The organism is Dyadobacter jiangsuensis (genome assembly GCF_003014695.1).
Classification (GTDB): domain Bacteria; phylum Bacteroidota; class Bacteroidia; order Cytophagales; family Spirosomataceae; genus Dyadobacter; species Dyadobacter jiangsuensis.
The window spans coordinates 1-230,686 of sequence record NZ_PYAS01000004.1; the positions used below are offsets into that span (position 1 = coordinate 1).

At 49.4% G+C, this 230,686-nt stretch carries 188 protein-coding genes (1 of these 188 cut by a window edge); 111 read left to right on the plus strand and 77 right to left on the minus strand.

The features are described from left to right. Window positions 1–80 precede the first annotated feature (80 nt). Window positions 81–2,975, minus strand: coding sequence for a lantibiotic dehydratase (locus CLV60_RS08545; protein WP_170118748.1), 2,895 nt, complete (start codon window positions 2,973–2,975; stop codon window positions 81–83). A gap of 558 nt (window positions 2,976–3,533) precedes the next feature. On the opposite strand from CLV60_RS08545, the gene CLV60_RS34975 reads away from it, so the two are divergent. Further along, window positions 3,534–3,692: a hypothetical protein gene (locus CLV60_RS34975; protein WP_170118749.1), complete on the plus strand. Its 159-nt coding sequence runs from the start codon at window positions 3,534–3,536 to the stop codon at window positions 3,690–3,692. Between the two features lie 15 nt (window positions 3,693–3,707). Continuing rightward, window positions 3,708–4,055, plus strand: a complete 348-nt coding sequence (locus CLV60_RS34980; RefSeq protein ID WP_106594983.1) for a DUF932 domain-containing protein — start codon at window positions 3,708–3,710, stop codon at window positions 4,053–4,055. A 467-nt stretch (window positions 4,056–4,522) separates the two neighbouring features. Here the strand turns inward: CLV60_RS34980 and CLV60_RS08560 are convergent, their stop codons facing one another. Continuing rightward, complete coding sequence (locus CLV60_RS08560) at window positions 4,523–5,497, minus strand: c-type cytochrome (RefSeq protein WP_106594984.1); 975 nt, start codon at window positions 5,495–5,497, stop codon at window positions 4,523–4,525. A gap of 162 nt (window positions 5,498–5,659) precedes the next feature. Here CLV60_RS08560 and CLV60_RS08565 point away from each other — a divergent pair, with 162 nt between their 5' ends. From CLV60_RS08565 to CLV60_RS08580, 4 genes are read left to right on the plus strand one after another with little or no spacing between them, the layout of a single operon-like run. Beyond that, entirely contained in the window at window positions 5,660–6,199 is a 540-nt protein-coding gene (locus tag CLV60_RS08565) for an LVIVD repeat-containing protein (protein WP_229210879.1), read from the plus strand. A gap of 24 nt (window positions 6,200–6,223) precedes the next feature. After that, entirely contained in the window at window positions 6,224–6,991 is a 768-nt protein-coding gene (locus CLV60_RS08570; RefSeq protein WP_106594985.1) for an LVIVD repeat-containing protein, read from the plus strand. Then, window positions 6,988–7,683: a hypothetical protein gene (locus tag CLV60_RS08575; RefSeq protein ID WP_106594986.1), complete on the plus strand. Its 696-nt coding sequence runs from the start codon at window positions 6,988–6,990 to the stop codon at window positions 7,681–7,683. Before CLV60_RS08570 ends, CLV60_RS08575 begins: the two co-directional genes overlap by 4 nt. A 36-nt stretch (window positions 7,684–7,719) precedes the next feature. After that, window positions 7,720–8,106 (plus strand): VOC family protein, encoded by a 387-nt coding sequence (locus tag CLV60_RS08580; RefSeq protein WP_106594987.1) that lies wholly within the window; start codon window positions 7,720–7,722, stop codon window positions 8,104–8,106. Window positions 8,107–8,108: 2 nt separating this feature from the next. Here CLV60_RS08580 and CLV60_RS08585 read toward each other — a convergent pair whose 3' ends face one another. From CLV60_RS08585 to CLV60_RS08630, 10 genes are all read right to left on the minus strand, one after another. After that, window positions 8,109–10,529, minus strand: a complete 2,421-nt coding sequence (locus tag CLV60_RS08585; RefSeq protein ID WP_106594988.1) for a TonB-dependent receptor — start codon at window positions 10,527–10,529, stop codon at window positions 8,109–8,111. Then, on the minus strand, window positions 10,510–11,859 hold the full coding sequence (locus CLV60_RS08590) for an HTTM domain-containing protein (RefSeq protein ID WP_106594989.1): 1,350 nt from the start codon (window positions 11,857–11,859) through the stop codon (window positions 10,510–10,512). The genes CLV60_RS08585 and CLV60_RS08590 overlap by 20 nt, the downstream gene beginning before the upstream one ends. A 10-nt stretch (window positions 11,860–11,869) precedes the next feature. Then, window positions 11,870–12,994, minus strand: coding sequence for an imelysin family protein (locus CLV60_RS08595; protein ID WP_106594990.1), 1,125 nt, complete (start codon window positions 12,992–12,994; stop codon window positions 11,870–11,872). A gap of 84 nt (window positions 12,995–13,078) precedes the next feature. Next, window positions 13,079–14,278, minus strand: a complete 1,200-nt coding sequence (locus CLV60_RS08600; protein ID WP_170118750.1) for a DUF4856 domain-containing protein — start codon at window positions 14,276–14,278, stop codon at window positions 13,079–13,081. A gap of 229 nt (window positions 14,279–14,507) precedes the next feature. Beyond that, on the minus strand, window positions 14,508–15,077 hold the full coding sequence (gene msrB, locus CLV60_RS08605; RefSeq protein ID WP_106594991.1) for a peptide-methionine (R)-S-oxide reductase MsrB: 570 nt from the start codon (window positions 15,075–15,077) through the stop codon (window positions 14,508–14,510). A 96-nt stretch (window positions 15,078–15,173) separates the two neighbouring features. Further along, window positions 15,174–15,902, minus strand: a complete 729-nt coding sequence (gene bshB1 / locus CLV60_RS08610) for a bacillithiol biosynthesis deacetylase BshB1 (protein WP_106594992.1) — start codon at window positions 15,900–15,902, stop codon at window positions 15,174–15,176. Window positions 15,903–15,914: 12 nt separating this feature from the next. Further along, window positions 15,915–16,988: a M23 family metallopeptidase gene (locus CLV60_RS08615; RefSeq protein ID WP_106594993.1), complete on the minus strand. Its 1,074-nt coding sequence runs from the start codon at window positions 16,986–16,988 to the stop codon at window positions 15,915–15,917. 79 nt (window positions 16,989–17,067) lie between these two features. After that, entirely contained in the window at window positions 17,068–18,030 is a 963-nt protein-coding gene (trxB, locus tag CLV60_RS08620) for a thioredoxin-disulfide reductase (RefSeq protein ID WP_106594994.1), read from the minus strand. Window positions 18,031–18,205: 175 nt separating this feature from the next. Further along, window positions 18,206–20,110 (minus strand): OmpA family protein, encoded by a 1,905-nt coding sequence (locus CLV60_RS08625; protein WP_106594995.1) that lies wholly within the window; start codon window positions 20,108–20,110, stop codon window positions 18,206–18,208. Further along, window positions 20,110–20,691, minus strand: coding sequence for a 7-carboxy-7-deazaguanine synthase QueE (locus CLV60_RS08630; RefSeq protein ID WP_211302233.1), 582 nt, complete (start codon window positions 20,689–20,691; stop codon window positions 20,110–20,112). The genes CLV60_RS08625 and CLV60_RS08630 overlap by 1 nt, the downstream gene beginning before the upstream one ends. A gap of 173 nt (window positions 20,692–20,864) precedes the next feature. Here CLV60_RS08630 and mnmE point away from each other — a divergent pair, with 173 nt between their 5' ends. From mnmE to CLV60_RS08675, 10 genes are all read left to right on the plus strand, one after another. Next, window positions 20,865–22,232 (plus strand): tRNA uridine-5-carboxymethylaminomethyl(34) synthesis GTPase MnmE, encoded by a 1,368-nt coding sequence (mnmE, locus tag CLV60_RS08635; RefSeq protein ID WP_106594996.1) that lies wholly within the window; start codon window positions 20,865–20,867, stop codon window positions 22,230–22,232. 257 nt (window positions 22,233–22,489) lie between these two features. Next, a complete protein-coding gene (locus CLV60_RS34985) occupies window positions 22,490–23,071 on the plus strand; it encodes a helix-turn-helix domain-containing protein (RefSeq protein WP_106594997.1) in 582 nt (193 codons plus the stop codon). 114 nt (window positions 23,072–23,185) lie between these two features. Further along, on the plus strand, window positions 23,186–24,382 hold the full coding sequence (locus CLV60_RS08645) for an ATP-binding protein (RefSeq protein WP_106594998.1): 1,197 nt from the start codon (window positions 23,186–23,188) through the stop codon (window positions 24,380–24,382). Window positions 24,383–24,907: 525 nt separating this feature from the next. Continuing rightward, window positions 24,908–25,525, plus strand: coding sequence for a recombinase family protein (locus tag CLV60_RS08650; RefSeq protein WP_106594999.1), 618 nt, complete (start codon window positions 24,908–24,910; stop codon window positions 25,523–25,525). Window positions 25,526–25,541: 16 nt separating this feature from the next. Continuing rightward, on the plus strand, window positions 25,542–26,630 hold the full coding sequence (locus CLV60_RS34625; RefSeq protein WP_229210880.1) for an ATP-binding protein: 1,089 nt from the start codon (window positions 25,542–25,544) through the stop codon (window positions 26,628–26,630). 9 nt (window positions 26,631–26,639) lie between these two features. Next, on the plus strand, window positions 26,640–27,428 hold the full coding sequence (locus CLV60_RS34630; protein WP_229210881.1) for a hypothetical protein: 789 nt from the start codon (window positions 26,640–26,642) through the stop codon (window positions 27,426–27,428). 134 nt (window positions 27,429–27,562) lie between these two features. Continuing rightward, the gene (locus CLV60_RS08660; RefSeq protein WP_106595000.1) at window positions 27,563–30,448 is read left to right on the plus strand and encodes a helicase-related protein; all 2,886 of its coding nucleotides are present in this window, start codon (window positions 27,563–27,565) and stop codon (window positions 30,446–30,448) included. Between the two features lie 14 nt (window positions 30,449–30,462). Next, the gene (locus CLV60_RS08665) at window positions 30,463–35,295 is read left to right on the plus strand and encodes an Eco57I restriction-modification methylase domain-containing protein (RefSeq protein ID WP_106595001.1); all 4,833 of its coding nucleotides are present in this window, start codon (window positions 30,463–30,465) and stop codon (window positions 35,293–35,295) included. A gap of 87 nt (window positions 35,296–35,382) precedes the next feature. Next, window positions 35,383–41,661, plus strand: a complete 6,279-nt coding sequence (locus CLV60_RS08670) for a DEAD/DEAH box helicase (RefSeq protein ID WP_106595002.1) — start codon at window positions 35,383–35,385, stop codon at window positions 41,659–41,661. Beyond that, entirely contained in the window at window positions 41,658–43,721 is a 2,064-nt protein-coding gene (locus CLV60_RS08675; protein WP_106595003.1) for a 3'-5' exonuclease, read from the plus strand. Before CLV60_RS08670 ends, CLV60_RS08675 begins: the two co-directional genes overlap by 4 nt. A gap of 148 nt (window positions 43,722–43,869) precedes the next feature. On the opposite strand, the gene CLV60_RS08680 is transcribed toward CLV60_RS08675, so the two are convergent. Then, window positions 43,870–44,553: a hypothetical protein gene (locus tag CLV60_RS08680; protein WP_106595004.1), complete on the minus strand. Its 684-nt coding sequence runs from the start codon at window positions 44,551–44,553 to the stop codon at window positions 43,870–43,872. 257 nt (window positions 44,554–44,810) lie between these two features. Between CLV60_RS08680 and CLV60_RS34635 the strand changes: the two genes are divergently transcribed. Together CLV60_RS34635 and CLV60_RS34990 are read left to right on the plus strand one after the other, a co-directional pair. After that, window positions 44,811–45,209, plus strand: coding sequence for a virulence RhuM family protein (locus tag CLV60_RS34635; protein ID WP_229210882.1), 399 nt, complete (start codon window positions 44,811–44,813; stop codon window positions 45,207–45,209). Window positions 45,210–45,497: 288 nt separating this feature from the next. Further along, complete coding sequence (locus CLV60_RS34990) at window positions 45,498–45,566, plus strand: hypothetical protein (protein WP_374755643.1); 69 nt, start codon at window positions 45,498–45,500, stop codon at window positions 45,564–45,566. 381 nt (window positions 45,567–45,947) lie between these two features. On the opposite strand, the gene CLV60_RS08690 is transcribed toward CLV60_RS34990, so the two are convergent. The 3 genes from CLV60_RS08690 to CLV60_RS08705 all read right to left on the minus strand — a co-directional run bounded on the left by CLV60_RS08690 (window position 45,948) and on the right by CLV60_RS08705 (window position 49,734). Continuing rightward, entirely contained in the window at window positions 45,948–48,245 is a 2,298-nt protein-coding gene (locus CLV60_RS08690) for a xanthine dehydrogenase family protein molybdopterin-binding subunit (protein ID WP_106595005.1), read from the minus strand. A 19-nt stretch (window positions 48,246–48,264) separates the two neighbouring features. Beyond that, window positions 48,265–48,729: a (2Fe-2S)-binding protein gene (locus CLV60_RS08695; protein WP_106595006.1), complete on the minus strand. Its 465-nt coding sequence runs from the start codon at window positions 48,727–48,729 to the stop codon at window positions 48,265–48,267. A 312-nt stretch (window positions 48,730–49,041) separates the two neighbouring features. After that, window positions 49,042–49,734 (minus strand): hypothetical protein, encoded by a 693-nt coding sequence (locus tag CLV60_RS08705; RefSeq protein ID WP_106595008.1) that lies wholly within the window; start codon window positions 49,732–49,734, stop codon window positions 49,042–49,044. Between the two features lie 174 nt (window positions 49,735–49,908). Here CLV60_RS08705 and CLV60_RS08710 point away from each other — a divergent pair, with 174 nt between their 5' ends. The 7 genes from CLV60_RS08710 to CLV60_RS08740 all read left to right on the plus strand — a co-directional run bounded on the left by CLV60_RS08710 (window position 49,909) and on the right by CLV60_RS08740 (window position 64,994). Continuing rightward, window positions 49,909–54,051, plus strand: a complete 4,143-nt coding sequence (locus tag CLV60_RS08710; protein WP_106595009.1) for a hybrid sensor histidine kinase/response regulator transcription factor — start codon at window positions 49,909–49,911, stop codon at window positions 54,049–54,051. A 318-nt stretch (window positions 54,052–54,369) separates the two neighbouring features. Beyond that, on the plus strand, window positions 54,370–57,588 hold the full coding sequence (locus CLV60_RS08715; protein WP_106595010.1) for a SusC/RagA family TonB-linked outer membrane protein: 3,219 nt from the start codon (window positions 54,370–54,372) through the stop codon (window positions 57,586–57,588). Window positions 57,589–57,626: 38 nt separating this feature from the next. Further along, complete coding sequence (locus CLV60_RS08720; RefSeq protein WP_106595011.1) at window positions 57,627–59,252, plus strand: RagB/SusD family nutrient uptake outer membrane protein; 1,626 nt, start codon at window positions 57,627–57,629, stop codon at window positions 59,250–59,252. An 18-nt stretch (window positions 59,253–59,270) separates the two neighbouring features. Continuing rightward, window positions 59,271–60,440, plus strand: a complete 1,170-nt coding sequence (locus tag CLV60_RS08725) for a glycan-binding surface protein (RefSeq protein WP_106595012.1) — start codon at window positions 59,271–59,273, stop codon at window positions 60,438–60,440. Between the two features lie 5 nt (window positions 60,441–60,445). Next, window positions 60,446–62,341, plus strand: a complete 1,896-nt coding sequence (locus CLV60_RS08730; RefSeq protein WP_106595013.1) for a glycoside hydrolase family 44 protein — start codon at window positions 60,446–60,448, stop codon at window positions 62,339–62,341. Window positions 62,342–62,415: 74 nt separating this feature from the next. Continuing rightward, window positions 62,416–64,791 carry a glycoside hydrolase family 31 protein gene (locus CLV60_RS08735; protein WP_170118751.1) on the plus strand — a complete coding sequence of 792 codons (2,376 nt, stop codon included), beginning with the start codon at window positions 62,416–62,418 and terminating at the stop codon, window positions 64,789–64,791. Between the two features lie 14 nt (window positions 64,792–64,805). Next, entirely contained in the window at window positions 64,806–64,994 is a 189-nt protein-coding gene (locus CLV60_RS08740; protein WP_106595015.1) for a hypothetical protein, read from the plus strand. Between the two features lie 199 nt (window positions 64,995–65,193). Here the strand turns inward: CLV60_RS08740 and CLV60_RS08745 are convergent, their stop codons facing one another. Then, entirely contained in the window at window positions 65,194–65,451 is a 258-nt protein-coding gene (locus tag CLV60_RS08745; RefSeq protein ID WP_106595016.1) for a DUF7660 family protein, read from the minus strand. Between the two features lie 255 nt (window positions 65,452–65,706). On the opposite strand from CLV60_RS08745, the gene CLV60_RS08750 reads away from it, so the two are divergent. The 11 genes from CLV60_RS08750 (at window position 65,707) to CLV60_RS08800 (ending at window position 78,504) form a co-directional block, all read left to right on the plus strand. Beyond that, complete coding sequence (locus CLV60_RS08750) at window positions 65,707–66,288, plus strand: RNA polymerase sigma factor (RefSeq protein WP_106595017.1); 582 nt, start codon at window positions 65,707–65,709, stop codon at window positions 66,286–66,288. Between the two features lie 86 nt (window positions 66,289–66,374). Further along, window positions 66,375–67,460, plus strand: a complete 1,086-nt coding sequence (locus tag CLV60_RS08755) for a FecR family protein (RefSeq protein ID WP_106595018.1) — start codon at window positions 66,375–66,377, stop codon at window positions 67,458–67,460. A gap of 136 nt (window positions 67,461–67,596) precedes the next feature. Then, window positions 67,597–70,485, plus strand: a complete 2,889-nt coding sequence (locus CLV60_RS08760; protein WP_106595019.1) for a TonB-dependent receptor domain-containing protein — start codon at window positions 67,597–67,599, stop codon at window positions 70,483–70,485. A 94-nt stretch (window positions 70,486–70,579) separates the two neighbouring features. Then, window positions 70,580–72,232 (plus strand): alkaline phosphatase PafA, encoded by a 1,653-nt coding sequence (gene pafA / locus CLV60_RS08765; RefSeq protein ID WP_106595020.1) that lies wholly within the window; start codon window positions 70,580–70,582, stop codon window positions 72,230–72,232. Between the two features lie 83 nt (window positions 72,233–72,315). Then, window positions 72,316–73,125 carry an SDR family oxidoreductase gene (locus tag CLV60_RS08770; protein ID WP_211302225.1) on the plus strand — a complete coding sequence of 270 codons (810 nt, stop codon included), beginning with the start codon at window positions 72,316–72,318 and terminating at the stop codon, window positions 73,123–73,125. A 27-nt stretch (window positions 73,126–73,152) separates the two neighbouring features. Beyond that, window positions 73,153–74,058 carry a helix-turn-helix domain-containing protein gene (locus CLV60_RS08775; protein ID WP_106595022.1) on the plus strand — a complete coding sequence of 302 codons (906 nt, stop codon included), beginning with the start codon at window positions 73,153–73,155 and terminating at the stop codon, window positions 74,056–74,058. A gap of 98 nt (window positions 74,059–74,156) precedes the next feature. Further along, on the plus strand, window positions 74,157–75,404 hold the full coding sequence (locus tag CLV60_RS08780; protein WP_106595023.1) for a hypothetical protein: 1,248 nt from the start codon (window positions 74,157–74,159) through the stop codon (window positions 75,402–75,404). Between the two features lie 156 nt (window positions 75,405–75,560). Then, window positions 75,561–75,908, plus strand: coding sequence for a DUF488 domain-containing protein (locus CLV60_RS08785; protein ID WP_106595024.1), 348 nt, complete (start codon window positions 75,561–75,563; stop codon window positions 75,906–75,908). Window positions 75,909–76,044: 136 nt separating this feature from the next. Further along, window positions 76,045–76,236, plus strand: coding sequence for a hypothetical protein (locus CLV60_RS08790; protein ID WP_106595025.1), 192 nt, complete (start codon window positions 76,045–76,047; stop codon window positions 76,234–76,236). 382 nt (window positions 76,237–76,618) lie between these two features. Beyond that, a complete protein-coding gene (locus tag CLV60_RS08795) occupies window positions 76,619–77,035 on the plus strand; it encodes a hypothetical protein (protein WP_106595026.1) in 417 nt (138 codons plus the stop codon). A 641-nt stretch (window positions 77,036–77,676) separates the two neighbouring features. Then, window positions 77,677–78,504 carry an SGNH/GDSL hydrolase family protein gene (locus CLV60_RS08800; RefSeq protein WP_106595027.1) on the plus strand — a complete coding sequence of 276 codons (828 nt, stop codon included), beginning with the start codon at window positions 77,677–77,679 and terminating at the stop codon, window positions 78,502–78,504. 13 nt (window positions 78,505–78,517) lie between these two features. Here CLV60_RS08800 and CLV60_RS08805 read toward each other — a convergent pair whose 3' ends face one another. Next, window positions 78,518–79,075, minus strand: coding sequence for a DUF4468 domain-containing protein (locus CLV60_RS08805; protein WP_106595028.1), 558 nt, complete (start codon window positions 79,073–79,075; stop codon window positions 78,518–78,520). 134 nt (window positions 79,076–79,209) lie between these two features. Here CLV60_RS08805 and CLV60_RS08810 point away from each other — a divergent pair, with 134 nt between their 5' ends. The 4 genes from CLV60_RS08810 (at window position 79,210) to purL (ending at window position 84,407) form a co-directional block, all read left to right on the plus strand. Further along, complete coding sequence (locus tag CLV60_RS08810; protein WP_106595029.1) at window positions 79,210–79,563, plus strand: DUF6152 family protein; 354 nt, start codon at window positions 79,210–79,212, stop codon at window positions 79,561–79,563. Window positions 79,564–79,565: 2 nt separating this feature from the next. Next, window positions 79,566–80,051: a DUF6644 family protein gene (locus CLV60_RS08815; RefSeq protein ID WP_106595030.1), complete on the plus strand. Its 486-nt coding sequence runs from the start codon at window positions 79,566–79,568 to the stop codon at window positions 80,049–80,051. A gap of 77 nt (window positions 80,052–80,128) precedes the next feature. Continuing rightward, complete coding sequence (tnpA, locus tag CLV60_RS08820; protein ID WP_106595427.1) at window positions 80,129–80,590, plus strand: IS200/IS605 family transposase; 462 nt, start codon at window positions 80,129–80,131, stop codon at window positions 80,588–80,590. 151 nt (window positions 80,591–80,741) lie between these two features. Continuing rightward, on the plus strand, window positions 80,742–84,407 hold the full coding sequence (gene purL / locus CLV60_RS08825; protein ID WP_106595031.1) for a phosphoribosylformylglycinamidine synthase: 3,666 nt from the start codon (window positions 80,742–80,744) through the stop codon (window positions 84,405–84,407). Between the two features lie 79 nt (window positions 84,408–84,486). Here the strand turns inward: purL and CLV60_RS08830 are convergent, their stop codons facing one another. Next, on the minus strand, window positions 84,487–85,110 hold the full coding sequence (locus CLV60_RS08830; protein ID WP_106595032.1) for a TetR/AcrR family transcriptional regulator: 624 nt from the start codon (window positions 85,108–85,110) through the stop codon (window positions 84,487–84,489). Window positions 85,111–85,205: 95 nt separating this feature from the next. Between CLV60_RS08830 and CLV60_RS08835 the strand changes: the two genes are divergently transcribed. Beyond that, complete coding sequence (locus CLV60_RS08835; protein WP_106595033.1) at window positions 85,206–85,778, plus strand: cupin domain-containing protein; 573 nt, start codon at window positions 85,206–85,208, stop codon at window positions 85,776–85,778. Between the two features lie 134 nt (window positions 85,779–85,912). On the opposite strand, the gene CLV60_RS08840 is transcribed toward CLV60_RS08835, so the two are convergent. Continuing rightward, window positions 85,913–87,265 carry an alpha-L-fucosidase gene (locus CLV60_RS08840; RefSeq protein ID WP_106595034.1) on the minus strand — a complete coding sequence of 451 codons (1,353 nt, stop codon included), beginning with the start codon at window positions 87,263–87,265 and terminating at the stop codon, window positions 85,913–85,915. 225 nt (window positions 87,266–87,490) lie between these two features. Here CLV60_RS08840 and CLV60_RS08845 point away from each other — a divergent pair, with 225 nt between their 5' ends. Next, a complete protein-coding gene (locus CLV60_RS08845) occupies window positions 87,491–88,057 on the plus strand; it encodes a 2'-5' RNA ligase family protein (protein WP_106595428.1) in 567 nt (188 codons plus the stop codon). Here the strand turns inward: CLV60_RS08845 and CLV60_RS08850 are convergent. After that, the gene (locus CLV60_RS08850; protein WP_146151540.1) at window positions 88,054–88,326 is read right to left on the minus strand and encodes a hypothetical protein; all 273 of its coding nucleotides are present in this window, start codon (window positions 88,324–88,326) and stop codon (window positions 88,054–88,056) included. The two genes, CLV60_RS08845 and CLV60_RS08850, sit on opposite strands and share 4 nt — an antisense overlap. 467 nt (window positions 88,327–88,793) lie before the next feature. On the opposite strand from CLV60_RS08850, the gene CLV60_RS08855 reads away from it, so the two are divergent. Beyond that, window positions 88,794–89,351 (plus strand): hypothetical protein, encoded by a 558-nt coding sequence (locus tag CLV60_RS08855; RefSeq protein WP_106595036.1) that lies wholly within the window; start codon window positions 88,794–88,796, stop codon window positions 89,349–89,351. A 59-nt stretch (window positions 89,352–89,410) separates the two neighbouring features. Here the strand turns inward: CLV60_RS08855 and CLV60_RS08860 are convergent, their stop codons facing one another. After that, complete coding sequence (locus CLV60_RS08860; protein ID WP_106595037.1) at window positions 89,411–91,339, minus strand: T9SS type A sorting domain-containing protein; 1,929 nt, start codon at window positions 91,337–91,339, stop codon at window positions 89,411–89,413. Window positions 91,340–91,376: 37 nt separating this feature from the next. Next, a complete protein-coding gene (locus CLV60_RS08865; protein WP_170118752.1) occupies window positions 91,377–93,188 on the minus strand; it encodes a T9SS type A sorting domain-containing protein in 1,812 nt (603 codons plus the stop codon). Window positions 93,189–93,476: 288 nt separating this feature from the next. Here CLV60_RS08865 and CLV60_RS08870 point away from each other — a divergent pair, with 288 nt between their 5' ends. From CLV60_RS08870 to CLV60_RS08895, 6 genes are all read left to right on the plus strand, one after another. Further along, window positions 93,477–94,058, plus strand: coding sequence for an RNA polymerase sigma factor (locus tag CLV60_RS08870; protein WP_106595429.1), 582 nt, complete (start codon window positions 93,477–93,479; stop codon window positions 94,056–94,058). Window positions 94,059–94,131: 73 nt separating this feature from the next. Next, window positions 94,132–95,214, plus strand: coding sequence for a FecR family protein (locus CLV60_RS08875; protein ID WP_106595039.1), 1,083 nt, complete (start codon window positions 94,132–94,134; stop codon window positions 95,212–95,214). A gap of 136 nt (window positions 95,215–95,350) precedes the next feature. Next, window positions 95,351–98,800, plus strand: coding sequence for a SusC/RagA family TonB-linked outer membrane protein (locus CLV60_RS08880; RefSeq protein WP_229210883.1), 3,450 nt, complete (start codon window positions 95,351–95,353; stop codon window positions 98,798–98,800). A 24-nt stretch (window positions 98,801–98,824) separates the two neighbouring features. After that, entirely contained in the window at window positions 98,825–100,435 is a 1,611-nt protein-coding gene (locus CLV60_RS08885) for a RagB/SusD family nutrient uptake outer membrane protein (RefSeq protein WP_106595040.1), read from the plus strand. 213 nt (window positions 100,436–100,648) lie between these two features. Further along, on the plus strand, window positions 100,649–102,052 hold the full coding sequence (locus CLV60_RS08890; RefSeq protein WP_106595041.1) for an MBOAT family O-acyltransferase: 1,404 nt from the start codon (window positions 100,649–100,651) through the stop codon (window positions 102,050–102,052). Between the two features lie 3 nt (window positions 102,053–102,055). After that, complete coding sequence (locus CLV60_RS08895; RefSeq protein ID WP_146151541.1) at window positions 102,056–103,060, plus strand: alginate O-acetyltransferase AlgX-related protein; 1,005 nt, start codon at window positions 102,056–102,058, stop codon at window positions 103,058–103,060. Window positions 103,061–103,152: 92 nt separating this feature from the next. Here the strand turns inward: CLV60_RS08895 and CLV60_RS08900 are convergent, their stop codons facing one another. Next, the gene (locus CLV60_RS08900; RefSeq protein WP_106595043.1) at window positions 103,153–107,520 is read right to left on the minus strand and encodes a T9SS type A sorting domain-containing protein; all 4,368 of its coding nucleotides are present in this window, start codon (window positions 107,518–107,520) and stop codon (window positions 103,153–103,155) included. A 156-nt stretch (window positions 107,521–107,676) separates the two neighbouring features. On the opposite strand from CLV60_RS08900, the gene CLV60_RS08905 reads away from it, so the two are divergent. Then, window positions 107,677–108,840 carry an AI-2E family transporter gene (locus tag CLV60_RS08905; RefSeq protein ID WP_106595044.1) on the plus strand — a complete coding sequence of 388 codons (1,164 nt, stop codon included), beginning with the start codon at window positions 107,677–107,679 and terminating at the stop codon, window positions 108,838–108,840. 62 nt (window positions 108,841–108,902) lie between these two features. On the opposite strand, the gene CLV60_RS08910 is transcribed toward CLV60_RS08905, so the two are convergent. Then, complete coding sequence (locus tag CLV60_RS08910) at window positions 108,903–109,916, minus strand: ScyD/ScyE family protein (protein WP_106595045.1); 1,014 nt, start codon at window positions 109,914–109,916, stop codon at window positions 108,903–108,905. A 166-nt stretch (window positions 109,917–110,082) separates the two neighbouring features. On the opposite strand from CLV60_RS08910, the gene CLV60_RS08915 reads away from it, so the two are divergent. From CLV60_RS08915 to CLV60_RS08925, 3 genes are all read left to right on the plus strand, one after another. Next, the gene (locus CLV60_RS08915) at window positions 110,083–110,661 is read left to right on the plus strand and encodes an O-methyltransferase (RefSeq protein ID WP_106595046.1); all 579 of its coding nucleotides are present in this window, start codon (window positions 110,083–110,085) and stop codon (window positions 110,659–110,661) included. Window positions 110,662–110,840: 179 nt separating this feature from the next. Further along, window positions 110,841–112,028 carry a formaldehyde dehydrogenase, glutathione-independent gene (gene fdhA, locus CLV60_RS08920; protein ID WP_106595047.1) on the plus strand — a complete coding sequence of 396 codons (1,188 nt, stop codon included), beginning with the start codon at window positions 110,841–110,843 and terminating at the stop codon, window positions 112,026–112,028. Window positions 112,029–112,413: 385 nt separating this feature from the next. Continuing rightward, a complete protein-coding gene (locus tag CLV60_RS08925) occupies window positions 112,414–112,923 on the plus strand; it encodes a nuclear transport factor 2 family protein (RefSeq protein ID WP_106595048.1) in 510 nt (169 codons plus the stop codon). A gap of 90 nt (window positions 112,924–113,013) precedes the next feature. Here the strand turns inward: CLV60_RS08925 and CLV60_RS08930 are convergent, their stop codons facing one another. The 5 genes from CLV60_RS08930 to CLV60_RS08950 all read right to left on the minus strand — a co-directional run bounded on the left by CLV60_RS08930 (window position 113,014) and on the right by CLV60_RS08950 (window position 124,304). After that, a complete protein-coding gene (locus tag CLV60_RS08930) occupies window positions 113,014–113,907 on the minus strand; it encodes a Nif3-like dinuclear metal center hexameric protein (RefSeq protein WP_106595049.1) in 894 nt (297 codons plus the stop codon). A gap of 309 nt (window positions 113,908–114,216) precedes the next feature. Continuing rightward, window positions 114,217–116,913: an ABC transporter permease gene (locus CLV60_RS08935; RefSeq protein ID WP_229210884.1), complete on the minus strand. Its 2,697-nt coding sequence runs from the start codon at window positions 116,911–116,913 to the stop codon at window positions 114,217–114,219. After that, the gene (locus CLV60_RS08940; RefSeq protein WP_229210885.1) at window positions 116,906–119,530 is read right to left on the minus strand and encodes an ABC transporter permease; all 2,625 of its coding nucleotides are present in this window, start codon (window positions 119,528–119,530) and stop codon (window positions 116,906–116,908) included. Before CLV60_RS08940 ends, CLV60_RS08935 begins: the two co-directional genes overlap by 8 nt. Before the next feature lie 3 nt (window positions 119,531–119,533). Then, window positions 119,534–119,854 (minus strand): PadR family transcriptional regulator, encoded by a 321-nt coding sequence (locus CLV60_RS08945; protein WP_106595050.1) that lies wholly within the window; start codon window positions 119,852–119,854, stop codon window positions 119,534–119,536. Window positions 119,855–120,011: 157 nt separating this feature from the next. Further along, window positions 120,012–124,304 (minus strand): T9SS type A sorting domain-containing protein, encoded by a 4,293-nt coding sequence (locus CLV60_RS08950; protein WP_106595051.1) that lies wholly within the window; start codon window positions 124,302–124,304, stop codon window positions 120,012–120,014. A gap of 67 nt (window positions 124,305–124,371) precedes the next feature. Here CLV60_RS08950 and CLV60_RS08955 point away from each other — a divergent pair, with 67 nt between their 5' ends. The 5 genes from CLV60_RS08955 (at window position 124,372) to CLV60_RS08975 (ending at window position 130,194) form a co-directional block, all read left to right on the plus strand. Next, window positions 124,372–125,265 carry a LysR substrate-binding domain-containing protein gene (locus tag CLV60_RS08955; protein WP_106595052.1) on the plus strand — a complete coding sequence of 298 codons (894 nt, stop codon included), beginning with the start codon at window positions 124,372–124,374 and terminating at the stop codon, window positions 125,263–125,265. A gap of 118 nt (window positions 125,266–125,383) precedes the next feature. Further along, a complete protein-coding gene (locus CLV60_RS08960) occupies window positions 125,384–128,026 on the plus strand; it encodes a DUF7133 domain-containing protein (protein WP_106595053.1) in 2,643 nt (880 codons plus the stop codon). A 326-nt stretch (window positions 128,027–128,352) separates the two neighbouring features. Further along, the gene (locus CLV60_RS08965) at window positions 128,353–129,132 is read left to right on the plus strand and encodes a HEAT repeat domain-containing protein (protein WP_106595054.1); all 780 of its coding nucleotides are present in this window, start codon (window positions 128,353–128,355) and stop codon (window positions 129,130–129,132) included. Window positions 129,133–129,156: 24 nt separating this feature from the next. After that, window positions 129,157–129,780 (plus strand): hypothetical protein, encoded by a 624-nt coding sequence (locus CLV60_RS08970; protein ID WP_146151542.1) that lies wholly within the window; start codon window positions 129,157–129,159, stop codon window positions 129,778–129,780. Between the two features lie 60 nt (window positions 129,781–129,840). Beyond that, window positions 129,841–130,194, plus strand: a complete 354-nt coding sequence (locus tag CLV60_RS08975; RefSeq protein ID WP_106595056.1) for a nuclear transport factor 2 family protein — start codon at window positions 129,841–129,843, stop codon at window positions 130,192–130,194. A 17-nt stretch (window positions 130,195–130,211) separates the two neighbouring features. Here the strand turns inward: CLV60_RS08975 and CLV60_RS08980 are convergent, their stop codons facing one another. Together CLV60_RS08980 and CLV60_RS08985 are read right to left on the minus strand one after the other, a co-directional pair. Beyond that, window positions 130,212–130,550, minus strand: a complete 339-nt coding sequence (locus CLV60_RS08980) for a hypothetical protein (RefSeq protein WP_106595057.1) — start codon at window positions 130,548–130,550, stop codon at window positions 130,212–130,214. 64 nt (window positions 130,551–130,614) lie between these two features. Further along, a complete protein-coding gene (locus tag CLV60_RS08985; RefSeq protein WP_106595058.1) occupies window positions 130,615–131,481 on the minus strand; it encodes an AraC family transcriptional regulator in 867 nt (288 codons plus the stop codon). A 99-nt stretch (window positions 131,482–131,580) separates the two neighbouring features. Between CLV60_RS08985 and CLV60_RS08990 the strand changes: the two genes are divergently transcribed. Further along, window positions 131,581–132,582, plus strand: a complete 1,002-nt coding sequence (locus CLV60_RS08990) for a quinone oxidoreductase family protein (RefSeq protein ID WP_106595059.1) — start codon at window positions 131,581–131,583, stop codon at window positions 132,580–132,582. 102 nt (window positions 132,583–132,684) lie between these two features. Here CLV60_RS08990 and CLV60_RS08995 read toward each other — a convergent pair whose 3' ends face one another. Together CLV60_RS08995 and CLV60_RS09000 are read right to left on the minus strand one after the other, a co-directional pair. Beyond that, on the minus strand, window positions 132,685–133,818 hold the full coding sequence (locus CLV60_RS08995) for a 3-keto-alpha-glucoside-1,2-lyase-like domain-containing protein (protein ID WP_106595060.1): 1,134 nt from the start codon (window positions 133,816–133,818) through the stop codon (window positions 132,685–132,687). A 30-nt stretch (window positions 133,819–133,848) separates the two neighbouring features. Continuing rightward, entirely contained in the window at window positions 133,849–134,865 is a 1,017-nt protein-coding gene (locus tag CLV60_RS09000) for a right-handed parallel beta-helix repeat-containing protein (RefSeq protein WP_106595061.1), read from the minus strand. Between the two features lie 138 nt (window positions 134,866–135,003). Here CLV60_RS09000 and CLV60_RS09005 point away from each other — a divergent pair, with 138 nt between their 5' ends. After that, complete coding sequence (locus CLV60_RS09005; protein WP_106595062.1) at window positions 135,004–136,269, plus strand: hypothetical protein; 1,266 nt, start codon at window positions 135,004–135,006, stop codon at window positions 136,267–136,269. A 32-nt stretch (window positions 136,270–136,301) separates the two neighbouring features. On the opposite strand, the gene CLV60_RS09010 is transcribed toward CLV60_RS09005, so the two are convergent. The 3 genes from CLV60_RS09010 to CLV60_RS09020 are packed head-to-tail and all read right to left on the minus strand — an operon-like array spanning window position 136,302 to window position 139,577. Continuing rightward, entirely contained in the window at window positions 136,302–137,393 is a 1,092-nt protein-coding gene (locus CLV60_RS09010) for an Ig-like domain-containing protein (RefSeq protein WP_106595063.1), read from the minus strand. Between the two features lie 34 nt (window positions 137,394–137,427). Beyond that, complete coding sequence (locus CLV60_RS09015; RefSeq protein ID WP_146151543.1) at window positions 137,428–138,105, minus strand: hypothetical protein; 678 nt, start codon at window positions 138,103–138,105, stop codon at window positions 137,428–137,430. 53 nt (window positions 138,106–138,158) lie between these two features. Next, window positions 138,159–139,577 carry an immunoglobulin domain-containing protein gene (locus CLV60_RS09020; RefSeq protein WP_106595065.1) on the minus strand — a complete coding sequence of 473 codons (1,419 nt, stop codon included), beginning with the start codon at window positions 139,575–139,577 and terminating at the stop codon, window positions 138,159–138,161. Window positions 139,578–139,773: 196 nt separating this feature from the next. Between CLV60_RS09020 and CLV60_RS09025 the strand changes: the two genes are divergently transcribed. Together CLV60_RS09025 and CLV60_RS09030 are read left to right on the plus strand one after the other, a co-directional pair. After that, entirely contained in the window at window positions 139,774–140,559 is a 786-nt protein-coding gene (locus tag CLV60_RS09025; protein WP_106595066.1) for a HipA family kinase, read from the plus strand. Then, window positions 140,549–140,935: a DUF3037 domain-containing protein gene (locus CLV60_RS09030; RefSeq protein WP_106595067.1), complete on the plus strand. Its 387-nt coding sequence runs from the start codon at window positions 140,549–140,551 to the stop codon at window positions 140,933–140,935. The genes CLV60_RS09025 and CLV60_RS09030 overlap by 11 nt, the downstream gene beginning before the upstream one ends. 4 nt (window positions 140,936–140,939) lie before the next feature. Here CLV60_RS09030 and CLV60_RS34850 read toward each other — a convergent pair whose 3' ends face one another. Next, complete coding sequence (locus CLV60_RS34850; RefSeq protein WP_262510546.1) at window positions 140,940–141,065, minus strand: hypothetical protein; 126 nt, start codon at window positions 141,063–141,065, stop codon at window positions 140,940–140,942. A 517-nt stretch (window positions 141,066–141,582) separates the two neighbouring features. Here CLV60_RS34850 and CLV60_RS09040 point away from each other — a divergent pair. The 3 genes from CLV60_RS09040 to CLV60_RS09050 all read left to right on the plus strand — a co-directional run bounded on the left by CLV60_RS09040 (window position 141,583) and on the right by CLV60_RS09050 (window position 143,213). Further along, a complete protein-coding gene (locus tag CLV60_RS09040) occupies window positions 141,583–141,960 on the plus strand; it encodes a response regulator (protein WP_106595068.1) in 378 nt (125 codons plus the stop codon). 226 nt (window positions 141,961–142,186) lie between these two features. Further along, window positions 142,187–142,606 carry a hypothetical protein gene (locus tag CLV60_RS09045; protein ID WP_229210886.1) on the plus strand — a complete coding sequence of 140 codons (420 nt, stop codon included), beginning with the start codon at window positions 142,187–142,189 and terminating at the stop codon, window positions 142,604–142,606. A gap of 22 nt (window positions 142,607–142,628) precedes the next feature. Next, a complete protein-coding gene (locus tag CLV60_RS09050; RefSeq protein WP_106595070.1) occupies window positions 142,629–143,213 on the plus strand; it encodes a DUF4202 domain-containing protein in 585 nt (194 codons plus the stop codon). Between the two features lie 77 nt (window positions 143,214–143,290). Here CLV60_RS09050 and CLV60_RS09055 read toward each other — a convergent pair whose 3' ends face one another. Next, complete coding sequence (locus CLV60_RS09055; protein ID WP_106595433.1) at window positions 143,291–145,153, minus strand: vWA domain-containing protein; 1,863 nt, start codon at window positions 145,151–145,153, stop codon at window positions 143,291–143,293. A gap of 135 nt (window positions 145,154–145,288) precedes the next feature. Between CLV60_RS09055 and CLV60_RS09060 the strand changes: the two genes are divergently transcribed. From CLV60_RS09060 to CLV60_RS09075, 4 genes are all read left to right on the plus strand, one after another. Beyond that, window positions 145,289–145,873 carry an RNA polymerase sigma factor gene (locus CLV60_RS09060; RefSeq protein WP_106595071.1) on the plus strand — a complete coding sequence of 195 codons (585 nt, stop codon included), beginning with the start codon at window positions 145,289–145,291 and terminating at the stop codon, window positions 145,871–145,873. Then, the gene (locus CLV60_RS09065; RefSeq protein WP_106595072.1) at window positions 145,860–146,885 is read left to right on the plus strand and encodes a hypothetical protein; all 1,026 of its coding nucleotides are present in this window, start codon (window positions 145,860–145,862) and stop codon (window positions 146,883–146,885) included. The genes CLV60_RS09060 and CLV60_RS09065 overlap by 14 nt, the downstream gene beginning before the upstream one ends. Before the next feature lie 339 nt (window positions 146,886–147,224). Beyond that, on the plus strand, window positions 147,225–147,614 hold the full coding sequence (locus CLV60_RS09070) for a response regulator transcription factor (protein WP_106595073.1): 390 nt from the start codon (window positions 147,225–147,227) through the stop codon (window positions 147,612–147,614). Window positions 147,615–147,628: 14 nt separating this feature from the next. After that, window positions 147,629–148,840 carry a sugar transferase gene (locus CLV60_RS09075; protein WP_106595074.1) on the plus strand — a complete coding sequence of 404 codons (1,212 nt, stop codon included), beginning with the start codon at window positions 147,629–147,631 and terminating at the stop codon, window positions 148,838–148,840. 16 nt (window positions 148,841–148,856) lie between these two features. Here the strand turns inward: CLV60_RS09075 and CLV60_RS09080 are convergent, their stop codons facing one another. Further along, window positions 148,857–149,333 carry an acyltransferase gene (locus tag CLV60_RS09080; protein WP_229210887.1) on the minus strand — a complete coding sequence of 159 codons (477 nt, stop codon included), beginning with the start codon at window positions 149,331–149,333 and terminating at the stop codon, window positions 148,857–148,859. 242 nt (window positions 149,334–149,575) lie between these two features. Between CLV60_RS09080 and CLV60_RS09085 the strand changes: the two genes are divergently transcribed. From CLV60_RS09085 to CLV60_RS09110, 7 genes are read left to right on the plus strand one after another with little or no spacing between them, the layout of a single operon-like run. Next, window positions 149,576–150,253, plus strand: a complete 678-nt coding sequence (locus tag CLV60_RS09085) for a TolC family protein (RefSeq protein WP_106595076.1) — start codon at window positions 149,576–149,578, stop codon at window positions 150,251–150,253. Then, the gene (locus CLV60_RS09090; protein WP_106595077.1) at window positions 150,250–152,430 is read left to right on the plus strand and encodes an exopolysaccharide transport family protein; all 2,181 of its coding nucleotides are present in this window, start codon (window positions 150,250–150,252) and stop codon (window positions 152,428–152,430) included. Before CLV60_RS09085 ends, CLV60_RS09090 begins: the two co-directional genes overlap by 4 nt. Next, on the plus strand, window positions 152,427–153,599 hold the full coding sequence (locus CLV60_RS09095) for a glycosyltransferase (RefSeq protein WP_106595078.1): 1,173 nt from the start codon (window positions 152,427–152,429) through the stop codon (window positions 153,597–153,599). The genes CLV60_RS09090 and CLV60_RS09095 overlap by 4 nt, the downstream gene beginning before the upstream one ends. A gap of 12 nt (window positions 153,600–153,611) precedes the next feature. Next, window positions 153,612–153,758: a hypothetical protein gene (locus CLV60_RS34220; protein ID WP_170118753.1), complete on the plus strand. Its 147-nt coding sequence runs from the start codon at window positions 153,612–153,614 to the stop codon at window positions 153,756–153,758. After that, window positions 153,758–155,245, plus strand: a complete 1,488-nt coding sequence (locus CLV60_RS09100) for an O-antigen ligase family protein (protein WP_106595079.1) — start codon at window positions 153,758–153,760, stop codon at window positions 155,243–155,245. The genes CLV60_RS34220 and CLV60_RS09100 overlap by 1 nt, the downstream gene beginning before the upstream one ends. Continuing rightward, window positions 155,242–156,099: a beta-1,6-N-acetylglucosaminyltransferase gene (locus tag CLV60_RS09105; RefSeq protein WP_106595080.1), complete on the plus strand. Its 858-nt coding sequence runs from the start codon at window positions 155,242–155,244 to the stop codon at window positions 156,097–156,099. The genes CLV60_RS09100 and CLV60_RS09105 overlap by 4 nt, the downstream gene beginning before the upstream one ends. A 53-nt stretch (window positions 156,100–156,152) precedes the next feature. Further along, window positions 156,153–157,325 carry a glycosyltransferase gene (locus tag CLV60_RS09110; protein ID WP_106595081.1) on the plus strand — a complete coding sequence of 391 codons (1,173 nt, stop codon included), beginning with the start codon at window positions 156,153–156,155 and terminating at the stop codon, window positions 157,323–157,325. Here the strand turns inward: CLV60_RS09110 and CLV60_RS09115 are convergent. From CLV60_RS09115 to CLV60_RS09130, 4 genes are all read right to left on the minus strand, one after another. Then, entirely contained in the window at window positions 157,312–159,921 is a 2,610-nt protein-coding gene (locus CLV60_RS09115; RefSeq protein ID WP_106595082.1) for a response regulator, read from the minus strand. The two genes, CLV60_RS09110 and CLV60_RS09115, sit on opposite strands and share 14 nt — an antisense overlap. Window positions 159,922–159,982: 61 nt before the next feature. After that, window positions 159,983–160,750 carry a glycosyltransferase gene (locus tag CLV60_RS09120; protein WP_106595083.1) on the minus strand — a complete coding sequence of 256 codons (768 nt, stop codon included), beginning with the start codon at window positions 160,748–160,750 and terminating at the stop codon, window positions 159,983–159,985. Window positions 160,751–160,759: 9 nt separating this feature from the next. After that, a complete protein-coding gene (locus CLV60_RS09125; protein WP_106595434.1) occupies window positions 160,760–161,536 on the minus strand; it encodes a glycosyltransferase family 2 protein in 777 nt (258 codons plus the stop codon). A 4-nt stretch (window positions 161,537–161,540) separates the two neighbouring features. Further along, window positions 161,541–162,407 carry a glycosyltransferase family 2 protein gene (locus tag CLV60_RS09130; RefSeq protein WP_106595084.1) on the minus strand — a complete coding sequence of 289 codons (867 nt, stop codon included), beginning with the start codon at window positions 162,405–162,407 and terminating at the stop codon, window positions 161,541–161,543. Between the two features lie 157 nt (window positions 162,408–162,564). Here CLV60_RS09130 and CLV60_RS09135 point away from each other — a divergent pair, with 157 nt between their 5' ends. The 5 genes from CLV60_RS09135 to CLV60_RS09155 all read left to right on the plus strand — a co-directional run bounded on the left by CLV60_RS09135 (window position 162,565) and on the right by CLV60_RS09155 (window position 168,313). After that, window positions 162,565–163,914 (plus strand): lipopolysaccharide biosynthesis protein, encoded by a 1,350-nt coding sequence (locus CLV60_RS09135; protein ID WP_106595085.1) that lies wholly within the window; start codon window positions 162,565–162,567, stop codon window positions 163,912–163,914. A 6-nt stretch (window positions 163,915–163,920) separates the two neighbouring features. Continuing rightward, window positions 163,921–164,856, plus strand: coding sequence for a hypothetical protein (locus tag CLV60_RS09140; RefSeq protein WP_106595086.1), 936 nt, complete (start codon window positions 163,921–163,923; stop codon window positions 164,854–164,856). A 5-nt stretch (window positions 164,857–164,861) separates the two neighbouring features. After that, window positions 164,862–166,202 (plus strand): flippase, encoded by a 1,341-nt coding sequence (locus tag CLV60_RS09145; RefSeq protein ID WP_106595435.1) that lies wholly within the window; start codon window positions 164,862–164,864, stop codon window positions 166,200–166,202. A 13-nt stretch (window positions 166,203–166,215) separates the two neighbouring features. Next, window positions 166,216–167,025, plus strand: coding sequence for an alpha-1,2-fucosyltransferase (locus CLV60_RS09150; protein ID WP_106595087.1), 810 nt, complete (start codon window positions 166,216–166,218; stop codon window positions 167,023–167,025). 73 nt (window positions 167,026–167,098) lie between these two features. Further along, on the plus strand, window positions 167,099–168,313 hold the full coding sequence (locus CLV60_RS09155; protein ID WP_106595088.1) for a glycosyltransferase: 1,215 nt from the start codon (window positions 167,099–167,101) through the stop codon (window positions 168,311–168,313). Between the two features lie 67 nt (window positions 168,314–168,380). Here the strand turns inward: CLV60_RS09155 and CLV60_RS09160 are convergent, their stop codons facing one another. The 5 genes from CLV60_RS09160 to CLV60_RS09180 are packed head-to-tail and all read right to left on the minus strand — an operon-like array spanning window position 168,381 to window position 172,113. Beyond that, complete coding sequence (locus tag CLV60_RS09160) at window positions 168,381–169,499, minus strand: acyltransferase family protein (RefSeq protein ID WP_106595089.1); 1,119 nt, start codon at window positions 169,497–169,499, stop codon at window positions 168,381–168,383. Further along, window positions 169,496–170,071, minus strand: coding sequence for an ATP-binding protein (locus CLV60_RS09165; RefSeq protein ID WP_106595090.1), 576 nt, complete (start codon window positions 170,069–170,071; stop codon window positions 169,496–169,498). Before CLV60_RS09165 ends, CLV60_RS09160 begins: the two co-directional genes overlap by 4 nt. A 3-nt stretch (window positions 170,072–170,074) precedes the next feature. Beyond that, window positions 170,075–170,413, minus strand: coding sequence for an STAS domain-containing protein (locus CLV60_RS09170; protein ID WP_106595091.1), 339 nt, complete (start codon window positions 170,411–170,413; stop codon window positions 170,075–170,077). A 6-nt stretch (window positions 170,414–170,419) separates the two neighbouring features. After that, window positions 170,420–171,577, minus strand: a complete 1,158-nt coding sequence (locus tag CLV60_RS09175) for a response regulator (protein ID WP_106595092.1) — start codon at window positions 171,575–171,577, stop codon at window positions 170,420–170,422. After that, window positions 171,574–172,113, minus strand: coding sequence for a hypothetical protein (locus tag CLV60_RS09180; protein ID WP_106595093.1), 540 nt, complete (start codon window positions 172,111–172,113; stop codon window positions 171,574–171,576). Before CLV60_RS09180 ends, CLV60_RS09175 begins: the two co-directional genes overlap by 4 nt. A 183-nt stretch (window positions 172,114–172,296) precedes the next feature. Here CLV60_RS09180 and CLV60_RS09185 point away from each other — a divergent pair, with 183 nt between their 5' ends. Beyond that, the gene (locus CLV60_RS09185) at window positions 172,297–173,214 is read left to right on the plus strand and encodes a glycosyltransferase family 2 protein (RefSeq protein WP_106595094.1); all 918 of its coding nucleotides are present in this window, start codon (window positions 172,297–172,299) and stop codon (window positions 173,212–173,214) included. Between the two features lie 3 nt (window positions 173,215–173,217). Beyond that, window positions 173,218–174,390 carry a glycosyltransferase family 2 protein gene (locus tag CLV60_RS09190; protein WP_106595095.1) on the plus strand — a complete coding sequence of 391 codons (1,173 nt, stop codon included), beginning with the start codon at window positions 173,218–173,220 and terminating at the stop codon, window positions 174,388–174,390. A gap of 37 nt (window positions 174,391–174,427) precedes the next feature. On the opposite strand, the gene CLV60_RS09195 is transcribed toward CLV60_RS09190, so the two are convergent. The 11 genes from CLV60_RS09195 to apaG all read right to left on the minus strand — a co-directional run bounded on the left by CLV60_RS09195 (window position 174,428) and on the right by apaG (window position 184,960). Continuing rightward, window positions 174,428–174,796 carry an Hpt domain-containing protein gene (locus tag CLV60_RS09195; RefSeq protein ID WP_106595096.1) on the minus strand — a complete coding sequence of 123 codons (369 nt, stop codon included), beginning with the start codon at window positions 174,794–174,796 and terminating at the stop codon, window positions 174,428–174,430. A gap of 104 nt (window positions 174,797–174,900) precedes the next feature. Further along, window positions 174,901–175,914, minus strand: coding sequence for an MlaD family protein (locus tag CLV60_RS09200; RefSeq protein WP_106595097.1), 1,014 nt, complete (start codon window positions 175,912–175,914; stop codon window positions 174,901–174,903). Window positions 175,915–175,916: 2 nt separating this feature from the next. Then, complete coding sequence (locus tag CLV60_RS09205; protein WP_106595098.1) at window positions 175,917–176,681, minus strand: ABC transporter ATP-binding protein; 765 nt, start codon at window positions 176,679–176,681, stop codon at window positions 175,917–175,919. A 1-nt stretch (window position 176,682) separates the two neighbouring features. Beyond that, on the minus strand, window positions 176,683–177,471 hold the full coding sequence (locus CLV60_RS09210; protein ID WP_106595099.1) for an MlaE family ABC transporter permease: 789 nt from the start codon (window positions 177,469–177,471) through the stop codon (window positions 176,683–176,685). Between the two features lie 18 nt (window positions 177,472–177,489). Next, window positions 177,490–178,260 carry an EcsC family protein gene (locus CLV60_RS09215; protein ID WP_262510551.1) on the minus strand — a complete coding sequence of 257 codons (771 nt, stop codon included), beginning with the start codon at window positions 178,258–178,260 and terminating at the stop codon, window positions 177,490–177,492. Between the two features lie 200 nt (window positions 178,261–178,460). Further along, window positions 178,461–180,497 carry a sialate O-acetylesterase gene (locus CLV60_RS09220; protein WP_146151544.1) on the minus strand — a complete coding sequence of 679 codons (2,037 nt, stop codon included), beginning with the start codon at window positions 180,495–180,497 and terminating at the stop codon, window positions 178,461–178,463. Window positions 180,498–180,510: 13 nt separating this feature from the next. After that, entirely contained in the window at window positions 180,511–181,488 is a 978-nt protein-coding gene (locus CLV60_RS09225) for a glycoside hydrolase family 43 protein (RefSeq protein ID WP_106595437.1), read from the minus strand. 57 nt (window positions 181,489–181,545) lie between these two features. Further along, window positions 181,546–182,688: a hypothetical protein gene (locus CLV60_RS09230; protein ID WP_106595101.1), complete on the minus strand. Its 1,143-nt coding sequence runs from the start codon at window positions 182,686–182,688 to the stop codon at window positions 181,546–181,548. Continuing rightward, the gene (locus tag CLV60_RS09235; RefSeq protein ID WP_106595102.1) at window positions 182,685–183,653 is read right to left on the minus strand and encodes a DUF2157 domain-containing protein; all 969 of its coding nucleotides are present in this window, start codon (window positions 183,651–183,653) and stop codon (window positions 182,685–182,687) included. The genes CLV60_RS09230 and CLV60_RS09235 overlap by 4 nt, the downstream gene beginning before the upstream one ends. A 108-nt stretch (window positions 183,654–183,761) precedes the next feature. After that, entirely contained in the window at window positions 183,762–184,538 is a 777-nt protein-coding gene (locus CLV60_RS09240) for an O-methyltransferase (RefSeq protein WP_106595103.1), read from the minus strand. A 35-nt stretch (window positions 184,539–184,573) separates the two neighbouring features. After that, window positions 184,574–184,960: a Co2+/Mg2+ efflux facilitator ApaG/CorD gene (gene apaG, locus CLV60_RS09245; protein WP_090386807.1), complete on the minus strand. Its 387-nt coding sequence runs from the start codon at window positions 184,958–184,960 to the stop codon at window positions 184,574–184,576. Window positions 184,961–185,067: 107 nt separating this feature from the next. Here apaG and ung point away from each other — a divergent pair, with 107 nt between their 5' ends. Next, on the plus strand, window positions 185,068–185,733 hold the full coding sequence (gene ung / locus CLV60_RS09250; RefSeq protein ID WP_106595438.1) for a uracil-DNA glycosylase: 666 nt from the start codon (window positions 185,068–185,070) through the stop codon (window positions 185,731–185,733). A 70-nt stretch (window positions 185,734–185,803) separates the two neighbouring features. On the opposite strand, the gene CLV60_RS09255 is transcribed toward ung, so the two are convergent. After that, window positions 185,804–186,208 (minus strand): Dabb family protein, encoded by a 405-nt coding sequence (locus CLV60_RS09255; protein WP_170118754.1) that lies wholly within the window; start codon window positions 186,206–186,208, stop codon window positions 185,804–185,806. 346 nt (window positions 186,209–186,554) lie between these two features. Here CLV60_RS09255 and CLV60_RS34640 point away from each other — a divergent pair, with 346 nt between their 5' ends. Both CLV60_RS34640 and CLV60_RS34645 read left to right on the plus strand, forming a co-directional pair. Beyond that, the gene (locus CLV60_RS34640; RefSeq protein ID WP_229210888.1) at window positions 186,555–187,175 is read left to right on the plus strand and encodes a zinc dependent phospholipase C family protein; all 621 of its coding nucleotides are present in this window, start codon (window positions 186,555–186,557) and stop codon (window positions 187,173–187,175) included. 72 nt (window positions 187,176–187,247) lie between these two features. Beyond that, entirely contained in the window at window positions 187,248–187,589 is a 342-nt protein-coding gene (locus CLV60_RS34645; protein ID WP_229210889.1) for a phospholipase C/P1 nuclease family protein, read from the plus strand. Window positions 187,590–187,629: 40 nt separating this feature from the next. On the opposite strand, the gene CLV60_RS09265 is transcribed toward CLV60_RS34645, so the two are convergent. The 3 genes from CLV60_RS09265 to ald all read right to left on the minus strand — a co-directional run bounded on the left by CLV60_RS09265 (window position 187,630) and on the right by ald (window position 191,561). Then, window positions 187,630–188,154: a DinB family protein gene (locus tag CLV60_RS09265; protein ID WP_106595104.1), complete on the minus strand. Its 525-nt coding sequence runs from the start codon at window positions 188,152–188,154 to the stop codon at window positions 187,630–187,632. A 65-nt stretch (window positions 188,155–188,219) separates the two neighbouring features. Beyond that, window positions 188,220–190,004 (minus strand): DEAD/DEAH box helicase, encoded by a 1,785-nt coding sequence (locus CLV60_RS09270; RefSeq protein WP_106595105.1) that lies wholly within the window; start codon window positions 190,002–190,004, stop codon window positions 188,220–188,222. A gap of 444 nt (window positions 190,005–190,448) precedes the next feature. Then, a complete protein-coding gene (gene ald, locus CLV60_RS09275; RefSeq protein WP_106595106.1) occupies window positions 190,449–191,561 on the minus strand; it encodes an alanine dehydrogenase in 1,113 nt (370 codons plus the stop codon). A gap of 172 nt (window positions 191,562–191,733) precedes the next feature. Here ald and CLV60_RS09280 point away from each other — a divergent pair, with 172 nt between their 5' ends. From CLV60_RS09280 to lepB (CLV60_RS09315), 8 genes are all read left to right on the plus strand, one after another. Next, window positions 191,734–192,195, plus strand: a complete 462-nt coding sequence (locus CLV60_RS09280; RefSeq protein WP_106595107.1) for an Lrp/AsnC family transcriptional regulator — start codon at window positions 191,734–191,736, stop codon at window positions 192,193–192,195. Window positions 192,196–192,261: 66 nt separating this feature from the next. After that, a complete protein-coding gene (locus tag CLV60_RS09285) occupies window positions 192,262–193,284 on the plus strand; it encodes an SPASM domain-containing protein (RefSeq protein WP_106595108.1) in 1,023 nt (340 codons plus the stop codon). A 164-nt stretch (window positions 193,285–193,448) separates the two neighbouring features. Further along, a complete protein-coding gene (locus CLV60_RS09290) occupies window positions 193,449–194,234 on the plus strand; it encodes a ParA family protein (RefSeq protein WP_106595109.1) in 786 nt (261 codons plus the stop codon). 21 nt (window positions 194,235–194,255) lie between these two features. Then, a complete protein-coding gene (locus CLV60_RS09295; protein ID WP_106595110.1) occupies window positions 194,256–195,173 on the plus strand; it encodes a ParB/RepB/Spo0J family partition protein in 918 nt (305 codons plus the stop codon). Between the two features lie 3 nt (window positions 195,174–195,176). Next, complete coding sequence (locus CLV60_RS09300) at window positions 195,177–195,872, plus strand: DUF5683 domain-containing protein (RefSeq protein ID WP_106595111.1); 696 nt, start codon at window positions 195,177–195,179, stop codon at window positions 195,870–195,872. Between the two features lie 34 nt (window positions 195,873–195,906). Then, window positions 195,907–196,620: a 4-hydroxy-tetrahydrodipicolinate reductase gene (gene dapB, locus CLV60_RS09305; protein WP_106595112.1), complete on the plus strand. Its 714-nt coding sequence runs from the start codon at window positions 195,907–195,909 to the stop codon at window positions 196,618–196,620. 24 nt (window positions 196,621–196,644) lie between these two features. Continuing rightward, entirely contained in the window at window positions 196,645–197,781 is a 1,137-nt protein-coding gene (lepB, locus tag CLV60_RS09310) for a signal peptidase I (protein ID WP_106595113.1), read from the plus strand. A gap of 153 nt (window positions 197,782–197,934) precedes the next feature. Continuing rightward, the gene (gene lepB / locus CLV60_RS09315; protein ID WP_106595114.1) at window positions 197,935–199,113 is read left to right on the plus strand and encodes a signal peptidase I; all 1,179 of its coding nucleotides are present in this window, start codon (window positions 197,935–197,937) and stop codon (window positions 199,111–199,113) included. A gap of 145 nt (window positions 199,114–199,258) precedes the next feature. Here the strand turns inward: lepB (CLV60_RS09315) and CLV60_RS09320 are convergent, their stop codons facing one another. Continuing rightward, window positions 199,259–201,082, minus strand: coding sequence for an alpha-amylase family glycosyl hydrolase (locus CLV60_RS09320; protein WP_106595115.1), 1,824 nt, complete (start codon window positions 201,080–201,082; stop codon window positions 199,259–199,261). A 106-nt stretch (window positions 201,083–201,188) separates the two neighbouring features. On the opposite strand from CLV60_RS09320, the gene dprA reads away from it, so the two are divergent. Both dprA and CLV60_RS09330 read left to right on the plus strand, forming a co-directional pair. Further along, window positions 201,189–202,316, plus strand: coding sequence for a DNA-processing protein DprA (gene dprA / locus CLV60_RS09325; protein WP_106595116.1), 1,128 nt, complete (start codon window positions 201,189–201,191; stop codon window positions 202,314–202,316). A gap of 4 nt (window positions 202,317–202,320) precedes the next feature. Further along, window positions 202,321–202,950, plus strand: a complete 630-nt coding sequence (locus CLV60_RS09330) for an AlbA family DNA-binding domain-containing protein (protein WP_106595117.1) — start codon at window positions 202,321–202,323, stop codon at window positions 202,948–202,950. Window positions 202,951–202,998: 48 nt separating this feature from the next. On the opposite strand, the gene CLV60_RS09335 is transcribed toward CLV60_RS09330, so the two are convergent. Together CLV60_RS09335 and proS are read right to left on the minus strand one after the other, a co-directional pair. Continuing rightward, the gene (locus tag CLV60_RS09335; protein ID WP_106595118.1) at window positions 202,999–203,427 is read right to left on the minus strand and encodes an FKBP-type peptidyl-prolyl cis-trans isomerase; all 429 of its coding nucleotides are present in this window, start codon (window positions 203,425–203,427) and stop codon (window positions 202,999–203,001) included. Between the two features lie 81 nt (window positions 203,428–203,508). Then, entirely contained in the window at window positions 203,509–204,984 is a 1,476-nt protein-coding gene (proS, locus tag CLV60_RS09340; protein ID WP_106595119.1) for a proline--tRNA ligase, read from the minus strand. Between the two features lie 190 nt (window positions 204,985–205,174). Between proS and CLV60_RS09345 the strand changes: the two genes are divergently transcribed. Beyond that, a complete protein-coding gene (locus CLV60_RS09345) occupies window positions 205,175–206,437 on the plus strand; it encodes a hypothetical protein (RefSeq protein WP_229210890.1) in 1,263 nt (420 codons plus the stop codon). Between the two features lie 103 nt (window positions 206,438–206,540). Next, window positions 206,541–208,100, plus strand: coding sequence for a hypothetical protein (locus CLV60_RS09350; protein ID WP_106595121.1), 1,560 nt, complete (start codon window positions 206,541–206,543; stop codon window positions 208,098–208,100). 55 nt (window positions 208,101–208,155) lie between these two features. Here the strand turns inward: CLV60_RS09350 and CLV60_RS09355 are convergent, their stop codons facing one another. The 3 genes from CLV60_RS09355 to CLV60_RS09365 are packed head-to-tail and all read right to left on the minus strand — an operon-like array spanning window position 208,156 to window position 210,409. Then, entirely contained in the window at window positions 208,156–208,659 is a 504-nt protein-coding gene (locus CLV60_RS09355; RefSeq protein ID WP_106595122.1) for a shikimate kinase, read from the minus strand. Window positions 208,660–208,681: 22 nt separating this feature from the next. Next, window positions 208,682–209,773 (minus strand): BT_3928 family protein, encoded by a 1,092-nt coding sequence (locus CLV60_RS09360; RefSeq protein ID WP_106595123.1) that lies wholly within the window; start codon window positions 209,771–209,773, stop codon window positions 208,682–208,684. 33 nt (window positions 209,774–209,806) lie between these two features. After that, window positions 209,807–210,409: a DUF1599 domain-containing protein gene (locus CLV60_RS09365; RefSeq protein ID WP_106595124.1), complete on the minus strand. Its 603-nt coding sequence runs from the start codon at window positions 210,407–210,409 to the stop codon at window positions 209,807–209,809. Between the two features lie 27 nt (window positions 210,410–210,436). Here CLV60_RS09365 and folP point away from each other — a divergent pair, with 27 nt between their 5' ends. The 5 genes from folP (at window position 210,437) to CLV60_RS09390 (ending at window position 215,690) form a co-directional block, all read left to right on the plus strand. Continuing rightward, window positions 210,437–211,288: a dihydropteroate synthase gene (gene folP, locus CLV60_RS09370; RefSeq protein WP_106595125.1), complete on the plus strand. Its 852-nt coding sequence runs from the start codon at window positions 210,437–210,439 to the stop codon at window positions 211,286–211,288. Window positions 211,289–211,325: 37 nt separating this feature from the next. Next, window positions 211,326–212,129, plus strand: a complete 804-nt coding sequence (cdaA, locus tag CLV60_RS09375) for a diadenylate cyclase CdaA (protein ID WP_106595126.1) — start codon at window positions 211,326–211,328, stop codon at window positions 212,127–212,129. A gap of 102 nt (window positions 212,130–212,231) precedes the next feature. Next, complete coding sequence (rpsT, locus tag CLV60_RS09380; protein ID WP_019944067.1) at window positions 212,232–212,495, plus strand: 30S ribosomal protein S20; 264 nt, start codon at window positions 212,232–212,234, stop codon at window positions 212,493–212,495. Window positions 212,496–212,663: 168 nt separating this feature from the next. After that, window positions 212,664–213,938: a lactonase family protein gene (locus CLV60_RS09385; RefSeq protein WP_106595127.1), complete on the plus strand. Its 1,275-nt coding sequence runs from the start codon at window positions 212,664–212,666 to the stop codon at window positions 213,936–213,938. A gap of 138 nt (window positions 213,939–214,076) precedes the next feature. Next, window positions 214,077–215,690, plus strand: a complete 1,614-nt coding sequence (locus CLV60_RS09390) for an ABC-F family ATP-binding cassette domain-containing protein (protein WP_106595128.1) — start codon at window positions 214,077–214,079, stop codon at window positions 215,688–215,690. A gap of 79 nt (window positions 215,691–215,769) precedes the next feature. Here CLV60_RS09390 and CLV60_RS09395 read toward each other — a convergent pair whose 3' ends face one another. The 4 genes from CLV60_RS09395 to CLV60_RS09410 all read right to left on the minus strand — a co-directional run bounded on the left by CLV60_RS09395 (window position 215,770) and on the right by CLV60_RS09410 (window position 220,595). Beyond that, window positions 215,770–216,501, minus strand: coding sequence for a class I SAM-dependent methyltransferase (locus tag CLV60_RS09395; protein ID WP_106595129.1), 732 nt, complete (start codon window positions 216,499–216,501; stop codon window positions 215,770–215,772). 62 nt (window positions 216,502–216,563) lie between these two features. Beyond that, complete coding sequence (locus tag CLV60_RS09400) at window positions 216,564–218,078, minus strand: T9SS type A sorting domain-containing protein (protein WP_106595130.1); 1,515 nt, start codon at window positions 218,076–218,078, stop codon at window positions 216,564–216,566. A 112-nt stretch (window positions 218,079–218,190) separates the two neighbouring features. Beyond that, window positions 218,191–218,826 carry a gluconate 2-dehydrogenase subunit 3 family protein gene (locus CLV60_RS09405; protein WP_106595131.1) on the minus strand — a complete coding sequence of 212 codons (636 nt, stop codon included), beginning with the start codon at window positions 218,824–218,826 and terminating at the stop codon, window positions 218,191–218,193. Window positions 218,827–218,855: 29 nt separating this feature from the next. Then, window positions 218,856–220,595: a GMC oxidoreductase gene (locus tag CLV60_RS09410; RefSeq protein WP_106595132.1), complete on the minus strand. Its 1,740-nt coding sequence runs from the start codon at window positions 220,593–220,595 to the stop codon at window positions 218,856–218,858. A 170-nt stretch (window positions 220,596–220,765) separates the two neighbouring features. On the opposite strand from CLV60_RS09410, the gene CLV60_RS09415 reads away from it, so the two are divergent. Then, on the plus strand, window positions 220,766–221,719 hold the full coding sequence (locus CLV60_RS09415) for an L-threonylcarbamoyladenylate synthase (protein WP_106595133.1): 954 nt from the start codon (window positions 220,766–220,768) through the stop codon (window positions 221,717–221,719). 6 nt (window positions 221,720–221,725) lie between these two features. On the opposite strand, the gene CLV60_RS09420 is transcribed toward CLV60_RS09415, so the two are convergent. Then, entirely contained in the window at window positions 221,726–223,153 is a 1,428-nt protein-coding gene (locus CLV60_RS09420; RefSeq protein ID WP_106595134.1) for an ATP-dependent DNA helicase, read from the minus strand. Window positions 223,154–223,311: 158 nt separating this feature from the next. Here CLV60_RS09420 and CLV60_RS09425 point away from each other — a divergent pair, with 158 nt between their 5' ends. From CLV60_RS09425 to coaD, 4 genes are all read left to right on the plus strand, one after another. Further along, window positions 223,312–223,734: a CBS domain-containing protein gene (locus CLV60_RS09425; protein ID WP_106595440.1), complete on the plus strand. Its 423-nt coding sequence runs from the start codon at window positions 223,312–223,314 to the stop codon at window positions 223,732–223,734. A gap of 130 nt (window positions 223,735–223,864) precedes the next feature. Next, the gene (locus CLV60_RS09430; RefSeq protein ID WP_106595135.1) at window positions 223,865–224,356 is read left to right on the plus strand and encodes an NUDIX domain-containing protein; all 492 of its coding nucleotides are present in this window, start codon (window positions 223,865–223,867) and stop codon (window positions 224,354–224,356) included. A gap of 36 nt (window positions 224,357–224,392) precedes the next feature. Continuing rightward, the gene (locus CLV60_RS09435; RefSeq protein WP_106595136.1) at window positions 224,393–225,298 is read left to right on the plus strand and encodes a DUF3822 family protein; all 906 of its coding nucleotides are present in this window, start codon (window positions 224,393–224,395) and stop codon (window positions 225,296–225,298) included. An 8-nt stretch (window positions 225,299–225,306) separates the two neighbouring features. Beyond that, on the plus strand, window positions 225,307–225,789 hold the full coding sequence (gene coaD, locus CLV60_RS09440) for a pantetheine-phosphate adenylyltransferase (protein WP_106595137.1): 483 nt from the start codon (window positions 225,307–225,309) through the stop codon (window positions 225,787–225,789). Between the two features lie 20 nt (window positions 225,790–225,809). Here the strand turns inward: coaD and CLV60_RS09445 are convergent, their stop codons facing one another. Next, on the minus strand, window positions 225,810–226,499 hold the full coding sequence (locus tag CLV60_RS09445) for an NUDIX hydrolase (protein WP_106595138.1): 690 nt from the start codon (window positions 226,497–226,499) through the stop codon (window positions 225,810–225,812). A 101-nt stretch (window positions 226,500–226,600) separates the two neighbouring features. Here CLV60_RS09445 and CLV60_RS09450 point away from each other — a divergent pair, with 101 nt between their 5' ends. Beyond that, on the plus strand, window positions 226,601–227,905 hold the full coding sequence (locus CLV60_RS09450) for a hemolysin family protein (protein ID WP_106595139.1): 1,305 nt from the start codon (window positions 226,601–226,603) through the stop codon (window positions 227,903–227,905). A gap of 2 nt (window positions 227,906–227,907) precedes the next feature. Then, the gene (pyrE, locus tag CLV60_RS09455; RefSeq protein ID WP_106595140.1) at window positions 227,908–228,549 is read left to right on the plus strand and encodes an orotate phosphoribosyltransferase; all 642 of its coding nucleotides are present in this window, start codon (window positions 227,908–227,910) and stop codon (window positions 228,547–228,549) included. Window positions 228,550–228,636: 87 nt separating this feature from the next. Here the strand turns inward: pyrE and CLV60_RS09460 are convergent, their stop codons facing one another. Further along, entirely contained in the window at window positions 228,637–229,659 is a 1,023-nt protein-coding gene (locus CLV60_RS09460; protein WP_106595141.1) for an aldo/keto reductase, read from the minus strand. A 142-nt stretch (window positions 229,660–229,801) separates the two neighbouring features. On the opposite strand from CLV60_RS09460, the gene ppk1 reads away from it, so the two are divergent. After that, on the plus strand, window positions 229,802–230,686 hold the start of the coding sequence (gene ppk1 / locus CLV60_RS09465; RefSeq protein ID WP_106595142.1) for a polyphosphate kinase 1. It continues 1,215 nt past the right edge of the window; only the first 885 of its 2,100 coding nucleotides appear in the window; its start codon is at window positions 229,802–229,804; the stop codon falls past the right edge of the window.

The following is a 230,686-nucleotide window of genomic DNA, read 5'->3' on the forward strand; positions in this document are numbered from 1 at the left end:
TGGTCAATTTGCTCCGAAACGGGGTGGTCAATTTCGCCCGGAACAGGTGGTCAGTTTAAACTGAAACGGGGTGGTCAATTTCACCGAATTTTCCACTCTTTGAAGCATTCGGCAAGCATATCAGAAAACCTGGACTGGCCGGCAAGGGTCTGTGTAATCTGGGTTTGGTAGATGCGGTATTTTTGGTCAAGCTGTCTGGTTAGCGTGTGATCCTGGCCGAATTCAGACAGAAATGCCTGGTAGGATTCTCGTGCAAACTCGGCCTTCGATTTGATGTCTAATCCGAAATCAGCGAGCATCAGGTCCATACTGTAAAGTGCGACCTGCCACCGTGCGTCGCCGGACATATCAATTGGATTGAGCGATATCACCTGAACGCTTGCAAGCGAATCCTGATGAAAAATTGATTCGGTCTGCTCGTAGTCAAGGCAGCTGTAACGCTCGATTTCCCGTTCGTAGGAGTCGATCTGGATTTTTTCGATCAGGCCGTCAGCCAGCTGCGCCCCAAGCGCGGACTGCACACTTGCAAGGACCGGTTGCCAGTCCCGCATCAGGCCGAGCTCAAATCTCAGCCTGAGATGATACGATGGGTCAGCATACCGGACAAAAAACCATTTGTGGATCTTTCCATCCAAAGAAAGCTGCTGGCAAAGCGCTGTTAGCGTTTGAGTCAGTAGCCGGTCAACTTGGTTGGGATCGATGTATATCTTCACATAAAGCCACTGGCTTCCCAAATGAAAGTGTTTCTGTTTGGTTAACCTAAGCTGCGCCCTTTCCGCAGAGGTTGGGGCGGCTGGCTTGAAGGCGATCAGTAATTCATGAGAGAATTTACCTTCTTTACCTTTAACCGGGTGAAACCGGCTGGTTTGAAGGCATTCCTGAATTTGCAGCTGCCCGCTTTTTTTAAGTTCCTTGCCAAGTAACGCCCTTGCAAAATGACTCTCGCAATCGATCAGAAGTAAATTGTCTCCCTGACAGATTTGAATGAACCTAGGAATTCGCATCTCTGTCCTTAGCCGCTGCCATAGCCAATCAGATCCGAGCGAGTCCAGTACCTTTTTACGGGTTTCGCCCTCCAGCTTCCAGCGCGCCGCGCAAAGAATCAGATGCCCATAGACGACCCGGGGCAGAAACGTAAATGTTTCAAGATGCTCCCAGTTCCATGAAATGACAGGACTGTGTTGATGTGCCAGATCCGATAATAATTGGTATACCGGCAATCCGCGGCCGTAGTTGTGGGCTGTCGTGTTGTGCGGAATTATTCTTTTACAGAGGCGCTTGCTGGTCAGGATCATCTCTCCGTCAGCGGTAACGGACACTAGCAGATCAGTTATTGGAATCTGGTTTGACAGGGGCAATGTGGATTGACTCAGGTAGGGGATCTCATATGGGTATAGGTGCGGCCGGGCTAAAACGCTGGCGGTATCTGCGTCGGGGATGTGTGCAATTTCTGCATGCAGGTACTGCTGCTCATGGTCCCAGGTCTGTCTGGTTGCTTTTTGCAGCTGTGCATCCAGAGCCGGGTCATGTTGGGCAAACCGCGCCATTAGTTCGAGTCCTGACTCTCCGCCTGCCGCTTTTAGGTAAAATTCGAAATATCCCCGGTCGATATTCCTGCCCGAAATGGCAAGCATTTCACCCAGCAAAAAAAGACCCGTGGTCCGCAAGGGCTGCACGTTCAGCTCTTTTAAATCGCTTTCCAGAACCTGCACGCAGTATAGCTGTCTGGAAAGGGCCCGGTCGAAAATCCTTTGCTTGACCTGGCCCGTTGCCGTCATCGCATGACTGATAGGTGGCGCCTGCCAATTGAAGTCAAGTTTTTCCAGAATCCTGGCCGCATTTGCAGCTATCCCTGCATAGCGCAAGCCAATATCGCTTTCCATTAGCTCGCAAAGCGGAACTTGACTGCTACCATATCGCAAGCCGAATTTGACTTTCAATTCATCAAGCGGTGTAGGATCTGTATTGCGCAGCTCCAAGAGACCTATCACTGCATTGAAATCAGACGCAATGCGGCTTATCGCTGCCTTGCCTAGTTTGGCCTTACCGTCTGGCGCGATTAGCTGCGCCCGGAAAAGGGTTTTACTACTGAGCTCAGGAAAATATCTGGCAAGCGCGGTTGTCGTCTCTTTCAGCCGGCTCAGGCTGGGGTCTTTGCCGAGGCCGCAAATGAGCGCATGCAGCGTGCCGGCTTGGGGACAGGTGGCTGCTGCTGCTTCGAGCGCCTTTAGAATGCGATTCTGAAAGTCATTGCCCGTAATGTTGGCAGAAAGCTCGCTGACCAGAAGACCGGCTTCGACTGCGGATTTGACAAGTGCAGCCGCTTTATCTTGGGAAAGCAGCTGTGCCAGGGCGTCTGCGAGCTCACTTCTGGTACCGGGCTGTTGAGCGGTTTCCAACAGTATGTCCAGCTCGGCAGATCGGTCTATTTCTGAAAGGACAGGGCCAGCTATCTCACTGTTGGGCTGGCTATCGATAAACCGAAATGTTTCCGGCGTCCGATAAAGGCTGCTACTAGGAAGGTAACGTATGTGGCCAGCGATACCCCGGTGCTCTTCCAGCCAGCTTGCAATGCTTTCCAGTACACTCATGTTGAGCAAAAGCGTGGTGCTGACCTGGCTGATAGCTGGGCCTGTCAGCTTGGTGGTCCTGGAAAATAGCCCGGCGCTGGTCACAGAGAACATGCCAAAAGGCGTGGCGCGGCTGCACATTCTGATCAGGTATTTGTAAGCAGAAAAAAGAATTTTCTGCCTGGCTTTCTCTGGCGTCTGCTGGCTATAGGTTTCCAGGGCAGCAAAAAGGGAAGGGGAAGCAAGATATATAGCGCTCCCAAAAGGCGAGTTTTGAAAAAGATCGAGCAGCGCTGATTCCCACTTTTGAAAATCGTCTCCGGATTGCTCGTTCAATGCGGAAAGCGTCTGCTCGGCCAGGGCTGCGCGGCGGAGCATGAAAAATTCATAAGCTTGGTGATCCATCGTTGTAATTTGGGGAGTGAAAATCCCCAAATTGGGCTGTGAGTACCTTCTTTGCCATTTTAGTATACCTGGCTTGCTTAATTGTAGACCGGAGCAGATCGTTGGTTTTATCCCACTTGATCGGCCATGCATACTGTTTGGTAGCTGTCGGTTGCTGACTGGTCGACTAAATGTGTGTGTTGGAAGAGCAAAATGTGCCTTTTTAGGGGTGCGGAGAGTGCTGGGTTAACAGCTCACCGGTTGAATATGCTTGTAAGGATTTTGCTCCGAAGCAAGCGAAAACGGCATTTAAGCTAATTCTGGCCGGAGAAGACTTTCTGTAAGCCCTGCAAAAGTGTTTGGCATAACTGCGGTCTTGTGCCTGTTTTTCTAAGTTCGCGTCCTTTTGCCCTTTTGGCCGGGATTGGGGCAGAGTTTTCTTTTCTTCTTGCCTTTGATCGGATCAAAAAAGAAGCTTTCGGCAGGCTGACTCTGACTGAGCAAGAGCAAAAGGTCCGGTTCTATTTTTCATCCAAAACTCGTGTTAAGCTTTTTTCTCGGTTAAGGAAAAGGCCCGGCGTGGCGTTGGCAGGTTGGTCGAAGAGCTATACTACCAGCGCTGAGGCGATCCAGCACGCTGGCCCGGATTACCAGGTGGTAAAAACGCCTATCTTCACCAGCCATATCCACCAGATCCATACGGAGAGCGTGATGGTTTTTCACGATGAGCTCAACTAGGTATCGGGGTAGTACGTGACCTGCCGGGCAGAAAGCGGTAAACCACCGGGCCTGGCTGGCCCAGGTTACCAGGTCGTTCAGAACCGCGACGCGTTCATCTTTTTTGACATAATTGCAGATGGCAAAAGCATATGCTACGAAACGGCCGGGGCGCCCGGGCATGGTGAGCGGATTCTTATCACTGTCAAAATCGACGATCATATCGTGGTTGGAAAACATGACATGATCGAACAAACATCCAAAGTTTTTACCCCGATTCTGGATACAGACTGCTATTTATTGAACCTGGAAAACGAGGATATGATTATTCGTTTGGAATCCAAAATCGGAGGAGTGATAAAAGGTAAGTCTCTGTGTCGGTAACATTAAAAAGTTGGAAATATGTTAACTCGGCTAGTTGCGCGTGAATTTATTTGGAGATTAATGTAGCCGCCCATAAACTGTATAGATGGAAAAACGGGGCTTATAGTTCCAATTTTTATTGTTGTCCCAGCCTGAAGTGGCTTGCCAGCGGGTGAATCAGGATGACTAAAAAGCACCGGCCAGTGGGATTTGCGCGGAGGATACACCGGTATTGGGGCGGTTATTTAATATGTTGCGATGGCGCTTGCAGGTAAAGATAATTTTAGGCCAAGGACTGGTGAGACTAGCATGCACTTGTTGACTATATCCGAGCATAATTTTGCCCAGATCAACGAATGCACCGACAGACTTGCTTTGGAAGTTCTTTCTACTTTCCCTGTAGAGAACCTGCTTTGAAAGTGAGGCTGCCGGTGCTACTTGGCAAAAAGAATCTCAAATAGTTGATAGAGGTTTAACTATGCCTTCCACTAATTAGGCCTGAACTTAACCACCTTATTGCTTTGCGGCTTCACGCTTTGCAAATATGCAAAAATCGCTCTGAGATCACTTTCCTTCATGCCTGCGTACATCGTCCACGGCATAGGGGTGTTCATTTCATTCGGAGCCGGCTTGTGTGGTTTGTAACTGGAATCGGCGTAGGGTTTGAAGCGCTGTACGAAGGCATCTGCCGTCCAGGTCCCGATGCCGTTGGTTTTATCGGGAGATATATTGGCCGAAGTTGTAATGCCGTTTGGCATGATGAATTCCATACCGCCGCCGAATTCGGTTCCGGGGACTTTTTCGCCTTTCTCGCGCTTGCTATGGCATTCCACGCAGCTTGCCGCCGTAGCCACATAGCGCCCGTAGGCGATCTGATCGGTTTCCGACGGACGTTGGGTGAGGTTGGCCTTGGCAGGCATGGTGTTGATCAGGATGTTGACGGGGAAATCGTACTGCGGAGCGTCTATGTCGTGCTGCACGGGGGCGAGCGTACGCACGTATGCGATGAGGCTGTAAATATCCTCCTGGTCGAGCTGGCCATAATTGCGGTAGGGCATAATAGGAAACAGCGCCCTGCCGTCCTTGCTTGTGCCGGTGGTGATGGCGCGGAATACCTCACCGTCTGTCCATTTTCCGATTCCGTATGGGGTGATGTTTCTGGCATAAAACACGCCCGGGAAGCCCATATCCCTACTGAATAGCTCACCCCCGCCGCCGAAATTACCCGCAGCGAGCGGAGCCGAAAACAGCGTCCAGTCGCGGGTACTGTGGCAATCCACGCAGACTGCGACGTGGTTGGCAAGATACTTTCCCCGTTCGATCCGTTCGGGCGTTCTTTCCACGGAAATGACCGGGGCTTCGCCGACATCAGGAAGTGCAGTTTTTACATAGGTTGCAGCGGCCGCAGCGGCCAAAATGAGCACCACAAGGAGAATGCCCACGATTTTAAGGAGCTTTTTCATAAAAGAGGGGTGACAGAATGGTGAATATGAGGATTGAACAAAAGGTACAATAATTCCCGTAAAGCTCCAACGCTTAGTTATTTAGCGAAAGTTGAAGAGCGGAGTTGCAACGTTTAAATGCAACGTGGTGTCTAAAATCAAAATTCAACTCCGGTCATGGCCATGAAAAGAACTTTGCTTGCAAGCTGCCTCACATTGCTGATGCTCTCATGTTATCCCAGGGACTCGGAGCCCTTTGTCGGCAATGTGAAATTCGATGGTACGGGCTACCGGCCGGTCTATAAAAATCCCGAAGAGATATCCAAAGTGGAAGTGCAGGCGGCGCAGGCGCTCAAAACACCTGGGAAGATCTATACGTTCGACCGGTATCTGTTCATCAACGAGCTCGGCAAAGGCATACATATCATTGATAATACCGATCCTAAAAAGCCTGAAAACCTCTCGTTTGTATCGATTCTGGGTAACTACGACATTGCTGTTAAAGACAACTGGCTGTATGCCGACAACTTCTCAAACCTGCTGGTGATAGACATCGCCAATCCCAAGGTTCCGAAAGTTGTGAAAAGTATTCCCAACGCTATTCCTGTCCATAACTACCCGCCCTTGCAGGGGATCTATTTTGAATGCGCCGACGAGAAAAAGGGCGTCGTAGTGGATTGGGAAAAGGTGGACATGGCCAAACAACCCAAATGTTACCGGTAATCACTGAACGATATTGATTTAGCTATGAAAAAGTTGATACCCCTTTTATTCCTCGGGCTTGCGGCGATCGGCCTGATGTTGCTGCTGAATGCATGCGATGATAACAAAGCTGACTCGGGACCCAGCCCGCAAACCGGTGCCGGCGGTTCGATGGCCAGGTTCGCAATTACCGATAATACGCTCTACATCGTCTCGAAGCAATCGCTCGAAGTGTACGATATCAATGATGCTGCAAATCCAACCAAAGCAGTAACCAAGAATATGGGCTTTGGAATCGAGACTATTTTTCCCTATCAGAAAAACCTGTTCATCGGTGCGATGGATGGTATGTATATTTATGACAACGCCAAACCCAATGCGCCCGTTTTACTGTCCAAATACACGCACGTGTTTTCATGCGATCCCGTGGTCGTGCAGGGGCGCTATGCCTACGTGACGCTGCGAGCAGGCGTGACCTGCCGGACGGGCACCGCTTTCAGCTCGCTGGATGTGATCGATATCAGCGACCCCGCCAAACCGCAATTAATAGGCAGCCACCGGATGGATTCGCCATACGGATTGGGAGTGTCAGGCAATAAACTGTTTGTCTGCGAAGGCGACAAGGGTTTTCGGATGATGGATATTAGCGAACCCAAGGTCCCAATTCAAAAGCATTTCTTCCATGAGGTCCCGGCTTATGACGTGATCGTACGGGACAACCGGTTACTCGTGACGGGTAAGGACGGCCTTTACCAGTATAAATACGATGATTCGGACAGCCTTGAATACCTCAGTAAAATCCCTGTTTTATGAGAGGCACGCTATTGACCATTTTTACTTTCCTGACTTCATTTCACAGTTTCGCCCAGTTCGATGTGGAAACGGCCAAGCGGCACGTAATCGTTAAGTATTCGCCACTGCCGATGTTTGACCTGGACAATACCGTTCAGTTCGGGGTCGAAATACCTTTGGGCAAAGGGGAGTTTGCATTGCAGCAGGACTTGGGGTATGGAAATTCTTCTTTCAACGGGTGGTATAAAAACGAAAGCCGGCGGCCGGATAAAGATATTTTCAAAAGCCGGACACATTTCAAGTGGTATTTTATGGAGCGGCGCAGGATGCGCGCTTATGCCGGCCCGGAGGTTCTGTTTAAGAAAGTGGTCTATCGTGAAAACCAATGGGTAGGGCGGGAATGCGACGCGCCGTGGGGACCATGCGGATTTTTTCAGAATGAGCAGGTGAGAGTCGATAAAAACGTTGTAGCGGGGCATGCCCGTTTCGGCTGGCAGTTTATAAGCCCCGGCCGGTTTGTTTTTGACGTTTTTACGGGCGTCGGGTTCCGGCAGATTTTCGCCACATCGCATTCATCAGGCATAGCCGACTCGGAAATCCGCAGTGTTTATGACAATTGGGAATACATAAGTCCCACTAAAAACGATTTTGTCCCCAGTGCTGTTATGGGCTTCCATTTGGGCATTATTTTAGGGAAATACCGCCGGGATTGAGTACATTACCATTCAATCCCTAAACATCGGACAACCATGGACAATGCTATCAGTTGGTTTGAAATACCCACCGCCGACCTGGATCGTGCCACCGCTTTCTATGAATCGATTTTTCAGATCAAATTCTTTCCACTCGACACGCCGAACCTGAAAATGCGTATGTTCCCGATCGACAATATGGCGACCGGGGTAGGAGGAGCGCTCGTATACAGCGGAGGGTTCCACAAGCCATCGGCCACCGAAGGACCATTGATTTACCTGAATGCAAATCCGGATGTCCAGATCGTGCTGGACCGCGTACCGGGTGCAGGCGGCAGGGTGATCGTTCCCAAAACACAGATCAGCCCCGAGTACGGCTACATGGCCGCATTTATCGATTCGGAGGGAAACCGGATCGCCCTGCATTCGGCGCCGGTTGCTTAGGTTTAGATTTTGACCTGCAATGTCAGGTAAAACCCCCTCCCGTCGGATGGCAGGATCCCCGGACCTGGATAGCCTGTCGCCCGACGGGTGAAATACATTTCATTGGTCAGGTTGTTGATACTGCCTTCCAGGCGGAACCGCTTCCATTCGTAGGACAGGCTCACATCCATGATTTTGTAAGCGGGAATAAGTCCGACTACCGACGATACACCGCCGTCCAGGGCATTGGTGGCCTCGGAATACTGGTCGGTAAGATGCGTAAGCTGGAAAGATCCTTTCAGCTTTTTATAGCCCAGGCGAAGCCCGGTTTTCAGGTTGATTTTGGGTACAAATTCCACCTGATTTCCTTGTACACCTGGAATTTCGCTGTGTTTGTATTCCGATTTAATGAATGCGACATTCCCAAACAGTACACCGCTCCAATCAGCCTGTTCAGGCCGCGCGAGCCTGAGCAGATCAGCTTCGGCGTAAGATTCAATTCCCATGATAATCGCTTGGCCGACATTGCTTCTAAGGCGCAGCACACGATTGCTTTCGTCGTAGAACTGCACCTCGCCGATGCGGTTGTCATAGTTCAGGTAAAACAGGCTCACATCGTAATTAAACAGCGAGGTTTGATGGCTGCGCACGCCAAGGTCGATCGAATAGCCTTTCTCGTCCTTCAAGTTCGGGTCGATGACTGACGACGGGTTGGCGATGCGCATATCGCTGAATGTAATCGAGCGGTAATTTTGGGAAATGTTGCCATAAAGTTCCACCTTTTCGACCGGTTTGTAACCAACCCCGATGCCGGCCAGCAGGAAATGGCGGCCGTTGGTACGGTACTCGTTGGTGCGTGAGATGTTGATCACATTACCGGCAAGGTCGCGTGCAATGTTGCCGTAATAGCCGTCCGCAGTCGTTTTAATGTATTCAAAACGTAGTCCCGGCGTAATCGATAGCTTGTCGTTGAGGTAAAAGATGTTTTCCGCAAAAAGGGCGATGTTGCGGTTCGGGAAACGGTAGTCGTAGGTGATGAACCTGTCGGGCTCTACGAATGTAAAATCAGCGTCTTTCCCTTTGCTGCCCAATCCCTGCAAATTGTGGTTATAGCCATAGTAATAACGCCCGCCCACGAGCAATACCGACATTTTCTTGGCCACTGAATACCTTTTCAAATAACGGGCCTCGGCACCCCAGTTGGTGAAATCGCCTTTGATCAGATCTCGCTCGCTGTTGTCGTCGATAGTCGCCACACGGTTGGGCCTGAAACCGAGCGAGTAACGGTTGGCGGCAAGGCCGAAAATGCGCAGGTTGAATTCGTTGGCGGCATTAAAGCGATGGTCGAAATGCAGCGCAGCCATATTCCAGTTGACATTGAACCAGTTGCGTTCGCGGTTGGTCTGGCGGGGATTATCGGCAAACATAGCATCCGAAAGCCCGCCGGGTTGCTTGGCCAGGTAATGCATGTGTGTAATATCAAGGCCAATCGAGGTTTTATCGGAAAGCTTGTAGTCGAGGTCGCTATAAAAAGTATAGTTGTTAAAACGAGAGTTCGCGCGCCAGCCGTCGGCTCTTTTGTACTGAAAAAAAGTGTAGTAGCTTAATTTGCCCACGGTACCGCTTACGCTGGTAAATGCATTGTAAAACCCGAAAGAACCCGCGCTCTGCCGGGCTACCACCTCGATCTTGCGGTTCTGAACCGGTTTTCTCATCGCAAAATTGATCAGCCCGCCAAACTGGGTGCCATATTGCAGCGAGGCGGCTCCGCGTACAATCTGGATCTTGCCGACAGCTTCGATAGGAGGGGTATAGTAACTTTCGGGGTAGCCCAGTGCATCAGCGCTGATGTCGTGGCCGTTCTGCCGCACGTTAAAATTGGCCGTACGGTTCGGGTCCAGTCCGCGACCACCGATATTGAGCTGCAAACCGCCGCCTTCGTTTTCCCAGATATTAAGCCCTGCCACACGCGAGTACACCTGCCGCGCATTGTTGGTCGATAAATTGGCTACCAGCTGATCCGGCGAAATCACTTCTGATTTTTTGCCCTCATAAATACCCATGCTCTCCACTCCGCGCAATCGTGAGAAGCCAAAATCCGCCGCTTTTTCTTTCACGGTCAATTCGTCCAGGTTTTGCTCGGAAGAGGCCAGATACAGCTTGAAATGCAAGTCTTTTCCGCGCGCGTTGACTTGCTTTTTCTCAATACGATAACCCGAAAGGGTCGTTTGGAGCGTGTAATTGCCATTCGGAACTGACTCGAAAACAAAATGGCCTTCCTCGTCGGTAACGGTGGTGAGGTTTTCGTTCAGAAAGATGGTGCAGCCCTTGACGGCGGAGGTATCGGACTTGGAAAAAATGTGGCCCGACAGCCTTGTTTGAGCCATGGTAACGCCACTGACGATCAGCAGGAGGGGTAAAAATTTAAAGACCTTTAATTTCATTGTTAAATGGGGTAATCCAGGATTTGTGTCGGAACGAGTCGCATTGCTGAGCCAGGTCCACGTCGGGGGCGATTAATGGCTTGCCTGTGCGCCCGTTCAGGGCTACGTACGAATCTACGTATACGTGCGGCTGCACAAAGCCGCGCGATGCATAGTAGTCGCGCAGCATATGCGCGTATTGCAGAATCATATCGGGTTGAGTCGACATCATTTTTTCCTGCAAGCGAGTGAGAAAATCATTGTTGTTGATCGTCTGCCGTTTTCCATTGGCATCCGTGACGGTAAACTGGGTGTATCCCGCTTTTTCCATAAGCATCACCCGCCACGAAAACCGGTAACCTTCCTCGGTCCAAAAGAGCTCACCGGGGTAGAGCAGGTACCGGAATGGGAAGAGGATTTGGAACACAAAAAAAACTGCAAGAACTGCGTATACCACCGGCCGTACCATTGCCGGGAACTGGTAGCGCCCAGCCGGTTTCGCGACAGCGGTTGGCAACCTAAACAGACGACCTATGTAGCTGATCAGCTTTTGGTGAAATCCAGCCGGGAAAAATATCAGCGCCGTTACGATCATGATATAGGGGAACATGCCGATCGGGAAAAGCAGCGAAGTCAGCAAATGGAACACTACGACCGACGCGTAAGCAAAGGGCCTTGTGGGGCGGTTCCACAACATAAACCCGACGCTCAGGTCGTAGATGCATCCTATCCAGCTGAAAACGTAGGCTGTTTCCAATTGGTTGAACAGCCCGCCGATGAGCGGCGTGTCGTTTTTGGCAGGCAACCATATTTTCAATGGCAATGCTTCCACAAACCAGTCACTATTAAGCTTGGCAATGCCAGCGTAGAAATACAGCATGCAAACAAGTACGCGGACGCAGTCGATGCACCAGGCCGGGATTTCTCCGGCCCTCATCGCTTCATTACGGCGCGCATCCACTGAAAACATCGTATTTGCGGGCAAGAAAATGAGCAAAAAGCAGAGCAGGCTCACAAAATAATAGTGATTCAGGTAAGTGCTTTTGTCCATGAGCTCGATGTAGGTAAAGCTCAGGAAAAGCACGATCGAAGCCTGCCGGTAATACCAGCCGATGGCGACGAGCAATGCTGAAATGCCGCAGGCCGCAAACAGCAGATAAGTCCATTCGCCGAGCGGTTTTACGAACCCGAAACCATAAAAAGAGAAAAAGAACTGCGGGTTGATATATAGCTCTTTGACCCACCCCAAAGCCAAAAAACGGGCCGTGCTGATCACCAGCATCAGTCCGAAAATGGCCCTGAATATAGCCAGGGGAGCCGCCGAGGTATATTTTTGCAGATATGCCCGCATGGTATTGGTACTAATCCCCGTCGTTGTCGGTGTAGGTAATGGTAATGCTCATGGCCGAGGTCATATCTACTTTCAGCATCCTTACAGCCTTTTGCATTTCGTTGTACGTGTCCTTCATCACCTGGTTATTGGTTTTGACCTCCTCGTAAAGGCTGGGTTTCAACGCGTCCAGCTTGGCGGCCGCTGCCTGAAATTGTGTATTGATGCTCTCGCTTAGCAGTTTTCCGGTGCTGCTGTCCTTAGCGCCCAATGCGTCCAGGTACGTTTTAAGACCCGGGCCGGCTTCTCCTGTAACGGCATGCCTCCCGTTGAAGAAATCTACGTACGCTTTGTGTGCTGTTTGGGCCAGGGTTTTAGAAATATCTTTTTTGTAGAATGCCTCCACTTTCTCAGGGGCAGCAATTCCGTTGGCCATCGCGCCGGAAGGAATCCCGAACTTACCCGAGCGAATGTAGCGCTCGTAATGCAGGACAGTACCATTGACCATCAGTGAGGTCGATGAGCCGATATCCAGGCCGGTCTTACTGATGAAAGTATTCAGGTATTCGCCTTTCCATTCGCCCATTACCTTACCGAGCAGTGACTCCATGCGTGTAACCACGCGGGTAATGTAAGCGAGTTTCTTGGCCGCATCTTTGTCGGTAGTGTACTGCGCCAAAACGGCAGTATCGTTGGCGCCGAGGCCGTTGATCAGGTAATCGAGCGCCGGAAAGCCCTGGGTAGCATAGGATGCGGGCACTTCGAGGCTGGACGTCGGATCTGCGATATTGGCTGCTATACCTGCTTCGCTGGCAGGATAGATATTGAAAAAATTCCGGATCGTTTGTTTTTCAGCAGGCCCGAAATCAAACAGTTCGACGCGTTCCCATGCTACGTATGCGTCCGCCCACGCACTACGAAACGCGCCCAGTGTCTGGGCATCAGGCTTGGCAGCAAATGCTTTCGATTTCTCGGACATCAGATCGAATTTCGTTTTGAACTGGTCGTAGGAGGGGATAATCATGTTTTCGGCCAGAGCTTTGAGCATCACCGACCGGTCCTTTCCTTCGTCGGTAGGCTGTGGATCGGGCTTATCGCTTCCGCCCGAACAGCCCAGGAAAAGCATTGTCAGCAGGAGCGCGAAGTACTTTTTCATTCTATCAGAGGTTATATTTAAAACGACAAATGGTGGACCGGCTAAATGCCGATCCACCCACTTGGAAATAGGTAATATGTGCTATTAAAGCTTGAATTTCTTAGTAATTGCGTCGGCTGCGGCGTTAACCTTGTCGTTGGTCAGATCCCAGAACTGGTTCGGCGATGCCGGTCCGATCAGACCCAGCAGGATCGCGTCGGAGAAGTTCGAATCGGCTCCGTTGATGGTGCAGTAACGCAGCGAGTAAATAAAGCCCAGGCCTTCACCAATAGCATGTGCGCGGGCCGCATCGGTGGTTCCACTTTTCCATTTAGCCAAATAACCCAATGCCGCCGAAGCGATCGCTTTCTCCATTTCTGTGCGGATGAAAGTAGCCTGTGTTTGTAGCTCTGCTTTGTCGTTGTTCACGATCGCTACGCGGCCTTTTACAAATGCAGTATGGATTTTGGCATAAGAAGCCTTGTTGTATTCCCATAGATACGAGCCCAGGAACGATTCAGTTGCTTTCGCGCCCTTAGCCGCGTCGGTTGCGCCTTCGAGGAAAATAGGGTTTGGGGTAAGCAAACCGAAAGCCTCATCCCAGTTGTGTTCGAGGGCGGTATATTTTTTGCCGGAAACAAGTGTTTTGTTATCGGCTTCAAGACCTTTGTCCATGATCACGTTACCGATATAATCTAGCTGCAATGCACCGATCAGGCCTTTCTGGATGATCTGCGCAATTTCGATCCCTCTTGAAGTTACCAGGTATGTTCCCAGCTTACCGGCTTTGCCTTTGGCAGCGGTTTCCTTCACTGACTTGCTGATCTCAGCCATTTCACCGAAGTAGCCTTCCAATGCAGTCCGGTCCGCATCCGCAGATGCTCTCGACGATGCCGTGATGTTACGAAGTTGTACGCCTGATGCATTCAGATCGGCCCCTACCACCTGAATAGCGCCCGATTTGATATCCTTGAACGGGTTACCTGTATTCGCAAACATATTTTTCATGACCGCAGCATCCAGTGTGGCCGAGTCACGTACAGCGCTGCCCAGGTAATAGTTCAACGCCTGGAACATTTTGTAGCGGTCAGTACCTGATTTCAGATCGGCTGTGGTATCACCTTTGGCGTCAATGAAAAGGGCTTTATACGGGGTTGTAGGCGTTACTTTCGCATAGTCGATCTTGGTGCGAAGGTCTTGCTGAGCGGGAGGTGTAGGCTCGTCGTCATCTGAGCAGGAAACAAGTCCGAAGGCAGCGACAGAGGCAAACAATATGGCCCGCAGCTTGAAATTGTAGTGTAGCATTTATCCAGTAAGCGTTTTTGTTAGGGATGTAACCAGGTGATTTATTTAGATCAATTATAAATCTTCGGCAAACATATGTATTATTTAGAATTGGAACAAATTATAAAACAATGAGCACGGAAAAAATTTGAGGCCTAAAAATAAAAAAGGACATTCCTCTTTGAATGCCAGCCATTTGACCCTGCATCCGAGGAATGTCCCTATATGTATCCAGTTAGAAGCGCAGGTGCTAGCTGCCGCTTTCCGCTTTCTTTTTGCTGTTGAATTTCTTTTCGGCTGTCTTCGCCTTTTCAAAATCCAGTACCACGCCGTTGATGCAATACCGAAGCCCGGTAGGAGGCGGGCCGTCGTCGAAAACGTGCCCCAAATGTGATTTGCACCTGCCGCACATCACCTCGATACGATGCATTCCGAGGCTGTTATCGGCGGCTTCCACAATGGATTTCTTGCTGATTGGCTCAAAGAAGCTGGGCCAGCCGCAGCCGCTTTCATACTTGGCATCGCTCTTGAAAAGCGGGTTCCCGCAAACGGCGCAGTAGAATGTGCCGATTTCTTTTGAATGCTCGTATTCACTCGTGAATGGCCGTTCGGTGCCTTTTAGGCGTGCTACGCGATACACTTCCGGGGAAAGGACCTTTTGCCAGTCGTCATTGCTTTTTTTGACGGGCGCTGTTTCGGTATGCGAATATTCGGGTGCTTTGTCGGCCGGCTTGGTCTGTCCGGACGAGGATTGGCCATAGCAGTTTTGCAGTGTAAGGGCAAAAACTCCGGCGACCACAGCCATAATGAAGTTTTTCATGCGTTTATGATCTGGTTTTTCAAGATATACGATTAAAACGCTCGCATAGGTCAAACAAATTCCCCGAATTTTATAACAAAAGTATCACAACGCTGCTCAGATGAATACCGACAGGTCTCGTACACCGAGCTTGCGGGCGGTCGTGAAGCCTTCGCCGTATTTTACGCCGATGGCGTGGCCCATTTCCTGCGCACGCGCGATGATAAATTCCAGAAATTCGGGAGAAGAAATGTAGCTCTGCGGCTCGCCTTGACCTTTGTATTCGGGCACGTGAAACTGGCTTTTAAATGCCTTCACTGCCTCGATTTTTTTGTCGTGAAAATCAGTAATGTCGACGATGAAATCCGGCGTGATGTAACGGTCCTGAATGGAATGGAAGACCTGTTTCGGGCGCCATGCCTGCTGCTCGTTACCCTGCTCGTCATAAGTTTTAACCATGCGCAAGCCGGAATAGAAGCTGGCTTCGGCTACCAGGGCTCCACCGCGGCCGTGATCGGGGTGGCGGTCGTCGATCGCATTGGTGATCACGATTTCGGGCCGGTATTTGCGGATGAATGGAATGATCGCTTTCTGATGCGCCTCGTCGTTTTTAAAGAAGCCGTCGGCCAGACCGACGTTTTCACGGACTTCCACGCCGAGAATGCGGGCAGCATCGAGGCCCTCCTGAATGCGTCCCTCGGGTGTGCCGCGCGTGCCCAGCTCACCTCGCGTCAGGTCGACAATACCTACTTTTTTGCCCAGCGCGATTTGCGCGAGCAATGTACCGGCGCAGCACAGCTCCACGTCGTCAGGGTGGGCTGTGATGGCAAGAATATCTAATTTCATGATAGATTCGGATTATTTAATGCGCAGTTTCTGCCCGATCCGCAATGTGGTGCGGGTTGACATGCGGTTTTTGCGTGCAATAGATGAAATGCTCACGCCATAACGTGAAGCGATCGAGCCCAGGGTATCTCCCGAGCGCACTTTGTGCAAAATAGAGCGGGAATAGGCCTTCGGCGCGTCCCCGGCTTCAAATTCACTCTTGGTCGATTTGCCGCGGATATGGCTCCATGCGGAGGCGGTAAGCAGGAAGTGGTCGGATTTAATGGCTGCACCCGGCCAGTCGAATATATGCTCGGGGTCGAAGGGGTTACCTTCATAGCGGTTCTCGTAATGCAAATGCGAGCCCGAGCTGCGGCCGGTGTTTCCTCCCAAACCGATCACTTCGCCGGCTTTTACCAGCTGACCCGATTCTACCATTTGCTTGGAAAGGTGGCCGTACAGCGTTTCCAGGCCATTGTAATGTCTTACCACGACAAAACGGCCATACCCGCTACCATCCCAGGCTACGATCCGGACCATACCATCATAGGTACTTCTGACCGAATCGCCTGTTTCCAGGTCGAGGTCGGTGCCATTGTGCCAGCGGCCCCAGCGGTAAGCGAAATGGGAGGTTACAGGCGTACGGTCCATGGGTGCAGACCACATGCGGTTGGCAGCCTGGTCGTATAGTTTGAGGTCTACCGGTTCGTCAAAATCTTCTGCTTTCAGCCCGTAGGGGTTGATGGTTCTTGCGTCCCAGATGACAAAATATTCGGCAGCCTTTACCCATTCATCCGCAACAAGCACAGAATCTTCGGCGATCACTACTTCGGTTTCCCCTTCGTCAATGGTGGCAGTATCTTCATTCACGACGGGGTTCAGCGGCTTGACCGGCTCGAACTGGCTCTGGAATTTCAGGTTGGAGGTTTCTACCTCATATTCGTCCTCGGGCTGAGGCGTGGCTTTGGTGGTCGGGCCCTCGTTGGCATTGTTGCCCGACTGGTTGATCTTGGGATTTCTTCGGAATTTTCCTCGCTCTTGCGCTTGCGTGTTCCAGGAGATCAGACACACGGCCATTAGCAAACAGACAATAAGCTTTACTTTCATAAGTATAATACCAAATCAGACTACACTGGTGCTTATTATTCAGCGTAGCCTGATCCTTTTAGGGGTTGTGCGATTGATTTTAAGCTGTTTCTTCTTCGATAATAACGTCCACTTCCCGCTCTACCAGGAACCGCTCAGCATCCAGCGCAGCCATACAGCCTGTTCCCGCAGCGGTGATCGCCTGGCGGTAAACATTGTCCTGTGCATCGCCGCAGGCAAATACCCCTTTGATGTTGGTCAGAGAGGTTCCTTTAATAGTTTGAATATATCCGGTTTCGTCCATCTGGACATACCCTTTGAAAATATCCGTATTGGGTTTGTGGCCAATCGCAACAAAGAAACCGGTAGCTTCCAAAAGTTGCTCCTCGCCCGTTTTATTATTTTTGACCAATACCGATTCCAGCCCGTCTTCACCGTTCAGCTTCACGGTTTCGGTGTTCCAGAGGATTTCGATATTCGGTAGTGTTTCCAAACGTTTCTGCATGATCTTCGAGGCGCGCATTTCGTCGCGGCGAACAAGCAGATAAACTTTGCGGCAAAGTTTGGCAAGATAGCTGGCCTCTTCGGCAGCTGTATCGCCGGCGCCTACTACTACCACGTCCTGGCCGCGGAAGAAGAAACCGTCGCAAACCGCGCAGGCAGATACGCCGCGTCCGTTCAAACGTTCTTCACCTTCCAAACCAAGCCATTTGGCGGAAGCGCCTGTTGAAATAATGACTGCATCGGCAGTGATCTCGTGTTTGTTGTCGATGATCACTTTGTGCGGATAGCCTGTGAAATCAACTGAAGTAGCAAGGCCGTAACGCACATCGGTGCCGAAACGCTTCGCTTGTTTTTCAAAATTGATCATCATTTCAGGGCCCGTAATGCCATCGGGATAGCCTGGGTAGTTGTCAACTTCTGTGGTAATAGTCAGCTGGCCACCCGGCTGGGCACCTTGGTAAAGTACAGGATTCAATCCCGCGCGGGACGCATATATGGCGGCTGTGTAACCGGCAGGGCCGGAGCCAATAATTAAGCAAGAGACTTTCTCGGATGACATGTTAATATAAAACTACTGTTAATGACGAATGTTCTAGGTTTTGGCTGGAAATTCCAGCGATGCCAGATAAGGCAAATACGCGTGTGTGAACTTGGAATTTGCCTTATTGTACCTGTCAGTACAACACAGGCAGACTGACAAAAGTGCAAAATTTCAGCCCGTTATGCAAATGCATTTAAAGGACGCGCCACTCGATCCTTCGGTTTTTTTGCCGGTTTTCATCGGAATCATTGGGTGCCACGGGCTTTGTTTCACCATAACCTTTGGCCAAAATCCGGTCGGCCGCAATTCCCGATTGTTGCAGATAATATTGCACCGACTGCGCCCGGCGTTGCGAGAGTGCCATATTCTCGGTGTCGGACCCTACGTCGTCGGTGTGGCCGGATATTTCAATTTTGATGGTTTTGTTTTTGTGTAGGAAGTCGCTCAGCTTGTCTAGCTCCACTTTCGATTTGTCATCGAGGATATATTCTCCTGTTTTAAAGAAAATGTTGTTCAGAACCTCTGCGCGGTCCTTCTCGATGGCTTCCAGCGGAATTTCAAGGTCTACAAACGATTGATTTTTGTCGACTGAAAAAGAAAGGCTCTTGAACAGGTACCCTGCCTTGGATACATAAAATGCATATTCGCCCCCGCTGTTCAAAACTGCTAAAAAGGAACCGTTCTGGCTGTCGGAGGTGAAAGAGCCGACTTTGGTCTGGGTTTTCAGGTCAAACAAATCAATGTCGGACGCGAGCACCGTTCCCGTTTTTTTATCAAACACCTTCCCCTTTGCATAACGGGTAGGTGTGATGAGCTTTTGCAATGACTCAGGTACGCGGAAGGTGTATAGCAGTGAGCGGCCACCGCCTTTTTCTGTGTTGTCATCCGTGTAGTAGGCATTTTCACCGTTGGAGGCTATAAAAAGCCCTACCTGATCGGAAACCGTGTTGATAGGGTAGCCAATGTTCACAGGCGCAGCCCACACCGTGTCTGTTTTTTGGCTGATGAAAATATCAAAGCCTCCCATGCCCGGCAGGCCGTTGGAGGAGTAAAACAATGTCCGGCCATTGGCGTGAATAAAGGGCGCGTTTTCATCATCTGGTGTGTTGAGCGACGGACCGAGGTTTTTGGGTGCAGTCCATTGTTTCTTTTCGTCCAGGCGCGTCACCCATATATCGCGCTTACCCACGCCGCCCTTGCGGTCGGAAGCGAAATAGAGTGTATGCCCATCGGCAGACAGCGAGGGCTGCGATTCCCACTCACGCGAATTAACCTCATGTCCCAGATTCACCGGCTGGCTCCAATCCTTTCCTTCTTTATGGGAAATGTACAAATCACAACTTCCTAGTCCGTCGGGACGGTTACAGGCGGTGAAAACAAGTGTCCTGCCATCGGCGGAAACCGTGCAGGTACCCTCGTTATTAGTCGTGTTAATGGTTTTAGAGATTTCCTCGGGAATATCCCAGCGGTCGCCTTTGATTCGTCGGGTGAAGTAGATATTCTCGTCGCGGTTGGATGTCAACCCCGTGAAAATCAACGTCTCGTCGTCGGCCGTCATTACAGGGAAATACTGAGTTCCCAGAAAGTTTACCGTATCTCCCATTGATTTTTTCTCAATCGAAAGCGGATTCTTTACAGCCTGCTGCGCAAAACGGGCGGATGCCACCGATTTTTCGGCTAACTTTCCCAGGCTTGATCTCGCAGGAAACAACGCGAATGCCTTTTCGAAATAAAACTGGGCTGAATCGTAACGCTGCACATTGAAATGATCCCGGCCTATCCATTGAAAGGCCGCGGCCGATTGCGGTGCGTCTGGTCTGAGATAGGTAGCCTTAAAATAATGCTTGCGAACAAGGTCCGGCTTTCGTTGCAGCTCGTATACCTGCGCGAGGCGTAAATGGGTGTCGTAACTGTTCGGCTCAATTTCGAGCACTTTTTCAAACAGCTCGGTAGCTTCGGGAAGCTTTCTTTCTTGCCATGCTTTTTGTGCCTTATCGTATACTTCTCTCGCTTTTCTGGATAATGTAACGTCCTGAGCGGATGCGTTTTGTAGGGTGATAGTGGCTAGCGCGAAACAAAAAAGAAGAACCCGGTGCATTATGGAATGTTCATAAACTTGTGAGTTTGTAACGACATTTTCCATTTGGGATTGTCTTTGATATAGTCAATTATCAAAGGCAACATCACGTCCTGCTTACTCCATTCTGGTTGGAGCAGCAATGTGCAATCGGGCGAAACTTGGGCGGCATGTTCTTCCGCAAACTCAAAATCGCTTTTATTGTAAATGATCGCTTTCAGCTCGTTGGCATTCCTGTAAATGTCGGGATGAGGCGTTTTGAATTTTTTTGGAGAGAAACAAACCCAGTCCCAATGCCCTGTAAACGGGTACACACCGGAGGTTTCGATATTGGTCTTAAAACCCGCGGCCTGCAATGCGCCCGTGAGCTCGTCGAGATTGTACATCAATGGCTCCCCTCCGGTAATTACTGCCAACCGACCGGGAAACTGCAATGCGCCGTCCACGATCGAATCGATGCCGAATTTGGGATGGATACTCGCATCCCATGACTCCTTTACGTCACACCAGTGGCAACCCACATCGCAGCCGCCGAGGCGGATGAAATACGCGGCACGACCGCTGTGCTGGCCTTCACCCTGCAAGGTGTAAAAGGCTTCCATCACCGGAAGTTCAGAGGTAACGATGGGCAAAGTTTCGGTAAGCAAAATCTTGATAATCTTAATGTTGAAAAAAGTGTAACACGCCGGAGCACGGGAAAAATCCCGTAAAGGTACAAAATTCAAACTTCCCGCGGCGGTTAATGGTTCTCTTTAAAAGTAGCATATTTGCAATTATGAATACAGAAGTAATCCATCAGCAGGAAGTGATTTGCGCGCTCGCGACGCCCTCAGGCGTAGGTGCGATCGGTGTTATACGTGTCTCGGGCTTGGGAGCCATCACCATGGTGAACAGCGTTTTTAAAGGTAAGAACCTAGAAAACGCCGAATCCCACACCGTGCATTTCGGTACCATCACCTCCGGCGACGAAATCATCGACGAAGTGCTGGTATCCGTTTTCAAAACGCCGCGCTCGTTTACCAAAGAAGATTCCGTCGAGATTTCCTGCCACGGCTCAGATTACATTATCCGCCAGATATTAAAGCTGCTTGTCATCAAAGGAGCCCGCATTGCCAAACCCGGCGAGTTCACCCAGCGTGCGTTCATGAATGGCCAGTTCGACCTTGTGCAAGCCGAAGCCGTCGCTGACCTGATCGCCGCCGACTCGCAAGCAAGCCATAAAACCGCATTGAACCAGCTCCGCGGAGGTTTTTCTAAAAAACTCGCTTCTCTGCGTTCAGAGCTCATCCATTTCGCTTCTCTGATCGAACTTGAGCTCGATTTTGGCGAAGAAGATGTGGAATTCGCTCAGCGGGATGACTTGCGGCGCCTCATCGACGCATTGCTTTCAACCATCGAACCACTGATCACTTCATTCGATTTGGGAAATGCGATCAAGGAAGGCGTACCCGTCGCCATTATTGGCTCGCCTAATGTAGGCAAATCGACATTGCTGAATGCATTGTTGAATGAAGAAAAAGCCATCGTGACCAGCATTGCGGGCACTACGCGGGACGTGATCGAAGATACGATAGTGCTCGAAGGCCTTAAATTCCGTTTCATCGATACTGCTGGCATTCGCGAAACGACCGACGTGGTGGAATCCATTGGCATCGAGCGTTCGAAGGCGGCGATGGATAAGGCTGATATTGTGATTTTCCTGTTTGACAGCGTGGAAACATTGGAGGAAAACCGTGCGCTGGCCGCATTGTTGCCTGCTAACAAGGAGGTGTTGTTTGTTTTGAATAAAACGGATATTAACCCTTCGCTGGCCGACTCGCTATCTGCCGGGGATTCGGGCATTCTTCCCATTTCCGCTCACACGCAACAAAACCTGCCCGAGCTCACGCGCAAACTCGTTTCCCTCGTGCATGGGCAGGCGGCCGGGGATACGGTGGTGACTAATTTGCGGCATTACGAGCATTTGTTGAAGACTTCGGATTCGCTTACTGATGTTTTGAATGGGCTTTCCTTAGGCGTTACCGGGGATTTTCTGGCGCAGGATATCCGGTTGGCGCTGCATCATTTGGGGGAGATTACGGGGACTATTGTTACGGATGATTTGCTGGATAATATATTTAGTAAGTTTTGTATCGGAAAGTAACAGACCATAGATACCGATAAGTACTCATAAATAAAATGAATAAAACCGCATTTAGAGCAATCTGATGCGGTTTTTTGTTTTTTGTTGATTTTTCTTACTATCGATTTGTTTTGTACCTTTTCTGGTATATTTAGCCCGAGGTACAAAAAGGTACAAATTTTTGGGCTTTAGGGGGGAAATGATGAAACATACTGAAACATTGAGAAACATTCTGAAACGTCAGGAAACATACTGAAACAATTCAAAAAAATGATGAAATGAGCTCATCTATTGAAACCGTACGGATTTGTCAGGAATGCAATAAAAGGTTTACGGCGCGAACCACCCAAACCCGATTCTGCTGCCTGAAGTGTAATAGGAGAAACTATAAAAAGCGAGTTCGCCAAGGAAAGGTAGAGCGAAGCGAGAAGGAGACGGTCGAGCGAAGAAAAGTATCGAAAGGAACTACTTCGACAGGTGATACTTCCACAAAAAGTTATCTGTCTGTTCAAGATACATGTTCCCTTCTCACTATTAGTAGGACCACCCTTTGGAGACTTATAAGCGATCGGAAAATCGAATCTGTTAAATTGGGTCGCCGTATTGTAATATCAAGAAGTTCAATAGATGTATTGAAGAATGCGGTTCGTCAGGCGCGTTTCAATATTAACGAGGTGGTGGCCAGTAAGGCAGTTCTTCCAAGTGTGACGCGTTCGCTATCAAGGCTAATGAATATCATTTCCGCTCATCAAACAGCAACAGTAACTTTGAATGACGTTTCTGGATGGCATCGCCATCTATCAGAGATTGTGGCAGAACTGGAAGCGTTTTGTACAAGTAACGGGTTGGACATCGGCTAATTGATATTAGCAGTCAATAAAGACCGGTCTTCTCTTTCCCAATTTGTTCTTCCAATAAAAGTGTTATTTGTAAATTGCAAAAATGTGATAAATTTGTAACTTGCAAATAACACTTTGGAAGCACTTTTTACAAAATACCTGCCGAAACTTCAACGCACATCAACCAAGTTCGTGCGTGATTTCATCCATCAGATCGACTGGGAGCGTAATCGATTGATCGGTATCAAAGGCGCTCGGGGTGCCGGGAAGACAACACTCGTGCTCCAATATTTAAAGCAAGCAGCGCTACCGACCGGCCAATCGCTATACGTTAGCCTAGACGATCTTTATTTCAGTGCACATCGTCTCTACGATTTAGGTGAGGCGTTTGTCCGGACTGGTGGGAAACTACTGGTTTTAGACGAGGTTCACCGATACGCCAATTGGTCCCAAGAAATCAAAAACCTATACGACGACTTTCCTGACTTGCGAATCATATTTACTGGTTCATCCATCATGCACCTGGAACGAAGCAAGGGGGATCTGAGTCGCCGTGCTGTCATGTATCATTTACATGGACTATCGTTCCGTGAGTTTCTTCAAATCCAACAGATTGCTTCCTGGACTGCGATTACGCTGCCAGATCTTTTGAACGATCACACGCAAATAGCGCTGGATCTCACGCAGACAATCAAACCGCTGGCTCATTGGAACGACTATCTGCAATACGGATACTATCCCTACTTTTTGGAGAATAAAGATGTCTACGCACAAAAGCTGACCGAAACAATTCAGCTCAGTTTGGAGCTGGATTTGCCGGCTGTCTATGGCATCAGCTACGCTTCCGTCGACAAATTGAAACAATTGCTTGTTGTTCTGGCCGAAAGTGTTCCCATGAAACCGAATATAAGCAAGCTTAGTGAAACGTTGAGTACGAGCCGGGCGCTTGTAGTAGAGTACATGCATTATCTGGAAGAGCTGGGAGTATTGATGTTGTTACATAGAGATAGCTTCGGAATTACCAGATTACAAAAGCCCGAAAAGGTCTATTTAAGCCATCCTAACCTTCAATTTGCATTACACCAAAGTCGTCCGGATACTGGAACATTGCGTGAGAGCTTTTTTCTTAGCCAGGTACAGCCGATGCATAAAGTTGAGTACACGGAGAAGGGAGACTTCAAACTGGATAGGAAGGTGACGATTGAAGTGGGAGGAGCAAACAAAACCAGGCAACAGCTCGCAGGTGTTGAGAATGCTTATGTAGCTGCTGATGGGCTTGAGGTGGGGTATGGAGATAAGATTCCGCTCTGGATGTTTGGGATGTTGTACTGATTTTCCTGTTTGGCATTGATATCGAACTACCGAGTTAAAATCGGTAGTTCGTTCCTAATAGGCATCATTGATGAATGTGACTCGCAGAAATTGAGCTAATTGTATCCAACTCGACCAGATTCTAACTTTTTCAACCAAATTCGACCATTTTCTACCAAATTCAGATTTTCGGTGTTTTTTCTAAGTAGCAAGCTATGTTTTTCCATGGTCGAAATTCCGCTTCGCGTCTTTGACCATGGAAAAACGGCTTGCCCCTCGGGAGTCAATTCGCCGGAGGCTCATTGGAGGAAACAGCAAATTGGGTATAAGGAATACGAAACCTTCCAAGATAAGCACAGTACTCGCGATATGTTTTGAGCGTTTGGTTTGCTCGATTTTTGGCTGTTCTGTGCACTCTCGGTATCTTAATTTCCTTCTCTTCCAATACTCAAATTGACCCATTTCGGTACTTTCTAATCAGGCTTAGTATTACACTAAAACAAATTACTGTATATTGCTAACTGGCATGTTAAACTGTATTATGGGATGGTGATTGGGTACATAAGGGATTCGAAGACTGAGCAAAATCAGGATTTGCAATTTGCCTCCCTTCGGAGCGCTGGGTGCGAGAAAATTTATCATGAAAATATTCCAGGCGTTTCAACGCAGATGCCAGAATATACGCGGATGATTTCGGAGCTTCGAAAAGGAGATATAATAGTTGTTTGGCGAATTGACCGCCTGGGGCGGACGACTTGTGAACTGATCAAACTAATGGTTGAATGGAATAAGATTGGGGTGGACTTTCGTAGTATTTCTGAGGGAATTGACACTTCTACAAAAATGGGTCGGCTTTGGTATTTGCTCAGTTCAGTGTTTGCTGAAAACGAACGTAAAGTTTTTATGGAGCGGAATTTAAATAACATGGAGGCCCGCAGGGCGCGAGGCAGGGTAGGAGGTCGACCCAAGGGGTTAACAACAAAGTCTAAGGAATTGGCTCGTGTAGCGGCTACCCTATACAAAAGTAAGAAATACACCACTAAACAAATTTGTGAGCAATTGAAAATCGGGAGCAAAGCGACTCTGTACAATTACTTGAACCATGAAGGTGTAGAAATCAAAGGCTGGAAAAGAGTCAAAAAAAATGAAAAAAAATTAAATTAAGTAACAGCTGCAAATTATGAGAATTAACCTAAGGAATGCGGTAAAAATATTCTTCCCAAATCCTTCTTTGGAAATGGTTTATTTCGAAGCTGTTGCTAATGCGATGGACGCTAATGCTTCCCTTATTCAAATATTCATAAATATTGATTCCTTATCAAAAACAGAAACATACACAATTGAAATAGTTGATAATGGAGATGGATTTACAGATAAGAACTTTGAGAAGTTCTCTAAATTATTAGAAATCGAAGAAAAGGGACATAAAGGAGTCGGTCGACTAGTTTTCTTGAATTATTTCGAAGAAGTGTATGTAAGTAGCATTTACCAAGACCAAAAAAGAGTTTTTACGTTGAGTAATACATTTGACGGAGATAATATTTTAAGTAAAGGACATGGGAGTTTGAAAAGAACTAGCTTATTATTCAAGAATTACGTTAAAAATAAAATTAACTCTTATGATTACGTTAAGCCAGAGGCGATTAAAAAAGCATTAATGGAACATTTTTATCCGCAATTATATCAATACAAGGTTAATTCCAAAGAATTGCGAATATCCATCGAGCTTAAAACAAATAATCCAAACCCTCAATATAATTTTTATCCAGATGTAAAGGAAATAAATGTTAGTCAAATACCAGACCTAAAACTAACAAGTTTTAAATCTGAGGAAATAGACTTGTATGAAAATTTGGATTTATACTATTCAGTTGAACAGAGGGAAGGTGCCATATCAACAACGATAACAGCATTAAGCGTAGATGGAAGGACTATTCCTGTAGATGTTATTTCAAAAGGTGGGATTCCTCAGGGATATGAAATAATTTTTTTACTATACTCTAACTTATTTGCTGGAAAGGTAAATATTTCTCGGCAGGAATTAGATATGGATGATGCTGAACTGAAAGTGATTAAGAGAATTTTTGGTGAAAAAATAATTGAAATTCTGGATATAAAAATACCATCAATAAAAACTATAAATGAGGTTACAACAAAATCGTTGGAAAATAGATATCCTCATTTAAATGGGCTTTTTGAAAACAATTCTGTGGGATTAGTTGATAGAAATCAATCATTAGAAATCGCTCAAAGAAGGTTTTTTCAATAACAAAAAGAAGTGCTGGACGCAGTGTCATTGACTGATGAAGTGTATGAAAAGTCACTACAATTATCAGCTAGAATTCTGACAGAATATATTCTTTACAGAAATATTGTAATCGAAAAATTAAAAAAGGTTGATAAAGAGAATAATGAAGATGAGATTCACAACTTGATTGTTCCAAAGCGATCAACCCTATCCAAGAGTAATTTCCACAATGATCTTTTTACAAATAATGCTTGGTTATTGGATGACAAATATATGTCTTACAAAACTATTCTAAGCGAAAGGCATATGTCAGAAGTTTTAAAGCATCTTGTTATCAGTGATGAAGATTCAGTTGACCATGAATTAGAAAAGAATAACAAACGTCCGGACATTACGATAATATTTTCTAATAGTCCAGATCAAGTAGAAAAAGTTGATGTAGTTATTGTGGAAGTGAAGAAGTTGGGTTTAGGTTTAGCAAAAAGGGAAGAGGTTACAAGTCAGTTGAGGCAAAGGGCTAGAAAGTTGTTGCAATATTTTCCTGATAAGATTCAGCGTATCTGGTTTTATGGAATCGTTGATATAGATAATGAATTCAAGGTGTCTTTGTTGGAGGACAAATACGTTGAACTGTTTTCGTGTGGAACTGTATTTTACAAGGAACAGTCAATAATTACAGATTTAGACAAGAGGATAGAAATTCCTATTGGTTTGTATGTATTATCCTTTGAAGCATTTCTTAGGGATGCCGAGGTCAGAAATTCAACCTTTCTAAATCTGCTCAAGGAGGAGCTAAGAGGCAGTTGTAGGAGCGTGTGACATTAGATTATTATCTAAATATTCACCGTTTAACGAACTTGTTCATAGTGAATACTCTAAATATTTAAATCTTGATTTGCTCTATCTAACTCTTATTTTCAACTTTTTTCATCGCCCTATTACCTCTTAGATTAATGAATTTTACTTCTGGTCAGCGAATCACCAACCGTGATGAAGATTTTATTATAAATGATGCCCTTAACAATAATAATGGCTGGATTCTGAAAGTTGAAGGTATTTCAGAATTAGTAAAAGGCAAGCGATTTGTCTTTGACACCAATATTGATAAGGAAATAAAGGTGCTCGATCCGATCGACACCAAACTTATACCGGATACAGATTACGGCTACCGGAAAACCAAGCTTTTCATTGAGAACCAGATGCGTAATGCATCGGTGTACAGCAAACAAATAACCATTGCACACAAGGCGGCTTTTAACCTGGCTACTTACCAGTTGGAGCCAACCCTCAAGGCTTTTGATTTACCCCGTCCCCGTATCTTGATAGCTGACGGTGTTGGCTTAGGAAAGACCATCGAAGTAGGCATTTTTCTGGCGGAGATGATAAAACGTGGTAAGGGAAAACGCATCATGGTATTGGCACTCAAATCGATTCTAGGGCAGTTTCAGCAAGAAATTTGGAACCGTTTTGCTATTCCCCTGGTACGATTGGACTCAGATGGTATCTCAAAAATAAAATCCGAATTACCAGCCAACAAGAACCCATTCGAATACTACGATAAAACCATTGTGTCCATCGACACTCTTAAGAACAATGCCAAATTTCAACACTATATTGAAAAGACGAAGTGGGATATAATCGTCATTGACGAATGTCACACAGTGGCCAATGCGGGTTCTTTACGTGGTGGACTGGCACAGTTGCTAAGCACAAAATGTGAATCATTGGTGCTAACTTCTGCTACGCCACACAATGGTAAAAAACAAAGTTTCGCCAACCTGGTGAACATGATTGAACCTTTGGCTATTAAGGATGATCTTGACTATACCAAAGAAGATATATTACCTTATTACGTTCGTCGATTTAAGAATGACATTGATGACGAATCCGTCCGTTCGAATTTTCAGGAACGTAAAGTAGTTTCCATTCATGCCGATTTGGGAGCGGCAGAGAATGCTTTTCTTGAATTGCAACAAAAAATAAAGTTTGAGGCCGTAAATTCACTTGATGCCGCGGACATACAACAAGATCTATTTGGCCGCAAATCAAAACGCAAGCAAAAGAGGGATCTTTTGTTTGCCATTGGCTTGTTCAAATCCTACATGTCTTCACCTGAGGCGGCATTGAGTACTCTGAATAACCGTATAGCTAAACTGAATCCTGTTGAAGACACCGATGATGTGGTGGAAAACAATCTGAACATATTGCTAGACCTTCGGCAGCGCTTACAGGACAATATTGATAATGCTGCTGATGCTAAATATCGCGCTTTTAAAGAAGAACTGATCCGTCTGAAATGGAAGGGACGAAAGAATGATTTCCGTATTGTTGTATTTGCGGAGCGCATCGAAACATTAAAAGCTTTAAAGCAAAAACTTAAAATAGATTTTGACTTAGATGACAAGGTAATAGCAGATTTCCATGGCTCGTTGACAGATATGGAGCAGCAGCGCATCATCGAAGATTTTGGCAAAGCAGATGCCGATTTTCGCATTCTGCTTTCCTCGGACGCTGGCTCGCAGGGTGTAAACTTACACTACTACTGCAACCACATGTTCAATTATGACATTCCGTGGTCATTGATAACTTTGGAACAGCGCAATGGTCGTATAGATCGCTACGGGCAAAGCAAAACGCCTTACATACACTACATGATTGCTAAATCTGATCTGGAAGGTTTGAAAGATGATTTGCACATTATCAATAAACTAAAAGATAAGGAAGAAACAGTATATCAGTCACTGGGTGATGCCGCCTCAGTATATAAATTGTACAATTCCACCGCCGAAGAAGATTTAGTGACAAAAGCTATTGCGGCAAATCAAGCATCACTAATAGATCAGCCGGATACGCCTGATACCGATGATGGCGGCTTTGATTTGGGCGATGATTTTTGGGACGATGCCACGCCTGCTTTAAAAGTAGCTGAGCCCATATTGGAACAGATAAGCTTGTTTAAAAATGAACGGGCCTATTACGATGCCTTGATACAGCAGTTAAAGGCGGACCAATACCTGAAAATGGACGATGCTCATTTTGAAGGTGATCTGTTGGAGGTAAAACATACCAAAGAACTTAACCGAATCTTGTACGATTTGCCTCAGGAAGCGAAGCCGGGTAAAATTGGTGACGTTTATCAGCTTTCGTTAAACAAAGATGATGTGCAGAATGCCATTGCAGAAGCTCGTAAAAAGAAAGGTGAGTGGGCTCGATTCCATATGCTTTACGAACTGCACCCGGTAGTACGTTTCCTGATGACACAGCTGGAAGCCAGTGTAGATAAAAATGTGGCACTGGTATCTAAACATTCACGGATGCCAGCCGGGGTTGCACATTTTGTAATCCATGGTTTGGTAAGCAATAGTGTTGGCCAGTCACTATTGGCTGATTTCTTTGTGTTGTCCTTGCACATAAATGGTGGGCTGCAAGGCAAGCCAATTCCTTTTGAAGATTTCGTGAAAGCTCACCAGCTTGATAAAGAATTGTATACAGAAGTGATAGAAGCCGATGACATCAGCCGTTTGCAAGCCTTACTGCCTGATGCAATAATATTTGCGAAAGAATGGCACATGAATAGAGAGCAAGACAAGTTGAAGTGGGGAATGGAAAAGAAACTGGCCGTTTATGAAGAGAAGCTTAAAAACTGGAAGGCTAGTAAAGACAAGCAAATACAACATGAGTTTGGGGATAAACCTGAATATGGTTATTTGAAGAGCCGTAGAGAAAAGAAGGAATATGATATTCAGACCATTCTCAATGATTCGAGCCAGTATTTTAAAGATCTTACTAGCCTCAATGGCGACGCTTACCTCAAAGTGTTGGCTGTTTTTTACAATTAATAGAAAGACAACTAATGATTCATTTCATACAAAACATAGGCGAGTATTTTGCATCTAATTACTTTGATGAAGATTTCTCTAAAAAAGTAATTGAAAAATCGGGCTATGGTTCGGATGCCATCAAAGAATTAGGCCAGGCTATTGCCAAACTAAAACCCGAATACTTTAAGCTGAAACAAAAGTTTATTGAAAACCACCTGCGTACCAAGGACAAGATCAATCTGTCGCACGGGTTTCATTCGTTGATGCTTACAGCTTTGGGTTATGATGCAGGTAATACGCAGTATCATGAGCTCTTTCCAATCAACGATAAAAACGTACTACCGGTAAGGCATATATTGTATCGGGGCAGCGAAATACACCTAATGGTGCTGGAAATGCACGCTCTTATCAAAACGAAAGATCAGGACAATCCCGACGGGTTATTTGAGCAAAGTTATAATGTAGAGCACGATGAAGATATTATTGCAAAGGCGCAAAAATACCATCGGTCTCAATGGGCTGATATTTTCACTGTACCTGATGGACAGAGTATTTCGCCGCTGATAATAAATAAGGCGATCAATGAGCTGTTTTTGTTGCCCACACATCGAAGGCCAAAATATATATTGCTTTGCGGTGGTAACCAGTATTTTTTATTGGAATGTGAAAAATGGTTTCGGGGTAGTTACTTGCAACTGGATCTTGAAGCAGTGTTTGATGATGCCAGCTCCCAGAAAGATTCTTACGCAGTTTTTCACCTGTTGTTAGGCAAGGATCTGCTGGCACCCACAGCCGAAATGATACTGATAGAGCAATTAGACGAGGATGCGCACAAAGCTGCCTATGAAGTAACTAAAGACTTAAAAGAAGGTGTTATTCATGCCGTAGAAAACCTGGCCAACGAAACGGTAAAGTATTTAAAGGGACAGGGTATCGATTACCATGAAATCGATGCCAGCCTTTTAAAAAGCGATTGCCTTAACATGGTTTATCGCTTGTTATTTTTGTTTTATGCAGAAGCGCGGGAGGATCTGGATATTTTACCATCCAATGATGATGTATACGAACGAGGTTACTCCCTGGAAATGCTGCGTGACCTGGAACAGGTACCATTGGTGACTGAATCCAGTATCAACGGATATTTTTTCCATGAGTCGCTATTCCGTTTGTTCCAGTTACTCAACAATGGATACCGAGAAGATGATGGGGTAAACAAGAGTTTCAAAATTCGTCACCTTGATTCACCCATGTTTGATGCCGGTGAACTGCATTATTTAAACAAAGTTAAAATCCGGAACATTGTTTGGCAGGATGTGATTTGTGAATTGTCGCTTTCCAAACAACAAAGAGGCAAAACTCGGGGACGCATCAGCTATGCCAATTTGGGTATTAACCAGCTGGGCAGTGTGTACGAGAGTTTGCTGGCTTTTCGTGGATTTTTGGCGGAAACCGATTACATAGAAGTACACCGAAAAAAAAAGAAAGGCGAAACAAGTGAGAAGGTGGTTCGTTCAGATGGATCTTACCTGGTTCCACGGCATCGCCTCGATGATTTTGAGAAGGACGAGATTTACTATACCGAAAAAGAGGAAGCCCAGGACGAACTGAAAGTAATTCCACAAGGGGATTTTATATACCGGCTAAGTGGGCGTGACAGGCAAAAATCGGCTTCGTATTATACTCCGGAAGTGTTGACCCAAACAACGGTGAAATATACACTAAAACCTATTCTGGAACGTCTGGATAAAGGTGAACTGAAAGCGTCGGCGCTACTGAAACTAAAAATATTGGAACCGGCCATGGGTGCTGCCGCCTTCCATAATGAGGTGATAAACCAACTCGCTCAGGCATACCTAACTTATCGCCAGGAGGAACTGAAACAGAGGGTGGATCCGAACCACTATCAGGAAGAGCTACAAAAAATAAAAGCCTATATAGCCCTTAACAATGTATATGGCGTCGATTTAAACCCAACAGCTGTGGAATTGGGTAAGCTATCGCTTTGGCTCAACGTGATTCATAAAGACATGCAAACACCCTTTTTTGGTTACCGTTTGGGTGTGGGTAATGCTGTTGTGGGTAGTTGGCTGAAAGTGTTTAAACACAAAGATTTTTCATTCGTACCAAAAGGCAATTCCGGTGCATATGAGAAAAAGGAATGGTGGAATAGAGCACCACAACATTTAAAATTTGGCAAAAAAGGCATATTGCGTAAAGAGGATGAGATTTATCATTTCCTCTTGCCGGATATTGGAATGGCGTCAAGTGCCGGTATTAAACTATTAAAAGACACCTACCCAAAGGAGACAAAGGCGGTTAGCGATTGGCGGAGAGGCTTTTGCAAACCAATCGACGGAGATGAATTTAAAAAGCTTCAACAAATTTCTCGTGCCATTGATGCCCTTCTTTTGGAGCATTATGAAATTCAAAGAAATATTGGCCTCATTACCGAAGCCAATACCGTTTTTTTTGGCAACGAGAATACGGAACTCCAACTCAATTTTCAGGGATATAGCTATGAACAAAAAGAAAAGTTTGCCAGGGAACGCCTGAAACCTAATGCGCCTTATTACAAGCTAAAACAGATCATGGATTATTGGTGCAGCCTATGGTTTTGGGATGTGCGTGCAGCTGCGGATCTGCCGACCCGTCAGCAGTGGCATGAAGACCTGATGCAAGTACTAAACATAGATCTATCGGTTGAACCACACACAGAATTGACAGATGAAGAAGTAAGTCGCGAATACCGCAAGGACAAAAAGCAGCTAGAAAAGCAACTTGTAGAAGCGTTAAAACAATCTTCATCGTCCTTATTTACCAACCAGCGTGCAGTATTGGTGAAGCAATATGCTGATCAGTATCGCTTTTTCCATTATGAATTGGAATTCATAGAGGTGTTTAGGGAGAACAATGGTTTTGATATCGCAGTGGGCAATCCACCATGGGTAAATATTACATTCGATGAAACGGGAGTTTTATCTGAGGTGTATCCCGAGGTTTATGTAAAAGGCTATTCTGCACCACAGGTAAAAAAGTTTGGTCTGAAAGTAGTCTCTGAAGAGGAATACTTGCTTAGGATCTATTTGGAAGAAAATATAGAAGCTAATTGCACTAAACAATTTCTTAAATCAATACAAAACTATCCTCTCCTTAATGGTCAACGAAATAATTTGTATAAATGCGTAATATCTAATGGTTTAAATTGGATTAACAAAAATGGTTTTTTAGGATTAATTCACCCGGAAGGAATTTACGATGATCCGGATGGATATGAATTAAGAAAGGAACTGTACAAGAGATTAAAATATCATTTCCATTTTAGAAACAGCCTTTTTCTCTTTCCAGAGGTGCATGACCAACAGACTTATAGCATAAATGTCTATTCAGGTAATGAAGACACAATAGATGTGATAAATATATTCAACCTTTTTCATCCGTCAACTATCGATGGTTGTTTTATTCCGAGTCAAACATCAGAATCGATAGGTATAAAATTGAAAACTTTTAAGGGGTTCGAATGGAACTTAAAATCTAGTCCAGAAAGACTTATAAAAATAACGAAAATTGAACTTAGACTGCTCGCCAAAACATTTGAGAATTCTACTAATTATGATGGAGCAAAACTAGTTTCTATACATAGCAAAGATTTGCTATCTGTATACCAGAAGTTAAAGTCTGTGAAAACTTGTGTTAAAGATTTTGATCATAAAATTACAGACTGTTGGAACGAGACCACAAGTGTTAATGATGGTACTATTCGCCGTGAAACAAAATATCCTAAAATTGAAGATTACGAAATGATTTTTAGTGGACCCCATATTTTTGTAGGTAATCCAATGTACAAAAGTCCCAAAAAAGTTTGTTTATTAAATTCGGATTACGATGTAATTAGTCTAGAAGAGACCGCCGAACATTTTAATTCTCGGACAAATTATATCCCCTTAAAAGTGAATATGGTATCCTCAATAAAGGGAATAGAAAACAAAGATGGGTCGTTTGGGAGTTGGAGTCAAGAATTTCGGTTGTTATTTAGGCGAAGATTGAATCAAGCTAGTGAAAGGACGCTATGTGGAGCTCTCATTCCTCCATACACAAGTCACGTGAATACTACCATTTCAGTATATTTTTTACATCAAGAGTATACGTTAGAATTAAGTGCATTGAGCTCATCCTTGATTTTTGATTTTTATATTAAAACAATTGGAAAACCTGATTTATACGATGATACCATCAGTAATTTCCCCTTAGGAATAGATAAAATATTTCTTCCACCACTAAATTTAAGGTCGTTACTCTTGAACAGTCTTTCTGTAAACTACAAGCAACTTTGGGAAAGCTCATACGATGAAAAATTTGCTGATGACTCATGGTCGGTAGCAGATCCTCGATTACCCTCTTTTGATACTAGAGAAAAGGAATGGAACTGGGCAATTCCTTTGCGAAGCCATTTTGCTCGCAGAATGGCATTGGTGGAGATAGACGTAATTTCTGCTATGGCATTTAAACTAACCCTCAAAGAGCTTATAAGCATTTATCAAATTTATTTCGACGTTCTTCAACAAAACGAAGATGATACTTGGTATGACTCCCGTGGCAATATAGTCTTTACCAGAGCAGCAGGTTTAATTGGAGTAGGTCTTGATCGCTCTGATTGGGAAAAGATAATGGATATGCAGGAAGGTGAAATTACCCATACAATCACCAAAAGTGAGCTCTATCAGGGCCAGCAGGTGGTGTACCATGCTCCCTTCACCAAATGCGATCGCGTGGAAGATTACAAACGGGCTTGGGTGCATTTTGAGAAACGGTTTAATACAAGTGAAGGCGCAGCTGGCATAGATGCCAGAGCAGTGGATTTGGCCTAAGCGTAAATTGAAGAGGATTTAAGTGGGGTATATTCCGGGAAGCCACTAAACAAAGAAGATAACAGACCGGATAAATTTTGATAGAATATGCTGAGTTTACAACAGGCCATAGAGATAAAAGAGTCGATTACCTCGTACCTGAAAGCAACTTTTACTTTTCGCAAAAAAGAGGTGGCTGGGGCTTTTAATACCTTTATTCATCATCCCACACAGGGCATGTTTAAAGGACCTTATATTTCACTTAGGCTGCGGTTTGTAAAGGCAGATGCCGATGCGGTGGCTCAAATACCTTTAACCATAAAACCGACCTGGCCACCCTACGATCACCAGGTAAAATCATGGACAAGACTTTCTACCATAGAAAAAAAACCAGAACCAACAATTGTTACTACCGGTACCGGGTCAGGGAAAACGGAATCTTTTCTTTACCCAATACTTGACTATTGCTACCAGCAGCAGCACCGGGCAGGTGTCAAAGTAATTATCCTATACCCCATGAATGCCCTGGCCACCGACCAGGCCAAGCGTCTGGCTGAGCTGATTCATGAAGATGAGCGTTTACGAGGAAAAATAACAGCTGGATTGTTTATTGGCGAGGGGAATGGCCCGAAAGGTCAGTTCCCAAAAACCATGGGTGAAAATCATATCATTGAGCATCGCGATACGATTCTAGATTCACCACCCGACATTTTGCTTACTAACTTTAAGATGCTTGATTATGCTTTGATGAAGCATAATTACCACAAACTTTGGTTGGGCAATTTTAAAGATGCTAGTTTATTGCAGTTCCTGGTATTGGATGAATTGCACACCTATGACGGTGCGCAGGGCACTGATGTAGCCAACTTGATACGTCGTTTAAAACTTAAACTAGAAATTCCTGCTGAACAACTTTGTGCAGTGGGAACGTCTGCTACCATAGGTTCCGGCCCGGAAGCTCCACAATTATTGGCAGAGTATGCCAGCAAGGTGTTTGGAGAGTCAGTCACCACCGATGCCATCATTACCGAAAACCGAATTGATGTAGCTTCCTTTTTTGGAGAAGATGATACCTTGATGGACTTCATGCCACTTCCCCACAAGCTAAAAGATTTGGTACATCATGAGAGCGAAGCCTTTGATAATTATTTGCAAGCCCATATAGACATTTGGCAGCAGGACAAAAAACAACTGGCACAAGGGCTTATACAGCTAAAATTGGTGAAAGACCTGGTGAAAGTTGCTAATAAAGGAAAAGGCACACGCCCTGTGGAAGATATTGTTCGAGACTTATCTATTGCAAACGAAAATTTCAGAAAGCTGGCTCAATGGGATGCTGCTAATGAATATAGTCCCAAAGAGCGGATTTTGGAATCGTTGCTGACACTTATTGCGGCGGCAAAAGATATTGATAACCCTCGATCACCATTTATGTATCTTCAGGTGCAATTGTGGATACGGGAGTTGAGTGGCGTACAATATACTTTGGAGCAACCAGCCAGCTTTACTTTTCGTGATCAGATAGCGGCCAATAGTGAAATAGCTGCATTGCCGCCATGGTATTGCCGGGAGTGTAACTCATCGGGCTGGCTGGGAGTAAAACCTGACAACCGGGATGTATTCAGCAAGGACATCACCGAAGTGTATGACAAGTTTTTTGCACGCCATAAGAACGTCTATTTTCTACTACCTGGCAACGAATTGAATACCGAAGACATACTGGCTACCGGATATGTTTTTGATGATTTTTTACAGGAAAAAATTCATCCGGTATTGTTGCATATAGTAGCCAAGGATGAAGAAGGTTTTGCCATTCAGGCATTCAGGAAGTTGAAGGACAACAAGACCGAGCATATTTGCCCTTGCTGTAATAATTCCGGTACAGTTGCCATCATTGGTACTAAAATACCAACGCTAAGCTCCATAGCCGTGAGCCAAACGCTGGCTACAGACTTGGATCCTGCCACCGACCAAAACCGCAAAGTATTGGCCTTTACCAATTCGGTACAGGATGCAGCACACCAGGCAGGTTTTATTGAGGGCCGTAATTATCGTTTTACGCTGAGGGCATCCATTCAAAAAGTTATCAATGAATTAAGGGAGCCCCAACGATTAGATTTGTTGTCCGAACAGTTTATTACTTATTGGAAACAACATGCCGATGAAACAGGTACAGATCCGCTTAGTGGTTATCTCTATCGTTTTTTCCCGAAAGACTATGTAGGAAAGGCTTCTCCACTGGATTATTTTAAAGCGGAGAGATATTATCCTCATTTCCTGAAAGAGTTTGATACCCGGATCCATTGGGAAGTATTTGCAGAGTTTGGCTTTAATAGTCGGATTGGTAGAACATTGGAAAAAACAGGGGCATCTTCAGTATATTTTGATCCGGAGAGGTTAGCAAAGGCAGTTGAATTAATGAAAGATTGGTTGACTGTAAACGACATCAGCCAGACCATCCATCAAGACGATTTAATACGTTTTACAAACCTGGTTTTACACCGGGCCCGTAATCGTGGCGCTATTGACCATACATTTTTACAAAAATTCAGAGAAGACAAATTAGGCCTTTGGGATCTGAACTGGCAAAAGGATGGCCGCCATTTTTTAAATCCGAAATTTGGCACGCGTTCCAGGCTCCCAAAACTATTAACCAACCATGATTCCAAGACAAACCTGTTGGATACCACCAGGGCAAAAACAACCAATTGGTTTCATGCTTATTTTAGAAAAACCTTTCAACAGGCAAAACCTGATCCAAATTTTGTAAACGAGTTCTTCGAGCAGTGGACACAGGCACTCACAAATGCTCAGTTGTTAAATAAGCGGTCAACAAGTGATCAAAATTTTTCTTACGCCATTGTAGCCGATGCCATTTGGGTAAAGAAAAATGTGAAGGAATATCGTTGCAGTACCTGCGAAGACGTGATTTATACCAACGATGATGATTTGTTGATAGCAGAGGGGCAGTGCCTTAGTTATCGTTGTACAGGTAAATATTCATTGGAGCCCGCAGTTAGTAACAACTACTATAAGGCGGTTTACAATCGAAATCGTTTCCCCCGAGTTTACGCCAGAGAGCATACCGGTTTGTTAGAACGGAGAAAACGGGAACGGTTGGAGATCGATTTTAAACAGCGAACCCGTTTCAACGCCACCAATACTTTGATAGCTACCAGCACGCTGGAAATGGGTATTGACATTGGTACATTAAATACAGCTTACAACAATTCGGTACCACCCTTACCTTCCAATTTTTTGCAAAGGGTTGGGCGTGCAGGGCGTAGCTCCGGGGCTGCATTGGTTGTCAATTTTGCTAAGAACCAAAATCACGATCTCTATTATTACACGGATCCGTTGGAAATGATGCAGGGGGAAGTCAATACACCCGGCTGTTATCTGGAAGCCAAAGATATTTTGCGCAGGCACTTTACGGCATTCTGTGTTGACAGCTGGACATCGGCACAGCCCAATGAAAATGCTATTCCCACATTTATCCGTGATCTAAAATTAGCATCCCGGATTTTGAGCGACGCCAGCTTTTTTGTGAACCGGTTGACTCATTTCATAGAAACCAATAAAGTGGTTTTGACCAACCAGTTTTTAAAACAATACGATAATCATATTGCAGAGGAAGTGTTTACCGAAGTTGCGGACGCTTTGGACTCAGGTAGATTTTGCGAACAATTGGTGAAGGTTTTCGAAAGAATAAAAAATGAAATACACGAAATAGATAAACGCAGGAAAGAGCTGGACGATACCGCCATTATTCTTAACCTAGCGAAAGGCGATCCGGCCTTGGAAGAACTAAATCGGGAAAAGAAAAACCTGAGTGGTATAAAGAAAGGAATTGCCGCCAGGAATACATTGGAACATCTTACAAATGTAGGCGTACTACCCAATTATGCTTTTCCAGAGACAGGAGTGCGCCTGAATGCGCATGTACTGAGTAGCCAAGCCGAAGGGAGCGACAATATTGCATTACCCAAAGATTTTGAAATTATACGTCCTGCCTCACAGGCGATAAAAGAGCTGGCTCCGGAAAATTATTTTTATACACAGGGTTATCGTTTTGAAATAACCGGCGTCAACATATTCGACTGGAGTGAGCCTATCAATTTTCATCATAAACGTTTTTGCTCAAAATGTGACCATATTGAGTTGGATAGCATGGCAGCCAAAGGTAGTTGTCCGAAATGTGCTGATCCATCATGGCAGGCTGCTTCCAATGTGCATCGGTATGCAAAACTCACTGCGGTAAAATCGTTTAATAATGCGGGTAGTGCGACATTAAGCGATGCGGATGATGACAGAGAAGCGCAGAGGTATCTAATGATGAACCATGTATACCTGGATAACAAAACTTCGGAAGGTGCATGGATATTAAAAGATATTCCCTTTGGTATTGAGTATGTAAAAAATGCGACTATTACATCTGTAAACTATGGTCGCAGTGATGCCAATGATGCGCGCAAGCTTAGGATTAACGATACGGAAGTACTGACAAAGGGTTTTGTAACCTGTAAATATTGTGGCAAGTCATCGTCTGCAACGCATCTAATTACCGTAGCCAAAGATTTCCATTACGGATATTGTAAGCATAAAGAGATAGCCTACCAGGCAGGTCAAAGCGAAGTTTTTGAAGAGGTCTATTTCTTCCGGGAAGTGCAAACTGAGCTATTGAAAATTGTATTACCAATTCAGGAGTTTAATAGTGAAGCAGATATCCGGATGTTTGAGGCTGGCATTGACGTAGGTCTCAAGAAGTATTTTAAAGGTAATCCGGGACACATCCGAATTTTGCCTTACCGGGAATTCAATCATAAAACAGACAAGTTTGACCGGTTTCTATTGCTGTACGACACTATTCCCGGCGGCACTGGATACCTGGAGCAGCTGTTTGACCATAAAGAATTCTCATTGCTTTTGCAGTATGGTTATGAAGCAATACGCGACTGCAGTTGCCAGTTGACGGGCAAGGATGGCTGCTATAAGTGTATTTACTCCTATGGTAACCAATACACTCGGGCCGATTTAAGCAGGGCAAGGGCAGAGAAATGGTTTAGCCAGATTTGTAATAAGACGGATGCCTGGATTCTCAATAAAGAAGGACTTACTTCCATAACAAATAGTGGAAAAATCGAGGAGTCTGAACTGGAAGAAAGGTTTATAAAACTGCTCACTGTTTTTGCGGACAAAACAACAGGTGTGAGTTTTGAAAGTAAAAAACAGGACGGAACGGTGTACTACGAGTTGCGACTTAAAAAAGGAGATATTGATGCACTGTATTGGATAAGGCCACAAGTAGCCCTGGGCACTAAGGATGGTATCGCTTACAGTACCCGAACCGACTTCTTAATAATTTGTGGAAGCTATTTGGTGGATAGCGTTCAATATAAGGATGAAGTTTCGCGCATAGCCATTTACCTGGATGGGTACCAGTACCATGCATCGGAAACACACAACGTTTTTGAACGGGATATTGAAATAAGAAAAGCTATTACCAAGAATCCACAATACAAATCCTGGACACTCACCTGGCAAGATCTGGATGAGTGGCAGGCTGTGCTGGGCGGAGATACAACCGTAAAAGACCAAATATTCAGTCTCTACAAAACTTATTTTGCAGTTAAGTATACAGATAAACTGTTAGCCACTGTCACCGATCAGCAGAAAGTTAATTACAGCCAGGGACATACAAATGTAATGCGTCTACTGACTCAACTTTGGCATCCGATTATCAGCATATACCAAAAATCGTGGTTTTTATATGCAGCTTCTTGGACAAAAAAACTTGTAGATCCTTCTTTTGACCCTGATAAGCTTAACGCCTTGTTAACGGGCAAGCTTACAACAGATAGTTATCTTAGGGATAATAAAGTCAAGAATTTTGATGGCCTGGTTCCGGTTGAGGAATTACCACACTTTGATTTTGCGCTCTGGAAAATTTGGGTGAATGTTTATCAACAGATCATTTTCAACAACCTCGTGGTTCAAAAAACTGGTTTAGTTGATAAGGCACAATGGGAATGTTTTTGGCACATCTTCAATTTGTTTCAGTCCGATAACTTTGTAACAGCGCAGGATACTGACGACTACGACGCAGAAGCAAATGTTGATCTGTTTAGCGAAATAAAGGACTACTACCATGTGGCTTTGCATACATTGATTGAACAAGCTATTCAAAAAGGATGGGTAACGGCAGAGAACGGGGCGTATCTGGATTCTTGGATGGACGAAATTGGCAATGTTTTGGCCGATGCGGAATTGATTTTAGTTGCACCTAAAATAGCGATCGGTCCATATTCGGATGAAAGCCGCAACGCTTTTGAAACGGCGGGATTTACCATTTATACACTTGAACAGTTAGACGATATTAAGCTATGAAGCTATTTATATATGATAAGTTTTGGGATGCCCTGTTGAGCTTAAATAAGACGACACAGACAAAAGTGACCGAGTTCATTTCAAAGTTCAGAGCGAATTCTAAATCTGCGGCAATCCATCTGGAGTCAATCAATACATTCAAAGATCAAACTTTGAAGACAGCCCGTATCGATCAAAAATTCAGGGCGATACTAAAAGAAGTACAGCCATCAGAAGTTTACCTGCTGGTTTGGGTAGACAATCATGATGAAGCTATGGACTGGGCGAAGAACAAAATGATTGACTGGAACGAACAAACACAAGCATTCCAGGTATATAGCATAGATGAAACCACAATTGCCTTTCCTTCAAATACACCAACTGATCTGTTCATGAGCCAGTATGATGGCAATGCATTGACCTCAATTGGTGTACCCGAAGTATTGTTACCGTCGGTGTTAAAGGTGCAGAACTTGCAGGGTTTAGAGAAACTTGAAAGCTATTTACCAATTGATGTTTTTGAAAACCTATTTTACTTGTTAGATGGAGCCAGTATCAATTCGCTATTGGCGGAAATACAGGAAGGTAAAAATGCTGCTGAGATGTTGGCAAGTAAGAACAACGCCAGGTCATTTATTGAACTGACTGATGACGAAATTTTCAATGAAGCGTTGCAAGGATCTTTGCAAAAGTGGAAGTACTATTTACATCCTTCTCAATCGGCCTTTGTAAACGGCGACTTCAAAGGAAGTGTAAAACTTTCCGGAGGAGCGGGTACCGGGAAAACGATTGCAGCCCTGCATCGTTTAAGACACCTGGTTCAACATAAAAAAAGTGCGCTACCTATTCTGTTTACAACATTTACGAAAGAGCTTACTGAAAATCTCAAAAGCCTTGCCGCTGAACTCGAGATATCAACCGGGGCTTACCTAATCGAAAATATAGATGCACTTGCTTTCAGGCTGGCACAACAATACCATTTAATCAAAAACACCGATAAGGTTTTTGGTCTTAGTGCTATAAAAAAACCGATGGCGATATGGGAACAGGTATTGGCAGAAAAACTGTCACCTTTTGATGAAGATTTTTTACAAGAAGAGTATGAAGCCATCATTTTAGACCAAGACATTCATTTCAAAGACGATTATCTGAGAGCAAGCCGTACAGGTAGAGGCAAAGCAATCAGCAGAAAAGACCGTTTTTTAATCTGGGACATGATTGAAGACTTTAATTCTTGTAAAGTGACGGAAGGGCTTTTCTACAAAGAGGAGATATACAATAAAGTGAGCCAGTACCTGCAAAATAATAACCAAGATCTTTTCTCACATATCATAGTAGACGAATTACAAGATTTTTCCAATATAGAATTGCGGTTCATCAGGTCGCTTGCAGGCGTAAATAACAATGACTTATTCCTTGTCGGTGATCCCTTGCAAAACATCTACAATAAAAGGATCAACTTTTCGAGAGCCGGGATTAATATTCGCGGAAACAGAAGCAAGCGGCTAAGGATTAATTATAGGACTACCGAAGAAATCAAAAACCTTGCACTACGTGTGATTAGTGAAGAAAGCTACGATGATTTTGACGGAAGTGTTGAAGACAAGAAAGGGTATCTTTCCTTGTTTCATGGCGTAAAACCGGAATATCATGTTTACAAGACGAAAAACGAGGAGTTGGATTCTGTTGCCAGCGATATCAAGCAATTAGTGGAAGAAGGTTTTACATACAACGATATTGTTGTGGCTGCAAGGACTAAGGATGCAGTAGATGATTTTAGGAACTACTTTCACAAATTGAACATTCCTTTTGTGAACAAGAATCTTCTGAGCAACCTGAATGAAGGGGTTAGGCTCTCCACCTTCCATGGATTAAAAGGACTAGAATTTAAACAGGTTTTTTTGGTCGATGTGAATGATCGGACTTTTCCAAAGCAGCCTTACAATTTCAATAGCTTAACTCCGGAAGACCAACAGCAGATCACCAGGACGGAAAAAGCACTGTTCTATGTAGCATGTAGCCGTGCGGTTCAACGGTTGATTATCAGTGGTGTTGGGACAAAAAATTTGATATTGAGCTAAGTGGAATAGTTAGTTAATAGCAGCGGACAGGACTCCTAATGGTGATGGCAATACGTTTTGCCATGTCATCCGAAACAGAAGGAGGGTCGTCAGCAAACCCCAAGTTGGGCTACAGCAGCCAAAAACTTATTTTTTTACAAACCAGCTGCTATTTGGGTGACATTTTTTTAATTAGATGCTGGGTGCCGGCAAATACCATGCACATTATTTCCTCATGATAAACGATTATTCCGACAAGGAATTGATCATCGGAATTAATGTCAAAATTTTCTAGTCCTGTGTCGCCAATAACAGCGATTTTGTACTTAAAAATGTCTGCATGACCGGAGATGTTCCAATCTGGGAGTTCATGATCAATTGCTGTGAAAATTGTTCCAACTTTTTCAACTGGGAAAAAATCTTGATCTCCGTCTGTAATAATTTCAATTTGAAATTTATCAGGAATTGGAAAGCCATATTCTTTAAAAAAAACACCTTTGAAATTCTTTATATGTAAGTCTCGTAGATCACCATAATTGAACTCCATAAATATTTTACCATTTTCAGAGCTAATTCTCTCTTTTCCATCTTTCCTTTTTAGAATTGATCGTACTGATTTTGAAGTTAATACTGCTTTATCAGTTTGATTTTCTGTTAAGATTCCAATTGCATCTCTTAGCTCTTGATCAATTTTTGAATATTTGTGATTGCAGGCTTTGTGAGCGGGAACTGTTATTCGATTTATCTTATATTCGTCGCCATAGCCTACATAAAAACATTGAGCTGGGATATGCTCTCTATCTTGATCTCCCTCCCCAATCTCTTTTCCGCAGTCGTAACATAAGTTTGCCATAGATATTTGATTAGTAAATTTTCTTTAAATATAGGTAAGTTAGGGAGCAGTTGGAACATATGTTGGAGTACTGAGCTAGTTTGGTCACTATCTACGCCAACAAAACTTCTTGCAAAGTGCAATTTCCTGTCTTGTAGAGGTCAAGGACGCTAGGGAAGATGTTTAAGGACCTGGTTCACCTTTTTCATTTTCGGTTTGGTTTTGTCATAACAATGCCCACTATTGGCTTTGTGGATTGAAGATATGTAGTTTTACGTATGGATAGTAAAATTAAGATTTATGGTGGCTCGGATGGCGAAGCTTTTACAGATGTAGTGTTTGAGCAGGACACAGTTTGGCTGACTAACTCGCAGTTGGTGACTTTGTTCGATTCAAGTAAAGCTAACATCAGCCAACACATAAAGCATATTTTTCTATCCGATGAACTGGATGAAATTGGAACTGTTCGGATTTTCCGAACAGTTCAGCAGGAGGGAAATCGGTTGGTAGAGCGTAACCGGATTCACTATAATCTTGATGTCATCATCATCGCGGTCGGGTACAGAGTGAATTCTAAGCTAGGAACGCAGTTCCGGCAATGGGCGACCCAGCGGCTAAAAGATTTTCTTGTAAAAGGTTATGCGATCAACGAAGCTAGAATAAAGCAAAAGCAGTAGCATATCGAAACCTCGCAAGATGGGACTAGGATTCTAAGCCGTGATCGGATTTGAGCTGGCTTGCCACTCTAGCACGGGGACTGGCACTGCTGGATGGTTACGGTCATGAACAGCTAGACAAGAATGGGCGAACTGTCCGACCGGCAGTATATCCTGATTTGGCTGAATACAATGTAGTATCGAAGCAATGAAGGCAGACTTTGATTCGGAAAGGAAAAGGATGGAAGCTTTCAGAGTGCCGTCGCCCAAATCAGCAAAGGCTTCGGGGATGAAGATTTTTATCCGTCGATTGAAGAAAAAGTGGCTACCTTGCTTTACCTCATTATCAAGAACCATAGCTTTGTAGATGGTAACTAGCGTATCGCGGCTGCATGCTTTTTGTTGTTCCTGAAAAGCAACAACCTGCTTGCTTCAAATTCTGGCGAATAAGATTATCAGCAATGAGGTGCTTGCGAGCCTTACTCTGTTTGCTGCGGCAAGCAGGCCTGAGGAGATGGAAACGGTGAAGAATCTTATTGTCAGTATTCTGAACAGAAATCAATAAATTTTCGGATTTTGTACCCATTTTGTACCTGATAGCGGTTAACTAATTGTAATTCAGTTGATAATAGATAATGTATCGGGGGAAAGTTGCCCTATTCTCCTTGCAATATACATTGCCAATCCCAACAAAAGATCCCTGACTCCCGCCGTGCAGCCAGATGTCAGGGAATCGATTATAAACTCCTCAAAAGCAGATTACCCCTTCCCATTTAACCTAATCGGAAGCTCATACACCCGCTTTCCTGTCGCGGCGTAAACAGCGTTGCAGAGCGCCGGCGCAAAAGGCGGAACGGGTGGTTCACCCACGCCGGTTGGTTTGTCGTCGCTGTCGATAATGTGCACGTGGATTTCTTTGGGCGAATCGGGCATGCGGATGATTTCGTAACCATCAAAGTTGTTTTGTTCCACGCGGCCATTCTTGAAGGTGATCGCGCTTTTTAGTGCGAAACTTGCGGCAAACTGTGCCCCGCCTTCAAACTGGGATTTGATCCGGTCAATGTTGACTGCCGTGCCGCAGTCAACCGCGTAATGAACGCTGGGAATAAAGATCTTGCCGGATGCGTCTAACTTCACCTCCACAATGCATGCAACGTAAGTGAGAAAGCTTTTATGTGCGGCAAAGCCAAGTCCGGATCCTTTGGGTAGCTTTTTACCCCATCCCGCTTCTTTGGCAACGCGCTCGATGACCCCTTTCATACGCCGGGTTTCCCAAGGATAATTGGCAATATCTTCGCCGTAATTCGGGTAAGTACCTTTGATAATTTCTTCGTTGAAAGTGATGTTTCGGTCTGGTCCGAGCAAATCCAGCGCATGGGCGACCGGGTCCATACCTCTGGCTTCGGCAATCTCATCCAGCATGGTGCCAATTGCGAAAACCTGCGGGATATTTCTTACCGATCTTAACCAGCCTACGCGGAGCTGTGTTTTGGCATCGTGGGTTTCGATCCGGATAGCCGGCACATTGTAGGGGAAGTCGACGGCGCCGAGCATCATCTCACCATCGTCGGGTTGCATGACGGAAACGTCGGAAGTGGCTGAAATGGACGGATATGCAATGTGGTGATTCCAGCCCGAGAGTTTGTTGTCCTTATCGATGGTGGCTACCACGTGCTGCACGCTCAATGCATGGAAGTAGTCGTGATGGATATCATCCTCTCTGGTCCATTGTACTTTAATGGGTAAGCCGGTCTGTTTGGCCAGCATCGCAGCTTCTACGATGAAATCAGGCTTGGATTTACGGCCAAAGCCTCCGCCGAGCAAGGTTACATTGACTTTTACCTTCTCTACGGGAAAGCCCAGCACTTCTGCCACCACATCGCGGGCGCCCTGGGGATTTTGGGTACAGGCCCAGATTTCACAGGAACCATCCTTGACTACCGCCAGTGCGCAAGGAGGCTCCATCGTAGCATGTGCCAGATGAGGGGCGATGTAGGTACGTTCAATGATTTTTTTGGCATTGGCCCTGGCGGATTTGAAATCTCCGCGGTTACGGCGCGGAGTACCTTCTCCACCCGACACCTTTTCGACCAGTTCCTTGATTTGCTGATTGGAATCGTAAGACGCATTCGGGCCCAGGTCCCAATTCACTTCCAGCAGATCGCGGCCCTTAATGGCGGCCCAGGTGTTTTCCGCGATCACGGCCACGCCTGCCAAAGGCTTGTTGAGCGTCGCGGGCAGGCCCGCACCTTTGATGGAGACCACTTTAACTACGCCGGGTACCGCCCGCGTTTTTTCATCGGTAAATGACTTGACGGATCCGCCTACCACCGGGCAGCGTTTGATGACGGCTACCTTCATCCCCTCCACGGCCGCGTCGATACCGAAAACCGCCTGTCCGCTGGTGATGGCAGGCAAGTCGATGATGGGCGTGGCTTTGCCGATCATGCTGAACTGCCCGCGGCTTTTGAGCTTGATGTCTTTTGCGGCGGGAAGGGGCAATTCAGCTGCTTCGCCTGCCAGTTCCCCGAAGCCGATCTTCCGGCCGGATGCTTTATGAATAACCTGGCTGCTTTCAGTATCACATTCGGACACAGCTACATCCCATCTTTTTGCAGCCACCTGAATCAGCAATTGTTTGGCAGCAGCACCTGCCTCGCGCATGGGCTTGTAAAACATCCTGATAGAAAATGAGCCGTCCGTGTTCTGATTGCCATATTTTTTCTCATCCCCTTCGGCTTGCACGATTTGAACATTCTCCCAGTCTGCGCCAAGCTCGTCGGCCACTACCAGAGGAAGCGACGTGCGAATGCCCTGGCCCATCTCCGACCGGTGGGCGATAATGGTAACTTCGCCGGAGTCAGAAATCTTCAAATAGACGTTAGGGGCAAATAACCCCATCTTATTGCCTTTCTTGTCACAGCTAAAAAGACTGACTCCCAGGACAAAGCCTCCGGCGAGCACGCCGCCTGCCTTTAAAAAATCTCTTCTGGTGGCCTTGAAAACTTCCGAAGCTACCTGTTGCTGTTTCTCTTTTGGTAAAGCCAAATATTTCATAGGAATGCTTATTAGGAAGTTAGGACTTTGAACTGGAAGAAGCGGTCAGTATCGCAGCCTTGATCCGGTTGTAGGTGCCGCATCTGCACAGATTCCCTGCCATTGTCTGCTCAATTTCGGCTTCGGAGGGTTTGGGATTCGCTTTTAGCAGTGCGGCCGCATTCATAATCTGTCCTGTCTGGCAATAGCCGCATTGCGGCACAAGGTGTTTTTGCCAGGCTAGCTGCAAGGGATGGTCGCCGTTTTCGGAAAGGCCTTCGATGGTGGTGATTTTGTTTTCACCAACTGCCGAGACCGGCACGCTGCACGAGCGGACTGCCGTACCATTCAGGTGAACGGTACATGCGCCGCACTGGGCCACGCCGCATCCGAACTTGGTGCCTTTTAATCCGATCAGATCCCGCAGTACCCACAGCAGCGGCATGTCTTCCAGCGCATCCACTGTGTGTTGTTTTCCATTAACTGAAATTGAATAGTTCGCCATTTGATAAACTATTTAGGGGTTACAAAAGATGGGTTTACAGCGCGCCGCCTTATTGGAAATGAGGGGAGGCAGATCGCTTGCCATCCCCTCTGATATTGAATGTAATATAATTATTTATTTAATAAATTTAATTTTTCAATGTGCATGCAAAAGACACGGCGATTGCAGCGGGAGGGAAGCTGGTTTGGCAAAGATAGCCGAAGCCGGACCTGGGCCGATAAAGACAATCAAACGAAACATTAAGAGATTCAAACCATTTTTGCGAGGCGAGGAGATTGGCTTGTCGATGCTGACAGGAAAGTCCTCTAACCCTCAGATGTTTTTCCTGATATAGGCTTTCAGCTTTGCCGCCTGGAGTTTCAAGTCCGCTCTGGCTTTTTGGGCATCGCTTCCTGCATCCTGTTCTGCTGTTTTTAAAAGCGCACGTGTTTCATTGACCAGCTGCTTACCTTCTTGTTTTACAGATGCCTCCGCGTCCGCTGTCTTGCTTTCAATGCCGTCGAGAGCAACCCTTAGGTGATCATTGGACTTCACCTCGAACTCGGGCAGGCTTTCCCATTTTTCGATCGCGTAATGTGTCACCATCATTTCGGCAGGCCAAAAGCCTTTTTTGAGCTCGGCAGATGTTAGTTTCCCTTCCCCGGCAAGCTTTTGCTGCTGTTCGAGGTGTTTGACCGATTTCGAAAATTCGATTTTAAGCCCGCCTTTGTCCGTGGCTCCTTCGGTTCGGATGGCCGTAATGCCCTCGCCGATTTCCTTAGCCGCTTGTTTGTAATCTTTACCATCCAGGTATTTTACAGCGATATCGAAATGCTTTTCAGATGCTGCCAACACGGGTTCTGCTATTTCTTCGCTTTTGTAGGTAGTGTCGTAGGCAACTTTGTCGTCTTTCAGGGAGTCGGCCTCGTATTTGGCTTCGGCTTTTTTTCGGCTTTCGCATCCTGTTTGCAGGATACCAATGCCCAGAGCCGCTATCGCTGCGGAGAAAATGAATTTCGTTTTCATGATTTCACATTTTGGTTGAACAGATCTTTCGCGTTGCATCGGTGGGAACCGAACTGAAACGAATGTAGAAGGTGCGGCTGCAACCGGCAATGCTTCGTCGGCCGAAAGCCGGAAAGTGTCGTTGAAATCAGCTTATGAATCGTTAAGCTCAACAGTAAAAGTTGATAAACCTGGATGTACTATTTGAATGAAAACGATGCTACCTTCACGGGAATGAATCGGTGGGTAATCAATTGGTGGCTGATCCTGATAGGGATTGTTGGTTGGGTGACAGAAAGCATTGCCCAGCCAGCCGATTACCAATTTGTCCGCTACAACACCGAAAAGGGCCTTTCGCATAATCAGGTCAATTGTTTTTTGAAAGACAGCCGCGGATTCGCCTGGATCGGTACGGCTAATGGGCTTAACCGTTTCGACGGCTATTCTTTCCGGGTATTCAAGCACGATCCGGCCGACTCGGCCACCATTTCCGATCACCAGGTGACTGCATTGTTTGAAGATCCGCAAGGTAATATCTGGATCAGCACCCGGCTCGGGTTCGATATTTACGATCCGGTTACCGAAACGATCGATCACAATGCGAACCTTGCGGCCCGGCGTTTCGGCCTGCCTGATGCCGATTTCAACCGCATTATCAAAACCCGCTCGGGCGACTACTGGATCAGCCATAACAAACTGGGGTTGCTCAAATACCATACTGCCTCGAAGCGGCTAGCCAAAATCAGGTTCGCACCTACGCAGGGGGCTAGGGGTACGCGTGCGATATCCGATTTTGACGAGGATGCGCACGGAAACCTCTGGGTCGTGTGCGACGACGGCTTCCTTGCCCGCGTGAATGCGGCTACGCAGGCAACCGACATGCAGAGTACATTGTTGCAGCGCCGCAACCTGGGTAAGCTGTCCAATCATAAGGTTTTTGTCGACGGCCAGGGAGAACCCTGGGTATACATTGTCAAAGCGGCCGTGGGCGCATTCAATTTTGATTTTAAAAAGAATATTCTCCGCGTGGCAAGCACCTCCGGCCCTGATTTCAGGCTCAGTAACAATGCCGTGAGCGCGATGATCTCCGGGCCCGATGGGCGCATCTGGATCGGCACCGACCATGGCGGTATCAACATATTGGATAAGCAGAACGGCAGCGTATCCATACTCCGCTCCAATCCCGGCGACCCCAGGACGATCAGCCAGAACAGCATTCAGGCATTGTACAAGGACGCCACGGGTATGATCTGGGCCGGTACTTTCAAACAGGGTTTTTGCAATTACCACCAAAATATTTTCCGGTTTTCGCTGGTCCGCCATTTGCCCGGCGACGCAGGCAGCCTGCCATTCGACGATGTAAATGTGTTTGCCGAAGACCGAAAGGGTAACTTGTGGGTGGGTACCAATGGCGGCGGACTGATTTACTACGACCGCAAAAGCAATAGCTTCCGGCAATACCGCAACAGGGCGGGGGATGCCGGCAGTTTAAGCAACGATGTGATTGTGAGCCTGTTCCTCGACCGGCAGGATGTGCTCTGGATCGGTACTTACTTTGGCGGGCTGAACAGTTTCGACGGACAGAAGTTTACCCGCTATCTGCACGATCCGGCCGACTCGACCAGCCTGATCGACGACCGCGTGTGGGAGATATTCGAAGATTCGCAGCGGCGTTTATGGGTGGGTACCATGGCCGACGGCCTGGATTTGTTCGACCGGTCGGCAAAGACATTCCGGCATTATCGCAACCTGGCGCCCAATTCGGTGAGCTCGGATTACATTTCGGCCATGCTCGAAGACAAGCAGGGCAACCTCTGGATCGGAACAGCGAACGGAATCGACGTGCTGATGCACCAGACGGGCCGTTTTGTACATTATAAGCATACCGACGGCGATCTTAACAGCCTTAGCAGTGACGCTGTTACCTCACTGGCTCAGGACAATGCCGGGACCATCTGGATCGGAACATCTGAGGGCCTGAACCGCTTCGATGCCGCGCGAAATGCATTTGTAACTTACGATACCAGGCAAGGATTGCCCGACAATTCCATATTAACCGTTGTGATCGACGCCCGGCAGCAGTTATGGCTCGGTACCCCGAAAGGCGTCGTGAATTTTCGGGCAGGCAAACAGGTACGAACCTATAATGAGGTCGACGGTTTGCAAGGCCGTGGTTTCAACGAGAATGCGGCGCTTCGGCTGCGTTCGGGTGAGCTGGTTTTCGGTGGGGCCAACGGCTTCTCGATTTTCGATCCCGCGCGCGTAACGGACGAGCGCGCCGCTGCGAAGGTAATGCTGACCGATTTTCAGATTTTCAATAAAAGCATTCGCCCGGGAATGCTCGCGGATGGCCGCCAGGTTCTTGAAAAGTCCATTTCAACAACCGACCGCATTGTGCTGGAACACAGCCAGAATGTATTCACCATCGAATTCGCGGCGCTGAACTTCCTTCATTCCGAGAAAAACCACTACCTCTATACTTTACAGGGCTTTAACGACCAATGGTTTGAAGCCGATAATACCCGCCGTGTTACCTACACCAACCTTGACCCGGGCAGTTATGTATTCAAGGTTAAAACAAAGGAAGGCGGCTCGGTAACCGAGCGGAGGTTGGAAATCAGGGTATTGCCGCCGTTCTGGCGGACTCCGTGGGCCTATTTGCTGTATTTTTTACTGATAGCAGCTGCATTGATGGTCGCCCGCTGGATACTGATCGAGCGGGAGCGGATGAATTTCAAGCTCGAACAGGAGCGCCGGTACGCCCAGCAAATGCATGAGCTGGATTTGATGAAAATCAGGTTTTTTACCAATGTGAGCCACGAGTTCCGCACGCCGCTTACGCTGATGCTCACTCCGCTTGAAAACCTGCTGCGCGGCATCCGCTCCGACCACACCGTGCACCGGCAGCTCTCGCTCGTGCATCGAAATGCCCAGCGGCTGCTCAATCTGGTTACGCAGATGCTTGATTTCAAAAAGCTGGAAGTGGAGGAAACGCGCTTCATGCCTGAGCGGGGAGACATTGTGCAGTTTGTAAGGCAAATCACACAGACGTTCTCCGATCTTTCCGAGCACAAGCACATCCGCTACCGGTTCGAAACTACCGTGGAGTCGCGCTATGCCGATTTTGACCAGGATAAATTATCGAAAGTGATGTATAACCTGCTGTCGAATGCATTCAAGTTCACGCCGGAAAATGGCGAGGTGACCGTGCGCTTGCGGACGGTGGAGCAAGAGGGCGGAGAGGCGCTGGAAATTAGCGTCGCCGATTCCGGGATCGGTATCCCGCCCGAAGCGCAGCAGAAAGTGTTCGACCGTTTTTACCAGCACCCCACGCCCGGGCACATCATGAACCAGGGCAGCGGCATAGGTCTTTCCATTGCCGGGGAGTTTGTCAAAATGCACGGCGGTACCATCGACCTGGAAAGCGAAGCAGGCAAGGGCAGCACGTTCACCGTCACGTTGCCCCTGCGCGAGAGCCTCGCGCGTGAGATACCTGCGTACGTAGCGGACGCAGCTCCCGCCGACTCTGAGCCCATCAATATTGATTTTGCCGACGAAAAAGCGGGCAAAGAAAAACCTCTGATCCTGCTTGTAGAGGATAACGACGAGTTTAGGGAGTATCTCAAAGAGGTATTTCAGAAAAGATACCGGGTACTCGAAGCCGCGAATGGCAGGGCCGGCCTGGATATGACCCTTGAACATATCCCGGACCTGATCGTGAGCGATGTGATGATGCCGGAAATGGATGGGATAGAGCTTTGCCGGACGATCAAAACCGACCGGCGCATATCGCATATTCCGGTGGTGCTGCTCACCGCCAGGGCAGAGGACGAGCAGCAATTGCAGGGGTACCAAACCGGCGCGGACGCCTATGTGACCAAGCCGTTCAGGTTGGATATTTTGCAGGTCAGGATCGCGAACCTGATCTCGCAGCGCGAGCATTTGCAGAAGCAGTTCCAGCAGCACATCGAGATACGCCCGAGCGAAGTAGCGGTGCGGTCGATGGACGAGCAGTTTGTGAACGGCGCTGTGAAAGTGGTCGAGCAGAACCTGGCCAATGCCGAGTACACGGTCGAGCAGCTCAGCGAGGCGATGTCGATGAGCCGTGTTTATTTGTATAAAAAAATACTTTCGCTGACAGGCAAAACTCCCGTCGAATTCATCCGCATTATCCGCATTCGCAGGGCTGCGGACCTGCTGCAAAAAAGCCAGCTCACAGTGTCCGAGATCGCCTACCAGGTGGGCTTCAACAATCCCAAGTATTTCACCAAGCTCTTCAAAGAGGAGTATCAAATGCTGCCGACCGAATTCCGGAAAAAGCAGACAGCGGAGGCGTAGCGTGTATTGGAATAGTGCAAAGCATCACTTCAATACTCTTATTGCCAATTGTTAACTCCTGCTCATTACTTGCTCACGCAGTCATACCATTTGCCCATCGCCAAACTGGAATAAATGGCGAAAAAATAGCCCGATTTTTCGTGCTGGTTTACAAATGATGCCCTATTTGTAAACATTTGGATCCCTTGGCGCATGGTTTTAAGAGACACATTTGTCCAACTATTCATTCGATTTATCCCATTGTCCGGTACGCAACCCCGGGATATCGGAAATGTCTAAATCTGGATGATGCGATAGTCACTTTTAAAACAAAACAACATGCAACAAAATTTGTACGAAACATGGCGGGCAAAGCGGCGTTTGCGCTTTCTGGCCGGGTTGCTGCGACCTCTCCTTCTGTCACTCGGGATCATGGGTACGGCCGTCGGCGCATTTGCGCAGTCGGAAGCTAAACGAGTTATTACCGGGACGGTCGTTGCCCTGGAACAAGGCGATGGAATACCCGGTGTGAGTGTGGTGGTGAAGGGCACGTCCAATGGTACGACAACCAATACCAACGGTGCATTTTCGATTGAGGCGGCATCGGGCGGCACGCTCGTGTTCTCCTTCATCGGCTATGAGACGCAGGAAGTGGCGATCGGAAACAAAACCAAAATCGACATTAAACTGAAAGAAAGTATTTCCTCGCTGCAGGAAGTGGTGGTAGTAGGGTACGGGGAAATGAAAAAGACCGACGTTTCCAGCTCGCAGGTGACGGTTTCGGGTAAAGATCTGAGCAAAACCATTAATACCTCGCTCGAACAGGGCTTGCAGGGCCGCGCTGCCAACGTGCTGGTGCAGCAGAACTCGGGCCAGCCCGGCGCAGCGCCCTCGGTGTTGATCCGAGGACTGAGCTCGCTGACCGGTACCACCCAGCCGTTGTATGTGATTGATGGGGTGCAGATCAAGCCGGATAATATGAAGGACGACCCTAACAACCGTCCCACAGGCTTCTCGAACATTCTTTCAAGTATTAACCCCGACGATATCGAGACGATCAACGTGTTGCAGGGGCCTTCGGCTACCGCTATTTACGGTGCTGTGGGTGCCAATGGGGTCGTCATGATCACCACCAAGCGCGGTAAGGCAGGGGAGGCGAAGATCACATTCAACTCGCTGGTGACCGTGCAGGCCGAGCCAAAGCATATCGATGTGATGAACCTGCGGGAATATGCGCAGTTCAGAAATGAAGCTGCTGCGGTGGGCAGCACGGCTACCGAGCCGCAGTTTGCAGATCCGTCGGTGCTGGGTAACGGTACCGACTGGCAAAGCGCGCTTTTTCGCCCGACAACCCTTCAAAAATACTCGCTGGGGCTCAGCGGCGGGACCGAAAAATCTACCTACTACTTGTCCGGGGAGTATTTCAACCAGAAAGGGATTGTGGAAGGTTCGGGTTTCAAGCGTTACAACAGCCGCCTGAACCTGGAAAACCAGACGCGCAGCTGGCTGAAAATCGGCGCGAATATGAGCGTGGGTATCACCGAAGAAAAAGTGAATACCAACAACGGAGGCATTATCCAGCTCGCCCTCGACCAGAATCCAAGCGTGCCGGTTACCAACCCGGACGGCAGCTGGGGCGGCCCTACTTCTACGCAGTTCCAGTTTACAAACCCGGTGATGATCTCGAAGATCTACAACGACTACAACCGTCGTACTTCGATCCTGGGAAGCCTTTTTGCGGATGTAAAGCTGGCCAAAAATCTTACCTGGCACACCGAAGCGAACGGCAGCGCCGAATTTTTGAAATACTATTCATTCCACCCCTCGTATACCATCGGTGGTTACGTGGTCTCGCAGGATGCGGCCACCTCGACCCGCTCGGTGAATACCAATACCTGGTGGAGCTTGCATAGCCGGTTAACCTATGATTTGAAACTCGGCCGCCATGGGATCAATCTCATGGCCGGGCACGAGGCGCAGGAGTACGCGTATGAGTCGCTCACGGGTACGCGCAAGAAGTTTATTACCAACACGATTGAAGAGCTTTCCGGCGGTGACGCTTCGGTGATCTCGAATGTGAGCAACAACAGCGGCAAAGGCGGCGGCTCGCGTGAGTCGTATTTTGCCCGTGTGAATTACAGCTTCAACGAGCGCTATTTCTTGCAGGGAACCTACCGGATGGACGGTTCCTCGGCATTCCGTGAAGGCCGTCGCTGGGGCAATTTCCCGGCGGTGTCGGTGGCTTGGCGCGTTTCGGAAGAGCCTTTCCTGAAAAATGTGAAGGAGATCAACGACCTCAAACTGCGTTTCGAGGTGGGCCGCTCGGGTAACCAGGGCAGCGGCGGCAATGCGATCTTCTCGACTTTGCAAACCGTGCCTACCGGCTGGGGTACAGGCTTTTTGGCGTCCAACTTCGCCAACGAGTTCCTGACCTGGGAAAAAGACGATGTGATCAACGGCGGGCTTGACCTGCATATGTTCGGCAACCGTGTGGAGCTGATTGTGGATGCCTACATCAAGAACATTACCAGCCTGATTACCGTCAACTCCTATCCATTCACCTACGGTGGTGATATCGCTTATTCGCCGGGTTACCTGAGCTGGCCGGCAGTGAATGCGGGTTCGATGAAAAACCGGGGTATTGGTTTTACATTAAATACCGTAAACATTGACAAGGGCGGTTTGTACTGGAAAATGGGGATTAACCTCTCGTTCGACCGCAACAAGGTGACCTCGCTGCTGAACCCGATCACGCCGATCTGGAATGCGACTTCGGTAGGTTTCAAAACCGAAGTGGGCCAGCCCGCGAGCATGATCACCGGTTACATTGCCGATGGCCTTTTCCAGGATGCCAACGATATTAAAAACCACGCGGTACAGACCTCGAACGGTCAGCTGACGATCAACCCGGCAACCGGCAGCTGGGTAGGGGATACCAAGTTCCGTGACCTGAACGGCGATGGCATAATCGACGCCGAGGACCGCACCGTGATCGGTAATCCATGGCCGAAATTTACCCTCGGTTTTAACAACAATGTGACCTACAAGAATTTCGAACTGAATGCATTCCTGACCGGAAGCTTCAAGAACGACATTCTTAACTACCCGCGCTACCGGGCCGAAATCCCAGGCAACGGCGGTGTGTTTGGTAACCAGTGGAAATCGGTGGCCAACTATGCCAAGCCAAGCAGTTACAATCCGGCCGACGCGGAAACGGTAACGCTTACCAATCCGGGCTACACGATCCCGCGCATTGCCCCGGGTGATCCGAACGGTAACAACCGCATGAACACCAACTTCATCGAGGACGGAACCTACGTGCGCCTGAAAAACATCACCATCAGCTACAACTTCCCCAAATCGATGCTGAAAGACTTCTTCATCAGAGGCTTGCGGGCTTCGGTAGGGGCGCAGAACCTGTTTACGATCACCAAGTACAAAGGCTATGATCCGGAAATCGGGATGGTAAACTATGGAGGTACGGTCATGGCCGGTATCGATACGGGCCGCTATCCATCCGTGCGCATGTATTCATTCGGTTTACTGGCTGATTTCTAAGCCGGCCGGTCCAACATCCATTTCAAAAAGATATTTATATGCAATTCAAATTCAGATTCATAGCGGCTATCGCGGCAATGACGCTCCTGCAAGGATGCGGCGAGGACTTCCTCGACCGCCCGCCGCTGGATGCGATTACTTCGGGTAACTTTTACAAAACCGACGACGAGATCATGGCCGGCACCGCGCCGCTTTACAACATTGTTTGGTTTGATTTCAACGACAAGGCCAATATGGCCTTTCAGGAGGCGCGCGCGGGGAACCTGAACTCCAACGACCGCACGGCCTACATCAAGCACGCCATTCCGTCGACCGATGTGAATACGCTGCTGCCGGGTTACAAGTCGTTTTACAAGATCATCGCGCAGAGTAACAATGCCTACAAGGCCATTAACGAGGCGCAGGGTAGCACCGCATCGGCCGCTGTGAAGGCGCAGGGCCTGGGAGAATGCCGCTTTATGCGTGCCACAGCCTATTATTATCTGGTGACCAACTGGGGCGCGGTCCCGATCGTGTACGACAATGTGGCGCAGCTCAACACGCCGCCTGTTCGCAACCGGATCGAGGACGTTTGGAAGCTTGTGATTAATGATTACCGTTTTGCCGCCGAAAACCTGCCTGCAACGGCAGTACAAGGCCGGCTCACTAAATACTCGGCCGAGGGAATGCTCGCACGTATGTACCTGATGCGCTCGGGCCTGAACCAGAAAGGAACCCGCAACCAGTCGGACCTGGATAGCGCCAAGTACTATGCTGAAAGTGTGATCACCAAAAGCGGCCTGGCGCTCGCACCTACGTATGCGGAACTGTTCGAGGGCGCCAACCACAATGCTTCGAAGAACAATCCCGAGAGCTTGTTCTCACTGCAATGGATGCCTGTGAGCAGCCCGTGGGGCGTGAACAACTCGTTTCAGGCGTATTTCGCCTACGATGCCAACATTACCGGCACCGGCGACGGCTGGGGCGCAGCGCAGGGGCTGTCGGCCGACCTGGTGAAGTATTTCACCGAGAATCCGGCCGATTCATTGCGCAGAAAGGCGATCGCCATGTTCGATACCGATGTTTATCCTAATATTCAAAAGGCTACCGGCGGTTTGAAATACAATCGCCCGACAGCATTGTCGGCCATCAAAAAGTACATCATCGGCTCACCGGCGGATAATGGCGGCCTGGGAGGCTTCATGGCCGCGAACATCAATTCCTACATGCTGCGCCTGGCAGAAGTGTACCTGATTTACGCTGATGCGGTGTTGGGTAACAGCGCCACCACGGCCGATACCAAAGCATTGGAATACTTCAATGCCGTGCGTAAACGCGCAGGTATGCCTGCGAAAACCTCGCTGACTTTCGAGGATATTTTCAAGGAAAGAAGGGTAGAAACCGTCTTCGAAGGGAACTCCTGGAACGAAATCGTGCGCTGGTATTATTTCAATCCGGCCAAAGCGATTGCCTACACGGCTGCGCAGCATAAGGAAAACTACACGATGACCTACGCGGCTGGCTCTATCAATCCCAAAAAATACAATGTGACCTACTCGCCAGCTGAGTATTACCCGCTCACTGAGGCCACGTTGTACCTGCCGTTTCCGGAAAGTGAGATCGTAAATGCACCTTCGTTGAAAAATGAGCCAGTCGCATTTGATTTCAGCAAACTAGTCGATTAACCCAAATCTGTGATCACAATGAATTTGAAAAATATAATCAAAACAGGGCTGGGGCTTCTGCTGGCGGCGGGTATGCTGCTATCATTCCAGAGCTGTAACGACGACGATATCGACGGAGCGCCAGCCATCAGCAACGTGCGTCTGCTCGACCCGACGAAAGCCGATAGTTCGCTGACCGCCGCCGAGCCGGGCAGCCTGGTCGTGATCCAGGGGCAAAACCTGGGTAGCGTGCTGAAAGTGTATTTCAATGATTTCGAAGCGAATTTTAACTCCGCATTAGGCAGTAACTCGAATATCGTTATTACCATCCCGGCCAATGCGCCTACCAAAGCGGTGGACGCCGCGGTTCCTAATAAAATCAAAGTCGTTACCAAGGGCGGCGAAGCAACTTACGATTTCGTGTTGACAGCGCCGGTGCCGGTCATTTCGGGCTTGTATTCCGAGTTTGTAAAGGCGAATGGCAACGTGGTGATCAACGGGGATTATTTTTATAATATCAAATCCGTGAAGCTGGGCGGCACCGCATTGCAGATCGTGAGCTCGACTGTAACGCAGATCACCGCCAAAATGCCTGCTACCGCAGCCAGCGATATTATTACCGTGGAAGGGGAGTTTGGAACTGCGAAAACAGGCTTTAAAATAAACGACGCCGTCACCGGAAACATGGTGAATTTCGACGTGCCCGCTACGACCTGGGATGCGGCAGTTTGCTGGGGCGGGGCGCCGATTGTCGCCGCTACCGATGCGCAGGCCATTTCGGGCAAGTTTTCCAGGATCAAGCAAACCAAACTGCCCGCTGCCGGCTACAACGACGGCTGGGTGTTCTCGACCTGCTATTTTGACTTCAAGCTGGCTGCCGGAGACGCGGCCACGCGCCAGTTTAAATTTGAACATAATATAGCAGAGCCCTGGAAAGCAGGGAAATACGATATCACCATCGGCGCGGGTGGTACCGAATACGTCTATTCATTCCAGCCCTGGAACTCTACCGAATATACAGCTACCGGCTACCAGACCAACGGCTGGAAAACCGCGGTGATTGAGCTTTCCGAGTTCAAGAGCACTTCGGGCTCGACCATTGCCGACGTTTCCAAAATCACCGACCTGAAAGTGTCGTTCGGTTCGCCGGACGTGGCCATTGCGTCCTTCAACGGCAGCGTGGACAATTTCCGGATTGTGAAAAAATAGCAGAGATGCCAAACAATACTTTATCCGCCATCGGTTGGGCGCTCGCAATGCTGTTGCTGGGCGGCCCTCCGGTGGCCGGACAAATTCAGGTGACGGTGGACGCGACCGCAGATGTGAAACCCATTTCGCCCTATCTCTACGGCCGGAACAACTCCTTTTCTTCCACCGATCCTAACTGGACCTTGCCTGGGCAGGACCTGGTGCGCTTGCGCGACGCGGGTGTGACGTTTTTTAGGGAAAGCGGAGGGAACAATTCTTCCAAATACAACTGGCGGCGCAAGCTCAGCAGCCATCCCGACTGGTACAACAACGTATACGTCAACAACTGTAACCAGGCCGCACAAGCTCTGCAAAAGCATTTTCCTGCCGCGCAGGGCATGTGGGCCTTTCAATTGCTGGGCTATGCGGCCAAAACCAACGCCGCCAATTTTCCGGACTGGGACTACAACCGCTCACAGTGGTGGGAGGGCGTCAGCCAGAACCTGGCCGGCGGCGGAGTGCCCAACGCGACGGGTACCAAAGCCAAAACCGAAGGAAACATTAGCCTGTATCTGGAAAAGTGGACTGCCGATTCGTCCGTGGCGATGCTGGATCACTGGTTCGGTGCAGGCGGAATTGGCCTGAAAAAGGAAGGTATCCGTTACTGGAACATGGACAATGAGCCGGAAATCTGGTCGGGGACGCATGATGATGTGATGCCGGAGCAGATCAGTCCACAGGAATTTATGCGGCGATACATTGAGCTGGCCAAGAAGGCGAGGGCGAAGTTTCCGGAGATCAAGCTGGTAGGCCCGGTAACGGCCAATGAATGGCAATGGTACAACTGGGGTAACAAACCCATTACTGAATACGGCAAGACTTATCCGTGGCTCGAATATTTCATCAAAACCATTGCCGAAGAGCAGCAGAAAAGCGGCGTAAGGCTGCTGGATGTGCTCGATATTCATTTTTACCCTTCCAGCAAAAAAACAGAGGATATTGTACAGTTTCACCGCGTCTTTTTCGACCGTAATTACAGTTTTTCCGAGGCCAACGGTGTAAAAACCATCAACGGCGGCTATGACAAAAGCCTCACCCGCGAATACATTTTCGGCCGGTGCAATGACTGGCTTACCCAATACCTCGGTGCCGTCCACGGTGTCACCCTCGGGCTCACCGAAACCGGCCTGGATAACAGCGTGGCGCCCTCGGTTACCGCGGTTTGGTATGCTTCCACGTTGGGAGAGTTTATGAAAAACAGTGTGGAGCTGTTCACGCCCTGGACCTGGAATACAGGCATGTGGGAAACGCTGCATTTGTTGAGCCACTACAATCAGTCGCATTCGGTGCGCGGCGTGTCGGGGAATGAGGCGGTCGTATCTGCTTACCCCAGCGTGAATCCGGCCGGGGATTCGCTGACGGTCGTGTTAGTGAACCGGTCAGAAGCTGCACAGGCGGTGAATGTAGTGTTCAGCCACTTTGTGCCGATGCAGGAAAAGGCGACAATGCTCACACTCTCGCAATTGCCCGCAGACGAAACCTTCGTTTCGCACACTCAAAATGCATTGAAGAAATCACAGGTTGACCTTGCAGGTACTGCATTAAATGTATCGCTGGCTCCTATGTCCGTGTCCTCTATTCAGCTCCGTAACGGCGGAACAATACTGGGCGAAGCGCCCTTGCCAGAACCATTCCACGTATTTCCAAACCCAACCTGGGAGCATATCACCGTCCGGTGGGCCGGCCAGGATTTTGACAAAATTACCATCACCGAAAGCACCGGCCGGGAGCTTTACGGCCAACCACTGCAAAAAACGCAGCGCGAGGCTATCGTCCGCCGGAAGTTTGCGGCCGGCATCTACCTGATCAGGCTCTCAGGGCCTGCGGGGCAGTCGACTGTCAGGAAATTTATCGCCCGCTGATACCGGGTATCATATTTGAAAAGCACTCCATGTACTACTTAAAGCGCTCAACTCGCCGAATATCTTATGCATTAATGCTTAATGCTTACCCCTTAAAGCATACAGCTTACAGCATTTTCCTATTGCTGCTCGCAGTTCTTACTACCAACGCCCAGCACAGCAAGCTGGTCAACGAACCGGTCGACATCAGCGCCGATTTCCGGGATTTTTCCAACTCCATTTTCTTTGCCGACAGCCTGGCTGCATTCGACCCTGGTACTGGCGCCGGGAAGATCAAATGGAAAAGAAATGAGCCGTTTTCGGCCCACAATTTCAATAACTCGATGCTGAGCTACAAGCGCTCATTCAGCAACGAGTTTCCTGCCGTTGAATATGCTCAGGACCCGGTTTTGCCGTTTTCGATTGAATTTACTTCCCCGCGTACGGTGCGGATACGTGCCAATACGGGCGCGCAGGGACCCGTGGCGAGCACGTCGCTCATGCTCACGGGCGAGCCCGCGAAGGATGCTTCGTGGAAATACAGCCCAGTTAGCGGCGGGCATCAGTATACCGGCGCGTACGGGTCGGTGACCATCTATGAAAACCCCTGGAAAATCCTAATTCGCGATGCGAATGGTAAAGTTTTGACCCAAACCCGAAGCCAGGCCGACGGCAAGTCTTCTTACACGCCTACATTGCCCTTTTCATTTGTCCGCCGGGCTTCGGATTATTCGCGCAGTGTGGCGGCAGTGTTTTCTATCTCGCCCGAGGAGAAGATATTCGGCTGTGGTGAGTCGTTTACCCGCCTGGATAAAAACGGGCAGAAACTCGTACTCTGGACGCACGATCCGAATGGCGTCGAAACACAAACGATGTACAAACCCATTCCGTTTTACATGAGCTCGCGGGGTTATGGGATGTTCATGCACACCACCTCGCCCATTACCTGCGATTTTGGGGCCACTTATGGAGAGTCGAATGCGATGCAGATAGGCGATGAAAACCTGGACCTGTTTGTATTCCTGGGCCAGCCCAAAGACATTCTGGATGCCTACACCGACCTGACCGGCAAGGCTTCCATGCCGCCATTGTGGTCTTTCGGGCTGTGGATGAGTCGCATTACCTATTTCTCCGAACAAGACGGCCGGAATGTAGCCGCCAAACTCCGCCAAAACCGCATTCCATCGGATGTGATTCATTTCGATACGGGCTGGTTTGAAACCGACTGGCGCTGTGATTACCGGTTTGCGCCTAGCCGGTTCAAGGACCCGGAAGGTATGATCGCCGATCTGAAAAAGCAGGGCTTCCGCACCTCCCTATGGCAGCTTCCTTATTTTGTACCTAAAAATGACCTGTATCCTGAAATCGTTGCAAATGGTCTGGCTGTAAAAAACGCTAACGGTACGCTTCCTTACGAGGACGCCGTGCTGGATTTTTCGAACCCGAATACGATTAAATGGTACCAGAGTAAAATAGCAGGATTGCTGAAACTCGGTGTGTCGGCCATCAAAGTTGATTTTGGAGAGGCGGCCCCGTTATCCGGTGTTTACGCCTCGGGCCGAACCGGCTTTTATGAGCATAATCTTTACCCGCTGCGGTACAACAAGATTGTATCCGAACTGACCCGCAAAATGACCGGCGACAACATCATCTGGGCGCGCAGTACCTGGGCCGGCAGCCAACGTTATCCGATTCATTGGGGAGGCGACGCCGAAACGACCAACAAAGGCATGGAAGCGCAGCTGCGCGGTGGTCTGTCGTTGGGATTATCAGGCTTCACGTTTTGGAGCCACGATATCGGCGGGTTTACCATGAAAACACCGGAAGATCTTTACCGCAGGTGGCTGCCGATGGGGCTGCTCGCCTCGCACACCCGCACACACGGGCAGGCGCCCAAGGAGCCGTGGGAGTATGGGGAGGATTTTCAGAACTATTTCCGAAAAGCGGTGGAAATGAAATACAAGCTGATACCTTATATCTATTCGCAATCCAAGCTTGCTTCGGAAAGAGGCCTGCCGATGGTGCGCGCATTACTCGTGGAATTCCCCGACGATCCCGGTGCGTGGTTGGTCGATAATGAATACATGCTGGGCTCGGATCTGCTCGTGGCGCCTCTATTCGAAAACGGCAAAACCCGCAGCGTGTATCTGCCGAAAGGCAAATGGACCGACTACCAAACCGGCAAAACATACGAAAGCGGCTGGCACGAAATAGCAACCGGTGAGCTGGATGTGGTAATCCTGGTGCGCCAGGGAGCTGTGCTTCCGCACGTTGGCGTTGCGCAGTCTACGGGCGATATCGACTGGTCGCGCATTGCATTGGCGACCTATGGCAGCGGCGCCACGGCCAGCGTGCAACTTTTCCTGCCTGGCCAGGAGCGTGTGAAGGAGCTCATCCTCACGAAGAAGGGAAGCAAGTACGTGGTGAATACCGATCCGTTCGGAGGGAAAATTCAATGGGAAATCCGGTGAGACTCCGGCGATGATTGGAGGCGACCTTGCTTACCGACGCCGAAGAACTTGAAATAGCGGAAATCGGGTTATTCCCAGCGGCAACAAACGGAATGGAGCGGTTCATGCTTACAGCTGTATTCAGCGAACCAGTAGTGTGGATCGTTGACCTCCAAGTACTCAAAGGTATCGTGCCGGTAACGTTCTGCAAATCGTCTGTCTAATAAAACAAACACAGAGCCGGGATTCGGCCAGTCGATTGCTACTTGAACGATCTTGTTACCACACTGAAGTTCATGGTGCAATAGCACGCTCAAATGCTCATTGAGTTTTAACGCAAGGCTGGCCATCTCCCGGAGATCAACTTCCGTAAATGAAGAATGTTCAGTAAAATGATCTCTGGTAAGCATTAACGGCTCTTTGTTATTCATAGATAGTTGCTCCCTTAAAGATGTCAGCAAAGATCTGCCAGTCAGCGAGATCTGCATTTACACCCGCAGAAGTATTATCATAGTAGCCTTGAATATCTTCAGTGTAAGAGCTTACGGCTGCTAGGAAGTCGTCCAGCGTTTTATTCTCCCAGTTCTGGGGGTTTTGGGCTAAATCCTGCCTCAGCAACTCAATGAACTGGGAGAATGCTTGTCGGCTGGTTGCTTTGAAGTGTAAAATTGTATCTGTCATCAAGTCGAAGTTGATTTACCAAATTTAGCAAACAGTCATTATTTGAATAGTAAAAAGGTTAAATAGTCTTTCGGTAAATCTCCTAAATATTGTTTTAATTTATTGATAACGAGTGTAGTATCCTTACCTTGTGCGTGTGCGAGCACTTGATAAAAGTAACCAAATATGCATTTTGTTTTATTTTATCTTGAATTGTTTCTAATCTTTGCTTGGTATAACTGAAATGAATTACTTTGTGCGATTACAGTTTGCGCAATGGAACCATTTAACGACCAGGCTACGGATGAGCTGCTGATTTGGAGGGCCTTCAAGTCGGGAGACGAGGCGGCTTTCGGGGAAATATACCGGACGCAGGTGCAAGGGCTGCTGAATTATGGAAACAAGATCAATCCCGACAGGCAGCAGGTTCAGGACAGCGTTCAGGATCTGTTTATCGAATTGTGGAACAGCCGTGAGAGATTGAAGGATACCAGTTCTGTCAAATTCTACCTGTTCAGGTCGCTGCGCAACAAGCTGAGCAAACTGTCCAGGCCGGATCATTCGTTTCCGCTCGATAATGCGTATGACACATTATCGGATCCGTCAGTCACTTTCTACATTTTCGACCATGAAATCGAAGCGGAGCGGATTGAGCGGTTGCAGAAAACGATTTTGAAACTATCCAGGCGACAGCAGGAGGCCATAAACCTCCGGTATTTTCACGATTTCAGCAATGACGAAATAGCCGAGATCATGGGTTTGAACTACCAGTCGGCATGCAAGCTCATTTATAGCGGGCTTAAATTTCTTAAAGAAAATGTAAAATTATTTACATTTATTATGCTCTTGCTGAGGTAGTTGAAAAGTTTTTGTAATTATTTTTCAAATAAAATGGACTAAAAAAGGCCGTTTTCTCCATTAGGTGTTAAAAAACACATGACCTGATGGAAGCAGATCGCTCTTCATATAAACTCAACGATTTTATCGCCGACGATTCTTTCAAGGAATGGGCCTTGGGAATGGCAAAGTCGGATTTCTGGGATAGTTATCGGACGCAATATCCTGCGCAACAGCCGGTGGTCGAAGAGGCTCGGCTGTTGCTTTTGGCGTTAAAGGCATCGCAGCAGAGCCGCGAGGATGATCATGTCGTAGAAGCGATCTGGGAAAATATCAAAGTGGGCAAGGGTAAAAAGTCGAGGACAGTCGTTTTCAGACCCGCGTTTTGGCGAGTTGCCGCCGCAGCCGCGGTATTGCTGATTTGTTGGGGCGGATACCACTTTGGCGGAAGGAAGGAGCCAGGGTTCGGATGGCAGGATAACATTGCGGCCCTGTCGGATATGACTCAGGAAAGCAACACGTCGGGGAAACCAAGAGACGTTAGATTGCCCGACGGGAGCATGATCACGCTGGAAAACAATGCCGTTCTAAAATACGACAAGGATTTTAATGCAGCTACCAGGACGGTGTTCCTTCGCGGAAAGGCTTTTTTCGATGTTGCCAGGAATGCTGAGAAGCCCTTTATCATACATTCCAACGGCTTGGTTACCAAGGTGCTCGGCACCAGTTTTACCATCGCGGCTGATGAAGACGACGATGATGTGACAGTTTCGGTCGTAACCGGCAAAGTGGCCGTCGTTCCGCAGGACAGGTTCGAATCGCTACCCGAAAAGCAAAGTCCTCAACTCTCCGGGCTTGTGCTCACGCCCAATCAGAAGGCGGTGTATTCCCGCGAAAGCGCACATTTGGCCAAAACATTGGTCGAAAACCCTGTGGTGGTCGACAAATCGCTGGTACCCGATCACTTCACTTTTGAAAACACACCGGTGAATGAGGTGTTCGCGGCGCTGTCGAAGGCATATGGGATCAACCTGGTTTATGATAGTAGCACATTCCAGGATTGCTCGCTGATTGTGGCGCTTGAAGACGAGAGCCTCTACGATAAGCTGCGCGTGATTTGTAAAACGCTGAATGCGACGTATAGGGTAATGGGTAGTGAAATTCTGATTGAAGGCAAAGGATGTAAACAGTAATTATTTCAGGTGTAAAAAAACCGGAAATGCTCGCAACATTTCCGGTCATAAGGCCCTTTTCTGCTCCCTCGCAAGGATAGGAAAGGTGTAGTTCGTCAATCGTTTCTTAATTAATTAACAAAACCAGTTCAAATTTATGGAAAAACATCGACAATTTTTCTCTACCCTGTTGACAGTTATGAAGATCGCCGGGCCGCCATTGTTTATTGTTTTGCTCACTTTCAGTCTGGGCGTGGCTAAGGAGGGGTATAGTCAGGAGTTATTGAAAAGGCGATTGAGTATCGATGTCAATAACGAGGAATTCAGGAACGTTCTGTCCAAAATTGAAAAAACAGCGGATGTCAAGTTCTCCTTTGTACCGCAGCTTATCTCAGCCCATGAGAAAGTATCTGTTTCGGCTCAGAGTGAGACGCTTGCGAGTGTGCTGGACGAAGTATTGTCGCCGCTTAAAATCAGCTATGAGGTATCCGGGAAATACATTGTTCTTAAAAAAAACGTCATAAGCCTCGCAACACCCCTGGTGCTTCCCCGGCCGGTGATCGAAGGAAGCACGGTCCGGGGTAAGGTAACCGACGTGAAGGGAGAACTGCTGATCGGCACCACCGTGTTCCTGAATCAGACCCGGAACTCGATCGTAGACCAGGAAGGAATGTTTGTTTTCAACAACGTGCTCGACGGCAGGTACACGATCCAGTTTACCAGTGTGGGTTTCAAAAGTCTTAAAAAGGAGATAGAAGTAAAAGGCGGTGATCTGAGGCTCGATATTGTGATGATGGAGGACAATTTGCAGCTCGATCAGGTAGTGGTGACCTCGGGCGGTTCGCCTAAGAAAAAGATCGAGTCGAGCGTGGCGGTTACCACTATCAGCGCCAAACAGCTTACGCAAAGACCACCCCTGAACAGCACGGATATGCTCAAAGCTATCCCCGGCCTTTCGGTGGAAAGCAGCGGAGGAGATGGTCCTGGTAGCGTGCGGGTACGCGGTTTGCCCGGAGGCGGGTACGTGTTCATGGGCGTAATGGAAGACGGTCTGCCGGTGCTCCCCACCGGATTTACGACGAGCCCTTCGGCCGACCAGTATTATAAGGTGGATTTGACGGTGAAGAATGTGGAGGCGGTGCGTGGAGGTAATGCGTCGGTTATTCTGGCTAATACGCCGGGCGCGCTGATCAACGTGCTGTCGAATACGGGTGGAGAGACATTTGCAGGTAAAGTAAAATACACACGCGGCCTTTCCCAGAATGCAAACAGGGTGGATTTGAATCTGGGCGGGCCGCTTAGTTCTAAGGTGAAGTTCAATTTGGGAGGATTTTACCGTGGCGATGCGGGTATTCGCCCACCTTCTTACCGGGCCAATGAAGGCGGTCAGCTGAAAATGAACCTGACTTATCAGATCAAGCCCAATAGCTACATCCGCTTTTACGGCAAATACCTGAACGACAAAACCACCTGGCTTGTGCCGGCCTATTACAGTTACGATGGCTCTGGCCAGGGAAGAGCATTGCCGGGATTCGATCCGTTGACGGAAATCCTTGCCACCAGGGATACGAAAGTGGATCTGACAGGCCCCGACGGCCAGAAACGCAGCTATGATTTCGCCGATGGCGTTCACCTGAAATCGATTTCAGGTGGGATGGAGTTCAAGCATACGACAAGCGGTGAGTGGACGATTAAAAACAGTATGCGCTACCAAAGCACCAAAGGCGGTTTTGTGGGCGCAGTCGTGACCTCGCCTTCGACTTATAAGAGCTCGGTGAAATACTATTATCCCGGCGGGCAGGAATTGGTTAACCCCACAGGGTATTATACCGGACAGAATTTCACAGGTACTACCACCCGCGACAACCAGTTTGTAGATATCCTGGATATCGGCAAGCAAATCGGCCGGCATTCATTGTCCTTCGGCGGAGCATTCCATTCTTATGACGTGAACACATATACGCTCGGAGCGACTTTTTACACCGAAATCAAAGACAAGCCCCGTACGCTGCTCATCGGTGATAATAAAGGAAATGGTTACAGCGGAGTGAATATTGCCAACTACCGCGATGGGTTGACGACGATCTCTTCGGTGACAGTCAGTGATGAAATCAATCTGGGAAGGTTAACGACCGATCTGGGCCTGCGCGTCGACCGGTTCCATGTGAAGGGTAACCGTTTGCAAAATACCGCTCCGTTTACAAATGTGACCGCTTTTGATGAAAGCAATACATATCTCACCGGTTCATTAGGCTTAAACTATAAGGTCAATGATGAGCATGCGCTGTTTGCAAGGGCTACCAAAACTTATAGCGCATTGAATATCAATGATTATTCCAACTTTAATTTCAACCCTGAAACGGTGAAGGACCGTGGTGTTTTCATGGCGGAAGGCGGGTATAAGGTCAATACCTCCCGGTTTGCGCTGTTCAGCTCGCTGATTTATGCCAGGCTCACCAATATCGCTTCCACGATGGCGATCCCGAATACGACAGCCGGGTTTATCAATATCGGGACATTTGCGTCGAGCCGCAACCTGAGCGCGGAAATCGAAGCGATTTACACGCCCTCCAAAATGTTGAATTTCAGGCTGACGACCACTTTCCAAAACAGCAAGTATACCAAGTACGAGGTTACCGCGCCCGACAACGCCCGCGAAGACCTGGCGGGCAAGCCCTACATTTGGTCGGGTAACAATGCCGAGCGGATTCCCAGCTACATTATCGAGCTTTCGGCGAGTTATACCTACAAAATCTTCGATGCGTTCCTGAGTTTCCGTCAGATCGGAAAGCGCTATACATCGCCCAGCAACGTGTACCGCCTGAATGGCTATAATGAAATTTCGGCGGGACTGGATTGCAAGATCACCAAGGCGATTGGTTTGCGGGTATGGGCCGACAACCTGGCCAATAGCCGGGGGCTAACCGAGGGGAATATCCGCGGCGACCAATTCCTGGCCAATGGCGCTTTCGAAAAGGGCTCCCTGCAAATTGGCCGGGTTATCCTGCCCAGAAGCTTCTGGACTGCCCTGACCATCTCATTCTAAATTTTTTTCTCAATGGAAGCGTAGCCGGGGAAACCTTTTTCCGGCTCGCTTCTGCTTTCTGCCAACCACTCACATTTACTTTCAGCGATTCACTATGAAATATGTAAACTTCGCTCTTGCGATTGCGGGATTGTTTTGCGCCATAACAGGCAAGGCCGGCCAGCCTGATCAAGGAAATCCCCCCAAAAGGCCCCGATTGGTGGTGGGAATCGTCGTGGATCAAATGCGCTACGATTACTTATACAGGTATTATGACAAATACGCTGCGGGCGGTTTCAAAAGAATCCTTGGAGAGGGATTCAATTGCCGCAATCATCATTATCACTATGCGCTTACGGTGACCGCCGCCGGTCATGCCTCGGTGTACACCGGCTCGGCCCCTTCCGTTCACGGTATTGTCGGCAACGACTGGTATGATGCCCATGCGGGCAGGAAAACATATTGCGTCGGTGATAGCAGCGTCGAGACGGTCGGAAGTTCGAACCCGGTTGCGGGCAAAATGTCACCGAAAAACTTGCTGGTAAGCACCATTACCGATCAGCTGCGGCTGGCAACCAACTTCCGGTCGAAAGTAATAGGGATAGCGCTCAAAGACCGGGGCGCGATTCTGCCAGCCGGGCACACCGCCAACGGCGCTTACTGGTTTGATAGCAAGACCGGAAACTGGATTACCAGCAGCTTCTACACCCGCGAGCTGCCCGAGTGGGTGCGCAACTACAATGCCCGGAAGCGCGCCTCTCAACTGATGACCGAGGGATGGGCGACGCTGCTGCCCGTTGCGGAATACACAGAAAGTACAACCGACGATCAACCCTATGAAGCTAAAATGGGCGCGGCCAAGCAATCGGTTTTCCCGTATGAGCTTGCGGGGGCGGCGGGCGACGCTTTTGGCATACTCTCCTCCACACCGCATGGGAACACGCTGACCAAGGAAATGGCATTCGAAGCGCTGGAAAATGAAAAGTTGGGGACAGGGAATTTTATCGATTTCCTGGCCGTCAGCTTTTCGTCGCCCGACTACGTGGGCCACGGTTTTGGTCCTAATTCAGTGGAGGCCGAAGATATATACCTGAGACTGGACAAGGATATCGCGGAAATGCTCGGTAAGCTCGATCAGAAGCTCGGCAAGGGGAACTACCTGTTTTTTCTGACCGCCGACCATGGCATTATGGACGTGGCGGATTTCTGGAAAGCGCACAAGTTGCCGGCCGGCCGTATTGATTACCTGCAAATGAATGCGGCTGTCAAGGCAGCCCTGAAAGCCAGGTTTGGGGATGCTGACTTTATCGCGGCAAGCGAGAATTTTCAGTTTTATCTCAATCATCGGTTGCTCGAAGAGAGGGGAGTTACAGCCGAGGCTGTCTTTCAGGTAATTCGCCAGGCGCTCGGTAATTTTGCGGGCGTCGCGGATGTTCTCAACCTTCAAGAGCTATATAAGTCGGGACTGAACGAGTACCAGACCACTCTCTACAAAAACAACTACAACCGTAAGCGAAGCGGGGATATTCAGATCGTCGTCGAGCCGGGCTGGATGGCTGGCCCTATTGCGGCAAACCACGGCTCGCCTTACAACAACGATACGCATATCCCACTTTTGTTTTATGGCTGGGGCGTAAAGCCCGGTGAAACTTTTCGCAGAACGTCGGTAGCCGACACTTCGCCCACGCTTGCGGCCCTGCTGAGTATTCTGGAGCCGAATGGCAACATCGGCAATGTGATCGACGAGCTCATCGATCCCGGCCGTTGAAAAGTATAAGTCTTGCATAGAAATCTATAAGCCCGCCCGCCCGGTACCTGCCAACTTTGCATCAGTCAATTAAACAAACCAAGATGATGACAAAGACAGTTTTGATTACAGGTGCTTCTTCGGGATTCGGGAAGGATGCTGTGCGGTTATTTCAAAAAAACGGATGGAATGTAATTGCTTCGATGCGCTCGCCGGAGAAAGAGACCGAACTGGGTGGGCTCGACCGTGTGGCGCTGGTGCGCCTGGACGTGACAGACAGCGCTAGCATACAAAAGGCAGTGGAAGAGGGGATTGCGCGTTTCGGTAGGATTGATGCGCTGGTCAACAATGCGGGATTTGGCTCGCTGGGGGTGCTGGAAGCGGCTCCCGCGGAGGTGATGCGGCAGCAGTTCGATGTGAATGTGTTTGGTATGATCGAAATGATCAAGGCGGTGCTGCCGCATATGCGCGGCAACAGGAGCGGGGTGATCGTCAACGTGGCGTCGATGGGCGGCCGGATCGCCTTTCCGTTCTCTACATTATATCATGCTACCAAGTATGCGGTGGAGGGACTTTCGGAGTCGCTGCAATATGAACTCGAACCGTTGGGTATCCGGGTGAAAATCGTGGAGCCGGGCGGCTATAAAACGGATTTCGCAGGCCGGTCGCTGGCAACTTTTGGCGCGGGCGATTTGTTGGACTACATGCCTGCCTACGATGCTTTTGCGGGACAGGTGGATAACTGGCCGATGTCCGACCGCGTGTGGGAAGTAGCCGGGGCTATTTTTGAGGCGGCCAGCGATGGCACGCAGCAGCTGCGTTACCCGGTTGGCGCAGATGCGGTGCAACTGCTCCAGGCGCGGAAAGAAATGGACGACCTCGCGATCAAAAACTTGATTGCCAGCCATATTTAGCATTAACTATTCAGCAGTTTCACTGTTATGACCAGCCAATATCTCGATATCGAAACCATCAGCGGGCTGCACGACTACGTAGGCGCGCCCAGGCCCAGGCATCCGCTGATCAGCGTGATCGATAATACTCAGTTTTACGCGCAATGCCCGCGCGAGCTGACAGCGTTCCGGTTCGGATTCTACACGATCTCGTGCAAGCGCATTCAGGGAGTTTTGAAGTATGGCAAAGGGCATTACGATTTCAGTGAGGGCTCGCTGATGTTCACCGCGCCGTGGCAGGTTATCACAGGCAGCATTGAAGAAGGAGGCGTGGAGGAGGGGTGGGCGCTGTTCATCCACCCCGACTTGCTTAATGCCACCGAACTTGGAAAAAAGATGCATCAATATTCGTTTTTCAATTACGATGTAAATGAGGCGTTGCACATTTCCGAGGACGAAAAGCAGGTGATCCGCGACTGCGTAGCAAAAATCGAGCGGGAATATTCACAGAATATCGACAAGCACACGCTCCGGCTTATTACAGGTAATATCGAGCTGCTGCTCAATTACTGCGACCGGTTCTACGACCGCCAGTTTTATACCCGCGCGAAGGTGAGTAACGATCTCGTGCAGCATTTTGAAAGACTGCTGAACGAGTATTTTGCGAAAGATACGCTGATCGAAACGGGCCTGCCCAGTGTTAAGTACTTCGCATCCGAGCTGAACCTTTCGCCCAACTACCTGTCCGATCTGCTCAACCGCTTTACGGGCAAAACCACCCAGGAGCACATTCATCTGCGGATGATCGATAAAGCGAAATCGCTTCTTTGGGGAACCGAGCAGTCGATCAGCGAAATCGCTTATGACCTCGGTTTTGAGCATCCTTCGCATTTCACGAAGATCTTTAAAACCAAAACCGGCAAATCGCCGAGCGCATTCAGGAACCTGAATTGACGAATGGCGTGAAATGCTACAAACCTGGCGGGAAATATTAGCCTTTCCGCCGTTGCGACCGGCTTATTTTGAATGAACAAATCATTTTAAAATAAGCCATGAAAATCAAATTAGAAATCAAATGCTCACCCGCACCAAAACGGATATTCTGCGGGCTGCTTGCTGGTTGTTTGTTGTTGGGAGGACTGCCGGGGTGTAAGGAGCGCAATGAAGCAGTAAGTCCCGGAAATGCGAGCGGAGAAGGCGCCACTGAGGTCGGTGTGCCGGATGGGGAGCTTGTCAGCAAGGTAATAGGCGCTGCCGGCGGCACAATTTCGTCGGCAGATAACCAGGTAACATTGACGATTCCGGCAAGGGCATTGGCCAAGGATACTCAGATTCTTATTCAGCCCATTACCAATGAAGCGCCCAACGGGCTGGGAGCGGCCTACCGGTTTTTACCCGACGGCACTACTTTCGCCAGGCCTGCATCTCTCACTTTCAACTACGACCCGCGCAGGGTAGCGGCTAATACTCCCGAGGGGTTCAGGGTAGCCACGCAAGGCACCGATGGGCGCTGGTACCGCACGCCCGAAGCGCGTGTGGACACGGTAGCACATACGGTAACAGCGGAAATGCCGCATTTCAGCGACTGGACTGCATTTGAATTGGCTGTCATCGAAAATATGTCTCTGGATGGGGCACATTATGCCGAACTTGGTGCGTCGGTCGAGCTCAAAATGGGCGTATACAACACAACAATTGTTTTCGGAGGCTGGGATAAGGACGTGCCCGATGTGGAAGTGGAAAAGGTGGAATGGAAGGTGATGGGCGGGGCTGCCAATGGAACAGTCAAGGCGGGTAGTCCGGGCACTGATTATTTTGGTACTATTTATAATGCAACTTTTACGGCTCCTGCCCAAAATCCTCCCAGCAATCCGGTTACGGTGGTGGCCGACGTTACTTTGAAAGGCGGTAAAAGAAAAATACAGGTCATCAAGCAAATCCTGATCGGTAAGGACTACTTCCGTGGCGTTTTTGCTGAGACGCCGTTTGACTGGGAAAACCTGTCTTTCATGATCACGGGTAAGAACATCGCTCTGGTCGGGTACAATGAAAACCCGTCTCAATCTCTTCATATACAGCTCAACAATGTGAACCTGACGGCGCCGAACCGCACCTATGCGTATGGCGAACGGGCCGACAAGGCGCCTGGGGGGAATTTACGACCCATTACTACGGTGAAGACGGCGGATGGCTTTCGGCGCACGCGGATTGTCCCAAGGGACTGCGGGTTTCGCCGGGTGGTGTTACCATCACGCAAATCAGCATTGTCGATGGGGTGGAGTACATTCAGGGGCATTTGAACGGCAACTATTACATGCGTCCCGGCGGTTGTCCGGCCGCGCTGCGCTGGTTTCCTATTGTTGGCGAGTTCAGGATAAAAAATAGTTTCAATAATGGCCGGAAGCCGGCTGGCATGGCTAACTTTAAAGGGTTGTGATACCTTTAATCGAAAGCCTATGACAATCAAAACAAAACGCATTTATGAACCCGCTGCGGCGACCGATGGCTACCGTGTACTGGTAGACCGCCTGTGGCCACGCGGGCTTACCAAGGAAGCGGCCGGTATCGACCGCTGGATGAAAGAAGTGGCGCCGTCCAATGAGCTGCGGACGTGGTTTCACGCCCATATGGACGAATGGGATGAGTTCAGTGCCCGCTACAAAGCCGAGCTGAAAGATTCCGACGCATTGACTGCATTGCGCGAAATCGTTTCAGATCACAAAGTAGTTACGCTGCTATTTGCCGCGAAAACAGAGGACCGCAATCAGGCGCTAGTCTTGAAGGAACTGCTCGAAAAAGCCTGATCTCCCACTCAACGTTCCCATATTACCCACAGGGGGCAGTATCTAAAGTTGAAAATTTTATAGGAATTATTTGATAAAAAATAGGTGTAATCGAAGTAAATTGATTATATTTAAGTAAATCAAAAATCCTCAGACCATGATGCCATTCATTAAAGTTACCGGCGAATTCGACGAAAGCCTGAACGTAAGTGTGGAGAAAATCCTGTACTACATGGGATATAGCCACGGGTCCACGATTTGGCTTGCTACCAGTATTTCCCTTCGTGTGAAGGAATGCGAAGAGGATATTAAAAGGCTCATCGAAGAAGCATATATGCAGGAGGCATAAGCCGGGAAGGCTGCATCACGGTATGCAGCATCGACCTGTACAAACAGTGATTGATCGCTGGCGGGAAAACATAGCTCGTCAGCGATTTTTTTTGTGCCCATCGTAACTGTTGGTGAGCTACTGAATGATAAAAATAGGATTATTTTAATAAGTTAAAATGCTAATATGAAGAATTTTGGCGGAATGGGAAAGGAATTCTTAAATTTGTAAACTATTGATAAACAATGATAATTTATATGGGTAATGTGAATATTGGTTGTTGATGTGTAATGTGACTGACTATTATTATTTAGTACTTTACCGTTATTTAGAATTGTATTACTAATTGGCTAAAAACCTCCTGAAAATATTGCCCTGAGGGCATCCAGTAAAATTCAATACCATGAAACAAGTAAAACAGCGTAAAAGCAAACACGCGCCGGTAGGTTTCCGCGCATTTCTCGGTCAGTTTTTTACGGACCGTACACCAGTAAAAGAAGAAGGATATTCAGAAAACCGGTACTCGGTTCTATATACTTTGAATGAGCAGTACCAGCATGTGGGCTGCCCTACACAAGAGGAAGCGCAGTTGGTGCAAAGCCTGATGCTTACCGATGACAACCGTGTGCCGGTGGGTATTTATGACTCGCGGACCGACTCTTTCGAATGGGAGATTGTAGGGGAGTATCTCGCCGCTCAGGGGTCCGATGCGCATCAGCGCGACCGTGAAGAGGCGATTCTGACCATCGCGCGTGCATTGCGCCGCCGCGACGCGAGCTGGCATCCGGAATATCTGCAGCGTCCAAGCTTCTTCGCCTGAGCACCGGAAGAATTTTAAGCATTGTATAAAAAGTAACTAGGCCGTCTCCTGAGGAGTACGGCCTAGTTTTTTAATGTCTTAGTCTATTACCAAGTAAGGATAACAGAAACATTAGGAAGAATAGAATCAAGCCACAAAAGAAGCTGAGTAAGAGAAAGTCCAATTCCTACCATGATATTGATGAGGTTAGTGTTTTTGTTGCCTACTCGTTTCCAGTGGTTTTCGGCTGTCCCACACCTTGCAAGATGTTGTAATATTAGTGCGACACATTATTAAAAGCAAATTCGATAATTCGACGTTATCGTGCTACCGGATTTGATTTCGTTGGTTTGCATGTGTCGTTTAGTAACTAATTCATAAATAGACTTCTACAACAATAGTATTTCTTAAATAGTTGATTGTTAGTATTTTGTAATGAATGCTTCTAAGCCGAAGGTTTTAGGCAGGAGAAATGAGATTGTAAAATAGTGTCGTATTGGTGTCGAATAAATTTAATTACTCTGAATTAAATTTGACCTTGTTTCGGGATTTATGCCACAATAACCCGGGATTGTGATACGGGTGTTTTCAGGGCTTCCGGAAATTTGCAACGTCTGAGTGCTTGACTTAACTTTCAGGAAAATTCCAAATCCTTATAACTGATGAAAAGACTTTTGCTCCTGCTTGCGCTTACGGTCATCTTTGCGGCTTCCAAACCCCGCAAAATCACCTGGGTGGCTATCGGCGATTCGATTACTTACCTCAACGACCACCAGAACGAAACGGGAAACCGTGTTACAAAGGGTTATCTGACATTGATTTCGGAGAAATTCCCACAGGTAACTTATGTCAACCAGGGCCACAATGGCTGGACGTCGGTGAACATCGCCGATAAAATCGAGTCGCTCGGGCTTGTGGAGGCGGATGTTTACACGGTTTTCCTGGGTACTAACGACTGGTGGCAGGGAAAGCCGCTTGGAACGATCGCGGATTATGAGCAGGGGAAGGGGAGCAGCACGGTTTATGGCGCGTTCAGGGTGATTACCGATAAATTGAAACAACTCAATAAGAAGGCGAAAATTATCCTCATTACGCCCATGCAGCGGGGGGATTTCGTGTATATCAACAGCTATAAAAACAATGCATTCGGATCCTACAAACCTAAAAGGGACCAGACTTTGGAGCAGTTCGCGAATGCGGTAGTCGAAATCGGGAAGAGGGAAAAGATACCCGTTGTGGATCTATATCATGACAGCGGCATCAATCTGGACAATATGGTCCGTTTCAAACGCCTGAAAGATCCGCAAACGGGTGCTTACAAAGATTTTAAATACCCTGACTACGTGGATGTGCCCTTTAACCCGGAGGCGGACGAGTATCCGTACCCCCAGGAATCTATCGATATGACCTACGATGGTTTGCACCCGTCCGATAAGGGGTATGAGGTAATTGCGGGAATGCTGATCAAGAAGTGGAAGGGGCTGAAATGATGCCTCCCCGTTGCTACTCCGCCTTGGGGTTGGTCATATAGGTTTTGAGGTCGCCGAGCAGATTATACAATGACGCATTGATGCCTTCATTGTCTGCTTTCGCGGTTTGCAGGGCCAATTCGGCATCTTTGCGTTTTTTGCGGCTGCTTTCTGTTTTAATGATTTGCTCTTTGGCAATGATATTGTCATTTTCCTTCGAGCTCAATCGTATGGGGCTGTGCTCGGCGGAAACGCCGTCGAGCGTGGTAATGCGAGCGTCATACTGATTGTCCTTGTACTGAACACCGAGGTCAAACCGGATATATTGATAGTCTGAATGGATAACGGGTATGTAGCTCGTAATGAGTATGATGCCTGCCTGGGTGTCGTCGCTGGTGATTGCATTTTGCGCATTCCCGAACTTTCTGTCGACCCATGCCCTGACTTTCTGGTGAAGCTCGGTCTTACTTAATTTGGGTTGTCCCGAGTCGGTATAGCTGATGTTGTTTTTGGAGTCGAGCGGCAGCTTGCCATCCTGTGCGAAAGTGTGGGTGGCCGCTGCGAGCAGGGCGCAAAGAAGCAAATGTTTCAAGACTAAGTGTTGAATTGGTGACGGGCAAATATAGCGGAAAACATTTAGGCGGGGCTTTCGGTGACTTTGTATTTGGTCCGGTTTTTTAAAAGGGATGATTTGGTTACTTTTAACTGTACTAAACTCAATAGGTTATGGCTAATTTCAAAAACGTTTCGCTTGCAATTGCGCTGCTGATCTGCGCTTCGTTTACAATGCTACACCACGGCTGGGCCGACTACGACCAGACTAAACCGACAGATTTTAAAGCCAAAATAGAGGAGCTTACCTACGAAAACCCGCACGTGCTTGCCAAAGTGAAGTACAACAAAGAGCTTACGACCGTGTACCTCGCGCCTGTGACCCGTATGGAGTCGCGTGGGTTGAATGCCGACATGATCAAAAAGGGTACGACCATTCGATTTGTAGCCTATCCGCACAAAACCGAGAAAAACGAGATGCGCGCCGAGCGTATTTTTGTGGGGGACGACAAGTACGAACTCCGGTAGGTGTGCAGTCGTATCATAAATGGCTTGAATGGCTTGAAAAGTCGGGGTGGGCCGTAGGGATCCGGCAATCGTTGTGGCTGTATCCGGCCCTTGAAATCCTTCATATTTTCGGTATTGTACTTCTGGTAGGTGCAGCGTTTCTTTTCGACCTGCGCCTGCTGGGTTTTTCCCGGAACCTGCCTGTGACAGGGCTTTCGAAGCACTTATTGCCCTGGTCGCAGCGCGGGTTGATTTTGATTATCCCATCAGGCATTTTATTGTTTTTGACCAATGCACAGGCTTTGGGCGTCGACCCTGTTTTCTGGACGAAAGTCGGGTTGATATTGTTTGCTGGGTTAAATGTGTTTGTATTTCATCGGTTCGTTTATGAGCCGTTTAAGCGGCACGGTGCGCGTGGGGACTTGCCGGGAATGGCGCGGCTGTGTGCAGGTATTTCGATTGTGGTTTGGGTGGCCGTGGTTGCCTGCGGGCGGTTGCTGGCTTATTAAGCGGAGGCCGTTTGCTCATTGTATTTTAATGTAACGATTTACGGTATTAGCTTTTTGCCAGACGTAAATATATGGCGATGGGCAATAGCTACTCTCAAATTTTCATTCAATGCGTTTTTGCAGTAAAATATCGTGCTGCTTTGCTACACAAACCGTGGAGGTATGAGCTTTTCGGGGTTATTGGTAATTTGATAAATGAAACGGGAGCGGAGACCTTCATTGTCAATGGCGTCGAGGATCATGTGCATTGTTTGTTTAGATTGAAGCCGTCATTATCGATCTCCGAAGTCATGAAGGTTGCCAAGGCCAAGTCCTCAAAGTGGATCAATGAATCGGGATTCTTGAAAAGCAGGTTTGAATGGCAGGTTGGGTATGGCGCATTCTCCTATAATAAATCCGAAATCAAGCGGGTTTACAGGTACATTGAAAATCAGGAAGAACATCATTACGGAATTTCCTTTCCGGAAGAATATCTGAATATGCTCGTAAAGAACGGCGTTGAATTTCAGGAACAATATCTTTTTCATGCGCCCGTCTGATTCCTTTTTCAGGGATTAAAATCCCTGGCTGGAGTGTCGTTCGTGCCTCCGGCACTGATCGCCCGCAAGTACCGAAGGCACGAACCATTTCTCGGTCAGAAAATTCATTTTCTGGTTAAAAGGCCGTACCTTTGCGCCTTAATTGGACATCATGATTTACTTCTTCACTGGCGGGGACGAAACCGTCTTTGCACTACAAACCGAGCGAACGCTCACTGCCTCCGATTCCTCCAAATTAAGCTGGCTTTTCGGCGGCGCAGAACTCCGGAAGGAGACGGTTCTCACAGACTTTTTCGTCGGGCCACGCGCTGCTATGATAACGCCGTGGAGCACCAATGCCGTCGAGATTACCCAGAATATGGGCCTGGAAGGCATTGTACGCATCGAGGAATTCAAGAAAGTAAGCGCTGATTTCACGGATTTCGATCCGATGCTCTCGCAGAAATACAGCGAGCTGAATCAGGATATTTACACCATCAATATCAAACCTGAACCCGTTCAGGAAGTCAACGATATTGCCGCCTATAACAAACAGGAAGGCCTCGCATTGAGCGACGAAGAGGTTGATTACCTCAATGGCCTTGCCGAAAAACTCGGTCGCAAACTGACCGATTCGGAGGTATTCGGTTTCTCACAGGTGAACTCGGAGCACTGCCGCCACAAGATCTTCAACGGCGTTTTTGTGATCGACGGTCAGGAGCAGCCGGTTTCGCTTTTCAAACTGATCCGCAAGACTTCGGAAACAAACCCGAATTCGATTGTTTCAGCCTATAAAGACAATGTTGCATTCCTGAAAGGTCCGGTGGTACAGCAGTTTGCGCCAAAGCGCCCCGATGTGCCGGAATACTACGAAATCAAGGATTTTGAATCCGTACTGTCATTGAAAGCGGAAACACACAATTTCCCGACCACCGTGGAGCCATTCAACGGCGCTGCGACGGGTTCGGGCGGAGAGATTCGCGACCGCCTCGCAGGCGGACAAGGTGCGATCCCGCTCGCGGGTACGGCTGTGTATATGACTGCGCTCTCACGTCTGGAAGAGAACCGCCCATGGGAAAAAGGTGTTGAGGAACGTCAATGGCTGTATCAAACGCCAATGGATATTCTGATCAAGGCTTCCAATGGTGCAACCGATTTTGGTAACAAATTTGGCCAGCCGTTGATCGTCGGTTCGTTGCTGACTTTCGAGCACGAAGAAAATGGTCGCAAGCTGGGTTACGACAAAGTGATCATGCAAGCCGGCGGTATCGGTTACGGTAAAGCCGATCAGGCCAAAAAACATACACCCGCCACCGGCGATAAAGTGGTGGTAATGGGTGGTGAAAACTACCGGATCGGTATGGGCGGTGCAGCTGTTTCGTCCGCGGATACTGGTGCATTCGGTTCAGGCATTGAACTAAATGCGATCCAGCGCTCCAACCCTGAAATGCAGAAACGCGTAGCCAATGCCGTGCGCGGTATGGTCGAGAGCGGTAACAATACCATCGTTTCCATCCACGACCACGGTGCGGGAGGACACTTGAACTGCTTGTCCGAACTTGTTGAAGAAACAGGCGGCAAGATCGACCTCGACAAGCTGCCGGTAGGCGACCCTACACTTTCCGCCAAAGAAATCATTGGCAACGAATCCCAGGAAAGAATGGGCCTCGTGATCAGCCAGGACGATATCGATTTCCTCCAACGCATTGCAGACCGCGAACGCGCTCCGATGTACACGGTAGGAGAGGTGACCGGCGACCATCGTTTTACATTCGAATCTTCGACCAGCGGTGCCAAGCCGATGGACCTTGCGATGGACGAAATGTTCGGTAGTTCGCCAAAAACTTATATGCGCGACAAAACCGTGCAGCGTACTTACGAGGCGGTTCAATATGACACTGCCAAACTGCACGAATACCTCGAACAAATGCTGCAACTCGAAGCCGTTGCATCGAAAGACTGGTTGACCAACAAAGTCGACCGTTGCGTGGGTGGCCACGTGGCGAAACAGCAAACTGCGGGACCGCTGCAATTGCCTTTGAACAATGTCGGCGTAATGGCGCTCGACTTCCAAGGCAAGGATGGTATCGCTACCTCGATAGGTCACGCCCCGCTTTCGGCATTGATCGATCCGGCGGCTGGTAGCCGTAATGCGGTAGCCGAAGCACTGTCCAACATCGTTTGGGCACCTTTGAAAGACGGACTGGCAACGGTATCGCTTTCGGCCAACTGGATGTGGGCATGTAAAAACGAAGGTGAGGACGCTCGTTTGTACAAAGCTGTACAAGCCTGCTCCGACTTCGCCATCAGCCTCGGCATTAACATCCCGACAGGAAAGGATTCGCTGTCGATGAAACAGAAATATAAGGACGGTGATGTAATCGCGCCGGGCACAGTCATCATTTCGGCTGGCGGTCACTGCGACGACATTACTGCTGTTGTAGAACCGGTACTGCGCAAATCGGGCGGTTCTATCTATTATATCAACCTTTCCGGAGACCGTTTCAAACTGGGCGGATCGTCATTCGCGCAAATCCTGAACAAGGTAGGCTCCGAAACGCCGGATATCCAGGATGCAGCACAGTTTAAGGCGACATTCAATGCCATTCAGCAACTGATCAAAGCCGGCAAAGTTCAGGCGGGTCACGATATCGGCAGCGGTGGTCTGATCACCACATTGCTCGAAATGTGCTTCGCCGACCGCGATCTGGGTGCTTCCATTGATTTGTCGGTACTCGGTGACCAGGACATCATTGAGAAATTGTTCTCGGAAAACATCGGTATTGTATTCCAGGCCGACGAGTCGGCCGAGGCAGTACTTGCGGAAAACGGTATTGCATTCCACAAAATCGGTACAGTGAACCTCGCTTCTACGCTAACAGTGAAGGACGCGACAGGCAAATGGGATTTCGATATCGATCATCTGCGGGATGTTTGGTTCAAAACTTCCTATTTGCTGGACCAGAAACAAACCGGCAACGGGCTCGCGAAAGAGCGCTTCGACAACTACAAGCACCATGTGCTGCGCTACAAATTCCCGGCTCAATTTGACGGCAAAAAGCCTGTAATCGATGCCTCGAAACCGCGTCCAAAAGCGGCAGTACTTCGCGAAAAAGGCAGCAACTCCGAACGTGAGCTTGCAAACGCCATGTACCTAGCAGGCTTCGACGTGAAGGATGTTCACATGACCGACCTTATCTCCGGCCGTGAGACACTGGAAGACATCCAGTTCATCGGCGCCGTAGGTGGTTTCTCTAACTCTGATGTGTTGGGTTCCGCAAAAGGTTGGGCAGGGGCATTCCTTTACAACGAGAAGGCCAAAATCGCGCTTGAAAACTTCTTCAAACGGGAGGATACTCTTTCTGTCGGCATATGTAATGGTTGCCAGCTCTTTGTTGAGCTTGGATTGATCAATCCGGATCATGAAGAGAAGCCGAAGATGCTGCACAATGCGAGCCACAAGCACGAAAGCATATTCACATCAATGACCGTTCAGCCTAATAACTCAGTCATGCTCTCATCCCTCGCGGGTAGCACGCTTGGGGTATGGGTGTCGCACGGGGAAGGCCGTTTCCAGTTGCCATTGGCCGAGAATGAGTATAACATCGTTTCCAAGTATGGTTACGAGACATATCCTGCCAACCCGAATGGCTCTGACTACAATACTGCCATTTTGTGCGATAACACAGGCCGCCACCTGGTGACTATGCCGCATATCGAGCGCTCGCTGTTCCAGTGGCACTGGGCGCATTATGCGGAAGGGCGCAAGGACGAGGTTTCGCCATGGATGGAAGCATTCGTGAATGCACGGAAGTGGATTGAAGAGCGGAATAAGTAATTTTTGAGGGGGAGGGATGGAGGACGTTCCTTCTGCTGATAGGGCCCGTCGCGATGCATGTCGCGACGGGCTTTTTGCATTAATCCAGTTCTCGAATAAACCGCTCGATATCCTCCAATCCCTTCCTCGTAGCGTAAGGTCGAAACAAAAGTGCTTTCATTCTCAAATAATGCCTTAATTGGCGTGACAGATTTTGCCGTGATTCAGTGAGTACCGCCTCCGAAAGCCAGAAGCGACTTTGCAGGCTGTTGCTGGAAATGATAAGTGACTTATCATCGTCGCTGCCGAATTTCAGGTATTTGTTTGTTTCTAGAAGTTCAATATCGTGTGCTAAGCCAGACATCCGGGTTTGTGTCACATTACCCCGGTAATTAGCAGCGATGCGGGCGTTTTGCTCCATTAAATGTACCATGCTTAGCAGGAGGCATTGGTATTTTAAGCCATTTTCAAACAGAAGCCTATTTTTATAAAGAAAATCGTATAGGCTATTTGAAAGTATCTCACTATGAATTTGTGTGTTGGATTCGGTGTAGGCCTGACTGATGCTGAACACAAGGTCATCCTTCGTCGGAAAATAGTAGGTGAGGTTGCCGATACGCATGCCTAGGTCGGCAGCCAGTTCGCGCATGCCTACGTACTCAATTCCTTTGAGGTTGAAGAGGTCTAAGGCCCGCTTAATAATTTTTTGCTGTGTAGCATTCATGATAATTTGGTCAATGTCCTAAGTTTTAATATTTTTAGGTCATTGACCAAAATTATAATAATTGCGTCTCCAAACAAAGCGATTTCGGACAGAGTATGAAAACTTTAACTGTTGAAAAGGTATATCCAGTTACCATCGACAATGGTCATGGTGAGCAACTGACATTTCTTGGTCGCGAGCTTCGCGACGGTACCGAATACGTTCGGGTTGAAAACCAAGTGAGTCCCGGTGCGGGCCCGCCCATGCATGTGCATCACCAGCAACACGAAAGCATGCGTATTCTCGAAGGTAAAATGGGCATCGAAATCCTGGGAGAGCAGCCTTACTTCCTATACAAAGGAGAGTCGGCAACATTCGAAGCCGGCGTCGTCCACCGGTTTTGGAATGCGGGTGACGCGACACTCCATTGCGAAGGCGAGATCTGGCCGCCGCATAATATCGAATATTTCCTTGCCGAAATTTACCGCTCTTCGCGCGAGCAGGGGAACGGCCGCCCGGGTGCGTTCGATTCTGCCTATCTGCTCGGGAAATATCATACAGAGTTCGATATGCTGGGGATTCCGACTTTTGTGAAGAAGGTCATTTTTCCGGTCATATTGTTTCTCGGGAAAATACTGGGGAAGGGAAGGCGATTTCAAAATGCGCCGGAGGCACAACCGGCGCGTTAAACAATCAGCATTATCTGGTAACATGTACCAGTTTTTAACCGTGTAGTTCTCGTTAATTTTTAACCTATTACTTCAAACAAAAAATGGAGACTACTAACGCAGCCTCCATTCAAACCCATTAAGAGGGCAGAGCGCTACTGCGCCCCGTCAATCCCTGATTTCGAAGTATTCTTCTCCTCCGGCGCCTTAAACTTCGCATTCGAAATCTTCAAAACCACCGCATTAGGCCAGGTCCTGTTCGTGTAAAACCGCTGACCGTTCACGGCGCTCACAGCGAGTCCGAGCGGGGTCGCTGCCGAGCGGATCGAAGCATCGAAATTGTTCACATATTCCACCAGCTCGCTGCCGTAACCCAATACCTCGACTTTCGTTGAAGACGTGCCTTCAACCATCGGGAAGAGGAATTCGCGGCGCTGGCCATATTTCCATTCATCGTCACGCTTTTTGGTGACGAACGCGTAAATGGCTTTTTCGTCATTGGATTGCGTGAACCAGATGTCCTTTTCGCGGATGACGGGCAATGGTTTTACGGCGTATATGGATTCTCCGTTCGCGAAGTTCCAGAGGGCGATTTCGCGAAGCAGGGCTTCCTGTTCGATCTGGATCTCGCCGTTCGGTTTCGGGCCGACATTCAGCAGGAAGTTACCACCCTTGGCGCGGATTTCGATGAGCATGTTGATGATCTCGGTGCCCGATTTGTGCGGGTCGTTGGTGGGTTTGTATTGCCAGTCGGTGCCCATGGTGTAGCAGGCTTCCCACGGGCGCGGTGAGGCTTTGTCGGGGATATTCTGCTCGGGCGTGTTCATGGCGTCGCGCGTGATCACAAGCTCGGGTTGCAGGCTCCACGCATACTCGCGCAGGCCGTCGCCGGGACCGTCGAAGAACATAATGTCGATTTTGCCGTAGTGGGTGAGGAGTTCTTTGATTTGCGCCTTGTCGTACTCCATTAGCTTGGGGTTGTTCATCGGGAACTGGCGCTTGTCCTGCAACCGGCCGAGTGGGATGCCGTTCTGGTGGAAAAACAGGAAATCTTCGGGCGAAAAATACAGCCCGACCGCAATGCCCTGCTTGCGGAATGCTTCGATGATCTCCTTCGTGACGTCCCGCTTGAAAGGCGTATTCATCACATTGAAAGGCGTCGTTTTGGTATCGAACATGCAGAAACCGGCGTGGTGTTTGGTCGTGAAAACGACATACTTCATGCCCGCAAGCCGCGCCATCGTAGCCCATTCGTCGGGATCGAACTTTTTGGGATTGAAGAACGTCGGCAGTTCTTTCATGTAGCGGTTCACGTAATCATCGGAAGCCCCGGCGAGCGAGTGGCTGATCACCGTTCCGAGCGAAACATCCACATTCCAGTGAATGAACATCCCGAAGCCCAGGTCCTGGAACCATTTGACGCGGTCGGGTTTGTTGGCGGTTTGCTGAGCGTAGGAGCCCGCGGCGAAGTTGAGGAGTAGTAGGAGTGTTAAAAATTTGGCGCGCATTGTTTAGTCTATGTTTATCCAAAGACGATTTTATCACGAGACAATACTCGTTTTGGAGAATATTTAAGAGTAATATGGGAATGAGTGGTCGAGAAGAAATATATTCGTAAAATGAACTAATTATGGACATTGTATCACTTCAAAAAAAGAAAGGTGATTGACGCTGATTCTTCATCAAATGTACGGCCGGTGACGTCACGCATTTGCTCATATTCCCTCGCGATAATGCCCCCGCCGCCTATCGCGGAGCACGTGCGTGGCTTCAAGCAAGACTACCGCAACGTCATCGGCAAAAGTTACGGCAGCGCCAACGCCGACGGCCACATTTCGCTCGATGGCTTCGATGCCGCTGAGGCAGATTACCCATTAATTCTGGCGGAGTATACCAGGTTAGTAAGTCCTCTAACGCCTTTTCAGCTCAATTTTTCGGGCTTCGCCGATTTCGACCGCGCCAATTTTTCGGCATTCTACATCAAGCCGACGGAGGAAGCATCCAATGCCATCCGAGAGCGGGCGCAGGCGATTATGAAGGCCTTCGATAAGAAGTTCAAAAAGCAATACATGCAGAAATGGGCCGATGAGTCTAAGAACCCGCATATGTCCATCGGGCGCAGGCTTACACGGGAGTGGATTGCGTTGGCTTATACCATTTTTACAGACTATGAAGCCGGATTTTTGTGCGATTCATTCGCCATTCGAAAGTACAATGAGAAGCGCCGGCAGTATGATGTGATCGATATAATTCAGTTGCAGGGGCCGAATGGGGTTGGAGAGCAGATCAGTTTGTTTTAGTCTGAAATGCTGGTCTCTGCATTTTGTTTGCTGCTGGTCAGGTACGGCTTGGCTCTGATCATTCGGATATTGTTGAATTCTTCGATGATCAGCGTGTCGTCTTCGGGGACGATACCACGCTTAATCCAGTTGCTAACGGTTTCGGTGTTTTTGATACCGAACCGTCTGCAATATTCTTTGATCGTAACCCATTCGGTTAAATCGACTACCACTCCTCGCCGGATTAAATAATCATTGGACTCCTTAATGGCGATGTCCGCTTGCTTCATTAAATCATGCAATCTTGCTCGAAATTCCTCCGTGGTTTCCATCTGTGCTGCCTAATTAATGTTTCTTTCCATTTCGTCTATAACCTTCGTCAATCTGGATATATGATCCAAAATTTGATCAATTTCTTCTGCCGTCATGTTATCGGCCTGATCTCGGAGCATTTGTTTAAGTGCTGCCCTGAGCATTCTAAGTTCGAAGAGGTTCATTTTTCACCTATATCAAATTTACATATTGTTATTCAGCATAACAAGACTCTGCTTTCATGAGAAGATGTACTTGGAGTTTGAAACTGAGCAGATTTTACTTTGCTGCTATTAAAAAATGATCAAGCAGATGATTTGCATGATCGACCGGTGAATAACGAATATCGCCTTACAGTATCTTTGATAAATGTAATTTGTTGTTTATTAGGTGCATATAAATAACATTGTCGCTAAATACGAACAATCAGACCTCCCACATACCCATGCTCCAGCGCTACACCCTCAATGAATTCTACGCAGATCGCCTTTCGCATCGACTTGTTCAGGCCAAAAAATGGTGGGACAGAGTTATTTTCTTTACGATAGTCGTGGTGTTTGTAACGGTCTGGCTGGGGTTGGTTTTTCGAAAGGAAGAAACCGGCGCGTTTATGGACCAATTTAGCGAAAGGTTTGCCCGCTGGATTTTTGAACAGGACCATTCCCAGCAGCGCATGTTCGGAATTTTTGGATTGGTATTCCTGGCTAACGTCGCACCGTCGCTTGTCTTTTTCGTGCGAAAAAACTGGATTTTTCCGAAAGCATCCATGAGCTTACGCGGGTATGCTGCCATTCAATCCAAAGAAGTGATCAAGCTGCCGCGGAGCAGGGGAGCGACTAAAATTCCGAAGGCGTTTTACGTATATGTGAGCCATCCGGTAACAGGGAATGTAATACCCGTAGAGATTTCGGAAGGTTGGTATACGAATCTCGAAGCCGGCAACCGGGTTAACGTACATTATCATCCCAGCAGCGATAATGTAGTTTATCTGATTAATTCCTGATAGATGCAAAAAAAGCAGAGGCCGAAACCTCTGCTTTTTGTATAGAATGTCGTCAATTTTTACTTCCCTATGACCACGCGGCCTGCGGTGACGTTGCCGTCTTTCTGCACAACTTGTAAAAGGTACGTACCGGCATTTAAATGCCCTGTTTTGATCACAGCCGCAGGTTTGGATGTTTGGAAAACTGGCTGCCCGGCCTGATTTAACAGTTTTACAGAAACCGCATTGGCCAACATTTTTTCATCCAGCAGTAACTGCTCGCCCACGGGGTTGGGGTAGAAAGCTGTCAGTCTCTGACCTTCAAAAAACAGCCTTTTAATACTGCTGTACGCGAATGTGCCGTCGGTATCCACCATTTTAAGCCGGTACAAGTTTTCGCCCGGGAGTGGCGAAAGGTCGGCAGCATGGTAACTGGTTTTGACGCGGCTTTGGTTGGCCGCTGTGATTGTTTCAATAACTGTCCAGTTGCGACCGGTACCACTTCGTTGGATTTCGAAATGGCTGGAATTGGTTTCTTCCGCCGTAGACCAGGTCAGAGCCGCCTGATTTTCCTGCTTCTCCGCAGTGAAATAAGTTAGTGTCACAGGCAAGACGGCGTCATTGGTGAACACAAAGGCTGCGCCTGCATTAAGCATCGAATTCGCATTGTTTTCATCATCGTCTTTCGAACTCGCTCCCACGATGATGTTTTTACCCTCCAGAGCGACTGAATACCCGAAAGAATCGTCACCCTCTCTGGAAGAAGCAACTAATTTCTTCACCATCGCCCAATCGTCATTGCCGGAATTTTCAAAAATGAACACTGAGCCCGCGGCGTTGACTGGATTGGCGTCATTGGCGTCATTGTCATCGGTATTGGCCCCAACAACGATGTGGTTGCCTTTTAAAGAAACACTTCCGCCAAAACCCTGAGAATCGACCCGTTTAGTGGCAGTTACCTTCTTTAACAGACCCCAGTTCGATATTCCTCCCTGACCTCGTTTAAAAATGTAGGCTGATCCGGAATGCGCAAGAGTGTTTGTTTCCGCTGCATCTTCGTCCTCCTGACTGGCCCCTACTACGGCATAGTCTCCATCAATGCTCACTGACGTTCCGAAATAGTCGTATTCAGCGCGGACAGGAGCCGTGATTTTCTTAACCTGTCCCCATGAATCGGGACCGCCGTTGTTCTTTTCAAAAATATAGGCAGAACCGGCCGCCCATACGCGATTCAAGCCATTAGCATCGTGCGATTCCTGCATAGCGCCTACAATGGCTTTGTCCCCCGAAATCGCGACTGATTTGCCAAACTGGTCGCTTCCCGAGCGATCGGACGACAAAATTCTTTTCAAGAGCCCCCAATTATTGCTCCCGCCCTGGTCTTTTTTGTAGAGATATGCTGCGCCTGCGAAGTCAAGCGAATTATCGGGAGTTGCGTCGGTTTCGTAAGGTACGCCTATCAATACATAATCTCCGCTGATGGCCAATGCATTGCCAAAAGTAACGTTGGTCTGAGGTTGCGGTGACGTGATCTTTTTCACCAGTCCCCAGGCATTGCTTCCCCCCGCATCTTTTTGGAAAATATACACCGCGCCGGCGCCGTTAGCGACACCTCCGCCGGGTAAACTGATGTTTTCATAAGGTGCACTCACCACAAGGGTTTCGCCGTTGAACGCTACCTGCGTGCCAAAGAGCATAAAAGGCGATCTAACTGGTGCCGTAATTTTCTTTACCTGTACCCATACGCTGCCCACTTTATGAAAGATATAGGCCGCACCCGCCCGCTCCATAGAGAAGTTACCATTGGCGTCGTCGTCTTCGCCGAGTGCGCCCACAATGGCGTAGTCGCCGGATATGGCCACCGAACTGCCGAATATGCTCAGGTTTTCACGGTCGGCAGCAACGATCTTCTGAGTAGGTTGCCACTGTGCCAGGCCGATGTGCGAATACGATGCAGCAAACATCAGCGGAAAAATCCATTTTTTGATAGAGGTAGTGTTGAATCGCATGAGCTGTTTTTGTTTAGGGTTTAAGGGGAATCCTGGCCTAGTTACCGACGGCAACCTGGCTGCTTGTCATAGTTCCGTCTTTCCTGGTGATTTGCAGAATGTAAGTTCCGTTCGACAAGTGACCCGTATGGATAGCCGGTACCGGTTTGGACGTCTCGAAAACCGGCTTACCCGTTTGATCCAGTAATTTAAGGGACACGGCATTTCTCAAAGTTGTTTCAGCAAGCACCAACCGGTCCGATACCGGATTGGGGTAAAATGACGCGGATCCTGGTCCGTTAAAAGTCAGCGTCTGGATTTTGCTATACGCGAATGTGCCGTCGTTGTCTACCATTTTGAGGCGATAGAGATTCTGTCCAGTCAGCGGTGATTTGTCCAATGCGTCATAATGAGCAGCCACACGACTTTCGTTGGCTGCTTTTACGTTTTCGAGGGTTGTCCAGGTGCGCCCGTCAGCACTTCGCTGGATTTCGAAATGGCTTGAATTGGTTTCCTCGGTAGTTGTCCATTTCAAATGGGCTTGCTTTTCCCTTTGCTCCGCCGAAAAGCTGACGAGCTTCACAGGTAAGGCGCTTTCACGCGAGAAGCTATATGCCGCGCCAGGGTAATAAAATGCAAAGGGCCCTCCATTATTTTCTGCGATAGCACCCACAAGGATCAGCGTGTCATTGAGTGCCACCGCATTTCCAAAGGAGTCATCCTTGTCCCTGTCAGGTGCGTGAATTTTCGCTGTTTGTCCCCAATTCCCAATGCCGCCACGGTTTTCAGAAAAGACCCACGCGGCTCCGGCATTTATCACATAATCCTCGTTTTTATAATCAAAGCCTTCGGTCTGGGCACCGACTACGACTGTACCTCCCCTTATAGCAACTGAGCAGCCGAAGTTGGATCGATCTCTCCTCAGATCTGCGGTCAATTTCTTTCCAAGTCCCCATTGGTCAAGCCCTCCATTATTTTTTGAAAAAAGATATGCGGCACCTACACTATACAACAACGTAGACCCTTCCATTACCCTCTCGCGGGGAGCGCCTACCACAACCTGGTCGCCATCGATCGAAACTGACATTCCGAAGGATGCGCTTTCTGCTATGGGAGGTGCCATAATTTTCTTTGCCAATCCCCAATTGTTAGCTCCACCCAGCGTTTTTTTGAAGATATGGGCAGAACCGGTTTCTTGGACTTCCGGGCCGGTTCCCGAGTTATAGTCGGAGTAAGCGCCTACGACCACATATTCGCCGCTTATGGCTACTTTTCCGCCGAAGGAATTGGAACCATTTCCGGTTTGTGGAATCAAGGTTGCCACAGAGCCCCAGTTGTTAGTTCCGCCTGCATTCTTTTCAAGTACGTAGCCCCGGGGTTCGTAGTACACTCCTGCAATGGCATTATTTCCGTCGATAGCAACGCTGTTACCAAAGTATTCATTAACCTTACGATTCGGCGATGTTACTTTTTTTACAAATCCCCAGTTATCGGCGCCGCCCTGGTTTTTTGCAAATATGTAGGCAGCACCGGCGCCAGACAACCGATTTTGTTCATTAGCATCTGTTTCAGACTTGGATCCGATGATCATGTAGTCATCTTTGATGCAAACAGACATGCCGAAATAGTCATACGCAGCCCTGACCGGCGGATAGATTTTTTTGATCTGTTTCCAAACGCCATGGTCATTGAAAAACAAGTAAGCGGCACCCGCCCAATCGAGCGAGGGTTTGCCATCGGCGGCACCATTGTCGGAAAGTGCACCTATGAGCGCATAGTTTCCGGAAATGGAAATGTCATGTCCAAACGAACCATGCGAAATTCTGTCACTTGCAACTACTTTTATCCCGGGCTGCCAACTCTGTCCCAAGGATATGGAAGCTGATAAAATAAATGATAAGAAAAGAAAGAGAGGTCTTCTTAGTGGGTAAAAATATGAATGCATGTTGATGCTTTAAAGATAAAGAGGTGAGTAAGTAACTAATATTAAACTATTCGCAAGTTAACGGAAAAATTCCGTGCAGGTGCGACGTGTAATATTTTGCGATGATCTATTATGATCATTCTTATAAATTTCCGGGAACGTTGTCAGGTGCACAATAGGATTCCTCGTCTATGCCAGTTAATAAAACACTGCGTATTTAAACTTTTGGGAAACTTGGACAGGACGACGGACGACAGCGCGCTTTGGCTGGCATACCGGAACGGCGACAATGAGGCGTTAGGCATGATCGCCGAGCGATATTACGGCGCATTGCGGCGGTATGGGATGAAGTTTCTCGTCGGTGAGAGCATTGTGGAGGACTGCATCCAGGATTTGTTTCTGGATCTCTGGCAGAACCGCGAGCGTATCAGCCAGACGCCGTCAGTCAAGTTTTATCTTTTCAAAGCCATCCGGCATAGCATTCTCGGTCATTTGCGTTACCAGCAGCGGTTCGCGAATGAGGAGTCGCTGGATTGGGATACATCCTTCCCCGATAATTTCAATGCGGAATCACTGCTGATCGAGCAGGAGACGCTGAACGGCCTGGTGGCGCAGATGCATGCGCATATGGAGGCCCTGCCTAAGCGTGAGCGGGAGGCGTTGTACCTGCGTTATTATGAGAATATGAGCGTCGCGGAAATTTCGGGGCTGATGGGTGTCAATCGGCAGTCTGTTTCCAACTTTCTTCAAAAGGGCATTACCCGCATCCGTGCCAAGTGGTTTGTCACGATGGTACTAAACCTATTCTTTTTTTAATTTTTTCCCTGATCCGAGGGTATATCGGTTCCTGTCATTCATAATATCTTAGAAATCATTTGAAAAATGAAGAATGGACAGGCCAGACTACGATTTGAATACCCCGGAGGATTTTCTGCAAAATGACCGTTTCCGCCATTGGGTGAGACACCGGCTGCCGGAAGACAGGGCATTCTGGGAAGATTTTCTCAACACTTATCCCGAAAAACGTCCCATTTACGAGAAAGCGGTTGCCATGCTGTTGGCGATATTCGGCAAAGAGCAGGCAGCGGAAGCAGGTGAAGGTGCGGGGAGGCTCCGCGAAATGCTGAATACAGCCGCCAACCGGACCGAAGACCGCAACGAACCTTTGCCGTTGTGGCGCTGGCTGCGCTGGTCTGCGGCCGCGGTGCTGGTGATCGGGTTGGGTTTCTGGTGGAGCAGGGGAGGGCGGGAGGCCGGGACCATCGCAGATGGCGTTGCGCAGGCAGATCAACCTGTACAGAGCAAATGGATCGTTCGGGAGAACCAGTCGCAGACAGTCATGTTGGTGAATTTACCCGATGGGTCGTCGGTGTTGCTCAGCAAAGGCAGCAGCATTCGCTTCGGCAAGGAGATGAACGATCCCGAGCGGGATGTGTTCCTCGACGGTGAGGGCTTTTTCGAGGTAGTTAAGAACCCCGCAAAACCATTTCTGGTACATACCGACAAGCTCACCACCCGGGTGCTGGGCACAAGTTTTCGTGTGAAGTCATTCCCGGGCCACGCTGAGGCCGAGGTCGCGGTAAAAACGGGTAAAGTGGCCGTGGTAGCCGATGGTAGCGATGCCGCAGAGCCGCTGATGCTTTATCCCAATCAACGCGTGAGCCTGATTCGCAAAAATGACAAGTTCATTAGCTCAGTGACCGGCCCGGCCCGCAATGAAACTACCACGCCAATCGAGACCGAATCCTTTGATTTTGAGTTCACGCCGGTGTCCGAGGCATTCAAAATACTCGAAACGCATTATGCGGTGAAAATCCATTTCGACCCGGAAAGGATGAACAATTGCACCGTGACCGCATCGCTCAAAGATGAGCCATTTCTCGAAAAGGTGCGGCTGATATGCCTGGCAACGGAAGCGTCCTTTGTCGTCAATGGCGATGAAGTTACCATTTCCGGAGCCGGTTGCCCCTAGCCGGGCGCCCCTAACCCCTCAAAATTCTCACCTAACTCTTACCATATGAAAAAATCCAGCCGCGCTGTACCCGATTGACTATTTCTCCTATCGGAGATAAGAACTACTATCTCATGTTTCTGAACTTTAACCATTTATGAAGAAAAATCTATCTATTAAAATGACTGATCCAGGCATTGTCCGGTCGGCCCGGGGACTTTTGTACTTTCAAACTTTGCTAATGCTCGTATTCATGCAATTCAGCTGGGCCAAGAGCGGAAGTGCCCAGGAAATGCTGAACCAACGTGTAACCATCTCCGTGGAGAACGAGCGCATTGAATCGGTTATCAGCCGGTTGGAAAAGTCGGCCAATGTCAGGTTCCTTTACAGCAGGGAGATTATCCAGTCGAAAAGAAAGGTCAGTTTTACAGCTGAAAATCAGCCGTTATCCTCGGTACTGGAAGGTATTTTGCAGCCGTTGAAGCTGAAATACGAGGTTTCGGGCGATAAAATTATCCTTAAAAGACAGTTGAACACATCGGAGGCAGAGCCACAGGTTTTGCCGACTCCCGATGCGCCGGCAGCAGAAATCAATCTTTCGGGTACGGTGACCGACACCGATGGTATCGGCCTGCCGGGTGTGAGCATCCTGGTCAAAGGAACGCAAACCGGTACCACCACAGATGGCGACGGCAAGTTCCGGCTCGGTGTCGCCGACCGCAATGCGGTACTTGTTTTCAGTTTTGTCGGATACATTTCACAAGAAATCGCGGTAGGAGCCCAATCCGTGCTGAATGTGAAACTCGCCGCCGACGATAAGGCATTGGAAGAGGTGGTAGTAGTGGGTTATGGTGTGCAAAAGAAAGCCAATTTGACGGGCGCGGTATCAACTGTCGATTCGAAGGCTATTGAAAACCGCCCGTCGAGCAACCTGGCAACGGGTTTGCAGGGTGTAACGCCGGGGCTGATCATCACGCGCCAGACCGGTCAGCCGGGCCGCGAAAATATCGCCATCCAGATTCGTGGGGCCACTTCTGCAAATGGAAACGTAAATCCTCTTGTGTTGCTGGACGGCGTGAGCGTGCCCATCAGCACCATGCAGACAATGAACCCTAACGACGTGGAGAGTATCAGTGTGCTGAAAGATGCTGCTGCGGCGGCTATTTATGGCGCGCAGGCAGCGGGTGGCGTGATTTTGATTACCACCAAAAAAGGAAAGGCCGGGAAAGTTGCATTCGATTACTCGGGACAGCAGGGTATCGACTGGTCAACCAACGTGCCCGACAGAATGTCCCTGCTTGAAGAAGCGCTGTTTTCGAACCTGGCGCGCAAGAATTCGGGCAGCGCACCGGAGTATACCGATGAGGAAATCCAGCGCATTCGTGACGGTGTACCTTATGTAGTAAATCCTGCCGATACGTCTTCTTACCTTTATTACAACCAGGAGCCTATTGCGAACCAGCTTTTGAGGAAACATACCTCCATGAGCACGCACAACCTCACTGTGCGCGGAGGAAGCGACAAGCTCAACTTCCTGATTTCGGGTGGCTACTATAATAAGCAGGGCGTATTCAAAGTTGGGCCAGATAGCTACGACCGCTACAATGCCCGCATGAACCTGGGCGCCGAGCTGAACAAATACCTCTCGCTTGATAGCCGTTTATCGTTCACCAATGACCACACCAAAGCATCTTATGCCGAGGCAAATGGTGGCGGGTTGATTTACCAGGTGTACCGTTTCCGGACGAGGAACCCTGCATTTACACCAGAGGGCCGTTACAATTCGGCTAATAGCACTTATGCGCAGCTTAAAGACGGTGGTTATAACGACTACAAAAGGAATTATTTTGACGGGGTATTTACCTTGACAGCCGCCAACTTCGTGAAGGGCTTGCAGATCCGCGCAGTGGCCGGTACGCAATACCGCCGGGGCGATCGCCGCGTATTTAACCGCACGGTGCCCCTTTGGAGCAAGTCTAAAATTGCAGGGTGGGTGAACCAGGTGAATTCTTACAATGTCACCAACGAGCTTACCAAAAATACCAACTTGCAGGCCTTGGTGAATTATGATTTTAAGATCGCGGAAAAGCACAATTTCGGGCTTTTCGCGGGGTATCAGTGGGAAGATTACCGTGAGGACTTCAACTACGCCGGAGCTACCAATTTGGTCAGCAATGACTTACCAACGCTGAACCTGGGCGACGATAAAACCAAAACCAACAGCCAGGCGATCGCTACGCGTGCATTCCAGTCGGTATTCGGCCGTTTTAACTATAATTTCAACAACAAATACCTTTTCGAGGCGACCATCCGCTTCGATGAGAGTTCTAAACTGGCGCCGGAAGGTCGCCGCAAAGCGTTTCCATCGGCATCCGCGGGCTGGAATGTGCATCAGGAAAACTGGTTTGCTAACACGCTTTCATTTTTTTCCGAGTTTAAACTCCGCGCCTCCTGGGGCCGGTTGGGCGGCGCGCTTGGTGATGCGATCGGCAATTACGACTACCTGAGCCAACTTAGCCGTGGTAACGGGCTGGTATTGGGTGATTCGCGCACCTCTTACATCTATCAAGGCTCAATTCCTTCGGCTAACCTCTCGTGGGAAACCATTGAAACAACCAACGGTGGTATCGATATTGGTTTGCTGCAAAACCGCCTGCAATTCAGTGGAGACTATTATGTGAAATATAACCGCAATATGCTCACAGCCCAGCAGCTGCCCGGTACGATCGGGATCGGCACGCCGCGGAAGAACAACGGTGAGCTCAAATCGTGGGGTTGGGAAACTGAGCTGCGCTTCCGTGACCAGATCGGGAAGGACTTCAATTACTCGTTTGCCATTAATTTTTCGGACAACAACAACCGTCTGATCAGCTTTTCAAACCGCAATGTGGTAGGGACAGGAACAAACGGTCTGATCGAAGGGTATCCGCTGAACACCATCTGGGGTTACGAAACGGCGGGCTATTTCAGCGCCGAGGACGAAGTGAAACAATGGGCATTCCAGGATAACCGTGCCGGGGTAGGCGATGTAAAATACATTGACAAGGATGGCGACAAGCGAATCTCGGTGGGAAAAGGTACCGTAGAAAACCACGGCGACCTGATCATGCTGGGCAGCACTTCGCCACGCTATCTTTTTGGTGTGACGCTCGGTGCAAGTTGGAAAGGGTTTGATCTCTCCGCATTCTTCCAGGGCGTAGGCAAACGTCATTACCGTGCTACGCCGGAATCGATCGCGCCGCTTCTGGTAACGTGGAAACAGGCAATGGGCGTACACCGCGACTACTGGACGCCGGAAAATACCGATGCCCTGTTCCCTCGCCCTTACACCGGCGGAACGCACAATTACCTGGCTTCGGACAAATGGACTTTGAATGCCAGCTATGTCAGGCTGAAAAACATTCAGGTGGGTTACACAATTCCTGCGAGACTGACCGATAAGCTCCGCATTTCACGGGCACGCGTATTCTTCTCCGGGCAGGATATCCTCACATTCTCGGGAATGGGTGGGTTTAAGGGATACTTCGATCCTGAAACCCGGGACGGCGTGGAGAACGACTACCCATTCTTTGCGACGGCGGCATTTGGTATCAACCTCTCATTCTGACCCACGATTTCAAACATTGCTTTTATGAAAATCACATTGAAACATACATTGCTGGCTTTCGCGTTGTTGACGGCTGTTTCGTCCTGTGACGTGGAACGCCTGCCTGAAACCAATATCAGCGACCTGAACTTCTGGAAAACGGAGTCAGATATCAAAACCGCGAATAACTACCTGTATACATTCCTCCCGGGATTCAGCACAGAGGATGTATGGTCCGACGACGGCTTTGGCCTGGCAGCTAACTCGATCAGCGACGGCTCACGATTGGCGCCCGCCACCGCGGGCGATTATAACGCGCCGTACATGATCGTCCGCGCGGCTAATAATATCCTGGAAAAGGCGCCCAATGCGGCGGTTACGCCGGCGATCCTGGACCGCTATCTGGCCGAAGCGCGGTTTTTCCGTGCCTGGGCTTACTTTTCGCTGGTTCAGAAATACGGCGGTGTTCCGCTGATCCTGAAAACGCTGGATGAAAACAGCCCGGATCTCATTGGCGCCTCAGCTACCCGCGAGGCAGTTGTTGATCAGATCTACGCAGACCTGGATTTTGCCATTGCCAAACTCCCGACGATTACCACATTGGGTACTGCCGATTTCGGCCGCATTTCCAAAACCGCCGCGCACGCATTCAAGGCCCGCGTGGCGTTGTTTGAAGGCACGTACGCCAAATTCCATTCCAAAGGCGATGCTACCAAGCACCTGACCCTGGCCCTGGCGTCCAGCAAGGCCGTGATCGACAGCAAGGAGCATGCATTGTTCGGCAACTACTTCGATCTTTTCCAAATGGCAGGAGAAGGGCGTCAGAACAAGGAGAATATCATTGTAAAACAATACGGCGTATCCAACACCGAGCGCGTGGTTACGCACAACTACTACCGCGGCTCGCTCGAAACAGGTAACCTGAATCCCACCAAGTCGCTCGCTGATTCTTACCTGATGAAAGATGGCTTGCCCGTCGGCAAGTCGCCGCTTTGGACTTTGCCCGATTCGTCACACAAGGTTTTCAGAAATCGTGACGCGCGTATGAGCGCGACTTTTATGAAGCGCGGGGACGCGATGATGACCACCAAGCCGATCTTCGATATAGCTAACCTGGTGTTCAACAAAACCGGTTATATGTTCCGCAAATTCGCCAATATCGATGATTGGAACAGCCAGGCATCGACCATCGACCGCCCGCTGCTGCGTTACGCCGAAGTGCTGCTGATATTCGCCGAAGCATCTTACGAATTAAACAACGCGATCACGGATGCCGAACTGGATATGTCAGTGAACCTGCTACGCGAGCGTGGTCAGGTCGCCAAACTTTCAAATGCTTTTGTAAAGGCTAACGGACTGGACATGCGTGAAGAAATTCGCCGTGAGCGCCGCGTCGAGCTCGCGCAGGAAGGTTTCCGGTACTGGGATATTATCCGTTGGAAAACGGCTGAAACCGAGCTCGTGAAACCGGTTTTGGGTAATTTTTATTTCAAAGGCGAGTTCGCAGCAGCCACCGTTAACCTTACACCGGATAACATTATTCTGGTACAAGCCGCCAGCTTCCGCAAATTCGATCCTGCCAAAGATTACCTGTGGCCTTTGCCGATCAACGAAATCGCATTGAACCCCAAGCTGGATCAGAACCCGGGTTGGTAGGAGGGTGAAGGGAGGAAAGGGAGGAAGGGGAGGAAGGGGAAGAAGGGGAGCATAGTCCCTCGTCCCTTTCCTCCATCCTCCCTTTCTTCCCTTCTCCCTTTCCTCCCTTTTTCCCTTTTGATAATTCTCCCAATCCCTTTGCAATCTTTTTTCTTTGAAGAGCCTTGATCATGCTTTGTTTTAGCCCAGGTTAACTACTCAGGCTCTATACACATGCTTTTTAATTCTCTTCACTTTATTGTTTTTTTTCTATTCGTTACCACTACCTATTACACATTACCCGGGCGCTGGCGTTGGTTTTCACTCCTAACGGCCAGCGCCTATTTTTATGCCTCATTCATTCCGGCCTACCTGTTACTGCTCGGAATAATCATCGTTTTCGATTACCTGGCAGGGATTGGTATTGAGAGGTCATCAGGGAATTCCCGCAGAATTATGCTCACTTTGAGTATCCTGTTCAATGTCGGATTCCTCTGCTTTTTCAAATACTTCGATTTTCTGAATAACAATATTTCATGGCTAATGTCCATTGTCGGGGTAGACTACGGGGCTGATACCGTATCCGGATTGTACTTCGGTTTGGCATTGCCTATTGGTTTGTCGTTTCATACATTTCAGTCGATGAGCTATACGATCGAGGTGTATCGCGGCAACCAGCGCGCCGAACGTCACTTCGGGATCTATGCTTTATATGTACTGTTTTACCCGCAATTGGTGGCCGGGCCTATCGAGCGTCCGCAGAATGTGTTGTGGCAGTTCAGGCAGCAGACGGACTTCGATTGGGATAACCTTCGGATGGGGTTATGGTGGATGATGTGGGGGATGTTCAAAAAAGTGGTTATCGCCGACAGGCTTGCATTGGTCACCGATCCGATATTCGCCAATCCGGAAACGCAGAATGCCGGTAGCCTGGCCATTGCAGCCGCATTTTACAGTATCCAGATTTATTGTGATTTTTCGGGTTATTCCGACATCGCACTGGGCGCGGCCAGAACGATGGGGTTCAGGTTGATGGTTAATTTTCGCTCGCCGTATTTTGCCCGGTCTATCGCGGAGTTCTGGCAGCGATGGCACATTTCTCTATCGACCTGGTTTCGCGATTACGTCTATATTCCGATGGGTGGTAACCGGCACGGGCGTCTTCGAACGTTCATGAATTTGCTGGTAGTATTCCTGCTCAGCGGGCTCTGGCATGGAGCCGATTGGAAATTCGTGATTTGGGGTGCCATTCACGGCTGCCTGCTCATTTTCTCGCGCTTGGTCTATTCCGATAGGCATGATTTCGGGCGATGGCCCGCCTGGCTGCAAGCCGTTCTGACTTTCTTGGTTGTAACACTTGCCTGGGTATTCTTCCGCGCGCGCAACGTGAGTGACGCGTTCCTAATCCTGGGAAGGCTTGCGAAGCCGTCATTGTGGAGTTTGCCCAACCTGCCTATCAGCAGCGGCGAAACGTGCTTCTGCCTGCTCCTGATTATGTTTCTGTTTTTGAAAGAATATCTGCTGCCCGACTATGTGCCCGCGCGGAGGTCGTTCTGGCCGTCGCTGGGTGTGGCAACTTTATTGTGTTACCTGTGGGGCGTGTTTGGAAGCAACCAATTCATTTACTTCCAGTTTTGACGTATGAAAACCCTGTGTTGCTGTTTACGCATAGCCATTATGCTGGGATCGGGCGTGCTACTCTGGATAGGCCTGTCCGACCGGTTGCAACGTAAATTATATTCCCGCGGCTTCATTCCCGATCAATACCGTTTTGGTGATCTCTACAATATCTCCAATTTGGAGCAATTCAAGGAAACGCATTGGGCGGAAACCGACGGACTCGATGAAAACGACAAGCCGGGGATCCGATCGAAAAATGTGGATCTGTACACGATCGGCGATAGCTTTACCACCATGGATACCAGTTTCTACGCCGGCCGCCGTAACCATCACATTTGGCTTGGTACCGGCGTGGATACCGTCACCCTTGATCCGGCGGTACATTCCATTCTGGTGATCGAGGTTATTGAAAGAACGATCCAGGAGCGTCTGCGCGAGCATTATGCCGAACTTTATATCCATCGCGGGTTTCAGATCCGGGGTAAAAGCCAGTGTGTTGCCGATGCCGCACCCGACGCTGATAGCGATTTTTGGAAAAACACATTAAATCATGAGATCAATGAGCGGTTGGAATTCATGCTGTTCAATTCCAACGTCGCATTGAAATGCAAGGAAATGAAAGCGGCATTGATGCTTTCGTGGTTCGGTCGCACGCATCCCGGCTCGCTCATTTCGCGGGACAGGCAGTTTCTTTTCTATGAGGTCGAAGCCGACCCGAAGAGCATGTTGTCACCATTCAAACCGCTGACCAATGCCGACATCGATAGCGTCGCCATTAACATGAACCGCATTCGTGCACATTACCTCAATGCCGGTTTTGCGGAGGTATACTTTTGCCTCATACCCAACAAGGTGACCGTGTGCGAACCGGGGCTTCACCCACACAACCGTCAGATCACCCGCTTGGAACAAAACCCGCACCTGAAAACCCCGCTGCTAGCACTAGGCTCACAACTCCGGCATCACCCCGAATGGTACCATAAAAGCGATGGCCACTGGAACGCAAACGGAAGCGCTTGTGGCTAAAATATGTAAATGACGTGGTTATGGGGTGGGAAGACGGGGGAATGGGAGGAAAGGGAGGAAAGGGAGGGGGAGTCTCCTTCCTCCCTTTCCTCCTATTTTTTAACGATTCTCCACGTACTGCTTTGAGGTGTACCGTGACCGAGTTCCAGTACATAAAGTCCGCTCGGCAATAAGCTGACGTCGATCTCTAATGGGGTGCCGGAGGCAGTCGTTACCGTTCCATTCCGAATCAATTGCCCGTTGGAGCTTACGATGCGCCAGGGGACATTTTTTTGCCAGGGTCGTTTGCTTTTGAGTGTGAGCTTCTGCGTCGACGGGTTTGGGTAAGCAATGATATCCTTGCTCAAAAGAGGATCCACGCCTACCACCAGGCTGACAGTAACGGTTCGGCTTCCACCCACCGTTCCGTAACCACATACATTACGGACTGAATCCAGGGAGAAAACGGTCGTTTGGCTCAAATTAAAGGTGCGCTCGATCACCGGATCATTCGAGTCGCCGAAAAATGTGTCTGTACCATACCGCAAATAATAGGCAACTGGCAGGGTGCCGCCAAGCAGCAGATCCAATTTGAGCTCCTCACCTTCGTAAACAGCCATTTTGCTCAGAGAGAATTCCGCTTCGGCCGTTTTGCGCAGGATAACCTGCTCGGAGGGCGTGAGGGTGAAATCGACGTCAGGGTCGTTAGGCCTGATACGGATCCGGTATTGATCGCCTTCCATGAGCGATACGGGCAACCGTGCAATCAGCGGATTGGCTGTGCTGCTGGCGAGCGTAGTGGGTTTGGCAAAATCTCCGTATACATCCGAAATCTCGGCTGTGTAAGTGCGCTGTTTGTCTGGTCCGGTAACCGCATAACTTATCGAAATAGAGTCTCCGTTGCAAAGCGCCGTTTTTCGGGGGGTGAAGGTGAGTCTTACGGGTTTCCCTGCTGCAAGAACTGGTTCTTTAACGGTTATCTCGACGCTTCCCGAAATTTGTCCGCTACCGCAGCCGTTCCGGACTGAGCGCAGCGCATAAGGGCCCGAGGCCCTGGTTTTGGTTTGCAGGATGGTATCGGCAACTGCCGACGTACCCGCGGTGCTATCCGGCAGAATGTATTGCCATGGGCCGGTTCCCGTAAAGTGAACAGGGACGGCAATTTTTTCACCTTTCCAGACTGTATCTGCGGGAGCGGGAAGGATAGTTGCCCCGGCGGGCTCATTGATCAAAATCGCCGGGCCTTGCTGCTCTGCCATGAATGCATTTTTGGTAGCGACTTTGACCGGGTAGTTGCCTCGCGCGAGGTTGCCAGGGAGCGTGCCGATAATGGGCGATGCAGCCCCTTCCCCGATTGGAATATCGCCGCTCGCGGTAACCAGCCGTGCCTCGTAGATGATAGGGAAACCCGACTCATTACCTGCCGCAGTGAACTGCACGCTCACGGTGTCTCCCGCGCAATCCTGCGGAGCGGAAGCGACAGTCCCTAATTTGAATTGCTTAGTGATCGGCGGTGGGGCCAGGGTGAGCGGCGTGCTGATAAGCTGTGCATCGAAAGTGAACGGGTCTGTGGCCGCGTTGATCGGGTAGGCGAATCCGCCCGCCGGCGTAAGGTAGTAGCTCACCAGCAGGTAGTTGATCCCGTAAGCAAATCCCTTGTTGCTCAGCGTGTAGGTGACTTCTTCGCGCCCATTGGCGACGTCTTTTGAGGTGGTGGCAGTAATTTCTGCCGCTTGTCCGTTGATCAGTAATGATTGCAGACTTGCGATGTAAGATTTGCGACCCGACAGGTTTTTATCGCGCAGCAATGTTAATTTGAAGCTGGCGTAGGTTTGGGCCGATCCATTAAGTATGAAACTTCGCCTGAACCATAGTCTTTCTGCCGGGATAACTACCTTTTCGATCAGTGAAATGGAAAGCTGATGCGCTTCGTCATTATGTCCTACTCCAATGGGTGCCTGCGCCGGCATTTCGAAAGGCGGGGCGGAAAATGTCCATGGCGCGATGCATAGTTTGTCCAGCTTAGTCTCCCGTGAAATGATGCCCGCCAACAGCGGATAGAGCCATTGCGATTTGTAGGGGATCAGGGTGTCTCCAACAACAACGGGTTTCGGGTTGGTCACATTCACGATGAAGGTATCGGCCAGGTAACCATTCTGGTCTTTGACGTAGAATGTGCTGCTGCTGGCCGGTCCAACGGATAGATCGCGTATGCCTGAGGCGAGAAGCTGGCTTGGCTGCTGGGCGGAATACCAGTTGTAGGAACCGACCCACGATGCCGTGAGCTTGACCGCGTCGCCGCCATTTTGGACAGTGATCGTTTTTTTGACACCCACATCCTTCATAACCACGAACGAGTCGGCGATCGTATACATCGGTGAGGTGTCGGATTCTTTAATGAACTTGACATCAAGGCGGTTTTGCTGAAAAACAAGCTCCACCGATCCCCCTAGTTTATGGTAAAAGTCGGTGGTATTGTCACCCGTCAGGTTGTCGAGCGGTGGGTTGGAAGTGCTGGGATGTTTGATATCCGAACTGTTCGTGTAGCCTCCGTCGACTTCGGAGGAGTTGTTGGGGTTTACCCAGCCCCTGCCGGCAGATCCGGAAAGAATATAGGTATAGGCTGTTTCATTGTTCGTTTTGGTGTAAGGTTTCGTGGCCGGGTAACGTCCCAGGTTGCCATTGCCGCTCAACCCGCCCGTTTGTGTGTAATCACTGGTGCGTGTTTGTTGCCCGGTTTTTTTACGGATCATACCTGCCCGTTCGTAAGCATGTGTATGCGACACGATCAGGGCATCTACATGGTATTCGGGCGTTTCCAGTATAGGCAATAGTTTTTCCTGGACCCGTTTCATATCGTATTCGGTCGGGAAATGCCCGATCGTGGAAAACGGCGGCAAATGGAATGTAACCACGGTCCATTTTTGCTTGTTGGCCTTCAAATCTTTTACCAGCCATTGAACCTGCGGCAGCATATCGATGGCAGAATTCGTGGAGTCGTCCAGCGCGATGGAGTTTTTACTGAACACATCAAAATAGGAGGTTGTCTGAAACCTTCGTTCCCAATTCTGACCTACATCCGACGACTCTATCAGCGGCGGATTCAGCACCACAAAATGGATGTTTCCCTGGTTGAAAGAGTAGTAACCCTTTTTGTTATACGTCGGCTCTCCTCCAAACTGCGCACTGTCGGGATGCGCGAAAGTGGAAAAGCTTGCTGCGGATTGTTTATGGTAGGCTTTGCGGATGGGGACTTTTGTTCCGTTTTTGTTTACGTAGTTATCGTCCGGATCATAGTCATGGTTGCCGATAACGGTCCATGAGGGGATATGTGACAGCAGTTGCTTGTCGTTGGGTCTGTTATAGAATTTAAACAAAGTAGTATCCAATGCGGCTTGAAGGCCTTCAAAAGGAGAAACATTCGAATTATCACCCAGGAATATAATCCCGTCTACGTCCGGGTTATTTCGGGCGTTCAGATAGGCCAGGTAAGCGTCGCGTACCTTATAGGGCCTTGGGTTCTGGCTCTTACCCGCCCCTGAATCCCCAAGCAGCCAGAAGCGCCTCGTTCGGGTGGTATCCGAAGGGTCGGGTTGGGTGTGGAAATAGTTGACCGCCGGATTGTACTGCAACTGCCTGAATTCATACCCCACGTAATACCCCACGCTGTAATAATACCGGGTATCCGGCGTCAGATTCAGCAGCGTAACCATGTGGAGCGTGTCGCTTTTGGAGACAGTTATTTCCTTATAAATTTCCAGGTCAGGATTGGAGCTGTACCGCACGGTCGCACCAGTGGGGATATTGGTATACCAGCAGATTGTTACGCGGTTATGCGAAGCGAGTTGCAGATAGGGATAACGGAATAACGTGGTGGTTTGACCTTCCAGCTGCGCGTCGAAATAAATGTCAGAGCTCGTCTCTCCGGTTTGGTGAAGCTCAACGGCGATGGTGTTGGTCCCGTTTTGGATAAGGCTGGTGGAAAGTACGGTATCAATGGTGTAGAGCGGAGTGCCCACGGGGGATCCGGCATAGCCGGCCCGGTAAGGGGTCATGTTCTTTCTGGCTACCTCCACGCCACCGATGTAAATCACAATACCGTCGTCGAGTGTCGCTCGCAGGCGCAAGCGTCCATATTGCGATACGTTGCTGACAGTGAAGTTCTTTCGGAAATAAAACACCGGATAATTGGGGGTGGTGTTATTGAGGCCGCGTTGGAGCGTCGTGTTATAGGTGTAGCCGGCGTTGCTGCCGAATCCGAACGGCGCCTTGGCGCTGGCCCAGCTTCCGTCGTTGAAACCAGGGGCTGCCCAGCCCGTATTACTTTGTACCTCGCCGTTTTGTACGTATTTCCAGTCCGATTGATAGGAGACGATCACTTGCGCCGGTGCCCGGCCTGTGATCAATATGAGCATCCAAATCACGAGTCGTCCGGCAGCCATATGCCTCCGGGTTCCCTGATGAGCGGGTTTCGTTTCCATAATGATCTGAATTGAGGGTTGTTACGGTTTAATTTACAGTTTTATTTGTAGAAAAACTATGATAAAAACCAGTATTCTTTTCAAACGTCCGGCACGCTTATTGATAGCAGTTTGTTGGGCCGCAGGCCGCGCAGATCATCCATTACAACGTTATCTATGGGATTATTTTTTAAAAGTCGCAAAGATGCCCCCGCACCCGGATTGCCCGAATGGCTTACGGTGCGGGACGGCTTTCCATTTTACATCAAAGCGCCGATGGTGCTCATCGGACTTTACCTGTTTTTTTACATTCTTAACCTCTTGCAAGAGATCATTGTCCCGTTCGCTTTCGCCGGGCTGATCGCCGTGCTGCTCAACCCGGTTTACAACCGTTTTCAGAAATGGAAGTTCAACAAGATTGTAGCCATCGTGCTTACGATTTTTATTGCCGTTCTCGTGGTGGCCGGGATTATGTTTTTCCTTTCGTCGCAGATTGTGCAGTTCGGCGATATGATTCCCCAGCTGGAAAAAAAGTCGATAAAACTGTTGGGGAATTTGCAGGAATGGCTTTCATCCACATTCGGTATTTCGACCGAAAAACAAATGAACATGCTCGACGAGGCGATCAATAACAGCCGGACGTACGTGGGCAAGACAGTAAACACAGTTTTTGGAATAATCAGCTTTTTTGTACTCATACCGCTTTATATATTCCTGTTGCTGTTTTATAAGCCATTGATCCTCAATTTTATATTTGAGGTTTTTGATGAGAATAACTCTGAGCAGGTAGCTGAAATCTTGCAGGAAACGAAGGGTGCAGTGCAAAGCTATATTGTGGGGCTGATGATCGAAACGACGATCGTTGCGACGCTGAACTCGATCGCATTGCTGATCCTGGGTGTACCGTACGCGCTGCTGTTGGGCGTAATTGGCGCGATCCTGAACCTGATTCCTTACATCGGCGGCATTATTGCCATTGCATTGCCCGTATTGATTTCGTTTATTACCAAGGACGGATATACCACACCGTTATTGATCATCGGCGCCTACACGGTGATCCAGTTTCTGGATAACAACATCATCGTGCCTCGTGTAGTGTCTTCCAAAGTATCGGTCAACGCATTGATTTCCATTTTGGTAGTGCTCCTGGGCGGCACGCTCTGGGGGGTAAGCGGGATGTTCCTGTCGATCCCGTTTGTAGCGGTTTTGAAAATCATTTTCGACCGGATCGACGAACTGAAACCATGGGGTAAATTGCTGGGCGATACGATGCCCGACGATCCGCCTGCGAAGGTGGTGAATCCCAGCGAGGCGGAGGATAAGGAAAGGACATTGTTCTGAAAACAAACAGGCAGGTATTCGAGCGAATGCCTGCCTGTTTGTTTTGAAATTTATAATGTAAATCAAAAATCCAGTTTTTTGATCGTTCCATCACCGAGGCTCAGCACGTAGAAAGTACGATCGCCCCAGCGTTTGATATCGGTTGGTCTGTCAAGCCCGGAGAACAGTACCGCACCATCTTCGTTCAGCACCGAACCGGTATTGGCTTTGAAACCCGGAGGATTGCCCGGACCACCCGGAGGCATGGTGAAGTCGGCGTAATGCAGGAAGAGCGGCTTGTCGTTCGCGGTCAATACCACGTGCGTAAGCGTTGTAAAGCCCGATTTGTAAGGGACCATCACCCCGGAGGTATTCACCTTGTAAAGATTCGCCGAGCCCGGCGTGAAGGGGAAGCCGGTGAGGCTGCTCAGGACAAAGTGCGTACCATCAAATACAATGCCCGTCGGAACAGGGTCCCTGTTCGGGGCGATCGGTGGAAATGTGGTGAACAGTTCGAGGGCATGGGTGTCCTTATCACGCTTAATCACAGCATTTGCGCCGGCGTCCACGATGTAAAGATGTCCATCAGGCCCTTTCGTAAGCGCAAATGCATTGGAGTTATTGTCATAAGTGAGGTTCTTGGTTGCCACGAAAGCCCTGATGTTCTCGCTTGTGAGCGCGGCTTTGTCTTTGGGTAAACTGCCTCCCAGTACGCTTGCGACGTCGATGACATACAAAAGCCCTTCCACTCCATGCAGCAGATATAATGTGCCGTTGTCATAATACAAATGGCTGATACCTTCAACGTTACCCTGGTTGAAGATTGATGTGAAATTGGTAACCACCTTTGTTTTGGCACCCTGGGGCGTGATCATTACGAGCGCACCGTCGTTATTGCCGCTACCGCCTTCGGTAACCCAGAAGCGCCCCTGGTCGTCGATGACCATTCCAATGGGCGCGCGCAGCTCGCTGACAAAGGGCGAAACGCTGAATTGGGTGGGCTCCGGAACGGGCTCACCGTGGTCGGTACAGGCGTCGATGGCGACCAGGCCTGCCATCAATGCAAATGCAATTAAAGAGAGGAAATGCTTTTTCATCGCGGTTGAGTTTTGAGTGGATGTGCAGAAAAGCAATGGTAGAAGTTGTGGGCAAAAGTAGGAGTTTAACTTACTCTACTATTGTATAAATGCGTCATTATCAATGGAATTTAGTAAGCGGTAAAGTTTGTAACTTGCGATTTAAATATCCACCACCAAACCGCTCATGAATCAGGACATTCGCCAGCCGTTACCGGCCGCTTATCTTTCCATTGACGAGGCTACCAAAGCCTCGGGTTTCACAATGGCTTCAGACATTTACACCTGCTCCTTGCTGAAAACCCTGGCCGCTTCCAAGCCCGGCGGTAAGTTCCTAGAACTCGGTACCGGCACGGGCCTGTCAACCGCCTGGGTACTGGACGGCATGGACGCGCATTCCACACTCGTATCGATTGATAACGACGCACGCTTCCTGGAAATCGCTGAAAATCACCTTGGCGGCGATCCGCGCCTGACACTTGTGCACACCGATGGCGAGGACTGGGTAAATGCGCACCTTGACCAACGATACGACTACATTTTTGCAGACACCTGGCACGGGAAATACCTCTTGCTGGATGAGGTGCTCAACATGCTCAAACCCGGCGCATTTTACATCATCGATGACATGCTTCCGCAGCCAAATTGGCCCGAAGGACACGATCAGAAAGCATTGAATCTCATCGAATACCTCGATTGCCGGCAGGATCTTTCGGTTACCAAGCAGGTGTGGGCGACAGGAATTATCCTCGCGGTCAAGCTCTGAGTGGTATCGTTCTTTCCAATCATTTCCTGAAATCGCCCTCTGGCACAACCGGAGGGTTATTTGTAACTTTTTATGGTTTGTGTAGGAGTAAATTAAGGGCTATGTGCGCTTGACTTTGATAATTGTAAGATGATCTTGTAATGATCAAAGATTAAGTACTAACCCTTAAATCTTAGCTTATGTGCCAAAACCATGGAGTAGCTTACATCCGGCCCGGCGAGGTCGAAGTGCAGGAAATCGAGTATCCGAAACTCGCGTTGGGTAACCGCAAATGCGAGCACGGCGTAATCCTGAAAATTGTTTCCACCAACATTTGTGGCAGCGACCAGCATATGGTCCGTGGGCGCACCACCGCTCCGGCCGGTCTCGTGCTCGGGCATGAGATCACCGGGATTGTGATCGAAGCGGGCAGCGACGTCGAATTCATCAAAGTTGGCGACCTGGTGTCGGTGCCTTTCAATATTGCCTGCGGGCGCTGCCGCAATTGCAAGGAAGGTAAAACCGGCATTTGCCTCAACGTAAACCCCGCGCGCCCGGGTGCTGCGTACGGGTATGTGGATATGGGCGGCTGGGTAGGCGGGCAAGCTGAGTACGTTATGGTACCCTATGCCGATTTCAACCTGCTGAAATTCCCCGACAAAGATCAGGGTATGGCCTATATCAAGGACCTGACCCTGCTTTCCGATATTTTCCCGACAGGCTATCATGGTGCTGTCACCGCCGGGGTAGGACCTGGCTCGATCGTATATGTAGCCGGCGCCGGCCCGGTCGGGCTGGCCTGCGCGGCATCGTGCCACCTGCTCGGAGCCGCCGTTGTGATCGTCGGGGATATGATTCCAGAACGCCTCGCACAGGCCGCTAGCTTCGGGTGTGAGGTGATTGACCTTACGAAGGACACGCCATTGGAGCAGGCCATTGCTGAAATCGTAGGCGTTCCCGAAGTGGATTGCTTCGTGGATTGCGTTGGTTTTGAAGCCCGTGGTCATGGCGCTCACGCCGTCGAAGAGCGCCCAGCCACCGTTCTCAACACCGCTATGGCCGTCACCCGTGCAGGTGGAGCTATCGGTATTCCGGGTCTGTATGTCACCGGCGATCCGGGTGCCAAAGACAAAGCTGCACAGGAAGGCAGCCTGAGCATCCGTATCGGTCTCGGCTGGGCGAAATCGCACTCATTCTATACCGGCCAATGCCCGGTCATGAAGTACCACCGCAACCTGATGAATGCGATTCTGTACGATAAAATCAAAATCGCCAAAGCCGTGAATGTGGAGGTGATCACCCTGCAAGATGCGCCGAGGGGTTACGCGGATTTCGACAAAGGCGCGGCGAAGAAGTTTGTAATTGACCCGCATGGGATGATTGTTTGATTTGTAAGTGACAGTAACGGCAGCGGCTCCCGAGCTTTTTTGATTCAGGAGCCGCTGCCGCTTTTTAAAGTCGGATACTTACACGAAGCCAAACGATTCAAGCTCCACCACTCAAGAAGTTTCCAGACGAATGCCTATTGCATATCTTTTATTAAGCGTATATTGCTAGACGGCTGTTGGGACAAGCCCCATGAAAGTATCCGCCAGTTCACTTTACGTTCGTTTATTCGGTCTGCTCGCAGGTGGATAAAACCTGCATCGCTTTGTTCGGAACCCTTCCAGCATAGGTCCGCGACATTTACGCTTTCCTCGTCCTGTACCGTATCATTCAATCAATCACAGTGAGACTGAGCGGTAAAAATCCCCTCCTCTAAAATCAGTTAAAATGAAAGAAGTGTTACTCTTTTCGATAACGCTAACTGGCGTTATACCCTCGTTTGCACAGAAAGCAAACGAAATCATTGATATGGAGCATCCGGCGATTGCGCTGGTGAATGATTTTTTGGTAGCCGCGATCAGTGGCGATCCTGAAAAAATTGCGAGCTATTTAACAGACGATTTCATGTTCTACCATGGTACCAGCGCCGCCAACTACGACCCCGGGATCGGGAAAGCACGGTTTGTCAGGCTTGTATATTGCCGTCAGCAGGAGTCGAATTGTTCTGCCATCGAACCTTTCCCCAATCTGTATCCGGAAAGGGTCCAATATCTGGAAGATTATCGAAACCACGAAGTATGGGTGCAAACCTGGAATGTTCCCAGGGGAGTAAACAGAGCGACAGGAGTAAAATTGAATACGCCGGCTCCCCGCCTGTATAAAATATCCAAAGGGAACAAAATTAAGGTTATCATCAACTATACGCTGGTACATCGCAAGCATCTGATGGATTCGTAATGATGCCTGCATGATGTAATTGCTACACCCCCAAATGTTAAATGTTACCAAGTGATGCTCTGCACCTGTGGCGGCGGGCGCAGAGCACTTCTAAATCCACTGAAACGGATCCCCCGACGCTACGTGGGTTACCTTAATCCCTGAAATCTTCGGCTGTAACCATTCCACAAAATACTCCATCCCCGGCTCTTCGCTTACGGCGTGACCCAGCACGATTAATGCCATCTTGGAGCCTAACAACCGTCCGTCGCGGGCGTACTCTACGCCTTCCCATTCCGGCGTTTCGCCTACGATGAGCACGTCGGGATTTTCAGCAACCGCTACGGCTACCTGCCGTTGGCCGCCTGCCGCGCCCGGCATAATAGCGAGTTTAGAGCAGGATTTGCCCAGGTCGCCGATGACGCGAAGTTTTTGGATACCAAGCTTGCTTTTCAGGTGCTTTACCAGGTCGCCTAGTGTGGTGGCGGGGATAGTCAATGCAGGAGATTCGTTTGTATAATACTGCGTCCAGCCGGCTTTTTTTACGACGCCGTAGCGGATCGCGTCCGGTTTCAGGGAATGGCAATAGTCGTGGAAACGCCAGACGGCGATCTTGTGCTTTTCGAGCAGGGCCTGTTTCTTTCTGACGACTTCATTGCCTTTTACCCATTCCGGGTCGTCGCGGTGGTTGAAGAAAGTCGGTTCGTGGGCGATGATGAAGTTGGCTTTCAGTTTGGCGGCCTGTTCTATGACCGTAGCTGTGGCGAACATCGTGGTAACAATGCCGGTCACGGCCTGGTCGGTGCTGCCTGACTTAATTGTGTCAACTGTATCCGGGATCGGTTTCAGGTTGCCTTCTTTGAGGATCAGGTCGATGATCTGCTGGACGGTATATGCCTTAGGCGCCGCGCCGAAGAGCATTTCAGGCGTCAGGAATGCAAATGCGCCGGCGGATAATGCAGCCTGGCTAAGGAAGCGGCGGCGGTTTGTATCTGGTGTGGTCATGGGTGGTAAGGAATGGTCAGGTGTGGTCAAGTTTAGTCAGCAATAGTCAGGTGTTGTCAAGTTCGGTCAGGTGTTGTCAGGAGTGGTCAGGTGTTGTCAGGAATGGTCAGGAATTGTCAAGTTTGGTCAGGTGTTGTCTGGAGTGGTCAGGTGTCGTCAGGAATGAATCACTGGAATTCGGATTTTACCCAATATAAAACAATAAATAACTATTTCTGATTACTCGTAACCACTCTTGACAATTCCTGACTACACTTGACAACTCCTGACCAAACTCAACCACACCTGACAATTCCTGACGAGGCCAGCCTATTCGCTCTTAAGCGACTTCACCGGGTTCATTAGTGCCGCCCGGATGCTCTGGAGGCTCACGGATGCAAATGCGATGGTGATGGACAATACAGCGGCGATAGCAAACATCCACCATTCAATATCGATTCTGTAGGCGAAATCGCTGAGCCAGAATTCTACGCCGTACCAGGCAATGGGCGCGCCGATAACGACGGCCAGGAGCACGAGTTTAAGGAAATCTTTGGAAAGCAGCGTTACAATGCCGGAAACGGTGGCACCAAGGACTTTTCGGACGCCGATTTCCTTTGTGCGCTGCGCGATGGTGTACGAAGAGAGCCCGAAAATGCCGAGCGAGGCGATCAGCACAGCCAGCAGCGAGAAGAAGCTGGAAATCTGGCCAAAAATGCGATCGTCTTTGTACTGCTCATCAAAACGCTGGTTCATGAAAAAGTAATTGAAATTGTTGCCCGGGAAAAACTCGTCGTACTTTTTGTGCACCATGGCGATGCTTTGTGCTGGATTGGAAGCGTCGATTTTCACAGAAATAAATCCGGATAACGTGTAAAAGGGCGCGAATACGATAGGCTCGATGTTGTGTTTCAGGGATTGCTGATGAAAATCGCTCACAACACCTACAATGTCCCATTCCTTGTTGTTGAATACGAATTTTTGCCCCGCAGCTTCGGCAGCATTCTTGAAGCCTAGCAGTTTTGCCGCTGATTCGTTCAGAATGGCGTTTTTAACCTTATTGCCGATCGGGTTGGAGTCGGTAGGGAGGAAGTTACGACCAGCGAGCAGCGGGATCTTGTAGGTTTCAAAAAAGTCGGCATCGACGGCCATCCGGTTGAATGTAACGCCCTTTGGGTCGTTCGAGCCAACGCGCCGGAAGTTGAAACTGCGGCTCAGCCGGTTACCGAAGACGTTTCCCGAGGCACTCGCCATTTGTACGGACGGAATGCGTTCGAGCTCGGTTTTGAAGGCATTGATCCGGTCGATGGACGCGGAATCCCAGCGCGTAAGCTCCGGGCCGCGCACCACGAGCACCTGATCCATATCAAAACCCAGTTTTTCTTCGCGCATGAACTGAATTTGTTTGAAAACGATGAATGTGCCTACGATTAGTACCATCGAAGCCGTATATTGAAACACGACGAGCGATTGTCTTATCCAAATCCCCTTGACGGAACGTTTGAAAGAGCCTTTCAACACCTGAACCGCCTGGAATGAGGTCAATGCGAATGCCGGATAAAAGCCAGAAAGCAGAATTCCGGACAGGAAAATGCCCGCAACGGCGAGCGCAAAAACGGAACCGCCGTATCCGGCGCCTGTCAGCAGAGCGAATGAGAGCGGCTTTTCAATCAGCTTGTTCAGCACAGGCTGCAATAGCAACGTCAGCGCAATGGCCAGAACCAACCCCAGCAGGTTCAGCAAGATGGATTCGGACATGAACTGGCTGAATAGCTGCCCCTTCGTTGCGCCCGCAACTTTGCGCACGCCTACCTCACGTGCGCGTTCGAGCGACCGCGCTGTGGCGAGGTTGATGTAGTTGATCCAGGCAATGAGCAGGATAAATACAGCGATAATCAGCATTGTCCAAACAGCCTTTCCATTGTTGACTAGCCCGATTTCATATTCGTAGTTTGAAAAAAGGTGCGCTTTGCCCAGCGGTTGCAGGAAAAACTGCTCCACGCTGCCCGAAATCTTGTTGCCCTGGAAGTGCCGGTCACTGAAGGCAGGCAGTTTTTTGGACAATGCAGCCACGTCCGCGCCGGGCCGGAGCTTGACATAATGCCAGACGTCGGAGCTCTCCCAGCTGTTTCGGATCCACTCGCCCCAGGTTTGCGGGAGCGTTTCGAAGGACATCAGCGCGCTGTATTGCAGGTGCGAAGCTGCCGGAAAGTCCTTCATAATGCCCGTGATCTGGTAGGGCCTCGTATCGAGGTCCACCATAATCGGTTTTCCGATCAGGGCCGCATAATCGGCCGGTTTTGCATTGAAAATCCGTTTGGCACTGGTTTCTGAAATCACAATGGAATAGGGCGCTTTCAATGCCGTTTTGAAATCGCCGGCCACGAGCGGAAATGTGAAAAATGATAGAAAGCGTTCGTCGGCATAGGCACTTTTTTCAGCGAATATGCGGCGATCCTTTTGCAGGTTAAATGTACCCGGATTAGCGACTGTGGTATAAGTTTCGACTTCGTTGAAATCGCTGGTCATAGCGGCCGCTACGGCAGGGTAGGTAATTGTGCCGTGCTGGATCAGCTTCCCCTGTTGGAAACGATCATTGGTAACCCGGTAAATGCGCTCGAAGTCCTGATTGAACCTGTCGAAGCTCAGCTCAAAGCTTACGTATTGCAGGATCATCAGACAGGCCGTAATGCCGGCGACCAGCCCGGTGATGTTCATCGCGGAAAAGCCCTTGTTTTTCCACATGTTACGCAGGGCGATTTTAAAGTAGTTCCGGATCATGGCGGTTTGAAAAACAGACGGTTGTGGAAAGTTAGATACCTCTTTTTGCAGCACGAAAGGCCGCGCAAGACTAAAAACGTCGCGCACATACCGCGCACGTGCATGCCTGGCGCCGTACATGCGTATACGCTGCGCGAAAAGCTCATGCAGATCGCCTTCCAGCTCCTCCACCAGATGAGGCGCACAGAATAACCTTAGCAGCCGGCCTGGCCAGCGGGGTGGCTGTGTATTTTGTAAATTATTCACTGCGCAGACTTTTTACAGGGTTCATCAATGCGGCGCGAATGCTTTGAAAGCTGATGGTAGCCAGCGCGACAAAGGTGGAAAGCAATGCCGCTGCGATAAAAAATGAGGCACGAATATCTGTTTTATAGGCAAAACCGTCCAGCCAGCGGTGCATCGCAAACCAGGCCAGAGGCGCTGCGACCACGAATGCTATACCTACCAGTTGGAGAAAGTCTCTGGACAATAATCCCACAATGCTGGCAGCCGAAGCCCCCATGACTTTCCTGACGCCAATCTCCTTCGTACGCTGAACGGTAGAGTAGGAGGCAAGGCCCAGCAACCCCAGGCATGAAATGAAGATGGCCAATGCTGCAAAATTCAGGAAGAGCGCTTCGAAACGCTCGTCGGCGCGATACTGGCGGTCGTAGAGCTCGTCGAGGAAATAATAGGTGAACGGCTTGTCGGGGTGCATGGTTTTCCATTGGCTTTCAATGGCGGAAAGGGTTTGTTTTACGTTCTTTCCGTCGATTTTCACGGAAAGCAACTGGCCGTTCCAAAAATCGATTATGCGGAAGGTGAGCGGTTTTACCGTTTCATGTAACGATTTGAAATGAAAATCTTTAACGACTCCAATAATAGTGCCCTGACGGCCCCATTGATCGAATTTTTTGCCTATAGCCTCTTCCGGCGACCGGTATCCCAGTGCTTTGGCCGCTGCTTCGTTGATCATCAACGATTGGGTGCTGTCGGTATGGAATTGTTTTGAAAAGGCCCTCCCTGCCAGCAACTGCAGTCCGTACTGCTGCGTAAAGTCAAAGTCAATGCGGTAAACGTCCATGTTACCAGCTTGCATCTCTCCGTTTTTATTCTCCAATTTGGAATAGGCCTGCGGATTCCAGCTGCCGGGGACTTCCGAAGAAGCGGCTGCTGATCTGACGCCCGCATAGTTTTGTATGGTTGCCTCGAATGCATCGCGCTCGCGGCCCGGGCCAGCTTCTACTACCAGGGTTTGGTCTTTTGAAAATCCTAACCCGTAGCTCCGCATGAAATCGAGCTGGGCGTACATGACGATCGTTGCGATAATGATCGTGATCGAAATCGCAAATTGTACGGTTACCAGGCCCTTGCGAAGCATTATGCCTTTCAAACTGGTTGTAAAACGGCCTTTCAATACTTTCACCGGCTCGAAAGAAGACAAAACGAATGCGGGGTAAATGCCGGCCAGCAAGCCGGTCAGCAATGCGACCCCGAATTGACAGGCCACAAATGGTATCTCATGAACCATGCCTTTACTGATTGCCTTGCCTGCAAGCATGTTGAAGCCTGGTATCAATGCAGCCGAAATCAAAATAGATAGAAAAAATGCGATCACGGATATCAGTATCGATTCGGCGATAAACTGCCTCGCCAAAGCGCTTTTAGCCGCGCCTACCGCCTTACGCACACCCACCTCCCGCGCCCGTTCCACCGAGCGTGCCGTGGTAAGATTCACGAAGTTGATGCAGGCGATCAGCATGACAAAAAACGCGACCGCCGAGAAAATATATACATTATTAATGCTGCCCGATTCTTCCGTGGTGCGTGAGGAATGCAGGTAAATGTCACGGAGGGGTTCGAGCACGAGCCCGATCTGCATTTGCTGCTCGGCCATAAGCTTGCCGGCATGGCGTTGCATAAATGCGGGGAACTTCCTTTCCAGCGCTGCCGGATCGGCGCCGGATTTGAGCAGCACAAATGCAGTAGCGCCGAAGCTGCCCCACTCGCGTTCGATATTTTTGTCGTGATGCGCCGTGTAAGTGCTCATCGATACGAAAATATCGCCTTTGATTTGCGAATTGACAGGCGGGTCCTGCATCACGCCGGTAACCATCGATGGTTCGCTTTCGGTGCCTAGCAGCAGCGTTTGGCCCATCGGGTCACTTTCTCCGAAATACTTCCGGGCAGAAGTTTCGGTCAACACCAGGCTCAGTGGCGCCGCCAGTGCAGTTTGAGGGTTCCCTTTCAGCAATTTCAAATCGAATACCCTGAACAGCGCCGAATCTGCCAGGACTGCATTCTCTTCCATGAATTTGAGATCACCCTTGCGGAACAACGTTGTTTCCTTTTGTACCCGGGCGAATGCCTCAACTTCGGGAAAGTCATTTTGCATATTCGACGCCATCGCCCACGGGCTGATCGCGTAATGCAGCGTTTCGGAGCTGGTTTTGACATCTGCTGCGACGCGATAAATACGGGCGGCCTTTTGATTGAAAACGTCGTAAGTCAGCTCGAAATGCACGTATAATGCAATCAAAAAGCAGGCGGTCATGCCCGCCGACAATCCCAGCACATTAATAAAGGAGAACATTTTGTGCTTGACCAGGTTGCGGAAAGCGATTTTCAAATAGTTACGGATCATGGCTGGTTGGGTGGATGCAGGTTTGGGATATTTTCCGGGTTTTTCTCTCAAAGCGAAGGGCCGCATCAGCGAAAGCACATCACGCACATAGCGCCTGCGGGCCTCACGCGGGCCCTGTGTACGAACGCGTTGAACGAAAAGTTCCAGCAGGTCGCCTTCCAGGTCGTTCACCAGGTGCGACGCACAGAACCAGTGCAACAGACGTGTGGCCCATTTGGGCGGTTGAATGGGGGCGTTCATGGCTCAGGCGGGTTTGGGAATAGCACTCCACATGCGGTTGCGGATTTCGCGGATATTGTCCAGCGCTTTGGTGCCGGCCATGGTGACGGTGAAGAATCGCTTGCTCCGCCCGCCGCGCTCGGCTGTGGCTCCGCCCAGGCGCGAGGAAAGCAGGCCCTTCTCTTCCAGCCGGTGCAATGCGGCATGCACAGCCCCGAGGTTCACCGACCGCCCCATTTGCTGTTCGATCTCGTTGGTGATCGAGGCTCCGTAAGCATCTCCGGCCAGTATCGCGACGGCCAGCAATACTACCTCTTCAAACTCTCCCAGATAGGTTCCTTTCATAAGGGCATTTATTATTTCTGTAAATGTATAACAAATGGTGTGCCTGATATTTATAGTGCTGATTATTAGTATTTTATTTAAAATTGGGGCAAAGAAAATGTCCGCATTCGGACATTGGTGATGCCGGATGCGGACAGTAGCGGATGTTTTGAAATAACTATTGCCGGATAATCCTGAATGTGCTTTTTTGCGGTCCCGATTCCACATTCAATAGCAAAACGCCCGGTGGATATTTACGAAGATCCAGGGATAGCGTCTCGCCGATGGTCTTAAACGAAGCGAGCAGCCTGCCGGAAATGTCAGACAAATGCACGTTGTATTTGCCGGGTTTGCCAAAATTTAACGTAACGAACTCTCTCGTAGGGTTGGGGAATGCGACAATAGACGGCAATGTGGGTTCGACGCCGGTAACGGTTTCAATGCTGACGGAGGCGGGGGCTATTATCTGCCCCGGTCCGCAGCTATTGATCACGCTCCGCAGCGCATAAACTTCGCCAGGAGCTGGGTTCTGCAGTGCTATGGAGTCGACCGGAGCAAATAGATTGGTGGTAAAAGCGGACTTCGAATTGGCATAACTGATTTGCCAAGGGCTGTCACCAGTGAGTATGGCGGCCACTCGGGGAACAGCATTTCCTTGCTGATATACCTTGTCGGTGGCAAATCGCGCAGTCGGTCTATAGCGTAGGGCGAGTGGATTGCGGAAATCGGCAACCGCCGCATCGGGATCGGTGGCGATGACGCGGATCCGGTACCCATCCGAACGGGCCGGACCGGCTGGTATGACGGCGGTGAGCGGCGATGCCGATCCGGTTGTGGGCAAAGTTTTGAAATTCAGTCCTGTGGAGTCGGAAAGTTGTACCAGGAATTTGTTGGAGGACGAAAACGTGCCGGTGCTTGTAAAATATACCTGAATGGTATCCGTGGTGCAGAGGAAGCTATAATGGCGTACCGAATTCCAGCTTGTGACTTCCACCGATTTCGCGGAAGTCGGGTTGACGGTTACAGTAACCCCTTCGCCGACGATCGCTCCGCTGCCGCACTGGTTGGTCGCCGACACGATCTGATAGTGTGTAGTCACCTGTGGAGCCACGGTTACCGTACCGCCCTGGTTGCCAGAAGGAAAGTAATCACCCGAAACGCCATTTGAAAGCGTGTAGCGGATAGTCTGGCCCTGCAAGCCATTCAGCGACCTGATAGCCAGACTGGTTTGCCCGCCTGGGTTAATGGTTGTATTGCCAAGCAGTGTCAGGCGGGGTTTCTGATCGATCATGACAAATACATCCGTCTGTATTTTGTATTTCCGGATGGTGCCTCGGAGCAGGTAAGAGCCGGGTTCAACCCCTTCCGGTAATCGAAAAAGAGGCATTCCCTGTGGGGTTCGGGTGGAATCGAGCAGAATCGTCTTGTTTGTGCTGCTATTGATTAAAGAAAAGCGGATGTAATCGTCGGAGAGATCGAAATCACCCAGCAAATTATAGGTAGCTGCGAGATTCTGATCCTTGCAAAATGTGTATCCGATGCTTTGCAAGGTAAGCTTGGGCAAAACCTTGTAGCTCACCGCGGCCGGTACCGGGCCGTATCCGCAAGAGTTGCTGATAGATTTGATAGCGAATGTTCCGCTCTTGACCGGATAAATTGAGGTAGAGAACTTGTTCTGATTGCTATTGTAATCGTACAGGCCGTCAGCAACAATCCATTGCGGAACCCTTCCTGTCGTTTCAATATCGAAGCGCATCTGCTGGCCGGCTTCAACCTCGAACGGGCCGCTCCCCGGGTAAGATATCGAGGTAATGGTCGCTGTCGGGGCACTACTGATATCGAGACTGAAACTATTCGAAAAGACGCCATCAGAGGATATTACGCGCATGTAGTAATTGCCTGTCGAGTAGTCGGCCGGGACCTGGTATTCGGCTATTCGCGAGTTGGTATTGGGGCCGGCATCGGTGAAAGTGGTATTGTCTTTGGATATCTGGAGTTTAAAAGTGGTTGAAACCAGGGTCGTGTCCATTACTTCAAAGGGTACCCTGATGGTGCTTCCTGTGCAGATGAGCGTATGCCAGTTTTCCGATGGAACGATGACACGATAACGATCCACGAAAATGTCGGCGGGAAGATTGATATTCTGCACTCCACAGGCCGATCGGATCGACTTTACGACGAAGTGATTGGCGCCATGTTTCACATTTACCGAAAACCTTGAAGTGTACCAATTGCCATCCAAAATGACGGAATGGTCCTGCTTGCCATCTGAATAGGTGAGCGACCACGGTGTTCCTCCCAGGTGGCTGAGCTCCATATCGACGGCCTTGGAACCGGCACCTGATAAGCTTGTCCTATCCGAATAAGCTAACCGCAGATTGTAGAAGGGATAATAGGTTTCAAGGTTGACCTGTTCGCTGGCCACCCCAGTTTTCTTGGAAACCACCATGATATAATAGGAGGCCGTGCCTGAACTGATATTCCCTTGTGGGTCATAAGGTATCGGAACTTTTACTTTTCCGGCTTTTGTAACGGTTTTGATGGTCTCAAACTCACAGCAACTGCTCGATTTGTTGAGCTGGATCATGAATTCATCACCGTCGGGAAACTGCCCGGTGGTTCCGATTTCCATGTCCAGGGTGTCGCCATAGCAGGCAGGATATTTGATTGAGGTAGCGACGATGGTCAACTTAGAGGGGGATTCATCGAGCACCTTCACATTTAGGGGCGTTGGTGAGTCGTTGGAAAAACAGCTGTTACTGATTGATTTCAATGCATATTGTCCCGATTTAGTGACGTAAAAATTCCCATAGCCAATATCATTATATATGTTGGAAATCCATGAGGTTCCATAAGGTGCGTTTATAGAATACGGGCCTCCTCCCTTGTAATTAAACGCAAATGAGTGAACGGCGGGGATAGGAACCTCTCTATTCGGTTCTATCCATACCACCTCAGGTTTCCCCTGTATCGTAACATCGGTAAACAGGTTGGATTCCAGACGCGGATTTTCAGAGATAAGCTGAAAAGAAAATGACTTCTGCCGCCAAATACGACTGGGAGACTTTGACCAGATATCCGGGATCTTGAATTCTATTTCCGATCCCACACGCTGCGCTGGAACAACGACGGTGTCAAGAGGGGACCGGATTTTCATGGAGTAACTTGCATTTGCCGGAAGGTCGACATTTGCCGAGAAGGGCAGGCGGATTGTTGCCCCTTCGCAGTACGGCGCGGTGATGTCACGTTTCGGCAATATCAGGCCGGAAGGGACAGTCGCTACCACTTTGTTTTGCGATAAAGGCGCAGCGGCACAGCTGGACTGAATGGCCTTAATGGTATACTCCGTTGTTGTTGTCGGGTAGGTTTTGAGGTCATGATTTCTGATCTGCCCTATGTCACTGATGCCCGTTATTTTGGTGCCATCGCTCAGGACAATGGTGTATGGATCCGGGCCGATATACCGGACGGTAATACCGAAGCCGTCGCCCGCAAGCACCTTACTGCTGGTTGAGGTAATTTCAGCAAAAGGTTTGGGATGAATCCACAGGTAGGCGGCACCTGCTTCGCCCACGGTGCCGGGATTTTGTGTCATTACAGACACCGTAAATACCTTGCCCACCACCAGCGAAATGTTCTCGGGAATGGTTGCCAGCAATTCCCCGTCTTTCAGTATGGCCTGAGCATAATACTTTTTGGGATTCGCAGGCAACCCGGCGTCCACGGATTCTGTGAGCTTTATGGTGTAGCTTGTGCCCTCATTCAATTTATCGTTGCCTGCCGAAAACCGGACCCTGATCTGTGAGCCGGGACATGCGGCCCGGGGCGTGACGAGGGTCGTCTGGATCGGCACAGGGTTTACGTAAACCTTCGCTGCGCCGCTGACGGTCATGGCTCCGCATACATTCTCGGCATGAGCAATGGTGTAATTGACTGATTTTTCGGGATACAGGCGACGAATTTGCTGGAACGCCGCATCACGGTCTGCATAGAAACTTACCTTGCTGCTGTCAACGAGTGTTACGATGCCGGACGAAGTACTGTTTGTGTTTAGGTAGAATGAAAATTCCTTGTATTGATTGACCGTATCGCTAAGCGCCTGGGAAATCGTTACCTGGCCCTTCTTGTGAAAATAGGCGTAACTACGGTTACTGGCGGTAGCGGGAGAGGAGGCGTCGACCTGAATTTCATACCTGTCGGTGGTGTTGAGCAGATTTCCGGGGAGTGTTACTTCAAATTTGCCGTTACGGAGTATCGCGGGAAGCTCTGTCACGTCACTGGCATACGGTTTTTGGATTCGTGCTTTGAATACATTGTCCTTACCGAAAGTTCCGCTTAAAGTCGCGTCGATTTTGAGAACGGGATCGGCGCAGAGGTCACCCTCGGCCGAGATTTGGATGGTGTTGGATTGAGCGAGGGCGCCGCGGATGAATAGAAAAAATAGAAACAGGGCAACGTAAAATCGATTCATTAGAGGTAGTTTGCTATTGGAATTGCAAGTAAGAATTCAAATCTACAACTAATTTTATACGGCATATATGGTTTTCGACTTTCGGTTACAAGTTTTCCAGACCGTCGCCCGTCGCCTGAGCTTCACCAAAGCCGCTGCCGAGCTTTTCATTACACAGCCTGCCGTGACGAAGCATATTCATGAGCTGGAAAATCAGTTAAAAACCAAATTATTCGAGCGGAATGGCGCCAAGATCAGCCTGACGCCCGCCGGGGCGATACTGTTGCACCATGCCGAGCAGATTTTCGATATTTACAGAAATCTCGAATTTGAGATCAATAGCCTTTCACAGCGGAATAGCGGCAAGTTGAGGCTGGGGGCAAGCACAACGGCGGCGCAGTACATTCTGCCGCCTATTCTGGCAGCATTCCACCGCAAGTTTCACAACGTTGAGGTTACCCTCACCACCAAGAATACCGAGGAGATCGAGCATGCATTGCAGCATAAGGAGATTGACCTGGGAGTGATCGAGGGCTTCTCCAAAAATGCCGCCATCAAGTACACCGAGTTTCTGAACGACGAAATTGTGCTTGTGGCAAACAGCAAAAACCCACTGGCTGCAACCGGGGTAGTGAATGCCGAGCAACTGCGGAATATCCCTTTGCTACTCCGTGAACCAGGATCGGGGACGCTGGAAGTGATCGCCCATGCACTGAAGTCGATCGGGCTGGGGCTGGGCGACCTGAATGTCGAAATGCAGCTGAGCAGCAGCGAGAGCATGAAATTGTACATCCTGCATTCGGATAGTATGGCGTTTATTTCTGTGCATGCGGTATTAAAGGAGTTGCAGAGCAAGGAGTGCCGGATTGTTGATGTCGAAGGGCTTTCGATTGACCGCCACTTTCATTTTACTACCCTGCACGGACAGCAGGAGGCTTTGCCGGAGCTTTTCATGCGCTTTGCGCTTTATCGGAGAAAATAGACGGCTATATTGCGGGGTTTTTTAGAGTAGTTATGACCTGCATCCTATTTTAAGAATCTGTGTACTGTACCAATCAGCTCTTGATGAAAGGGTTGAAATTATTTTTGTTAAACTATTTATGTTAAAAATCACATTAAGCGTCTCGGCGTTCCTGCTTATGCTATGGTCGACGACGGGCACCCTTCAAAAAGAGGAAAGATCCGAGCCCCGGAATCTGACCAAAGCCGACTCCCTTCCTAACGCTGCTGCATGGCCGGCAGAACTGAATGTAACGCATTTCGCAGGTCACGACCTTACGCCAAGTCCGGCCTGTTTGGCTGTGGCGCCTACGGGCGAGGTATTTGTCGGGGTCGACATGATCGGCTCGCTGGGTAAAACACCCGGAAAAGGCAGTATTATGCGCCTTGTTGATACCAATAATGACGGCAAGGTAGACCAGCACACAACATTCGCAATGCTGGATAACCCGCGCGGGATCATTGCTCAGGGCGACCAGGTGTTTGTTTTGCATACTACTTTTTCCAAAGAAACCGGCAAGGCTTCCGGAATGGACTTGGTGGTGTTGGAGGACAAAAACCACGACGGTGTAGCAGACGGGCCGGCCAAGCCGCTTATACAGAATGTTTGTTCGCCGAAATTCCTTCAAAGCCGCGGTACCGACCACGCTACCAACGGCATCCGCATGGGTATCGACGGGTGGATTTACATCGCCGTGGGTGATTTCGGTTTCCACGACGCGCTCGACCGTTCGGGCAAAAAAATGACCCAATTGGGCGGCGGTATCGTCCGTGTACGTCCTGATGGTACTGAAATGGAAGTGTATACCCACGGATTACGTAACATTTATGACGTGGCGATTGACCCATACATGAATATCTTCACCCGTGACAACACCAACGACGGCGGCGGCTGGAACATCCGTTTCAGCAACCAGATCCAGTCGGGGGAATATGGTTACCCGGTGTTGTTCAAGAATTTTACCGAAGAGATTATCCCCGCATTGATTGACCTTGGCGGAGGCTCTGGTACAGGTTCGCTCTTTTTGGACGACCCGACCTGGCCGGCTAAATACAACCGCGTACCGATGATGGCCGACTGGGGCCGCAGCCAGGTGTACGTGCACCGCTTAACGCCGGACGGTCCTACCTTCCAGCAGAAGGAGGAGGAGTTTATTAAGCTTTCACAGGTGACAGACCTGGATATCGATGCTTCGGGACGTGTTTACCTTGCCGCCTGGGATGGCGCCGGATATTCGGGTAACCCGGGTAAAGGCTTTATCTCCCGCGCTGTACCGCAGGGATGGCAGTATAAGGCATTCAAAGACATCAGCAAGTCGTCGGTGAAACAGCTGGCAGCATTGCTCCGATCGGAAAGCGCAGTGCAGCGTCTGGCTGCCCAGCAGGAATTGCTGAAACGTCCGGCCAAAGATGCTGCGAAAGCCGCTTGGACCGTTGCAGAGGACAAAAAGGCTCCTTTATATGTACGCGTAGCAGGTATGTACACCTACGCGCAGGTAGCCGGTGCGGAAGGCATTGATAAGCTCGCAAAACTGGCTTCGGAAAGTGATATGCGCGAATATGCATTGCGGGCGTTGGCCGACAGAAAGCCATACGTTGCCAAAGTGCCGGTAGAGCCTTTCCTGAAAGCACTCGAAAATGGTAATGCGCGGGAGAAACTCGCTGCGGCGATCGGGTTGGGCCGTTTGGGCAGACCGGAAGGCGCTCAGGCATTGCTGAAAGTAAAAGTACCGGGCTCATTTGTGGCACCAGCTAAAGGGACCGAAGGCCCTCACGCTACGCCGAACTCGGCTATCGTTACCCCGCACATCGCGGTACGCGCGCTCGTGGCACTGAATGCAGTGGACGCTTGCGTGAACGCGATCGGCACCGAAAACTCTACGATCGCATTGTGGGCACTGCGCTACATGCATGATCCCAAGGCTGTTGACGGATTGATTGCCACTTACGGTAAAACCAGCGATAAGGCATTGAAAGACCAGATCCTGACGACAATGGGAAGAATTTACAAAAAAGAAGCCGATTACGACGGTTCCTGGTGGTGGAGCACGCGCCCGGATACGCATGGCCCATACTACAAAGCGGTAGAATGGGAGTCGTCTGCGAAAGTGAAAGACTTTTTGATGAAGGAATTTAATGCCGCGAGCGACAAGCAGTTCTTCGCCGACCTGAATGCGCGCAATCGCATGGGTATTACCGAGTTTGGTGGAGAAGAAGTAGTGGCTGCGAAAGAGGAGGTGAAAGTTGACCTGGAAAAAATTCGTAACAAAAAAGGTCAGGTAGGGGAGTCGTCGATCGAGGATGTGATGCTGGCCATCGCGAAAATCCAGGGAGATCCGGCCACAGGACGTAAACTGTTTACTAAGCAGGGTTGCGTAGCGTGCCACAGCCTGAGCCGCAACGAGGTAATGAAAGGGCCGTTCATGGGGCAAATCGGTTCAATCATGAACCGCGAGCAGATCGCCGAGTCGATTTTGAAACCAAACGCTTCGATTTCTCAGGGCTTCGCTTCGGTGATGATCACGACCAAAGGCGATAAGACCTACATGGGTTTTGTTTCTGAAGAATCGGCTGAAAAGCTGGTGATCCGTGACATTACCGGTCAGGTGAACACCATTAAAGTGGCCAACATTACTTCGCGTAAGGAGATGGAAACATCGATGATGCCTCCGGGGCTGGCCAATGAGTTGTCCTACGAGGAATTTGCTTCATTGATCACCTTCCTGTCGCAACAGAAGAAGTAACATACAAACATTAATGGCTAAAAGCCGGCCCGGCGTTTTGCGGGCCGGCTTTCATTTTTGGACAAAACCAAGGTTGCGATTTTGAGGATTTTGGCCTTCAAAAGTGCGGAGTGGCGCTTTTCTGACGAATTTTTATGCGTTTATGCCCATTTTTTTGCGGAATCTGCAATTTTTACGATAAATTAGTAGTCTGATAGAAGTAATTTGTAGTTGTTAAGTTGATTAATATTTGCACCCATCGTCTCTTACTCAACGTTTGTTTATACAGCATCCCCCGGCAGGCCCGCTTTCGCCGGGGATTTTTTTGACCAATTTCTTCTGTTCCCGTGGCATTTTATGATTTATCGAAGTCCGAAAGAGCCGAGCGTGTACTCGCGATCAAGGGCGACATCAGGGACGGACTGTTAAGCCATAATCTTCAAAAAGCACATTTATTTTACTCAGATGACGATACCTATATACGGAAATCGGCCTATCTTGTAACCGGACGGTTGTATTCGGAGGACGTCAACCTGCGCCCGGCGATTCTTGCGATGCTTTTCAAATTTATGTCCGATCCGGATTTCAAAGTCAGGCAGACGGTGATCAATGCGGCCGGCGAAATTGGTAAATGGGATTTCGAAGGAGTTCGATCCTATTTCGACGAAGGACTGAAAGATCCGCACCATTCGCCGAGGAATGCGGTGATCGGCTCGATTAAAAAAATGGGTGAGATAAACCCCGCGCCCGTGCTCGCGTGGGCGAGGGAATATCTGCACCACGAAGACAAGGAAATCCGAAGGGAAATTTGTCACGGTATCGAACTGCGCGGACGCAAATATCCCGAAGATATTTTACCGCTTCTGGCTGAGCTCCAACATGACCGCACAGCGCGCGTACGCGACACACTCGTGCATGTGATCGGGCAGATCGCCTATAAAAAAGGTTGCCTGCCGACCGTGCTTGCGAATTTGAAAGGATGGGAGAATCGTCTGCTGGTGGATGCCGCTCTCGAAGAAATTATTGATGTACACCACCGTTATCGTAATTTCACAGCGCTTACGCAGGCGGAAGCAATCGCACTGATCGATGCGCATTTTCCCGACCGTAAGCGGAAAAGTGGTTGAATGGCATATTAAATTCACAAGCCTATGACTGTAATGTCCAGATTGGCGAGCTCGATGGGCCGTCGCAATGAAGTGCCTAATCAGGAGTTGGCCATTGAAATTGCCGCAAATGCGGATGGTAATGCGGTTGCCGAGCTGATCGAAAACCTCGACCATAAAAGTAAGGACGTTCGCCACGACTGCATGAAGGTTCTTTATGAAATAGGCGAAAGGCAGCCCTCGCTAATCGCAGCCCATGCCACGCAGTTTGCCGCACTGCTCGACAGCAAGGACAACCGGATGCAATGGGGTGCTATGACCGCCCTTAATACTATTGTGCTTGAAAATCCGGAAGCTGCGTTCGCCGCTGTGCCCAAACTTGCCGCAGTTGCCGACAAAGGCTCGGTCATCACCCGCGACAATTTCGTCGCCATTCTCATCAAACTCAGCGGCATTCCCGCCTACGCCGATCAAACGCTTCCGTTGCTCAATGAACAAATGCTTAGTTGTCCGTCCAACCAGCTCCCGATGTATGCCGAGAATGCATTGCCGGTGTTAGAAGGAGCACATAAGGCTACATTCGTGAAGACGCTCATCAGCCGCCTGGGTGATTTTGAAAAAGAATCGAAGCGGAAAAGGGTGGAGAAGGTTTTGAAGCGACTCGGGTAAAACCGATAAATTTTCCTGGCATCATTTTCGCTGGCGTTGCATCGAACAACAGATGTAACCATGGAGCAAGTAAACAGGCAATGGAGCATCGCGGAAAGTGCGGTGACAGTATCCGCTTTTCTTAAAGCTTTAAATGAAAGTGACTTTGAAGGGGCCGGGGAGCTAATGGACGAAAATGTTCGGTTCGAGGGCGTGCTGGGAAGTGTGGAAGGCAGGGACGAATACGTGAGACAGATGGCGAAAATGAAGCTGCGTTATCATGTGGAGAAGCTGCTCTATGATGAGGATTCGGTTTCGGTACTTTATGAAATTGATATGGGCGGGAAGAATGTGCTCACTTCGGGCTGGTATGAAGTACGCGATGGGAAGATCACCCATATTCGGGTGATTTTCGATCCAAGACCGGTTTTGTAGTAAGTAATTGGGGGAGGCTATGGCGTTTTGATAATAGTTCTTTTCCGTTTAACTGTGTAGGAGGTGGTAGTGTCGGTGCCAGGTCGGCCGGTACTGCTGCGATTGCCGTCAACGCTGCCGGACGAGTTAATCGTACCATTATCATTGAGTATCGGGCCGCTTTCCGCATTGGACGAATCCTTTAAAATGGCATTAAGATCCGAGGAATCGACTGTTTTGACCTGATGCCTTTTCGTCTTACGTTGGTATTTCTGCTCCTGTCTTGATGATCGTGTCGAGGCGTCTCCGGATTGCGCTAATGCGCAGGCCGGAATGGTCAATGACATGGCAAGTAGGATTGCTTTAAGTGGTTTCATAGGTATGGTTTTTAGTTGATGATTTGAATCTTGTTCAAATACTGTTCCAGAACTATCCCGAAATCTATACACTTGTTACCGCCCGGTGTTTGCGGCGGTATTCCCCCAAGCTCATCCCTTTGCTTTTTTTGAAAAAACGGTTGAGGTGGCTTTCGTCGGTGAATGAAAGCTCGGACGCGATTTCGTTCATGCGCATGTCGCTGTGCAACAATCTGGTTTCAACCAGTTTTAGCCTTGAATTGACGATGTATTCTTGCATCGTTTCATTGGTGTGTTTCTTGAAATACCTCCCCAGGTAAGATTCCGATATCCCGAAGTGATTGCTGATGCGGGCGGCCTTGATCTTTTCAGGATAATAAATATTGGCCTGGATGTATTGAAGGATGTCAATGGCCTTGTCTTCGCTGCATTCGGTGATCTTTTCAGGCAGGTACATGGCGATGTTACGGGCTACAAGGATGATCATCGTATTGACATACTGCCTGATGAGCTCCTGATTGTACATGTCGCGGTTGACGTACTCGCGTATGATCGCCTCCACAAGTGGCTTGACTATGCGCTTGTCCGTCTGATTTTTGAGAATGCATCCGGGCTGATGGCTGGCATTCTGCAAGATAAATTCAAGCCTTGGCAGCAGGTCTTCCCTTTGTGAGGCGCTCACCAGCGAAGTGTTCCGTTTGATATACACATCATTGAAGCGGATGAAAACAAATCTGGTGGTCGTCTCGATGTCGAAGGAATGGGTGTCTTCGGGGGTGAGCAGAAACATGTGGCCGGCATTGTACCGGAATGTATGCTGGTTGATCTCCTGTACCCCGGTACCTTCCAGAATGTAGATCAGCTCAAAGAAGTTGTGCTGGTGCGTCGGTTTGGGGCATTCGTCGAGCTCCTTGTAGATTATTTCGAAAGGCTCGTGCAGGTTTTCTTTCATGGGTGCAAGAAGTGTACTGTATTTTAGAAAGATTATACCGTAAAAATAATGAAAAGTCGGTACAAATTTGCATTGTCAAACGCAAAATCATTATAGTTCATGAAAGCAACATTTTTGACCGATACAAATGCCCCGCTCATTATCAAAGAAGTGGAAACGCCTGCGCCTGGCGAGAATCAGGTGCTTGTTAAATTGGCCTATTCTGCGCTAAACCACCGAGACGTCTGGATTCAGAGAGGGCAATATGCAGGCCCGAAAGCAGGACTTATCCTGGGATCGGACGGCTTGGGTACGGTAGTTGAAACCGGCGCGAACGTCGACCCGGCTTGGATCGGGAAGATGGTAGTCATCAACCCAAGTCACGATTGGGGCGACAATCCGGCTGCATTTGGCGACCAGTTCAAAATTCTGGGCAATCCCGAGCCTGGCACATTTGCCGAATACATTGCCGTGAATGCCAAATATATTCATGAGAAACCCACGCACCTTACCGATACGGAAGCAGCAGCGTTGCCACTGGCGGGCATTACCACCTACCGTGCCTTGTTTACCCGGGCGGCGCTAAAACCCGGAGAGCAGATATTGATTACAGGCATTGGCGCGGGTACCGCGTTGCTGGCCCTGCAATATGCGATCGCGGCAGGTGCCAAAGTGTACGTCACGTCCGGCTCGCAGGACAAGATCGAAAAAGCCAAATCGCTCGGTGCAATCGATGGCTTTAACTACAAAGAGGAAAACTGGTTCCTGAAAGCGAAAGAGGCAACAGGCGGATTCGATGTGGTGCTGGACAGTGCTTCGGGTAAAGGGTTCGGTAACTTGATCGAGACCGCGAAACCGGGCGGTAGAATCGTATTTTTCGGTGGTACAGACGGCCCGATTGGCAACATTATCCCCAATAAAGTGTATTGGAGAAACCTGTCGATCCTGGGAACAACGATGGGAACGTTGCAGGAGTTCCGGGACATGCTCGCATTTACGGCAGAACATCAGATCAAACCCATTGTCGACAAAGTCTATCCCTCATTGTCGGACGCGCAGCAGGCCTTCGATTATATGCATCAAGGCAAGCAGTTTGGCAAAATTGTGCTGACAAATCAATAGGGGGAAAAGGGAGTAAGGGGAGGAAAGGAGGAAAGGGAGGAAGGAGAAACGGTTTGTTAAAATTCCTTGTCCCTTTCTTCCATCCTCCCTTTCCTCCCTTACTCATTCAACCGTAAGTCCATCCATGTCTTCAAGGCGTGCTATTAGTGCCCAGCCGTAAAAGTCGTTGGCCAGCGCTACGGTTAGCTCGTTTTTTCCTGCCTTGAAGGGGATGACAAATGAAGCGTTTTCAATGGAACATCTGCCTGCCGGTTCTTTCATAATGGGAGCGCCAAAAGTGTTTTTGTCGACATACAGGTAGCGGCCGTTCAGGAACACCCAGACATCGTCACTGAAACCCATCGCAATCTTTTTCTTCTGGTCGGTTTTGGAAGTGATATTGACCTTCATCCATACAACCCGGCGCTCCTTGCTCATCCCGAATTTACGCGTAAGGTTCACCATTCCCCTTCTTTCCGCCCAGATCGTTTCCCACATTGTTTCGGCTTTCGGGGCGGAGTCCATGCTAAAATCTACGTTTTTGGAAAGGGCTGCGGGCTCAGTGATCTGCCATTTCCGAAGGTAGCGCGGGTCATGCGCGACCGGGTCTGTACCCTCGTATGCGGGAAGTCCTTCTGTCTGGCCAGGTTTAATCACCAGGTTTGAAACAATACCTTCTCCTTCAAATGCGAGGGTTCCTTCCATTACATTGCCTTCCATCCTCGGGACTTCCATTGTGGGCCGCTGCATATCGTTCACAAAGACCCGCAATTGATATCCTGACGCAATCAGTTTAACATGATTCCAGGTTTTGTTCTGGAAATTGGCCTTCCCCTGGTATTGTGGCAGCAAGTCCCAGAGGTTCACACCGTCGATGGCTGGTGCGTACTGGACGGCTTCGATACCGGTGCTGTCGCCGGCGCGGTGCGTGCGGAAATAGAATAGCTCATTTTCCTTGCTGTCCTTGTACCTGAAATAGAAGGAAGCAAAACGCTGGTCGGTCGGAATGTAGTCGAATTCGACGGTGCCGTTGGAAAACGTAGTGTTTTTCAGAATGACCTGACCCTGTTTCGGGAGCACTTTTAATGCCGGACGACCATCGTGGGTCGTGAATTCGGCATTGGAGCCGGGCGCGTCCCAGTTTTCGGCAGTAAGGGCTACCCATATGTCCTGATCCTTTGGGACGTTTTTAGCTTTTTTCTGGCCAAATGCGGTGAAAACAACGGAGCAGAGTACAACTAGAATTAAATTTTTCATGGCTAATAATGCAAACGTGTTAGAATGATCTTACTTTTTGAAAATACCGGCGTTCAGCTCTTTTCCGGCAGAATTGGGTAGGGGATTAAGGTAATCGAGGGGTAAACCTTTGGTTTCGACTTCGCTGAGCAGCAGTTTGCCCGCGCGAGAAACCTGTTCTTCTGAATGTGCATTACGGTCTGCCGGTATTGCACCATTTGGACCATAGTAACCCATCTCATGCAGCATTCGGGAGAAAAGGCAGTTTTTGAATTGATATTTCGGGTAGGTTTTTTTCGCGCGGAGCCACAGATATTCCGAGTCGGCAACAATGTTGTTTTCGAATACAAATGGCTCGTGGAAAGCACCAAACCACACGGCCGACTCATAAGCGCCAACTATGATCGAGTTTTTAAGGGAAAAATCTCTGATAGCCATAAAAAGGAGTAGCGCATTCTTGGTACCATAAAAAATGCAATGGTCGATGTGAATACCCGCGCCGTGCGCCCAGATGCTTCCCTGAATAGGCGCGGAGTTACGCTCACCGATGAAGTAGCATTGTGAAACGTCCAGTCCGGTTAGTGTGGAATCTTTGCGGCTCACCGGATAATAGTACTGCACTTCCGGGTTGCCGTTGCCGATAAATTTCAATCCGCGGACACGCACGTGATCGGCTGCTACCAGGAACCCGACACAGTGCTGGAATTGGGTTTTATTATTGTTCGCAGATATCGATTGAATGACCGGCATTTGTGCGGGCTTCCAATCTGCATCATCGGGCATGGATGATGCTTCGATCGTCAGCCATGCCTCCTCGGTGTTCTGCTTGTCGATCACGACCTGGTCGCGAAGGGTGTAGAGCCCCGGCGCTACTTTAATGGTAACGCCTTCACCAGGCTTGAACGCCTTGGCTAGTTCAACGGCCCGCTGCAACGTCGCAACCGGCGTTGCGACTTTACCATCGGCTGCATCGCTGCCCATGGCCGCATTGACGTGCACCGTCTGTGCTTGCAGTGAGCGCACAGCGAGCAATAATATAATGGACAATAAATAGCTTAATTTGCGCATCTTTTAAATATTTGTTGGGCATTCGGATTGCACGGCCGGCCGGCTGTTGCTTTGTCGGTTCAAACATAATGCGGGCGCCGGTAACAGCGGTTTCAAGTTCTGTTCAAGTTTTGTCAAGTTTTATCACGCTCATTCACAATGGTTTCTGAAATAAATGAATTGCAGCGTTGCAAGACGGTCATTGAAGATAAGCTGGGCTGGGGCCCGGCAGGCGGCTGGCAGACGGTCGATTTCGAGAGCCTAAGCGAGCTGATCCTGAACGAAACCGGCGTGTCGCTCAGCACGAGCACGCTGCGACGCATATGGGGCAGGACAGAGTATAACCACTTGCCGAGCGGCACTACGCTGAACACGCTCGCGCGATTTGCAGGTGCGGGCGACTGGCGCACATTCGTAAAAGAAAACAGGACGGTTAATAGTGAGCCGGACGAGGTGCTTCCCCTTGCGGCGATCTCGCAAAATGGCAGATGGTGGAAGAGGCTGGCGTGGATCGCCTCAGCTGTTGTGGTGGTTATTCTGGCCAGTATGCTTGCATTTGATAAGGGAGAACCGCAGTTGGAAAAGCGCGCTTACACTTTTGAAAGTCGCTCGGTAACACGCGGTATTCCCAATTCCGTCATATTCACTTACGATGCATCGGCATCTCCGACGGATTCGGTATTCATCCAGCAATCCTGGGATGATAGGAGGCGAGTACTTGTCGATAAAAACCTTCACAAGCATACCTCGGTGTATTATGAGCCAGGTAGCTATAAAGCTAAGTTGGTGATCGGAGATCAGATTGTGCAGGAGCATAAGCTGCTCGTTGGAACCGACGGCTGGTCTGGGCTGATTGATCGACCGAAAATGCCGGTTTATTTGAAAAGTGAGGAGTTCCTGCATGCGGACGGCATCAGGACAAGCACCGAAGTCATTGAGCAGAAGAACATCGCATTGCAACCCGAGCCGCCCTTAATCAAGTATTTCAATGTCGGCAATTTCGATCCGGTAGCGCTCAGTGATTTTTCATTTTCAACCGAAATTAAAAATCAATACAACGAGGGAGCGGCAGCCTGTCAGTTGACCTATATTTCCCTGCTTACCGATGATGCGCCCATTGTGATTCCATTGTCGGCAAAAGGGTGTGTTTCAGATCTCTATCTGATGAGCGTGGACGATTACGTATCGGGCAAAAAGGCGGACCTGTCGGCGTTGGGAGTTGATTTTTCGGATTGGGTGCGTGTATCGTGCGCATCTTCGGGCGGGAAGATGCGCTATTCGATCAATGGTAAACAGGCTTTTGAATTTGCAGTTCCGAACCGCCCAATCAAAGTTCTGGGCCTGGCGTTTGGCTTCCGCGGCACCGGCTCAGTGAGGAATGTTGCGCTGCAATCCGGCGGTAAACCGGTTTTTGAAGCATTGTAAAATCAAAGCCCCGGCATTAGCCAGGGCCTGATTTAATTATGCATCAACTTGAATATCTTGACCGCTCCGTCGGCCTGTTCGAAATGGATGTAATACATGCCGATTGGGTAATGCCGCATACTAATGGTCAAAGCGGGAGAGGTGACGGGCCGGGAAAGCATTACAATTCCCGAATGACTGATCATCCTGATATTGCTCACTTTGCGGTTTCGAACGACAATGCGTAACAGATCGTCGACCGGGTTAGGGTAAACCTCCGCCCACGAAAAATCGGGGAAGCTCACCGAACGGATGCCGCTGAATGCAAAGCTGCTGTCGGTATCGACCATTTTCAGCCGGTAGTAGTTCAATCCGGGTTCAGGGATACTGTCGGTGAAAGTGTAATTCCGCCCGGTGTTGCTTTCACCTGCTGCGTCCATCTTCCCGATCATGCGCCATTCACGGGCATCGGTGCTCCGCTGAACGTCGAAATGGGCGGTGTGGATTTCTTCGGTGCTTTGCCATTCAACTAGTGCCATAGCCTCTTTTTTCTCCACCTCGAAGTATGCCAGTGTTACGGGCAATGGATCGGAAACAATATCGACTTTGACTTGCGCAATGTTCGAAAGCTGCCCTGCCTGATCACTCACAGTATAGCCGATCGTCACCTGACCTTTGAAATCACGATCAGGGGTATACGTTACCAGCCCATTGGCGCTCGTCACCGTCCCGGACGCCGGGCTCTGAACGACTGCCAGTGAGGTCGGATTGAATGCCGCACATTCTGAAAGATCGTTTTTCAGCACATCGATTACTAACGGTGTATTTACTTTCCCCAACGCAATATCATCAACTGCCGAGGGATTGTGATGCTTGACCACGATGTAAACCGACTCCCCGGATTCGCAGCCGTCGGCATTGACGCCAACTGCTTTGTAGGTGCCTTCGTTTTTCACGAGCAGCTCGGCTGCGGATGTCCCTGTAATTACCTGATTGTCCAGAAACCATTCGTAGCGCACCGCGCCGGTAGACTCGGCCCTGATTCGCAGTGTGGCGTCCTTGCACATGAATACCTCCCTTACCTGGCTTTGCGCGCTGGCCCAGCCGGATACGAGAAGCATCCATATGAAAAAGGAGTAGCGCATGACTGCCGCTGTTTGTTTTTTTAGGTCAACCAAATCAGTTAAGCGTAATGGCAGGAACAGTTGGTACCGGCAGGTTATGCAGGATTTCTTTCGTTCCACCGATCACGGAACCGGTCAGTTTGGATGCCGTCGGAATAAAATCACCTGTGGTAGGGAGCACGTAGCTGACCAGGGCGCTGTATATGCCGGCTTCTGTCACATTCAGGGATGAGCCAGTTTGTCCGCTGATTACGGATCCGCCTTTGCTCCAAGCAAATGGGGAAATGGTTACGCCGTAGGTGTCAAGGCCGGTTGTAGCCGAAACTGTCGCCGAAAGGGAGGCTGCGACCGTTTTATCGGTACAGAAATTCTCTTTATCAGCCGTAATACTCACTGTCAGGGTAGGGAGTACAATAATGGTGTGTTCCACAACATTGGATAAACAGCCATCAAGCACTTCTATAACTCCCAGCGTGATTTTATGAATGCTGGGTGACGTGACGGCATCCGAGAAAGTGTGGGTGAGCACTCCGCCACTTGCCTGGTTGAGCGTTTCGATAACCTGACCGGCGCCCGGATCGAGCGTCCAGAGATACTGGTAGAAACTGGAGCCGGCCGCAGGCGATAGCGAGAACGATTGTCCGTTCACTACATAGTAAGTACCGGCTTTGGAAACTTGCGCCAGGCAAGAGAAGAACATAACTGCAAGGAGAGTGGTAAACAGTTTTTTCATGATCGTAATGATAAAAATGAACAGTTATAAAGGATGGTTTGAATTCAGAGTGATCAGGGATTGAGCGCCACGCCCGGCGAAACCGGAGGGCTCGACACGACGATATCCACTTTCTTGCGGGGCGAGGCAATGCAGCCTGAACCCGACTTGGTAATGTCCACATAATAGGACGTTGTGCCGGGCGTGTTCAGGCCAGTGGCTGTCCAGTTTTGTACTGCTGAAACAGAGCCGGTACCGTGCGCGGTCGTATACCAGGTGTACGAAAAGCTGCCGATTCCGGAAATGCCCAGCTGAGGCGCAAGGGCCGACAATGCCGCCGTACCGATATTACTGCAAGTTGCAGGAGCAGTTGCTGTTGGAACGTCCGGAGAACGTCGTACGTCATGAATGTTAAGGCCATTGCTGCCAAGCCCGACGCCGAGTGCGCCGATGTTGAGATCGAGCTCTAACCTGTCAAATATTACAGAGGTACCTCCTGCGTTCTTGGGCGCGAAATAGAACGCTACCTGGTTGTTATTTCCGCCCAAAAGTCCCAACAAGTCGGCATCCAACAGCGCGTTGACCAGCGTAGAAGTTCCCACCGGCGTGCTGCCATTGTAAGCTTGCAGCGTAATGCCCGAAGCCAGGTTCACAGCCAGGAACGACCCGCTTTGAGACAGGATAACACGCACGGCATCGGCATTGTTGGATACGCCATTGAAAAAGAATGTCTGTTTAATATGTCCGCTGAGCAGGGCCAGGCCAGTGGACACAAAAGAGGACTTGGAACTTACGTCATTATCAATGGCATTTCCGGCGTTTTGAACATCGAAGCTCCCCAGGGTGAGGCCGGAATAGTCTTTGGTGGAGACATTGGGGCTACCGCAGTCGGCGACGTTGAAGGGGTAGGGATTAGATGTATTGGTGGCTCCCGGCCCGTAGAACGCATAATAAACCTGCAAGGTGTTTGTTCCTAATGCGACAGGCGATGATAGCTTGGTCCGGATGTACTTAAATGTAGCAGTAGGCGTAATGGCTAGAAATACCGAGCCGTCGGGCGTGTAATAGGTTTTGTAATCGGCAGATTGAACGGTTACCTGCACACCATTTTTGTCATGTGCAGTAAGTTCAACACCTCCGCCGAGCAATGCGCTGGTATTGTTGTTGGTACGAACATACACGGTCACAGGAGCTCCTGTACTGGCGGTGACTTCCGCGGGGAATTCGAGCTGAATCCATGCCGAGGAAGTACCCACCGTACTCGTGGCCGTGAGCAGTGCGTAATTATTGTTAGGTTTGATATTCCCGGTCGTGTTTCTGGCATTGTCGGGATTGGCCACCGAGAAGCTGCCAGTGAGGCCGCCTCCTGCGGCAGTGCCTCCATTGGTTTGCTTGTCGGGATATACGGCATTGGAGGGTTGAGCAATACAAAATGGCACAAATCCTCCCATGCAGGCCAGGGCCAGCAGTAGTTTCAGGTAGAATTTTATCAAATTACGGGGAAGGTTTTAAATTTTACAACTAGTTCTACAAATATATAATCGAGGTTGATATATCCAAATTATTTCTACAAAATGAAAGCGTTGAATCACAACAAATATCTTTTAGATGGTGCCAGATATTTGATTCTGCGAAAAAAGGGATCAAAATGACTAACTTCGGCGCTTTCAACAGACTTAACTGCTCCCAGTGAACAACGATTTTTTCAGCCTGCGAACCGTGAATGTGCTTCGCTACCTGACCCCGCTCCGGGAGGGTGGTTCGCTACCCGCCATTGCGGAGGCCGATGACGACTTTCTTTATGTATTAAAATTCAGAGGGGCCGGGCAGGGTACCAAAGCATTGATTTCTGAGCTGATAGGAGGCGAGCTTGCCCGTTTCCTCGGACTCAGAGTGCCCGAAATCGTGTTCGCCAACCTCGACGAAGGTTTCGGAAGGACTGAGCCCGACGAAGAAATACAGGACTTGCTCAAAGCGAGCACCGGCCTCAATCTTGCGATGCATTACTTGTCCGGCGCCATTACATTTGACCCGGTTGTGACGAAGGTGGAGCCGCGGCTGGCGTCCGAAATCGTCTGGCTCGACAGTTTTCTGACCAACGTCGATCGTACCGCCCGCAATACCAACATGCTGATGTGGCATAAGGAGCTCTGGCTGATCGATCATGGCGCGGCGCTTTATTTTCACCATTCCTGGCAAAACTGGGGGGAGCAGGCGCAAAGGCCGTTTGCACAAATAAAGGATCATGTGCTGCTGCGGAGCGCGTCCATGCTGGAAGAGGTGAATGCTGAATTCAGCGAACGGTTGGCCGGCGGCATTATCCCGGCTGTGGTATCTCTTATTCCTGACGATTGGCTGTTGAGGGATTCGCCATTTGAGTCAGCCGAAGAACACCGGCAGGCCTACATTTCTTATTTGCAGGCCCGCCTGTCAGCATCTGAAATCTTTGTGAAAGGAGCTCGGGATGCCAGATAGATTTTTATACGAATATGCGGTTTTGCGCATTGTGCCGCGTGTAGAGCGGGAAGAATTCCTGAACGTGGGTGTCGTATTGTATTGCCCTTCGCGAGGTTTTCTTTCGTGCATTTCAGAAATTGACGTAGATCGTTTGAGTGCTTTTGCGCGGGCGACGGATTTAGCCGAGGTGGAGGATTACCTCCATGCATTCAGGCAAATCTGCGAGGGTAACCGGCAATGCGGTAGCCCTATTGCTGCACTGCCCGCAGCATCGCGGTTCCGGTGGCTTACTGCCACCCGCAGCACGGTTTTGCAAACATCCAAAGTCCATCCGGGTTTTTGTGAGAATCCACAAGAAACGTTGAACCGGCTCTTTGTGCAGCAGGTGAAGTAGGCTTTCATTTCAGTTTCAGGTATTGTTGTACCAGTTCTTTTTTACGGCGTGAAATCTCAATTCGCGAGCCGTCCGACAGCAGCAGAAACTGGTTGTTGTGCGTTATCTGTTTGATATACTTCGGGTTCACGAGAAATGGAGGACCGTGTAACGAGTGTGTGTTATTATATATTCCGGACGCCGGTTTGTGCGTTCGGAATTTTTTTGCTTGTGGGGAGTGGGACGTTCCGGTGTACTTCGAAGTGACTCGCCATCAAGCAATGAGGGTGAATCGATCAATCAGCGGAGATGATACCGGAAAGTAAGACGACAAGGGAGCGTTGACTCGAAATCGGGACTTTGTCTTGGGAGTAAAGAAACTATTCTGTAACTTTTACATCCAGTAGCCCACTTCCGGGCTGTTCCCACCACTCAACGATGGCCATACAATAATTGAGCGCACTACCCGCCACAAGTGACCAAATTTGTACTAAAATTGTGGCCCGACGAAAGTATTGAGTCATATTTGCCGATTTTTCAGTTAGATTTAAAACCTTTGTAGCTTATTTGTGGCAACTATTTCTACAAAAATTATAGTAGTAGAGATAGGCAGAATTCAGTTGCCGTGGGTTGTAGTGTGATATTCTGTACCCTTCTCTTGATAGAAAATGGAATTTATAATCGTAGACGACAGTGTTTTCGATCAGTTTACCCAGGAAAAGCTGCTATTGAAAAGTGGCTTGACCGAAACGGTAAGGACTTTTGGCTCAGCGCAGCAAGCGATAGACCATCTCCGTACCCAGGACGCAGACATGCCTGATACGGTGATTCTACTAGACCTTCAAATGCCAGGTCTCAACGGCTTCGAATTCACCGAACAGTATGGCATGTTACCCAAGGCGGTCCGAAAGCGGATTCGCCTGTTTATGATTTCGTCTACCGTAGATGTTTCCGATATTGAGCAAGCCGAAGCCAATCCCTACATTATCCAGCTCCTCTCTAAACCCCTTGAAATACCGTTGCTTAGAGAGCTTCTCAAATCATAGTTGCTTCCCATCTCCGCCAATTCCACTTGGCATTTTACCTCCAATCGTCAAACGGCTGGTCTGCATTCCCGCAGAATTTTACAACCACAAGAGCCGATAAAATTCCCACGATTTAAATCGAAAGTCCGGCGCGGTTGTGGCTATATTTGCGCTTAGCCACCAATCAGAGACCACAATGCCTTTCCGGAGATTTTTCGTATTCATACTCCTTGCTTTCACAGCAGCTTTGACGATATCTTGTGGCCGACCTGCGGGCACACCTCAGGAGGCTGCGGAAATCCTCACCGCCGTGCCGGAATGGAAGATAGAGGAGATTCTGGTTAACGACGCGGTTACTTTCAAGGACGGCAAAATGACTCAGCAGTTCGGTGGTATCGATTTTCAGCGGTACATGGAAACCGTCCAGGTCAAAAAGGGCGGTGTGTTTTCAGGCGTTTTCAAGGGGGAGTCCACACCTTTTTTACTTAAGTGGCAGGTCAACGATAGCGATATTACTGTTGGTGCACCGGAAGGAAGCGGTAAAGGAGAATGGAAGGTGCGGCCCGATGATGTGCGAAAAGGCTCGTTTGTAATGAAAACACAAAGTACCGCTTACGATTATCCGCGGATGACTACCATTGCCCTGAAGTTCAAGGCAGCACAATAACATTTACCTATACTAAATCACCATGACCAAGCTCGATAAAGCTTTTGAACTTTTTGATGACTACAATAAACGCTCTCCCGAGCGCGTCGTGTGGGAAAATGTAGAATATCCGGTAGAGTATTTCTATGCCCTGAAACTCTACGAATGGGTCACGAAACTGGCCCCGGAGGCAGATGAAAGCCTGCTTCTGGCTTCACGATGCCAGCATATCGGGCGCTGGGAGATTGCGCGCAAAAGCTATCCGGATGGCCGCGTCGGTTACCTCAAATGGCGGAGCGACCTCTCCAAGTATCACGCGGGAATCGCTACTGAAATTCTTGCAAGCGTCGGTTACGACGAGGAGACCATCAGCCGCGTTAAACAGATCGTTCTTAAACAGCGCCTAAAAAGCGACACCGATGTGCAAACCATGGAAAACGCCCTTTGCCTCGTTTTTCTCCAATATCAGTACGATGACCTCATCGCCAAAATGACCGAGGAAAAGATGATTGATATCCTTCGCAAAACCTGGGGCAAAATGACCGACCCGGGACATGAAGCAGCATTGTCGTTGCAGTATAGCGAGGTCGGAAGGGATTTGATATTGAAGGCGCTCAAGGAAGATTGATACCAATTGAATATGTCATGAATGTAAGCGAAAAAGCCAGGTGGAAACCCTGCCCGGCTTTTTCGCTTTGGTTATCCTCACTTCCGGGCTGTTTCCTGCGAGCCGTCCAGGCTCTGCGCAGTTTTTACTAACTGCACAAATTCAGAACGATAACCTTCCTCGTCTTTCCCAAATGCGGCGCGCGCGCGTTGGATCACATCCGCATATGTCGCTTTCCCCTTGTATTCGGAACCACGAAGAAGTAAACCGAACTCCGCTACGGCGCTGGCAAAACGCAGATTTTCAGAACATTTTTCGAAGGCAAGGGTTGCGGCTTTGACGGGTAGGTCGAAAAGAATGCTTTTCTCGCTGTCGGGCTTTTTGTACCGGACTTTGACCGTCATCATTTCATCGCTGTCGCCGGTTGCTCGAACATGATTTTGCTGGTATTTCAATGCCTCGGTGGTGCCGATGTAGGAAGTTTGAACGCCTTTGGGTACAATTTCATAAATGGCCGTAACAGTGTGGCCCGAGCCCATATCTCCGGCGTCTTTTTGATCGTCGTTGAACTCATCATTGCGCAACGCGCGGTTTTCGTAGCCGATCAGGCGATATGCCTGTACATGCGCAGGATTGAACTCGATCTGGATCTTGACATCCTTGGCGATCGTAAATAATGTACCGCCAAATTCCTGTACGAACTCTTTCCGTGCCTCCTGAATGTTATCGATGTAAGCATAGTTGCCGTTGCCCTTGTCGGCCAGGGTTTCTACGTGGCTGTCTTTGTAATTGCCCATTCCGAAGCCCATTACGCTGAGGAAAATGCCCGCTTTACGTTTTTCTTCGATGAGTTTCTGTAACTCGGATTCGTTGGAAATGCCCACGTTGAAATCACCGTCGGTAGCGAGGATTACGCGGTTGTTGCCTTTCGGAAGAAAATGCTTTTTGGCAAGCCCATAAGCCAGTTCGATGCCTTCGCCTCCTGCTGTGGACCCGCCGGCTTCCAGCTTGTCGAGCGCGTCTTTAATCACCTTCTTTTCGCTTCCGGCGGTCGGGGGTAATACCAATCCCGCAGAACCGGCATAAGCTACAAGCGAGATTTTATCCTCCGCACGCAGCTGGTCGACGAGCAGTTTGAAGGCCTGTTTAAGAAGTGGAAGCTTGTTCGGATCGCTCATTGAGCCGGATACGTCGATGAGGAATACCAGGTTAGAGGCAGGCAGATTTTCGGTGGAAACGGTTTTGGCCTGTAGTCCGATGTGTACGAGCTTCAACCCAGGATTCCAGGGCGAATCGGTGGTTTCTGTCGTGATAGCCAAAGGGTGTTCGCCGGCGGGCTGAGGATAGTTGTAATCAAAGTAATTGATCATTTCTTCAATCCTGACCGCGTCTTCCGGAGGCATTTGACCACTATTCAAAAAGCGCCGGACGTTGCTGTATGCGGCGCGGTCGACGTCGACGGAGAATGTGGTCACAGGCTGTTGCCCGACCGACAGAAAGCCGTTCTCATTGATAGGCTTGTAGCTTTCGGTGGGAACCTGCATTTGCATTACAGCGCCTGAAAATGTAGCAGGCGCAGCGGCAACCCGGTTAAATGCCAGCGATTTTTCTGCTTGCCCCGGTTGCTTGGAGTGATCCAGAATCTGATCTGCAAGTTCTTCTGTTTTAAGTGTCGCCTGGGTTAGAGCAACATTCAAAACCGAATCCGAGGTGACCGGCATTGTCAAAGATTTATAGCCTGTCTTTTTGAACACCAATGCCCTCGCCAGGTTGGGTACCCGGATTGCGAAACGGCCGGCGCGGTCGGTGACAGTGCCGGAGCCGCCGCCCTGGATGGAGACATTCACGCCCGCTATGGGCGTATGTGAGCCGTCGGTCACGGTGCCCTTGATAACGCGGTCGGGTAGTAATGCGAATGCGCTCAAAAAAATGGCTAACAGAATGATTACGCGTGTTTTCATGGTTTTCGGATTTTGATATTTATCCGCTGGATGCCCGCCGACAGGTAATTCCATAAAAGTTTTTAAATTTTTTTTATGGAATTTTGAGTTAACCGCATCCAATAGCCACAATGCGGAAAAGACTCCCGGGCACACGTGAAATTTTTGAAATTCTTTCAGGGTAAGGTCAACGAACCGGTGCCGGAGGCCGAGCGGCTTGCGGAGTACCGGCGTAACGGTGACGTTGCGCTGCTGGGAGCATTATACGAGCCTTATATGGATATGGTTTTTGGGATATGTTTCAAATACTTGAGGGAAGAAGAAGAATGTAAGGATGCTGTCATGCAAATCTTTGAGAAAATGGTCCCCGATTTAAGGCAACACGACGTCTCGAATTTTAAAAGCTGGCTGCATAGCGTCGCACGGAATCATTGTCTGATGAAACTGAGGGTATCGCGGGTTGCAATAGGGCAGGGCTCCGAGGAAGACCAGATACAGGAATTGGAAGCTGTCAGCAACGACGAAGTATTTACGCTGGATGGGCAGTTGGATGCATTAGATGGCTGCCTTCAAAAGCTGGTAAATGAACAGCGGGTTAGCATTGAACTGTTTTACCTGCAAAACAAATGCTACCGCGACATCGCCGGGGAGACTGGCTTCGAAATAGGTAAAGTGAAAAGTTATATCCAGAATGGAAAGCGGAACCTGAAAATCTGCATGGAAAGCAATGGCAGTTACTAACGACCATATCCCGGATTTTGAAGACTTCGAGCGCTATTACAGCGGCGAAATGCCTTCGGCCGAGCAGCGCGTGCTGGAAGGAAGGATGCTGGTCGAGCCGTTGGTAGCAGACGCTTATGAAGGTTTTCTGGCGTGGCGCGAGCAACACAGCAGCATTTCGGACGTCCGCTCGGATTTGCGAGAGCGTTTACGTGCGCGTGGGACACTCGCCCGCCGGAACGCGTTGCCATTATGGGCTTACGCTTCGGCAGCGTCGGTGCTGCTTGCGATATTCAGCTACTGGTTTGTGTTTTTGGATGACCAGTCGGTAGAAGTGCAAAAACTTCCGGTTGCAGCGAAACGAGAGCAAGTAAAGTCATTGCCAGCTGGCGTTGCTACGGATGCTCCGGCCGAGGCTGCGTCAGTTTCGGCGAGTCAGTCTCAGAAAATTCCTGGTTCCAAGGCAATACCAACGCCCAAAACAGCATCGGCGCCTTCCGGCCTTGCCGATGCGGAAATTCCGGAGGAGGTAGAGGATATTGCATTGGAAGATTCTTTCCCTGTCAAAACGGAGGAAGTTCAGGCGACACCGCAGCCAGCTCAAACTTTGGCGACATCGGGAGCTGCGCAAGCTGTCGCCAAGTCTATGGCGGACCGCGCCAAGATGCAGCGGGAGCAACCCGATACGCAATATCTGGTTGCTTCGAAACCAGTATCCGCTACGACTAAGGCTTACACTGTAACTGTTCCTGTTGATACGCTGGCAGCTGCTCCTGCAATGGGCTGGACAAGCTACCGCGCATACCTGGGTGAAAATACCGATTCATCGCGCACCACAGGTGCAGTAGTGGTGACATTTTTCGTCAGTTCCACAGGTGCATTGTCCGGTTTTGTCACCAACGGACCCGAAGAGCTTTACAAAGAAGCAATCCGCATTATCAGCAGCGGCCCTGCCTGGGCGCCCGCCCGTTCGAAAGGGATTCCAGTAACATCCCGGGTCGAAATCCACCTTCAATTTCGGCAGGCTCAATAATTCTGTCCAAATCAGATGGTTATCTGGTTACTTGTAGAAGTAATTTTAAAAAATTTCCAAAGTTGGACATTTATTTTTTGCGATCTACGCTGCAGTATTTAATTTTACTACAAGCTCTTAACTACTCATCTCTTGATTTTTTAATAAATCTGAACTTGTAATTTCTCCTGATAGCGGCTTGGTATGCATTTCCTGACGTGGTCTTGTTTAATGCGCTGGCGGGTGATACAATTTTCTGGTTTAAATTTTGTTATGGCAAGTATTATGACTAATTCTACGAAATAATTACTGCTATTTGCACAGTGATGTACCGAATATTTGCCCACTTATACTCAACCTATGGACAATAGAAAGAATCTGTTGATTATAGACGACGAACCCAGCATCACTAAGATACTGGAACATTTTCTCAAGAAGGATTTCGATGTGGTGATCAAAAGCGACGGCTCCGAAGGAATGCTGTGGCTTGAAGAAGGCAATCAGGCCGATCTCATCATTGCCGACCTTCATATGCCCAACCTGAGCGGAAAAGAGTTCCTGAAAGTGGCTAAGGCGAGTAATCTGTATTCAGAGATCCCCATTATCATACTTTCAGGTTCCGACGAAAGCAGCGAGCGCATACAATGTCTGAACCTCGGTGCCGACGATTTTATGGTCAAGCCGTTCAACCCGATGGAGGTGCACGCAAAGATCAACGCCGTGTTGCGGCGCAGTAAACGCTTCTCTTAAAAGACGACGATATCATGGAACTGGCCGGCACAACGACAGAAACGGTAACGGCAGGCAAAACCTACGTTGCCCAGTTCAGGGTTATTTATGTCCATCATAATTTTCAGGAATACCTCCGCTTTACCGAGCGCTTCTCCGAATATCTTCAGGTGGAGTATTTCGACACCCCCGCCGGTGCACTGGGAGCATTAAAGGAAAACTACCCTGCGGACGTAATCGTTGCACACGATGGAAGCGGCGGTGTAGAATTGCTCGATACGATCCGCAACAGTACCGGCTTCGGTAATATCCCATTTGTGTTGCTGGTCGACAGGCTTTCCCGCCAGGCGATCGATTTGGCGCGAGCCAGGCACGCCGACGATGTCTTTTCCGTCAATTTCGACGACGGAGACCTTATCACCCGCATCAAGTACTTCAAAAAGCGGCAGTGGTACGTCGCCAACAAGGCATCCCAGAAAATCGGCTCGCAGGGTCATAAAACACCGCTTTGGAAACGGGCTATTGATGTCGCTACGACCGGCACGGCCGTTATTCTCCTGCTGCCGGTATTCATTATCGTGGCGATCCTGATTAAGCTGGACTCAAAGGGGCCGGTCTTCTATAAATCCAAAAGGGTGGGGAGCGGCTACAAGATTTTTGATCTGTATAAATTCAGAACCATGCGGACGGACGCCGACCAGCTGATCCGTAAAATGGCGGCATTGAATATGTATTCCAAAGCCGAACCCGCTGCTCAGATCGAAACGCAGGGGCTTTGTGACGACTGCCTGGCAGGAAATCAATGCAAAAGTCTATTGTTCCACGACGGCAAGGAGATTTGCGAAAAGCTTTACCAATTCCAGAAAGACCAGAAGGCGGCATTCATGAAATTCCAAAACGACCCGCGCATTACACGCCTGGGAAGCTTCCTGAGAAATTCGAGTATTGACGAGCTTCCGCAGTTGATCAATATTCTCAAAGGCGATATGTCGCTGGTGGGGAACCGTCCCCTGCCTTTGTACGAAGCAGAAAAAATGACCACCGACGATAAAATCCTGCGTTTTGCGGGGCCTGCCGGCCTTACGGGCTTGTGGCAGGTGACCAAACGCGGCAAGGGCAAGTCGGACATGACCGAGGAGGAGCGTACGCAGCTCGACATTACCTATGCCCGGGAATTTTCGTTTAAAATGGATATGGAAATCATCCTGAAAACATTCCCCGCACTGTTGCAGTCGGAGAATGTGTGACGGGGCAAAACGTATGTCAGGACGCTTTCACCCAGTCTTTGTATTCGGGATCGTATTTTTTGATGACACGCGCGGGATTACCCACAGCAACCGAATAGGGAGGCACATCCTTGGTAACGACGGCCCCGGCAGCGATTACCGAATGCCGGCCGATGGTAACACCGGCTGTGACAACGGCATTGGCCCCGATCCAGCATTCGTCCTCAATGACGATAGGTGCCACACTGACGCCTTGTTTGTGAATCGGTTGCTGGATGTCCTGATAGTTGTGGTTCAGTCCGCTTGCGACGATATGCTGGGCAAGGATTACATCGTTGCCGATCGTAACAGGGCCTATAATGACATTTCCCAGGCCGACAAGCGAGTTGGCACCAATACTTACAGCCCCCACGCCATTGTTGATTGTACTGAAATCCTCGATCATCGAATTGTCGCCGATCGAAAAGGGATTGAAAGGCAGCACGTCCATCCGTACCCACCTTCGGATGATCACATTTTTGCCCCTTTTATGAAAGAAACGGTTCAGAAATACCCGGACCCAAAGCCTAGGACGAGCCTGATTGGTTGGAATCAGCATCCAGTGGACAATTTTTTTTAGCCCCGGACTATTCCGGATTTGGGCAGATAACGACATTTTGCCTAGATTAGTAAGATGTAGTAATATTTTTACCAAAAGTATTTTGTATTGCCGCAAAGTCAAGCGAAACTGATTTTAAATAAATATTTTGTCCTTATATGCCGATAAAACATGCCGCTTTTGGGCTACTGCTTTTTTTGACGTTCCAAAGCGCCCGTGCTCAGGAATCTTTGAGTAAAGACGTGGACTACGCGTACCTGGATAAGTTGATAGCAGTCTGCAAGGCTAATTATCCTAAAATCAAGATGTACCAGGCGCATATCAATGCCGCGGAGACGGGCGTCAAAAAGGCGAAACTTTCGTATTTCGACATTTTTAACTTCTCCTATTTGTACGTTCCCAAAAACGACCGTGCGACGCCTGTGTCGGCTTCATTTCCATTTACTTACCAATTCGGTTTTTTTGTGAACATCGGGGCTATCCTGCAAAAGCCGGCCATGGTCAAGCAGGCAAAGAGCGAACTTGCCTCGGCCGAATACGATAAGCAGTCGTTTGACCTGAATATGGAAGCGGAGGTCAAAAAGCGATATTTCACTTATATCCAGAAAAAGGCGGTGTACCGGGTGCGCTCGAATGCGGCGCTTGATGTCGAAAGTATGCTCGAAAGTGTGAAGAAGCGCTTTGAAATGGGGCAGGAGACGCTGGAAAAATATAATCAGGTACTGGTAATGCAAACCGATCACGCGCAGAACCTGCTCAATACCGAAAGCGAAGTTTTGATTGCCAAAAGCAGTCTGGAAGAATTGTTAGGACAAAAATTAGAAGATATCAAATGACGGAGGTTGTACAGTTTCTAAGGTTACTGCAGAGGAATAAGATCACTCTTATCCTGGTCCCGCTGATCACCGTTATTGTCTGCTATTTTCTCGTCCGGCGTCTGCCGGATACCTACGAGTCGCATGCGCGCATCGCGACCGGGTTGGTTGACAAGACCGATCAGGTGGTAACCCGCGCCAGGGACGAGCAGGACCAGCAGATCGCGCGGAAGTTCGAAAGCCTGATCCAGGTTATGCGGTTGAAAAGAACGCTCGATCAGGTTTCATACCGGTTGATCCTGAATGATTTGAAAGGCTTGAAGGATTCCACCTGGCGTGAGCCGGTGCGGGAGCTGGAAGAAATGAGCAAGGCCGACAAAGCGAAGGCGATCGCGCTCATTACTCAGAAGTACCAGAAGCGCGAAGAGCTGTTTTTGTGGAAACCTGAGGAGAAGAAGCTGAACGACATTATCACCGAAATGGGCTATGGCGCAAATTCGCTGCGCGACAAGCTGATCATTTACCGCACGGGAGTAGGCGACTACATCGATATCGATTTCGAAGCGGAGCATCCGGACCTGTCTGCTTACGTGATCAATACGCTGGCGCAGGAGTTTATCTCGGATAACTCTTCCCGTGTGGTGGGGAACAACAAAAAGACGATCGACTTTCTGGCCAATTTCATGCAGCAAAAGTTGCAGGCACTGAATGACCGGATGAATACGTTGAAAAACTTCAAAATACAAAACCGGGTACTGAACCTGAACGAGCAGGCAAAGAGTATTTACGGGCAAATGGCCGATTTTGAAACCCGCCGTCAGATCGCACAGAAGGACATTATCGCCTACACCGCCGCTATCGGCAATATCGACAGGCGCTTCAACCCGACCGAGCGGAAGTATTTTGAAAGCGCATTGACGGATATCAACCAGAAAATCATCGCTACCAAAAGCAACCTGAAAGCGCTGAACGAACGCTACATTCTGAGCAATTTCGATAACCGGATGAAGTTCAGTCTGGATTCGCTGCGGAGCCGGCTTTCGGAGGAGATCAATGAGGCCACCGATAAATATGCCTACAATCCGATGGTGGTAAAGCAGGATCTGGTAACCCAGAAGCTGAGCATGGAAATATCGCTCGAACTGGCCAAAAACAGCGTAGCTTCGATCCAGGGCGAGCTCGACCGCCTGAATCGCAAGTTCGACGGCCTGGTGCCGAATGAAGCCAAGATCCAGGAGTATGAGACATCCATCGATATTGCAAGCAAGGAATACATCGAAGCATTGCAGCGCTACAATGAGGCCAGTCTTGAATTCAGCTTCCCCGTATACCTGCGCCTGATCGAGCGCGCGATGCCGGGTGAGGTGCAGGCCTCGAAGAAAATGGTGCTCGTGATCCTTTCGGGGGTGATAAGCTTCACATTCTGCGTGTTTGTGTTCTTTATACTTTTCTATCTGGACAAATCGATCCGGTACCCGCTGCAACTCGCCAACGAAACCGGCAAGCCGGTGCTCGGCTACCTGAATGTGCTTGACAAAGACTCGAACCTGAGCCTTTCAGGCATGAATGCGTCGGACGACAAAGCAGTACGGCTGTACAAGAATCTGGTGCGATCCATCCGCTACGAGCTCGATAACGAAATGGGTGACCCGAAGATCATCGCCGTTACGAGCCTTGGTTACGGAGTAGGCAAAACCCCGTTTGTGATCGCATTGGCGTGGGCATTTTCGAAAATCAACAAGACCGTACTGATTATTGACGGCAACTTCGCCCAGCCGGACATCTCCAAGTTGAACCCGGATAGCACCCCGTTTGAAAATTTTGTCAAATCCAATAACCTGCCGGAAGCAACGCCGGGGCAAATCACCATTTTGGGTGCCAAAACCGGTGATATTTCCGTGCTCGAACTGGCCGATGAGAAGGTGATCGGTGAGCGTTTGCAGGCATTGAAAACACGTTTCGATATTATCCTGATTGAAACCGACTCATTGCGAGCGATGAACCGGGCAAAGGAATGGGTGTCGTTCTCGGATCTGGTTGTTTCCGTTTTTGCCGCAGGACGCTCCATTGGCTCGGAAGATCAATCCAAAATACAGTACCTCGATGGCTTGAACGGGAAATTTGCGGGCTGGGTGCTTACCAATACCGAAAGCATTCCCGAGCAAGCCGGAAAAGTGGCTAAACCGGTAGAAGCATGAAAATCCTGGAATGGATAGGGCTGGCGATTCAGGCGGGGATCGGGTATAACCTCGTATTCCCGGTGTTTCTGCTGATGATTTATGGCCTGAGAAGGGCTGTAATAGCACGCAAGCCGGTCGTCGGCGGTACACTTCCCGATTACGGCATTATCGTGACGGCGTACGAGTACACGGCTCAACTACCGGCCGTGGTGGGCTCGCTGCTGCAACTGAATTACGACCGGTATCATATTTACGTGGTGGCCGATAAATGCGACATCAGCAATCTGCATTTTCCGGCAGATAAGGTGGCATTGCTTCGTCCGGAGCAGGTTTTGGGCAGCAATACCCGCTCGCATTTCTATGCGATCCGCCGGTTTATCCGTCCGCATACTCATCTGACGATCATCGATAGCGACAACCTCACCGATCCTGAATATCTGAATGAGTTGAATGTCTATTTCAACCAGGGCTATGAGGCTGTGCAGGGCGTGAGAGAGGCCAAGAACCTGGATACTACCTATGCCTGCCTGGACGCAGCGCGTGATATTTACTATCATTTTTACGATGGGAAAGTACTGTTCGGGGCGGGCTCTTCGGCTACACTGGCAGGGTCGGGAATGGCATTTACGACCGCATTGTACGAAAAGGTACTTGGCCATCTGGACGTAACCGGCGCCGGTTTCGACAAGGTCCTTCAAGAGGGCATTGTGAGCCGCGGCTACCGCATCGCATTCGCTGAGAAAGCCATTGTTTATGATGAAAAAACGACTGGCTCCGACCAGTTGGTCAAGCAACGTGCTCGCTGGATCAATACCTGGTTCAAGTATTTTTCGTACGGGTTTAAGATTCTTTTCAAAGGTATTACCCGTTTCAGCCTCAACCAGGTACTTTTCGGGTTGGTGTTGCTGCGGCCGCCTTTGTTTATTTTCCTGTTGCTTTCGGTGTTTTTTATACTGCTCAATCTGCTGATCGCGCCGGTGTTGTCGCTGGTATGGCTGATCGGACTGGTCGTTTTCGTGCTCGGTTTTTACATTTCGCTGAAAAGCTCGCCTACCGATCCGAAGATCTACCAATCGCTTGTGAATATCCCGAAATTCATGTTCTACCAATTGACGGCGCTGGTGAATGCGCGCCGCGCGAACAAGATTTCGGTGGCTACACGTCAGGAGGATAAGACTCGGCCTTAACGATCGGCTACTATGAAAATTTATCCGGATAAAAAGGTCAGCGAGCGGAAACGGGGCTTCAACGAGCTCACGCCCATGCAGCAAAAAATACGCCAGGCAGCATTGTTGCTTGCATTGGTGAGCGTGTTTATCTGGTTTTTTAAAATCCTGTTTTTTTAGTGGAGGACATTCAGATTCATATTCCCGGGAAAAGCAGCGAGGGGTTGAGCCGCGTGGAAAGACTGCGCGCGCTCTTTGATCGCAAACTCACGGGTTTGGTCATTTTACTATTAATCTCGGTCGCATTCGGGGCGCTGATCGCTTACCAGGGCATTATAGCCGGCGTAGGCATTTTGGCACTTATGTTTGGCCCGCCTGCCGTGTATGCCATTGTGGCGTTTCCCGAATTTGGCATTACTGTGCTGCTGCTGCTGGCCTATCTGCTGTTTTTTGTAGGGCGGCTGGGTGTGAATTTCCCGCTGGGAACGGTCATGGACGGTATTCAGGGGCTGTTGATCCTCGGTTTCTTCATTCACCAGAAACGCAGGCCCAACTGGAAGGTTTTCAAAGGGCCGATTAGTGTAATGATCCTGATCTGGATCGTTTACAACCTGATCCAGGTCGCTAACCCGTCGGCCGAGTCGCGATTGGCCTGGGTGTACACCATTCGTGCAGTGGCCATCATGATGCTGACCTACTTCGTGTTCATGTACCAGATCCGCACCATACAGTTCCTGCGGTTTTTGCTTAAACTCTGGCTCGGACTTGCGCTGTTTGCCGCATTGTATGCCTACAAACAGGAGTACATCGGCTTCTCCGGCGCGGAGCAGGCCTGGCTCGATTCGGAAGGCGTGGCCGATCTGCTTTTCATCGCCGGTCACTGGCGTAAGTTCTCCATCTTCTCCGACCCTGTCGCATTCTCGTACAATATGGTGGTGGCCAGTATTATCTGTATCGCATTGCTTACGTTCGTGAAGAAAACCTGGCAGAAAGTAGTGCTGGCCGTGATGATCGCGCTGTTTTTCTCGTCCATGCTTTTCTCGGGCACCAGGGGCGCATACGTGCTTATACCGGCTGCGATGGTGCTGTTCATAATTTTGCGGATCAACCGGCAGGTACTGATTTTTTCGGGTATTGCGGGGCTGTTTTTCGTTTTCCTGATTTTTGTACCCACTACCAATTCCAACATTGTCCGGTTCCAGACCGCGTTCAAACCGAACGACGATATTTCATTCCAGGCCCGTAAAAACAATCAGAAACGCATTCAACCTTATATTCTCACGCACCCGATCGGGGGCGGGCTGGGTGCCACGGGAGCGTGGGGGCAGCGGTTCGCTCCGCAATCGTACCTGGCCAACTTTCCGCCGGACAGCGGGTACGTCCGTATTGCCGTGGAGCTGGGCTGGGTAGGTCTGTTTCTGTTCTGCTTGCTGATGTTCTTTATTTTAAGAGAAGGTATCAATAACTATTTCCTGATCAGAAATCCGGAGCTGAAAACCTATTGCCTGGCGATGCTCCTGGTGGTTTTTGCTTATAATGTCGGCAATTACCCGCAGGAAGCGCTGGTGCAGTTTCCTTCCAATATTTATTTCTACCTGGCAGCGGCGATTATTAACATTACCCGCATGATCGACGAGCGGGAGCAGAAAGCGAACCGTACCGTATGAAAATCGCTCACCTGATACTCGCCCACGCGGCACCGGCTCAGCTGTCGAAGCTCATCAGCGCACTCGAATACCGGGATGCCTGGTTCTTTGTGCATCTGGACAGGAAGGCGGATATCGAGGCATTTTCCTTTTTGAAAGGACGTGAGCGGGTAATGCTCATTCCCGATCGCGTAGACGTGGGCTGGGGGGCATACAGCATCGTCGAAGCGACGCTTCGAGGGTTCCGGACGATTGTCAATTCGGGTATTGATTTCGACTATCTAAACCTGCTCAGCGGGGCCGATTATCCGTTACAGTCGCCGTCTGATATCCATGATTTTTTTGCCAGGAATACCGGAAAGAATTTCATGGAATACTATTCGGTCCGGAACGAATGGACGGAAGCAATTCCCAGATTAACTGAATATCACCTGACCGATTACAACTTTCCGGGGAAATACCTGGTGCAGAAATGGATGAACAGGCTGCTTCCGACACGCAGTATGCCCGAGGGGCTCGAACCGGTGGGACGTTCACAATGGATGAGCCTGACGCTCGATGCGGTGCGTTACGTATTGGAGTATCTGGATGGTCATCCAATGGTTACGAAGTTTTTCAAGCTGACCTGGGCTCCTGATGAGATTATATTTCAAACTATTTTGTATAATTCCCCATTCCGATCTTCACTCGTGAACGATAATTTGAGGTATATTGACTGGTCGAAAGGCCAGGCGAGCCCGAAAGTGCTCGCGGAAGAGGATCTGGAACGTATGTGGGCATCGGGAAAACTGTTTGCCCGTAAATTCGATCTCGCGCGGTTTCCGGAGGTGCTCGGGGAGGTCGACAGGAAAATTCAGGATCATCACTATAAGTAACCGAATCTCAACGAGGGTGGGGGCGTCAGCTCCCACGCATTACCTACCGCAATATGGATATTGTCATTACAGGACAACAGGCCTGGGATGTAGAAATCGGGAGTAACTGCAAGAACATTGCCTTGGAATTCAGCAAGAATCACAGGGTATTGTACGTCAATTCCCCGCTCGACCGCATCAGCCTGCTCAAAAATGCCGAGGATCCTAAAATCGGGAAACGCAAAAAAGTGGTGCATGGCAAAGCCGACGGCCTCGAAGAGGTGCAGCAGAACCTGTGGGTGCTCTACCCCGACAAAATGATCGAGTCGATCAACTGGCTGCCGGAAATGCTGTTTGATATTTTAAACAAGAGGAATAACCAGCTCTTCGCCGGATCGATTGCCCGTGCTGCGAAGCGGCTCGGCTTTACGGACTATATTCATTTCAATGACAATGATATGTTCCGCAGCTTTTTCCTGAAAGATCTGCTCAAACCGCGCCTGTCTGTTTACTACTCCCGCGATTATATGCTGGCGGTGGATTACTGGCGCAAACACGGCGCGCGGCTGGAACCGCAGCTGATCGCTAAAAGCGACCTTTGCGTAGCGAACTCGACTTACCTGGCCAGTTACTGCGCCAAATATAATCCGCGTTCATTTTACGTAGGGCAGGGTTGCGACCTCGACATTTTTATGGCGGGAAATCAGGCTGTCGAGCCCGCGGACATACGCGCGATCGCACATCCACGTATCGGGTATGTGGGAGCGCTGCAAAGCATCCGGCTGGATATGGAGCTGCTCGAATACATCGCGCAGCAGCGCCCCGACTGGAATATCGTGCTGGTGGGGCCGGAGGACAACGAGTTTTTACAAAGCAGCCTGCACAACCTGCCGAATGTAACCTTTACCGGCTCGCGCAACATTGCCGATCTGCCGGCCTATATCAATGCGTTCGACGTGTGCGTGAATCCGCAGCTGCTCAACGAAGTAACAATCGGTAATTATCCCCGCAAAATCGACGAATACCTCGCGGTTGGCAAGCCGGTGGTCGCAACTGCTACCGATGCCATGAGCGTATTCGCGGATCATGTGTACCTTGGAAAAGGAAAGGAAGATTACGTGAGGCTGATCGACCGTGCGCTGACTGAAAATTCGGAAGCGCGCACCGAGGCGCGCCGTACTTTTGCCAGCTCGCATACCTGGGAAAACAGCGTGGGCGAAATCTACAACGCCATTAAAGCTGTTTAAGCTGTACCAAACCCGTTTCCGCTTCTGCCTTCAAATCGATCAGCTTCTGATTCAGATCGCTGGTCCATTTTCCTTGTTTGAGCGTTGCTTCAAGCTCCTTGTACTGGTTGGCCGTATTGAGTAGCCCGACAGAGAATAATGAGGAACGGAACTTGTGAATCGCCTGGCGAAGTCGTTCCAGATCGTTGGCTAGCGATGCTTCGGCGATGTTTTTAAGCTGCACCTGGCTGTCTTTGTCAAACAGCGCGATCAACTCGTCGCGTAGTTCGTGATCGCCTCCTGTGATTTCGGCGAGATAGTCGAGGTTTAATATGGAGTCTGTCATTTTAGTTTGCGGAGGTTGCTGAGTAAAATTTTGGGGTTGTGGTGCTTCGTAATGTTCTTTGTTTCCAAGATGTGCAATGGTATATAAAAGTTCACTTTCCTTAAATGGTTTCGAAATATAGCTGTTGGCGCCGATACTGAGGCATTCTTCTTTCTCTCCGACCATCGCGTGCGCCGTCATGGTGATGATCGGAATGGTGGTGGAAATGGTCCGGCGGATCTCCTTGATGGCCGTGTAGCCGTCCATGACCGGCATTTGGATATCCATTAAAACCATATCGAACGTTTCCTCCCGCAGTTTGTCGAGCGCTTCCTGGCCATTGTTTACGACCGTCAGTGGGATATTCAGGCGTTCGAAAATGGCTTTCAGGAGTTTCTGGTTAAGCGAATTATCTTCCGCCGCCAGAATTTGCAGAGAACTTACCGATGCAGCAACGTCGATTTCTTTTTCCAACTCCTCTTCCAGCTCGGCTTCTTTGACGATCCTGAATGGAAAATCCATCGTGAAGACAGTGCCCTTGCCCAAATCGCTTTCGAGGTTGAGGGTTCCCTCAAAAAGTTGTACCAGCGACTTTACAATGCTCAGTCCCAGCCCGGTTCCGCCAAATACCCTGGTAGTACTTTCCGTCGCCTGAACGAACCGGTTGAAAACTTCTTTGAGTTTATCTTTCGGGATCCCTACGCCGGTGTCTGCCACGCGGAAACGGATATTCTGGATCTCGTTCACCGGCTCACCAATCGGCTCAACGTGGAGCTTCACGCTGCCGCGCTCAGTAAATTTGACTGCATTGCCGCAAACGTTCAGTAATATCTGGGTAAGTCTTAGTTTATCGGTCTCAATGAAGTCCGGCAAGCCGTCTTCCAGTACGGCTTCGTACGCAATGTTCTTCTCCACGGCGCGGTGGTGCATAATCGCCGAAATCGAGTCGACCAGTTCGTGGATCGATACGGGTGTTTTTTCGAGATGAATCTGCCCGGCTTCGATCTTGGAGAAATCGAGGATATCGTTGATCAGTTCCAGCAGGTTTTTGCCCGCATATTGAATATAACCTACATATTCGAGGCTTTTCTGATCCGTAACCTCGCCCAGAAGCAGGTTCGTAAACCCGATGATGGCATTCAGCGGCGTGCGGATCTCGTGGCTCACATTCGAGAGGAATATGTCCTTCACACGCACCGACTTCTCGGCCAGGATCCGCGCTTTTTCAAGCGTCGCCTCATAGTTGGCGCGTTCTGTAATATCCCTGAAAACCGTAATGGCGCTTTTGATCTGCCCGTCGAGACCGATCACGGGCTGCACGCTGGTTTCCAGGTGGTATATTTTATCGTTCTTGACGAGGTCAATTTTGTTTCCGGCGAGTTTTTCGCCTTGTAATGCGCGTGCAACCGGCAGCGTATCGGCTGAGAACCGGACGTGGTACCGGGTAGGATCGAGCAGTTTAATGCGGGTAACCTGCTCTTCGAGCGTTTCGGGCCGCTCGCCGGCTACACCCAGGATTTCCCGCCCCGATTCGTTCAAAAGCTCGATTTTCCTTTCGTTATTAATAACCATCACCCCGTCCGGAATGGCTTCCAGGTACTGGCTCATTGTACGCTCCCGTTCTTTGATTTCCTTCTGGAACTGGCGTTGCTTCCGTTTGTCGAGGTTCAGAAACACGATGGAAAGGATTGTAAGTACAAACCCGACGGCGCCCGTCAGCAAAATGAAAAGGATAGAGTTCTGCTGGGTATCGGAAACCAGCTTGCGCCGCTGGTCCATGTTGTGGTTCTCGTAATCCTCGATCTCGTTGATCTTTCGCGTCAGCAGGTTATTCAGACGGATTCCTTCTCCCTCCTGTATTTTGGTAAAAGCCTGCTCGGTACCCTGGGTACGGTAAATGCTGATCACATTCTGCGAATAGAGCACGATCTGGCTGGAAATTTCGAGTAACTCTTTGACGCGCTTGGTCTGGACATCGTCGTCCTTCACAAGGTTGAAGAGCGTGTCGGTAATGCCAACCAGCTGGATCTTTTTGTTGTAGTTGTCGGTCAGCAGGTCGTTGTTCTGCGTAATCAGATACCCGCGCATGTTCGACTGAAAATCCTTCGTGACGAGCCCGAAATTGGCCGTCTGGTTCAGCACACCGATCGTCACGTTCAGCCGCTCGTTGTTCAGCGACAGGTCGCGGACATTTTTATAGGTAAAATACTGGGAACCGAAGATCAGCGCCAGTCCAAGGTAAATGCTCGCGTAATACCATCTGAATGAGTCATTTGTTATACGGGTCGGCATATCTCAGGAGTGGGAACGTTGGGTTTTGTGGCACCAAGATCGGAATAAACCGAGATTATATTCAGGTCAGATAATCAAAATTAAATTTCAAGTGCCGGTAAAGGTCCCGGATTTGTTTTATCGGGAACCGGTCGGTCTGCCGCCAGTTTTCCCTCGACATGGTACTGGGTTCAGATTCGGAGTTTTTCTGTACAAACAGTCCTGTATAATCCTTGTAAAAATAGGCCTTACCATGATTTTTTAGGAAAGACATCATCATACTGTACTCGGTGAAGTCGCCTTTCCGGCCTTCAATATATCTTCCGAACTTCTCAAAAAAATTGCTCCTGCGCAGGTGCGGGTGATCGCTGTATGCGTAAAACTTGCGGTAGCCGGGCTTCCACACTTTGAAATCCATTTCGTAGTACCCGTTACGCGGGTTTTTCAAATAGGGATATTCAAAATAGGCGTAGAACCGCACCACATCGTTTTCCGGCTTTTCGCGCATAATGGCCAGCGCATGGGTAAAGCTTTCCGGGAAAATGGCGGCCGGTGTGAAATCTTCCTGCACGTACAAGGTCAGCGGCGTCTGCACCGCATCCTGGCCTTTGTTGATATTATTGCCCAGCCCCCGGTTCTGAGGTGTGGTAATGAGCCTGAACTCGTGCTTTTTCTGCAATTGAAGCAGGTAGTCGACGTGCTCGGGCTTGCTGCCGTCGTCGGACACGACAATATCGCCGAACCGGCAGCCTAGCGCTTCAAATGAAAGAAGCAACTGTTCCAGCGACTGGCTCCGGTTGTAATGGGTGATGAGCAGTGTCACCTCCCCGAAGAAGTATTCCTTGTTCATGTGGGCAGTCTATTTCATGAAAACCAGGTCCAGCGTGTTTTTCATCCAGCGATAGCGCAGGTAGCCTAACCGGGCCAGCTTCACCAAGGGGTTCTCGCTCAGTTTCCAGTTGGCGCGCTCCATGGTACTGGGCTCGTCGGAGGAGTTTTTTTGGTAAAATAATTGGGTGAAGTCATTGTAAAACAACCCTTTCCCCTTTTTCTGTAAAAAGCTGACGGCCATTTTATATTCCGTGAGGTCGCCTTTAATGCCTTCGGGATAGCGGCCGAACTTTTGCAGGAACGTGCTCCTGCGCAAATGCGGGTGATCGCTGTAATAGTAGAATTTCAAATGGTTCATATCCCAGAACCGGTACACCATTTCCGAATAACCCTTCTTGAAAGGTTTCAGGGTAGGGTAGGCAAAATAGGCATAGAACCGTACAATATCCCATTTGGAATCTTCGCGCATGAACGTGAGCGCGTCCTGGAAATGCTCCGGGAAGATGTCGGAAGGCTGGAAATCCTCCTGTACATATAAGGTATACTCCGATTGCACCGCATCCTGCCCTTTGTTGATATTGTTGCCAAGCCCGCGGTTTTTGGGCGTAGTAATGAGCCGGAAACGGAAGCGGCCTGTGAGCGCCTGCACCTGTTCGAGGTGTTCGGGCTTGCTGCCGTCGTCGGAAACCACAATATCGGCAAACTGGCAGCCCAGGGACTCGAATGTTGCCAGGAGCCGTTCGAGCGAGCCGCTGCGGTTGTAATGGGTGATCAGTAAAGTTGTATCGGGGAAATGGTGCTGCATCATATTACGAGAGATAGTCGCGCATGCCTTGCAGTTGTCGCTTGGCCCGATTGAAGAATGCTTTGGAAATGCTCCCGTCGTCGAGCAACCGGCGTGGCGAGGTGAAAACCGTCGCTTTGGAACTGGTAACCTGTTTGAGATCGCCTTCTTTTTTCAGGTTCAGGGCCATGCGGCCGTCTTCGGCTTCGTTTTGGAAGTCACTTCCCACGATATTGGCATAGACCCGTGAGCCGCTCACTTTGAATCCGCCTGTTCTGCGGCCTACCTCGGTCACAAAGCCCATGTTGAAGCCATAGACATTCAGATATTCCCGGTTCTTCTTCCGGATCTGAATCATCAGCCCGGCGAACTTTTCGTAAAGCCAAAGTCCTGTCCGTCCCTGCCCGGCAGGTGGTATGAATGCATAATTGCCGTACACCCCCGTGATATCCGCATTTTTTGCCATGGGTTCGACCATGAGGTCGATCCAGTCGGGCGGATAGAAGGTGTCCGAATCGGCGCAGAGGTGGAATTTTCCGCGGGCATGGTCGAGGCCCATTTGACGCGCAAAAGGGGTGCCCTGGACGGTTTGCAGGTAATTCCGCACGCCCAGCGTGTCGAGCACCTTCTGAGTGCCGTCGGTGGAGTTGTTGTTGACGACGATGATCTCGACCTTATACCGTGTGTTGCTCGCCGAAAGCGACGACAATGTCCGGTAAATGTTGTTCTCCTCGTTCCAGGCAGGAATTACCACCGAAACTTCCGGGCTCTCATCCTTGAACCGGCTGATCCGTTCCCGCAAGGCCTGAATTTCGCCTTCGGTAAGGTCTGCGAAGCGCTTGTTTGTAAAAAGGTGCGGTAAAATCCATTTAGGTAAGCTCAATAAGCTCATATTCTGGCAATCAGTAGGTTTTGTACATCTTCACAATCAAGCTGGCCCATGCGGCGGGCAGTTGGGAGGAAAGTTAAAACATTATTCCTGCTTTGCGCAAAAATATTGTAAAATTACTTCGCATATTGCGTCTGGTTCCAATCTTGCTTACGTCCGGATGGCCTTTCAGCTTTTACAGAAACTAAGGAACAAACATTTTCTTTCGTTGGCCGGAAACGGCATTATGTCGGTGTTGGGGATGCTCAACATGATCATCCTGTACCGTGCGTTGCCTGTGGCGAGCATCGGGATGTGGGTGTTCTTTTTGTCGATATTGCTCCTGGTCGACACATTTCGGTCGGGTTTCCTGACCACCGCATTCATCAAATTCTACGCGGGCGCCGGCGAAGCGCGGAAGCGCGAGGTGGTGGGCTCGGCTTGGTTCATTGGTGGCGCGATCACCGGTATCCTGGCGCTGATCAACATTCCCGCGTTCCTGTTTTCGGATTGGTTTAAGAATCCTTCGGTCGTGCTGTTCGTCGAATGGTTCGGCATTATTTACATTGCTTCGCTGCCGTATTTCATCGCATCCTGCGTGGTGCAGGCCGAGCAGCGATTCGATCAGCTATTGTGTATCCGTTTCCTGAGCCAGGGGTTTTTCATCATTTTTGTGATGGTGATGGCATTCACGAAAACCGCCAATCTGCAAAATATCATCTATGCCTATTTGGGCGGCGCCGCACTCACGAGCATTTTTACGATCGTGATGGGTTGGGCCAGGCTGGCCAATTTCAAGGACCGTACCAGCGAATGCATTAAGGAAATTTTCCATTTTGGTAAATTTTCGGTAGGTACTACATTAAGTTCCAATCTTTTCGGGACCTCCAATACCATGATTATCAACTTCATGCTCGGCCCGGCCGCATTGGCGGTGTTCAATCTGGGGCAGCGGCTGATGGAGATCATTGAAATACCGCTGCGCAGCTTTGCCGCTACGGGTATGCCCGAGCTGTCGGCTGCCTACAATGAGGGCAACCGGCCGAAGGTGATCGACACCATGAAGCGTTATGCGGGCCTGATTACCATGGCGCTGCTGCCAGCCTGTATCGGCGCGGTGATCCTGGCCGATGTGGCCATTCATATTATAGGAGGGGAGAAATACATTAACTCAGAAGCTGCCAATATCATGCGCCTGTATATGACGTTCGCGCTGCTGTACCCGCTCGACCGCTTTTTTGCATTGACACTCGACGTTATCCATCAGCCCAAAATCAATTTCATCAAAGTCCTGATCATGCTTGCGGGTAGCGTTATCGCTTCCGTGAGCGGCATTTACCTTACCGGCAGTATCTACGGCGTGGCGATTGCCGGCGTCGTACCGACGCTCATCGGTGTGGGAATCGGGTACTGGGGGCTCAACCGTTTTCAGCCTTTCAGCATTCTCAGCGTATTTACGACGGGTTATGCCGAGGCGGTCAACCTGGTCAGGGTTTGGTGGGGGAAGCTGATGGTTCACAAGGCACAATAAAGGAATATGCTGAATAAAATACTCAGTCTGGTAGTACTGCTGCGGTACGGGAAACTGCCGTGGGAGCACCGGTATTTTTACCGCGACACGCTCCGTTGCCAGGTGCAGCAGTGGAAATACATCTGGAAGGATTACGTAAGCCGGAAAAAATACAAGAAGCTGGCATTCAGCGGCGAGTTCGCCCCGGAGCTGCAATTTGTGCTGCCATTTGCTTATTGGCATTACAAAAACGGCACGCTGGAAAGTACCGTTTCTTCGAAATACACCAAAGAGCTTTATTTTTTCTCTCCCGATCACCGGGAGCAGTTCGATACCCGCTCCAACGAAGGGAACTATAATTTCGAAATGCCGCGGATTCTGTATAGTCAGGATTACGATATGTCGAAATGGATCCCCGTGCCATTGAAAGAGACTTACCGCAACGACGTGTATGTCTACGAAAAGCCGATCCTGATCATTGCCAACCGCTACAATATGGAATGGGACGGGCCGCCGGTGAGTTTTTACAGCGTCGAAATGCTCGCATTCATCCTGGAAAAGCTGAAAAGCAAATACACCGTCATTTACAACCGGCCACGCCCGCAGCATATTACGATGGACAACTCCGACATTTACGATATGGACGAGTTCAGCTGGCTCGCCGCCGAGCATCCGGACGTGATTTTAATGGAGAATCTGTTCAGAGAGAATAAGGCCGGGGCTAATAATTTCAACCATTTGCAGCTGATGGTATACGCCAACGCCAGTCATTTTATATCAATTCACGGGGGCACCGCAACGCTGGCAAGCTATTTCGGCGGTACCAACCTGATTTTGTCGAAAAAAGGGCCGGAGCATTATTTCAAATGCTTCCATAAGCTCTACCCGCAGTTCTCGGGGGCGAAAATCTTGCATGCCAAAACCGACGACGAGGTAAAACAGTACGTCGAGGCGCATTTCTGATGGTTATGGAGGGAAAAAAGGATTACTGGCTCAAATCGGGGTTTATCAATATCGTCCAGAACTTCTCGGGCGTGTTCTTCGGCTTCGCGGGCTTTTATTTGCTGGTGCGGCTGCTTACCAAGCACGATTTCGGGGTTTGGACGCTGTTCATTTCCACGACCACCATCCTGGAAGCCATCCGCAGCGGCCTCTTGCAGAATGCGCTGATCAAATACATCTCATCGTCGGATTCCAAAGAACACCCGGCCATTATCACGGCCTCTTTTGCGATCAACGGCATTGTGCAGGTCGTGTGCATTGCCGCCATACTCATCTTTTCGCCCTGGCTGAGCCGGCTCTGGGACGCGCCGCAACTGGTGGAAATGATGTACTGGTACATTGGTATCTACCTGCTTTCCGGTTTGCAGGCGCAGTTTAACGGTATCGAGCAGGCGAACCTACGCTTCAACGGAATCTTCGTGACGACCATCATCCGGCAGGGCGTATTTTTCACATTCGTACTGGTTTGCTACGTTTTCAGCTTTTCGGTCGAGCTGGTTTTCCTTGTATGGGTGCAGATTGCGAGCGCGCTTGCGGGCATGCTCATCGCATACAGCCATGCGCGTACACACCTGGCATTATCCGCGCACGTGAGCCGGGAGTGGATGGGCAAGTTGTTTGGCTATGGTAAATATGCTTTTGGTACATTAATCAGCTCGCTGCTTTCGGGTACCATCGACCAGATGATGCTGGGGGCAATGCTTTCGCCCGCGGCTTCCGGGGCATTCAATATCGCCGTCCGCATTACCAACCTGATCGACATTCCGGGCAATGCCGTAGCGACGATCGTGTTCCCGCAGAGCGCCAAGCGAATGGAGTCGGAGGGCAAGGGAGCTATCAAGTATTTGTATGAAAAATCGGTAGGAACCACTTTGGCATTGGTGGTGCCGGTAGTAATTTTTCTTTACCTGTTCTCCGGCATTGTAATTACGCTGATCGCCGGTGAAAAGTATGCCGATTCGATCCCATTGCTGCAAATAACCTTGCTCTACTGTCTGCTGATCCCATTTGGAAGGCAGTTTGGAACGATACTCGACTCGATCGGCAAGACCCGGGTTACGTTTTTTGTGGTGATAGGTACAGCAAGTCTGAACCTTTGCCTGAATTACTTTTTCATCCGCCAGTGGGGTGTAGTAGGTGCCGCCTACGCGACATTATGCTCCAATATCGTCGGTTTTGCAGTAGCACAGGTCATTTTGAAGAAGGAGATCGGCGTGAATGTATTGAACACGTTCGTGTACATGTACAAATTCTATCCTGAGTTCCTTGACAGGTATTTGCGACCGATGTTGAAGGCTAAGTCTTAAAAACCAGCACATTATGGTAGGTGTTTACTTTTCCGGCCGGCTTGGCAACCAGTTGTTTCAGTACTACTTCCTGTTGTACCTGAAAACCAGGAACCCGCGTTTGACCTATTTCTTCCCGAACCCGCACCACGCTTACCTGAGCAAGTATTTCGATCTGGGCAGCTACCATAACCTGACACTAGGCTCGAAGCTGTATTCGGGTTTTACGCGCGTCATTCCGAAGCTAATGGGGTTCAAGGCGGTGCACGTTCATAATTTTTTCAGCCCAAAGGAATTTACACCGAAAAGCGGACAGATGTATTACGGCTATTTCCAGTCCGATTTTTACATCAAACACTTGCCCGCCGGTACGTTACCAAAGCTGAAACCGGAATTTGAGCAGGCTTTTGATGAAAGGTACGGCCAGGTTTTCAGGCATGAGAAAACGGTGGTGGTGCATATCCGCCGCACCGATTATTTGTCTTACGGCAAACGCGATATTTCGCTGCCTGTGGAGTATTTCCAAAAGCAGCTCAATTCGATCGAAAACCTGGATGAATACAAGGTCTATTTTGTGAGCGACGATATGGATTTTGTCAAAACCGCATTTCCTTCGCGCGCTAACTTTTTCTTTGTCTCTAATTCGGAGATCATCGATTTCCAGCTGATCATGCACGCCGATATCGCCATTATTTCCAACAGTACTTTTGCCTGGTGGGCGGCCTATATGTGTCCGAAAAAAAATTACGTGATCGCCCCAAAAAACTGGTTTGGCTTCCGAATTGGCCGCGAACACCCCAAAGGCATCATGACCGACCGCTTTGAATGGCGGGATGTATTGTAAAAATTTCTAAATTACGACTGCGCCCGGCTTCGGGCGGGCGATCTGATGTAAATCTATCGAATACGCTTTGCTAATGAAACTGAAAGGACATCAGATCATAATTTTTGGCTTACCCCGATTTGACTCACCTATTGAATCCACCAATTACACGACGGCGAAGCTGCTCGCGCGGGAAAATCAGGTGTATTATATCGAGAATCCATTTACGCTGAGGGACTTTTTCAGGCTGCGTAAAACGCCCGAATACCAGCTCAGGAAGGAGCATTTCTCGCTCACCGGGCATTCGCTGATCGAGACTGATATTCCCAATCTGAAAGTGATCATTCCCCCGATATTGTTGTCGGTGAACTTCCTTCCGGAAAATGGCTTGTTTCGTGCCGCATTGAAATTCAACGAATTCCTGATCCGCCGCAAGCTGAAAAGCATTCTCAAAGCGTACAAGATCAGGGATTATATTTTTATCAACTCATTCAACTTTCACTATCCTACGCTCACCGACGGCCTTACACCGAGGCTGAAAGTATATCACTGCCTCGATCCGATGGTGCTGCCGTTCAACCGCCGTCACGGCGTGGTTTCCGAGGACATTCTGGTGAAGCAGAGCGATGTGGTGATTTGCAGCAGCAAGCAGTTGTATGAGGAAAAGAAAAAACAGAACCCGTACAGCTACTTTGTGGCCAATGCCGCGGACCTGGGCCATAGCAGCAAGGCATTGAACCCGGATTTGCCCGTCTATCCGGCCATTGCTGCATTGAAAAAACCGGTAATCGGTTACCTCGGCGCAATCGAGCGCCGGATGGATTATGATTTGCTGCAAAAAGTCATTTTGGCTAACCCCGATAAAAGCTTCGTATTCGTTGGCCCGGTTTCCAGGGAATTCGTGCCGGATTGGTTCTTTACGGCCGAAAACGTGCATTTTCCCGGATCGATCGATTACGACAATATGCCGGCCGTGATTAAGGGCTTCGATGTAGCACTGATTCCGTTCAAAAAGGACGAGGTCAGCAGCAGCATCTTCCCGTTGAAGCTTTTCGAATACATGGGCGCAGGCAAGCCTGTGGTGGCCATCGACTTCAATCCGGATTTAAAAGAGTTTACCAAAGGCGCGGTAACATTTTGTGACAATGCCGAAGGCTTCTCGAATGCGATTAATACTGCATTACAAACCGACAATGCGGACCAACGCAAAACGCGCGTGACAATCGCTGCTGAAAATACCTGGGAAAACCGCGTCGACGCCATTGCGGATATCATTCACTACCATCTTGTGCAGGTGATTCAGCCTTGAATGACTGCTGACGGCCGACCACCGACGGCCGACTGCATTAAAGCATAAACCCGCAATGATCCATGGTCTATTGTCGGCGGTCGGCGGTCAGTGGTCGGCGGTCAGCCGTCGATTTATACTGAAACCGCATTTCAATGTGCTTGTAAGTCCACGCAGAGACGAAGTATATCAACACGAAGTTGAAAATGAACAGGTAGGAATACGCTTCCGGCGGGAATTTAAGTATCCGGATGAATAATACGTTGAACAGGCTGATCAGCAATGCGTGCGTCATGTAGATCGAGTAGGAGTATTGCCCGAGCTTGTGCAGCAGCTTCACACTTTTGAATGCTTTTGAAATAATACCTTTTTCAAAGGCGAATGTGTAAATGCAGATGAAGAACAGTATCTCAAAAACGGCTCCCCAGGGTTTCATCACCTCTCCGTTGTAAATGCTAAGGCCGATCAGAATTAGCGAGACTATCTCTACGACTGAAAACAACGCGGGCGACCACTCGCGTACCTGTGTATGTGTCTTGCTGAAAAGATTGAAGCAAAGCACGCCGGTGAAAAATCCGAGAATACCCCTTAAAAAGCCGTAATCGAAGCTGTAATTGATCTGAAAACTATTGGACACCGACCAGAGCGCGGTGAGCGATATGACGATCATCAGGCCGTACCAGGCGTTGCGGCTCCGCAGCTGGCCGCTGCGGTGAATGTAAACAACCAGGCTTCCGAAAACCAGGTAAGCCATCATTTCTGCGCTGATCGACCAGCTGGGGATATTCCAGCTGACGTCCTTCACGCCAGGCACCGGGGTGGAGTTGACCAGGAAAAGCGACGTGAAAAAGGTGTAGACATTGTTCGCAGGGTTCACCAGGTTGTTGACCTTAATGTACGGGCTGAGCATGTTTTTGGCCACCTCCATGCCCACAAATGCCAGTAGCATCACCAAATGCAGCGGATAAATACGGTAAACACGTTTTTTGAGAAACAGCCTGAATTGGCCCCAATCGGCCAGCGACTGGTAGCTGTAAGCGATCACGAACCCGCTGAGTACAAAGAAAAAATCCACGAACATGTCCGAATTCTCGACGAAGCGATTATTCAGAATGGGCGTATTGGCAAATGGCCCGAGGTGGAACAGGAATACGAGTGAAGCAAACAGGCCCCGAAAAATGTCCAGAACTTCGAAGCGGTGTTTCATGGGAGTGGTTGGGTAAAATAGAATGTGCTGATAAACCGGTTGAGACCTGTGTCGGGCTCGTGTTCATAGGCGAATTCGTCGGAAGCTTTGGTCATGATGAGCAACCCGAAATGCTCGCTCGTGTCGGAAAGCAATGCGGGCATTTCCAGTTCCGCGAGCTCTTCGATGAAGAATATCGCCCGGCCCGACTCGTCGGTGCGCACACAAAGCGAATCCATGCCGTTGTGATAAATAGGGAAATCCACGGGCCGCACCATTTCTTCGAGCGGCCACATGATCTTTTTCTTATCCTGGCCGGTGAGCACGAGCGGCTTGCCGTAATCTTCTTTTTCGAGTACCACGGCGTCCATGGTCAGGCCGATTTTGAGCACCGACTCCCGTTCGCCCGAATGCTTCACCGCATTGGTGAGCAGCTCCATGATCACCCATTTGATTTTGGCCATGAGGTCGTCATGAAGCGGGGAAGTGCCCGCTTTTTGCCGGATATGGTCCAGGCACAGGTTCAGCGTGCCCGGAATGCCCTCCCGGCTACTTTTGAAAACGATTGTGATCTGATCCGAATCCTCCCTCATAAACTAGCTAAGTGTTCCCAGCGCTTCTTCATAATCGTTAAATATCCTGAACACTTTATCCATCCGAATGAGCGTGAGCAGGTTCTTAACATCTGGTTTCAGCGAGACCAGGTAAATATCGACGTTACGCGGCATGGCGTATTTCAATGCCACCACCAGGCTTCCCAGAAATGAGCTATCGATGTAATTCACATTTTCAAAGCTGACAATTACCAGCCGTACACCATTGCCGATAATCGTGATCATTTCCTCCTTGAATGCTTCGGCATTCGAAAGACTGGCTTCTTCCGGCAAAATCGTGGCCTGTACCACGCGGTTTAATTCCTCAACTTTCAGTATCATAAAGGGCTATTGTTTTTCTATAAAAATGATGCTCGCATCATCCATTTGGTTACTATCATCGATCAGGTCGAGCACATGGCTCCTGATCAGCCCGAAACTATCGGGCTTGCCCAGGTACGGGGTTATTTTTTCCACAAAAAACGGATAATCGCTTTTCTTCGAGCCGTTGGAGGGGATATCGATCATACCGTCGGTGAAAATGGCCAGCTGATCGCCCGGCTTCATGGTCACTATCTGTTTATCGTAAAGGCCGTCTTCCAGCAAACCCAGCAGCAGCCCGGTTGATTGAATCGTCGAAGTGTTGCCGGTTTCGGGCGAGTAGCTCACAAGCGGCAGATCGCCCGCTCCGGTGTAATGCACCTCGCCCGTGTGGGTGTCGAGCAGGAGCAGCGAAAGGCTCGACAGGATATTCTGCAAGCTTTCGTCGAGGTAAATCAGCTTGTTGATCTTTTGTACGATGGTTACCAGCTCAAAATCCTGGTCGAGCACGCAGAAGCGGATCGCGGCGCGGATGTAGCTCAGAAAGCCGAATGTGAAGAACCACGCTTTCCATTTCTTACCCATGATATCCCCCAGGAATGCGAAGCAGAAACGGCTGTCGACCTGCACGAAATCGATGAAATCACCACCGGGATAGCCCCGGTAGCCCTTGTGCCAGTAAAAAATACGGTAGCCGTTCACCGCCGGAGCATGCGTCGGAATAGATTTGACATTGAGCGTTTCAGCAGCCACCTTCAATTCTCTTACCGACCTTACGTGCTCGTTTTCAAGGGTTTTGATGATGTTGTTGAGCTTGGTGATGATCACCGGGATCGGCGTTTCCTTGTTAATGAAGTCCAATGCCGACATATTCAGGCCTTCGAGCACCAGCTTGTTGTCGGTAAATGAAGTCAGGAACACAAACGGGATGTCGCTGATATTGGGGTTAAGCAATACGGCCTGCCGGAAATCGAAACCGTTCATTTCGGGCATATCGTAGTCGGACAGGATCAGGTCCGGCGTTTCGACGAGCAGCATATTCAATGCCTCCGTCGCCGATTCACAGAGCACACAGTTGTATCCCGCTTTCAGAAGGGCATGTTCGATAACCTTGCGGAAAAGCAGGTTATCCTCTACGAGCAGGATCTTTTTGACGGTAGTTTGCGGCTCGGCGAAGCTGATCATTTTTTGTTGAAGTTTAATACAAACAAAAGGACTCCACCAAAAATAATCAGCAGCGACACAAGGTCCATAATCGTGACGCCGTCATTGATGTTGAAATAGTAAACTGTGAAAAGCTCGAAGCTGGGCGGCGCGGGCATGATGATCATCGCAAACCCGACGACAATGAGCAGGATTGCGAGAATAAACATTACGCCTTTCTGAACCATCCCGCTCCGCTTGGGCGTATTAATCCGGCTATCGAACTGGTTTTCGGCCAGGAGCTTTTCAAGGCCCTCGAGAAGCTCTTCGCGCGAGAGATTATTGTCCTGATCGAGCTCCCTGAACGGCGCCAGTTTTTTCTGTGTGGCTGCCGAGCGGTGGAATGCATCCGCGATCTCTTTCTGATAATGTTTTGAAAGGTGCGCGTCAATATCGGCCTGCTCAATCGCATCGATCAGCTCGGCGACCTTCTTTTCCAGGCGGGCAATTTCCTGTCCCTGAGGACCGGATGGATTTGAGCCGGATTCTTGGTTGTTAAGCTTACGGTCGAGTTGCACGCTGGGTTGGTTTGTTGGTAAGAAAGGCTGTCAGGGACGCATTCTGGATGTTTTTTGCAAAAAACCGCGATCATTCCCGGATTTTGGTTAAAGCTATGTTTTTATTGTTAAATTTGAAATAGTTCTACAAATCAATAAAAATATTCCTTCGTTTTCAGTAACCCTGACGGCCCAGTTTTACGCATGAAAAAAGTGTCCATCGTAACGGTGAATTTCAATCAGCCCAAGGTTACCGAAGATTTGTTGAAATCGCTGGCGGAGGTCAATACCTACCCGGATCTGGAAATCATCGTGGTCGACAATGGGAGCAAAGCAAACCCTGTGCCTGCATGGCGGGAGCAGTATCCCGGCATCCTGTTCGTGCGTTCGGACATCAATACCGGCTTTGCAGGGGGGAATAACATCGGCCTGGCGCATGCTACGGGCGATTATCTTTTCCTGATCAACAATGATACCGAGGTTACCGCAGACCTGGTCGGCAAGCTGGTCGACACCATGGAATCCAATCCGAAAATCGGGATGATTTCACCCAAGATCCATTATTTCGATCAGCCGGGAATGCTGCAATACACCGGCTATACCCCGATGAATTACTACACTTGCCGCAACGCTTGTATCGGGCAGTTCGAGCAGGACCGCGGGCAATACGATTTTCTATCCGGCCCGACGGGCTATGCGCACGGAGCCGCGATGATGATCAGCCGTGAAGCCTGGCAAAAAGTGGGGGGAATGGCCGAGAACTATTTCCTTTATTATGAGGAACTAGACTGGTGCGAACGTATTAAAAGGGCTGGTTACGAAGTCCATGTGAACCTGGACGCGCTGATTTACCACAAGGAATCGGTATCGGTCGGTAAGCGGACAGCCCTGAAAGAGTTCTTTATGAACCGTAACCGCATTTTGTTCATCCGTAAAAACGCGCCGGGTTTCAGATTCTTCGTGTTCTGCTGCTATTTCATGCTGGCGGTAGTTCCGCGGAACATCATTCAATACATTAAAAATAAAGAATACAGTTTCATACCTGTTTTTTGGAGCGCTATTACCTGGCATTTCAAAAACGATCCCGATAGCAAAAACTTAGGCTTTCCGTTGACCCGCTGATTTATGAAGATATTTTTCTGGCTCAGTCTGTTTATTGTTTTCTACACATTCCTCGGTTACGGCATTGTGCTGTACATTCTCGTCCTCATTCGAAGGGCATTTAAAGGGAAGCGGCTGGCTCCCGGGCTGGATCAGGAATTCCCGACACTTACGCTGGTAATCGCAGCTTATAATGAGGAAAGTATTATCGAGGAAAAAATCGCGAATACTTTGCAGCTCTCGTACCCGGCGGGTAAGCTGAGCGTCATCTTCGTTACCGACGGCTCCTCCGACCGCACGCCCGAACTGGTGGCCAAATATCCGGAGATCAAGCTCATGCATACACCCGTGCGCAGCGGCAAAATCCTGGCTATGCACCGGGCTATGGACGAGGTAAACTCCGAGGTGGTTGTGTTCACGGATGCCAATACCTTCCTGAACAAGGAAGCATTGCTGCTCATAGCGAGACATTATGCCGATTTAAAAGTAGGCGCGGTTTCCGGCGAGAAGCGGGTAATGCAGGACGCGTTGTCGGACGCGACAGCGGGTGAGGGCTTCTATTGGAAATATGAGTCGACCCTTAAAAAGTGGGATTCCGAGCTGTATTCAGTGGTAGGAGCGGCAGGGGAGTTGTTCAGCGTCCGGCGGTCGCTGTACCGCTCGGTGGAACCGGATACGATTGTAGACGATTTTATGATTTCAATGCGCATTGCTGAGCAGGGATACCGGATCGTTTATGAACCCGAAGCGTATGCCTCCGAGCTTTCGTCCGAAAACATCAAGGAAGAATTGAAGCGAAAAGTGCGGATCGCTGCGGGTGGTATGCAATCGATCCTGCGTTTGCAGAGACTGCTGAACCCGTTTCATGATCCCTTACTGACATTCCAATATATCAGCCACCGCGTGCTGCGCTGGACGGTGACACCCTTCCTGATGATTCTGGCATTGGTGCTCAATATATTAATTGTGATGCAATCCGGAGGCGTGATTTACCAGATTCTGCTAGCCGGGCAGGTGGTGTTTTACGGGCTCGCGCTGGCTGGTTGGGTGCTCGAAACGCAGAAGATCAAGGTGAAGGCGCTTTTTGTGCCGTATTACTTTTGCATGATGAATTACGCCGTAATGGCCGGTATCCGCCGATATTTTAAAGGCTCCCAAAGTGCTGCCTGGGAGAAAGCCAAAAGAAAGAGCGCATAGTCCAGGGACGATGCGCTCGATTATACTTTCAATTAATTTACAGTTGTTTCAGCCGTTCGGATTCCGATTCGAGGATAGGGATCAATTCTTCGATTTCCGCTGAAATATTCCGGTACATTTCCATCAGTTGCTCGGCCGGATCGTCGTTCTTGATGGCTTTTTCGAGCACTTCTACCTTCGGGCGTACGTGCGTGAGGCCGGTCATGGTGAACGAAGGTTTTAATCCATGCACGATACTGGCCGATTCTTTAAGGTCGCCCGATTCCAGTGCGCCCTGTAAGGACTGCCAGCGCGGTACGGAGTCGCTCAGAAATGCATCAAAAATCATGTACAGGATTACAGGATCTTCTCCGTAGGCCTGGTCGATGTAGGCAAGGTCCAGGGCGGGGTTGAGTTGTAAGGCCATCGGTTTGTGTTAAAAGTTTCGCAGAAGCTCAATTAGTGGGATTGGTAAGGTATTATTCGAAGAAATACTTCGACAATATAACCGCTTTCTGCAAAACTATCACATTATTGTTGGTTCTCCTGCTCTTTTACCTCTTCTTTGGCCGGCTGTTTGGCGTCCTCCCGGGCTTTTTTCCGGAAATACCTGCGGAAAAGGAAATTGGAGCGAAGCGCAGTCATGTTTTCGTCCAGTTTTTCGGTAGTACTTTCGAGGTTTTTCAGCGTTTCTTTCAGGTTTCCCGCCGTAGCTTCGTCGTGCAGCAATACGCCCAACGGGCTGGTTTTGTTAGAGTTAAGGTCTGCACTGGCAGTTTTAAGATTGTTCACCATGACATTGGCCGACGACACGGTCTCGTTCAGTCGGGCAATCGTTCCGCGGAGATCTTTCATGATCACGGTGTCAGTCGCGAAATCATTGGCGAGGCCTCCTTTTTCGTTTAGTTTGGAGGTATACCCTGCTAGTGAGGCGGTTAATGCCTGCGCATTGACCGACGCTTTTTTCATCGCGCCCAGGGTCTGGTCCAGGTCGTTGTAAAGGCGCTCGTCGTTCAGCAACATCCCCACAGTACCTTTTCCGGCCAGGATATTCTTGCTGATGGTCTTGAATGCGCTGGTGATCCCGAGCAAATTCTTGTTATTTTCTGAAAGTACGGCCAGCATTTCTTCCGTACTCTCGATTTTCTCGACCGCTATTTCATCGCCATCTTCAATGGAAGGCACTTTTTGCGTGCCGCCGTAAATGACGATGATTTTGTTGCCGATCAGACCGTCGGTGCTGACTTTCGCCTTGGCATTCTTGCGGACGAATTCCTGCGATTTTTCCTCGATGTTCAGCATTACCTCCACCTTGGAGTTGGCCAGGAACCGGATGCTTTTCACCGTCCCGATCTTCACCCCGGAGTACCAGATGTTGTTGCCGATTTTCAACCCGTTCACATCATCAAAAATGGATTTGACGGTAATGGCCGAAGAAAAAACCTTTTTCATACTTCCGATTGTGAGTATCCCCACCACGAAAATGAGAATGCCGATGATGACGAAAAGGCCTACGTTAATGGATCGTTTGGTTGATGTTGCCATTATTACTGAATAAAATTATAGTCGTAAAAACTTTTGATCCGCTCTTCGTCGGTATCAAATACTTCTTCAAAAGTGCCTGTTTTCAGAAACTTGCCGTCAAGGAGCATCGCAATGCGGTCGCCGGTTTCCCGTGCGCAGGTGAGGTCGTGTGTGATGATGATCGAAGTCGTTTGGTATTTTTCTTTCACTTCGTTGATCAGCTCGTTGATTTCCAGGCAAGTGATCGGGTCCAGTCCGGCTGTCGGCTCGTCGTAAAGCATGATTTCCGGTTTCAGGATGAGCGTCCGCGCAATACCTATCCGCTTGCGCTGGCCGCCTGAAAGCTCTGCCGGCACCTGGTTGATCGTTTGCAGCAGGCCTACTGCATCAAGCACATATTCTACCTGTTCGTCGATTTCGGCACGCGTGAGGTTCGGAATGTTGCGTACGAGCGGGAATTCGAGGTTTTCACGCACTGTCATACTGTCGTACAATGCGCTGTTTTGAAATGAAAATCCGATTTTAAGCCGCAAATCGCGCAGGTCGTTGCCTTCCAGCTTGGAGACTTCCTGGCCCAGGACGATGCAATCGCCGCGGTCCTGTTTGAGCAAGCCTACCATAATCTTGATCAGTACCGATTTCCCGGTACCCGACCGGCCGAGTACCACCATATTTTCACCTTTGGTAACAGTAAGGTTCACGCCCTGCAATACGTGCAGATCGCCGAATGACTTGTACAGGTCGCGTACCTCGATAACCGGCTCGCCGGGTTTGAAATCTTCTTCCATTTTAAATTCTGAAATAATTGGATACCTGTACGATGATCACTTCCTCGATGAAAATGAGAAACATAGAGGTCACGACAGCAGAGTTGGCCGCCTTGCCGACGCCCTCGGTACCTTTGCTGGCATTATAGCCCTGGTAACTGCCTACGATCCCGATCGTGAATCCGTACGCGATCGCTTTCGCGACGGACGTCCAGATGTCCAGGAAGGTGATTTGCTCGAATGCATTCTCGAAAAAGGCGATGAAACTCGTTCCTTCGTTCAAAGTCACGTTGAGAAACGCCCCCAGCAAACTGACCAGCGAACAGTAAAACATCAGCACGGGAATGGCAATAGTGCAGGCCACTACGCGGGTTACGACCAGGAATTTGAATGGATTAACAGCCGAAACCTCCATCGCATCGATCTGCTCGGTCACGCGCATGGACCCCAGCTCTGCGCCGATGCTCGACCCGATCTTACCCGCGCTGATAAGCGCGGTTACCAGCGGCGCCAGCGCACGCACAATGGCGATCGCTACCAGCGAGGGGAGCCAGGAAGTAGCCCCGAATTCGGACAATGACGGGCGCGACTGTTTGGTAAATACCATCCCGGTAATGAAGCCGGTAAGGCTGATCAGCAGCAACGAGCGGTTTCCGATCGCATAGCATTGCCGGACAATCTCCTGGAACTCCATCCGGCCGCGGAAAACTTCCCGGAAAAAACGGATGAAGAAAACATACGCATCATAAACCGCCAGTAAGGCATTATCCAGATTCTTGCCGTATACAAATTGCTTTTTGTTAGCGCTCATTCAATCGGTACAATTGTATTAAACTTTATTTATCAGGCGGTGTTCCGTTGATTCACCCAGCATTCGCTCTTCAAACCATCGCATGCGGTAGGCGTTCATGGCGTTTTTCCCAAGCTGATCGAGCAGCCGGTAATTGACGATTACGCCCACTGCCGCGCCGATTCCCGGGATCAGCTGCGCCATTTTAGCAAGGTCGATGTAATCACGGTATTCCTGCTGGAACGTTTTCCAGTTGAATTCGTGAATATCCGTCGGAAGATCCTTGCTGCGCAAATCCCATTGGATCATTTGTGCAAACACCTCTTGCCTTCCTTTCTGGCTCGAAAAGGTCAGCTGGAAAATATGGAGTATAAAAAGCCGTTCCCTGTAATCGTTGATCGGCCTTCCGTACAACGCTGCAATCTCGAAAAGTAGTTTGATTTTGATACCTATCAGGATAGGAAATTCAGCCAACGCGAGCCAAAAACCTCCTGCGCCGGTAATGCCGCCTTCTGCGGCTCCGGCTTTTTTGTAAAACTCGATTTTTTTGCGAACGGCTGTCTCCATCTCTTCCAGCGATGCGCCCGGGATGGATTGCGTGGTGGTATATTCGGCCCCGGTAAGCACGCCGCGTACCATTTGCTTGATGGTGCCGGTGATCACGTCATGAACTTTGTCGGGAATGATGTCATTGATTTTGTCCTGAAATTTCTTGGAGGTCCTGTCGATAAAATTGGGCCGCTTCTGCATTTTCAGCTGCCATTTGGTCAATTCAGGTTTTATCTGCTCTTCATAACTGTTGATGTGCATATCATTTCAGGGCTAATGTCGGACAGGATAGAGAAACGTCGGCATTGTTACCGGGTAGCAAAAATCATTCCATTATCGCATAAAGTTAAAAATAGCTGTAAGAATTCCGGGAATTTCCGATGGACGGCAATGAAAACGTGCAGGTGTTTGCACCTGTACGCGAGTCCTATTTTACCAACGCTTATTATTATATGTCCAAATTATCTGATCCAGAGTTTTTTAGTGAAAAATCTGCCATTGGATTCAAACCGGATCAGGTGCATTCCGGAGGCTTGCTTCGGGACTGTGAGGCCGGCGCTGGCACTACCTGAGATTTTTCTGTTCATTAAAAACTGGCCGTTCAAGCCAACAAGGCTGATATTACCTGCCTGCTGCCGGGCAAAATTAATGGTAACCTCTTCGCCGCGAAGGACCGGGTTCGGGAATATTTCGAAAAGTATTTCCTGGTCTTTTTCAGTACCCAGTACGAGCGTGGGCGCGATTTCCGCGAAGGCGGGCGAGGATTCCGCAGCATCGTTGACGGCTATGAGCCTGTACAGAATAGGAACGGCAGACTCGCCGGGCTCATCGAGCCACTGCATAGTACTTTCGTTCACTCGGGCCACCGGCGTATAACTCGCGGCATCACCCGTTTTGCGTTCCAGAATATAACCCTTCGCGCCGGAAACCGGCTGCCACGCGAGCCTGATGCTCCCCTTTTCACCGCTATGGGCCGTTAGGACGGTCGCGGGCAGTGCTGTGGCAATAGGCACATCAAAGAAGGTAAATGCACGCATTCCCCTTGCATTGGTAATATATGGGCCGGTAAATGGGTGGTAGGGACTCTCTTTTTCAACAAAGGGAGGCAGATAATTAAGCGTTGCTGCATTTTGTGCAGTTTTCAGATCGAGGATAATCCGGTTACCTTCCGCTTTACCGCTTGCTATCGCACCGGTCTGGTGGTCGAGATAGAAGAAATCTTTCAAATCGAGCAGCGGCCCGTTGGGGTGTTTGTAAGGATCCGGATATTTCAATTCCTGGCCTTCATCGAACACGAGCGTCATACTCTTCTTTTCAGCTGAATTGTAAAACGCCTTTTTGAGATTCGGAGAGTCGATGTTGGCCGTGTCGGCGGATGCATAAAGGTCACGGAGCATCAGTCGTGAAAGCTCAGTCCCGCTTTGCTTGTTGCCTTCCCGGTTGTAATGAAGGCCATCGAACCCGGTCGTGCCGACGGTCGCGATACTGGTAATGTCCGGATAAATAGCGGGAAGACGTCGCTGGTAGTCCCGTATCAGAACACCGATGAGCGACGCGTGGTAAATAATATCGATCTGGAAAACATACAACTTTTGCAGGCTGGGGAAATCCGTTTTCAGGTTTTTGTACAAAACATCAAAATGCCCTTCCCAGTTACCTCCCTCGCCGTAAGCCTCGCTTTCACCTTGCCGGAAAATATACGCTTTCACGGCACCGGCAACACCCGCTTTCCGCGCGCGATAAAGCATTCTGCCATAGCCGTTGGTGAAATCGGTAGGGTTAATTTCGGTTCGAATCGAATGCGAATAGGCCGACGACCAGTGGTAGCCTGCGTTGATGAGGCAGTTGGGGATACCTGATTTTTCCATTAGCTGCTTCTGGATTTCCAGCCCCATTGTTCCGACGCCGTTGTCGTAGGAGCGCATGTTGGAGAGTGCCCAGAGGGTATCGGCTGCGTTATAGTTGCCCGTGTTAAGGTTGTCGGTAATCTTTCCGAACGTGCGGCAAAACATGCTCGTATCACCCTCTCCGAAAAAGCCGGTCGAATTGGACTGGCCCGACAATATATAAACATCGCCGCTCACTACCCGGGTACGGGTAACGAGCAGCGTCGAGTCGGCATCATTGCAGAGGAAAACCTTGAAATCATAATTTGCCCTTTCTGCCTTAATGACCGCTTCCGTGCTGAAAGTTCCCTTTGCATTGCCTCCGTACTGAATTCCCGCCCGCCGGTATTGGTGGGGCTGGCCATTCCGCAATACCTGCACCGAAACGTATTTCCAATCCGGCGCTTCCACGATACCTGCAATGGGCACGCGCGCCTCGCTTGCGGCATTGCGCGGGTAGAGCTGGTAGTCCTGCGGGAGCTTGCCGAACATGACCGGTGTAAAACGCTGCGCACCGGCATAAGTAACTGCCAGGAGCGTTAAAACAGTTGACAACAAGAAGCGTGTGGCGGTCCTTTTTAAGAGCCTGCCGGGGAGGAGAGTTTTCAGCACAGGGTTTAGTTATTTATTTTAATCGAACAGGTCTGACCCCTTCCCGTGTGATTTTCACCGGGTTGATCATCCCTTTTTCATCGAAAGACATGACGTCTATACAAGTTTCGCGGTGGTTGCCGTCGGTTTCGGTCAGTGGGCGACGATGGTAAACAATGTACCATTCATCCTTGCCAGGAACCTGGATTACCGAGTGGTGGCCGGCACCGGTTGCTACCGCCGGGTCCTGTTGCAGGATCTTATCTACACGCTTGAACGGCCCGAACGGTGAATCGGCAATGGCGTAGGCCACGGAATAGTTAGGGCCTGTCCAGCCGCCCTCCGACCACATAAAGTAATATTTACCATTGCGGATAAACATGAATGGTCCTTCCACATAGTTCTCAGGCGTGATCTCACGGAAAATTGTACCGTCTTCAAACGGGACAAAGCCGGTGAAATCGCTTTTCAGCTTGGCAACATTGCAATGCTTCCAGCCACCGTAAAACAGGTAATGCTGGCCATCTTTGTCTTTGAAAACGAACTGGTCGATGGGCTGTGCACCGTTATGGAATTTGTCGATAAGCGGCTTGCCCAGGTAGTCTTTGAATGGCCCTTCGGGGCGGTCGGCGACAGCGACGCCGATGCCTCCCTTTTCATTGTCGTTCTGAATATCATTGGCACCGAAAAACAGGTAGTATTTTTTGTCCTTTTCGATAATCGAAGGCGCCCACATGGCGCGCTTGGCCCATTTAACGGCCGATGTGTCGATGATACTGGGATGCTTCTTCCATGTAACCAGGTCTTTGGAAGAAAATGCATCCATATGTACCTGCTTGTTATACGGAGCGGAATAGGTCGGATAAATCCAATACGTCTTATTGAAAATGATACCTTCGGGGTCGGCATACCAGCCGGGGAATACGGGGTTGCCACTGGCCCGTTGGGCGGTTTGAGCGAAAGTTTGGTAACAGCAAAGGATTAGGAGTGTCAGGGCAAGCAATTTTTTCATGATCAAAGTTTCGGTGATAGGTAATGTAACCGCTGCAAGATCCAAATTTTTGTTCAATTAATAAGCCTCGCCCGCGCCTCCTCCGCCGAATGTACCACCTCCGAATTCCAGTCCCTGGTCTGCCGGTGTAACGCCCAGCTGCTGGGCGGCAATGACGGATTGCAGGTTTTCAAGGCTGTTTTTGCGGTTTTGCTCGTCGGAAATGCCGTGCTTGGGCGTATGTAGATATTTGATCAGCGCTATCGCTGTGGCGATCATCACTATGCCCGCCAGCACAAGTCCCTGGGAGGCTGTCAGTATTCCGAAATAATGTTTGTAGGTGTAAACCGAGAATGCGAAGGCTACTAATCCGATGATGAACAGAACCCGATCTGACTTTTTTAATCCAAAAAATACATAGGAGAGTGGGATGACCAACGTGAAGAAGTAGAATAGCGGGGCGAATGCGATCTGCGGAGCCACCGACACGGTCAGGCCGCTGATCAGCGCATTTAGTTCTCTTACTACCAAGTAGTTACCGCCTAGATAGAACGTAACCAATGCCAGTACCTCAAAAATCCGGCGGCATTCGTGGTAATAAGTGTCTTTGCTTTTTCTGGCCAGCGTATAAATCACGCCGGATAATATCATAACCGCAAAAGGCAGAAGGGCCTTTCCTAGCGGGAATTTCATCATTAACTCGGCCATGATTGTGAATATTAACCCAAAGATGGCAATAGGACCCAGCAGATCGGCGTAGCGCAGCGTAGCGGGAACAATGACGGCCAGTGCAATCAGGCAATATCCCCAGAGCGGAGCGTGGTCAAAAAGCAGGAACACAGGTACCATTGCCGCAGTTATGGCTGCGTAGAGCAATGCATTGTCTACTCCGGAATGGAAGAGATTTTTGGTTTTAATCAGGTGTTCCAGCGCGACAATGAAACAGGCGCAGCAAATCAGGCTTAGCGCCGAAAAGCTGGTATCGGATCCCGTATCAAACAGAAACAGGGTCAGAAAACTCACAAAAAATGAGGCGGCCACGACAGCGAAGCAAAACAGGCCGATCTTAACAAATATCCCCGGACGATAGAACTTTTCAGGAAAGAGCTCCTTCACTTGCGCTTCCTGTTCTTCGGTCAGCAGGTTTCTGAACTTCCATTCGGCCGCCTGGCGTTGCACGCGCAGGTTTTCGACCCAGATTTGGTTGTATGCCTTTTTCATTTTTTGATTCCCAGAAATCTTTTAAAGTTCAACAGGAAGTAAATCACGCCGACGCTCGAAAAAAGGAAGTAGAAAATACCAAGGCCCAACGCGGCATCGATCCCGAGACTGGTGAAGATCGAGTAGGTGATAATGCAATAGCCGTAAACCGTACCCATCAGCAGGAACACCAATGAATGCGCCTGCCGGGCACGACGGACAAAAAAGTAGCAAAGTCCCAGGCCGATGAAAAAATAAATGACTTTGGCGCTCTCGGAGAACAGCCCGATCTGGGCCGCGATGCAAGCCAGGTTGCCGCCCATCAGCATGTAGGTGAATGCAAAATGCTTTTTGATGTTTTGCTCTTCGGAAATCCATCCCACAGCCGTGAGTATACATCCAAGCGCGATGGCCGGAATAATCAGTTTACCGTCTGAAAAGTCGTTACTGGCTAACACGGAGAGCGGGGCGATGGTGAGCCCGAGCCAGGAGGCCAGGCCGGTGATGGCCATCGACAGTGCACCGCGATGGTCGAAACGGTAGGCGCACAGGAAAAAAATGATGGTTGGAATGATAACCGCCAGGCCGTACCGTGTGCCGAAGAGGTTGTACTGGTATTGCAGGTAACCTTCCAGAGCCAAAAACGTGGAACAACCCAATAGCAGCACGTAGTCGATCAGCTTGTTGGGGTTCTCTACTTTTTCGCGCGAGTAGGGGAGGCTGTTTTTGTAAGTGTAGTAAAAACAAGCGGCAGTGATCAGCGCAATGGCAGCGATGATAGCCTGATGGCCGATCGTGTCGATGTTTTCGTAAATGAGAATCCCGGTGCCGGAGCTGAAAAAAAGGATGCCCAGGTAGAGGATAGACCGTAATTCCCAGTGAATGGAGAATGCCTTTTCACCTTCAAAAGAAGCGATGGCGTCGGCCTGCTGATCAGAAATAATTCCCTTGCTTGCCAGGGAATTAAGGATGGATTTTGGTGTCATGGAAGCTGAGACGAGGGAAGGTAAAGTTAACAAACTTTGCCAGGAACCGTGCCTCGCTTTGCTTTTTGAATTATTTAAAGGAGCAACAGAATATTTAACGGTACAATATTAAAACCGTAGAGTGAAATCCTCCTTCACTTGCTCACTTCGGAAAAATACCAGTCCTATCCAGAACAGATCGACTGTGACCGTTACCTGCGGATGCGCTTTGATGTATTCCCAGGCTTTTGTCATTTCTTCCGACCAGTAGATGTCGTCGAAAATGAACAACGAACCATTCCGGATGTGCGGAAGACATTGTTCGAAGTAGCGTACAGTAGGTTCGTAGCGGTGGTTGGCATCGAAATAGGCGAAGTCGATCGGTTCATCGAGTGTTTGCAGGCGTTTGGGGAGCGTCTCGTCGATATTGCCCAGCACAACCTCGATATTGTCGGCGTACTGGCGCTCGAAATGCTGCTGCGCCTTTCCGGCCGTTTGCGGACAGCCCTCGAATGTGATCAATTTCGCATCGGGCTTTGCCTTCGACATATATAAAGTAGTAAGCCCAAGGGAGGTGCCGAGTTCGAGAATCGTCGCGGGTTGAAACCGCCGGATGAGCCGATAAAAAAGCCGGCCGAATTTGGCGGGTTTTTCTGCGTTTTTTGCGATCGTTCTGATCTTGCGCAGGTTGGATTTGTTCACGCGCGAACCTGCGCCGAGGTCGAGAATCTCGATCTGCTCGTCGGAGCGCAGCAGTTCCCTGCGCAGCGAACGGATGGCTTCATATTCAGGGTTGTCGTCCTTCCGGACGGCGATCACATTGTTATAAAGCTCGAACAGGAATGGGGAATGGATAGAATGCTCGTTTCCGGAGCGCAATAGGTACTTGATATAAGCAGCAATCAATGCAATGGAATTTTAAAATCGGGTTCCCCGATGATTTAGTTGAGGCGATAGGGAGCGACGAGCGAAAATGCCGGAATGACGACGCGGAATTGCCGGCCGTCGAGCACCCGTTCCATCAGGTATGTGCCGGCCATTTTGCCCATATCGGTGCGCAGGTTGCATCCCGAAACGTAGTCGTGCACATCGCCGGGTTCCAACACAGGTTGCAGCCCTACAATGCCTGCTCCTTCCACCTCACGTACGGTACCGTTGGCGTCGTAGATCAGCCAATGCCTTCTCAACAGCTTCACAGTGTGCTCACTATGATTTTCAATCAGAATCTTGTACGTGAACACAAAATGATCCTGACCCGGATTAGAATAGTCGGGCTGATATTCCGTCAAAACGGTGACTTTGACACCATCTGTAACTTTGGAAACCATATAGATCGAGGGTGTTGGAAAGTAATAGGAACGAAAATAGTAATCAATTGCTGATAAAACCAAATCAAAAAACACATAATTTGGTTTTCCAAAACAAATTCAACAGCATGGATGTAAAAATTGAGCAGTCGTGGAAAGAGCGGCTCGCCCCCGAGTTTGAGAAGCCCTATTTCGCCTCGCTCACGGCTTTTGTCAGGGAAGAATACCAGACCAAACAGATATTTCCGCCTGCCAAGCAGATATTCAACGCATTCAATTATTGCAGCTTCGACGAGTGCAAAGTGGTGATACTCGGCCAGGATCCATATCATGGGTTAGGTCAGGCACACGGCCTTTGCTTTTCAGTAAACGACGGTGTGCGGATGCCGCCTTCACTGATCAACATCTTCAAGGAAATCCAGCAAGACCTGGGTAAGCCGTTCCCGCAATCGGGTAATCTCGAACGTTGGGCCAAGCAAGGTGTGCTCCTATTAAATGCCACGTTAACCGTGCAGGCCGCATCTGCGGGATCGCACCAGGGAAAAGGGTGGGAGCGCTTTACCGATGCCGTGATCAAATGCATTTCCGACGAAAAGAGCAATGTCGTGTTCATGCTTTGGGGCAGGTACGCACAGGAGAAAGGGGCGGTGATCGATGCTTCGAGACATTATGTGCTGAAAGCCAAGCACCCATCCCCCATGTCGGCCAATGGCGGCGGCTGGTTCGGTACAAAGCATTTCAGCAAGGCCAACCAATACCTGGAAAGCAAAGGCCTCGACCCGATCAACTGGTAACCGTGCAAATAAAAAGAGAGCCGGGATGCCCGGCTCTCTTTAAAATTTTCACTCCTATTACTATTATTAATTACTTCTCGATGTTGGAATTCATCTCCAACACGTTGTCCCAGTGACCTTCGTTGGCCTTCACAAATGCCACTCTGTCGGCATTCAATGTGTATTCTTGGGCAGCTTCTTTGGTGCGGAAAGTCAGGTAGTGGATCACGTCAAACTGCTCTCCGTTATTATCCGATTTCTGCACATGTCCGGCCGAGTAGGCCACAACATCTTTCACTGCTTTTTTCATCGTCGCAAAATCGCGCAGGTGTTTTTCAACTTCCTGAGGAGTGGTACCAGGTTTAAACTTGATACAAACCACTCGCTGAATTTCGGCCGGCTTGTGTGGCACATAAGCACCGTAAATAACCAGCATGAATACGCAAAGCGCGAAAATAGGGACTAAATATCCCAATGTTTTATTTCTAGTTCTCATTGTAGCAAATTCAATAAATGCAATTATCTATTTCTCTTGCTACAAAGGTAAAACATAAATCTATTATTGTATTATTTGGATATTAAATATAAATAATTTTGAAAATTTAATAATTAAGAAAAGAAACAACCCCCGAAAATCTACTTTCCGAAATATTATTCTGAGGATAATTTTTTGTAAAATTTTCTAATAGCGCTGTCCCTCAGCTAGCTATCGGGGCCGTTTGGAAGTAAAAAATCGCCGTTTGGGAAAAACAAGTTTCAAAAAGGCCGGTTTCTGTTACCTTTTTTTGCAAATGACGTCTCAACAGGTGTAAAAACTATTAAAAACACCTTCCGAAGATTGTATGGCGTCATTTATCCTTTCGCAGCGAAAAAAAACTGAAAAAAGTCGGGTTTTTTTCAAAAATGCGTTGAATTTCAGTCTGCTCGTGTTCTTTTTCCTCCCTCAAAGCGGCGTAAATGGTCATTGGGGCTTCTGGGCGCACAAGCGGATCAACCGTTTGGCGGTTTTCAGGTTACCGGCTGAAATGCAGGTATTCTACAAAAAGTACATCGATTACCTGTCCGAGAATGCGGTTAATGCCGACAAGCGGCGGTATGCTGTGGAAGGAGAAGCCGAGCGGCATTTTATCGACCTGGATGTTTACGGCGAAAGCGCACTAGCTGTTCTTCCCAAACATTGGAAGGCCGCCGTACAGAAAATGGGTGAGGACAGCCTGCGTAAACATGGTATTGTGCCGTGGTATGTACAGACTGCCGCTTCCCAGCTCACGGCCGCATTAAGGGAAAAGAATACGGCACGTATTCTACGTATTTCGGCGGACATCGGGCATTACATCGCCGACGCGCACGTGCCGCTGCACACCACGCGTAATTACAATGGACAGCTTACCGGGCAGGACGGCATTCACGGTTTCTGGGAGTCGCGGCTGCCTGAGTTGTTTGCAGAAGGCTATGATCTGTAGCTGGGGCCCGTGGTTTACCGAGAGGATATCGCTGGGGATATTTGGAAGGCCGTTGAAGATTCGCATGCGGCCATGGATTCGGTACTGTTGTTTGAAAAGCACTTGACGGAAGGATTCAAGGCCGATAAAAAGTACGGTTTTGAGCTGCGCAACAATGTGCTTACCCGAATGCATTCACGCGAATTTTCCGAAAAATATCACCGGATGCTGACCGGACAAGTGGAGCGAAGGATGCGTGCATCCGTGCAAATGGTGAGTGATGTTTGGTACACGTGCTGGGTAAATGCCGGGCAGCCGGATCTGAGCGTGCTGGCAGACGTTGAGCCTGGTCAACCGCAGCAAAATACGGAAGTCGCCGAACCACAGACCTGGTTACAGCGGCTCCTGAACGTGAGGCCGGAGGCGGATAACTAGCAGGCCGTATTGGATCGGGCTAATCGATGTTTCCAGAGCATTAACTGGAATGATTGGTGATCAGTACCTTGGCCGTCACGAGCATTTGCCCTACATGGCGCTGCGTGTGCTCGGCTGCGTGAAACAGCAATCCCAAATGCGTGGAAGGTACCATAGCGCGACCGACATACCGGATTTCAGTCAACGTATCGGGATTAGTTTCTCGGAGTTGCTTCAATGCTCTTTCGAGTTGGCTGCTGAACTGATCCAGTAAATGATTGTACGTGCAATCCTCCATCGGTTCTTGCCCCTCGGTTTTCAGAAACACCATTTGGCTTTCACTCAGCGATTCCTCGCGTGCGTAAGTGAACAGGCGGTCGAGCACACCTGCGAGGTGTTGCAAATGGAAGCCTACCGATGCCACGTTGGCTGGTTTTTCCCAGAGCAGTTTGGAGGGGAATGTGTTGGTGAATATGCCCAGCTCTTCGCGCGCCTGTAACAATGCATGCGCAACGGGTTGGAGCAGGTCGGGTATTTCGGGAAGCGGCCCGCGGAGCCATACTTCGAGTTGTTCGTTGTTTTGCATGGCTGAAAATAAACGAAAAAGGGGCCTTTTTACAAGCCCCTTTTCGCACTAATTGCTGTCAGAATTTATTTTGCAATATCGATTTGTACCGGCTTGCCTTTGATGGTGTTGCCATCCATCGCACGCAATACCGCGCGTGCATCGCGCTCAGGTACGTCCACGAATGTGAATTTATCGTAAATGTCGATTGCACCGATGGTTTTGCCCGGGATGTTAGCTTCGCCCGCGATAGCGCCCACGATGTCTTTCGGCATGATGTGATCCTTACGGCCAAGGCTCAGGAACAAACGGGTCATGCCCGGCTCAGGAGTCGACTGGCGACGCTCTCCGCGATCACCTCTTTCGCCGCGGTCACCGCGCTCGCCACGTGGTGCATAACGGTCGCCACCGCGATCACCGCCACGGTCTCCAAAGCGGCCACCTTCACGACGGTCGCCAAAACGGCCGCCTTCACGACGATCGCCACGGCCGAAACGGTCGTTACCGCCTTCGCGACGTTCGCTGCGACGCTCTTCCCATGCGAGGTTGCTGTCAGAGTATTCGTTTTTCTGAACGCCCATGATCTGCTTCGCCATTGCGCCAACGATTTGCTCGGTAGAGAAACCGCTGTGGTGCAGCATTTCGAGTACGTCGTTGTACAGTTCTTCGTCGTTGCTTTCTTTGATGGAGTTTGAAATATTCTCCACAAAACGCGCCTTACGAACGCCCACGATATCTTCGAATGAAGGAATTACCCCTTTTTCGATTTTAACTTTGGTATAACCTTCAATGGATTTCAGACGGTATTTTTCGTCACGGGCTACGAGTGAAAATGCCTTACCGGACATCCCCGCGCGGCCCGTACGGCCGATACGGTGTACGTAATATTCTTCGTCCATCGGAATGTCGTAGTTGATCACGCCATCCAGGCCGCTTACGTCGATACCACGAGCCGCAACGTCGGTAGCAACCAGGATAGTAGTAACACCAGCCTTGAATTTGCTCATTACATTGCTGCGTTGCTGCTGGCGGAGGTCACCATGGATACCTTCCGAAGCATAACCGCGTAATTGCAGGTCTTCCACGATCTCGTCCACCTTGCGTTTGGTATTACAGAATACCAGCAGGGACTTAATGTGGTGCATATCGATCAGACGGGTCATTACCTCAACTTTCGCCTGTGGTTTTACCTCAAAATAAACCTGCTCGATATTCTGGTTGGTCAACTCGTTGCGAACGACCTTGATCAATGTAGGATCGTTCAAAAAGCGCTTGGTGATCGACATGATCGGCTTGGACATGGTTGCCGAGAAAAGGATCGTTTGGCGATCTTCCGGCATGTCGGCCAGGATGCTTTCGATGTCCTCGCGGAAGCCCATATCGAGCATTTCGTCAGCTTCATCGAGTACCATCATGCGTACTTCGTCGAATTTCAGGGTGCGGCGCTCCATGTGGTCCATTACACGGCCCGGAGTTCCCACTACAATATGTACCCCTTTTTTCAGGGAGCGGATCTGGCGGTCGATCGAATCACCACCGTAGATGGCTTCGATGCGTACGCCGCGCATAAATTTGGACAGACGGCCGAGTTCTTCCGATACCTGCACTGCGAGTTCGCGGGTTGGGCAAAGGATCAGGGCTTGAACTGCATTAACAGATGGATCTATTCTTTCCAGCACGGGAATACCGAATGCCGCAGTTTTACCGGTACCGGTCTGAGCCTGACCAATTACGTCAGAACCCTGCAAAACTGCCGGGATTCCCTGTGCCTGTATCGGTGAGGGTTTTTCAAAACCCATTTCTTGCAAGGCTTTCAGGATGTTTTCGTTGAGTCCAAGCTCTTCGAAAGTTTGAAAAGTTTCAGTAGTCATTCTATTGCTTTTAGTATTAATTCTTGAATTGAACGGTTGGTCCGGTTTGAGGGGTGATGAGGGACGGAAACAACACAATGATCCTGCGGGACAAGCCCAACACATGCATTCGTTCCAATGAAATTGGACCACATCACCGGCATTCCGGTATTACTCGTAAAAAATTGAAAGGGATTGCACAAAGCCCACCACTAACCATCCGTGGGGCTCTGCGTGTGAACGGTAGGTCCAGCCGGGACAAATTTTGAGGCTGGCAGGTGATCTAAAATGTACTAGACCGTTTATGAGCAGAGAAGCGAACGGATGTTCCTTCAAATTGTGACGCAAAAGTAAGAACAATAATTCGCAATCGCAACGGTTCGGAGAAAGTAATTGTAATATTTTTAGAAAACAAAAACCCGGCGCATTAAAAATGGCCGGGTTTATCTAGTCAGGTTTGCTGATTCAGAATAATTCTTTGACGTCCGTATAAGGTAAATGCCATGCCTCGGCAACACCTTTAAATACTACTTTTCCGTGAACGACATTTAAGCCTTTGCGCAGCTCCTCGTTGGTTGAACAAGCCTGTTTCCAGCCCTGGTTGGCCAATTGTAATGCGTAGGGCAGAGTAGCATTAGTCAGAGCGAGTGTGGAAGTATAAGGTACGGCACCCGGCATGTTGGCTACGCAGTAATGCACAACGCCGTCGACTTCGTAGATCGGATCCTCGTGTGTGGTGGCTTTTGAAGTTTCGAAACAGCCGCCCTGGTCGATCGCCACGTCCACCATCACGGTGCCGGGCTTCATCAGTTTGAGCATGTCGCGGGTGATGAGCGATGGCGCTTTGGCGCCGGGGATCAGCACGCCGCCAATGATCAGGTTGGCGCCCTGGATCAGCTCGCGGATGTTATATTCGTTAGACATAACGGTATCCACGTTGGCCGGCATAATGTCTTCCAGGTAACGCAGCCGTGCGAGGCTGATATCCATGATCGTGACATTCGCTCCCAGGCCTGCCGCCATCTTCGCTGACTGCGTTCCAACAATGCCACCGCCCAGTACGAGTACATTCGCCGGTTTCACACCCGCTACGCCTCCGAGCAGGATACCAAATCCGCCCATTGGTTTTTCGAGGTATTTGGCACCTTCCTGAATGGCCATACGGCCGGCGACCTCGCTCATCGGAACGAGCAATGGAAGGCTTCTGTCTGTTTTTTCGACGGTTTCGTAAGCAAGACAAACGGCTTTGCGTTCGATCATTGCGTGGGTGAGAGGCTCGGAGGAAGCGAAGTGGAAGTAGGTAAAGAGGAGCTGGTTTTCTTTAATTAGTGGGTATTCACTTTCAATAGGCTCCTTTACTTTAATAATCATTTCGGCGATGCCGTAAACTTCTTCGATGGTAGGGAGAATGCTGGCACCTGCCTGTGTGTATTGTTCGTCGGAGAATCCGCTGCCTTTGCCCGCCTCTGCCTGCACGTACACTGTGTGTCCGTGCTTACGTAGCTCTGTGACTCCCGCGGGCGTTAAAGCTACCCGGTTCTCGTTGTTCTTGATTTCTTTAGGGACACCAATGATCATCGGTATGTGTAGTGTTTATAGTTTAGATTAATGAGTCAAAATTAATTTTTGGCAGAAAAACATACTATAAGGGGCAAAAAAGACAGAAAAGAAAACTATTTTTGAACTCATTGGTAAGAAAAATTTCTGCCGGGAACGTTCACAGCATACACACAGCCACAAAAAATACTTTATGCAGCCCGACCAGACAGACCGCAAAATCCTCGACTTATTACAGCAAAATGCCCAGATGACGATCAAGGAGATCGCGAGTAAGATCAATTTGTCGGTCACGCCCGTGCACGAGCGCATCCGCAAGCTTGAAAAAGAGGGGTTTATCGACAAGTATGTGTGCCTGCTCAACCGCCGGAAGCTGGGGAAAAGTTTGGTAGTGTATTGTAATGTTACATTGGACAAGCAGCGTAAGGAGAGCTTCGAAGATTTCAACCAGGCCATTGTAAAAATGCCGGAAGTCCTCGAATGTTCGGTCGTTTCGGGCAACTTCGATTACATGCTGAAAGTGGTCGTCGAGGACGGTGAGGCTTACAATCAGTTTTACCAGCATAAACTTTCTGCCCTGTCGAGCGTGTTACACATCAGCAGTTATTTCGTAATTTCCGAAATCAAGTACACCACCGGAATCGCTGTATTGTAATTGTCAACGCTATTTAAACTGATCATCAGGCCGGTAGGCGCACGCTGATCGCTGAATGTACAGCATATGAACAAGAATTTTAAGGATGGCCTGAACCTGATGTCGAAAGTGACGCCGAGGCGTGCCTGGAATGCGATGCAGATATTGGGAAGCTATTTCTATTCCAAAATGACGGGTAACCCGGTTCACTGGGGCATGCCCATCGCCATTTCTTTCGAACCCACCACTTCCTGTAATCTCCGCTGCCCCGAATGCCCCAGCGGGCTCCGCTCATTCACACGGCCGACGGGGATGATGGAGGAAAAGTTATACAAAAGGACCATCGACGAACTTGGGGATACCTTATTATACCTGATATTTTACTTCCAGGGTGAGCCCTATCTGCACCCCAAGTTTTTCGAACTCGTCAAATACGCGCACAACAAGGGCATTTACACCGCAACTTCCACCAATGCGCATTACCTTACCGACGAAAAGGCGCGTAAAACCGTGGAGTCGGGCCTCGACCGCCTGATCATTTCCATTGATGGAACTACACAAGACGTGTACCAGCAATACCGCGTCGGTGGAAACCTGGAAAAAGTGCTGGAAGGAACACGTAACATCATTAAATGGAAAAAGGAGCTTAAATCGGCGACGCCGCATGTGATATTCCAGTTCCTGGTCGTGAAGCCGAACGAGCACCAGATCGAAGATGTGAAAAAGCTTGCGGAGGAAATGGGTGTGGACGAGGTAGGATTGAAAACCGCGCAGATTTACGACTACGAGGAAGGCTCCGACCTGATCCCCACCATCGAAAAATACTCCCGCTACCAGGTGCAGGAGAATGGTAAATATTCCATTAAAAACAAATTCGTGGACCACTGCTGGAAAATGTGGCACTCCTGCGTGATTACCTGGGATGGCGCGGTGGTACCCTGCTGCTTCGACAAGGATGCCGAGTACAAGCTCGGCGATATGAAAACTTCGACCTTCCGCCAGCTATGGAAGGGCAAAAAGTACCGCGATTTCCGCGCTTCGTTGATCCGATCTCGTTCAGAGATAGAGATGTGCAAGAACTGTACGGAAGGAACGCAGGTGTGGGCGTGAAACATTGGCCTTTTTTCAGTCCAAATTATTTTTAATTAAATAATAATATCATTTAAAAATCTGATATTCAATCAGTTTGGTGTTTTCTTGAAAACTCCGTGGAACATTTTTTGGTAGATTGGCCCGAATAATAGAAATTTGACATTGGTAACTCAAATGAATACATGGGCAAAGTAATTGCAATTGCAAACCAAAAAGGAGGGGTAGGAAAAACCACCACTGCTATTAACCTTGCAGCCAGTTTGGCTGCGCTCGAATTCCGCACACTCATTATCGATGCTGACCCTCAGGCCAATTCTACGTCGGGGCTCGGCTTCAATCCGCAGGAGATGGAAAACAGCATTTACGAATGCATGGTGGAGCAGGCGAAGACTTCGGAGATTATCCTGCAAACCGATTTTCCTAATCTGAACCTGCTGCCGTCGCACATCGACCTGGTAGGAGCGGAGATCGAGATGATTAACCTTAAAAACCGGGAGCACCGGATGAAGGACGCTATCGAAGAGGTGCGTAATGAATACGACTTCATCATCATCGACTGCTCCCCTTCACTCGGTCTGATCACGATCAACAGCCTTACGGCCGCCGACTCGGTAATCATTCCTGTGCAATGCGAGTATTTCGCATTGGAGGGATTGGGTAAGCTGTTGAATACCATTACGATCATCCAGTCGAGACTGAACACCAACCTGATCATCGAGGGCATCCTGCTTACGATGTACGACCTCCGCCTGCGTCTGTCCAACCAGGTGGTGACCGAGGTTACCAATCACTTCGAATCTCTTGTTTTCAATACCATTATCCCTCGTAACGTACGTATCAGTGAGGCGCCGAGCTTCGGGATCCCTGTGATGGCACAGGATTCGGACAGCAAAGGAGCCGTTAGCTACCTGAACCTTGCAAGAGAGATTCTCAGTAAAAACGGTTTGCTCTCCGACAGGGTGAACTGATCACGATAGTACGAACAGGCAATGGAGAATAGCAGCAAGACGAAAAAAATGACCGGACTGGGAAGAGGATTAGGTGCTCTTCTGCAAGACTCCGAGAAGATCAACACGCCCAGGACCAGCACGCGCATTTCACCCGCCGAGATCATCGGCTCGATGAACGAAATTGACGTGAGCCAGATCGAGGCGAACCCCTACCAGCCGCGGACGAAGTTCGACCAGGAGTCGCTGGAAGAACTCGCGGACTCCATCCGTGTACAGGGCATTATCCAGCCGATTACCGTGCGGCAGCTTTCGGAGGACTCGTACCAGTTGATTTCGGGTGAACGCCGTTTGCAGGCGTCCCGCTCGCTGGGCATGTCGACCATTCCGGCCTACATCCGTACAGCCAACGACCAGCAGATGCTGGAAATGGCGCTGATCGAGAACATCCAGCGCGAAAACCTGAATGCAATCGAGATCGCGCTAAGCTACCAGCGGCTGATCCTCGAATGCAGCCTGAAACAGGAGGAATTGGGTGCGCGCGTGGGTAAGAACCGCACGACGGTCAACAACTATATCCGTTTGCTCAAACTGCCGCCTGTTATCCAGGCGTCGTTGCGCGACGACAAGATCAGCATGGGCCATGCCCGGGCTTTGATCACGATCAACAGTGACCAGAGTCAGCTCAAAATTTTCAATCAGATTATCGAAGAAGGATGGTCGGTACGGAAGGTGGAGGACGAGGTAAGGAAGCTCGGAATGATGAGCAATATCCCCATTGAATCCAAAAAACAGCCGACAATTAATCAGGAAATAAAGTCGTTACAGTTCCAGCTTTCGTCCTTTTTCGGGGCAAAAGTGTCCGTTAAGAGCAATGAGCAGCATAAAGGTGAAATCAAGATCCCTTTCGGCTCTCAGGATGAACTGAAAAAGATTTTAGAAACACTGAAATTCAAATAAGCGTTGAAAAACTGGGTATTGTTAGGGTTGATTTTGCTGGTTTCAAGTCGGATTGCAGCACAGACGGAGGGTAGGAAGGATAGTCTGAAAACCGAAAAATTGCCGGCTGTCGCATTAGACAGCACCACTCTGGCCCAGGCAGATTCGTTAAAAAACGTTAAAAAGAAGTGGATGCCGGTGCCGAAAACGGCTACGAAGCTGGCATTGATACCGGGCGCCGGGCAGATTTACAACCGTGATTACTGGAAAGCGCCTATCGTGTACCTGGCATTCGGCGGAGGCCTTTATACCTATTACCTGAACACGATCAAATACCACGATTTTCTCGATGCGTATAAGTCGTTTTACGTGCTGGACAAGAGCGATCCGAATTACGGCCAGCGGAAAAAGGAACTGGCGGGCGACGACGCCACGGTGAATGTGAGGGTCAGAAACCTGCTGAACACGAGCAGCGAGTACCGGGATGCGACGCATAGCCAGATCGTCCGGCAAAAGAATTACTGGCGCAGGAACCGGGGCTTTGCCATCATCGTAACGGGGCTGATTTACACGTTGTCGATCATTGAAGCCAATGTGGCGGCGCATTTGAAGACATTTGACCTTTCGGATGATCTGACTTTGAATGTAAGCCCGAAGCTAAACCAGCCTATGATGCGAGAACCTACACCGGGTGTGCGGATGGTTTTTAATTTTAAGTGATTTAAAAGAGTACTGATTTTCAAATAACAGATTAATGAGAATACTATTACTGGGGTACGGAAAGATGGGGAAGACGATCGAGCAGATTGCGATTGAACGCGGCCATTCGATCGTGGGGAAGATTGATGTGCAAAACCGTGCGGATATGGACAAGCTGCAAACTGCCGATGTAGATGTAGCTATCGAATTCAGTTCACCGGAATCCGCATTTGAAAATATCATTTATTGCCTCAAAAAAGGCTGGCCGATCGTATGCGGCACCACGGGCTGGCTCGATCGCCGGACAGAAGTGGAGGCGCTTTGCAAGGCCCAGTCGGGTTCGTTTTTCTACGCTTCCAATTACAGTATCGGCGTTAACCTGTTCTTCCGGCTCAACCGCATGCTCGCGCGCCTGATGAACGGGCACGAATATCAGAGCTCGATGACCGAGGTTCACCACATTCACAAACTCGACGCGCCAAGTGGCACGGCCATTACGCTTGCAGAAGGCATTATCGAGGAAATAGGAAATGTCGATGGATGGAAACTGGCCCCGGACAATGAAGAAGGTTACCTGCAAATCCTGGCCGAACGCCGCGGAGAAGTGCCTGGTACGCATATTGTTCGCTACGAATCCGAAGTGGATACCATCGAAATATCCCATACAGCTCACAACCGCCAGGGTTTTGCGCTCGGCGCAGTGGTAGCAGCCGAATGGCTTCCGGGTAAATTCGGGGTGTTCGGGATGAACGACCTCCTCAAAATTTAAAGTATTCTAACTATCAATCATCGCATGGCTGTTAATAAAGAGTTGACTTCCAGTTCAGTTGAATCCAAAAAGAAGAAGTCACCGGCAAGGGAATGGTTTGACTCCATTTTATTCGCGGTAGTAGCGGCAACGCTGATCCGCTGGCTGTTTTTTGAAGCATTTACCATTCCAACGCCGTCGATGGAGAACAGCCTGCTTGTGGGTGATTTCCTTTTCGTAAGCAAGCTGCATTATGGTACCCGCACACCGAAAACGCCATTGCAGGTTCCGCTCACACACCAGACGATCTGGGGAACCAACATTCCATCGTACACGAGCCTGATCCAACTGCCGCAATACCGTTTGCCGGGTTTCAGCGAGGTGAAGCGAGGCGACGTGGTGGTATTCAACTATCCTCCCGAATTACAGCATCCGGTTGATTTGAAAACCAACTATATCAAACGCTGCGTCGGTATCCCAGGCGATAAGGTTGAAGTGCGTGACTTGCAGGTATATGCGAACGGACAGGCAATGGAGAATCCTCCGAGGATGGAGAATGAGTACTTCGTGGCTACTACCACTGCGGTGAATGAAGAAAAGGTGTTCCGGGAAAACGGGATTTCGGAGTTCAATTCGTTTACCGACGGCGAGAACGATACGATCAGGGGAAATGAGCAAATGGGCTACCTGGTTTTCACGACCACGGAAATTGCTGCCAAGCTCAAAACATATGACTTTGTGAAAAGCATTACGCTCGTGAAAACGGACAACGGTATCACCGAGCCGATGCTGTATCCTAATTCGTCGCTGTTCAAATGGAACCGCGATAACTACGGACCGATTACCGTTCCGAAAGAGGGTATGACCGTGCAGCTGACGCCTGAAAATGTGGCGATGTATGGCCCGGTTATTAAAAACTATGAGGACAACGAGGATGTAGTGGTGGACGAAAAATCGGTGAAAGTAGGCGGCAAGGTCATTACCAGCTACACTTTCAAGCAGGATTATTACTTTATGATGGGCGATAACCGCCATAACTCGGCCGACTCGCGGTATTGGGGCTTTGTGCCGATGGATCACATCGTTGGCAAGGCGGTGTTCGTCTGGATGTCCATTGATCCCAACCCGACCAGCTTCTTCAACAAAATCCGTTGGAGCCGTATTTTCAGGGTTATCAACTAATATTTGAAATAGCAAGTATGCAAAGGGAAGCGCTGAAAAGTTCTTCCCTTTTCTTATGGATATTATATATAAATTAATATTATATAATGGGTGTTGGTTTATAGAGATAAAAGGTATATTGCAAGGCGAAATCCTCGCTAAATCAATACTTTCATGTCCGTAGCAGAAATACTTTCAAAGCCCACGAGCACTCCTAAAAAGAAGTCCGCCTTCCGCGAATGGTTCGACTCGGTATTATTCGCAGTCATAGCAGCCACATTAATCCGCTGGTTGTTTTTCAGTGCATTCGTAATTCCCACGCCATCGATGGAGAACAGTCTGCTGGTGGGCGACTACCTGTTTGTCAGCAGGCTGCATTACGGTACAACCACACCTGTTACGCCACTGCAAGTGCCGCTGACGCACCAGACGATATGGGGCACAAGCATTCCTTCCTACCTTGATTGGATCAAACTTCCGCAATACCGGCTGCCTGGTTTTACCGATATTACGAATGGCGATGTGGTGGTGTTCTACCTGCCGGTGGAGCATCCCGAAATGTATCAGAAATACAGCAATGTGCTCCCGGACCTGCATCCGCATCCTACCGACCTGCGTTCCAACTACATTAAGCGGTGCGTGGGCATCCCCGGCGACAAGCTGGAAGTCCGTCTCGGGCAGGTGTATGTGAACGGTCAGGCGCAGGCATCGCCCGTACGGATGCAAAACGAATACTTTGTTTCCGTAAAAACGGCTGTGAATGAAGAGAATGTGTTTCGGAAAAACGGCATCGTAGATTATGCGCAGTTCACAGAAACATTTGGAGACAGCATTGCAGCAAACGATGAAGCAGGGTATCTGGTGAAGACAACCGCTGCACTGGCGGAGAAACTGAAAGCCTATGACTTTGTAAAGCGGGTACAACCCGTGTTAATGGAGAAAGGCCTGAAAGAGCCCTATTTGTTTCCGGCCAGTGACGCAGTGAATTGGAATAAAGATAATTATGGTCCTATCACAGTACCGAAAGCAGGAATGACGGTTCCGCTCACCGAAGTCAATATTGCGCTCTATGGTGATATCATCCGGAATTTCGATGGCAATGACAACGTGGTAGCGGAAAAGGGCAAGATCCTGATTGGCGGCAAACAGGTCACCAGCTACACATTTAAGCAGGATTATTATTTCATGATGGGCGATAATCGTCATGACTCCGCCGACTCGCGTTACTGGGGATTTGTACCGAAAGATCACATTGTAGGAAAGGCCATTTTCGTCTGGATGTCCATCGATCCGAACCCGACCAGCTTCATCAAAAAAATCCGCTGGGACCGTATTTTCAGAAGTATAAATTAAAGGGAAGAAGGAGGGAAAGGGAGGAATGGGAGGAATGGGAGGAATGGGAGGAATGGGAGGAATGGGAGGATGGAGGAAGGGGAGTAGAGCGGAAATTGAGTCCCTTCCTCCCTTTCCTCCATCCTCCCTTTCTTCCCTCTAAAAATTACTCTTCCTGGGAAAAGATCAAAGCCGAGTAAGGCGGGATTTGCAATGATGCGAAGTGCCCGCAGTCGTCCATTTCACCTTCCATGGTGTCGACATCGAAGACACCGAGATGCGAAAAATCCGCGTCATAGTATTCGTTGTCGCTGTTAAGCCGTAAGTGCCATTTGCCAGGCCGCGGGAACCCGACTTTGTAGTCGGAAAATGTCTCGGTCGAAAAGTTGAAAACTACCACCACGCTGTCTTTCGGTCCGCCTTGATCCCAGCGGTGCATGACGATCACTTTTTTCTCGTTGTCTTGTCTGATCATGTCAACGTTCTGTCCTTGCAGGCCTTTGGTCACGCCAAACCAGTTTCTGCGAATATGGATCATGTCACGGTGCAATGCCGCGAAGCCGCTGAATTTGTCGAGCCTCGACCAATCGATCGGGTCGCTGTCGGAAAACCATTTGTCTTCCAGCAAGGGCTGTCCCTGGAATATCATCGGTATCCCAGGTGAGGTGAGCACCAGCGCCACACCCAAAGCAGCCCGCTTTTTGGAATACCAGTTGTTTACGTCACCATCGGCGATTTCCTCCGCTACCCGCGCCTGGCCATTGGCCACTTCGTCGTGTGATTCGGTGTAGATAATGCGTTGGAAAGCGTCGGCATTGTAGCGGTTCGTAATAGCTGCCACGACGGCGTCCATATTGCGGTCCTGATCGTTGGCTGTGATAATCGCGTCACGGATCGAATGCACAAATTCCGCATCCCATTGCGACCCATAACCCAGGCCGCCATTTTCAACTGAATTGGTAATGAAATCCAGCGAATGCATATCCTCAGCGATGGTAATGCAATTGCCACAGCTGTTGCGGATGTCCTTGTTGATCCACTGCATAAGCGAAATGCCTTCGGCGATATCATCGCCTGGATTTCCGTTGGCTTTTACATTTCGTATATAAGGCACCATGTCCATGCGCAGGCCATCTATGCGGTAATCACGCAGCCACATCAGGGCATTGTCATGAATGTATTGCCGCACTTCGCCGCGCCCATAATCGGGACGGGTATTTCCCCAGGGCGTTTCGGAACGCCAGTCGTTGTAGAAGTAAATGCCTCCGCCATCGTTTTCCTGCCATCCGTCGAACTGCCAGAGATCGAGATCCGACGGGCCGAAGTGGTTGTATACCACGTCGAGAATCACGGCGATACCGGCCTCATGAGCAGCTTTTACAAATGCTTTCAAACCGTCGGGACCGCCATAATCGGATTCAATGGCGAACGGATTGGCAGGGTTGTAGCCCCATGACCTCGAACCCGGAAACTCCGAGCAGGGCATCAGTTCCACCGCATTGAAACCCATGTCTTTTAAATAGGGAATGCGCTCGATAGCGGTGTAGAACGTCCCCACTTGCCCTTGCTCCTTTACATGAAATGTGCCCACGTGAAGCTCATAGATTACCAGCTCATGCCAGCTGGGTATCTGAAAAGTGACGTCCTGCCAGTCGAAGGATTCGTGGTTGTAAACAATGCAGTTGCCTGCGGAATTAGTCATTTTTAGCGCGTAGGGGTCATTGCGGTGTAACTCGCCGGCCGGCGTTTGAAGGACATATTTGTATTCATCTCCCTCCTTTGAATTTTCAACCAGAGCTCCCCACAAGCCGTTTCCTTCGGGTTGCAGCGGGGTGGCGGAAGCGTCCCAGCCGTTGAAACTTCCCATGACCGAAATACTTTCGGCATGCGGCGCCCATACACGATAATAAACCCCCTCGGGATGGCAGGTGGCGCCCATACCTTCATAATGTTGCTCGGTTTCGGCTACTTCGGTTTCGAGGTGTTCCATATAGTGGTTTTCAGATTATTGTTTATTTTTGAATGAACTGCTGACGTATACTCGCAAAATGCATGCCAGGCGTCGGCGTCCACAAACTCAACCTACACACTATATCATGCAACCATCCTCCGACGCAGAGAAAATCTGCATCCTTGCGCTTATGCATACGCCCGGGATCGGCGCTGTGACGATCCGTCAACTCATCAGCTACTGCGGCAGCGCTTCCCAGGTTTTTCAGGCCGATTATAAAAAGCTCATCAAAATTCCCGGTATCGGCGACAAAATCGTGAAGGCTGTTTTGGGTAAAAACACGCTGGAACTGGCAGAAAGGGAGCTGGTAAAGTGCTGTAAAACCGGAACACAATTACTCTTCTTTAATGAACCGGAATACCCGGCACGCCTCCGGCCACTTTACGACGCACCCATTGCCTTGTATGCCAAAGGCAATACCGATTTCAACTGGCCGCGTACGGTGGGTATCGTAGGCACGCGAAATATCAGTGAGTACGGGAAGGCCGTGACGGAAAATATTATCCGGGACCTCGCACCTTACCAACCGCTTGTGGTTAGCGGCCTGGCCTATGGTGTGGATATCACTGCACACCGGCATTGCCTGCGCAACAACCTGGCTACGCTGGGGGTGATGGCGAGCGGGTTGGATGTGATCTATCCGGCCGTGCATCAGCGTACTGCTTTTGAAATGCAGGACAACGGCGGAATCGTTACCGAAAGTGCATTGGGGACCAAGCCGGATTTTATGAGATTTCCCGCACGGAACCGAATTATTGCAGGGCTCAGTGATGTTACCATAGTAGTGGAATCGGGGCGGACAGGCGGGAGCCTGATCACCGTCGAATTTGCGCAGAACTACCACCGGGAGGTGTTTGCAGTACCGGGCGCTATCAATGAGCCGCAATCAGAAGGTTGTAATTTTCTGATCCGTGATCATAAAGCGTCGATTTTTACGTCGGTGGCCGATATGGCCGCGGCTCTGGGCTGGGGTGAAGGAGTACCGGAAACCACCCAGGCAGATATCTCCGACCAGGTGGCTCTGACTTTCGAGGGCTTTACGCAGGACGAAGGACAGGTGCTTTCATTGTTGAAACAACGGGGAGCGATGCAAATTGACGAGATCGCATGGCAATCGGGCATTCACTTAAACCGGCTGGCTACGCTGCTGTTGAACCTCGAATTCCAGGGAATGGTCCGGTCGATGCCGGGCAAGAAATACGGGTTGATTTAAATGCATGGATAAAAGTATCATTCAGTTAATTAAGGAAGGGGAGGGGCTTACCATTGAGTTCAAGAGGACGGTCGACAGTCCCTACAAAATTGCCAAAACCATTGTCTCTTTTGCCAATACGTCAGGGGGGAACCTGCTGATCGGTGTGGCGGACCATGGCGCCATTATGGGCGTGCAATCGGAACTGCGGGAGTTGCAAAAGCTTGAAAAGGCGCTCGTCAATCTCATTGAGCCGGAATTGGTGGTTCAGATCAAATCGGAGAATCTGGACAGCAAGAAGGTGTTGTGGGTGATTGTCAACGAAAGTGAGGACAAACCGCATCACGCGTTGAACGAGAAGGGCGAACGCATTATCTATATTCGTGTGAAGGACAAAAGCATGCCTATTCCAAGGCTGCTGCTTTACAACGGGGCCGATACCGAAACGGAGAAGCTTCTGGCAACGCGCCACGTGAAGACGCTGATCACTTATCTGAAAGAAACGGATTCGGTTACGGCCAAGGCATTTTCAAAAATTATCAATATCTCCGAGAAAAGGGCCGAACGGATGTTGCAGGACCTGGTTGCACGTCAGATTTTGCTCAAACTCTCCAAAGGAAAGCCCGAAAGTTTCAGTCTCAAATGGACGGAATAAAAAAACGCGGCCGGGGATCCGGCCGCGTTTTTAAAAGATATTGGTTGATTAGTTGATACCCACCAATTCCAGTTCAAAAATAAGATCCTGACCTGCCAACGGGTGGTTAGCGTCCAGTACCACGTACGTTTCAGTAACCTCTCTTACAACAACCGGGATAACCTGGCCGCCGTCCTGATGCATATTCAATGTACCGCCAATTTCCAAAGGGATTTCGGCAGGGATTTGCGCACGGTCGAATTGAATGATCATTTCGTCGTTCACCGGGCCGTATGCTTCCGCGTTAGGGATATGGATGGTCTTTTTTGCGCCGATTTCCATGCCCGTCACGCCATCGTCAAATCCTTTGATCACCTGTCCGCTTCCGAGCGTAAAGCTCAAAGGCTCACGTCCTTCGGAGGAATCAAAAAGTTGTCCGTCCGGCAGGGTACCTTTGTAATGTACCTGCACTTTGTCACCAGCCTTTGCCTGACTCATAATTCTATATTTAGATGGTTTGAAAAAGCATTCGGAAAGCGCTCCCGAGGGACCACTTTCACGAATGCATGAGAATGAAAATTAGTATGCCCGCGCAAATACCACACGTCCTTTCGACGGCTTACCCGAGTAAATGCAAACGCCCTCTTCGGCTTCCTGGTTCAGAGGAATGCAGCGGATGGTCGCCTTGGTTTCTTCCTTGATCTTCTCTTCCGTCTCGGATGTACCGTCCCAATGCGCGAGGATAAACCCGCCTTTGGTGTCGAGAATATTGTTGAATTCCTCGAAAGAATCTACTTTATAGGTATTCTCTTCGCGGAACGTCAGCGCCTTTTTGTAAATCGACTCCTGGATGTCGTTGAGCAGGTTTTGTACGTAGGCTGCAATGCCTTCCACCGAAACCGTTTCCTTGGTTTTGGTATCGCGGCGCGCCACTTCCACCGTACCATTTTCGAGGTCGCGGCCGCCCATGGCCAGTCTCACCGGAACACCCTTCAATTCATATTCAGCAAATTTGAAGCCGGGCTTCGCATTGTCGCTGCTGTCGTATTTGACACTGATACCCAGTTTTTTCAAATCCCTGGTGATTTCCGCCACTTTCTCGGAAATCTGCGCAAGCTGCTCGTCGTTTCGGTAAATGGGAACAATCACCACCTGGATAGGCGCCAGTTTCGGAGGCAATACGAGGCCTGCGTCGTCGGAATGCGCCATGATCAGTGCACCCATGAGCCGTGTGCTTACACCCCATGAAGTTCCCCAAACGTAATCCAGCTTGCCTTCCTTATCCTGGAATTTCACGTCGAATGCATTGGCAAAGTTCTGGCCCAGGAAGTGGGAAGTACCGGCTTGCAATGCTTTTCCATCCTGCATCATCGCTTCGATACAGTAGGTGTCTTCCGCACCGGCGAAACGTTCGTTTGGTGTTTTCACCCCTTTGATAACGGGCACTGCCATCCATTCTTCGGCGAACTGCGCATATACTTCCAGCATTTGCTTCGTTTCGGCCACTGCCTCCTGCGCGGTAGCGTGTGCAGTGTGGCCTTCCTGCCAAAGGAACTCGGCTGTACGCAGGAACAGGCGCGTACGCATTTCCCAGCGCACTACGTTCGCCCATTGGTTGATCAGCAACGGCAGGTCGCGGTACGACTGGATCCAGTTCTTATAGGTGCTCCAGATAACCGTTTCCGAAGTCGGGCGTACGATCAGTTCTTCTTCCAGTTTCGCTTCCGGGTCAACGACCACGCCCTTGCCGTTCGGGTCGTTTTTGAGGCGGTAATGTGTCACTACGGCACATTCCTTGGCGAATCCTTCCACGTGTGAAGCCTCCTTGCTCAGGTACGATTTCGGGATGAAAAGCGGGAAATAGGCGTTGGTATGGCCTGTTTCTTTGAACATGTCATCCAGCGCGCGCTGCATTTTTTCCCAGATAGAGTATCCGTACGGTTTGATTACCATACAACCTCTTACCGGTGAGTTTTCGGCCAGGTCGGCGCGTTTCACTAATTCATTGTACCATTCGGAGTAGTTTTCACTTCGTGTTGGCAAGGCTTTACTCATTACTTTGTATTATTTTGGAATTGAAATGGAGTATTACGTTAATCCAGGCCTGTTTTTCAAGGGAGTTGCAAAGATAGTTTTTTATGTTAACTTTGGAATTAATGTATAGTTACGGACGTTTACTTCCTAGGGAGAATGCGTTTTTATACCTATATTAGCAACAAACTTTTAATCCTTAAAAGCCATGAGTATGTTCAATAAAGCAAAATATTTGTCTTTGCTGGTGCTGTTGGGAGCTTGGGGATGTACTTCGAATCAGTATGCATCACGCTCGGGCGGCGGATATGATGATCTCTACGGGGGAAACTCCGGCGGAGGCCTCGTATTGGCAGACAGGGGTGGTGATCAGGAAGTATCCCGTTCGGACAATCCGGACTATACCTATACAGGCAACTATTCCGAAAACGGCACCGCGGACTATTACGACGAAAACTACCTTTCGTCCAGAGCTGTAAAACGTCAGGTGTCGACAGACGTAGGCTATAATGCCGGTTTTGTCGACGGCTATAATGCAGCCAATTTCAATAATCCATACTACGGCGGTCTCGGGTCTTACTGGCCAGGCAGCTATGCAGGTCTGTCGCTTAACTTCGGTTACGGCGGATTCAGAATGCGTCCTTCTTTCGGATTCGGTTTCGGATCGATGATGGGCTATTCTCCATGGGGTTACTCGCCTTGGGGCTACGGCAGCATGCTGGGATATGGCTATGATCCGTTTTACAGTCCATGGGGGTATAACAGCATGTACGGCTGGGGTGGAGGTTACTACGATGGCTTCTACGGCGGTTACGGTTATTCACCATGGGCTTACAGCCGTCCGGTGATCGTGATCAACAATTCGGACAGAGGCTATACGAGGACTTACGGCCCACGTGTAGTGGATGCAAGCAGGAGCCGCAGCGCGGAGCGTTACAATTCGAATTTTGTGAACTCGTCACGTAACCGTTCCGAAAGTGCTACAAGAGGAAATCGCGATGGCGGCCGTGTGATCTCCGGCGATACGTATGCTTCGCCAAGGACGGAACGTTCGGGTCGGGGTAATGCTGTCGCAAATGGCGGAAGAACCAGCGCTGAATCATCTTACGGCTCACGCGTTGTGGATGGCGGAAGCGGTAATGTATATTACTCACGCCCTCGTTCGGCCAATTCGAGCAACTATTCTTCTGAAAGCGGAAATACCAATGGCGCCAGCTACTATTCGTCTCCGCGCTCTTCGAGAGGCTCATCCTCCTCTTCTTACAGCGCACCGTCTTACAGTACGCCAACGAGAACCCAGGATTACGGAACGCCTAGCAGAAGCTATTCGAACCAAAGAAGCGAATCATACAGCGCTCCGACCAGGACTTACAGCCAGCCGTCGTATAGCGCTCCTTCAAGAAGTTACAGCGCCCCTTCCAGTGGAGGCGGCGGTGGCGGCGGAAGTTCAAGCCGTTCTTCGAGAGGTCCAAGATAATTTACAACTATCCTGAAAAAGAGATAGTCACGTCAAACCCTGCAAGATGTCATAATTTTGCAGGGTTTTCGTTTAAATTGTATTGAAATAAGTATCAACTGCCATGTCGAAAACATCCTCAGGAATTGCGCTCCTCATCTCGCTGCTCACTTCATCAGCGGCATTCGCACAATACGCTACCGACGCACTTCGCTATTCAGAAATTAACCAGAACGGATCCGCGCGCTTCCAGGCATTAGGCGGAAACCACGCAGCCATCGGCGGCGATGCCAGCTCTATTTACGGAAACCCGGCGGGCCTGGGATTCTATAACCGTAATGAATTTACATTGAGTCCGGCTGTTACGATTGCAGGCACCAAAGCCAACTACCTCGGAAATGAGGATAAGCAAAGCAGCAGCCTGTTTAACATTCCACAGGCCTCGGTCGTGTTCGCGAGCCAGCCGGGTTTTCAGCGGAAATGGAAACGGTCGTCATTCGGTGTATCTTTTTCCCGCCAGCAATCATTTCAAAACGGCTACCTGTACGGCGGACGGAACAACAACAGCGCTTACATTGATAATGTATTGGAGACGGTCAACAATGCGAACCCGCCCTACACCATTAAGGAGCTCGAAGACGGTCTGAAAAACGACGCGACAGGTAATCCGATCGCCAACTCGATTCCGGTAGCCTACTACCAGATGTACCTGATCAACCCGACGACGACCTCGGGGCCTCCGTTCGCGGCGATTGATGACCGGAGCGTGGTGGATCAGTCGGGTGATTTTACTTCCAAAGGTGCTACGTCTCAATGGACATTTGCTTACGCGGGCAATTTGGACGATAAGTTTTACCTGGGTGGAAACATCGGGTTCAGCAGGATCAAATATGACTATTCTTCCCGATTCAGCGATGATTACATAAACAGCCCGTCGTTGACCTATATCGATCAATTTGAGGATTTTACAGTTCGTGGTAACGGGTTCAATGCCTCGCTGGGAGCTATCTACAAGTTCAATCCGATGTTTCAGATCGGCGGTACGCTGATCAGCCCGACCATAAGCGCCATCAAAGAAACATATAGCCAAAGCGTAGCTGCGGGCTATGTGGGTGGAAAGATAAAAGATGCTGATGGAAACCTGATAACACCACCGTACAGCTCACTTCCCATTGCGGCAAATGATTTTGAATATACCCTGATAGGACCGATGCGCGGGAATTTGGGTGGTACGGTATTCTTCCAAAACAAGGGTTTCCTGACTGCAACTATTGATTATGTAGGTTACAGCGGCATGCGGGCAACGACTAGCTTTCTGGACGCCGACGGTAACCGCAACTTCAAGAATGATACGAAGGCGGAAATCAAAGACACTTTCCGTAACACCGTCAATTTCCGGTTGGGGGGCGAGATCAGGGCCAATATTTTCCGCGCGCGCATCGGTGGTGCCTACATTGCAGATCCTTATCTTGACCGTACGGACGGCATTGATCGAAGCAAATTATTGTTTTCGGCGGGCGTAGGTGTACGTAACGATCGGTTCTTTGTGGATTTAGCCGGTACATTTACTACCTATAAATCTGCTTACACACCCTACTACCTTAAGGATCCCAGAAACTATGCATCGGTTGAGATCACCAACCGGCCAGTTAACGTGATGTTGACGGGCGGCGTGTTTTTCTGATGCTATTCGGGAAGGATTTATAAGTAAAAAACCTGCGATAAGCAGGTTTTTTCAGTTATAACAAGGGCGTAAGCACTTCCAGTAGATGACTGACGTCTATTTCGCCCTTTAATGTAAAATTAGCTTGTGTGTAATAGGGGAGCCTGTCGGTAATGCGGTTTTGCAGTGTGTCGACGAGCGAGGTAGCGCCTGAGAGAATAGGGCGGTCGTCCTTACCGTGGTTCTCGATCCGCCTTGCCAGATCTTCGGCCGGAACGTCGAGGAAAATGCTCACACCCATTTCTTTAATCACTTCCATGTTGTCGAAAAAGCAGGGCGTGCCACCGCCGGAGGCGAGTACAATGCCTTTTTGCGCAGAAGTCTCTTTCAAAATGCGGCTTTCGACTTCGCGGAAATAGGCTTCTCCCTGCTGGGAGAAAATAGCGGAAATCTCCATTCCCTGATCTTTCTCGATCAGCTTGTCAAGGTCTACAAACTGGTAATTCAATGCACGTGCGAGCTTTTTGCCCAGCGTTGTTTTGCCGGAAGACATCATCCCGACGAGTATTATATTCTTCATTTAATATTGGGTGTCAGTCACATTATTTGACCAGGCCCACTACCTCTTCGGCAGTCGGGGTGTCGTTGTAATGCCATTTGCCTTTTACAATACCGTCTTTCAAAAGCCACAGGCCAGGGTTGGAGCGCGAAATGGTTTTCAGAACTGTCGCGTCTACATAATAATAGGGAGCAGTCAGCTGATGCTGCGAGAGGAAATTCTCGATGTCGGCGCTGTTTCCGGAAGTGAGGATTACCGGTTCAACACCCTTGGCTTTCACGGCATTAATCAGCTTGTTGATGTCCGGTAATGCGGCAGTATTAATATCCGTAAGGCTTTTGATGATGAGGAAAAGCTTTTTACCCTGGAAAGTGCCCTCCGTGAAGTCGCCCGCATCATTCCATACCTTGTAATCCGTGATTTTAGGTTTTGCATCCTCATTCAGTACCACCATTTCCTTGAATTTCAAGGTGGTGTCACTAGGATACTGCTCGTATTCCAGCGTTTTGCCGTCTTTTTCAAATACATACAAATAACGCAGCGGTTCCGAAGGCTTCATTTGCGCAGGAATGCTCGCACCCACACGATACGGCAGCAAATCGACGATGGGCAAATGACGCAGCGAATAAATGGCAACGCCGAGTGAAACCAGTGTCGAGATGACGATGATGATCCCGGTAGGGTAGGATTTGAACTTCTTTCGATAATACACGATCACCAAAATCAGTATCAATAAGAATATGTCTTTTCCGAACGAAGTCCAGGGAGTGAGCTTGATCGCCGCGCCGAAACAGCCGCAATCAGTCACTTTGTTGAAATAAGCCGAATAGAATGTCAGGAATGTAAAGAAAACAATGATCGTCAGCAGTAGCCAGGATATGGTTTTCGGCTTGTATGCGACCAGCAATGCGATACCCAGAACGACCTCCGCAGTGCAAAGGAATACCGAGAAATACAGCGCCAGCGGCACCAGTCCCATGAAGAAATCATGCAATGCAGGAAGGTCGGTCGCGAAGACCTCGAAATATTCTTCCAGCTTGTACTGTGTCCCGATCGGGTCGTTCAGCTTGATGATTCCGGAGAAAATGAAGAGTAAACCTACTACGACTCGTGAGATCTGGGCAAAGATTTTCATTGCAAACTGGACGGCGGTTTGGGTGTGTCTTTGTTAGTTGGTCTGTAAGGCATTCGATTTAATCAGGCAGAATACCGAATAGTTGATAATATCCTGGTATCCGGCTTTTACACCCTCTGAAACGAGCGTAAGGCCTTGATTGTCTTCGATTTGTTTGATCCTTAGCAGTTTCATGAGAATGATGTCGGTCATGGAGCCCACACGCATGTCGCGCCACGCCTCGCCATAATCATGGTTTTTATTAAACAACAATTCCTTCACTTCGTTCACCTGGGAATTGTAAAGAATTGTTAATGCTGAATCGTCGATGTCCTGGTTTTGCTCAGTGGCCTCGATCTGGATCAGCGCCATTACGCAATAATTGATGATCCCGATGAATTCGGATGACACGTCCTCATTCACTTTCTGTACACCCTTGTCCTGGATCGTGCGGATGCGCTGGGCCTTGATGAAGATCTGATCGGTAATCGAAGGGAGCCGAAGGATACGCCAGGATGTTCCGTAGTCCTTGTTTTTTTTTGTAAAAAGATCTTGGCAATACTGAATGATTTCCTGATATTCCGATTCTGTGGATTTCACTGTTTCAAATGAGTTAGAGACTTTCAGACGGTAGGAAGAGAATGCTTTGATATTCATTCCTTTGCCTGTTTTTGAAAAGAATTTATGTTGCAAGTTAGTAAAAAAACGCTCAATATCCGGGGCGCGCTGCTCGATCTGTCGACGCCTGTGGTAATGGGTATTCTGAATATCACACCCGATTCTTTTTATGCCGGAAGCCGGGTCGCTGCTGCGGACGAGATCGTCGAAAGGGCCGGGCGGATGCGCTCGGAAGGTGCCGGTATGATCGACATCGGCGGCTACTCCACACGCCCGGGCGCACGTGAGGTGAGCGCGGAAGAGGAGGGCGACCGCATTGAATCCGCCGTAGAGCCATTAGCTAAATTTTTCCCCGACCTCATCATTTCTGTTGATACCTTTCGGGCCGAAGTAGCCGAGAGGGGCATTCGCAAAGGCGCACATATTGTTAATGATGTCGCCGGCGGAACGCTCGACGACGCCATGTTCGATGTCGTCGCCCGCCTGCGCATACCGTACATATTAATGCACATGCGCGGCACGCCGCAAACGATGAACAGCCTGACGGATTATGAACGCCTTTTGCCGGATATTCTCAGGGATTTAAGGCAGAAGGTAGCGGTGCTGCAAAGTAAGGGAGTTGCCGACCTGATCATCGATCCGGGTTTCGGGTTTGCGAAGACCATCGCGCAGAATTTCGAGCTGATGCGGGAGCTGAGACAGTTCCAGTTGCTCGGGTACCCGGTGCTGGTGGGCATTTCACGCAAGACGACCATTTACAAAACCCTGCATATTTCGCCGGAAGAAGCGTTAAATGGTACAACGGTGCTCAATACGCTGGCATTGGAGCGCGGAGCGTCGATCCTGCGTGTGCATGATGTGAAACCTGCCGTGGAAGCGGTAAAACTGTGGATGGCCGCAGGTAACTATCCGAATTAAAATAGTAATTTAGTCGCTGTAAAATATCACCTTTCGTATGCGTGTGGGTTTTCTGAACATCAATTGGGCTGATATCCTGGATGTTTTTTTAGTGTCCATTCTTCTTTATCAGGTATATACCCTTGTTCGGGGAAGTATTGCAAGCAGGGTTTTTCTCGGGTATTTGTTCGTCTACGTCTTCTATCTGGTGGTCAAAGGGCTCGGTTTGGGACTGCTCACGGCCATCCTGCAATACTTCATGGGCGTCGGTGCGGTGGCATTGATCGTGATTTTCCAGCAGGAGATCCGGCGTTTTCTGCTCATCATAGGCAAGTCGACGATTTATACCAATAATGGTTTCCTCAAAAAGTTCATCGGGAATTCAATGATGGACTTCAAGGTGAAAAACCTGAAAGAGGTGATCGATGCGAGCAAAACCATCGCTGCCAACTTTACGGGCGCATTGATCGTGCTCAACAAGCGCGATGATCTTGGTAAATATGTGGAAACCGGTGAAATGCTGGATGCGCGCGTTTCCAAGCCGCTGCTGGTGTCGCTTTTCAATCAATACAGCGAGCTGCACGACGGGGCGGTGATCATCGTGGATGGGGTTCTGAAAGCGGCGCGCTGCGTACTGCCGGTGGCCGATGGTGTGGATGTGCCGTCGTCGCTGGGCTTCCGCCACCGTGCTGCGATGGGTATGAGCGAGGCTACCGACGCGATCGTGATCGTGATTTCCGAACAGACAGGAAAAATATCATTAGCCGTGGAAGGAGAGCTACACAGCAATATCCCTTACAATGAGCTGGAATCGCGTATTGAGGAGTATCTTGCCTCGGATGTTCAGCGAATGCCTAAATAAGTTTGTTTACAGGAAATATATTTTGAAAGGAAATTTGGCGTTTTGGGAAGCAATTTCTATTTTTGCAGACCGAAATGAGAAATAGAAAAATATTCATTACAAATGGCAAATCATAAATCAGCTTTAAAAAGAATCCGCGCGAACGAAACTAAGCGTTTGCGTAATCGTTACCAGCACAAGACTACCCGTTCATACATCAAGAAATTGCGTGAGACGACTGATAAGGCAGTAGCTGTTGAAGTTTACAAAACTGTATCTTCAATGTTGGATCGTTTGGCAAAGAAAAATATCATCCACAAGAAGAAAGCTTCTAACCAGAAGTCTAAACTGGCGAAATTCGTCAACGGACTTGCTGTTGCAGCGTAATTTTTACTTCCTGTGACCCGAAACCCCGGCAAATGCTTGCCGGGGTTTTTCTTTTTATTGTATATTGCGCATTCTGAAAGGAACCTTGCACGGGTATAAACGCCCCTGCAAGGTTCTTTTGGTGTAAGCTCAAATTGTTCAAACCACCTAAAACTTAAATTCTTTTCTATGAAGAAAGTTGCATTATTTGCTGGTTTGGCTGCGTTGGGAAGTGTCCCTGCGATAGCCCAATCACCCATCACTTTCAATGCCCGTGGTCTGGTTGTGGTGTCCGATGCCGATCTGGCAGCTTCCGCATTGGTTGATGGTAAGCTATTAAGAGACAACACATCGAAAGACCAGCTTACGACGATCAAATTCCCGATAGAACGGGGTAGTAAAGGTCTCGGATCCGCACTGGTGTCGAACTCCGCACTGGGATACTCCAAAACACTGGCAGTGTCGCCGACCGGGACGCTTGCATTTGTGCTGGAAAACCGGATCAGACCGGAAGACGGCGTAGGTGAGTATAAAGACCTTTCAAAAGAATTTCCGGCGGGGGAGAAGCTGTTTGTAGTCGATATCAGCAACCTGGCAGCGCCGAAGGCTAAATTCGGCTTCCCGGTGGGTAAAAAACCGACCTCCATCGATGTCAACAAGAACGAGCTGATTCTCGCGACAAACGATACCGGCAAAGAGCTCGTGTTCATCGAGGCAGGTCCTGACGGCAAGCCCGCACGTTTCCTGAACCTGCCGTCCGCATTGGATAGTACTAATCGTATTGTAGATATTTCATGGCACCCATCCGGTGATTTCATCGCGTTCAGCCTTGATAATTCCAATGAAGTAGGCTTGTACAAAGTGATCCGCGAGGCTGGAAAGCTGAAAAACGTTGAAATGGTTGGGAAGCCCGTGAAAGTGGGCGTGGATCCTACTTTCGGAAGGTTTACCGCAGATGGCAAGCATTATCTCGTTCTCGACGCCAAAGGCCCACAGGGCAAAGGGGCTGGTGAGGGCGAAGTTTTTGTGGTAGACTTCTCGATGGACGGTGCGGTTGAGCACAAAGTTGCCGGCCAGGCGCCGGTGGGTTTGAATACCGGTTCATTCGCGTTGAGCCCTGATGGTACTTTGCTCGTGACGGCCAATGCAGGTAAAAGCGGCTCGCCTTGGGCGGAAGCAGGCGCAGGAACTGGCGCTTCGCTATCATTGTATAAGGTAGCCAACACCGGCGCACTGACCAAAGTTGCGGATTATCCGTTCGATGGTATCTATCCTCAGAGCGTAGCCTTCGATAAGGACGGCTCGAACCTGGCGGTTTCTGTATTCGAATACCTTGAATACGGCAGCGGCAATGGTGGAGTGGAGTTCTGGTCGGTGACCAAGGGCGATACCCCGGCATTGAAAAAGCAGGGCGCGAAAGTGAGCGTGGCCAAAGGTGCACATACCTTGCGCGTGATCCCCTGATCGTACGAAATCTCGGATTTTAATAGGCAGGCCGGTTTGTTACCGGCCTGTTTTGTTTGCATTTAGTTTGCCCAAGGATGCTAAATCGGCCTGATTTTTGTAATTTTGCGGTCTCATTCATAAATAATCAATTTACAGATGATTACGGTTCAGAACGTATCGCTGCGATACGGTAAAAGGGTATTGTTCGACGAAGTAAATATAAAGTTTGTCCCTGGTAACTGCTATGGCGTGATCGGCGCTAACGGAGCCGGGAAATCCACATTTTTGAAGATTCTTTCAGGCGAAATCGAGCCGCAAACCGGTAATGTAAGCATGAACCCGGGCGAGCGTATGACGTTCCTGAAACAGGACCAGTTCGAGTTCGATGCGTACACCGTCATGGATACGGTGATCCTCGGCCACGAGCGTCTTTATAAAGTAATGAAGGAGCGTGAAGCCATTTACGCGAAAGAGGATTTCACTGACGAAGACGGTGAAAAGGCCGCCGACCTGGAAGCTGAATTCGCTGATTTGAATGGCTGGGAGGCTGAAACCGAGGCCGCACAGCTTTTGAGCGGTCTGGGCTTGGGCGAAGAGCTGCACCATTCATTAATGGGCGATTTGAATGCAAACGATAAAGTACGCGTCCTGCTGGCACAAGCACTTTTCGGTAATCCTGATGTGCTGCTGCTCGATGAGCCTACCAACAACCTTGACGTTGAAACGGTATTGTGGCTCGAAAACTTCCTCGCCGATTTCAAAAACACGGTGATCGTGGTTTCTCACGACCGTCACTTCCTGGATGAAGTTTGTACGCATGTCGTGGATATCGATTTCAGCAAAGTCCAGCTGTTCTCGGGTAACTATTCATTCTGGTACCAATCCAGCCAGCTGGCATTGAAACAGCGCCAGGATGCCAACAAGAAGGCAGAAGACAAGCGTAAGGAATTGGAAGACTTCATTCGTCGTTTTAGCGCGAATGCTTCGAAATCGAAACAGGCAACTTCCCGCGCCAAATTGCTGGAAAAACTGACTGTTGATGATATCAAGCCATCATCCCGCAAATATCCTTACATCGCATTCAAATCCGAGCGCGAGGTAGGTGACCAGATTTTGCGTGTAGAAGGACTTTCCAAAACCGCCGAGGACGGAACCAAGCTGTTCGATAACATCAGCTTTACAGTCAATAAGGGTGATAAAATTGCATTTGTGAGCCGGAACGTGTTGGCGATCAGTGCATTGTTTGATATTGTAAGTGAGGTGGATAAGGCTGACAAAGGCGACTTTACCTGGGGTGTTACCATCACGAAATCCTACTTCCCGAAGGATCCGGGGCAGTTTTTCGACGTGGACCTGAACCTGGTTGACTGGCTGCGTCAATATTCCGACGAGAAGGACGAGAGCTTTATCCGCGGCTTCCTGGGCCGGATGCTCTTCTCTGGTGAAGAGTCATTGAAAAAGGCGAAAGTGCTTTCCGGAGGTGAGAAAGTACGTTGTATGCTCTCACGCACGATGCTCTCGGGCGCGAACGCACTCGTACTGGACGACCCTACCAACCACCTCGACCTCGAATCGATCACCGCATTGAACAATGGGCTGATCGACTTCACAGGATGTTTGCTGTTCTACTCCCACGACCACCAGTTCGTGGAAACGGTAGCGAACCGCATTATCGAAATCGGACCAAAAGGAATCCTCGACAAGCTGATGACTTACGACGAGTTCCTGACCGACGAGACTGTGAAGCAGCAGCGTCAGAAACTGTATTAATCTCTCAGGTCAATATCTTAAAAATGGAGCCCCGTTTCGAATCGAAACGGGGCTCCATTTTAATAAGTATATGGCGATCTTAAAAAATCGAGAGCTTTTTATCTGTTTTTTGAGTTAGTACCGCATATGAGCTTGGCTTTATTCCCCGCAGATAAGGTACCATGCTCAGGATCGCAAACTTGATTTTTGTGATATAATAGGCTGAGTTTTTCTTTTTAAACATGAGTTGCAGGACCTCATCGTCATAGAGATAGTTGATATCCTTCACGACTTCGAAATTTTCGGATTTCAACAAAAACCTGAATAGGGCCGGCGTGTAAATGTTAATATGGCCGTAAGAGAGGAAGTGCTCCAATTTTCTGTCCACATAAAAAGAAAAGTCTATCGGCACCTCAAAAATCTGGTATTTCGATACCCGTTTGATTTCTCTCAGCAATATCCGCTCGTGCTCCACATGCTCCAATACGTGAGAGCAGATGACCAGATCGAAATGGTTGTCGGGGTAAGGAATCTTATACCCGTCAAACAGCAGAACACTTTTGAGGTTCTTGATATTTTTGGATTTGATCAGGTCTATCCCACTTTCGGAAATTTCAATGCAATTCAGATCGTCGCAAAAATTCCATTGCGATAGCCAACTCAGGATACTTCCTTCGCCTGCGCCCACTTCCAGCACATTTTTGAACCGGATCGATTTGGATAGCTCAACGATGTTAAGCGCTTTGTAGCGCGCTCCTGTGTTACGCCATTTTACGGAATTTTCATCATATTGATTTGAATATGAATCCTTTATATTGTCGGATAATTGCATGTGGCCGAATGCGGATTTTGTTTTAGAGTGTGCAAAATAAATGAATCGAATCCAGAAGTTTTCTAGTCATTAGCTACTAAAATCTTAAATACTTCGGAACCGACAGTCAGGAAGTAGATTCCGTCTTGCCATGATTTGGTAGAGATCTCCTTATCGGGAAGCACCGGGGACTTGATAACGGTAATACCTTGCTCGTTTTTAATGCTGTATGGCTGGTTCTGATTTTGAGCACGTATAGTCAGTCGGCCGTGTGAAGGGTTAGGATATACGGAGACAACCTGCTTACTGCCCTTTACAAAAACCATTTTTGAGTAGGTAGAAGTCCCATCCCAGTCGATCTGTTTCAAGCGATAGTAAGTTAATGCATACGGCGCAAGGTCAGTAAATGAATAATTCAGCGCTTGCCGGCTGTCTGTATTACCCTCCACAAAAGCTATTTTTTGGAATAGTTTGCCATTTGAACTCCTTTCAACCTCAAAGCCCTTGTTGTTAATTTCGGAAGCTGTTACCCATTTGAGTACGTTTCCCTCAGTTCTGTTTTCACCTGAAAAACTGACCAGATCCACAGGCAGTAAGCCACATCCGGTTGCTAATTCTCCCATGGAATTGCACCCGGTCGCATTGAAAGCCACGTAGAATGCCGTTGCATTGCCTAGCCGAATCAAACAGATGGGGCGGGTTGCGCACTCAGATAAGTTGGCGTTATTCTGAATCTGGATTTGACTGGCGGATTCAAGACTATCCAGGCCGTTCAGCGAAGTAAGGGCATTGTTATTCGTAACGTTCAGGTAGTAGCCGATGCTTTTCAGTTTATTAAGACCTTGTAAATTGGTAAGCAGCGGATTATAAGCGATGTAAAGGTAACCCGTCGTTCTTGCGAGAGACCTTAGGCCGTCCAGGTTCAATAACTTGTCATTCAGGGCAATGGAAACCGAACTGGCAGTGGTGATATTGTGAAGGCCCGACAAACTTTCCAGCTTAGGATTAGCGCCCACCGATAAGAAATCGGTGACGGAAGTGATTTTACTAAATGCCTCAACACTTGTCAAAACCGGATTGTAAACAACTCTGAGGTAACTATTTACATAGGAGAGAGATTGTAGGCCCGAAAGGTTGGTAAGCGACGGATTCGCCTCAATATTAATCCCATCATAAATGTTGGCAAGGGAACCGAGTCCGTCCACATTTAATAAGAGTGAGTTGTCGTTGATCGTCAGACGACCGTTTATATCAGTCAATGCGTCCAGCCCGCTCATGTTTGGAAGCGTTGGATTATTAATTATCGTCACATCGCCGAGAATACGGGTTATATTGGAGAGGCCGTTCAAATTCGTAATGTCAGCCCCAGTGATCGTCACACTTCCTAAAATTGTTTTGCACCCGGGATTCTGAATTTTGAAGTTGTCAAGTTGTTGCTGGCTTGTGAAATCAGACACGTTGCAGGTCTGAGCATTAACGTATTGAGACAAAAAGCAAATTGAAATCAGGAGGTAAATTTTCTTCATGTTTGTGATTAATATATGGGTCAGTTCATTGATTGCTAAACTAGTAACTTCAAGGCACCATCTTGCAACCATAGGGCAAAATAATATTAAAGATTGCCCAATTGTCAGGGGATAAACGAACTTATAACAAAGCAGCCCCGCTTCAAGAGAGGCGGGGCTGTTCTGTTTGATGAAAACCCAAAGCTTAATCGTAGCTCAAACCATATTGTTTCAGGACATCTTCCGGAACACCTTCCCAAACATTCGGCGTGTTGCCTTTATAACCCAGGTCGGCAATACCGATTTTAGAAGTGTAGAAACCGGAAGCCGTCAGATTTCGCATCATATTGAAGAATGCAACGCCCTGGCTGTGGATAGGCTTCGCTTTTTGAGGATAGGCGATATCGTCGATGATCTGGATCTGCTGGGCTTTGGTAGCTAACGTAAACCCTTTGCCGAAACGGGTGATCGACTCTTTTTCCAGCCATCTCAAACCACCGCGCAATGGGGTCTGGTGCTGCGGCATGTCCTTCACAATGAAGTCGATAAACTCTACTACACCTGCCTGGGATGCGCTGGCCGAGGTTGCGTCAGCAGGGATGATAATGTCAACCAGAACTTTGATCGTCGCGAGTTCGGCTACGGTAAGGAATTTCTCTTTCGCAATCTTGGCGTCCCGAATGGCTTCCTCTTTCGTTCTTCCTCCCGGAATTTTAAGCGGGGTTTCCGGCGGGTTTTGTGTTTCGAGGTCCCGCTGTTCGGCAAGGGCCACCTGAGGGCTCAATGCGGCGATTCCCAGCGAGCTCAGGGTCAATGACTTTAATGAATCTCTGCGTTTCATATGCTTATGATTTGAACAGGGTTCAAATGTTAGATATTTTTCTGTTTAACCTGATTGATAATGTACTCGGAAGCACGCATCGATAGCGCGAGGATCGTCCAGGTCGGATTTTTGTCCGCCTGTGACACGAACGAGCCGCCGTCCACGACGAATACGTTTTTCGCGTCATGCGCCTGCGAGAACTTGTTCAATGCGGACGTTTTCGGATCGTCGCCCATACGCACGGTTCCTACCTCATGGATGATACGTCCGGGAGCTGCCAGGCCGTAGTTAGTATCCGCGCCCGGTTTTGTTCCGTTTGCAACGCCGCCCAATGCATGGATCATTTCCTCGAAAGTATCGTGCATGTGTTTCGCTTGTTTGATCTCGTAATCAGACCATTTGTAGTGGAAACGCAATACCGGGATACCAAATTTATCTACCACATTCGGGTCGATCTCGCAGTAGTTGTTAAAATCAGGCACCGCTTCGCCGCGACCTGCCATACCGATGTTGGCGCCGTAGAAACGACGGTAATCCTCTTTCAGTGACGAGCCGTAACCTCCCGCTTCTTTCATCACACCCGCTTTGGTCGGATATTTTCCATTCAGGTTCTCGATACCCGAGCCGAAACCGTAGCTCGGCATACCCATACCGCCGCCGTACTCGATGTGGTAACCGCGCGGGAAGTCGAGTTTTTTGTTATCGAGCCACCACGGGGTGTACACGTGCATACCGCCTACACCGTCCTCGTTGTACCGCTTGCGGTCCATCAGGTGGGGCAGGAATGCGCCGCGTGAGGCACCGGTAGAGTCGTGCAGGTAACGGCCTACAACGCCGCTGGAATTCGCCAGACCATTCTGGTGGCGGGCCGATTTAGAGTTAAGCAACAAGCGAGATGATTCTGCGGCGGAAGCTGCAAGTACCACCACTTTCGCTTTCACGGTGTGCTCGGTGAGTTTCTCACGGTCAATGTAAGAAACACCGGTGGCGAGTCCTGTTGAAGGATCTGTGAGTACTTCACGGCACATCGCGTTGTTGATCAAGGTTACGTTACCGGTCTTGATCGCAGGAATACACAATACCGATGAGGAAGAGAAATCCGCATAGGCCTGGCAAGCGCGCGAGCACTGGCTGCAATAGAAACAAACACCGCGTTGGTCGTTGATAGGCTTGGTAAGGATCGACAGACGCGACGGGATGATCGGGATATTCGCCTTTTTACCTGCCTGTTTGAGGAAAAGCTCGTGCAGACGTGGCTTTGGCGGCGGAAGGAAGATCCCGTCTGGTTCGTTATCAAGGCCTTCTACGGTCCCGAAAACACCAATCAGCTTATCTACCTGATCGTAATAAGGTTTTACATCGTCGTAGCTGATCGGCCAGTCGTCGCCAAGGCCGTCGATGCTCTTACGTTTGAAGTCTTTTGGGCCAAAACGCAGGGAAATACGTCCCCAGTGGTTGGTGCGGCCTCCGAGCATACGGGACCTGAACCAGTCGAATTGCGTTCCGTTCTTATGTGTATAGGGTTCTCCCTCGATTTCCCATCCACCCCAGGCTGCGTCGAAATCACCGAAAGGGCGGTGGTTACTCGCGCCACGACGTGGCGATTCGTAAGGCCATTTCAGCTGGGTAATGTATTTTGGATCAGCAGGATCAAAATATCCACCTGCTTCCAAAAGAGCCACCTTGGCACCCGCTTTGGCAAGTTGATAAGCTGCCATTCCGCCTCCCGCGCCCGAGCCGATGATCGCGACGTCGAAAACGGTAGGTTGTTCTTTGATTTGAAACATAGTAAAGGGTTGTTTAGATAGTACTATTTAACCAATAAATATAAACACGTATCAGGTAACGCAGCGCCAAGTTTCCGACATTCGGAGGTTATTTAAAAACAATCTAAATGCGGATACTCGGATTTCTTCCGCGCCGCCGTATTTTTGTATTTTAAAAACAGAATTATATTTTGGCAGTCACTGGCAGCGACCTTCACGTCGCAAAAGAATTTCTGATAAAAGGCGAATTGGTAGCCATTCCTACCGAAACCGTTTACGGACTCGCGGGCAATGCATTGAACGAAAAGGCGGTACTTTCTATTTTCGAAGCAAAGAACCGACCCGCGTTCGACCCGCTCATTATCCATACTGATTCCATCGAGAAAGCGGCTATTTACGTTGCTGATATCCCCGAAAAGGCCAGGGTACTTGCAGACCGCTTCTGGCCGGGACCGCTGACGTTGCTATTGCCTAAAAAGGACATTGTGCCCGACCTGGTTACCTCGGGGCTGGATACAGTGGCGGTACGGATCCCTAATCACCCGCTCACGCTTGAATTGCTGAGTCAGCTGAGCTTCCCGCTCGCTGCGCCGAGTGCGAATCCGTTCGGCTACATCAGCCCTACGAAACCCGAACACGTTGAAAAGCAGTTGGGCGACCGCATACCATATATTCTGGATGGCGGGGAATGTGAAGTGGGGATCGAATCGACGATACTGGGTTTTGAAAACGACGAAACAATTGTATACCGGCTGGGCGGGCTGGATATCAATGAAATCGAATCGCTGATCGGGCCGGTGGTGCTGATGCCGCATTCTACGTCGGACCCCAAAGCACCGGGAATGCTCAAAAGCCACTACGCGCCGCGAAAGCCCCTGCATTTGTACAGAAGGGATGAAATTGTGCCGGGCGATGCGGAAACGGGGTATTTAATGTTCGATAAATACCTGGAAGGAGCCGACCGGAAGTACCAGCGTTTGCTTAGCCCAAACCGCGATTTGAAAGAGGCGGCACATAATCTCTTCGCATACCTGCGCGAGCTGGATGCATTGCCGGTTTCGGAAATCAAGGCGGAGTTGGTGCCGTCTAGCGGATTAGGACTGGCCATTAACGACCGCCTGCAACGCGCTTCCGTACCTGCCTGATAAGGGCTATTTGAAAAATTGCTGGTGAAAATTCATCAGGAAAACCTCGTCGGTAGCTCGGGTAATGGCGGTGTAGAGCCACCTTACAAACTCGGTATTGATTTGTTCCTCGGGTAAATAGCCCTGGTCAATAAATACCGCGCTCCACTGGCCGCCTTGCGCCTTATGGCACGTGAGCGCGTACGCGAATTTGACCTGCAATGCATTCAGAAACGGATCTTTTCGCAGCGCTTCGACGCGGTCTTTTTTGGATTTGATATAAAAATAATCCTGCTGCACGCTCTCGTAAAGCTTTTTGTTGTCTTCCGCGGACATCGATGCCGACGGTGAATGCAAGGTGTCCAGGAAAATCTTCGCATCGAACTCGGGTTGCTTTTCGTAGTCAGTTAATCTCAGCGTCACGTCAGCGAACCGGAAACCGTGCATTTCCTGGGTTTTACGGATTTTCAGTAGTTCCACAAAATCACCATTGGCAATAAAACCCGCGGGAGAGTCTTCGTCGAGGATATTGTAATTGTTCCGTACGACCATCAGCCGGTCGCCGGCGTCAAGCTCGTCTTCGGAGAAGTTAATGACGCGCCGGATGTATTCATTGTATTGAACCGCCGACTTGTTCGAGCGCGTCAGGATAATGGAATTCTCAGTACCATATTTATCGTATGCATACCGGAGGCCTTCTTCCAGTTTTTCGCCCGTCATTTTAAACACATCGCGGTAGGAACGGGTGGTAATGTGAATGTCCGCGGCCTGGGCACCGAGCTGGTTACGCAATTGCGTGGCATTGAAAAGAATGCCGGATTGCTCATCCTGGCGCATCACCTCTTTTAATTCTTCCTGAAAAACAGACATATAAAATGTCCTTTCCAAATAATCGCCGTCCAGCGCGGGGCTCAGCTCTTTCCCGACAGGGGGCAGCTGGGCGGTATCTCCCACGAGCATCAGTTTGTTGCCGGGGTTTTCAAATACAAATTCAACAAGGTCGGCCAGCAGGCTCCGGCTCCCGAAGTCGGCATCGTCGGTGATCATCGAGGCCTCATCGACGATGAACAGGGTATTATCGTGGTAATTTTTCTGCCGCTGGAAAGTCAACGTGCCGGAAAATGCATCGGCAGTTTGCTTATAAATCTTCTTGTGGATCGTGAGCGCGATCTTTTCAGAGTACCCCGACATCACCTTCGCGGCCCGGCCCGTAGGCGCCAGAAGCACCGATTTGTAGCCGAAGTTTTTCAATACCTTAATAAGGGTACTGATGATCGTCGTTTTGCCGGTTCCTGCATAGCCTTTGAGCAAAAAACAGTCCCGGTAACGTTCCAGGCCCTTTTCTTCAATCAGAAAATCGTTGGTCTTCTCGAAGAAACGAAGCTGGCCATCGGTGGGTCTGAAAGGGAATTGTCTGCGCAGTAACTGGGAAGGCAGAAGTTTGTCGGTGTCCATGGAACGAATCTAACGCTAGGATTTCGATTATCAAAAACCGGATTCTTTTACAAAATAATACTCATATTTTATTGGACTTTATAAGGTCAAATCCATATATTAGAATCCCTTTATCTGAAAATCCCCAAACCTAAACATCTATGCTGGTACAACATGTAATGGGCAACAAGCCTGTCAATGCGATTTGGTCGGTTACGCAGGACAACACAGTGTTTGAGGCTCTGGAACTCATGGCCGAGAAGAACATTGGGGCAGTTTTAGTACTTGAAGATAATGAATTGATCGGCATCTTTTCCGAGCGCGACTATGCACGTAAAGTGATATTGCAGGGGCGCGGTTCGAGGGATACGCTGATCCGCGACGTAATGACCAGCCGGGTGATTACCGTGGAGACCGACGAGAAGATCGAGGAATGTATGCAGATCATGTCGGACAAGCACATCCGCCACCTGCCTGTGAACCGCGATGGCCAGCTTGTCGGTATCATTTCGATCAATGACATCGTTTCCGCGATCATACATGAGCAGAAAGAGCATATCAACACGCTCGAAAGCTATATTTCCGGAAGCCCGTACTCCTGATCCGTCTTTCTGATTACCGGTAGATTTACCAATTGGCCATCCGCAGGCGTCATGCCGGAAGCGGGGTGGTAGAATTATGTCTTGCCTATTCTGGCCGGATGGTTATCTTTGCTCGTTCAAAAAACAGGTTTTGCAAGCGCTAAACGCAGACATAGGGACGATTTACGGAGGCTCCGTGCGTGTGCGCGTGTGCGGGATCTGCGTGCATGAGGGGCGCATTTTGCTTGTGAACCAGGCGCTTTACGGACCCGACGGTGTATTCTGGTCGCCTCCCGGTGGCGGCGTGTATTTCGGCGAAACAGCGGAACACGCATTGGCCCGCGAGTTCCGGGAAGAGACGGGCCTGGACGTCGTGGTAGGGGAGTTACTCTTTGTTAATGAGCACATTGCCGATCCCCTGCATGCAGTGGAGCTGTTTTTTGAAATCAAATCCTTTGAGGGAAATCTGATGTCGGGCTTCGACCCCGAGCTGGCCGCCGACGGGCAGATTATCCGCGAGGTCCGTTTTTTGAGTTGGGAGGAAATTACCGCATTCAAACCCGAACAGCGGCACCGGATCCTGAATATCGCAGGCTCATTGGCAGGAATTTTTGAACTCAACAAGTATATTTCCGGAAACTAACGCCGGCATAACATTAAACAACACCACCCCGACGACGTGGCAAATTCTGAAAACCAGTTAATAGAAGTTATTCCGACGCTGTTGGTAGGAGACAATTCATTCGATGCGGCCAGTATTCCGCTCTGCACGCTCTGCATCGAGCTGGACGAGCGGCGTATCCGCTTTTGCATTGTGAGGGACGAGAATATGGAATGCATCTGGCTGGAAGACTATTTCTTTGAGAATGCACTCACACCGACTGAAATTTTCGAACGGCTGAAACGTATTTTCAGCGGGCATTTGTCCTGGTCGTCCAACAACTGGAACAACGTCCGGGTGACGGTGAATTCTCATGCGTTCACGCTCGTGCCCAACGTTTTGTTCCAACCGGAATCAGCCTACGAATACCTTTCTTTTGCGCTTGGCAACCCGGTTTCAAAGCATGAAAAAGTGCTTTGGCATGATTTGCCTCTGGTGCACGCGCAGAACGTTTTCAGTATCCAGGAACTCTGGTACGATTGGGTGGTAAATCATTTCAGCTCGTCGACGGTCACATTCTACCATCTCACGAGCGCGTTGGCGATTGGTTCGCTGGTAAACCATGTAGAGCACCAGGAAATGCGGATGATGTCGTTGTATTTTGAAAAGGACCATTTCACATTGGTGGTCAGCGAAAGCCAGCAGCTGCTGCTTTGCAACCGCTTTAAATATGCTCAGGTGCAGGAGCTTGCTTACATTATCCTGTTTACGCTAAGCCAGCTGAATATCCTGCCGGAGGAAATCAAGGTACTTTGTTACGGAGAAATCGCGCCGGCGTCGGAATCATACCAGGAGCTTTCCAGGTTTTTCCCGAACTTGCACATGGGTACCCGGCCGACGACGCTGAAATACAGCACGCAGTGTGCCGAAGTACCCGGTCACCGGTATTTCGGATTGTTCAATACTTATTTAATTTCCTCCTAATTCCTCCTATGACTCGTATCGCATTATTTCCGGGCTCGTTCGATCCTTTTACGAAGGGTCACGAAGATATTGTCCTGCGTGGGCTGCGGCTATTTGATCAGGTAGTGATCGGGATTGGTAACAATGCTACCAAAAAGCGTTATTTCCCGCTCGAAGTGATGAAGGATATGATTGAAAAGACATTTTCTTCCGAACCGAATGTAAAGGTCATTACTTACGACGACCTGACGGCGCATACAGCCCGCGAGCTGGGGGCGAGATTTTTGCTGAGGGGTTTGCGGAATACGACCGATTTTGAATACGAAAATGGTATCTCGCAGGTTAACCGGTATTTGTATGAAGAAATCGAAACCGTTTTTCTGATTACGTCACCTGCATTGGCACCGATCAGTTCCAGCATTATCCGCGACCTGCACCGTTACGGACAGGCCGTGGACAATTTTCTTCCCTATTCATTATCTGAACTGAAAAAGGCTGAGCAGAACATTTAGCAAGTTCCGAGCACCGTTTTTCAGGACTCTTTCAGGTTGTGGATCTTATTGAGGCTATCGACCACATAGCGGATCGAGCTGTATGACTGTATCAGCAACGGTTTAACATCCGAAGGCTCGTACCAATCCAGCTTTTCGATCTGTTCTTCGGCTTGCGGGCTCATTTGAGAGTCGTCGAGGCAGTCGAATAGGTACCATTTGGTGCGTTTCAGAATGCGGCTGTTATTCAGCGTGTAGGTATGCCAGGTAGTGCATATTTTGTCGCGGATCAACGCCTTCACGCCGGTTTCTTCCTCGATTTCCCGGGTGGCAGCCACTTTGGAATTCTCCCCTTTGTCGAGCTTGCCTTTCGGTAAATCCCACATTTTGCGGCGGTACATGAAGAGCCATTTGCCGTCCTTCACCACCACGCCGCCTGCGGCCTTGATCACCTTGTATTGCGCTTTGATTTTGTCCTCAACCTCCGATTTCTCACGCGTAGCCATTGTGATGGAGAGCATGTCTTTCGGAAACTCCTTTTCGAGCATCTGAATCACCTGAATGGCGCTTGTGGTCGTGGAATTTAGGAACAGGACGTGACCTGTCAGCATGCTTCTCTGCAACTTTTCAAGCCTGAGATCAACGATATGTTCAAAACGTGACGTTTCGGCGGCAGACAACTGATTGGTCCGTACAATTCTGACTGGACGGTCGTCGAAAAAAATGATCATTTTGGAATGGGTACGTGAATGGATCGCAAAATTAAGTAAAGAGTTTAGTTTAGGCAGAGATTATTATTGATAAATTTGTATTTGTAACAACTAAACAGTTCTTGGAACTCCTTATAATTCTACTTCTGGTGCTGCTCAATGGCCTTTTTTCCATGTCAGAGATAGCACTGGTTTCCTCCCGAAAATCGCGCCTGGAAGCAGCAGCCAAGAATGGCGATTCGAGCGCGAAAGCAGCATTAAACCTCGCGAATTCACCTACCAAATTTCTTTCCACCGTTCAGATCGGCATTACGCTTATCGGTTTGCTGACCGGTATGTACAGTGGAGACAATATTACTGCCGATTTTGAGCAAATCATTTCCCGCGTCCCAACGCTGATGCCTTACGCGCATTCGCTCGCGGTGGGTACGGTCCTGGTGGTGATTACCTATTTGTCGCTTGTGCTGGGCGAGCTCGTTCCCAAACGCATCGGAATGTCGAATCCGGAAGCCATTTCAAAGGTAATGGCCACTCCGATGAACCTGCTTTCGAAAGTAACGGCCCCGTTTATTGCATTGCTGGGTTTTTCAAGTGATTTGATTATCCGGGTTTTGAATATCAAACAAAGCGAGAATGCAGTAACCGAGGAGGAGATCAAAAGCCTGATCCAGGAAGGTACTTCCGGGGGCGTTTTTGAAGAGATCGAGCAGGAAATCGTGCATAATGTGTTCCAGCTCGGCGACCGTAAGGTGACCTCATTGATGACCAACCGGCAGGAAATCGTCTGGCTCGACCTGGAAGACACTGTGGAGGAGAATAAAGCCAAGATTCTAGACTCGCGGCATTCTATTTACCCGGTTTGCCGCGGTAATGTCGACGACGTCGTGGGACTGGTGTATGTCAAAGATCTGATTGCTACTGACCTGGAAATACAAATGGCGCATTTGACAGCCATTATGCGTGATCCGGTTTATCTGCCGGAAAGTAACCGTGCTTACCAGGCGCTCGAAAAATTCAAAGAGCAGCGGGTGTATTATGGCATTATCGTGGACGAATACGGAGGTACGCTCGGTGTGGTGACCATGCACGATATCATGGACGCATTGGTAGGGGATATCTCCGAGGATATCGAGGAGGCCTCCGAAATCGTGAAGCGCGAGGATGGTAGTTACCTCATCGATGCGCAGTTACCTTTCGACGATTTTATTCAGTATTTCAATATCAACATACAGGAAAGCGAGCGCCGGGAGCTGGTAGGCTTTAATACGCTCGGTGGTTTTGTACTGCACGTCCTGGAAAACATTCCCCAAACCGGCGAGAAGTTCAATTGGAGGCATTTTGAATTTGAGGTCATTGATATGGACCGCAGCCGCATAGATAAGCTTTTAGTAACCAACCATAAAAAACAGGAAGAATCCGAAGATTAATAATGTCGAACGATCTGGATATTACCAAACGAATCGCCGAGCTGCTTTTGGAAGCGCAGGCCATTAAACTCAGTCCCGCAAAGCCGTTCCAATGGAGTTCAGGCTGGTTTTCGCCGATTTATTGCGACAACCGCGTGGCATTGTCGTACCCTGATACCCGCACCTTCATCAAAAAGGCGCTGGCTGAGCTGATCCGTGCGAAATATCCCAATGCCCAGGCAGTAGTAGGCGTTGCGACAGGTGGTATCGCGCAAGGTGCATTGGTAGCCGATTTGCTCGAATTGCCCTTCGCATACGTACGTCCCGAGCCGAAAAAGCACGGAATGGGCAACCAGATCGAAGGCAGGCTGGAAAAAGGACAGTCGGTGGTGATCGTAGAAGACTTGATTTCGACCGGTGGAAGCTCCCTGAAAACCGTTGACGCACTCCGGGAAGCCGGTATTGAAGTGGCTGGTATGGTAGCGATTTTTACTTACGGATTCCAGGTGGCAGCCAATAACTTCGCCGAGAAAAATGTTGAGCTGCATACCATCAGCAATTACAACGCATTGATTGAAGTGGCGTTGGAGCACGACTACGTGAGCAGCGAACAAGTGGAAAGCCTCGCCGCATGGCGCGTTGCGCCGGAGAGCTGGGGAAAATAGGCAACAAAGTGATCGGCGGTCAGTGGTCGGTCGTCGGCGGTCAGGAAAACTTGACCACCGACTACTGACCGCTGACCGCCGAATCATTCAACCGCGATGGTTATCGAGACTTTCATAAAGCCCCCCAAATGCCTCTTCTTTCACTCCGTCGGATTTCAGGAATTCGTGCGGGAAGCCCAGTTCAATTTTACTTACCTCATGTAGTTTTTGCAGGGCTTCTTCCGGAAGGCGGAAGTCGAGGCAGCCGAGTGAATCCACAAGTTGGCTTTCCTTGGAAGCGCCGATGATCGGGATCATGACCTGGTCGCGGTGGCGGGTCCAGTTGATCGCAACTTGTGCAGGGGTTACGCCGAGTTCTGAGGCAACGTCCACCACCGTTTGGGCAATCAGGCTGCTGTGGTCGCTTCTGCGGGTGCTGTGGTCGGGCACGCGGCCGGATTCGCCGCGCAGGTACTTGCCCGTCAAAGCGCCTCCACCGATCGCTCCCCAGGGAGTTACGGCCAGGTCCAGTGCTTTTGCCATGGGCAGCAGGTCGCGCTCGGGCGTGCGTTGCAGGAGCGAGTATTCGAATTGAATGGCCGCAAATGCATTCCAGCCGCGGAAATCGGCGATGGTGTTGGCTTGCGAGACAATCCATGCAGGCGTGTCGGAAATACCGATGTAATGCACCAATCCGCGGGTTACCAGGTCGTCCAGGCCGCGCATTACTTCTTCGGCAGGCGTGGTATTGTCCCACATATGCACCCACAGGAGGTCGATGTACTCGGTATTGAGGCGTTTGAGGCTCGATGTTACCGAGCGCATCATGTTTTTACGGTGGTTGCCGGCAAAATTCAGGTCGTCGTTGCGGTCTTTCAGGGTGAATTTGGTGGCCAATACCCAATGGTCGCGGTCGCTTTCGATGAATTCGCCCACATATTTTTCCGAGGTGCCTTCTGTATACCGGTTCGCTGTGTCGATGAAATTGCCGCCTGCGTTGGCGAAGGCCTCGAAAATCTTGAAGCTTTCATGCTTGTCCGCTCCCCAGCCCCATTCTTTTCCGAACGTCATGGCTCCCAGGCAAACTTCCGATACCCGTAAACCTGAGCGGCCTAATAATTGATAACGCATAGTGATTTAATGATAATTTTAAATGAGGATATAGCTTCGTAAACTTAGCCGATAACGGTGCTTTTTGTATTGCAAAGTTATACCCTTACCCACCAAATGTATTTATATTGTACCAAATTTTGGATCTTTTACACCACACTCAATGATCGACGTTGCCTATCCTTACTTTGATACCAATCTCAGTTGGCTTTCGAACAATTACAGGTTGCTGCTGGAAGCAAATGACGAAACGGTACCGGTAAGGGAGCGGTTGCGCTTTCTGGGCATCTACGCTTATCAGACCAAGGAATTCTACCGGGTACGCATCCCAAACCTGCTCGCGATGGGGGAGGTCAGCAACGACATCCGCTCCAAACTGAATATTTTCCCGGAGTCGCTGCTCGAACACGTTTACGAAACGGTTGAAAACCAACTTCGTGAATTTAACGACATTCTGATTTCAGGCATCCTGCCCACGCTGCATGAACAGGGCGTGCATTTATATTACCGCGAGGCATTCGTGCCCGAACATGCCGCATTTGTGAGGCGTTTTTTTCTCGATAAACTGTTTCGCTATTTGCAGCCCGTATTTCTCGACAGCCGCCGTACACTCAAAACGCCTGCTTTTGAATCCAAGCAATTATACCTGATCGTGCGGATGCAGCACCGGGAGGATGCCGAGGAGGATTGGTATGCATCCGTAAATGTGCCCACCGAGCCTTATGGCCGCTTTCTGGAATTGCCCGAGTGGGAGGGGAAGCGCCATGTAGCGTTTTTGGAAGATGTGATCCGCGAGAACCTGCCGGTGCTTTTTCCGGGCTATCATATCCTGGAAAGTTATGCATTGAGGGTCGAGAGGGAAACGGAGCTGACGATCGAGGACGAGTACCCGATGCAGGTCGCCCAGCGCATCTTAAAGCAGCTTGAAAAGCGGAATTTCGTGCAGCCATCGCAATACTTCTATGAATCCGGGATGCCGCTCTATGTGCGTGAATACCTGGTGGGAAAGGTGTCGATCCCGATGAACGACTTCCACGAACGTGGTGAT

Bases quoted from the DNA above. Each gene is read 5' to 3' on its own strand.
- CLV60_RS09225 (WP_106595437.1), bottom strand. From the start codon at position 181,488: ATGAAAAAATTGCTTGCCCTGACACTCCTAATCCTTTGCTGTTACCAA.
- CLV60_RS09330 (WP_106595117.1), top strand. From the start codon at position 202,321: ATGGATAAAAGTATCATTCAGTTAATTAAGGAAGGGGAGGGGCTTACC.
- CLV60_RS08670 (WP_106595002.1), top strand. From the start codon at position 35,383: ATGCTGAGTTTACAACAGGCCATAGAGATAAAAGAGTCGATTACCTCG.
- CLV60_RS08615 (WP_106594993.1), bottom strand. From the start codon at position 16,988: ATGAAAGTAAAGCTTATTGTCTGTTTGCTAATGGCCGTGTGTCTGATC.
- CLV60_RS08735 (WP_170118751.1), top strand. From the start codon at position 62,416: ATGCTTAATGCTTACCCCTTAAAGCATACAGCTTACAGCATTTTCCTA.
- CLV60_RS09090 (WP_106595077.1), top strand. From the start codon at position 150,250: ATGACGGAGGTTGTACAGTTTCTAAGGTTACTGCAGAGGAATAAGATC.
- CLV60_RS09355 (WP_106595122.1), bottom strand. From the start codon at position 208,659: ATGAAGAATATAATACTCGTCGGGATGATGTCTTCCGGCAAAACAACG.
- tnpA (WP_106595427.1), top strand. From the start codon at position 80,129: ATGGGCAATAGCTACTCTCAAATTTTCATTCAATGCGTTTTTGCAGTA.
- CLV60_RS08775 (WP_106595022.1), top strand. From the start codon at position 73,153: ATGACCAGCCAATATCTCGATATCGAAACCATCAGCGGGCTGCACGAC.
- CLV60_RS08835 (WP_106595033.1), top strand. From the start codon at position 85,206: ATGAAAACTTTAACTGTTGAAAAGGTATATCCAGTTACCATCGACAAT.
- CLV60_RS09070 (WP_106595073.1), top strand. From the start codon at position 147,225: ATGGACAATAGAAAGAATCTGTTGATTATAGACGACGAACCCAGCATC.
- CLV60_RS08925 (WP_106595048.1), top strand. From the start codon at position 112,414: ATGAAAGAAGTGTTACTCTTTTCGATAACGCTAACTGGCGTTATACCC.
- CLV60_RS09385 (WP_106595127.1), top strand. From the start codon at position 212,664: ATGAAGAAAGTTGCATTATTTGCTGGTTTGGCTGCGTTGGGAAGTGTC.
- CLV60_RS08930 (WP_106595049.1), bottom strand. From the start codon at position 113,907: ATGACCACACCAGATACAAACCGCCGCCGCTTCCTTAGCCAGGCTGCA.
- dapB (WP_106595112.1), top strand. From the start codon at position 195,907: ATGAGAATACTATTACTGGGGTACGGAAAGATGGGGAAGACGATCGAG.
- CLV60_RS09460 (WP_106595141.1), bottom strand. From the start codon at position 229,659: ATGCGTTATCAATTATTAGGCCGCTCAGGTTTACGGGTATCGGAAGTT.
- CLV60_RS09170 (WP_106595091.1), bottom strand. From the start codon at position 170,413: ATGATACTGAAAGTTGAGGAATTAAACCGCGTGGTACAGGCCACGATT.
- CLV60_RS08770 (WP_211302225.1), top strand. From the start codon at position 72,316: ATGATGACAAAGACAGTTTTGATTACAGGTGCTTCTTCGGGATTCGGG.
- CLV60_RS08955 (WP_106595052.1), top strand. From the start codon at position 124,372: ATGGTTTTCGACTTTCGGTTACAAGTTTTCCAGACCGTCGCCCGTCGC.
- folP (WP_106595125.1), top strand. From the start codon at position 210,437: ATGTTGCAAGTTAGTAAAAAAACGCTCAATATCCGGGGCGCGCTGCTC.
- CLV60_RS34635 (WP_229210882.1), top strand. From the start codon at position 44,811: ATGGATAGTAAAATTAAGATTTATGGTGGCTCGGATGGCGAAGCTTTT.
- CLV60_RS08910 (WP_106595045.1), bottom strand. From the start codon at position 109,916: ATGAAAAAGCATTTCCTCTCTTTAATTGCATTTGCATTGATGGCAGGC.
- dprA (WP_106595116.1), top strand. From the start codon at position 201,189: ATGCAACCATCCTCCGACGCAGAGAAAATCTGCATCCTTGCGCTTATG.
- CLV60_RS08850 (WP_146151540.1), bottom strand. From the start codon at position 88,326: ATGAAGCAAGCGGACATCGCCATTAAGGAGTCCAATGATTATTTAATC.
- CLV60_RS08785 (WP_106595024.1), top strand. From the start codon at position 75,561: ATGACAATCAAAACAAAACGCATTTATGAACCCGCTGCGGCGACCGAT.
- CLV60_RS08860 (WP_106595037.1), bottom strand. From the start codon at position 91,339: ATGCGATTCAACACTACCTCTATCAAAAAATGGATTTTTCCGCTGATG.
- CLV60_RS09395 (WP_106595129.1), bottom strand. From the start codon at position 216,501: ATGCAATTATCCGACAATATAAAGGATTCATATTCAAATCAATATGAT.
- trxB (WP_106594994.1), bottom strand. From the start codon at position 18,030: ATGTCATCCGAGAAAGTCTCTTGCTTAATTATTGGCTCCGGCCCTGCC.
- rpsT (WP_019944067.1), top strand. From the start codon at position 212,232: ATGGCAAATCATAAATCAGCTTTAAAAAGAATCCGCGCGAACGAAACT.
- CLV60_RS09030 (WP_106595067.1), top strand. From the start codon at position 140,549: ATGCCAGATAGATTTTTATACGAATATGCGGTTTTGCGCATTGTGCCG.
- CLV60_RS08810 (WP_106595029.1), top strand. From the start codon at position 79,210: ATGGCTAATTTCAAAAACGTTTCGCTTGCAATTGCGCTGCTGATCTGC.
- CLV60_RS09270 (WP_106595105.1), bottom strand. From the start codon at position 190,004: ATGACTACTGAAACTTTTCAAACTTTCGAAGAGCTTGGACTCAACGAA.
- CLV60_RS09295 (WP_106595110.1), top strand. From the start codon at position 194,256: ATGGAGAATAGCAGCAAGACGAAAAAAATGACCGGACTGGGAAGAGGA.
- CLV60_RS09235 (WP_106595102.1), bottom strand. From the start codon at position 183,653: ATGACACCAAAATCCATCCTTAATTCCCTGGCAAGCAAGGGAATTATT.
- CLV60_RS09210 (WP_106595099.1), bottom strand. From the start codon at position 177,471: ATGAGCGCTAACAAAAAGCAATTTGTATACGGCAAGAATCTGGATAAT.
- CLV60_RS09105 (WP_106595080.1), top strand. From the start codon at position 155,242: ATGAAAATCGCTCACCTGATACTCGCCCACGCGGCACCGGCTCAGCTG.
- CLV60_RS09160 (WP_106595089.1), bottom strand. From the start codon at position 169,499: ATGAAACACCGCTTCGAAGTTCTGGACATTTTTCGGGGCCTGTTTGCT.
- ald (WP_106595106.1), bottom strand. From the start codon at position 191,561: ATGATCATTGGTGTCCCTAAAGAAATCAAGAACAACGAGAACCGGGTA.
- CLV60_RS08880 (WP_229210883.1), top strand. From the start codon at position 95,351: ATGAAGAAAAATCTATCTATTAAAATGACTGATCCAGGCATTGTCCGG.
- mnmE (WP_106594996.1), top strand. From the start codon at position 20,865: ATGAATACAGAAGTAATCCATCAGCAGGAAGTGATTTGCGCGCTCGCG.
- CLV60_RS08680 (WP_106595004.1), bottom strand. From the start codon at position 44,553: ATGGCAAACTTATGTTACGACTGCGGAAAAGAGATTGGGGAGGGAGAT.
- CLV60_RS09400 (WP_106595130.1), bottom strand. From the start codon at position 218,078: ATGGTTGCAAGATGGTGCCTTGAAGTTACTAGTTTAGCAATCAATGAA.
- CLV60_RS08895 (WP_146151541.1), top strand. From the start codon at position 102,056: ATGAAAACCCTGTGTTGCTGTTTACGCATAGCCATTATGCTGGGATCG.
- CLV60_RS08580 (WP_106594987.1), top strand. From the start codon at position 7,720: ATGGACAATGCTATCAGTTGGTTTGAAATACCCACCGCCGACCTGGAT.
- CLV60_RS09200 (WP_106595097.1), bottom strand. From the start codon at position 175,914: ATGGCAACATCAACCAAACGATCCATTAACGTAGGCCTTTTCGTCATC.
- CLV60_RS09055 (WP_106595433.1), bottom strand. From the start codon at position 145,153: ATGAAAACACGCGTAATCATTCTGTTAGCCATTTTTTTGAGCGCATTC.
- bshB1 (WP_106594992.1), bottom strand. From the start codon at position 15,902: ATGAAATTAGATATTCTTGCCATCACAGCCCACCCTGACGACGTGGAG.
- lepB (WP_106595113.1), top strand. From the start codon at position 196,645: ATGGCTGTTAATAAAGAGTTGACTTCCAGTTCAGTTGAATCCAAAAAG.
- CLV60_RS08945 (WP_106595050.1), bottom strand. From the start codon at position 119,854: ATGAAAGGAACCTATCTGGGAGAGTTTGAAGAGGTAGTATTGCTGGCC.
- CLV60_RS08705 (WP_106595008.1), bottom strand. From the start codon at position 49,734: ATGAAAACGAAATTCATTTTCTCCGCAGCGATAGCGGCTCTGGGCATT.
- CLV60_RS08840 (WP_106595034.1), bottom strand. From the start codon at position 87,265: ATGCGCGCCAAATTTTTAACACTCCTACTACTCCTCAACTTCGCCGCG.
- CLV60_RS08875 (WP_106595039.1), top strand. From the start codon at position 94,132: ATGGACAGGCCAGACTACGATTTGAATACCCCGGAGGATTTTCTGCAA.
- CLV60_RS08560 (WP_106594984.1), bottom strand. From the start codon at position 5,497: ATGAAAAAGCTCCTTAAAATCGTGGGCATTCTCCTTGTGGTGCTCATT.
- CLV60_RS09350 (WP_106595121.1), top strand. From the start codon at position 206,541: ATGTCGAAAACATCCTCAGGAATTGCGCTCCTCATCTCGCTGCTCACT.
- CLV60_RS09145 (WP_106595435.1), top strand. From the start codon at position 164,862: ATGGAGGGAAAAAAGGATTACTGGCTCAAATCGGGGTTTATCAATATC.
- CLV60_RS08710 (WP_106595009.1), top strand. From the start codon at position 49,909: ATGTACTATTTGAATGAAAACGATGCTACCTTCACGGGAATGAATCGG.
- CLV60_RS08970 (WP_146151542.1), top strand. From the start codon at position 129,157: ATGACTGTAATGTCCAGATTGGCGAGCTCGATGGGCCGTCGCAATGAA.
- CLV60_RS09345 (WP_229210890.1), top strand. From the start codon at position 205,175: ATGTTCAATAAAGCAAAATATTTGTCTTTGCTGGTGCTGTTGGGAGCT.
- CLV60_RS09425 (WP_106595440.1), top strand. From the start codon at position 223,312: ATGGGCAACAAGCCTGTCAATGCGATTTGGTCGGTTACGCAGGACAAC.
- CLV60_RS09420 (WP_106595134.1), bottom strand. From the start codon at position 223,153: ATGGACACCGACAAACTTCTGCCTTCCCAGTTACTGCGCAGACAATTC.
- CLV60_RS09000 (WP_106595061.1), bottom strand. From the start codon at position 134,865: ATGCGCAAATTAAGCTATTTATTGTCCATTATATTATTGCTCGCTGTG.
- CLV60_RS08790 (WP_106595025.1), top strand. From the start codon at position 76,045: ATGATGCCATTCATTAAAGTTACCGGCGAATTCGACGAAAGCCTGAAC.
- CLV60_RS08915 (WP_106595046.1), top strand. From the start codon at position 110,083: ATGAATCAGGACATTCGCCAGCCGTTACCGGCCGCTTATCTTTCCATT.
- CLV60_RS09110 (WP_106595081.1), top strand. From the start codon at position 156,153: ATGGATATTGTCATTACAGGACAACAGGCCTGGGATGTAGAAATCGGG.
- CLV60_RS08630 (WP_211302233.1), bottom strand. From the start codon at position 20,691: ATGGAAGCCTTTTACACCTTGCAGGGTGAAGGCCAGCACAGCGGTCGT.
- CLV60_RS08650 (WP_106594999.1), top strand. From the start codon at position 24,908: ATGGTGATTGGGTACATAAGGGATTCGAAGACTGAGCAAAATCAGGAT.
- CLV60_RS09140 (WP_106595086.1), top strand. From the start codon at position 163,921: ATGCTGAATAAAATACTCAGTCTGGTAGTACTGCTGCGGTACGGGAAA.
- CLV60_RS09050 (WP_106595070.1), top strand. From the start codon at position 142,629: ATGACCAAGCTCGATAAAGCTTTTGAACTTTTTGATGACTACAATAAA.
- CLV60_RS08600 (WP_170118750.1), bottom strand. From the start codon at position 14,278: ATGCTACACTACAATTTCAAGCTGCGGGCCATATTGTTTGCCTCTGTC.
- CLV60_RS08690 (WP_106595005.1), bottom strand. From the start codon at position 48,245: ATGAAATATTTGGCTTTACCAAAAGAGAAACAGCAACAGGTAGCTTCG.
- CLV60_RS08855 (WP_106595036.1), top strand. From the start codon at position 88,794: ATGCTCCAGCGCTACACCCTCAATGAATTCTACGCAGATCGCCTTTCG.
- CLV60_RS08660 (WP_106595000.1), top strand. From the start codon at position 27,563: ATGAATTTTACTTCTGGTCAGCGAATCACCAACCGTGATGAAGATTTT.
- CLV60_RS08795 (WP_106595026.1), top strand. From the start codon at position 76,619: ATGAAACAAGTAAAACAGCGTAAAAGCAAACACGCGCCGGTAGGTTTC.
- CLV60_RS08745 (WP_106595016.1), bottom strand. From the start codon at position 65,451: ATGACAGATACAATTTTACACTTCAAAGCAACCAGCCGACAAGCATTC.
- CLV60_RS09190 (WP_106595095.1), top strand. From the start codon at position 173,218: ATGAAGATATTTTTCTGGCTCAGTCTGTTTATTGTTTTCTACACATTC.
- CLV60_RS09150 (WP_106595087.1), top strand. From the start codon at position 166,216: ATGGTAGGTGTTTACTTTTCCGGCCGGCTTGGCAACCAGTTGTTTCAG.
- CLV60_RS09135 (WP_106595085.1), top strand. From the start codon at position 162,565: ATGGCCTTTCAGCTTTTACAGAAACTAAGGAACAAACATTTTCTTTCG.
- CLV60_RS09155 (WP_106595088.1), top strand. From the start codon at position 167,099: ATGAAACTGAAAGGACATCAGATCATAATTTTTGGCTTACCCCGATTT.
- CLV60_RS08900 (WP_106595043.1), bottom strand. From the start codon at position 107,520: ATGGAAACGAAACCCGCTCATCAGGGAACCCGGAGGCATATGGCTGCC.
- CLV60_RS08720 (WP_106595011.1), top strand. From the start codon at position 57,627: ATGCAATTCAAATTCAGATTCATAGCGGCTATCGCGGCAATGACGCTC.
- CLV60_RS09040 (WP_106595068.1), top strand. From the start codon at position 141,583: ATGGAATTTATAATCGTAGACGACAGTGTTTTCGATCAGTTTACCCAG.
- CLV60_RS34625 (WP_229210880.1), top strand. From the start codon at position 25,542: ATGAGAATTAACCTAAGGAATGCGGTAAAAATATTCTTCCCAAATCCT.
- CLV60_RS09085 (WP_106595076.1), top strand. From the start codon at position 149,576: ATGCCGATAAAACATGCCGCTTTTGGGCTACTGCTTTTTTTGACGTTC.
- CLV60_RS09165 (WP_106595090.1), bottom strand. From the start codon at position 170,071: ATGAGGGAGGATTCGGATCAGATCACAATCGTTTTCAAAAGTAGCCGG.
- CLV60_RS09215 (WP_262510551.1), bottom strand. From the start codon at position 178,260: ATGCACATCAACAGTTATGAAGAGCAGATAAAACCTGAATTGACCAAA.
- CLV60_RS08990 (WP_106595059.1), top strand. From the start codon at position 131,581: ATGAAAGCAACATTTTTGACCGATACAAATGCCCCGCTCATTATCAAA.
- CLV60_RS09175 (WP_106595092.1), bottom strand. From the start codon at position 171,577: ATGATCAGCTTCGCCGAGCCGCAAACTACCGTCAAAAAGATCCTGCTC.
- CLV60_RS08845 (WP_106595428.1), top strand. From the start codon at position 87,491: ATGCCCCCGCCGCCTATCGCGGAGCACGTGCGTGGCTTCAAGCAAGAC.
- apaG (WP_090386807.1), bottom strand. From the start codon at position 184,960: ATGGTTTCCAAAGTTACAGATGGTGTCAAAGTCACCGTTTTGACGGAA.
- fdhA (WP_106595047.1), top strand. From the start codon at position 110,841: ATGTGCCAAAACCATGGAGTAGCTTACATCCGGCCCGGCGAGGTCGAA.
- CLV60_RS09205 (WP_106595098.1), bottom strand. From the start codon at position 176,681: ATGGAAGAAGATTTCAAACCCGGCGAGCCGGTTATCGAGGTACGCGAC.
- CLV60_RS09365 (WP_106595124.1), bottom strand. From the start codon at position 210,409: ATGAATATCAAAGCATTCTCTTCCTACCGTCTGAAAGTCTCTAACTCA.
- CLV60_RS08730 (WP_106595013.1), top strand. From the start codon at position 60,446: ATGCCAAACAATACTTTATCCGCCATCGGTTGGGCGCTCGCAATGCTG.
- CLV60_RS08780 (WP_106595023.1), top strand. From the start codon at position 74,157: ATGAAAATCAAATTAGAAATCAAATGCTCACCCGCACCAAAACGGATA.
- CLV60_RS09390 (WP_106595128.1), top strand. From the start codon at position 214,077: ATGATTACGGTTCAGAACGTATCGCTGCGATACGGTAAAAGGGTATTG.
- CLV60_RS08625 (WP_106594995.1), bottom strand. From the start codon at position 20,110: ATGCACCGGGTTCTTCTTTTTTGTTTCGCGCTAGCCACTATCACCCTA.
- CLV60_RS09405 (WP_106595131.1), bottom strand. From the start codon at position 218,826: ATGAAACGCAGAGATTCATTAAAGTCATTGACCCTGAGCTCGCTGGGA.
- CLV60_RS09115 (WP_106595082.1), bottom strand. From the start codon at position 159,921: ATGCCGACCCGTATAACAAATGACTCATTCAGATGGTATTACGCGAGC.
- coaD (WP_106595137.1), top strand. From the start codon at position 225,307: ATGACTCGTATCGCATTATTTCCGGGCTCGTTCGATCCTTTTACGAAG.
- pyrE (WP_106595140.1), top strand. From the start codon at position 227,908: ATGTCGAACGATCTGGATATTACCAAACGAATCGCCGAGCTGCTTTTG.
- CLV60_RS08985 (WP_106595058.1), bottom strand. From the start codon at position 131,481: ATGAAAGAAAACCTGCACGAGCCTTTCGAAATAATCTACAAGGAGCTC.
- CLV60_RS09410 (WP_106595132.1), bottom strand. From the start codon at position 220,595: ATGTTTCAAATCAAAGAACAACCTACCGTTTTCGACGTCGCGATCATC.
- CLV60_RS09230 (WP_106595101.1), bottom strand. From the start codon at position 182,688: ATGAAAAAGGCATACAACCAAATCTGGGTCGAAAACCTGCGCGTGCAA.
- CLV60_RS34985 (WP_106594997.1), top strand. From the start codon at position 22,490: ATGAGCTCATCTATTGAAACCGTACGGATTTGTCAGGAATGCAATAAA.
- CLV60_RS08695 (WP_106595006.1), bottom strand. From the start codon at position 48,729: ATGGCGAACTATTCAATTTCAGTTAATGGAAAACAACACACAGTGGAT.
- pafA (WP_106595020.1), top strand. From the start codon at position 70,580: ATGAAATATGTAAACTTCGCTCTTGCGATTGCGGGATTGTTTTGCGCC.
- CLV60_RS08995 (WP_106595060.1), bottom strand. From the start codon at position 133,818: ATGAAAAATTTAATTCTAGTTGTACTCTGCTCCGTTGTTTTCACCGCA.
- CLV60_RS08750 (WP_106595017.1), top strand. From the start codon at position 65,707: ATGGAACCATTTAACGACCAGGCTACGGATGAGCTGCTGATTTGGAGG.
- CLV60_RS08800 (WP_106595027.1), top strand. From the start codon at position 77,677: ATGAAAAGACTTTTGCTCCTGCTTGCGCTTACGGTCATCTTTGCGGCT.
- CLV60_RS09010 (WP_106595063.1), bottom strand. From the start codon at position 137,393: ATGCGCTACTCCTTTTTCATATGGATGCTTCTCGTATCCGGCTGGGCC.
- CLV60_RS09445 (WP_106595138.1), bottom strand. From the start codon at position 226,499: ATGATCATTTTTTTCGACGACCGTCCAGTCAGAATTGTACGGACCAAT.
- CLV60_RS34645 (WP_229210889.1), top strand. From the start codon at position 187,248: ATGGATTCGGTACTGTTGTTTGAAAAGCACTTGACGGAAGGATTCAAG.
- CLV60_RS09095 (WP_106595078.1), top strand. From the start codon at position 152,427: ATGAAAATCCTGGAATGGATAGGGCTGGCGATTCAGGCGGGGATCGGG.
- CLV60_RS09120 (WP_106595083.1), bottom strand. From the start codon at position 160,750: ATGAACAAGGAATACTTCTTCGGGGAGGTGACACTGCTCATCACCCAT.
- CLV60_RS09075 (WP_106595074.1), top strand. From the start codon at position 147,629: ATGGAACTGGCCGGCACAACGACAGAAACGGTAACGGCAGGCAAAACC.
- CLV60_RS08595 (WP_106594990.1), bottom strand. From the start codon at position 12,994: ATGAAAAAGTACTTCGCGCTCCTGCTGACAATGCTTTTCCTGGGCTGT.
- CLV60_RS34220 (WP_170118753.1), top strand. From the start codon at position 153,612: ATGAAAATTTATCCGGATAAAAAGGTCAGCGAGCGGAAACGGGGCTTC.
- CLV60_RS09065 (WP_106595072.1), top strand. From the start codon at position 145,860: ATGGCAGTTACTAACGACCATATCCCGGATTTTGAAGACTTCGAGCGC.
- CLV60_RS08830 (WP_106595032.1), bottom strand. From the start codon at position 85,110: ATGAATGCTACACAGCAAAAAATTATTAAGCGGGCCTTAGACCTCTTC.
- CLV60_RS09255 (WP_170118754.1), bottom strand. From the start codon at position 186,208: ATGAGAACTAGAAATAAAACATTGGGATATTTAGTCCCTATTTTCGCG.
- cdaA (WP_106595126.1), top strand. From the start codon at position 211,326: ATGCGTGTGGGTTTTCTGAACATCAATTGGGCTGATATCCTGGATGTT.
- CLV60_RS08885 (WP_106595040.1), top strand. From the start codon at position 98,825: ATGAAAATCACATTGAAACATACATTGCTGGCTTTCGCGTTGTTGACG.
- CLV60_RS09320 (WP_106595115.1), bottom strand. From the start codon at position 201,082: ATGGAACACCTCGAAACCGAAGTAGCCGAAACCGAGCAACATTATGAA.
- CLV60_RS08570 (WP_106594985.1), top strand. From the start codon at position 6,224: ATGAAAAAGTTGATACCCCTTTTATTCCTCGGGCTTGCGGCGATCGGC.
- CLV60_RS08890 (WP_106595041.1), top strand. From the start codon at position 100,649: ATGCTTTTTAATTCTCTTCACTTTATTGTTTTTTTTCTATTCGTTACC.
- CLV60_RS09005 (WP_106595062.1), top strand. From the start codon at position 135,004: ATGGTTTCTGAAATAAATGAATTGCAGCGTTGCAAGACGGTCATTGAA.
- proS (WP_106595119.1), bottom strand. From the start codon at position 204,984: ATGAGTAAAGCCTTGCCAACACGAAGTGAAAACTACTCCGAATGGTAC.
- CLV60_RS34640 (WP_229210888.1), top strand. From the start codon at position 186,555: ATGGCGTCATTTATCCTTTCGCAGCGAAAAAAAACTGAAAAAAGTCGG.
- CLV60_RS08585 (WP_106594988.1), bottom strand. From the start codon at position 10,529: ATGAAATTAAAGGTCTTTAAATTTTTACCCCTCCTGCTGATCGTCAGT.
- CLV60_RS08715 (WP_106595010.1), top strand. From the start codon at position 54,370: ATGCAACAAAATTTGTACGAAACATGGCGGGCAAAGCGGCGTTTGCGC.
- ung (WP_106595438.1), top strand. From the start codon at position 185,068: ATGGATGTAAAAATTGAGCAGTCGTGGAAAGAGCGGCTCGCCCCCGAG.
- CLV60_RS09265 (WP_106595104.1), bottom strand. From the start codon at position 188,154: ATGCAAAACAACGAACAACTCGAAGTATGGCTCCGCGGGCCGCTTCCC.
- CLV60_RS09290 (WP_106595109.1), top strand. From the start codon at position 193,449: ATGGGCAAAGTAATTGCAATTGCAAACCAAAAAGGAGGGGTAGGAAAA.
- CLV60_RS08545 (WP_170118748.1), bottom strand. From the start codon at position 2,975: ATGGATCACCAAGCTTATGAATTTTTCATGCTCCGCCGCGCAGCCCTG.
- CLV60_RS09185 (WP_106595094.1), top strand. From the start codon at position 172,297: ATGAAAAAAGTGTCCATCGTAACGGTGAATTTCAATCAGCCCAAGGTT.
- CLV60_RS08565 (WP_229210879.1), top strand. From the start codon at position 5,660: ATGAAAAGAACTTTGCTTGCAAGCTGCCTCACATTGCTGATGCTCTCA.
- CLV60_RS08760 (WP_106595019.1), top strand. From the start codon at position 67,597: ATGGAAAAACATCGACAATTTTTCTCTACCCTGTTGACAGTTATGAAG.
- CLV60_RS09130 (WP_106595084.1), bottom strand. From the start codon at position 162,407: ATGAGCTTATTGAGCTTACCTAAATGGATTTTACCGCACCTTTTTACA.
- msrB (WP_106594991.1), bottom strand. From the start codon at position 15,077: ATGAAAAACTTCATTATGGCTGTGGTCGCCGGAGTTTTTGCCCTTACA.
- CLV60_RS08755 (WP_106595018.1), top strand. From the start codon at position 66,375: ATGGAAGCAGATCGCTCTTCATATAAACTCAACGATTTTATCGCCGAC.
- CLV60_RS08575 (WP_106594986.1), top strand. From the start codon at position 6,988: ATGAGAGGCACGCTATTGACCATTTTTACTTTCCTGACTTCATTTCAC.
- CLV60_RS08675 (WP_106595003.1), top strand. From the start codon at position 41,658: ATGAAGCTATTTATATATGATAAGTTTTGGGATGCCCTGTTGAGCTTA.
- CLV60_RS09285 (WP_106595108.1), top strand. From the start codon at position 192,262: ATGAACAAGAATTTTAAGGATGGCCTGAACCTGATGTCGAAAGTGACG.
- CLV60_RS09360 (WP_106595123.1), bottom strand. From the start codon at position 209,773: ATGAAAATCTTTGCCCAGATCTCACGAGTCGTAGTAGGTTTACTCTTC.
- CLV60_RS08980 (WP_106595057.1), bottom strand. From the start codon at position 130,550: ATGAAACCACTTAAAGCAATCCTACTTGCCATGTCATTGACCATTCCG.
- CLV60_RS09335 (WP_106595118.1), bottom strand. From the start codon at position 203,427: ATGAGTCAGGCAAAGGCTGGTGACAAAGTGCAGGTACATTACAAAGGT.
- CLV60_RS08665 (WP_106595001.1), top strand. From the start codon at position 30,463: ATGATTCATTTCATACAAAACATAGGCGAGTATTTTGCATCTAATTAC.
- CLV60_RS08905 (WP_106595044.1), top strand. From the start codon at position 107,677: ATGGGATTATTTTTTAAAAGTCGCAAAGATGCCCCCGCACCCGGATTG.
- CLV60_RS08590 (WP_106594989.1), bottom strand. From the start codon at position 11,859: ATGCGGGCATATCTGCAAAAATATACCTCGGCGGCTCCCCTGGCTATA.
- CLV60_RS08950 (WP_106595051.1), bottom strand. From the start codon at position 124,304: ATGAATCGATTTTACGTTGCCCTGTTTCTATTTTTTCTATTCATCCGC.
- CLV60_RS09195 (WP_106595096.1), bottom strand. From the start codon at position 174,796: ATGGCCTTACAACTCAACCCCGCCCTGGACCTTGCCTACATCGACCAG.
- CLV60_RS09015 (WP_146151543.1), bottom strand. From the start codon at position 138,105: ATGAAAAAACTGTTTACCACTCTCCTTGCAGTTATGTTCTTCTCTTGC.
- CLV60_RS08940 (WP_229210885.1), bottom strand. From the start codon at position 119,530: ATGAACGCCCCCATTCAACCGCCCAAATGGGCCACACGTCTGTTGCAC.
- CLV60_RS09280 (WP_106595107.1), top strand. From the start codon at position 191,734: ATGCAGCCCGACCAGACAGACCGCAAAATCCTCGACTTATTACAGCAA.
- CLV60_RS08975 (WP_106595056.1), top strand. From the start codon at position 129,841: ATGGAGCAAGTAAACAGGCAATGGAGCATCGCGGAAAGTGCGGTGACA.
- purL (WP_106595031.1), top strand. From the start codon at position 80,742: ATGATTTACTTCTTCACTGGCGGGGACGAAACCGTCTTTGCACTACAA.
- CLV60_RS08725 (WP_106595012.1), top strand. From the start codon at position 59,271: ATGAATTTGAAAAATATAATCAAAACAGGGCTGGGGCTTCTGCTGGCG.
- lepB (WP_106595114.1), top strand. From the start codon at position 197,935: ATGTCCGTAGCAGAAATACTTTCAAAGCCCACGAGCACTCCTAAAAAG.
- CLV60_RS08960 (WP_106595053.1), top strand. From the start codon at position 125,384: ATGTTAAAAATCACATTAAGCGTCTCGGCGTTCCTGCTTATGCTATGG.
- CLV60_RS09125 (WP_106595434.1), bottom strand. From the start codon at position 161,536: ATGCAGCACCATTTCCCCGATACAACTTTACTGATCACCCATTACAAC.